This is a genomic window from Streptomyces sp. NPDC041068, from assembly GCF_040647455.1.
Taxonomy (GTDB): domain Bacteria; phylum Actinomycetota; class Actinomycetes; order Streptomycetales; family Streptomycetaceae; genus Streptomyces.
In genome coordinates this window covers 230,872-461,557 of the sequence record NZ_JBEZCG010000004.1, presented here as the reverse complement: position 1 = coordinate 461,557, position 230,686 = coordinate 230,872, and the positions used below count along the sequence as shown (strand labels likewise).

The 230,686-nt window shown below is 71.1% G+C and carries 205 protein-coding genes, 1 tRNA gene and 1 pseudogene (2 of these 207 running past the window's edge); 98 read left to right on the top strand and 109 right to left on the bottom strand.

Annotated elements, in window-relative coordinates:
* The 3 genes from AB0B50_RS11990 to AB0B50_RS11980 all read right to left on the bottom strand — a co-directional run.
* Positions 1-208, bottom strand: partial view of a MerR family transcriptional regulator gene (locus tag AB0B50_RS11990; RefSeq protein WP_362328970.1) — the 5' portion only. 185 nt of this gene lie to the left of the window's left edge; the window shows 208 of its 393 coding nt (coding positions 1-208); the start codon lies at positions 206-208; its stop codon lies beyond the left edge, outside the window.
* A 93-nt stretch (positions 209-301) separates the two neighbouring features.
* Complete coding sequence (locus tag AB0B50_RS11985) at positions 302-1,237, bottom strand: NAD(P)-binding domain-containing protein (protein ID WP_362328968.1); 936 nt, start codon at positions 1,235-1,237, stop codon at positions 302-304.
* 80 nt (positions 1,238-1,317) lie between these two features.
* A complete protein-coding gene (locus tag AB0B50_RS11980; protein ID WP_362328966.1) occupies positions 1,318-1,944 on the bottom strand; it encodes a disulfide bond formation protein DsbA in 627 nt (208 codons plus the stop codon).
* Positions 1,945-2,244: 300 nt separating this feature from the next.
* Between AB0B50_RS11980 and AB0B50_RS11975 the strand changes: the two genes are divergently transcribed.
* Genes AB0B50_RS11975 through AB0B50_RS11965 form a run of 3 tightly spaced genes read left to right on the top strand, consistent with a single transcriptional unit; the run spans position 2,245 to position 3,917 of the window.
* Positions 2,245-2,838: a nitroreductase family protein gene (locus AB0B50_RS11975; protein ID WP_362328965.1), complete on the top strand. Its 594-nt coding sequence runs from the start codon at positions 2,245-2,247 to the stop codon at positions 2,836-2,838.
* The gene (locus AB0B50_RS11970; protein WP_362328963.1) at positions 2,795-3,157 is read left to right on the top strand and encodes a DUF6092 family protein; all 363 of its coding nucleotides are present in this window, start codon (positions 2,795-2,797) and stop codon (positions 3,155-3,157) included. Before AB0B50_RS11975 ends, AB0B50_RS11970 begins: the two co-directional genes overlap by 44 nt.
* Before the next feature lie 28 nt (positions 3,158-3,185).
* On the top strand, positions 3,186-3,917 hold the full coding sequence (locus AB0B50_RS11965) for a tRNA-dependent cyclodipeptide synthase (protein WP_362328961.1): 732 nt from the start codon (positions 3,186-3,188) through the stop codon (positions 3,915-3,917).
* A 69-nt stretch (positions 3,918-3,986) separates the two neighbouring features.
* On the opposite strand, the gene AB0B50_RS11960 is transcribed toward AB0B50_RS11965, so the two are convergent.
* The 5 genes from AB0B50_RS11960 to AB0B50_RS11940 all read right to left on the bottom strand — a co-directional run bounded on the left by AB0B50_RS11960 (position 3,987) and on the right by AB0B50_RS11940 (position 9,900).
* Entirely contained in the window at positions 3,987-4,592 is a 606-nt protein-coding gene (locus tag AB0B50_RS11960; protein WP_362328959.1) for a dihydrofolate reductase family protein, read from the bottom strand.
* A 330-nt stretch (positions 4,593-4,922) separates the two neighbouring features.
* Positions 4,923-5,375: a hypothetical protein gene (locus AB0B50_RS11955; RefSeq protein ID WP_362329182.1), complete on the bottom strand. Its 453-nt coding sequence runs from the start codon at positions 5,373-5,375 to the stop codon at positions 4,923-4,925.
* Between the two features lie 5 nt (positions 5,376-5,380).
* Complete coding sequence (locus AB0B50_RS11950; RefSeq protein ID WP_362328957.1) at positions 5,381-5,521, bottom strand: hypothetical protein; 141 nt, start codon at positions 5,519-5,521, stop codon at positions 5,381-5,383.
* A 143-nt stretch (positions 5,522-5,664) separates the two neighbouring features.
* Positions 5,665-8,106: an NACHT domain-containing protein gene (locus AB0B50_RS11945; protein ID WP_362328955.1), complete on the bottom strand. Its 2,442-nt coding sequence runs from the start codon at positions 8,104-8,106 to the stop codon at positions 5,665-5,667.
* 99 nt (positions 8,107-8,205) lie between these two features.
* Complete coding sequence (locus tag AB0B50_RS11940; protein ID WP_362328953.1) at positions 8,206-9,900, bottom strand: MFS transporter; 1,695 nt, start codon at positions 9,898-9,900, stop codon at positions 8,206-8,208.
* A gap of 177 nt (positions 9,901-10,077) precedes the next feature.
* Here AB0B50_RS11940 and AB0B50_RS11935 point away from each other — a divergent pair, with 177 nt between their 5' ends.
* Positions 10,078-10,716, top strand: coding sequence for a TetR/AcrR family transcriptional regulator (locus AB0B50_RS11935; RefSeq protein WP_362328951.1), 639 nt, complete (start codon positions 10,078-10,080; stop codon positions 10,714-10,716).
* A 126-nt stretch (positions 10,717-10,842) separates the two neighbouring features.
* Here AB0B50_RS11935 and AB0B50_RS11930 read toward each other — a convergent pair whose 3' ends face one another.
* Positions 10,843-12,246 carry a cation:dicarboxylase symporter family transporter gene (locus tag AB0B50_RS11930; RefSeq protein WP_362328949.1) on the bottom strand — a complete coding sequence of 468 codons (1,404 nt, stop codon included), beginning with the start codon at positions 12,244-12,246 and terminating at the stop codon, positions 10,843-10,845.
* 213 nt (positions 12,247-12,459) lie between these two features.
* On the opposite strand from AB0B50_RS11930, the gene AB0B50_RS11925 reads away from it, so the two are divergent.
* The 12 genes and pseudogenes from AB0B50_RS11925 to AB0B50_RS11870 all read left to right on the top strand — a co-directional run bounded on the left by AB0B50_RS11925 (position 12,460) and on the right by AB0B50_RS11870 (position 24,482).
* A complete protein-coding gene (locus tag AB0B50_RS11925) occupies positions 12,460-14,310 on the top strand; it encodes a sensor histidine kinase (RefSeq protein ID WP_362328947.1) in 1,851 nt (616 codons plus the stop codon).
* On the top strand, positions 14,307-14,993 hold the full coding sequence (locus tag AB0B50_RS11920; protein WP_362328945.1) for a response regulator: 687 nt from the start codon (positions 14,307-14,309) through the stop codon (positions 14,991-14,993). The genes AB0B50_RS11925 and AB0B50_RS11920 overlap by 4 nt, the downstream gene beginning before the upstream one ends.
* Before the next feature lie 209 nt (positions 14,994-15,202).
* A complete protein-coding gene (locus AB0B50_RS11915) occupies positions 15,203-16,570 on the top strand; it encodes an extracellular solute-binding protein (protein ID WP_362328943.1) in 1,368 nt (455 codons plus the stop codon).
* Positions 16,571-16,932: 362 nt separating this feature from the next.
* Positions 16,933-17,778 (top strand): sugar ABC transporter permease, encoded by an 846-nt coding sequence (locus AB0B50_RS11910; protein WP_362329180.1) that lies wholly within the window; start codon positions 16,933-16,935, stop codon positions 17,776-17,778.
* 18 nt (positions 17,779-17,796) lie between these two features.
* Positions 17,797-18,654, top strand: coding sequence for a carbohydrate ABC transporter permease (locus tag AB0B50_RS11905; protein ID WP_362329178.1), 858 nt, complete (start codon positions 17,797-17,799; stop codon positions 18,652-18,654).
* Between the two features lie 174 nt (positions 18,655-18,828).
* Positions 18,829-19,485 carry a hypothetical protein gene (locus AB0B50_RS11900; RefSeq protein WP_362328941.1) on the top strand — a complete coding sequence of 219 codons (657 nt, stop codon included), beginning with the start codon at positions 18,829-18,831 and terminating at the stop codon, positions 19,483-19,485.
* Between the two features lie 74 nt (positions 19,486-19,559).
* Positions 19,560-20,504, top strand: coding sequence for a hypothetical protein (locus AB0B50_RS11895; RefSeq protein ID WP_362329176.1), 945 nt, complete (start codon positions 19,560-19,562; stop codon positions 20,502-20,504).
* Between the two features lie 55 nt (positions 20,505-20,559).
* Complete coding sequence (locus tag AB0B50_RS11890; protein ID WP_362328939.1) at positions 20,560-22,758, top strand: serine/threonine-protein kinase; 2,199 nt, start codon at positions 20,560-20,562, stop codon at positions 22,756-22,758.
* Between the two features lie 18 nt (positions 22,759-22,776).
* Positions 22,777-22,986 (top strand): annotated as a pseudogene (locus AB0B50_RS11885) (DUF5959 family protein); the annotation flags it as partial.
* A 143-nt stretch (positions 22,987-23,129) separates the two neighbouring features.
* The gene (locus AB0B50_RS11880) at positions 23,130-23,363 is read left to right on the top strand and encodes a hypothetical protein (protein WP_362329208.1); all 234 of its coding nucleotides are present in this window, start codon (positions 23,130-23,132) and stop codon (positions 23,361-23,363) included.
* Positions 23,364-23,382: 19 nt separating this feature from the next.
* Positions 23,383-23,670 (top strand): hypothetical protein, encoded by a 288-nt coding sequence (locus AB0B50_RS11875; RefSeq protein ID WP_362328937.1) that lies wholly within the window; start codon positions 23,383-23,385, stop codon positions 23,668-23,670.
* Between the two features lie 98 nt (positions 23,671-23,768).
* Positions 23,769-24,482, top strand: coding sequence for a helix-turn-helix transcriptional regulator (locus AB0B50_RS11870; protein ID WP_362328935.1), 714 nt, complete (start codon positions 23,769-23,771; stop codon positions 24,480-24,482).
* A 70-nt stretch (positions 24,483-24,552) separates the two neighbouring features.
* Here AB0B50_RS11870 and AB0B50_RS11865 read toward each other — a convergent pair whose 3' ends face one another.
* Positions 24,553-25,578: a 6-phosphofructokinase gene (locus AB0B50_RS11865; RefSeq protein WP_362328934.1), complete on the bottom strand. Its 1,026-nt coding sequence runs from the start codon at positions 25,576-25,578 to the stop codon at positions 24,553-24,555.
* A 340-nt stretch (positions 25,579-25,918) separates the two neighbouring features.
* Here AB0B50_RS11865 and pta point away from each other — a divergent pair, with 340 nt between their 5' ends.
* The 3 genes from pta (at position 25,919) to pyk (ending at position 30,758) form a co-directional block, all read left to right on the top strand.
* Positions 25,919-28,009 (top strand): phosphate acetyltransferase, encoded by a 2,091-nt coding sequence (gene pta, locus AB0B50_RS11860; protein WP_362328932.1) that lies wholly within the window; start codon positions 25,919-25,921, stop codon positions 28,007-28,009.
* 26 nt (positions 28,010-28,035) lie between these two features.
* Complete coding sequence (locus AB0B50_RS11855) at positions 28,036-29,253, top strand: acetate kinase (protein ID WP_362328930.1); 1,218 nt, start codon at positions 28,036-28,038, stop codon at positions 29,251-29,253.
* A gap of 74 nt (positions 29,254-29,327) precedes the next feature.
* Positions 29,328-30,758, top strand: coding sequence for a pyruvate kinase (pyk, locus tag AB0B50_RS11850; protein ID WP_362328928.1), 1,431 nt, complete (start codon positions 29,328-29,330; stop codon positions 30,756-30,758).
* 94 nt (positions 30,759-30,852) lie between these two features.
* Here pyk and AB0B50_RS11845 read toward each other — a convergent pair whose 3' ends face one another.
* The 4 genes from AB0B50_RS11845 to AB0B50_RS11830 form a co-directional block, all read right to left on the bottom strand.
* Positions 30,853-32,196 (bottom strand): hypothetical protein, encoded by a 1,344-nt coding sequence (locus AB0B50_RS11845; RefSeq protein ID WP_362328926.1) that lies wholly within the window; start codon positions 32,194-32,196, stop codon positions 30,853-30,855.
* Entirely contained in the window at positions 32,186-32,755 is a 570-nt protein-coding gene (locus AB0B50_RS11840; protein WP_362328924.1) for a DUF6114 domain-containing protein, read from the bottom strand. The genes AB0B50_RS11845 and AB0B50_RS11840 overlap by 11 nt, the downstream gene beginning before the upstream one ends.
* Before the next feature lie 160 nt (positions 32,756-32,915).
* The gene (locus AB0B50_RS11835; RefSeq protein ID WP_362328922.1) at positions 32,916-33,536 is read right to left on the bottom strand and encodes a DUF6230 family protein; all 621 of its coding nucleotides are present in this window, start codon (positions 33,534-33,536) and stop codon (positions 32,916-32,918) included.
* 671 nt (positions 33,537-34,207) lie between these two features.
* Positions 34,208-35,191: a tetratricopeptide repeat protein gene (locus AB0B50_RS11830; protein ID WP_362328920.1), complete on the bottom strand. Its 984-nt coding sequence runs from the start codon at positions 35,189-35,191 to the stop codon at positions 34,208-34,210.
* A 326-nt stretch (positions 35,192-35,517) separates the two neighbouring features.
* On the opposite strand from AB0B50_RS11830, the gene AB0B50_RS11825 reads away from it, so the two are divergent.
* Positions 35,518-36,147: a TetR/AcrR family transcriptional regulator gene (locus AB0B50_RS11825; RefSeq protein WP_362328918.1), complete on the top strand. Its 630-nt coding sequence runs from the start codon at positions 35,518-35,520 to the stop codon at positions 36,145-36,147.
* A gap of 48 nt (positions 36,148-36,195) precedes the next feature.
* Here AB0B50_RS11825 and AB0B50_RS11820 read toward each other — a convergent pair whose 3' ends face one another.
* Positions 36,196-37,224 (bottom strand): SDR family NAD(P)-dependent oxidoreductase, encoded by a 1,029-nt coding sequence (locus tag AB0B50_RS11820; RefSeq protein ID WP_362328916.1) that lies wholly within the window; start codon positions 37,222-37,224, stop codon positions 36,196-36,198.
* Positions 37,221-38,411: a UDP-N-acetylglucosamine--N-acetylmuramyl-(pentapeptide) pyrophosphoryl-undecaprenol N-acetylglucosamine transferase gene (locus tag AB0B50_RS11815; protein ID WP_362328914.1), complete on the bottom strand. Its 1,191-nt coding sequence runs from the start codon at positions 38,409-38,411 to the stop codon at positions 37,221-37,223. Before AB0B50_RS11815 ends, AB0B50_RS11820 begins: the two co-directional genes overlap by 4 nt.
* Positions 38,412-38,513: 102 nt before the next feature.
* On the opposite strand from AB0B50_RS11815, the gene AB0B50_RS11810 reads away from it, so the two are divergent.
* Together AB0B50_RS11810 and AB0B50_RS11805 are read left to right on the top strand one after the other, a co-directional pair.
* Positions 38,514-39,206 carry a response regulator transcription factor gene (locus AB0B50_RS11810; protein WP_362328912.1) on the top strand — a complete coding sequence of 231 codons (693 nt, stop codon included), beginning with the start codon at positions 38,514-38,516 and terminating at the stop codon, positions 39,204-39,206.
* Positions 39,203-40,612 carry a HAMP domain-containing sensor histidine kinase gene (locus tag AB0B50_RS11805; protein WP_362328910.1) on the top strand — a complete coding sequence of 470 codons (1,410 nt, stop codon included), beginning with the start codon at positions 39,203-39,205 and terminating at the stop codon, positions 40,610-40,612. Before AB0B50_RS11810 ends, AB0B50_RS11805 begins: the two co-directional genes overlap by 4 nt.
* Here the strand turns inward: AB0B50_RS11805 and AB0B50_RS11800 are convergent.
* The 5 genes from AB0B50_RS11800 to AB0B50_RS11780 form a co-directional block, all read right to left on the bottom strand.
* Positions 40,609-41,709: an alpha/beta hydrolase gene (locus tag AB0B50_RS11800; protein WP_362328908.1), complete on the bottom strand. Its 1,101-nt coding sequence runs from the start codon at positions 41,707-41,709 to the stop codon at positions 40,609-40,611. The genes AB0B50_RS11805 and AB0B50_RS11800 overlap by 4 nt on opposite strands.
* A 158-nt stretch (positions 41,710-41,867) precedes the next feature.
* Complete coding sequence (locus tag AB0B50_RS11795; RefSeq protein WP_362328906.1) at positions 41,868-43,568, bottom strand: methylmalonyl-CoA mutase family protein; 1,701 nt, start codon at positions 43,566-43,568, stop codon at positions 41,868-41,870.
* A 74-nt stretch (positions 43,569-43,642) separates the two neighbouring features.
* A complete protein-coding gene (locus AB0B50_RS11790; protein ID WP_362328904.1) occupies positions 43,643-43,975 on the bottom strand; it encodes a DUF3817 domain-containing protein in 333 nt (110 codons plus the stop codon).
* A 67-nt stretch (positions 43,976-44,042) separates the two neighbouring features.
* Positions 44,043-44,552, bottom strand: coding sequence for a MarR family transcriptional regulator (locus AB0B50_RS11785; protein WP_362328902.1), 510 nt, complete (start codon positions 44,550-44,552; stop codon positions 44,043-44,045).
* Between the two features lie 10 nt (positions 44,553-44,562).
* Positions 44,563-45,834, bottom strand: a complete 1,272-nt coding sequence (locus AB0B50_RS11780) for an MFS transporter (protein ID WP_362328900.1) — start codon at positions 45,832-45,834, stop codon at positions 44,563-44,565.
* 146 nt (positions 45,835-45,980) lie between these two features.
* Between AB0B50_RS11780 and AB0B50_RS11775 the strand changes: the two genes are divergently transcribed.
* Together AB0B50_RS11775 and AB0B50_RS11770 are read left to right on the top strand one after the other, a co-directional pair.
* Positions 45,981-46,982 (top strand): DUF5937 family protein, encoded by a 1,002-nt coding sequence (locus AB0B50_RS11775; RefSeq protein WP_362328898.1) that lies wholly within the window; start codon positions 45,981-45,983, stop codon positions 46,980-46,982.
* Between the two features lie 57 nt (positions 46,983-47,039).
* Entirely contained in the window at positions 47,040-48,068 is a 1,029-nt protein-coding gene (locus tag AB0B50_RS11770) for a glycoside hydrolase family 6 protein (protein WP_362328896.1), read from the top strand.
* Positions 48,069-48,128: 60 nt separating this feature from the next.
* On the opposite strand, the gene AB0B50_RS11765 is transcribed toward AB0B50_RS11770, so the two are convergent.
* From AB0B50_RS11765 to AB0B50_RS11735, 7 genes are all read right to left on the bottom strand, one after another.
* Positions 48,129-50,087, bottom strand: a complete 1,959-nt coding sequence (locus AB0B50_RS11765; RefSeq protein ID WP_362328894.1) for a kelch motif-containing protein — start codon at positions 50,085-50,087, stop codon at positions 48,129-48,131.
* A gap of 3 nt (positions 50,088-50,090) precedes the next feature.
* The gene (locus AB0B50_RS11760) at positions 50,091-51,938 is read right to left on the bottom strand and encodes a cellulose synthase catalytic subunit (RefSeq protein ID WP_362328892.1); all 1,848 of its coding nucleotides are present in this window, start codon (positions 51,936-51,938) and stop codon (positions 50,091-50,093) included.
* A gap of 608 nt (positions 51,939-52,546) precedes the next feature.
* Positions 52,547-53,200, bottom strand: coding sequence for a TetR/AcrR family transcriptional regulator (locus AB0B50_RS11755; protein WP_362328890.1), 654 nt, complete (start codon positions 53,198-53,200; stop codon positions 52,547-52,549).
* Positions 53,197-53,880, bottom strand: coding sequence for a DUF4166 domain-containing protein (locus AB0B50_RS11750; protein ID WP_362328888.1), 684 nt, complete (start codon positions 53,878-53,880; stop codon positions 53,197-53,199). The genes AB0B50_RS11755 and AB0B50_RS11750 overlap by 4 nt, the downstream gene beginning before the upstream one ends.
* Positions 53,877-54,587: a hypothetical protein gene (locus AB0B50_RS11745; RefSeq protein ID WP_362328886.1), complete on the bottom strand. Its 711-nt coding sequence runs from the start codon at positions 54,585-54,587 to the stop codon at positions 53,877-53,879. Before AB0B50_RS11745 ends, AB0B50_RS11750 begins: the two co-directional genes overlap by 4 nt.
* 159 nt (positions 54,588-54,746) lie before the next feature.
* Positions 54,747-55,040, bottom strand: coding sequence for an MTH1187 family thiamine-binding protein (locus AB0B50_RS11740; protein WP_362328884.1), 294 nt, complete (start codon positions 55,038-55,040; stop codon positions 54,747-54,749).
* Entirely contained in the window at positions 55,037-55,381 is a 345-nt protein-coding gene (locus AB0B50_RS11735) for a DUF3817 domain-containing protein (protein ID WP_362328882.1), read from the bottom strand. The genes AB0B50_RS11740 and AB0B50_RS11735 overlap by 4 nt, the downstream gene beginning before the upstream one ends.
* A 168-nt stretch (positions 55,382-55,549) precedes the next feature.
* Here AB0B50_RS11735 and AB0B50_RS11730 point away from each other — a divergent pair, with 168 nt between their 5' ends.
* The 4 genes from AB0B50_RS11730 to AB0B50_RS11715 all read left to right on the top strand — a co-directional run bounded on the left by AB0B50_RS11730 (position 55,550) and on the right by AB0B50_RS11715 (position 58,238).
* Positions 55,550-56,188: an AIM24 family protein gene (locus AB0B50_RS11730; RefSeq protein ID WP_362328880.1), complete on the top strand. Its 639-nt coding sequence runs from the start codon at positions 55,550-55,552 to the stop codon at positions 56,186-56,188.
* A gap of 1 nt (position 56,189) precedes the next feature.
* Complete coding sequence (locus tag AB0B50_RS11725) at positions 56,190-56,840, top strand: AIM24 family protein (protein ID WP_362328878.1); 651 nt, start codon at positions 56,190-56,192, stop codon at positions 56,838-56,840.
* A 47-nt stretch (positions 56,841-56,887) separates the two neighbouring features.
* Positions 56,888-57,643 carry an AIM24 family protein gene (locus AB0B50_RS11720; RefSeq protein ID WP_362329174.1) on the top strand — a complete coding sequence of 252 codons (756 nt, stop codon included), beginning with the start codon at positions 56,888-56,890 and terminating at the stop codon, positions 57,641-57,643.
* Between the two features lie 118 nt (positions 57,644-57,761).
* Positions 57,762-58,238 carry a MarR family transcriptional regulator gene (locus AB0B50_RS11715; RefSeq protein WP_362328876.1) on the top strand — a complete coding sequence of 159 codons (477 nt, stop codon included), beginning with the start codon at positions 57,762-57,764 and terminating at the stop codon, positions 58,236-58,238.
* A gap of 31 nt (positions 58,239-58,269) precedes the next feature.
* Here AB0B50_RS11715 and AB0B50_RS11710 read toward each other — a convergent pair whose 3' ends face one another.
* Complete coding sequence (locus AB0B50_RS11710; protein WP_362328874.1) at positions 58,270-59,727, bottom strand: HAMP domain-containing sensor histidine kinase; 1,458 nt, start codon at positions 59,725-59,727, stop codon at positions 58,270-58,272.
* On the bottom strand, positions 59,724-60,389 hold the full coding sequence (locus AB0B50_RS11705; RefSeq protein ID WP_362328872.1) for a response regulator transcription factor: 666 nt from the start codon (positions 60,387-60,389) through the stop codon (positions 59,724-59,726). The genes AB0B50_RS11710 and AB0B50_RS11705 overlap by 4 nt, the downstream gene beginning before the upstream one ends.
* 179 nt (positions 60,390-60,568) lie before the next feature.
* Between AB0B50_RS11705 and AB0B50_RS11700 the strand changes: the two genes are divergently transcribed.
* A complete protein-coding gene (locus AB0B50_RS11700; protein ID WP_362328870.1) occupies positions 60,569-61,261 on the top strand; it encodes a PepSY domain-containing protein in 693 nt (230 codons plus the stop codon).
* A gap of 108 nt (positions 61,262-61,369) precedes the next feature.
* Here AB0B50_RS11700 and meaB read toward each other — a convergent pair whose 3' ends face one another.
* The gene (gene meaB, locus AB0B50_RS11695) at positions 61,370-62,326 is read right to left on the bottom strand and encodes a methylmalonyl Co-A mutase-associated GTPase MeaB (RefSeq protein WP_362328868.1); all 957 of its coding nucleotides are present in this window, start codon (positions 62,324-62,326) and stop codon (positions 61,370-61,372) included.
* Between the two features lie 105 nt (positions 62,327-62,431).
* Positions 62,432-63,634: an acetyl-CoA C-acetyltransferase gene (locus AB0B50_RS11690; protein ID WP_362328866.1), complete on the bottom strand. Its 1,203-nt coding sequence runs from the start codon at positions 63,632-63,634 to the stop codon at positions 62,432-62,434.
* Positions 63,635-63,772: 138 nt separating this feature from the next.
* Between AB0B50_RS11690 and mce the strand changes: the two genes are divergently transcribed.
* The 8 genes from mce to AB0B50_RS11650 all read left to right on the top strand — a co-directional run bounded on the left by mce (position 63,773) and on the right by AB0B50_RS11650 (position 74,548).
* Positions 63,773-64,213, top strand: a complete 441-nt coding sequence (mce, locus tag AB0B50_RS11685) for a methylmalonyl-CoA epimerase (protein WP_362328864.1) — start codon at positions 63,773-63,775, stop codon at positions 64,211-64,213.
* Between the two features lie 247 nt (positions 64,214-64,460).
* On the top strand, positions 64,461-68,432 hold the full coding sequence (gene scy, locus AB0B50_RS11680) for a polarized growth protein Scy (RefSeq protein ID WP_362328862.1): 3,972 nt from the start codon (positions 64,461-64,463) through the stop codon (positions 68,430-68,432).
* Between the two features lie 182 nt (positions 68,433-68,614).
* Complete coding sequence (locus AB0B50_RS11675) at positions 68,615-69,550, top strand: cellulose-binding protein (protein ID WP_362328860.1); 936 nt, start codon at positions 68,615-68,617, stop codon at positions 69,548-69,550.
* Between the two features lie 146 nt (positions 69,551-69,696).
* The gene (locus AB0B50_RS11670; RefSeq protein ID WP_362328858.1) at positions 69,697-70,674 is read left to right on the top strand and encodes an ABC transporter ATP-binding protein; all 978 of its coding nucleotides are present in this window, start codon (positions 69,697-69,699) and stop codon (positions 70,672-70,674) included.
* Between the two features lie 3 nt (positions 70,675-70,677).
* On the top strand, positions 70,678-71,448 hold the full coding sequence (locus tag AB0B50_RS11665; RefSeq protein ID WP_362328856.1) for an ABC transporter permease subunit: 771 nt from the start codon (positions 70,678-70,680) through the stop codon (positions 71,446-71,448).
* A 23-nt stretch (positions 71,449-71,471) separates the two neighbouring features.
* Positions 71,472-72,296 carry a hypothetical protein gene (locus tag AB0B50_RS11660; RefSeq protein ID WP_362328854.1) on the top strand — a complete coding sequence of 275 codons (825 nt, stop codon included), beginning with the start codon at positions 71,472-71,474 and terminating at the stop codon, positions 72,294-72,296.
* A 105-nt stretch (positions 72,297-72,401) separates the two neighbouring features.
* Positions 72,402-73,580, top strand: coding sequence for an ABC transporter ATP-binding protein (locus AB0B50_RS11655; RefSeq protein WP_362328852.1), 1,179 nt, complete (start codon positions 72,402-72,404; stop codon positions 73,578-73,580).
* A 179-nt stretch (positions 73,581-73,759) separates the two neighbouring features.
* On the top strand, positions 73,760-74,548 hold the full coding sequence (locus tag AB0B50_RS11650; protein WP_362329172.1) for an ABC transporter permease: 789 nt from the start codon (positions 73,760-73,762) through the stop codon (positions 74,546-74,548).
* A 24-nt stretch (positions 74,549-74,572) separates the two neighbouring features.
* On the opposite strand, the gene AB0B50_RS11645 is transcribed toward AB0B50_RS11650, so the two are convergent.
* Positions 74,573-74,905, bottom strand: a complete 333-nt coding sequence (locus tag AB0B50_RS11645) for an ATP/GTP-binding protein (RefSeq protein ID WP_362328850.1) — start codon at positions 74,903-74,905, stop codon at positions 74,573-74,575.
* 210 nt (positions 74,906-75,115) lie between these two features.
* Between AB0B50_RS11645 and AB0B50_RS11640 the strand changes: the two genes are divergently transcribed.
* Positions 75,116-76,150: an LLM class flavin-dependent oxidoreductase gene (locus AB0B50_RS11640; protein ID WP_362328848.1), complete on the top strand. Its 1,035-nt coding sequence runs from the start codon at positions 75,116-75,118 to the stop codon at positions 76,148-76,150.
* A gap of 85 nt (positions 76,151-76,235) precedes the next feature.
* On the opposite strand, the gene AB0B50_RS11635 is transcribed toward AB0B50_RS11640, so the two are convergent.
* A complete protein-coding gene (locus AB0B50_RS11635) occupies positions 76,236-76,628 on the bottom strand; it encodes an SCO5389 family protein (RefSeq protein WP_362328846.1) in 393 nt (130 codons plus the stop codon).
* A 244-nt stretch (positions 76,629-76,872) separates the two neighbouring features.
* Here AB0B50_RS11635 and nucS point away from each other — a divergent pair, with 244 nt between their 5' ends.
* A complete protein-coding gene (gene nucS / locus AB0B50_RS11630) occupies positions 76,873-77,544 on the top strand; it encodes an endonuclease NucS (RefSeq protein WP_055696824.1) in 672 nt (223 codons plus the stop codon).
* A gap of 68 nt (positions 77,545-77,612) precedes the next feature.
* Here the strand turns inward: nucS and AB0B50_RS11625 are convergent, their stop codons facing one another.
* The 4 genes from AB0B50_RS11625 to AB0B50_RS11610 form a co-directional block, all read right to left on the bottom strand.
* Complete coding sequence (locus AB0B50_RS11625; protein WP_362328844.1) at positions 77,613-80,144, bottom strand: PT domain-containing protein; 2,532 nt, start codon at positions 80,142-80,144, stop codon at positions 77,613-77,615.
* A 207-nt stretch (positions 80,145-80,351) separates the two neighbouring features.
* Positions 80,352-80,675 (bottom strand): STAS domain-containing protein, encoded by a 324-nt coding sequence (locus AB0B50_RS11620; protein ID WP_030792181.1) that lies wholly within the window; start codon positions 80,673-80,675, stop codon positions 80,352-80,354.
* A gap of 143 nt (positions 80,676-80,818) precedes the next feature.
* Positions 80,819-81,670, bottom strand: a complete 852-nt coding sequence (locus AB0B50_RS11615) for a 3-hydroxyacyl-CoA dehydrogenase family protein (RefSeq protein ID WP_362328842.1) — start codon at positions 81,668-81,670, stop codon at positions 80,819-80,821.
* 147 nt (positions 81,671-81,817) lie between these two features.
* Positions 81,818-82,459: a TetR/AcrR family transcriptional regulator gene (locus AB0B50_RS11610; protein ID WP_362328840.1), complete on the bottom strand. Its 642-nt coding sequence runs from the start codon at positions 82,457-82,459 to the stop codon at positions 81,818-81,820.
* Between the two features lie 99 nt (positions 82,460-82,558).
* On the opposite strand from AB0B50_RS11610, the gene AB0B50_RS11605 reads away from it, so the two are divergent.
* From AB0B50_RS11605 to AB0B50_RS11595, 3 genes are read left to right on the top strand one after another with little or no spacing between them, the layout of a single operon-like run.
* On the top strand, positions 82,559-83,341 hold the full coding sequence (locus AB0B50_RS11605) for an ATP-binding cassette domain-containing protein (RefSeq protein WP_362328838.1): 783 nt from the start codon (positions 82,559-82,561) through the stop codon (positions 83,339-83,341).
* Between the two features lie 18 nt (positions 83,342-83,359).
* Positions 83,360-84,115 (top strand): ABC transporter permease, encoded by a 756-nt coding sequence (locus AB0B50_RS11600; protein WP_362328836.1) that lies wholly within the window; start codon positions 83,360-83,362, stop codon positions 84,113-84,115.
* Between the two features lie 13 nt (positions 84,116-84,128).
* Positions 84,129-84,701 carry a cob(I)yrinic acid a,c-diamide adenosyltransferase gene (locus AB0B50_RS11595; protein WP_362328834.1) on the top strand — a complete coding sequence of 191 codons (573 nt, stop codon included), beginning with the start codon at positions 84,129-84,131 and terminating at the stop codon, positions 84,699-84,701.
* Here AB0B50_RS11595 and AB0B50_RS11590 read toward each other — a convergent pair.
* Complete coding sequence (locus tag AB0B50_RS11590; RefSeq protein ID WP_362328832.1) at positions 84,698-85,276, bottom strand: hypothetical protein; 579 nt, start codon at positions 85,274-85,276, stop codon at positions 84,698-84,700. The genes AB0B50_RS11595 and AB0B50_RS11590 overlap by 4 nt on opposite strands.
* 166 nt (positions 85,277-85,442) lie before the next feature.
* Here AB0B50_RS11590 and AB0B50_RS11585 point away from each other — a divergent pair, with 166 nt between their 5' ends.
* The 3 genes from AB0B50_RS11585 (at position 85,443) to AB0B50_RS11575 (ending at position 89,330) form a co-directional block, all read left to right on the top strand.
* On the top strand, positions 85,443-86,633 hold the full coding sequence (locus AB0B50_RS11585) for a histidine kinase (protein WP_362328830.1): 1,191 nt from the start codon (positions 85,443-85,445) through the stop codon (positions 86,631-86,633).
* Positions 86,630-87,280 carry a response regulator transcription factor gene (locus AB0B50_RS11580; RefSeq protein WP_362328828.1) on the top strand — a complete coding sequence of 217 codons (651 nt, stop codon included), beginning with the start codon at positions 86,630-86,632 and terminating at the stop codon, positions 87,278-87,280. Before AB0B50_RS11585 ends, AB0B50_RS11580 begins: the two co-directional genes overlap by 4 nt.
* Before the next feature lie 214 nt (positions 87,281-87,494).
* Complete coding sequence (locus AB0B50_RS11575) at positions 87,495-89,330, top strand: glycoside hydrolase family 18 chitinase (RefSeq protein ID WP_362329170.1); 1,836 nt, start codon at positions 87,495-87,497, stop codon at positions 89,328-89,330.
* 122 nt (positions 89,331-89,452) lie between these two features.
* On the opposite strand, the gene AB0B50_RS11570 is transcribed toward AB0B50_RS11575, so the two are convergent.
* The 25 genes from AB0B50_RS11570 to AB0B50_RS11450 all read right to left on the bottom strand — a co-directional run bounded on the left by AB0B50_RS11570 (position 89,453) and on the right by AB0B50_RS11450 (position 115,605).
* Positions 89,453-89,902, bottom strand: a complete 450-nt coding sequence (locus AB0B50_RS11570) for a DUF2550 domain-containing protein (protein WP_362328826.1) — start codon at positions 89,900-89,902, stop codon at positions 89,453-89,455.
* Positions 89,903-90,031: 129 nt separating this feature from the next.
* Positions 90,032-90,406 (bottom strand): F0F1 ATP synthase subunit epsilon, encoded by a 375-nt coding sequence (locus AB0B50_RS11565; RefSeq protein ID WP_055564402.1) that lies wholly within the window; start codon positions 90,404-90,406, stop codon positions 90,032-90,034.
* A gap of 132 nt (positions 90,407-90,538) precedes the next feature.
* Complete coding sequence (atpD, locus tag AB0B50_RS11560) at positions 90,539-91,981, bottom strand: F0F1 ATP synthase subunit beta (protein WP_362328824.1); 1,443 nt, start codon at positions 91,979-91,981, stop codon at positions 90,539-90,541.
* Entirely contained in the window at positions 91,981-92,898 is a 918-nt protein-coding gene (locus AB0B50_RS11555) for a F0F1 ATP synthase subunit gamma (RefSeq protein WP_362328822.1), read from the bottom strand. The genes atpD and AB0B50_RS11555 overlap by 1 nt, the downstream gene beginning before the upstream one ends.
* A gap of 20 nt (positions 92,899-92,918) precedes the next feature.
* Positions 92,919-94,511 carry a F0F1 ATP synthase subunit alpha gene (gene atpA / locus AB0B50_RS11550; RefSeq protein WP_055696803.1) on the bottom strand — a complete coding sequence of 531 codons (1,593 nt, stop codon included), beginning with the start codon at positions 94,509-94,511 and terminating at the stop codon, positions 92,919-92,921.
* 110 nt (positions 94,512-94,621) lie between these two features.
* Positions 94,622-95,446 (bottom strand): F0F1 ATP synthase subunit delta, encoded by an 825-nt coding sequence (locus AB0B50_RS11545; RefSeq protein WP_362328820.1) that lies wholly within the window; start codon positions 95,444-95,446, stop codon positions 94,622-94,624.
* A complete protein-coding gene (locus AB0B50_RS11540) occupies positions 95,443-95,988 on the bottom strand; it encodes a F0F1 ATP synthase subunit B (protein WP_362328818.1) in 546 nt (181 codons plus the stop codon). Before AB0B50_RS11540 ends, AB0B50_RS11545 begins: the two co-directional genes overlap by 4 nt.
* 42 nt (positions 95,989-96,030) lie before the next feature.
* Positions 96,031-96,279, bottom strand: coding sequence for an ATP synthase subunit C (locus AB0B50_RS11535; protein WP_030792134.1), 249 nt, complete (start codon positions 96,277-96,279; stop codon positions 96,031-96,033).
* Between the two features lie 71 nt (positions 96,280-96,350).
* Complete coding sequence (gene atpB / locus AB0B50_RS11530; RefSeq protein WP_362328817.1) at positions 96,351-97,160, bottom strand: F0F1 ATP synthase subunit A; 810 nt, start codon at positions 97,158-97,160, stop codon at positions 96,351-96,353.
* Between the two features lie 222 nt (positions 97,161-97,382).
* Entirely contained in the window at positions 97,383-97,796 is a 414-nt protein-coding gene (locus AB0B50_RS11525; RefSeq protein ID WP_362328815.1) for a hypothetical protein, read from the bottom strand.
* A 281-nt stretch (positions 97,797-98,077) separates the two neighbouring features.
* A complete protein-coding gene (locus tag AB0B50_RS11520; protein ID WP_362328813.1) occupies positions 98,078-99,427 on the bottom strand; it encodes an MraY family glycosyltransferase in 1,350 nt (449 codons plus the stop codon).
* A gap of 130 nt (positions 99,428-99,557) precedes the next feature.
* A complete protein-coding gene (gene glyA, locus AB0B50_RS11515; protein ID WP_362328811.1) occupies positions 99,558-100,811 on the bottom strand; it encodes a serine hydroxymethyltransferase in 1,254 nt (417 codons plus the stop codon).
* A 49-nt stretch (positions 100,812-100,860) separates the two neighbouring features.
* On the bottom strand, positions 100,861-101,514 hold the full coding sequence (locus AB0B50_RS11510; RefSeq protein WP_362328810.1) for a protein-tyrosine-phosphatase: 654 nt from the start codon (positions 101,512-101,514) through the stop codon (positions 100,861-100,863).
* The gene (locus AB0B50_RS11505; RefSeq protein WP_362328809.1) at positions 101,511-102,158 is read right to left on the bottom strand and encodes an L-threonylcarbamoyladenylate synthase; all 648 of its coding nucleotides are present in this window, start codon (positions 102,156-102,158) and stop codon (positions 101,511-101,513) included. Before AB0B50_RS11505 ends, AB0B50_RS11510 begins: the two co-directional genes overlap by 4 nt.
* Positions 102,159-102,196: 38 nt before the next feature.
* Entirely contained in the window at positions 102,197-103,042 is an 846-nt protein-coding gene (gene prmC, locus AB0B50_RS11500; protein WP_362328808.1) for a peptide chain release factor N(5)-glutamine methyltransferase, read from the bottom strand.
* Positions 103,043-103,079: 37 nt separating this feature from the next.
* Positions 103,080-104,156 (bottom strand): peptide chain release factor 1, encoded by a 1,077-nt coding sequence (prfA, locus tag AB0B50_RS11495; RefSeq protein ID WP_362328806.1) that lies wholly within the window; start codon positions 104,154-104,156, stop codon positions 103,080-103,082.
* A 116-nt stretch (positions 104,157-104,272) separates the two neighbouring features.
* Positions 104,273-104,497, bottom strand: coding sequence for a 50S ribosomal protein L31 (gene rpmE, locus AB0B50_RS11490; protein ID WP_055696813.1), 225 nt, complete (start codon positions 104,495-104,497; stop codon positions 104,273-104,275).
* Between the two features lie 192 nt (positions 104,498-104,689).
* Positions 104,690-105,820: an LCP family protein gene (locus AB0B50_RS11485; protein ID WP_362328804.1), complete on the bottom strand. Its 1,131-nt coding sequence runs from the start codon at positions 105,818-105,820 to the stop codon at positions 104,690-104,692.
* Between the two features lie 320 nt (positions 105,821-106,140).
* Positions 106,141-108,156, bottom strand: coding sequence for a transcription termination factor Rho (gene rho / locus AB0B50_RS11480; RefSeq protein ID WP_362328802.1), 2,016 nt, complete (start codon positions 108,154-108,156; stop codon positions 106,141-106,143).
* Positions 108,157-108,553: 397 nt separating this feature from the next.
* Positions 108,554-109,471, bottom strand: coding sequence for a homoserine kinase (gene thrB, locus AB0B50_RS11475; protein WP_362328800.1), 918 nt, complete (start codon positions 109,469-109,471; stop codon positions 108,554-108,556).
* A gap of 253 nt (positions 109,472-109,724) precedes the next feature.
* On the bottom strand, positions 109,725-110,783 hold the full coding sequence (thrC, locus tag AB0B50_RS11470) for a threonine synthase (RefSeq protein ID WP_362328798.1): 1,059 nt from the start codon (positions 110,781-110,783) through the stop codon (positions 109,725-109,727).
* 6 nt (positions 110,784-110,789) lie between these two features.
* Entirely contained in the window at positions 110,790-112,082 is a 1,293-nt protein-coding gene (locus AB0B50_RS11465) for a homoserine dehydrogenase (RefSeq protein ID WP_362328796.1), read from the bottom strand.
* Positions 112,083-112,185: 103 nt separating this feature from the next.
* A complete protein-coding gene (gene lysA / locus AB0B50_RS11460; protein ID WP_362328794.1) occupies positions 112,186-113,577 on the bottom strand; it encodes a diaminopimelate decarboxylase in 1,392 nt (463 codons plus the stop codon).
* Positions 113,578-113,622: 45 nt separating this feature from the next.
* Positions 113,623-114,846 (bottom strand): ArgS-related anticodon-binding protein NrtL, encoded by a 1,224-nt coding sequence (nrtL, locus tag AB0B50_RS11455; RefSeq protein WP_362328792.1) that lies wholly within the window; start codon positions 114,844-114,846, stop codon positions 113,623-113,625.
* A 246-nt stretch (positions 114,847-115,092) separates the two neighbouring features.
* Positions 115,093-115,605 (bottom strand): response regulator, encoded by a 513-nt coding sequence (locus AB0B50_RS11450; protein WP_362328790.1) that lies wholly within the window; start codon positions 115,603-115,605, stop codon positions 115,093-115,095.
* A 204-nt stretch (positions 115,606-115,809) separates the two neighbouring features.
* Here AB0B50_RS11450 and AB0B50_RS11445 point away from each other — a divergent pair.
* The 3 genes from AB0B50_RS11445 to AB0B50_RS11435 all read left to right on the top strand — a co-directional run bounded on the left by AB0B50_RS11445 (position 115,810) and on the right by AB0B50_RS11435 (position 121,195).
* Positions 115,810-115,881 (top strand) — tRNA-Arg (locus AB0B50_RS11445).
* Between the two features lie 1,206 nt (positions 115,882-117,087).
* A complete protein-coding gene (locus tag AB0B50_RS11440; RefSeq protein ID WP_362328788.1) occupies positions 117,088-120,330 on the top strand; it encodes an ATP-binding protein in 3,243 nt (1,080 codons plus the stop codon).
* 193 nt (positions 120,331-120,523) lie between these two features.
* Positions 120,524-121,195, top strand: coding sequence for a YceI family protein (locus tag AB0B50_RS11435; protein ID WP_362328786.1), 672 nt, complete (start codon positions 120,524-120,526; stop codon positions 121,193-121,195).
* On the opposite strand, the gene tatA is transcribed toward AB0B50_RS11435, so the two are convergent.
* The 3 genes from tatA to AB0B50_RS11420 are packed head-to-tail and all read right to left on the bottom strand — an operon-like array spanning position 121,196 to position 124,528.
* Positions 121,196-121,366: a Sec-independent protein translocase subunit TatA gene (gene tatA / locus AB0B50_RS11430; protein ID WP_362328784.1), complete on the bottom strand. Its 171-nt coding sequence runs from the start codon at positions 121,364-121,366 to the stop codon at positions 121,196-121,198.
* A 47-nt stretch (positions 121,367-121,413) separates the two neighbouring features.
* On the bottom strand, positions 121,414-124,161 hold the full coding sequence (locus AB0B50_RS11425; RefSeq protein WP_362328782.1) for an HAD family hydrolase: 2,748 nt from the start codon (positions 124,159-124,161) through the stop codon (positions 121,414-121,416).
* Complete coding sequence (locus AB0B50_RS11420; protein WP_362328781.1) at positions 124,154-124,528, bottom strand: metalloregulator ArsR/SmtB family transcription factor; 375 nt, start codon at positions 124,526-124,528, stop codon at positions 124,154-124,156. Before AB0B50_RS11420 ends, AB0B50_RS11425 begins: the two co-directional genes overlap by 8 nt.
* 205 nt (positions 124,529-124,733) lie before the next feature.
* Here AB0B50_RS11420 and AB0B50_RS11415 point away from each other — a divergent pair, with 205 nt between their 5' ends.
* Positions 124,734-125,495, top strand: a complete 762-nt coding sequence (locus tag AB0B50_RS11415) for an alpha/beta fold hydrolase (RefSeq protein ID WP_362328779.1) — start codon at positions 124,734-124,736, stop codon at positions 125,493-125,495.
* Positions 125,496-125,557: 62 nt separating this feature from the next.
* On the opposite strand, the gene AB0B50_RS11410 is transcribed toward AB0B50_RS11415, so the two are convergent.
* The 9 genes from AB0B50_RS11410 to AB0B50_RS11370 all read right to left on the bottom strand — a co-directional run bounded on the left by AB0B50_RS11410 (position 125,558) and on the right by AB0B50_RS11370 (position 147,474).
* Positions 125,558-127,741 carry a beta-ketoacyl synthase N-terminal-like domain-containing protein gene (locus AB0B50_RS11410; RefSeq protein WP_362328778.1) on the bottom strand — a complete coding sequence of 728 codons (2,184 nt, stop codon included), beginning with the start codon at positions 127,739-127,741 and terminating at the stop codon, positions 125,558-125,560.
* Complete coding sequence (locus tag AB0B50_RS11405; protein ID WP_362328776.1) at positions 127,738-131,121, bottom strand: amino acid adenylation domain-containing protein; 3,384 nt, start codon at positions 131,119-131,121, stop codon at positions 127,738-127,740. The genes AB0B50_RS11410 and AB0B50_RS11405 overlap by 4 nt, the downstream gene beginning before the upstream one ends.
* Positions 131,122-131,125: 4 nt before the next feature.
* Positions 131,126-135,031 carry an amino acid adenylation domain-containing protein gene (locus AB0B50_RS11400; protein WP_362328774.1) on the bottom strand — a complete coding sequence of 1,302 codons (3,906 nt, stop codon included), beginning with the start codon at positions 135,029-135,031 and terminating at the stop codon, positions 131,126-131,128.
* Complete coding sequence (locus AB0B50_RS11395; RefSeq protein WP_362328772.1) at positions 135,028-139,689, bottom strand: amino acid adenylation domain-containing protein; 4,662 nt, start codon at positions 139,687-139,689, stop codon at positions 135,028-135,030. The genes AB0B50_RS11400 and AB0B50_RS11395 overlap by 4 nt, the downstream gene beginning before the upstream one ends.
* On the bottom strand, positions 139,686-140,753 hold the full coding sequence (locus AB0B50_RS11390; protein ID WP_362328770.1) for a MupA/Atu3671 family FMN-dependent luciferase-like monooxygenase: 1,068 nt from the start codon (positions 140,751-140,753) through the stop codon (positions 139,686-139,688). The genes AB0B50_RS11395 and AB0B50_RS11390 overlap by 4 nt, the downstream gene beginning before the upstream one ends.
* Entirely contained in the window at positions 140,738-144,472 is a 3,735-nt protein-coding gene (locus tag AB0B50_RS11385; protein WP_362328768.1) for an amino acid adenylation domain-containing protein, read from the bottom strand. Before AB0B50_RS11385 ends, AB0B50_RS11390 begins: the two co-directional genes overlap by 16 nt.
* Complete coding sequence (locus AB0B50_RS11380) at positions 144,465-145,805, bottom strand: MFS transporter (protein WP_362328766.1); 1,341 nt, start codon at positions 145,803-145,805, stop codon at positions 144,465-144,467. The genes AB0B50_RS11385 and AB0B50_RS11380 overlap by 8 nt, the downstream gene beginning before the upstream one ends.
* A 106-nt stretch (positions 145,806-145,911) precedes the next feature.
* Positions 145,912-146,118, bottom strand: a complete 207-nt coding sequence (locus AB0B50_RS11375) for an MbtH family protein (protein WP_362328764.1) — start codon at positions 146,116-146,118, stop codon at positions 145,912-145,914.
* Between the two features lie 249 nt (positions 146,119-146,367).
* Complete coding sequence (locus tag AB0B50_RS11370; protein ID WP_362328762.1) at positions 146,368-147,474, bottom strand: Ku protein; 1,107 nt, start codon at positions 147,472-147,474, stop codon at positions 146,368-146,370.
* A gap of 66 nt (positions 147,475-147,540) precedes the next feature.
* Here AB0B50_RS11370 and ligD point away from each other — a divergent pair, with 66 nt between their 5' ends.
* The 3 genes from ligD (at position 147,541) to AB0B50_RS11355 (ending at position 149,870) form a co-directional block, all read left to right on the top strand.
* On the top strand, positions 147,541-148,437 hold the full coding sequence (gene ligD, locus AB0B50_RS11365) for a non-homologous end-joining DNA ligase (protein WP_362328760.1): 897 nt from the start codon (positions 147,541-147,543) through the stop codon (positions 148,435-148,437).
* Entirely contained in the window at positions 148,434-149,321 is an 888-nt protein-coding gene (locus tag AB0B50_RS11360) for an RNA ligase family protein (RefSeq protein WP_362328758.1), read from the top strand. Before ligD ends, AB0B50_RS11360 begins: the two co-directional genes overlap by 4 nt.
* 120 nt (positions 149,322-149,441) lie before the next feature.
* Complete coding sequence (locus tag AB0B50_RS11355) at positions 149,442-149,870, top strand: nuclear transport factor 2 family protein (protein WP_362328756.1); 429 nt, start codon at positions 149,442-149,444, stop codon at positions 149,868-149,870.
* Here AB0B50_RS11355 and AB0B50_RS11350 read toward each other — a convergent pair whose 3' ends face one another.
* The gene (locus tag AB0B50_RS11350; protein WP_362328754.1) at positions 149,871-150,680 is read right to left on the bottom strand and encodes a nuclease-related domain-containing protein; all 810 of its coding nucleotides are present in this window, start codon (positions 150,678-150,680) and stop codon (positions 149,871-149,873) included.
* A 264-nt stretch (positions 150,681-150,944) separates the two neighbouring features.
* On the opposite strand from AB0B50_RS11350, the gene AB0B50_RS11345 reads away from it, so the two are divergent.
* The 7 genes from AB0B50_RS11345 to AB0B50_RS11315 all read left to right on the top strand — a co-directional run bounded on the left by AB0B50_RS11345 (position 150,945) and on the right by AB0B50_RS11315 (position 157,831).
* A complete protein-coding gene (locus AB0B50_RS11345) occupies positions 150,945-151,559 on the top strand; it encodes a hypothetical protein (RefSeq protein WP_362328752.1) in 615 nt (204 codons plus the stop codon).
* An 88-nt stretch (positions 151,560-151,647) separates the two neighbouring features.
* A complete protein-coding gene (locus AB0B50_RS11340; protein ID WP_362328750.1) occupies positions 151,648-152,313 on the top strand; it encodes a class F sortase in 666 nt (221 codons plus the stop codon).
* A gap of 51 nt (positions 152,314-152,364) precedes the next feature.
* Entirely contained in the window at positions 152,365-153,108 is a 744-nt protein-coding gene (locus AB0B50_RS11335; protein WP_362328748.1) for a hypothetical protein, read from the top strand.
* Positions 153,105-154,406 (top strand): ATP-binding protein, encoded by a 1,302-nt coding sequence (locus AB0B50_RS11330; RefSeq protein WP_362328746.1) that lies wholly within the window; start codon positions 153,105-153,107, stop codon positions 154,404-154,406. Before AB0B50_RS11335 ends, AB0B50_RS11330 begins: the two co-directional genes overlap by 4 nt.
* A gap of 167 nt (positions 154,407-154,573) precedes the next feature.
* On the top strand, positions 154,574-154,924 hold the full coding sequence (locus AB0B50_RS11325) for an SH3 domain-containing protein (protein WP_362328744.1): 351 nt from the start codon (positions 154,574-154,576) through the stop codon (positions 154,922-154,924).
* A gap of 79 nt (positions 154,925-155,003) precedes the next feature.
* The gene (locus tag AB0B50_RS11320) at positions 155,004-156,374 is read left to right on the top strand and encodes an FtsW/RodA/SpoVE family cell cycle protein (protein WP_362328742.1); all 1,371 of its coding nucleotides are present in this window, start codon (positions 155,004-155,006) and stop codon (positions 156,372-156,374) included.
* Complete coding sequence (locus AB0B50_RS11315) at positions 156,371-157,831, top strand: penicillin-binding transpeptidase domain-containing protein (protein WP_362328740.1); 1,461 nt, start codon at positions 156,371-156,373, stop codon at positions 157,829-157,831. Before AB0B50_RS11320 ends, AB0B50_RS11315 begins: the two co-directional genes overlap by 4 nt.
* 75 nt (positions 157,832-157,906) lie before the next feature.
* Here AB0B50_RS11315 and AB0B50_RS11310 read toward each other — a convergent pair whose 3' ends face one another.
* Entirely contained in the window at positions 157,907-159,013 is a 1,107-nt protein-coding gene (locus tag AB0B50_RS11310) for a ferritin-like domain-containing protein (RefSeq protein ID WP_362328738.1), read from the bottom strand.
* A gap of 125 nt (positions 159,014-159,138) precedes the next feature.
* Here AB0B50_RS11310 and AB0B50_RS11305 point away from each other — a divergent pair, with 125 nt between their 5' ends.
* From AB0B50_RS11305 to AB0B50_RS11290, 4 genes are all read left to right on the top strand, one after another.
* On the top strand, positions 159,139-160,077 hold the full coding sequence (locus AB0B50_RS11305; protein WP_362328736.1) for a diiron oxygenase: 939 nt from the start codon (positions 159,139-159,141) through the stop codon (positions 160,075-160,077).
* A gap of 84 nt (positions 160,078-160,161) precedes the next feature.
* Positions 160,162-160,887 carry a TetR/AcrR family transcriptional regulator gene (locus tag AB0B50_RS11300; protein ID WP_362328734.1) on the top strand — a complete coding sequence of 242 codons (726 nt, stop codon included), beginning with the start codon at positions 160,162-160,164 and terminating at the stop codon, positions 160,885-160,887.
* A gap of 22 nt (positions 160,888-160,909) precedes the next feature.
* Complete coding sequence (locus AB0B50_RS11295; protein ID WP_362328732.1) at positions 160,910-161,194, top strand: hypothetical protein; 285 nt, start codon at positions 160,910-160,912, stop codon at positions 161,192-161,194.
* Between the two features lie 207 nt (positions 161,195-161,401).
* Positions 161,402-162,565: an NlpC/P60 family protein gene (locus AB0B50_RS11290; protein WP_362328730.1), complete on the top strand. Its 1,164-nt coding sequence runs from the start codon at positions 161,402-161,404 to the stop codon at positions 162,563-162,565.
* Here the strand turns inward: AB0B50_RS11290 and AB0B50_RS11285 are convergent.
* Genes AB0B50_RS11285 through AB0B50_RS11265 form a run of 5 tightly spaced genes read right to left on the bottom strand, consistent with a single transcriptional unit; the run spans position 162,535 to position 167,978 of the window.
* Entirely contained in the window at positions 162,535-163,773 is a 1,239-nt protein-coding gene (locus AB0B50_RS11285) for a styrene monooxygenase/indole monooxygenase family protein (protein ID WP_362328728.1), read from the bottom strand. The two genes, AB0B50_RS11290 and AB0B50_RS11285, sit on opposite strands and share 31 nt — an antisense overlap.
* 57 nt (positions 163,774-163,830) lie before the next feature.
* On the bottom strand, positions 163,831-164,448 hold the full coding sequence (locus AB0B50_RS11280) for an ATP/GTP-binding protein (RefSeq protein WP_362328726.1): 618 nt from the start codon (positions 164,446-164,448) through the stop codon (positions 163,831-163,833).
* Positions 164,429-164,839: a DUF742 domain-containing protein gene (locus AB0B50_RS11275; protein ID WP_362328724.1), complete on the bottom strand. Its 411-nt coding sequence runs from the start codon at positions 164,837-164,839 to the stop codon at positions 164,429-164,431. Before AB0B50_RS11275 ends, AB0B50_RS11280 begins: the two co-directional genes overlap by 20 nt.
* Complete coding sequence (locus AB0B50_RS11270) at positions 164,836-165,351, bottom strand: roadblock/LC7 domain-containing protein (protein ID WP_362328722.1); 516 nt, start codon at positions 165,349-165,351, stop codon at positions 164,836-164,838. Before AB0B50_RS11270 ends, AB0B50_RS11275 begins: the two co-directional genes overlap by 4 nt.
* 8 nt (positions 165,352-165,359) lie before the next feature.
* Positions 165,360-167,978: a nitrate- and nitrite sensing domain-containing protein gene (locus AB0B50_RS11265; protein ID WP_362328720.1), complete on the bottom strand. Its 2,619-nt coding sequence runs from the start codon at positions 167,976-167,978 to the stop codon at positions 165,360-165,362.
* A 666-nt stretch (positions 167,979-168,644) separates the two neighbouring features.
* On the opposite strand from AB0B50_RS11265, the gene AB0B50_RS11260 reads away from it, so the two are divergent.
* Both AB0B50_RS11260 and AB0B50_RS11255 read left to right on the top strand, forming a co-directional pair.
* Positions 168,645-169,490, top strand: coding sequence for a protein phosphatase 2C domain-containing protein (locus tag AB0B50_RS11260; protein WP_362328718.1), 846 nt, complete (start codon positions 168,645-168,647; stop codon positions 169,488-169,490).
* 216 nt (positions 169,491-169,706) lie between these two features.
* Positions 169,707-171,071, top strand: a complete 1,365-nt coding sequence (locus tag AB0B50_RS11255) for a hypothetical protein (protein ID WP_362328716.1) — start codon at positions 169,707-169,709, stop codon at positions 171,069-171,071.
* 61 nt (positions 171,072-171,132) lie between these two features.
* Here the strand turns inward: AB0B50_RS11255 and AB0B50_RS11250 are convergent, their stop codons facing one another.
* On the bottom strand, positions 171,133-171,621 hold the full coding sequence (locus AB0B50_RS11250; RefSeq protein WP_362328714.1) for a MarR family transcriptional regulator: 489 nt from the start codon (positions 171,619-171,621) through the stop codon (positions 171,133-171,135).
* A gap of 258 nt (positions 171,622-171,879) precedes the next feature.
* Here AB0B50_RS11250 and AB0B50_RS11245 point away from each other — a divergent pair, with 258 nt between their 5' ends.
* Positions 171,880-172,713 carry a lysozyme gene (locus tag AB0B50_RS11245; protein WP_362328712.1) on the top strand — a complete coding sequence of 278 codons (834 nt, stop codon included), beginning with the start codon at positions 171,880-171,882 and terminating at the stop codon, positions 172,711-172,713.
* A 55-nt stretch (positions 172,714-172,768) separates the two neighbouring features.
* On the opposite strand, the gene lon is transcribed toward AB0B50_RS11245, so the two are convergent.
* Entirely contained in the window at positions 172,769-175,183 is a 2,415-nt protein-coding gene (lon, locus tag AB0B50_RS11240) for an endopeptidase La (RefSeq protein WP_362328710.1), read from the bottom strand.
* Between the two features lie 185 nt (positions 175,184-175,368).
* Between lon and AB0B50_RS11235 the strand changes: the two genes are divergently transcribed.
* Positions 175,369-176,232: an oxidoreductase gene (locus tag AB0B50_RS11235; RefSeq protein WP_362328708.1), complete on the top strand. Its 864-nt coding sequence runs from the start codon at positions 175,369-175,371 to the stop codon at positions 176,230-176,232.
* Between the two features lie 28 nt (positions 176,233-176,260).
* Here the strand turns inward: AB0B50_RS11235 and AB0B50_RS11230 are convergent, their stop codons facing one another.
* Complete coding sequence (locus tag AB0B50_RS11230) at positions 176,261-177,169, bottom strand: aldo/keto reductase (protein WP_362328706.1); 909 nt, start codon at positions 177,167-177,169, stop codon at positions 176,261-176,263.
* A 366-nt stretch (positions 177,170-177,535) separates the two neighbouring features.
* Here AB0B50_RS11230 and AB0B50_RS11225 point away from each other — a divergent pair, with 366 nt between their 5' ends.
* The 4 genes from AB0B50_RS11225 to AB0B50_RS11210 are packed head-to-tail and all read left to right on the top strand — an operon-like array spanning position 177,536 to position 180,561.
* Entirely contained in the window at positions 177,536-178,195 is a 660-nt protein-coding gene (locus AB0B50_RS11225) for an RNA polymerase sigma factor (protein ID WP_362328704.1), read from the top strand.
* Positions 178,196-178,229: 34 nt separating this feature from the next.
* The gene (locus tag AB0B50_RS11220; RefSeq protein ID WP_362328702.1) at positions 178,230-179,204 is read left to right on the top strand and encodes a zf-HC2 domain-containing protein; all 975 of its coding nucleotides are present in this window, start codon (positions 178,230-178,232) and stop codon (positions 179,202-179,204) included.
* The gene (locus AB0B50_RS11215) at positions 179,201-179,872 is read left to right on the top strand and encodes a hypothetical protein (protein ID WP_362328700.1); all 672 of its coding nucleotides are present in this window, start codon (positions 179,201-179,203) and stop codon (positions 179,870-179,872) included. Before AB0B50_RS11220 ends, AB0B50_RS11215 begins: the two co-directional genes overlap by 4 nt.
* Positions 179,869-180,561, top strand: a complete 693-nt coding sequence (locus tag AB0B50_RS11210; protein ID WP_362328698.1) for an ATP-binding cassette domain-containing protein — start codon at positions 179,869-179,871, stop codon at positions 180,559-180,561. Before AB0B50_RS11215 ends, AB0B50_RS11210 begins: the two co-directional genes overlap by 4 nt.
* Positions 180,562-180,571: 10 nt before the next feature.
* Here the strand turns inward: AB0B50_RS11210 and AB0B50_RS11205 are convergent, their stop codons facing one another.
* Positions 180,572-181,357 (bottom strand): rhomboid-like protein, encoded by a 786-nt coding sequence (locus AB0B50_RS11205; RefSeq protein ID WP_362328696.1) that lies wholly within the window; start codon positions 181,355-181,357, stop codon positions 180,572-180,574.
* Between the two features lie 175 nt (positions 181,358-181,532).
* Here AB0B50_RS11205 and AB0B50_RS11200 point away from each other — a divergent pair, with 175 nt between their 5' ends.
* From AB0B50_RS11200 to AB0B50_RS11180, 5 genes are all read left to right on the top strand, one after another.
* Positions 181,533-182,210, top strand: coding sequence for a spermidine synthase (locus tag AB0B50_RS11200; RefSeq protein WP_362328694.1), 678 nt, complete (start codon positions 181,533-181,535; stop codon positions 182,208-182,210).
* Between the two features lie 65 nt (positions 182,211-182,275).
* A complete protein-coding gene (locus AB0B50_RS11195) occupies positions 182,276-183,016 on the top strand; it encodes a response regulator transcription factor (protein WP_362328692.1) in 741 nt (246 codons plus the stop codon).
* Between the two features lie 13 nt (positions 183,017-183,029).
* Entirely contained in the window at positions 183,030-184,109 is a 1,080-nt protein-coding gene (locus tag AB0B50_RS11190) for a HAMP domain-containing sensor histidine kinase (RefSeq protein ID WP_362328690.1), read from the top strand.
* Positions 184,110-184,385: 276 nt separating this feature from the next.
* Positions 184,386-188,225 (top strand): multifunctional oxoglutarate decarboxylase/oxoglutarate dehydrogenase thiamine pyrophosphate-binding subunit/dihydrolipoyllysine-residue succinyltransferase subunit, encoded by a 3,840-nt coding sequence (locus AB0B50_RS11185; protein WP_362328688.1) that lies wholly within the window; start codon positions 184,386-184,388, stop codon positions 188,223-188,225.
* Positions 188,226-188,342: 117 nt separating this feature from the next.
* Positions 188,343-188,525 carry a DUF6104 family protein gene (locus AB0B50_RS11180; protein ID WP_003961784.1) on the top strand — a complete coding sequence of 61 codons (183 nt, stop codon included), beginning with the start codon at positions 188,343-188,345 and terminating at the stop codon, positions 188,523-188,525.
* Here AB0B50_RS11180 and AB0B50_RS11175 read toward each other — a convergent pair whose 3' ends face one another.
* Positions 188,526-189,449: a TIGR03620 family F420-dependent LLM class oxidoreductase gene (locus tag AB0B50_RS11175; protein WP_362328686.1), complete on the bottom strand. Its 924-nt coding sequence runs from the start codon at positions 189,447-189,449 to the stop codon at positions 188,526-188,528.
* A gap of 286 nt (positions 189,450-189,735) precedes the next feature.
* Between AB0B50_RS11175 and AB0B50_RS11170 the strand changes: the two genes are divergently transcribed.
* Entirely contained in the window at positions 189,736-190,254 is a 519-nt protein-coding gene (locus tag AB0B50_RS11170; protein ID WP_362329168.1) for a TetR family transcriptional regulator, read from the top strand.
* A gap of 21 nt (positions 190,255-190,275) precedes the next feature.
* On the opposite strand, the gene AB0B50_RS11165 is transcribed toward AB0B50_RS11170, so the two are convergent.
* Positions 190,276-191,115 carry a hypothetical protein gene (locus tag AB0B50_RS11165; RefSeq protein ID WP_362328684.1) on the bottom strand — a complete coding sequence of 280 codons (840 nt, stop codon included), beginning with the start codon at positions 191,113-191,115 and terminating at the stop codon, positions 190,276-190,278.
* A 170-nt stretch (positions 191,116-191,285) separates the two neighbouring features.
* Here AB0B50_RS11165 and AB0B50_RS11160 point away from each other — a divergent pair, with 170 nt between their 5' ends.
* Both AB0B50_RS11160 and AB0B50_RS11155 read left to right on the top strand, forming a co-directional pair.
* Entirely contained in the window at positions 191,286-192,263 is a 978-nt protein-coding gene (locus AB0B50_RS11160) for a DUF4097 family beta strand repeat-containing protein (RefSeq protein WP_362328682.1), read from the top strand.
* 1 nt (position 192,264) lies between these two features.
* On the top strand, positions 192,265-193,482 hold the full coding sequence (locus AB0B50_RS11155; protein ID WP_362328680.1) for a helix-turn-helix transcriptional regulator: 1,218 nt from the start codon (positions 192,265-192,267) through the stop codon (positions 193,480-193,482).
* Positions 193,483-193,736: 254 nt separating this feature from the next.
* Here AB0B50_RS11155 and AB0B50_RS11150 read toward each other — a convergent pair whose 3' ends face one another.
* The 4 genes from AB0B50_RS11150 to AB0B50_RS11135 form a co-directional block, all read right to left on the bottom strand.
* Positions 193,737-194,333, bottom strand: coding sequence for a Clp protease N-terminal domain-containing protein (locus AB0B50_RS11150; RefSeq protein WP_362328678.1), 597 nt, complete (start codon positions 194,331-194,333; stop codon positions 193,737-193,739).
* Complete coding sequence (locus AB0B50_RS11145; RefSeq protein ID WP_355802881.1) at positions 194,333-194,542, bottom strand: sigma factor-like helix-turn-helix DNA-binding protein; 210 nt, start codon at positions 194,540-194,542, stop codon at positions 194,333-194,335. The genes AB0B50_RS11150 and AB0B50_RS11145 overlap by 1 nt, the downstream gene beginning before the upstream one ends.
* 129 nt (positions 194,543-194,671) lie before the next feature.
* Positions 194,672-195,634 (bottom strand): zinc-binding dehydrogenase, encoded by a 963-nt coding sequence (locus tag AB0B50_RS11140; RefSeq protein WP_362328676.1) that lies wholly within the window; start codon positions 195,632-195,634, stop codon positions 194,672-194,674.
* 145 nt (positions 195,635-195,779) lie between these two features.
* Positions 195,780-196,994 carry an NADP-dependent malic enzyme gene (locus AB0B50_RS11135; RefSeq protein WP_362328674.1) on the bottom strand — a complete coding sequence of 405 codons (1,215 nt, stop codon included), beginning with the start codon at positions 196,992-196,994 and terminating at the stop codon, positions 195,780-195,782.
* Between the two features lie 555 nt (positions 196,995-197,549).
* Between AB0B50_RS11135 and AB0B50_RS11130 the strand changes: the two genes are divergently transcribed.
* The 3 genes from AB0B50_RS11130 to AB0B50_RS11120 are packed head-to-tail and all read left to right on the top strand — an operon-like array spanning position 197,550 to position 200,246.
* Positions 197,550-198,506, top strand: a complete 957-nt coding sequence (locus AB0B50_RS11130; protein WP_362328672.1) for an ABC transporter substrate-binding protein — start codon at positions 197,550-197,552, stop codon at positions 198,504-198,506.
* 34 nt (positions 198,507-198,540) lie between these two features.
* Positions 198,541-199,485 (top strand): amino acid ABC transporter permease, encoded by a 945-nt coding sequence (locus AB0B50_RS11125; RefSeq protein WP_362328670.1) that lies wholly within the window; start codon positions 198,541-198,543, stop codon positions 199,483-199,485.
* The gene (locus AB0B50_RS11120) at positions 199,485-200,246 is read left to right on the top strand and encodes an amino acid ABC transporter ATP-binding protein (RefSeq protein WP_362328668.1); all 762 of its coding nucleotides are present in this window, start codon (positions 199,485-199,487) and stop codon (positions 200,244-200,246) included. The genes AB0B50_RS11125 and AB0B50_RS11120 overlap by 1 nt, the downstream gene beginning before the upstream one ends.
* Before the next feature lie 121 nt (positions 200,247-200,367).
* On the opposite strand, the gene AB0B50_RS11115 is transcribed toward AB0B50_RS11120, so the two are convergent.
* Positions 200,368-201,153, bottom strand: a complete 786-nt coding sequence (locus AB0B50_RS11115; protein WP_362328666.1) for a methyltransferase domain-containing protein — start codon at positions 201,151-201,153, stop codon at positions 200,368-200,370.
* 91 nt (positions 201,154-201,244) lie between these two features.
* Between AB0B50_RS11115 and AB0B50_RS11110 the strand changes: the two genes are divergently transcribed.
* Positions 201,245-201,895, top strand: a complete 651-nt coding sequence (locus AB0B50_RS11110; RefSeq protein ID WP_362328664.1) for a CGNR zinc finger domain-containing protein — start codon at positions 201,245-201,247, stop codon at positions 201,893-201,895.
* On the opposite strand, the gene sodX is transcribed toward AB0B50_RS11110, so the two are convergent.
* The gene (gene sodX / locus AB0B50_RS11105; RefSeq protein ID WP_362329166.1) at positions 201,778-202,212 is read right to left on the bottom strand and encodes a nickel-type superoxide dismutase maturation protease; all 435 of its coding nucleotides are present in this window, start codon (positions 202,210-202,212) and stop codon (positions 201,778-201,780) included. The two genes, AB0B50_RS11110 and sodX, sit on opposite strands and share 118 nt — an antisense overlap.
* 144 nt (positions 202,213-202,356) lie before the next feature.
* On the opposite strand from sodX, the gene sodN reads away from it, so the two are divergent.
* Together sodN and AB0B50_RS11095 are read left to right on the top strand one after the other, a co-directional pair.
* Positions 202,357-202,752, top strand: coding sequence for a superoxide dismutase, Ni (sodN, locus tag AB0B50_RS11100; RefSeq protein ID WP_187811750.1), 396 nt, complete (start codon positions 202,357-202,359; stop codon positions 202,750-202,752).
* Positions 202,753-202,982: 230 nt separating this feature from the next.
* Positions 202,983-203,510, top strand: coding sequence for a response regulator (locus tag AB0B50_RS11095; protein WP_362328662.1), 528 nt, complete (start codon positions 202,983-202,985; stop codon positions 203,508-203,510).
* On the opposite strand, the gene AB0B50_RS11090 is transcribed toward AB0B50_RS11095, so the two are convergent.
* Together AB0B50_RS11090 and AB0B50_RS11085 are read right to left on the bottom strand one after the other, a co-directional pair.
* Positions 203,442-204,086: a response regulator transcription factor gene (locus AB0B50_RS11090; RefSeq protein WP_362328660.1), complete on the bottom strand. Its 645-nt coding sequence runs from the start codon at positions 204,084-204,086 to the stop codon at positions 203,442-203,444. The two genes, AB0B50_RS11095 and AB0B50_RS11090, sit on opposite strands and share 69 nt — an antisense overlap.
* Positions 204,086-206,239: a histidine kinase gene (locus tag AB0B50_RS11085; RefSeq protein WP_362328658.1), complete on the bottom strand. Its 2,154-nt coding sequence runs from the start codon at positions 206,237-206,239 to the stop codon at positions 204,086-204,088. The genes AB0B50_RS11090 and AB0B50_RS11085 overlap by 1 nt, the downstream gene beginning before the upstream one ends.
* A 166-nt stretch (positions 206,240-206,405) precedes the next feature.
* Between AB0B50_RS11085 and AB0B50_RS11080 the strand changes: the two genes are divergently transcribed.
* Entirely contained in the window at positions 206,406-207,578 is a 1,173-nt protein-coding gene (locus AB0B50_RS11080; RefSeq protein ID WP_362328656.1) for a CPBP family intramembrane glutamic endopeptidase, read from the top strand.
* The gene (locus AB0B50_RS11075; protein ID WP_362328654.1) at positions 207,575-208,018 is read left to right on the top strand and encodes a hypothetical protein; all 444 of its coding nucleotides are present in this window, start codon (positions 207,575-207,577) and stop codon (positions 208,016-208,018) included. Before AB0B50_RS11080 ends, AB0B50_RS11075 begins: the two co-directional genes overlap by 4 nt.
* Here the strand turns inward: AB0B50_RS11075 and AB0B50_RS11070 are convergent, their stop codons facing one another.
* On the bottom strand, positions 208,019-208,192 hold the full coding sequence (locus AB0B50_RS11070) for a hypothetical protein (RefSeq protein WP_362328652.1): 174 nt from the start codon (positions 208,190-208,192) through the stop codon (positions 208,019-208,021).
* Here AB0B50_RS11070 and AB0B50_RS11065 point away from each other — a divergent pair.
* On the top strand, positions 208,183-210,297 hold the full coding sequence (locus tag AB0B50_RS11065; RefSeq protein ID WP_362328651.1) for a translation factor GTPase family protein: 2,115 nt from the start codon (positions 208,183-208,185) through the stop codon (positions 210,295-210,297). The genes AB0B50_RS11070 and AB0B50_RS11065 overlap by 10 nt on opposite strands.
* A gap of 21 nt (positions 210,298-210,318) precedes the next feature.
* On the opposite strand, the gene AB0B50_RS11060 is transcribed toward AB0B50_RS11065, so the two are convergent.
* Positions 210,319-211,251 (bottom strand): sigma-70 family RNA polymerase sigma factor, encoded by a 933-nt coding sequence (locus AB0B50_RS11060; protein ID WP_362328649.1) that lies wholly within the window; start codon positions 211,249-211,251, stop codon positions 210,319-210,321.
* Between the two features lie 126 nt (positions 211,252-211,377).
* On the opposite strand from AB0B50_RS11060, the gene AB0B50_RS11055 reads away from it, so the two are divergent.
* A complete protein-coding gene (locus AB0B50_RS11055; protein WP_362328647.1) occupies positions 211,378-212,286 on the top strand; it encodes an aminoglycoside phosphotransferase family protein in 909 nt (302 codons plus the stop codon).
* Positions 212,287-212,391: 105 nt separating this feature from the next.
* Here the strand turns inward: AB0B50_RS11055 and AB0B50_RS11050 are convergent, their stop codons facing one another.
* Positions 212,392-213,027 (bottom strand): HAD family phosphatase, encoded by a 636-nt coding sequence (locus AB0B50_RS11050; RefSeq protein WP_362328645.1) that lies wholly within the window; start codon positions 213,025-213,027, stop codon positions 212,392-212,394.
* A gap of 88 nt (positions 213,028-213,115) precedes the next feature.
* On the opposite strand from AB0B50_RS11050, the gene AB0B50_RS11045 reads away from it, so the two are divergent.
* The gene (locus AB0B50_RS11045) at positions 213,116-213,922 is read left to right on the top strand and encodes a tyrosine-protein phosphatase (RefSeq protein ID WP_362328643.1); all 807 of its coding nucleotides are present in this window, start codon (positions 213,116-213,118) and stop codon (positions 213,920-213,922) included.
* A 113-nt stretch (positions 213,923-214,035) separates the two neighbouring features.
* Here the strand turns inward: AB0B50_RS11045 and AB0B50_RS11040 are convergent, their stop codons facing one another.
* Positions 214,036-214,908, bottom strand: coding sequence for an EamA family transporter (locus tag AB0B50_RS11040; protein ID WP_362328641.1), 873 nt, complete (start codon positions 214,906-214,908; stop codon positions 214,036-214,038).
* 26 nt (positions 214,909-214,934) lie between these two features.
* On the opposite strand from AB0B50_RS11040, the gene AB0B50_RS11035 reads away from it, so the two are divergent.
* Positions 214,935-215,447 carry a CGNR zinc finger domain-containing protein gene (locus AB0B50_RS11035; RefSeq protein ID WP_362328639.1) on the top strand — a complete coding sequence of 171 codons (513 nt, stop codon included), beginning with the start codon at positions 214,935-214,937 and terminating at the stop codon, positions 215,445-215,447.
* Between the two features lie 15 nt (positions 215,448-215,462).
* Here the strand turns inward: AB0B50_RS11035 and AB0B50_RS11030 are convergent, their stop codons facing one another.
* The 6 genes from AB0B50_RS11030 to AB0B50_RS11005 all read right to left on the bottom strand — a co-directional run bounded on the left by AB0B50_RS11030 (position 215,463) and on the right by AB0B50_RS11005 (position 221,804).
* Positions 215,463-216,422: a hypothetical protein gene (locus AB0B50_RS11030; RefSeq protein WP_362328638.1), complete on the bottom strand. Its 960-nt coding sequence runs from the start codon at positions 216,420-216,422 to the stop codon at positions 215,463-215,465.
* 695 nt (positions 216,423-217,117) lie between these two features.
* Positions 217,118-217,777: an ANTAR domain-containing protein gene (locus AB0B50_RS11025; protein WP_362328636.1), complete on the bottom strand. Its 660-nt coding sequence runs from the start codon at positions 217,775-217,777 to the stop codon at positions 217,118-217,120.
* 100 nt (positions 217,778-217,877) lie between these two features.
* Entirely contained in the window at positions 217,878-218,516 is a 639-nt protein-coding gene (locus AB0B50_RS11020) for a GNAT family N-acetyltransferase (protein ID WP_362328634.1), read from the bottom strand.
* Positions 218,517-218,681: 165 nt separating this feature from the next.
* A complete protein-coding gene (locus AB0B50_RS11015; protein ID WP_362328632.1) occupies positions 218,682-218,927 on the bottom strand; it encodes a hypothetical protein in 246 nt (81 codons plus the stop codon).
* A 279-nt stretch (positions 218,928-219,206) separates the two neighbouring features.
* Positions 219,207-220,238, bottom strand: coding sequence for a family 2 encapsulin nanocompartment cargo protein polyprenyl transferase (locus AB0B50_RS11010; protein ID WP_362329164.1), 1,032 nt, complete (start codon positions 220,236-220,238; stop codon positions 219,207-219,209).
* 159 nt (positions 220,239-220,397) lie between these two features.
* Positions 220,398-221,804 (bottom strand): family 2B encapsulin nanocompartment shell protein, encoded by a 1,407-nt coding sequence (locus AB0B50_RS11005; protein ID WP_362328630.1) that lies wholly within the window; start codon positions 221,802-221,804, stop codon positions 220,398-220,400.
* Positions 221,805-221,986: 182 nt separating this feature from the next.
* On the opposite strand from AB0B50_RS11005, the gene AB0B50_RS11000 reads away from it, so the two are divergent.
* The 4 genes from AB0B50_RS11000 to AB0B50_RS10985 all read left to right on the top strand — a co-directional run bounded on the left by AB0B50_RS11000 (position 221,987) and on the right by AB0B50_RS10985 (position 226,654).
* Positions 221,987-224,596: a DUF2156 domain-containing protein gene (locus tag AB0B50_RS11000; protein WP_362328628.1), complete on the top strand. Its 2,610-nt coding sequence runs from the start codon at positions 221,987-221,989 to the stop codon at positions 224,594-224,596.
* 118 nt (positions 224,597-224,714) lie between these two features.
* Positions 224,715-224,951 carry a hypothetical protein gene (locus tag AB0B50_RS10995; RefSeq protein ID WP_362328626.1) on the top strand — a complete coding sequence of 79 codons (237 nt, stop codon included), beginning with the start codon at positions 224,715-224,717 and terminating at the stop codon, positions 224,949-224,951.
* 139 nt (positions 224,952-225,090) lie between these two features.
* Positions 225,091-225,681, top strand: coding sequence for an N-acetylmuramoyl-L-alanine amidase (locus AB0B50_RS10990; RefSeq protein WP_362328624.1), 591 nt, complete (start codon positions 225,091-225,093; stop codon positions 225,679-225,681).
* 10 nt (positions 225,682-225,691) lie between these two features.
* Complete coding sequence (locus AB0B50_RS10985) at positions 225,692-226,654, top strand: pyridoxal-phosphate dependent enzyme (protein ID WP_362328622.1); 963 nt, start codon at positions 225,692-225,694, stop codon at positions 226,652-226,654.
* Here the strand turns inward: AB0B50_RS10985 and AB0B50_RS10980 are convergent.
* Positions 226,633-228,231: a Na+/H+ antiporter gene (locus AB0B50_RS10980; protein ID WP_362328620.1), complete on the bottom strand. Its 1,599-nt coding sequence runs from the start codon at positions 228,229-228,231 to the stop codon at positions 226,633-226,635. The genes AB0B50_RS10985 and AB0B50_RS10980 overlap by 22 nt on opposite strands.
* Before the next feature lie 46 nt (positions 228,232-228,277).
* Here AB0B50_RS10980 and AB0B50_RS10975 point away from each other — a divergent pair, with 46 nt between their 5' ends.
* The 3 genes from AB0B50_RS10975 to AB0B50_RS10965 all read left to right on the top strand — a co-directional run bounded on the left by AB0B50_RS10975 (position 228,278) and on the right by AB0B50_RS10965 (position 230,249).
* The gene (locus tag AB0B50_RS10975) at positions 228,278-228,538 is read left to right on the top strand and encodes a UBP-type zinc finger domain-containing protein (protein ID WP_362328618.1); all 261 of its coding nucleotides are present in this window, start codon (positions 228,278-228,280) and stop codon (positions 228,536-228,538) included.
* Positions 228,539-228,807: 269 nt separating this feature from the next.
* Positions 228,808-229,221, top strand: coding sequence for a hypothetical protein (locus tag AB0B50_RS10970; RefSeq protein ID WP_062782207.1), 414 nt, complete (start codon positions 228,808-228,810; stop codon positions 229,219-229,221).
* Positions 229,218-230,249, top strand: a complete 1,032-nt coding sequence (locus AB0B50_RS10965; RefSeq protein WP_362328616.1) for an RNA polymerase sigma factor SigF — start codon at positions 229,218-229,220, stop codon at positions 230,247-230,249. The genes AB0B50_RS10970 and AB0B50_RS10965 overlap by 4 nt, the downstream gene beginning before the upstream one ends.
* Positions 230,250-230,307: 58 nt before the next feature.
* On the opposite strand, the gene AB0B50_RS10960 is transcribed toward AB0B50_RS10965, so the two are convergent.
* Positions 230,308-230,686 carry the 3' portion of a hypothetical protein gene (locus tag AB0B50_RS10960; protein WP_362328614.1) on the bottom strand. Its footprint extends 80 nt past the window's final position, so only the last 379 of its 459 coding nucleotides appear in the window; its start codon lies beyond the right edge, outside the window; its stop codon occupies positions 230,308-230,310.

Sequence of the window (230,686 nt, the reverse complement as noted above, 5' to 3'; positions counted from 1 at the left end):
GCAGACACTCCACGAAGGGCCGGGTCTCCTCCAGATCGAACCCGAAGTCCTGCAGGGTCCTGATCTGCTCCAGGAGCCGCACGTCGTCCTCGTCGTACGTGCGGTAGCCGTTGCCGGTACGCCGCGCGGGGAGCAACCCGCGGGACTCGTAGTAGCGCAGCGTCCGCGTGGTCGTCCCCGCGCGCGCCGCGAGCTCGCCGATTCGCATGCCCCGAAGGTAATCCTTGACGTGGGCGTCAAGGCCAGCGGTTTCCCTGCGCAGGCACCTTCGCGCGCTCCTTCATGCACTCCTTCGCGCAGGTCAAGCGGGTTTGCGGATGCCCTCGACGATCGAGGACCAGTTGTCTGCGCCGTGCCCGAGGGCGATCGACCTGTCGGCCGCCGTGAGGACGCCGCGCAGGGCGGCCGCGTCCAGGCCGCGGTGCTCGGCGGCGCGCACGATGTGCCGCACGTTCGCCGCCTCCACGGTGAGGTTGTCCAGGTCACCGGGGAACTTCCCCGAGTCCAGGTCATCGGCCGTGCCGTCGACGACGTCCGCGAGGAGGGCGGCGAGGGTCTTCATGTGGGGGGCGACGGCCGCGGCCTTCACGCCTTCCGCGGCCGCGAGGGCGTAGCCGTGCACCAGGCCGTGCATCGCCGTCCAGAAGAAGTCCAGGACGGAGAGGTCGTGGACCGCGGCGAGCCCGTGGTCCTCGCCGACGTAGGCGGTCTGCCCGGCAAGGGCCTTGAGTGTCGCCTCGTACTTCTCGTACGCGGATCGCGTACCGCTGTGGAAGATCAGCGCGTCCGGTGTGCCGATCATCGGGACGGGCACCATGACCGCGCCGTCGAGGTAGTCGACGCCGAGTTCCTCGGCCCAGGCGGCGGCCTCGCGGGCGCGCTCGGGGGTGTCGGAGGTGAGGTTCACCAGGAGGCGGCCCGGCAGGTCGCCCGCGGCCTGGTCGAGGACGGCCTGAGCGGCGTCGTAGTCGACGACGCACACGACGACGACCTCGGCGGCGCGGACCGCTTCGGCGGGCGTGACGGCGCGGGTGGCGCCCCGGGCGACGAGGTCCTCGCCCTTGCCCTGCGAGCGGTTCCAGACGGTGGTGGGGTGACCGGCCGCGAGGAAGGCCCCGGCGAGGGCCTGCCCCATGGCTCCGAGGCCGAGGACAGTGACGGCGGGAAGGGAGTGGGAGTCGGTGTGGGCGTGGGTGCGGGTGTGGGTGCGGGTGTGGGTGTGGGCGTTGTTCGACATGGCCACCATGCTTGATGCGCACTCAACTCGCCACAAGTACCGACTATTTGGTCAGCTACGCACCAAAACGTAAGTGCGCGTCACCCGAAGTCCAGCTCCCCGTAGGCCCGCCTGAACTCGCAGAAGCCCTCCACCCCGGCCATCAGCACCACGCCGTCCCACAGCCGCCCCGCGGCCTCGCCCCTGGGGGCGGGTGACACGACGGGCCCGAACACCGCGCCCACCCCGTCGACGGAGAGCACCGGCGTGCCGACGTCGGTGCCGACCAGGGCGATGCCCGCCTCGTGCGAGGCCCGCACCGCGGCGTCGCACTCCCCGGTCATCGCCACGGAGGCGAGGTCCACGGGGAGTTCCGCGTCGGCGAGCGCGGCCGTCATGCCGGACCAGTCCTGCTGTTCGTGGAGCCGCTGCCCGAGGGCGTCGAAGTAGCGGCCGAGGGCTTCGTTCCCGTGGCGTTCGCGGACCGCCGCGCACACCCGGCCGTGCGCCTTCATGTACTCCCCGTACAGCCCTTCGGGGTCTTCCGGGTCGACGGCGAGGCCTTCGTTGAGCACGGCGAGGCTCATCACCCGCCACCGCACGGCGATGTCACGCACCCGCTCCACCTCGCGCAGCCAGCGCGAGGTGATCCAGGTGTACGGGCACACGGGGTCGAACCAGAAGTCGACACCCGCGCAACGCCGGTCCGAATCTTTGCTGACGGTCACCCAACCCACCGTACCCCTACGGGAGTTGACGCCGGGCGGAACGCATCAACGAGCCTCCCTGAACAATTGGCGAGGGAAGACCATGCAGCCACCAACTACCCTTGCGTGAACGATTGTTAACGTGCTACCAATCCTCCAGTACCAAAAGGATCAAGGCCTTGGGACGCGGATGAGGTACCCATACCCGATGCACCTTGAGTCTCACTTGAGTAATCCCGAACGGTGCACGACAAGAATTGGGTACCGCGGGCGGAATCCCTCGCCCGGAGAATCCCGAAGGCCCCACCCGAAAGGACACGCATGTCGAAGAACCCCCAGAAGGATTTACCACCCGGGGAGTTACCGGACGCGCTGCACGTTCTCCGCACCCGCAGCGTCGTCCGCAACTACGCGCCCGAGCCGGTCGACGACTCCGTGATCGACCAGCTGCTCGACGCCATGCTCGCGGCCCCCTCCGCCTCCAACAAGCAGGCCTGGTCCTTCGTCGTCGTACGCGATCCGGCGTCCGTGCGGCGCCTGCGGGCCTTCTCCCCCGGCATCATCGGGACCCCCGCGTTCTGCGTCCTCGCCTGCGTCGACCAGAGCCTGACGAAGCATCACTCCCCGGCGGCCGCGGCGAACATCCACGCCACCAGCAAGCTCTGTGTGGCCATGGCGGTGGAGAACCTGCTCCTCGCCTCCCACGCCGTCGGCCTGGGCGGATGCCCCGTGCACAGCTTCCGCAAGGAAGCGATCGGTGCGCTGCTCGGCCTTCCCGAGCACATCGAGCCGGTGCTGATCGTGCCGATCGGCCGGCCCGCGAGCCCGCCCACCCCGTCCGAACGCCGCGACAAGAAGGAGGTTGTCAGCCATGAAGTCTGGGGAAACCACTCCGCCGCGACCCCGGCCGTCTGAGGTGCCGGACCGGCCGTCCGCCGCGCCGGACCGGCTGCACGAGGACATCGCCCTCCTCGCCGCGTATCTGCTCAGCAGCGCACGGGGGCTTCTCGAAGAGCCGCCCGAGTACGGCGTGTACCGCTGCCTCGACGGCGCCCGACGGGCGCTGGAGGCCCTGGACCAGAACGGCGTGAGCACCCCTGAACTCAGCGCCGTTCGCCGCCGTCTGGACGACCAGATGTTCAGCCCGATGGGAGGCGACGAGCTGCTTCCCGAAATCCTTGATGACGTATGCATGCGCCTGGTCGACGCCTTGCAGAACGTGAAATCCGCGTAAACAGAAGAGGAATGAGAGATTCCCCGACATGCTGAACACCGTGTCCCTCGGCGACTCCCACGGCATGCAGGCAGAGGCCCTCGGTGAGGAGTCCGAGCGATTATGGAAGATGGGCGAGCACGCCCTCATCGGGATAAGCGCAGGCAACAGCTATTTCAGTCAGCACCGGCTCACGGCTCTGCTGCAGTGGGCCGCGCACCATTTCAAGATGACGGACGTCGTCTATGTGGACACCCACATAGACGACATGCAGATCGCGGACGGCCGTGACCCCCGCGAGGCCGCCAAGTCGGCGAAGCGCACGCTCAAGGACGTACGCCGCCGCGTCCACCGGGCGACGGAGAGCCTGGGCCCCGAGATCGCCCGCTTCCGCGTCCGGCCCCTCTCCGAGATCCAGGACACCCCCGAGTACCAGGCCGTGCGCGCCCGCGTGGACCAGGCCGTCCAGTACGACGAGCCCTTCGCCGCGGCCTGCCGGGACATGGTGCGCGCCGTCGTCACGAACCGCCCGGACGGCGAGGAGGTGTCCGACGCGCACCTCGACGCGGGCATGAAGTACGTCATGGCCGAGGCTCCGCTGTTCGTGGACTCCCCCGGCGTCTTCGGCGTCGCGACCTCGGTGCTCTGCTACCACATGCTCACCCCGGTCACCGTGCACTTCGCCGGTGGAGGCGCGGGGTACCAGGCCGCCACGGGCCAGGGTTACGTGGTCGTCCGGCCCGGTGAGGACGAGGAACGGGGCGGAACCGCCGCCGCTTGAGGCACCGGTGGCGGTCGATGTGAGGCTCCGCCGAGGCGAGTTCGTCCACCTCGGCGGAGCGCGCCACCCCTAGGCCGCCTCCCCCGCGGACTTGTCGTACGTCAGGAAGACCGTGCCGCTGTCGAGGAGGACGGCGTCCGTCCGCTCGTAGAGGACCGGGTCGAAGGCGGTCTTCTGTGAGAACAGCGGCGTACCCGAACCCAGCGTCAGCGGGCTGAGCTTGACGATCAGTCGGTCGATCTCGCCGCGCAGCGCCCCGGCGAGCTCGCCGCCGCCGCACAGCCAGATGTCCTTGCCGTCCTCCTGCTTGAGCTCGCGCACCTTCTCGACCGGGTCGGTGGCGACCAGTTCGACGGCGGGGGCGGGGCTCTCGGTGAGGGTGCGGGAGAAGACGATGTGCCTCAAGTGCGGGTAGCAGTCCGGGACTCCGGCGTCCACGCCGATCTGGTACGTCCTGCGGCCCTCGAGGATCGTGTCGAAGTGGGTCCCCTCGGCGGTGATGCCGAGGGCTTCCCTGGCCGGGCCCGGCAGCGTCTCCGGGTACACCTCCGTGAGCTGCTGGAGGTAGTCCTGAGCGACCGGCCAGAAGCCGTCGGGGCCCGTGGGGTCGGCACCGTCGGGGCCGGCGATGAACCCGTCGAGGCTGACGGCGATGAAGTAGACGAGCTTTCGCATGGGGACTCCTTGGTGACGGCGGGCGTGGTCGGTCGGGCGAGAGGGGCGGCCGGTCAGCTGCGACTCCCCGGCTTGGGGAGCGGCCGGGGCCGCGGCACCGAGCGCGGCGTGGCCGACTGCGGGAAGGGACGGTGGGGCTGGGCGTTCCGGTTCCGGAACGCGGACCGGGCCCGGTACTGCTGCGGGTTTCGCATCTGGCTCCTCGGAATCACGTTGATCGTTGTACTCTGCTTGGAGTGGTTAGAACGTAGTACTTCACCTGGAGTGGTGTCAACGGTTTTCTGAGAAACTCTTCTCCGGCGCCCGACGCAGCCGCTTCCGAGGGCCGGATCAGTCGCGGAGCAGCGCCCGCGCACGGCGGCAGAACGCCTCGACCGCGGCGGGATCGGGCTGCTCGCCCGCACGGAACATCGCCGCCTGAAGGGCGGGCCCGTACGCGCCGCCGTGGCGGTCGATGTCGGACGTACGGGCGGGCTGCACGACGAAGTGGAGATGCCCCGGCTCGCGCCCGGCGTGGGACCAGAGGCAGACGTACACCTGCTCGCAGCCATCGACACCCTCGGCGCAGGCGCGGACGGCAGCCGAGACGCGGGTCAACAGCGGCCCCATCTCGGCCGCTTCGTCCGGGCTCAACCCATCCACGCCCGTGACGTGCCGCAACGGCTTGACCAGCAGCGTGCCGACGCCGAGCGGCCCGACGCAGTGCTCGACGGTCCAATGGGCGGTACGCAGAACGGTGCCGCCCGGGAGCGGCACCGTTCCTGCGGCGAGGCCGCAGGCCATGCAGGTCACTTGTCGGCCCGGTACAGGTCGATCTCCCGGTTCACGAAGAGGTGCACGAACCCGCACCGCCAGCAGATCAGCCCCGTCGCCGACTCATCGGCCCAGGCCAGCTTCATGAACTCCATGCCGAAACTGTTCAGCTTCACGTCCCGCTCGCGGAACGTATCCCCCCTGCAGACCTGGCAGTTGATCCACATATCCCCGATGGCAGCACGCACCGGCCTGGGAGCCATGGCCCTCCCCTTCCCCCACGCTCTCATCGGCGCCGGTCAGACGCCTACGAGGGAGACTAATCGACCCGCGGCCGGGGGTTCCTTGCGAGCCACTCCTGGAGCTCGCTGTGCCGGAACTGGTAGGAGCCCGCGACGATGCGGAGCAGCCCCGCGTGATAGGCCCAGGCGAGGAAGGTGCCGGGGGTCAGGGGCATGCGGCCCAGGAGACGGGCCGTCAGCAGCAGTACGCCGTACGTGAGTTGAGTCACGGGGATCACCGCCGCGAACATGAGGGCCACGAAGACGGTCCCCGCGAACCCGAGCAGCGCCTCGCCGGCCACGCCGACGAGGAACGCGATGAGCACCGCGACGACAGGCATCAGCCGCCCCACGGACCGCGCCGCACGCCGGGTCCGTTCCGCCCGGTCCGATCCGAGCAGCGCACATCCGAGGGCGTAGCAGAGGACGGCCCCGAGCGCGGCCCCCGAGCCGAAGCCGTTGTCCGGAGCGACCAGTGCGGGTTCCCAGGCGACGGCGACCGCCAGGCATGCCCCTGCGATCGAGTACTCCGTCGCCGTCCCGTGGGAGTACAGGACAACGACGACGGCATACGACGCGATCGCCCAGATGACGAATCCCGACGCGGAATGGATCCCGCGAGCGACCAGCCCCGCTCCGCAGCCCACGGCGGGCAGCACCGCACAACCGACCAGTTCCTTCCTGCCCGTGTGGGCGAGGAAGGGCTCGTCGCGCACGTAGACACAGGCCATGAAGACCACGACCGCGCACCCCAGCACGTACCAGCCCCGGGCCGGGACCTCCTCGTACCAGTCGCTGAACCGAGCCGCCGCACCCAGCACGATGGCACACACCGGCACCACCGCCGCAAGGACCGTCGTGCACCCCCGTAGAGCGGCCCTCAACTTCTCCCCCGTCGACTGACGCCGCAGACTCCCCCGTTCCGACGGCAACCACGGCTTCACGCACAGCGACTCCGCCGCGAGCACCCCGGCCATCGGCGCCGCCCCCACCGCCCCCACCCAGGACACCACGGCCCCCCTGCGGTGGGTCCACCACTCCTGCGGGAAGAGCCGCGCCAGCTCGTCCGGGATCACCAGGAGGACCGGCACGACCAGCGCCAGTGCGATCACCACGGACAGAACCAGGGTGGTCCGCCGCCCGACGATCCGCCCGACCGGCGTGGTCCGTCCCTCGGGCCCTGCCATGTGGTGCAGCCACCGGTGCACCGAGGCCGACGCGTAATCCGCCTGCCCGGCCCACACCGAACGCGCACTTCTGACGCTCTGCCTGGCCTGCCGCGCCGCGGCGTTCGCCGCAGCCGTGGCGGCGACGACGCAGTGCGCGAGGAGGTGTTCGCGCAGCGCGTCAGCCGTGCTGAAGCCCGTCAGAAGACGGCGCGGGCTCGTCGGTCCGCCGTACACGGACAGCGCGAGGCTCAGATAGAACGGCGAGCTCAGCACCTCGGCCACCGGACTGTCCGGCGCCGCCCCGCGCATCGCGTCGGCGACGGTGTCCATCGGCGAGCTGCGCCCGTCGGACCGCAGTTCCACGTACGAGCGGGCCTGGTCGGCGTCGACTCCCTCGATGCGCAGCAGCGTCGCCTCCCGCAACCAGGCCTGACGCTCGGCCAGTTCGGTGTAGCGCCGCTCGCGGCAGGTGACCACGAGCGGGGCGCTGCCGCCGACGGACTGGTGGGCGTTCAGCTGCTCCAGGGCTTGGCGGGCGCGGGCCGGTCCGTCCCCGTCGGCACCGGTGTCGGTGTCGGTATCGGTATCGGTGTCGGTGTCCATCTCGTCCAGGCCGTCGAGCACCGGGACGACGAGGCGCCGCGCGACCAGTTCCGCCGCTGCCGCGCCCGGCACCTCGTACGACATGACGAGACTGTCCGTGAGCCAGCGCTCCAGGCCGCCCTCGGTCCTGCGGCGGCCCCACCAGCGGCGGGTGCGCGGCGGCGGCAGGTCGCGGATCGAGAGGCGGACCGGCACGGGGGCGCCGGGGGCGCGCACCGCGAGGAGGCGGACCACGAGGTGCACCGCGAGGACCGTCTTGCCCGCGCCCGGCGCCCCGGTGACGATCAGGCGTCCGGGCGCCGCGCAGTACCATCGCGCGACGTCGGACAGACGCTGTCGCCCCGGTGGCTCCGCGCCGCCGGGGCGGGGCACCACGTCGACCGGCAGATCCATGAGGTGCGCGCCGGTGCCCAGCATGTGAGTGCGCTCGGCGACCTCCACCTCCTCGACGGACCGTGCGAGCCGGTCGAGTTCGGCCGCGAGGCTCTCGGTCGCCCGCTGCAGCCGCAGGGCGCTCAGGCTGAGGACCGAGCCGACGAGCAGGCCGAGGATGCCGAGCGGGAGCCCCAACACCCCTGCCACGTCCTGGGGTTCGAGACCACCCCGCCACACCGACCAGACCGCCCAGCCCCCGCTCGCAAGCAGGGTCGCCACCCCGGCGGCCAGCAGCCATCGCACGTCCTGCGTGCCCTGCCGCGGCCACCCCATGGACGGCAGCATGCCCGACGGCCGACGGCCGGGCCACCCCGTGTGCGAGGTGGTCCGGCCGTCGGTTGCGTACCTGATCAGCAGGTGTGCGGCGGTGGGTCAGTGCTGCGGCTGCGGCTCGCGCTCCCGCACGGGCTCCACGGCCTCCGTGGACGACGGGGCGCCCTCCCCGCCCTTCTTGCGCGGCAGCAGGACCGCCACCAGCACCGTGCCGACACCGAGGATCACCGCGCCGACGAGGCTCGTGTGCGCCACCGCGTCCGAGAACGCGGAGCCGACCGCGTCCGCCATCTTGTGGGCGCCCTGCGCGAGTTGCTCGGCCTGACCCTTCAGCTGGGCCGCCTGCTCCGGCGAGCCCGCCCGCGCGGCCTGCCCGGCGATCTCGTGCGCCTTGTCGCCGATGCCCTGCGCCACCGCGTAGCCCGCGCCGACCGAGTCCTGCGCGGTGTCCAGCGTGCCGTCCGGCAGCTTGGCGCCGGACGCCGATGCCGCGTCCGACAGCTTCGAGGAGTACGAACTGGCGAGCACCGAGCCGAGGATGGCGATGCCGAGCGAGCCGCCGAGTTCGAGGGACGTGTCGTTGACCGCGCCGCCGACGCCCAGTTCGGACTCGGGGAACGCACCCATGATCGCGTCGGTGCACGGCGACAGCGCGAGGCCGATGGCGAGGCCCAGGACGATCAGCGGGGCGACGAAGTCCGCGTACGTGGAGCCCGCGTCGACCTGCGTGAGCAGCGCGAGCGCCACCGTGCCCGCGACCATGCCCGCCGTCACCGTGATCTTCATGCCGATGCGCGGCGTCAGATAGCCGGTCAGGGCCGAGCCCACGAAGACCGCGCCCGCGAGCGGCAGCATGCGCACGCCCGTCTCCAGCGGGTTGTAGCCGAGCACGAACTGCAGGTGCTGGGTGAGGTAGTAGAACGCGCCGAAGACCGCGAGGAAGAAGAGCGCCACCGCGAGGTTCGAGCCCGCGAAGCGGCGGTCGAGGAAGCGGCGGACGTCCAGGATCGGGTGCGGGTGACGGAGCTCCCAGGCGATGAAGGCCAGCAGGCCCACGCCCGCGGCGACCGCCGCCGAGATCGCCTTGGCGTCCCAGCCGAAGTGCGGGCCCTGGATGATCATGTAGACGAGGGCGCCGGTCCAGACGACGGAGAGCGCGCCGCCGACGTAGTCGATCCGGTTGCTGTGCCCGGCCTTGGACGGCGGCACGAGGACGAGGGCGCCGATGATGGCGACCGCGGCGATGGGCACGTTGATCAGGAAGGTCGACGCCCAGCCGTGGTTCTGCAGCAGCGCGCCCGCGACCAGCGGACCCGCGGCGATGGCGAGACCCGCGGTGGCGGTCCACAGCACGATGGCCTTGGCCCGCTCCGCCTTCGGGAACGTCGCGGCGAGCAGGGACAGCGTGGCCGGCATGATCATGGCCGCGCCGAAGCCCATCACGGCGCGGGCCGCGATGACCCCGCCCGAGCTGTCGACCAGCGAGCCCGCGACCGCGCCGCCGCCGAAGACGACGAGACCCAGTACGAGCGCGCCGCGGCGGCTGTACTTGTCGCCGATGGCGCCCAGCAGCAGCATCAGCGCGGCGTACGGAACGGTGTAGCCGTCGATGACCCACTGCAGGTCGGAGCTGGAGAGTCCGAGGTCCTTGGTCATGTCGGGGGCGGCCACGGTCAGCGCCGTGTTCGCCATCACGATGATCAGCAGACTGAGGCAGAGCACCCCCAGTGCCCACCAGCGGCGCGCGTACGGCCGGTCCATCCGCTCGACCGGCTCCTTGATCACCACAGACATCGAGGCCCTCACTCCTCCACATCGGGTCCGCCCCGGCGCACCCGACTCACTCAGTCACTCACTTGCACAGTCATGTGCAACTACACACTGGTGTGCAAATTACCGCCCTGCACACTGTTGTGCAAATTGGTTCCGCACGTTGTTGTGCACATGGACGGGACCAGCAGAATGAGAGACATGAGCACCCCGCGCCCCGCTGCCGCGAGCGTCAGAGCCGACGCCAATCGCCGCCGCATCCTCGACGTCGCCGTCACCGAGCTGCTGCGGGACCCCGACGCGTCCATGGACCAGATCGCGCGCGCCGCGGGGGTCGTGCGCAGGACGGTGTACGGCCACTTCCCGAGCCGGGACGCACTGGTGGGCGCGATCGTGGACCGCGCGATCGAGGCCGTGGAGTCCGCGCACGCGGAGGGCAGGGCGGGCGCGGAGAACCCGGCCGAGGCGGTCGCGGGATCCCTGCTCGCGGTGTGGGAAGTCGCCGACCGCTACCGCCTGTTGCTCTCGCTCGCGCAGCGCAGCGTCACGATGGAGGGCATCCGCGAACGCCTCGGCGCCGTCCACGCGTCCGGCATGGAGGTCTTCCAACGCGGCCTGGACGACGGCACGTTCGCCTCGCCGCTGCCGCCGAAGGCCTTGAGCTACGTACTCGAAGGAGTGCTGTTCGCCGTGATGGAGGCCGTCAACGACGGCGTCCTGGAAGCGGAGGAGGCGGGCAGGTCCACCGCGATCACCTTCCTGACCGCGGCGGGCCTGCCCGCCTCGAAGGCCACCGAGCTGGTGGCGGGGGTGGCTGCCCGAAGGCTGGGGCCCAGCTAGGGCGCCCCGAAGGGGCGCGGGGAACCGCGTGCTCGGCCACGAAGCGTCCGCGGCCGACCACCCGGGGCTCACCCCGACGACGCCCCGGTTGTCCCGCGCACCGCTCACGCGGTCAAAGACTTCTCCTCACGCGGTCAAGGACTTCTTCCCGGCACCGGCCTGCTCCGGCACCCCGTCCTCCGCGTCCTCGTCGCCCCGCGGCTCCGCCCCGTGCCCGTCGTCCAGCAACGTCCGCTCGTCGAACGGCAGTCGACCGGCGAGGACCTCCGCGATCCGCTCCTTGTCGACCTCCTTGGTCCACGTCCCGATCAGCAGCGTGGCGACCGCGTTGCCCGCGAAGTTGGTGAGGGCTCGCGCCTCGCTCATGAAGCGGTCGACGCCGATGATCAGGCCGACGCCGTCGACCAGGGCCGGCTTGTGCGACTGCAGACCGCTCGCGAGGACCGCGATGCCCGAACCGGACACGCCCGCAGCACCCTTGGACGCGATCATCATGAAGAGCAGCAGCGAGATCTGCTCGCCGACACCGAGCGGCTGGTCCATGGCGTCGGCGATGAACAGCGACGCCATGGTCAGGTAGATCATCGTGCCGTCGAGGTTGAAGGAGTACCCCGTCGGGACGGTGATGCCGACGACCGGACGGCTGACCCCCAGGTGCTCCATCTTCGCGATGAGCCGCGGCAGCGCGGACTCGGACGAGGAGGTGGAGAGGATCAGCAGGAACTCGCGGCCCAGGTACTTGAGCAGCTGGAAGAGGTTGACCCCGGTCACGAGCTTCACCAGCGTGCCCAGCACGATCACGATGAACAGCGCGCAGGTGACGTAGAACCCGATCATGATCGTGGCCAGCGCCTTGAGCGCGTCGACGCCGGTCTCGCCGATGACGGCCGCCATCGCGCCGAACGCACCCACCGGAGCGGCCCACATGATCATCGAGAGGATCCGGAAGACGAGCTTCTGGATGTGCCCGATGCCGCGCAGGATCGGCTCACCGGAGCGGCCCATGGCCTGCAGCGCGAAGCCGACGAGCAGCGCGACGAGCAGGGTCTGGAGTACCTGCTCCTGGGTGAAGGCGGAGACGAGCGTCTTGGGGATGATGCCGAGCACGAATTCGACGAGACCCTTGTCGGCCTCGTCGGCGGCCTTGTGGCCCGCGCCCTTCTCGGAGTCGGTGATGTCCATGCCCGAGCCCGGGTGCAGGATGTTGCCGACGATCAGGCCGATGGCGAGCGCGACGATCGACATCGCCACGAAGTAGGCGAGCGCGAGCCCGCCCACCTTGCCGACCTTGGCGGCCTTGCGGACCGAACCGACGCCGAGGACGATCGTGCAGAAGATGATGGGCGAGATCATCATCTTGATCAGGTTCACGAACCCGGTGCCGACCGGCTTCAGTTCCTTGGCGAAGTCCGGCCAGATGAAGCCGACGGCGATGCCGAGCAGCACGGCGCCGATGACGGCGATGTAGAGGTAGTGCGTGCGGTCCCGCTTGGCTGCGGGTGCCGCTTGTGGGTCGGCCGTGCTGGTCACGGGGCCCTCCTTGAACGACGACGTCGGCGTTGTGGTGCCTGCAGTGCGTGCGGCTCACGTCCTGGGCGATCGGTCCCCGGCGTGCGGCTCACGACCCGACGGCTGGGGTCGGCTCGGTGCCCGGGCGATCCCGGCGACTATCTCCCGCGCTGTGAGGGCGGTCACCCTTGCGTTCATTTAGTTCGCACTTATACGGCGAGGCAGACTGGCACCATGTCCCGCACCCGACCGCCCCGCCCGCGCCGTCTGCCGCGCAGCCTGGCGGGCCAGCTCTTCGCGATGCAGATCGTGCTGGTCACGGTGGTGGTCGCCGGATGCGCGCTCTTCACGTATCTGAGCGACAAGCACCAGGCAGAGGAGGGCGCGCGCCGCCAGGCGACCGCGGCGGCGCGGGCGGTCGCGGACTCCCCTTCGGTACGAGAGGCCATACGCGACGGCGACGACCCCTCGGCCCGCCTGCAGCCGTACGCCTCCCGGGTCCAGCGGCACACCGGCGTCGACTTCGTCACGATCATGGACCCGCGCGGCATCCGCTGGACGCACCCCGACGAGCGGCGGATCGGCGAGCGCTTCCTCGGCCACCGGGCGGAGGCGCTGCGCGGCAGGACGTTCGCGGAGACGTACACGGGAACCCTCGGCCCCTCGGTACGGGTGGTCACACCGATCCGGGCGGGCGCCGCGGACGACGGCGCGATCATCGGCCTGGTCAGCGCGGGCATCACCATCGAGGAGATCACGGCCAAGGCGCGCGGCCAGCTCCTCGCGCTGCTCGGCGTCGCGGCGGCGGCGCTCGTCCTCGGCGGCATCGGTACGTACGTCATCAACGCGCGCCTGCGCCGCAGTACGCACGGTATGAACGCCGCAGAGCTGAGCCGCATGCACGACTACCACGAGGCTGCGCTGCACGCGGTGCGCGAGGGCCTGCTGATGCTGGACGGGCAGCGGCGCATCGCCCTGATCAACGACGGTGGCCGGGAGCTCCTCGGGGTGTCCGACAACCCGGTGATCGGCCGCAACGTAGCCGAACTCGGGCTGCCCGCTCCTCTGACGGGCGCACTTCTCTCGGCCGAACCCCGGGTCGACGAACTGCACCTGACCGCCGACCGCGTGGTGGTCGTCAACACCTCGCCCGTGACCGGCGGCGAGCGCCGAGGCACGGTGGTCACGCTGCGGGACCACACCGAACTCCAGGCGCTGACAGGCGAGTTGGACTCCGAGCGCGGCTTCACGCGGGCGCTGCGCTCGCAGGCCCACGAGGCGGCGAACCGGCTCCACACGGTGGTGTCCCTCATCGAACTCGGCCGCGCGGACGAGGCCGTCGACTTCGCCACGGCGGAACTGGAACTGGCGCAGGCCCTGACCGACCAGGTGGTCGCCGCGGTCAGCGAACCCGTCCTCGCGGCGCTCCTCCTCGGCAAGGCCGCGCAGGCGAACGAGCACGGCGTGGAGCTGGTCGTGTCGCAGGACAGCAGCATCGACGACGGCATGCTCCCGCCGTCCCTGCCGGCCCGTGACCTGGTGACGGTCCTCGGCAACCTCATCGACAACGCGGTCGACGCGGCCCAGGGCTCCCCCTCGGCCCGCGTCACGGTGACGGCCCGCGCGGACGAGGCGGGCCTCCTCCTCCGCGTCTCGGACACGGGCCCCGGGGTGGACCCCGCCCAACGCGAAGCGGTCTTCGAACGAGGCTGGTCGACGAAGGCGGCAACGGGCAGGGGCCTGGGCCTGGCCCTGGTCCACCAGACGGTGACGAGGAACGGCGGCAGCCTGACGGTGCGGGAGTCGGCGGAGGGCGGAGCGGAGTTCGAGGTACGCCTCACCACGACGAACAGCCGCCGGGCCCCTTCACCCACCCCAGCCCTCGCTGCGAGCAACAGTCCCGCTCCCACTGTGGGCAGGCGTTCCGCACGGCGAGTGGGGTCTCCCCTGCTCGAGCGGAGCCGAGAGCTTGGGGAAGGGTGGGCACAGCCCAAGACGCCGAGTACCGATGAACCTGGCGCCGACCAAGGCACGACTCCAGGCCGGCCGCAGGCTGACGGCCCCGACCAGAGAGGCGCCCAGTGACAATCCGCGTACTCGTAGTCGAAGACGACCCCGTCGCCGCCGACGCCCACGTCCTCTACGTCAACAGAGTGCCCGGCTTCGAGGCCCTCCCCCGCCCCGCCCACTCCGCCGCCGAAGCCCGCCGCACCCTCGACCGCACCCCCGTGGACCTGATCCTCCTCGACCTCCACCTCCCCGACGGCCACGGCCTCCACCTCGCCCGCTCCCTGCGCGCCTCCGGCAACCCCACGGACGTGATCGCGGTGACCTCGGCCCGCGACCTGGCCGTGGTCCGCGAGGGCGTCTCCCTCGGCGTCGTCCAGTACGTCCTGAAGCCCTTCACCTTCGCCACCCTCCGCGACCGCCTCACCCGTTACGCGGAGTTCCGCACCGCCGCCGCCGAGGGCGAGGCCACCGGCCAGGACGAGGTGGACCGCGCGCTCGCCACCCTGCGCGCCCCGAGCCCCGCCGCCCTCCCGAAGGGCCTCAGCGGCCCCACCCTCGAACGCGTCATCCGCACCCTGCGCACCGCCCCCGACGGCCTCACCGCCACCGCGGCCGCCCAGTCGGCGGGCCTGTCCCGCATCACCGCGCGCCGTTACCTGGAGCACCTCGTCGAGACGGCCCGCGCGGCCCGCAGCCCCCAGTACGGCCACGTCGGCCGCCCCGAACTCGTCTACCGCTGGCTCGCCCCGGGCGCCTGACCCGGCTCGCCCCAGGCGACTGGAAACGTGCACCCGATAACAACGTTGTCACGTTGGTGACAAGCCTCAACGCCCAGCCCCCGCACAGGCATTGACCTTGTTCGGAACGCGCCCTTACGTTCACCGGGCAACCCGCATCGCAGTCCCGCGTTGCAGTCCCGCGTTGCAGTCCCGCGTGGCAACCCAGCCGCGTCGGCCAGTAGGAGGTCGTGCCCGTGCGCCCCACCACCACCCCACTGCTCCTCGCCGCCGCCACCCTGCTCGCCGCCGGCACCCTCACCGCGTGCGGCGGCGGCTCCGGCGACGACCCCGACACCGTGAAGGTCTCGTTCAAGCAGTCCACGGACAACCAGATCAGGGTCATGGACACCTATCTGGCGGACATCAAGAAGCAGTTCGAGAAGGAACACCCCGGCAAGAAGGTCGAGTTGGTGCCGATCAAGGCCCCGGACTCCGAGTACTACACCAAGCTGCAGCAGATGATGCGCTCCCCGAAGACCGCGCCCGACCTGGTCTACGAGGACACGTTCCTCATCAACTCGGACATCACGAGCGGGTACTTGAAGCCGCTCGACCCCTACCTGAACAAGTGGAAGGACTGGGACCAGTTCATCGACACCGCCAAGACGGCGGCGAAGGCGGCCGACGGCAAGACGTACGGCGTGCCGGACGGGACGGACACCCGCGGTCTCTGGTTCAGCAAGGCGATCTTCAAGAAGGCGGGCCTGCCTGCGGACTGGCAGCCGAAGACGTGGGACGACATCCTTTCCGCGGCCCGCACCATCAAGAAGAAGGTCCCCGGGGTCACCCCCCTCAACGTCTACACGGGCAAGCCGGCGGGCGAGACGGCCTCGATGCAGGGCTTCCAGATGCTCGCGTACGGCACGGGCAAGGACCCTCTCTACGACCCGAAGTCGAAGAAGTGGGTCACGGGCAGCAAGGGCTTCAAGGACTCGCTCACGTTCGTGGAGACGGTCTACAAGGAGAAGCTCGGCCCGGACGTCTCGGACGCGCTCGACCCCAACTTCGCCACCCGCGTGCGCGGTGAGCTCCTCCCCGAGGACAAGCTGGGCATCAACCTCGACGGGTCGTGGCTGCCGCAGGACTGGGGGAAGGGCGCGGGCCACGAGTGGCCCCAGTGGTCGGACAAGCTGGGCCTCGCGTACATGCCGACGCAGCACGGCCAGGCCCCCGGCAAGGTGAGCATGTCCGGCGGCTGGACCTGGGCGATCCCGACCAAGGCGAGCAACCCCGACCTGGCCTTCGACTTCATCAAGACGATGCAGACGCCAGCCAACGCCAAGAAGTGGTACGTCGCCAACTCGGGCATCGCGGTCCGCGAGGACGTCGCGGCCGACCCGTCGTACGTGAAGGCGCAGCCGGGCATCAAGTTCTTCACGGACCTGGTGGCCACGACCCACTACCGCCCGGCGTACCCCGCGTACCCCAAGGTCTCCACGGCGATCCAGGAGGCGATGGAGTCGGTGACGACGGGCGACGCCTCGGTCGACAAGGCGGCCGACGGCTACGACGAGGAGGTCTCGTCGGCAACGGACGGCGAGGTCACAACCAAGTAGCCCCCGCACCACCCCTCCCTCAAGGGACGCGGGGAACTGCGCAACAAACCCCCACCCACCCGCACCCAACAACTCCACCGGCCCCCCCCCTCAAGGGGCGCGGGGAACTGCGCGACAAGCCCCCACCCACCCGCACCCAACAAACCCACAGCACCACCCCCAAGGGGCGCGGGGAACTGCGCAACCACCCCCACCCACCCGCAGACAGGCCCCTCCTCCCGCAACCAGAGAGCGAGCGCCCGCACGTGACCACCGCACCCCCCGCACCCCCCGCGGGCCCCGGCGGCGCCGTCAAGACGGCGGCGGACCCGCCCGGCGGCGGCCCGCCGCCCCCGCGGCCCCGGGCCCGGGTCCGGCGAGGCCTGCTCCGCGCCCTGCCCGTCTCCCCCGCCGTCGTCCTCCTCGCACTCTTCCTCGCGGGCCCGATCGGCTACTGCGCGTACATCGCCTTCACCGACCTCCAGCTCACCGGCCAGGCGGAGTCGAGCTTCGTGGGCCTGGAGAACTTCCGCACCGCCTTCGGCGACGAGCGGTTCCTCAACGCGGTCTGGCTGACCCTCGTCTTCACCGTCCTCTCCTCCCTCATCGGCCAGAACACCCTGGGCCTCGCCCTCGCCTCACTCATGCAGCGCGCCTCGAAGCCGGTCCGCACCTTCACGGGCGCGATCGTCATCGCGGCCTGGGTCCTGCCGGAGGTCGTCGCCGGCTTCCTCCTGTACGCGTTCTTCCGCCGCGAGGGCACCCTCAACGCCGTCCTCGACTTCCTCCATCTCCCGTCCCAGAACTGGATGTTCACCCTGCCGATCCTCGCGGTGTCGTTCGCGAACGTATGGCGCGGGACGGCGTTCTCGATGCTGGTCTACTCGGCCGCCCTGAACGAGATTCCCAAGGAGATCACCGAGGCCGCCGAGGTCGACGGCGCGAGCGGCTGGCGCCGCATGTGGCACATCACGCTGCCGATGATCCGCCGCTCGATCGGCACGAATCTCATGCTCAACACCCTCCAGACGCTCTCCGTCTTCGGCCTGATCTGGGTGATGACGCGCGGCGGCCCGGGAAACAGGAGCCAGACCCTCCCCCTCTTCATGTACGAGCAGGCCTTCCAGAAGAGCATGATCGGCTACGGCACGGCCGTGGCCCTGCTGCTCCTCCTGGTCGGCTCGCTCTTCTCCCTCGTCTATATGCGCCTGCTGCGTACGGAGGTCTGAGTGCCCGCCAACAAGCCTCTGCGTACGCTCCGTTCACCCCGTACGACACTCCGATCCCGCCGCACCGCGCACCGCCTGGCGGCCGACGCGGGCCTGCTGGTCGTGGCCGCGGCGTTCGTGCTCCCGCTGGCCTGGGTGGTCCTGTCGTCCTTCGACCCGAAGGCGGACCTCAGGGTGCGGCTCCCCGACAGCCTCACCCTGGACAACTACGACAAGGTCCTCACCCCGGAGATCACCTTCACCCCGCTCCTGAACAGCCTGCTCCTCTGCGGCGGCGGCACCCTGCTCACGGTGGTGTGCGCGGCGCTGGCCGCGTACCCCCTCTCCCGCTACCGCTCCCGCCTCAACCGCCCCTTCATGCTCACGATCCTCTTCGCCACGAGCCTGCCGATCACGGCGATCATGGTCCCGGTGTACGCGCTGTTCGTACAGGTCGACCTGATCGACACGATGCAGGGCACGATCTTCTTCTTCGCGGCGTCCCAACTGCCCTTCGCCATCTGGCTGATGAAGAACTTCATGGACGGCGTACCGAAGGAGCTGGAGGAGGCGGCGTGGACGGACGGGGCGTCCCCCTTCCAGTCCCTCCTCCGCATCGTCCTGCCCTTGATGGGACCGGGCGTGGCGGTGGTGACGGTCTTCTGCTTCGTCATGATGTGGGGCAACTTCTTCGTCCCGTTCATGCTCCTGCTCACCCCGGAACAGATGCCGGCGTCGGTCAGCATCAACGACTTCTTCGGCAACAAGGGAACCGTGGTCTACGGCCAGCTGGCGGCGTTCTCGATCATCTACTCGACACCGGTGGTCCTGCTGTACGTCCTGGTCTCACGCCGCCTGGGCGGCGGCTTCGCGCTGGGCGGCGCGGTGAAGGGCTGACCGACGCCCGGCGGGACCTGGCCCGTGGCGGACACAGAACTGTGACATGACTTCGCGGAGATACGTCCCCCGCGCCCCATTCATCACCACACATCTCCCTGGTATCGGCCTCCGGCTCGCACTAGCGTGCTGAGCTCGCGCCACTCCCACCTCGCCACCTGCCAGGAGCCGACTGTGAACCGCCCTCTCCGCCTCACAACGGCCGCGCTCGCCACGTCTGCGGCGCTGCTGCTGACGTCCTGCGGCAGCGACGACGACAAGTCCAAGGACAACGACAAGATCGCCGGGGCGGAACAGGGCGACCCGAAGAAGTCGACGGAGCCGAGCGAACCGGCGGACTCCGCCCCGGACCGCTCGAAGATCGAGCTGCCGTCGGACCTGACCATGACGTTCGAGTCGCCCGACACCAGCGACCCGGTGAAGAAGGCCGTGCTCGCGGACAACGAACAGCGCATGCGCGCGGTGAACGCCGCGATCACGGGGACGGACCCCAAGAGCGAAGCGCTCGGCTACTACAACACCGGCAAGGCCCTGGAGGCCTCGGTGACGTGGGTCGCGAAGTTCAAGGACGCCGGCCTCAGCCTCACGGGGAAGGTGCGCTACTACGACCGCCAGGTGACGCTCAAGGACAAGAAGACGGCGACGCTGTCCTTCTGCGCCGACGAGGGCAAGGGCTTCACCAAGAAGAAGTCGACCAAGAAGATCAACAAGACGCCGGTGACGAAGAACAGCTACGTCGCCTACAACACACAGCTGATCAAGAACGCCGACGGAACCTGGCAGACCTCGCAGATCTTCTCCACAAGGGGGGCGGCTCAGTGCCAGCCGTAAGAAGAGCTCCGGCCTTCGCAGCCGCCATCGCGGGCATCGCGCTCGCCACCGGCAGTTCACCGGCCTGGGCCGACATAGACCCGGGTGACGGCGGGTCCGAGACACAGGTGGACGCGGACGCCGACGAGCAGAAGCTGTCGACCACCGCGGGCGGAATCGTCTACGACCGTTCGAAGAACGGCAAGGGCGGCACTGCGGGCCCGGTGACACCGGCCACCGACTGGACCCCTCCGGCCTGCTACTACGCCCCTGCCCACACCCCGGCTCAGCTGCAGAAGAAGCTGGAGCCGATCTGGGCGGTGGACTCCACCGGGCACGAATGGGACCTGTCCCAGCGCAACCGCTATGTGAACGGGAAGCCGTACAAGGACTTCAACAAGAAGAAGACCGGCGAGGGCTACTGGTGGGACAGCTTCATCCCCGAAGGAAGGGAGAGCGCCCCCGGGGCCTTCGACTGCGACAAGCCGTACTTCTGGGTCGACAAGGGTGAGCCGCCCCCGGCGGACACCCCTGAAGCCGTCACCCCCGAGATCCTCGCGCACCTGGCCTACGCCGAGATCCGCGTCCCCGACACCGAGGTGACCCTCGCGCCCGCAGAGACGACGAAGGTGAACCTGCCGACCTGGGCCTGGCTGGACAAGGCGGAGTTCAAGCCGGTCTCCGTGACGGCCTCGGTGCCGGTCCTGAACATCGAGGCAACGGCAACCGCCGAACCGATCTCCCTCAAGATCGACCCGGGCACGGCCGACGCGGAGACATACCCGGCTTCCGGCGTCTGCGAGCTCGTCGGCGACAAGATCGGCGAACCGTACGCGAAGGGCAAGTCCAAGCAGACCCCGCCCTGCGGCGTGAAGTACCTTCGCTCCTCGGGCGACGGCTCGTACCCGCTGAAGGCGACGATCACCTGGAAGATCCACTGGACCGGAACCGGCGTGGACGGCGAACAGAAGCTTCCCGACGGCGAGTTCGGCGCCGAACAGGACGTGGTGGTCGAGGAGATCCAGGCCATCAACCGCTAGCCACAAGGAAGTACGACGCCACAACTAGGATCATCGGCGTCGAAGGGGGAACACCGTGCAGGGGCGGTTGCTGAACGGCCGGTACGAGCTGCTCGTGCCGATCGGCGCAGGCGGAATGGGCCAGGTCTGGCGGGCGCGGGACACCAGCCTGGACCGTGATGTCGCGGTCAAGCTGTTCGTGCCGTCGACATCGGCGAACGAGGCCGAGCAAGCGCAACTCCTCGCCCGCTTCCGCCAGGAGGCCCGCGCCGCGGCCGCGCTGGACAGCCCGTACATCGTCGCCGTCCACGACCACGGTGAGGACGACGGCACCGCGTACCTGGTGATGGCCCTGGTGCAGGGCCGCTCGCTCGACCAGGTGCTGCGCGAGAGCGTGCGCGTACCCCTGGCGGACGCGCTGCGCTGGGCGGCGGACATCTGCCGCGCCCTGGACGTGGCGCACACGGCGGGCGTCGTGCACCGCGACATCAAGCCCGGCAACGTGATGGTCGCGCAGGACGGCACCGCGAAGGTCGTCGACTTCGGCATCGCGACGTATCTGGAGCGCGCCGCAGGCGACTCGCGCCTCACCCAGACCGGGCAGATGCCGTTCGGCAGCGTGCCGTACCTGGCGCCGGAACGGTTCCGCCAGGAGCCGGGCGACGGCCGCACCGACCTGTACGCGCTCGGCTGCGTCCTCTACGAACTCCTCGTCGGCAGACCGCCGTTCACCGGCACGGCGGCGGGCGTCATGTACAACCACGTCAACGACGCGCCCCTGCCCCCGAGTCGGGCACGCGCCGAGGTGACGGCACCGGTGGAACGCCTCGTCCTCGACCTCCTCGCGAAGGCCCCCGCGGACCGCCCGGCGGACGCGGCGACGACACTCGACCGCATCCTCACGGCGGCGGCAACCCTGCCCCCGGTGACGGAACCCGCAACGGGACCCGCGATGGGACCCACAACGGGACCCGCATCAGAACCACCGGACATCCAGGACACCGTGCCCCCCGTGAGCATGTCCCCCGTGAGCAAGGACACCACCACGCCGGTGCTGCCCGGCCCCGGTGTCCGCCGCTCCCGCAGACGCATACTGCTCCCCGCCGCCCTGATCCTCGCGCTCGGCATCCCGGCAGGCCTCGGCATACGCGCCCTGGCCGCACCGGACACCGGCAGCACGGCAGGCTCGCCCTCTTCCGCCGGAGGCAAGAAGAAGGTCTACGAGATCGGCGTCGCCCACAGCTATCGTCACTCGGGGGGCGACGGATCCACCGACGAGTACGAGAAGTCGGAGTACAAGCAGTTCACGACGCAGCAACTGCGCACCGTGGAATCCGCGTTCGCCGAGACGCTCGGCACGACGGCCGACAGCCGCTTCCGCCTCGTCCCCGTCTCCGCGAACCCGGACGTCAGCTCCCGGAAGATGCTGGCCAAGCACCCGAACATGCTGGCGGTCATCGGTGACACCGTGGACTTCTCCTGGGTGCACGACACGGACGAGGCGTTCCTGCCCGAGATCAGTACGTGCACCCAATACGCGCACCCGGGCGGCGCGTTCGCGATCCCGGCCGACGACGCCCGGCAGGGCGAGGCGATGGCCCGCTACCTCCTCTCGCAGACCACGGCGCGCCGCGTGCTGATCGCCGAGGACAAGCTCTGGGTGAACCGAGAGGACGGCATAGGCACGGCGCTGCGCAGGGCCGGTGTCACCGCGGAAGCCCTGGACGTCGCGCCCGACGAGGTGAAGACGTCGAAGATCAGCTCGCTGGTGGCGGCGGCAAGGGCGGACGCGGTGGTGATCCCCACCGGCACGCCAATCGAGGTATGGGCCAAGAAACTCAAGTCCGACGGCTTCAAGGGCCCGATCCTCACCCAGGGCGACGCGGAGGGCACCTGCGCCGACTCCAAGGACCGCTCCGACGAGGAAGCGGGCGACAAGAACATCCCCAACGGCGTCATCCGCACCCGCAACTACAACGGCGAACCGGACGACAACCTCCCCGCCCGAGGCAACCAGGAGCTGTACGACGGCGCCCTGGCCCTGGCGACAGCCCTAAAGAAACTCCCCACGAACACGAACACCACCCCCACCTCGCTCCGCCACACCCTGGACCGCGAGATCCAGAACGTCTCGGTCAACGGCACCCTGCACGAGGTCTCCTTCGAGAAGCGCCGCTCGGCCCGCGACTGGCCGGTGTGGTTCGACCGCAGGGACTCGGACGGCTGGACGGAAATCGGCAAGCTGGACAAGAAGTTCGAACCGACACGTCCCTAGCCGGAGCCGGGAGGCAGCGTGCGGAACGCCGGGCACCTGGACCTGGCCCTGCTGTCCGACGACGAAGGCAACACCGTCCGCATCACGGTGCTCGGCCCTCTCCGGGGCGTGTCCGGAGCCCTCGCGGCAGAGATCGTCGTTGCCACGCCGTTCGTGGCGGGACGCCTGGACCTCTCGCTGTGGTGGTCACGGCTCCGTGCTTGGGGGGAAGCCCTGGATCACCTGGAGGGCGGCGAGGACGACGGTTCGGGTTCCCATCGACCTGCCCGCCGACTGGATCACCACCCATCGCCGTCGGCTGGAGGACGTACTCAGCACCTGGCACCACCACTTGTCACTCCCGTCATGATCCCCCCAAGCCGACTTCACTCGTGGGCCCTGACGACAAGGGAGGCATCGGCGGAAGGCCGATCCACCTCAAGCACGGCACGGCAAGCGAACGGGAGGTCCAGAAGGTGTTGGACGAGATCCATTCGAACCGTTCCCTCAGGGACGGCATCATCACGAAAGCCACCGCCCGTGACAGCATGAACAAGGGCGAGTTCGGGACGAGTCGGAATCCTGCGGCGGAAATGCACTTCATCATCAAGACCTCGAGAAAATGAACAAGACAGAAGGAGGCTGATGCCCGACGTCGGCCTCTATGCCGAAGCGGCCCTGCGGAAGACAATCTTCGGCGTCCCCCTCGGTACTTCGCCGGAGGAGTGGGAGAGCGCGCTCGGCAACGACTTCCTGGACGATGTGCGGAAGTCTCGGATGCGGCGGGACTACGGGCTCATCGAGGTCGCGTTCGAGAGACGTTCGGGCCTGCGGGAATCCGTGTCCGTGTCACTCCAGATCCACCGCATGTACGTGACCGACGAGTCTTCACAGGGCCCGGGGAACCGGGAACCCTCTGGTCGATCATCGTGAGCCGGGCCTCTCACCGCTCCATGAGCCCCGTACTTTCCCACCAATCCGCAACCTCGTAGAAACGCACCGTAGTCGCCGAGCCCCACCCCCCATACGGTGTGCCCGTGCAACCGAGCCAGTCGAGCGAGCCCACGCCCCCGTTCAACTTCCCCGCCGCCCGGCGGCTGCGCGAGGCGTTGGGGATGGCGCCCGGGCACGTCGCGTACGGGATGCAGGCCAGTTACGGGCTCACGTACATCACCGCCGACACCATCACCGCCTGGGAGCGGGGACTCGCCTCCCCCAGCTCCGCCGAACTCACCGCGCTCGCCGCCACCTTGTGGTGCTCGCCCGGTGAACTCATGGGCGCCGCGCGGACGTTGCGCGAGCACCGGCTCGCCCGCGGACTCGCCCCCGAGGACGTCGCGCGCGGGGCCGGCGTGGAGATCCAGGCGTATCTGCGGATGGAGGAGACCAACTCCTGGCGCGGCAACGAACGGCAGTCCGCCGCCCTCGCCCAGGTGCTCGCGCTCTCCGTGCCGGACTTCGTCACCGTGACCGGACGGTCCGACGCACTCGCCGAGCTGCTGCGCAACGCGGTGACGACCCGCTGGCAGGGGTACGTGCGCCCCGTCGCCAAGCTGCTCCCCCTGGACCGGCGGCACGTGGAGGGCGCGCTGCGCCGGATGCACGAGGACTACCAGTCACGGATGGCGCGCACGCTGAGCTGGGGCGGCGGGGCGAGCTCGGACGCCTCCGGCGAGGCCGGGCGGGACTTCCTCGACCACGTCCTCGATCACTTCTGGACCTTGGTCCGGGAAAGTCGGGCCTGAGGGTCACAGCAGCCGGGCCCAAAGGCCCGGCCTCGCCATGACCAAAGCCTCCCCCGGAAGCCGGATCGGCCTAGAAGACCGACTCCGCCTCGTCCATCCGGTCCTTCGGCACCGTCTTCAGCTCCGTCACCGCATCCGCCAGCGGCACCATCGTGACGTCCGTGCCGCGCAGCGCCGTCATCTTGCCGTACTCCTCGCGGTGCACCGCCTCCACCGCGTGCCAGCCGAAGCGGGTCGCGAGGACACGGTCGTACGCGGTGGGGGTGCCGCCGCGCTGGACGTGGCCGAGGATGACCGGCTTGGCCTCCTTGCCGAGGCGGGACTCCAGCTCGTACGCGAGCGCCGTACCGATGCCCTGGAAGCGCTCGTGGCCGAACTGGTCGATCGCGCCCTTGCCGTAGTCCATCGTGCCGTCCTGCGGATGCGCGCCCTCGGCGACGCAGATCACCGCGAACTTCTTGCCCCGCGCGAACCGCTCCTCGACCATCGCGACCAGGTCGGCGGGGTCGAAGGGCCGCTCCGGCAGGCAGATGCCGTGGGCGCCGCCTGCCATGCCGGACTCCAGGGCGATCCAGCCCGCGTGGCGGCCCATGACCTCCACCACCATCACGCGCTGGTGCGACTCGGCGGTGGTCTTGAGCCGGTCCATGGCCTCCGTGGCCACGCCCACCGCGGTATCGAAGCCGAAGGTGCGGTCCGTGGAGGAGATGTCGTTGTCGATGGTCTTGGGGACGCCGACGACCGGCACACCCGCGTCGGACAGCATGCGCGCCGCCGTCAGGGTGCCCTCGCCGCCGATCGGGATGAGCGCGTCGAAGCCGCTCTTCTCGATGAGCTCCTTGGCGTTGTCGCAGGCCGCGCGGAAGCGGGCGCGCTCAAGGCGCGACGAGCCGAGGATCGTCCCGCCGCGGGCCAGGATGCCGCTGACGGCGTTGAGGTCGAGGGGGCGGTAGCGCCCGTCGAGCAGGCCCGCGTAGCCGTCCTCGAAGCCGATGACCTCGTCGCCGTAGTGCGTGACGGCGCGGTGCACGACCGACCGGATCACTGCGTTGAGGCCGGGGCAGTCGCCGCCCGCGGTGAGAATTCCGATACGCATCGCGCTGTGTCTCCTGCTCGCTGCTGGTACTTGTGAGCCGGTCCGATTGTTCCACGGTCGCAAGGGGGTCGCCGCTCACGGATGTGCGACGGATGCGCGTGCGAGGACCGGGCAGGGGCCTTGGTACCCGTCCCGACAGGCCTTTCGTCAGGCCTTTCGTCCGGCGGGCGACCTAGCCAGCCGCAGAGGTATTGTCAAGAGGGCACAGCCACGATATCGGGTACTTTGTCCAGCTCACCCGGCGCCTCACGCCGGGCAGCCACAGAGCCGGGCAGCCGCGGAGTCGCGGCATCCGCACCACAGGACTGCGAAGCAGGACAGCGAGAAGGGGAGACCACGCGTGACGCGCAGCGTGTACGTGACCGGGATCGACCGGGGCGACGGACGCCAGGTCATCGAGCTGGGAGTGATGGAGCTCCTGACCCGCCGGGTCGACCGGGTCGGCGTCTTCCGGCCGCTCGTCCACGACGGTCCCGACCGGCTCTTCGACCTGCTGCGCGCCCGCTACCGGCTGTCGCAGGACGCCGCGTCGGTGTACGGCATGGACTACCACGAGGCGTCCGCGCTCCAGGCCGAGCAGGGCACCGACGAGCTGGTCTCGCGCCTCGTCGACCGCTTCCACCAGGTGGCGCGGAACTACGAGGTCGTCCTCGTCCTCGGCACGGACTTCGCCGCCACCCAGCTCCCCGACGAGCTCGCGCTCAACGCCCGGCTCGCCAATGAGTTCGGTGCCTCCGTGCTCCCCGTGGTCGGCGGCAAGAACCAGCCCGCCGAGTCGGTGCGCGCCGAGACCCGGAACGCCTACCGCGCCTACGACTCGCTCGGCTGCGACGTCCTCGCGATGGTCACCAACCGCGTGGCCCCCGCCGACCGCGACGAGATCCACGAGCGGCTGGAGGCCCGCCTGCCCGTGCCCTGCTACGTCCTGCCGGACGAGCCCGCGCTCTCCGCGCCGACGGTCGCACAGATCACCCACGCGCTCGGCGGCCGCGTCCTGCTGGGCGACGACTCGGGGCTCGCGCGCGACGCCCTGGACTTCGTCTTCGGCGGCGCCATGCTGCCGAACTTCCTGAACGCCCTGACCCCGGGCTGCCTGGTGGTCACCCCCGGCGACCGCGCCGACCTCGTGGTGGGCTCGCTCGCCGCGCACAGCGCGGGGACGCCGCCGATAGCGGGCGTCCTGCTGACCCTGAACGAGCAGCCGGGCCAGGAGATCCTCACCCTCGCCGACCGCCTCGCGCCCGGCACCCCGGTGGTCGCGGTCTCCGGCGGCTCCTTCCCCACCGCGGCCGAACTCTTCGCGCTGGAAGGGAAGTTGAACGCGGCGACGCCCCGCAAGGCGGAGACCGCCCTCGGCCTCTTCGAGCGGTACGTCGACACCGCCGACCTCCTCAAGCGCGTCTCGGCGCCGAGCAGCGACCGCGTCACGCCGATGATGTTCGAGCACAAGCTCCTGGAGCAGGCCCGCTCCGACCGCCGCCGCGTCGTCCTGCCCGAGGGCACCGAGGAGCGCGTCCTGCGCGCCGCCGACGTCCTGCTGCGCCGCGGCGTCTGCGACCTGACCCTCCTCGGCCCGGTCGAGCAGATCCGCAAGAAGGCCGCGGACCTCGGCGTGGACCTCGCCGACTCCGAGCTCATCGACCCGCAGACCTCCGAGCTGCGGGACCGTTTCGCCGCCGAGTACGCCGAGCTGCGCGCCCACAAGGGCGTCACCGTCGAGCTGGCGTACGACGTCGTGGCGGACGTCAACTACTTCGGCACGCTGATGGTCCAGGAGGGCCTCGCCGACGGCATGGTCTCGGGCTCCGTGCACTCCACGGCCGCCACGATCCGGCCCGCCTTCGAGATCATCAAGACCAAGCCGGACGCCTCGATCGTCAGCTCCGTCTTCTTCATGTGCCTCGCCGACAAGGTCCTCGTGTACGGCGACTGCGCAGTCAACCCGGATCCGAACGCCCCGCAGCTCGCGGACATCGCCGTCCAGTCGGCGACCACCGCCGAGCAGTTCGGCGTGGAGCCGCGGATCGCGATGCTCTCGTACTCGACGGGCACGTCCGGTTCGGGCGCCGACGTCGACAAGGTGCGCGAGGCCACCGAGCTGGTGCGCACCCAGCGCTCGGACCTGAAGATCGAGGGGCCGATCCAGTACGACGCCGCCGTGGAGCCCTCCGTCGCGGCCACCAAGCTGCCCGACTCGGACGTCGCGGGCCAGGCCAGCGTGCTGATCTTCCCGGACCTGAACACCGGCAACAACACCTACAAGGCCGTGCAGCGCTCGGCCGGCGCGATCGCCGTCGGCCCGGTCCTGCAGGGCCTGCGCAAGCCGGTCAACGACCTGTCCCGGGGCGCGCTCGTCCAGGACATCGTCAACACCGTCGCCATCACGGCGATCCAGGCCCAGGCCCAGACGCCTGCCCCGGCCACCCAGTAACCCCCCACAGAAAGCGCCTGAATTCAGTGACCGCCACTCGCGTACTCGTCCTCAACTCCGGCTCCTCGTCGGTGAAGTACCAGCTGCTCGACATGCGTGACAGCTCACGCCTGGCCGTCGGCCTGGTCGAGCGGATCGGCGAGGAGACCTCGCGGCTCAAGCACACCCCGCTGACCGGCGGTGGTGCCGAGTCCCGTGAGCGCGAGGAGCCGATCGCCGACCACGAGGCGGCGCTGAAGGCCGTCGCCCAGGAGCTGGCCGCCGACGGGCTGGGCCTGGACTCCCCCGAGCTGGCCGCGATCGGCCACCGGGTGGTGCACGGCGGCCTGAAGTTCACCGCGCCGACGGTGATCACCGATGAGGTGCTCGCGGAGATCCAGCGGCTCGTCCCGGTGGCCCCGCTGCACAACCCGGCCAACATCACCGGCATCCGCACCGCCCAGGCCCTGCGTCCCGACCTGCCGCAGGTCGCCGTCTTCGACACCGCGTTCCACACGACGATGCCGGAGTCCGCGGCGCGCTACGCGATGGACGTCAAGACCGCCGACGAGCACCGCGTGCGGCGCTACGGCTTCCACGGCACCTCGCACGCGTACGTCTCGCGCGAGACCGCGAAGCTGCTCGGCAAGGCGCCCGAGGACGTCAACGTCATCGTGCTGCACCTGGGCAACGGCGCCTCGGCGAGCGCCGTGCGGGGCGGCAGGTGCGTCGACACGTCGATGGGGCTCACGCCGCTTGAGGGGCTCGTGATGGGTACCCGCTCCGGTGACATGGACCCGGCGGTCATCTTCCACCTGGCCCGGGTCGGCGGGATGTCCATCGACGAGATCGACGTCCTGCTCAACAAGAAGAGCGGTCTGATCGGGCTCTGCGGCGACAACGACATGCGGGAGATCCGGCGTCGTATCGACGAGGGCGACCAGGCGGCGGCGCTCGCCTTCGACATCTACGTCCACCGCCTGAAGAAGTACATCGGCGCCTACTACGCGGTGCTCGGCCGGGTCGACGCCGTCGCGTTCACGGCGGGCGTCGGCGAGAACGCGGCGCCGGTGCGCGAGGCGGCGGTGGCCGGCCTCGAAGAGCTGGGCCTCGCGGTCGACGGCGCGCTCAATTCCGTACGTTCCGACGAAGCGCGGCTCATCTCGCCGGAGTACGCCCGGGTCGCCGTCGCCGTGGTGCCGACCGACGAGGAGCTGGAGATCGCCAACCAGACCTACGCCCTGGTCGCCGACCGCAACGCCTGAGCGCACTTCCGCCCATTTGTAGATTCCACCAGACGGAATATTCCGAAGCGAAACAAACCGATAGGATCGCCCCCATGCGCCGTTCCAAAATCGTCTGCACGCTGGGCCCCGCCGTCGACTCCGAAGAGCAGCTCGTCTCGCTGATCGAGGCCGGCATGAACGTGGCCCGCTTCAACTTCAGCCACGGCACCCACGCCGAGCACCAGGGCCGGTACGACCGCGTCCGCTCGGCCGCCGCGAAGACCGGCCGTGCCGTCGGCGTCCTCGCCGACCTGCAGGGGCCGAAGATCCGTCTGGAGACCTTCGCCGAAGGCCCCGTCGAGCTGGTGCGCGGTGACGAGTTCACCATCACCACCGAGGACGTGCCCGGCGACAAGTCGATCTGCGGCACCACTTACAAGGGCCTGCCGGGCGACGTCTCCAAGGGCGACCAGGTCCTGATCAACGACGGCAACGTCGAGCTGCGCGTCGTCGAGGTGGACGGCCCGCGCGTGAAGACGATCGTCGTCGAGGGCGGTGTCATCTCCGACCACAAGGGCATCAACCTGCCCGGCGCGGCCGTGAACGTGCCCGCCCTTTCGGAGAAGGACGTCGAGGACCTGCGCTTCGCCCTGAAGATGGGCTGCGACATGGTCGCCCTGTCCTTCGTGCGCGACGCCAACGACGTGAAGGACGTCCACAAGGTGATGGACGAGGAGGGCCGCCGGGTCCCCGTCATCGCCAAGGTGGAGAAGCCGCAGGCCGTCGCCAACATGGAGGGCGTCGTCGCGGCGTTCGACGCGGTGATGGTGGCCCGTGGCGACCTGGCCGTCGAGTATCCGCTCGAAAAGGTCCCGATGGTGCAGAAGCGCCTCGTGGAGATGTGCCGCCGCAACGCCAAGCCGGTGATCGTCGCGACCCAGATGATGGAGTCGATGATCACCAACTCCCGCCCCACGCGCGCCGAGGCGTCCGACGTCGCCAACGCGATCCTGGACGGCGCGGACGCGGTCATGCTCTCCGCCGAGTCGTCCGTGGGCGCGTACCCGATCGAGACCGTCAAGACGATGTCGAAGATCGTCAAGGCGGCCGAGGAGGAGCTGCTCTCCAAGGGCCTGCAGCCGCTCGTGCCCGGCAAGAAGCCGCGTACACAGGGTGGTTCGGTGGCCCGTGCCGCGTGCGAGATCGCGGACTTCCTGGACGGCAAGGCGCTGGTCGCCTTCACGCAGTCCGGCGACACGGCCCGTCGTCTGTCCCGCTACCGCGCGGCCCAGCCGATCCTGGCCTTCACCACGGACGAGGCGACCCGCAATCAGCTCGCGCTGAGCTGGGGCGTGGACACCTACGTGGTGCCGCACGTCGACAACACCGACGCGATGGTCGAGCTCGTCGACGCCGAGCTGATCAAGCTGAACCGCTTCAACAACGGCGACACGGTCGTCATCACGGCGGGCTCGCCCCCCGGGGTCCCCGGCACCACCAACATGGTTCGGGTCCACCACCTCGGCGGCGGAGAGCGCGACTAGTCGTCGGTTCGCGTACGGACAACACTGAGGGCGCCCCCTGTGAAAGGGGGCGCCCTCAGTGCTTGTTGCGGCTCCCGGAAAGGTCCGTGCGCGGCTAGCCGGTGATCGACTGCTGCAGGCCGGGGACGGTGAGGTTGCCGCCGAACTGGCCCGCCTGCTGCACCTTGACGTCGGTGAAGTAGATCAGCGGGATGTTCAGCGGCGGCGGGTGCTCGGGGTCGAAGGTGATCGGGATGAGCCCGAACAGCTTGCCCGAGATCCGCTCCGTGTACATCGTCGTCTCCCCGCCACGGATCGTGGAGGTGGTGCCCTTGGCGGCCTCGACGTGGTACTTCTTGCCGCCCGGTCCGTCGACGATCTGGTGCAGGTCGCCGATGTCCGTCTTCTGCACGACGTACTTCAGGGCCTGCTTGGTCTTGCCGTTGGGCATCGTGAGGTTCACGACGCCCTGGTAGTCGGCGCCCTTGAGGGTGAGCGAGCTGGCTTCCAGGTACCAGGGCTGGTTCGGTATCGGCGCGGGCGGCTGCTCGCCCTCGCCGTCGACCTTCTTCTCGACCACGCACGGGAACGGCTTCTTGCCGTTCTCGTCCGGCGCCATCGGGTCCTCGGCCTCGGCCCCGGCCTCGTCCTTCGCCTTGTCCGTCGCGTCCTTCGCCGCCTTCTCGGCGCCGTCCGTGACCTTGTCGGCCTCGTCCTTCGCGTTGTCGGCGCCGTCCTTGAGGCCGTCCTCGACCTTGTCGACCGTGTCCTTCGCGTCGCCGGCGGGTTCGGTGACCTTGTCCGTCGTGTCCTTGGCCGTGTCCTCGGGGGCCTTGGTCTCCTCCGAGGCGTCCGGCTTCGGCTCCGGGGTCTCGGACTCCTCCTCGTCGGGCGTGAAGGCGTCCTTGATGGCGTCACCGACACCCAGCGGGTCCCAGGGGTTCTTGGTCTCGGTGGGCTCGGGAGCCGGCTCGGACTCCTTCTCGTCCGCGCCGTCGGAGGGCTTCGGCGTGGGCTCGTCCTTGTCGCCGGAGCCGGCCTTGTCGTCCGAGGAGGGCGAGGTCGACGGAGTCGGCTCCTTGGCCTCGTCCTTCTTCGCCTCGTCCTTCTTCGCCTCGTCCTTCGCGGCCTTGTCCGCGGCGTCCTTCTCGGCCGCGTCCTCCTTCGCCTTCTCCTCGGCGGCGTCCTTCGCGGCGTCCTCGGCGTCCTTGTCCGGCGCCGTGACACACGGGCCGTCCTGGAAGGGGTTCTCGGGGACACCCGGCTTCGCCTGCGCGAGGGTCGGGGTCAGTCCCATGCCCATGAGCACGGCGGTGGGCATGGCCGCGATGGCTATGGCCTTCCCCGCGGGCACCTGCAGCCGGGTGAGCAGCGGCTTCCTCGGTGCCGCGTGGCGCGGCCCGGTTCTCGCACGGGGCTCCCCCGCGGAGCCCTCGTGGTGCACCTCGTCAGCCGGCACGGTGCCTCCCGTTCGTCCCGTTCGTCGGGCTCGTTCCTGACAGATCGTCCTGGTCGCCGCTCACCCCGCCCGCGGCCGCCGTGGCGGCGGGCTCGGGAGCCCCGTCGTCCACCGGGCCGCCGGACTCCTTGGCCGTACGTCCCTTCGCGGGGTCACCGGCGGGCCGTGCGGGCGCCCAGGAGACGCCGAGGGCGCCGCCGATCAGGGCGAGCAGGAAGCCGATGACGAAGCCGCCGAAGTTGGAGACGACGAGCGAGACCAGGGCGAGCAGAATCGCCGCGACACCCGCGAAGACCCGGGAGTGCGGCTGGAACCACATGGTCAGGCCGAGCACGACCAACAGGACGCCGATGATCAGCGATCCGGCGCCGGCGGTGGTCGCCATCCGGATCGTCATCGTGCCGAGCGTGAGGTTCGCGTACGGGAAATACATGATCGGGATGCCGCCGAGAAGTGTCAGCAGACCACCCCAGAACGGGCGCTGACCGCGCCACCCTCGGAACGATCGGCGCATCCGGCCGAGCTTGTCGCCCAGTCCCACTTGCGCTTCGGCGCTCATGTCGTACAGCTCCTCGGGAATGGCGTTGGTTCTGTGTGTCGTGCGGATACGGGCACGGGGACGGCTCCGTCATCTGCCGTCGCGCCCCCGCGCCCGGCCGTTTCATCGCATCGAGTGCGCACCGGGCCGCGAGCGGCCCACTAGGGAAGCGTCAACTCCCCTAGTAGCACTCGTGCTTGCCCTTCTTGACCGACATGCCGAGGCCGGAGAGCTTGAAGGTGCCGGCGGTGGTCGCCCACGCACGCTGCTGGACGCCCTCGAAGTGCACCGACTCGGCCTGCTGCGCGAACGAGTCCGGGACGTACTTGTCGCCCTTGGCCGGACCCGGCCCCTTGGTCGTCCGGTCGACCGAGACACCGATGTCGACGTTGTTGAAGGTCGGCTTGGCGACCTTCATGCTGTCGGCGTCGATGTAGAGCTTCTTGGCCTCGACGCGGTCGTTGCCCTTGCCGCCGGCCTTGAGCACCATCGACACATCGCCGAAGACCGGGACCGGGACGACCACGGACTGGCAAAGGTTGGTGATCTTCGCTTCTTCGATGCCGACGACGGACACCGGGTGATTGCCCGACTTCCCGCTGTCGAGGGCGCCGTACTGGACGAACCCCTCGCCGTCGAGCGAATCAGCCGTCACCTTGAACTGCTGACCGGACACACTGAACGATGCCGCGAGCGCACCCTGTGACAGGGCGACGCCTATCGCGGCAGTCGCCGCGACGCTCGGCACCATGACCACGGCGAACCGCTTCCATCTGGTTCCGCCACGAGCCACGGACTCCATGACTTTCCTCCTTCTCGGACGTACATCTCCGGCCCTGGCTGCTCCCGTTCGGGCGGCTCAGCCGGGCAGGGATGGGAGAAGTGCTACGTCCTCGGGAAGGAGAGCGCCCGCATCGGAGGCGCGCACATGCGCCCGAATCACCGGCGATCACCCCCGAGCGACAACCACTGGTCGCGCCTGACGCATCACGCACAACCTCGCGGACAGGCCCTGCCGGGACCGGCAGAGACCCCCCTGTCCCAGACCGGCGACGGCGTCACCGGCCTGCTCGGTGGGGACCCAGAAGCACCGCTCCCCGATTGGCTGTCGGGGCTGCGGGCCATTGGACCGAGCGTCGCCGATCGTGGTGCATTCTCGGCCCCCGCACAAGGGGGTTCGTTACTGGCTAGTAACGGCCGGATAACCGAAGCGCGACCGCGCGGTATCGGCCGACAACAGACGGTGGCTCAATCGGCCGGAGCAGAACGGGACATGGCGGGGTGAAGACGCTCAAAAGCATGCCCGTGTCTTACTCCAAGTAACAGAGGCCGCGTTTACCAAGTTTTGGTAAAGCGCGACCTCTGTGGCGTCCTGGGAACAGACTTTTCACTCCGGCATCACAAGCCCCTGCGTTTAGGGACTGGTCAGCCGAGGGGCCGGTGGACGGACCGGCCGAAGGGTCGGCGCGGGCGTCAGAAGAGCACCCGGGCGAGCGCCGTGCGCGCCGCCATGACGCGCGGCTCGTCCGCGCCCACCACCTCGAAGAGTTCGAGCAGCCGCACCCGCGCGGCGTCCCTGTCGTCGCCCGCCGTGCGCCGCACGGTCTCGATCAGCCGCCCGAAGGCGTCCTCGACATGACCGCCCACCAGATCCAGGTCGGCGGCGGCGATCTGCGCGGCGACGTCCGCCGGCTTCTCGGCCGCGTCCTTGCGGACCTTCTGCGCGTCGAGACCCTGCACCCGCTGGAGCAGTTCGGCCTGGGCGAGACCGAGCTTGGCCTCGGTGTTGGCCGGGTCGTCACTGAGTACGTTCTTGTAGGCCTGCACGGCTCCGGGCAGATCGCCCGCGTCCAGGGCCCGCACCGCCGCTTCGAGCGCCGCGTCGTACGGACCGGCGGGCACCTCGGCCGCCGCGGGGGCCTGCTGGCCCTCGGCCGCCGGGTCGACCGCCAGGCCGGTCAGGCCGAAGCGCTCCTCGCCGACCTGGATGAGCTGGTCCAGGGTCTGACGGATCTGCGCCTCGGGGGCCGCGCCCTGGAAGAGGGGCAGGGCCTGCCCGGCCACCACCGCGAAGACGGCCGGGATCCCCTGGACCCCGAACTGCTGCATCAGCATCTGGTTCGCGTCGACGTCGATCTTGGCAAGGAGGAAACGGCCGTTGTACTCCTGCGCGAGGCGCTCCAGGAGAGGGCTCAACTGCTTGCACGGCTCGCACCACTCGGCCCAGAAGTCGATGACGACCGGGACCTCGGTGGAGCGCTGCAGGACCTCGCGCTCGAAACCGGCCTCGTCTACGTCGATGACGAGGCTCGACGGAGAGATCGCGGCGCCTGCCGCTCCCCCGCCCTGCCGGGCCGCTTCGGCGCGCGCCTGCTCCGCCTTCGCCTTGGCCTCCTGGGCCGCCTTCACCGCGGCGAGGTCGACGACTCCGCTCATGGACATGTTCCGTGGCTGCATGAGTACATCCTCCCCCAAGCCGTGCGGGAACCGCCCACCCTTCTTCTCCCGCCGGATTGCGGGATCGCCGAGGGTGCGGTTCGAGGTCCCGAGGAGGACCGGTGTGCGGCTCGGGGTCCCCACCCCGTGCCTGTGGTCGTGCTGTGTGGTCTGTCGCTCGCAGCGCTCGCTACGGGGCATCGGAGGTTCGCCGTTCGCCGTGCCCACCGAGCTTTCGCTACGGGTCGTAGCGTAACTGCCCCACCCCTGGTGTGGGGAGGCCCCTTCGGTGATCTCGCTCACTCGGCACCACGACCCGCTCCGTACTGGCCGGTATGGTCGCGGGCATGCAGAGCCGCACCACTCCTCCCGCCCGCACCGGCGGCCGCCCGCGCAGCGCGGCCGCCGACGCCGCGATCCTGGAGGCGACCCGGCAGGGCCTCGTCGAGCTCGGCTGGTCCAAGCTGACGCTCGGCGCCGTCGCCACGCGCGCGGGCGTCGCCAAGACCACGCTCTACCGGCGCTGGGCGGGCAAGAGCGAACTGGTCGTGGACGCGGTGGCCGAGCTCTTCGACGAGCTGGAACTGCCGGACCGTGGCAGCCTCGCCGCCGACATCGAGGGCGTCGTCCTGCAGTTCGCGGTGCTCCTCGGCCGCCCCGAGACGAAGACGGCACTCATGGCGGTGGTCGCGGAGTCGACGACGGACGAACCGCTGCGGGACCGCATCCGGGAGTCCATCGTCGACCGGCAGAAACGTCTCGTCCTCGCCGGACGGGCGCGGGCCCAGGAACGGGGCGAACTGCCCACCGAGTCCGACCCCGTGCACGCGGCCCACACCGCCGACCTCATCTTCGACGTGATCGCGGGAGCGGTGGTGCACCGCGCCTTGGTCAGCGCGGAGCCGGTGGACACCGAGTGGGCCCGTAGATTCACTCTGCTCCTGCTGGGCGGCCTGGCGGCGGCCGCGGCCCCGTAAGGGGCGCGGGGAACTGCGCGACAAGCCCCCACTCACCCGCACCCGAACTCAGACCTGATACCGCCCAGGCGCAAACAGCTGCAGATTCTCGGCAACCCACTCCGAGGTCAGCTTCAGACCATCGGCGAGGGAAACCTCAGGCCGCCACCCCGCCCACTCCCGCGCCCGCGAGTTGTCCGACAACAGCCTCTCCACCTCACTGCCCGAAGGCCGAAGCCGCGCAGGATCGACGACCACAGAGGCCTCGCGGCCCGACGCCGCGATCAACGCCTCCGCCAGGTCCCCGATGGAGATCTCCCGGCCCACCCCCAGGTTCACGGAGTGACCGAGCGCCCGGTCGCACACCGCCATCGCCATGAACCCCCGCGCGGTGTCCGTCACGTACGTGAAGTCCCGCGTGGGCGTCAGCGACCCCAGCTTGATCTCCCGTGCGCCCGAGTGCAGTTGGGCGAGGATCGTGGGGATGACCGCGCGGGCCGACTGCCGCGGACCGTACGTGTTGAACGGCCGCACCACCGTCACCGGCAGCTCGAAGGCGTGCCAGTGCGAGAGCGCCATCATGTCCGCGCCGATCTTCGACGCGGAGTACGGCGACTGCGGCTGCAGCGGGTGGGACTCGCTGATCGGCGCCGTCAGCGCCGTCCCGTACACCTCGCTCGTGGACGTGTGGACGAGCCGCCGCACCGAGTGCCGCCGGCAGGCCTCCGCGACGTTCTCGGTGCCGACGACGTTCGTCTGGACGTACGCGCCCGGGGAGTCGTACGAATACGGGATGCCGATCAGCGCGGCGAGGTGGAAGACGGTGTCGCACCCGGCGACCGCGTCCATCACACGCCCCGGGTCCCGCACGTCGCCCGCGATCATCTCGACCCGCGGGTCACCGAGCAGGTGCGCGAGGTGGCCCTTCTCCGCGTACGGCTTGTAGTGCACGAAGGCGCGGACCTTCGCGCCCGCTTCGAGGAGCAGGTCGACCAGCGTCGAGCCGATGAAGCCCTCGGCGCCGGTGACGAGGACGGTGCGGTTCTCCCAGGAGAAGGAGGCGTTCGCGACGGGGCTGTTCGAGGGGGCGGTGTTCATGCGTACTCCAAGTGGTCCGAATGGGGCGTGACATGGGCGAGTTCGAGGACCCGCCCGGCGAGCAGGTCGGCGGCGCGGGCGTGCGGCCCGGGGTCCGCGGCGCCGCTCATCGTGGCGAGGCGCGCCGGGTCGGCGAGCAGCGGGCCGACGAGCTCGGCGAGGCGGTCGGCCGTCGTCTCCGCGTCGGGCAGCAGGAGGCCCGCGCCCGCGTCGGACAGGACCCGGGCGTTGTGGGTCTGGTGGTCGCCGGGCGCGTGCGGGTAGGGCACGAGGACGGCGGGCACGCCGGTGGCGGCGAGCTCGGCGACCGTCGCGGATCCCGCACGGCAGACGACGAGGTCGGCGGCCGCGTAGGAGAGGTCCATGCGGTCGAGGTAGGGCACGGCGCGGGCGACGGCGTTCCCGCCCTCGAACGCGAGCCGGTCCCGCGCCTCGTCGAGCGCCGCGGGCCCCGTCTTGATCAGCAGGTACACGTCGGGCCGGTCGTGCCACCTGGCGGCGAGGCCGAGCGCGGCCTCCGTCAGACGCGCGGCACCGAGGCTGCCGCCGTTGAAGAGGACCAGGCGGGCCCCGTCCGGCACACCGAGCGTGCGCCGGGCCTCGGCACGCAGCGCGGCCCGGTCGAGCGCGGCGAGCGGCGCGGCGATCGGCATCCCGGTGGTGTGCGCCCGCTCACCGCCCGGCAGGTGCGCGCGGCTGCGATCGAAGGCGACCGCGATGTTCGGGGTGAGGCGGGCCGCGAACCGGTTGGCGCGGCCCGGCACGGCGTTGGACTCGTGGATGAGGCTCGGCAGCCCCGCCATGCGGGCACCCACGATGACGGGGGCACTGGGGTAGCCGCCCATGCCGACGGCGACCTGCGCACCCTGCTCGCGCAGGATGGCCCGGCACTGGGCGCCGGACTTCATCAGCGCGGCGGGCAGCAGATAACGGCGGGCACCGAGCGAGGGGTCGAAGGGGATCATGTCGACGGTGTGGAGGCGGTAGCCCGCGTCCGGTATCAGCCGGGTCTCCAGGCCCCGTTCGGTGCCGACGAAGGAGATCACCGCGTCCGGCACGGCCCTGCGCAGCGCGTCGGCGAGGGCGAGGCCCGGATAGATGTGGCCACCGGTGCCGCCCGCACCGATCACGACGGAGAGGCGGGAGCGGCCCGGGGGATCCGAGGGATCGGAGTGAGTGGTTCGCATGGCAGTGGAGCATCACGCGAGGGTCTAAGAGGGTTTTAAGAGCCGCGTTTGGCACCTTTGGTTCATGAGCTCGAAGAGATCGCGACGACAGAGGACCCCCGCATGACCCCGGCCAAGGTCCTTGTGGTGGACGACGACCCCGAGGTCCGCGCAGCGGTGGAGGACGCCCTGACCGTCGAGGGCCACGCGGTGCGGGGCGCGGCCGACGGCCACCGCGCGCTGCTCGCGGTGGCCCGCTGGCAGCCGGACCTCCTGGTCCTCGACGTCATGATGCCGGTCATGGACGGCCTCGCGGTCTGCCGTCAGCTGCGCGCCGCGGGCGACCGCACCCCCGTCCTGGTGCTGACCGCCCTGGACTCGGTGAGCGAGCGCGTCGACGGCCTGGACGCGGGCGCCGACGACTATCTGGTCAAGCCGTTCGCCCTGGACGAGTTGGTGGCCCGCGTGCGCGCCCTGCTGCGGCGCGTGACGCCCGAGCAGCCCGCACAGGAGGGCGACACCCTCTCGTACGGCGATCTCGTCCTGGACGCCACCACCCGCACCGGCCGCCGCGGCGGGCGCGCGGTCGAGTTCAGCCGCACCGAGGCCGCGCTGCTCGAACTGCTCCTGCGCAACGCCGGGCAGGTCCTGCCGCGCGAGCTGATCCAGCAGACGGTGTGGGGCCGCGACTTCGGGCCCGACTCCAACTCCCTTGCCGTGTACGTCGGTTACCTGCGCCGCAAGCTGGAGGCGGGCGGCGAACCGCGCCTGGTCCACACCGTGCACGGCGTCGGCTACCGCCTGGGCTCCCCGTGACCGCGCGGCGCAGGCTCGGCGCGCGCTGGCGGCGCCGCAGGCCGCTGCGCACCCGCCTCGCGGTGGCCGCCGCCGCGGCCGTGGCGCTGGTGGCGATCGGGGTGTGCCTCGCCGCGTTCTTCGTGATCCGCTACAAGCTGTACCAGCAGCTCGACCAGAACCTCGCCCAGTCGGCCACGCTCATCGCCCAGCAGCACCGCGCCGAGGGCCTCGGCGTCAAGACGGGCGAGTGCCGCTACCTGGGCGCTCCCGCCTGCTCTCAGATCGTCCCCGAGAACCCCGAGGACGACCCCGCCAAGCCGTATCTGCTCCCCGTCACGGCGGAGACGCGTGAGGTCGCGGCGGGCCGACACCCCGCGTATTACTCGAACTTCACGCTGCCCGGCGGGAAGCCGGGGCGGATGTACACCACCACGTTCGGCAAGGACGGCGAGACCGTGCAGGTCGCCCTGCGCGCCGACATCGCCGAGCGCGGCGTGAGCCAGGCCGCGTCCCTGCTCGCCGCGGTGGGCGGCGCGGGCGTGCTGCTGTCCGCGGTCGGCGGCTACTGGGTCTCGCGCACCGGCCTCGCCCCGATCACCCGCCTCACGGCCACGGCCGAACGCATCGCGGCCACACGCGACGCCCGCCACCGCATCGAGCTGCCGCCGGGACCGCCGGGCCGCGAAGGCCATCGAGGCCATCAGGATGAGGTCACGCGCCTGGCCGCCACGTTCAACACGATGCTCGCCGAGCTGGAGGAGTCCGTCACGGCCCGCCGCCGCCTGGTCGCCGACGCGTCGCACGAGCTGCGCACGCCGCTGACCGCGCTGCGCACGAACGCCGAACTCCTCGCCAGGGCCGACCGGTTGACGGACGCGCAGCGCGAGCGGGCCTCGGGCGCGCTCGCCCGGCAGCTACGCGAAGTCACCGGCCTGGTCAACGACTTGATCGAGCTGGCCAGGGAGGCGGAGCCACAGCCGCTGCTCGAAGAGGTCCGGCTCGCCCCGCTGACCGCCCACGCGGTGGACGCGGCCCGCGGCCACTGGCCCGCCGTTCCCTTCACGCTCCAGGTGGCTCCGGAGGCGGCGGAGCTCAGCGTGCCCGGCGTACCGGCGCGCCTCTCCCGCCTCCTGACCAACCTCCTCGACAACGCGGCCAAGTTCAGCCCGCGGGGCGCGCCGGTCGAGGTCGCGCTGACCGCCGCGGACCTGACCGTGCGCGACCACGGGCCGGGTATCGCGGAGGAGGACCTCCCCTACGTCTTCGACCGCTTCTACCGCGCGGAGAAGGCCCGCGCGCTGCCGGGCTCGGGGCTGGGTCTCGCGATGGCACGCCAGATCGCGCACGCGCACGGGGCGGAACTGACGGCGGAGCGCGCGCCGGGCGGCGGCGCCCTGTTCAGACTGACGCTGCCCGCGCCCTAGCCGGCCGGCTTGTCCTTCCAGGCGCAACTGCCCAGCGTGGCCTTGCCCTTGGCGACGAGCCGGTCGGCCTCGCGGTCGACGAGGACACGGGTCTTGCCGCCCTTGCACACGACCGTGCGGTCGCCGTGCCCGGCCAGGTCGACCAGGATCTGGTCCCAGTGCCGGTACTGCACGTCGTGGCCGGAGTCCGCGTACGTCCGCACCTTCGGCGTGCCCGGCAGCGCCTCCTGCCACGTCTTCAGCGTGGACGGAGGCACGGTGGTGTCCTTCTTGCCGCCGTAGAGGAAGACGGGGGCGTCGAGCTTCGACAGGTCGGGCCCGGGGCGCTGGCAGTACAGCTTCTGCTCGTGCACCTGCGGCGCGGGGTCGGCCTGCTGCCCGCGCTGGTTGTAGGTGCGCGCCCCTTCCTCGTACGCGGTGTCGGCGAAGCCGGGTATCGACTTCACGGCGCTGTCGTCCGGGAAGGCCCACCACTTGCGCGGATCCTTGATCTGATCCTTCACCGCGGCGGCGAGCGCGTCGTCGGACATCCCGCAGTACGCGGCCTTGGGCCCGTAGGGCGGCAGGGCGGCGGCGAGGTGGAGCTGCGAGACGCGCTCGGGGGCCCGCGCGGCGAGCTCGGCGGCGTAGGGGCCGCCGCCGGAGATCGCGACCACGGTGACGTCGTCCACGCCGAGCTCGTCGAGCACTTCGAGGGCGTCCTTCGCGAAGTCGGCCTTGCCGAGGTTCTCGTCGAACGCGGTGTCACCGAAGCCGTTGCGCTCCACGGAGATCAGCCGCAGGCCCAGGTCCTCCCGTGTCGTGCGGAAGAAGTCCGTCATGTGCGAGGCCCGCGCGCTGGTCCCGGTGCCGCCGATGAACAGGACGGGCCTGCCGTCCTTGTTGCCGGTGTCCGAGTAGTGCGCGGTCCGCCCGTCGGAGAGCTTCGCGGCGCGGACAGCGGGACCCAGCGAATCGAACTCGTCCTGCACCTTGGGCTCGGGCGGCGGGCTCGCACTCACCTCGCCGGAGCCGCCGAACAGCAACGCACCGAGGACGGTGCAGGTGGCGGCGCCTATGGCGACGGCAGCGGTGCGGGCATGACCGTTCGAACTCAAGGGTGACTCCAGGGACAGGACCGGCTGACCGGCGGCGCCTACCCAGACCTCAGAAGTTCACACCCGTCACTTTGGCACCCCGTAAAGGGCGCGGGGAACTGCGCGGACAACTACATCCGACCCGCAGATCCCCACAGCCCCAAGCACGCCACCCCGCCCTAGAACCCCGGCGGCTCCACGTAAATCCCCCACTCGTCCCGCAGCACGCCACAGATCTCCCCGAGCGTCGCCTCGGCCCGAACCGCATCCAGCATGGGCCCGATCATGTTGGACCCGTCCCGCGCGGCGGAAAGCATCGCATCGAGCGACGCACGGACCCGCTCCTCGTCCCGCGCCTCCTTACGACCACCGAGAACCCGGACCTGCTCCCGCTCCACCTCATGGCTGACCCGCAGGATCTCCAGGTCCCCGGTGACGGAACCGTGGTGCACATTGACACCGACGACCCGCTTGTCACCCTTCTCCAGAGACTGCTGGTACTGGAAGGCGGACTCGGCGATCTCCCCGGTGAACCAGCCGTCCTCGATGCCCCGCAGGATGCCCGAGGTGATCGGCCCGATCGGATGCCTGCCGTCCGGGTGCGCCCGGCGCCCGCGCTCCTTGATCTGCTCGAAGATCTTCTCGGCGTCGGCCTCGATGCGGTCGGTGAGCTGCTCGATGTACCAGGAACCGCCCAGCGGGTCCGCCACGTTGGCGACGCCGGTCTCCTCCATGAGGACCTGCTGCGTACGGAGCGCGATCTCCGCGGCCTGCTCGCTCGGCAGCGCGAGGGTCTCGTCGAGGGCGTTGGTGTGCAGGGAGTTGGTGCCGCCGAGGACCGCGGCGAGCGCCTCCACCGCCGTACGGACGACGTTGTTGTACGGCTGCTGGGCGGTGAGCGAGACACCAGCGGTCTGCGTGTGGAAGCGCAGCCACTGGGCCTTGTCGGTCTTGGCGCCGTACTCGTCGCGCAGCCAGCGGGCCCAGATGCGGCGCGCGGCGCGGAACTTGGCGATCTCCTCGAAGAAGTCGACGTGCGCGTCGAAGAAGAAGGAGAGGCCGGGCGCGAAGACGTCCACGTCGAGGCCGCGGCTGAGCCCCAGCTCCACATAGCCGAACCCGTCGGCCAGCGTGTACGCCAGCTCCTGCGCGGCCGTCGCCCCGGCCTCGCGGATGTGGTACCCGGAGACGGAGAGCGGCTTGTACGCGGGGATGTCGCGCGCGCAGTGCTCCATCAGGTCGCCGATGAGGCGCAGGTGCGGCTCGGGCTGGAAGAGCCACTCCTTCTGCGCGATGTACTCCTTGAAGATGTCGGTCTGCAGCGTGCCGTTGAGGACGCCGGGGTCGACGCCCTGCCGCTCGGCGGCGACGAGGTACATGCAGAACACCGGGACGGCGGGCCCGCTGATCGTCATGGACGTGGTCACGTCGCCGAGCGGGATGTCCTTGAAGAGGACCTCCATGTCGGCGGCCGAGTCGATGGCGACGCCGCAGTGCCCGACCTCGCCGAGCGAGCGCGGGTCGTCGGAGTCGCGGCCCATCAGGGTCGGCATGTCGAAGGCGACGGAGAGGCCGCCGCCGCCGTTGGCCAGGATCATCTTGTAGCGCTCGTTCGTCTGCTCGGCGTTGCCGAAGCCGGCGAACTGGCGGATGGTCCAGGTCCTGCCGCGGTACCCGGTCGGGTAGAGCCCGCGCGTGAAGGGGTATTCGCCGGGCCAGCCGATCCGCTCGAACCCGTCGTACGTGTCTCCGGGGCGGGGCCCGTACACCGGGTCGACCGGGTCGCCGGAGAGCGTGGTGAAGTCCGCGTCCCGCTTGCGGGCCTTGTCGTAACGGGCCTGCCAGCGTCGGCGGCCTTCCTCGATCGCGTCAGCGTCCATGCCTTCGAATTTACTAGGACGTCCTAGTAAATGTCGATGGCAGACCGCCACGGACCTGTCCGTGGCGGTGGGTATTACGCCTTGGCGGTGACCGCGGAGCCGTCGGTGATCAGCGGCTCGACCTCGCGGACGACGCCCCGCTCGACGAAGAACGCGGCGGTCGGAATCGTGCCGGACACGAGCACCCACAGGAGCTTGCCGAACGGCCACTTCGCCTTGGAGCCCAGGTCGAAGGCGAAGATCAGGTAAATGATGTAGAGCACGCCGTGGACCTGCGACACGACGAGCGTCAGACCCTCGCCCTTGTCGAAGCCGTACTTGAACACCATGCAGGTGCACAGGACGAGCAACATGATGGCGGTGACGTAGGCCATCACCCGGTAGCGGGTCAGCACGCTTCGCTTCATGCCTATGAGCGTAACCGCCGGTTTTGCGCGATCTTCGCCGCCCCCGCCCCGAACGGAACCGGCGGCTCTACTTCTCCTCGAAGTCCTCGGCGGCCACCCGCAGGGGCCGCAGCATCGCGAAGATCTCCGCGCACTCCTCCGCGTCGTACACCCCGAGACCGAAGTCCATCGCCATCAGCTCGCGCGTGGCGGACTCGACGACCTCGCGGCCCTTCTCCGTGATGGAGGCGAGCGTGCCGCGGCCGTCGTTCGGGTTCGGGCGCTTGTCGACGAGGCCCGACTTCACGAGCCGGTCGACGGTGTTGGTCACGGACGTGGGGTGCACCATGAGCCGCTCGCCGATCTTCGACATCGGCAACTCGCCGGCCTGCGAGAAGGTGAGCAGGACCAGCGCCTCATAGCGCGCGAACGTGAGTCCGTACGGCTTGACGACCGCGTCGACCTCGGCGAGCAGGATCTGGTGCGCCCGCATGATCGAGGTGATCGCACCCATGGCCGGGACCGACCCCCAGCGCTGCTTCCAGAGCTCGTCGGCGCGGGCGATCGGATCGAAGGGGAGGCTGAGCGGCTTCGGCACGGCAACGACCTTACCCGCCGGTCATATGTTGGTCAGCCCTGTCTCGCAATTCGGGCGTACGTTCCCGTGGAGCCGCATGACCGCCCGTGCGCCGCACCTCCACCACCAGGAGGAGACAGCAGAGCGCACCGAGCAGACCGGCGCCCGCGACGACCGTGCTCACCGCGAGGAACTCGGCGGCGAGCCCGGCCAGGGACATCCCGATCCCCTGGACCGTCATCTGCCCGGCGGTGAGCACGGTCATCGCCCGGCCCCGCAGTTCCTCGGGCACGGCGTCGACGAACCAGCGGTCAAGGCCCAGGGTGTACGCCGACCCGGCGCCGGCGAGCGCGAGGAGGGCGAGAGCGGGGACGAGGCCGGGCGCAAGGGCGTACCCGACCAGCGGGACCAGCGTGAGCGCGGCGAGGGGCAGCACGATGCGGGAGCGCGTCGCTGCGGACAGCGCGGAGCCCGCGTACAGCTCTCCGGCGATGGTGCCCACCGGCAGCGCGCACATCAGCAGGCCGACGCCCGCGACGCCGATGCCGATCTGGTCCGCGTAGGGGGCGGAGAGGACCTCCGGGGCGACCATGAACATCGGCGGCACCCAGAAGAGCAGCGTCAGTGCGCGCACCCGCCGGTTGCCGAACACCTGCCGGACGCCGCTGAGCGAGTGCCGCATCAGGGCCTGGCCCGTGTCGCCGCCCCCGCGCGCGGGACGCCGCTCGGTGCCGAAGCGCAGCAGCAGCGCGGAGGCGGCAAACGTACCCACCGTGATGACGAGCGCGCCGCGCGGCGGGACGACGGTCAGCAGGACGCCGCCGAGCCCGAAGCCGACCAGGAGGGAGCTCTGCGAGACGATGCGCAGCAGGGAGCGGCCGAGTACGAAGAGGTCGCCGTCGCCGAGGATGTCGGTGAGGGTCGCCATGCGCGTGCCGTTGAAGACGGGCGAGACGAGGGCGATGGCGCAGCGCAGGGCGAGCAGTCCGTAGACAGGGGTGGCGGGCAGCGCCATGAGGAGCGCGCACCCGGCACACAGCACGTCGCACAGGACGAGCACCCGGCGCGGCGGGCAGCGGTCGGCGATGCCGGACAGCAGGGTCCCGCCCACGAGGTAGGGCAGCATCCCGAGCGCGAAGGTGAGGGCACTGAGGAGGGGCGACCCGGTGAGCCCGTAGACCAGCACGGTCAGGGCGATCTCGCTGACGACGACGCCGAGCAGGGAGAGCGCGTGCGCGACGAAGACCGCGCGGAACTCCCGCACGGCGAGGACACGGGTGTACCCGGTGGGCTCTTCTGGCATGCCGGCAGCCTCACGCGAGGGCGGCGCCGGGCCTAGAGTTTCGGCCTGGGGCGAATCTTGTTCGGGGCGGGGACTCTTCGGCGCACCGCGGGGATTCTTCGGCGCACCGCGAAGGAGGTTCGACGCACAGCGAGGGAGGGGCCTGCGTGCCGTACCACATTCACTTCGGGCAGGACGATCTGCTGCGCTGCCGGTTCGCGGTGTCGCCGCTGTGGGAGACGCAGGAGGCCGTGCGCACCCTCAAGCGGCGTGACCGGCACGGCTACCACCCGCACTGGCTGCGCCGCATCCAGGAGGCGGGCCGTGGTATCGACCTCGGCGCGCTGTGGCTCCTGATGCCGCGGCACGGGCACTCCCCCGACTTCCTGGGGCCGCCGCCGATCGGGCCCGCCGCCCGCTTCGAGGAGGAGATCGCCGGGGTGCGGGCCTCCGATCCCGATGCGGCGCGGGAGGACATGGCGCGGGCGCTCGCCTGCACGCCGGGGGCCGCCGAGTCGCCGAAGGGCCAAGCCCTGCTCGCCGATCCGGCCGGGGCGGTGCGGGAGCTTGCGGATGCCCTGGAGGCCGCCTGGCACGCGCTGATCGAGCCGGACTGGCCGCGGCTGCGGGCGCTCCTGGAGGCCGACGTCGCCTTCCACTCGCGGCGGCTCGCGGAGGTCGGCCTCGGCGGTCTGCTGCCCGAGCTCGACCACCGTCTGTCCTGGGACGCGGGCACGCTGACCGTCGAGTGGCGCGAGGAGCATGTGCGGCACTTGAGGGGCCAAGGACTGGTCCTGATCCCGAGCGTCTTCTCGTGGCCGGACGTGATCAGCGGCTTCGAACCTCCGTGGCAGCCGACGCTCGCCTATCCGGTGCGGGGCATCGCGGGCCTGTGGGCCGAGCCGTCGGAACGTACGCCCGAATCCCTCGTACGTCTCCTGGGGCGCGGTCGCGCCACGGTGCTCGCCGCGCTCGACGCGCCCGCCACCACGTCGGGGCTCGCGCACCGCGTCGGGCTCGCGCCGTCGTCGGTGTCGGCGCACCTGGGGGCGCTACGGGGCGCCGGCCTTCTGGTGTCGCGGCGGTACGGGCACCAGGTGTTCTACGAGTGCACGCCGCTCGGCATCGCGCTCGTCACCGGCGGCGGTGTGGCACAAGAGCTGGATTAGCCCTTTATGCCACGATTGCCGGGCTGACTGACCGTCACCGTCGCCCAAGGGGGCTGGATGCACCGGCTGCTCCGCACGTTCACGGCACTCGCGGCACTCGCCGCCCTCGGGCTCTCCACGGGCTGCTCCGCCGACTCCGGGTCCGGCGCGAAGGACACCTCCGCCGTCCGCGCCCCCGCGACCGACGGTGCGAAGACCCCGCCGAGCACCTTCTGGGTCGACCCCGACAGCGCCGCGGCCCGGCAGGTCCAGGAGTGGCAGCAGGCGGGCCGCGCCCAGGACGCCGAGGCGCTCAAGCGCATCTCGGAGCGGCCGATGGCCGTGTGGCCCGCCGGGGACAACCCGGCGCCCGACATCGCGGAGGCGACGCGGGGCGCGGCCGAGGAGGGCCGCACCGCCGTGCTCGTCGCGTACAACATCCCGCACCGCGACTGCGGCCAGCACTCCGCGGGCGGCGCGGGCAGCGCGGACTACTACCGGACCTGGGTGAACGCCTTCGCCGACGCGATCGGCACCGCCCCCGCCCTGGTCGTCCTGGAGCCCGACGCGATCCCGCACATCGTGGACGGCTGCACCCCCGCCGAGTACCACGCGGACCGCTACCAGCTGCTCTCCGAGGCGATCCAGCGGCTCAAGCGGCAGCCGAAGGTGAAGGTCTACCTCGACGCGGGGAACCCCGGCTGGATCTCGGACGCGCGCAAGCTCACCGAGCCGCTGAAGAAGGCGGGCATCGCGCAGGCCGACGGCTTCTCCCTGAACGTCTCCAACTTCCAGAGCGACGAGACCACCAAGGCGTACGGACGCGCCCTGTCGGCCACGGTCGACGGCAAGCACTTCGTCATGGACACCAGCCGCAACGGCAAGGGCCCGCTGGCGGGCGACCGCCAGGACGCCTGGTGCAACCCGCCGGGCCGTGGCCTCGGCACCCCGCCCACCGACCGCACGGGCGACCCCCTCCTCGACGCCGTCCTGTGGATCAAGCGGCCGGGCGACTCGGACGGTCCGTGCCGGGGCGGCCCGGCGGCGGGGCAGTGGTGGCCGGACTATGCGCTGGGGCTGGCGCGGAACGCGAAGTCGGCCCCGTAAGGGGCGCGGGGAACTGCGCGACAAGCCACGACGAACCCGCGGCTCCCCACCCATCTCAAGTCACTTCACATGAATCCACTTGGCCTCGGACGAAACCCCGTCCTCGTCCGTGACGAACAGCATGTACCAGCCGGGCGGCACCAATGCGGCGTCGTCCCGCGGCACGTCCACCGTCACCGAGCCCTTGCCCTTGCTGACGTCCAGCGCGATCGACCGCTGCTCGACGTCCGTCGTGTGCGTCACCGCGCTCGGCCGCATCAGACGGGCCGACGCGATCCTGTCGGGGTGATCGGTGCGGAACGTGGCGCGGCCGTCCGCCGCCAGCTCCTCCGGTCCCTCGCCGAGGACCGGGCGGTCCTCGCCGCCCTTGTGCAGCGCCGGCGGGGTGAAGATCTCCATGCGCTGCTCGAAGTGGCCGAGCTTGGTGTTCTGTTCGTTGTCGTAGAGCGGGTCGGAGCCGAACGTGGCGACCCGGCCGTCGGGCAGCAGCAGCGCTTCCGAGTGGTAGTTGCGGCCCACCTTGGGCGACGCGGCCTCGCGGAAGGCGTTGGTCTTGGGGTCGTAGAACTGCGCCTTGAGGATGTTGCTGGCGCTTCGGCCCCGGTAGTCGCCGGAGCCGTTGGACGTGAACACCGAGTCGTCCGGCATGATCACGCTGTTCAAGTAGCGCGTGCCCTGCGGGAGTTCGGGGCCCGTCTTGAAGGACGGGTTGTCCTCCTTGAGGTCGATCACGGCCGTCCGCCGCGTCGACTTCTCCGACTCGCCCACTCCCCCGCCGCCCAGGATCATCACCTTCTGGTCCTGCGCGGGCGGCAGCAGCACGGACGCCGACGTCTCGGTCTGGTCGAGGTCCTCCAGGCCCGGAACCTTCTCGAACTTGTTCGTCTCCAGGTCCCACAGGCCCGGCTCACGGCCCTTGTCGGCCGGTCCGTAGCCCGCGTTGGACGCCGGGTAGAAGAGCTTGCCGCCCTTGGTGAGGAAGAGCGCGGGGTAGGTCGGGAAGTAGCGCTTGGGGCCGTCCGTCCACTTCTTCGTCTTCGGGTCGTAGATCTCGTTGTCGCCCGGGTCGATCACGCCCACGTCGTCGAGGCCGGAGACCGCGAGCACCTTGCCGTCCTCCAGGCCGACGAGGGTCGGGTACCAGCGGGCCTTGTCCATCGGGTCGACGGGGATGTACTTCTCGGCCTTCGGGTCGAACTCGTACGCCGCCTTGATCCCCTGGAAGTCCTGCTTCTCCATGTCGATCTTCTCGGCGATGCCGTACGTGTTGTCGGCGTCCTCGCCGGTCAGCCCCTCGATCTCGTACTGCGCCGACTTCTCGGTGACCGACTGCCTGCCCGCCTCCTTCGCCTCCACGAAGACGCGCGCCTCGCTCGCCTTGACCGACGTCTTCCAGGGCTGCATCACACCCGACTTGGAGTACGTGATCTCGAACTCCCGCTTGGCCCTGGGGACTTCGACGTCGAACTTGCTGACGTACTCGATGCCGGACGGCGAGCGGAACTTGGTGCCCTTCTTGAGGGTCACCGGCTTGTCCGGGTTCTCGTTCTTCACCCGCATGCCGCCACCGGCCCGCTCCACCTCGCCGTCGAGCAGTTCGTAGCGCGCGGTGCCGCCCGCCACCAGGAGCCGCCCGTCGGGGAGTTGGGCGTGCCCGGAGCAGAAGAAGTCCTCGGGCGTCTCGATCTTCTTGAAGGTGTCGTTCTCCGGGTCCCACAGGACCGTGTCGAACGACCCCGCGTCGAATTTCTTCTGCTCGTTGCCCGAGCCTGCGACGATCAGGACCTTGCCGGTGTGCAGGAGCGCGGCATGGATCGCGTTGGTGCGGAACTCCTCGGGGATGGCGACCTGCTTCCAGGAGCCGTACTTCGCCTTGTAGCCGGGCTGGGAGATCTTGTACGCGTAGTACTTCTCCTCGGCGAAGGAGAGCGCGGCGGGAGCGTTCAGTCCCACCAGGAGCGCGCCCGCGCCGACTCCGATGAGCGTCTTCTTGGTGCGCTTCGAGGGCCGGTAGGCCATGGCTCAGTTCCCTCCTGTCGTCGTGCCGGTGGCGAACGCCGGCTCCGGCTCGCCCTCCGCGTTCTCGCCCCGCGGCTCCGCCTGCGCATTGGCCTTCTGGCGGGCCTCCTTGCGCTCCCTGACGAGGGTGAAGGTCCAGATCGCGACCGGGGCCAGCGAGATGATCAGCGCGAGGACCGCCCAGGTGCGCATCGCCACGTGGGTGTGGCCGAGCACGAAGGAGGCCACCAGAGAACTGGCGAGCACCGCCGCCCAGAAGAGGTGGATGCGGAAGGTGAGCAGCCGGTCCGGGCTGGCGTCGCCGCCCTTGGGGGTGACCACGAAGCGGCTCGGGCGGCGCAGGAAGGCCGCGCCGAGCGACTTGAGGTAGATGGGCGCGGAGAGCGCCGACATCGCCATGCCCGCGAGGCCGCCGGAGCCCTCGGGCTCGTGCGGGGAGACGTTGTGGCGGCGGTTCCAGAGGTACAGGCCGATCTGGAGGGCGGCCGCGTCGCTGTAGAGCATGAGCCAGACGGAGGCGGCGACCTGGGTGCCGCTGGCCCCGAACCACAGGAACAGCACGCAACTGAGGATGCCGAGCAGCCAGTTGACCGCCGTCATGGGGTAGTAGACGAGCATCAGCGAGTACGAGAAGAGCCGTCCCGGCGGCATCGTGAACGGCGCCTTCCAGTACTGCTTGAACAGCGTCTCGTACGTGCCGCGCGACCAGCGCATCTGCTGGGTGAAGAAGTCCGTCCAGGAGGCCGGGCCCTCACCGACGGCCAGCACGTCCGGGGTGTAGACCGAGCGCCAGTGCCGCCTGGTGGCCGGGTTGCGGTGGCGGTGCAGCTCGAAGCCGGTGGCCATGTCCTCGGTGATCGAGTCGTACAGACCGCCGATCTGGGTGAGCGCGCTGATGCGTACGACATTGTTCGTACCGACGAACATGGGGGCCCGGTAGCGGTTACCGGCCCGCTGGATGAGCGCGTGGAAGAGGAACTGCTGGGACTCGGCGGCCTTGGTGACGGGGGTCGTGTAGTTCCCGTAGACCTGCGGCCCGACGACGAACGCGACGTCCTGGTCCCGGAAGTAACCCATCATCCGCTCGAGGAAGTTGGGGAGCGGGACGTGGTCCGTGTCGACGGAGGCGAAGAAGTCGTACTCCGCGTGGTGCATCGCGAGCCAGGCGTTGTAGTTGCCGTGCTTGGTGCGGGCCTTGTGGGGGCCCTTCTTGCGGTTCCACTCCGGTACGCCGTGGCGGGTGAAGTGGCGCACGCCGAGCTCTTCGCACAGGGCCTTGGCGTCGGCGTCGTCCCCCTCGTCCAGGAGCCAGACGTCGAAGGGTCCTGTGTGGTGGATCCGGACGGCGCCTTCGAGGGTGGCCCGGACCATGGAGAGGGGCTCCTTGCCGGGGACGTACGTGGTGAGGAAGGCGACGCGGGTGCCTTCTTCGGGGACGACGGGGATCGGATCCCGCGCCACCATCGTCGCGTGGGCGATGGATATGACGTTGACCAGCATGAACAGCTCGATCAGGCCGATCGCGACGAGCATCGTGATGTCGAGGCCGATCAGCCAGCGGTCGCCGCCCTCGCGTTCGGTCCAGTGGGTGGGCCAGACGAGATAGACGAGGAGGAGGCCGGTGAGGAGCGGCGCCAGCGTCATCAGCAGGACGGCGCGTATTCGGTGCGGCTCGCGGGACAGGAGCTTGCGGTACTGGACCCGGTAGCCGCCGGCGTCTGAGCCGCCTTCGCCGTCCGGCTCTGCGAGCGGACCGGCGAGCGTGCTGTGGGTGTCGTAGTCGTAGCCGTCCGGCTGCCGCACAGCGCCCTCCAGGTTCTTGTTCTGGTGATCGAACGAGTCGATACCCACACAAAAGTGGAGTTTCCCCGGCGTGTCGAACGGTGTTCGCCCGTGCGAGCGGTTTTAGGCTGGGCGGTTTTTGTGGGGTTGCGGCGGGGGGCCTGCGATGCGGGGTCGCTGCGCTCGGCTTCGGCCGGGGTTTGCGCCTGGGGACGAGTCGCGGGGCGGGACGGGGGCGCCGCGCTCGGCTCCGGCCAGGCACTGCGCCCAGAGACAAGTCGCAGGGCGGGACGAGCACGCCACGCTCGGCTCCGGCCAGGCACTGCGCCCAGAGACAAGTCGCAGGGCGGGACGAGCACGCCACGCTCGGCTCCGGCCAGGGACTGCGCCCAGAGACAAGTCGCGGGGCGGGGCCGCGGGGGTATGTCCGTACTCGCCATCTTTGTTGCGGGGCTTTGTTGCTGCGGCTGGGGTGAGCTTTGTGCTCGGTGCTCCGTGCGCACATACCCCCACGTCCCCTCACGTCTCGTACGCGACTGCGGGACGTCTCGGCCTCAAGTCCACCGCCTCCCCCACCCCGCCCTCCGCTCCTACGCGCACAAGTCCACCGCAGGGCAAACGGGCGGGTGGATGGGAGGCATCCGTCGCTGAGCGGCGGGGCAGGGGATACCGCCGGGTCAGCGCTGGGTCCTGCGCAGGCGGTGCCGAACCGCTCGCTGGGCCAGGGGCCCCAGGTCCTCCACCGCCGTCACCAGCGTCGAGAGCTGCTCCAGGGCGTCCAGGGCCCGCTCCGTACCCTCCGCGTCCACCCCTTCGTACAGCTCCATGCCCACGAACGACGCCGCCACCGCCCGCGACAGACCGACCGGATCGACGAACTCGCCCAGGGGGGACGCCGAAAGGACCCGCGTCAGGACCTTCTCGATCTCCTCGATCCAGAGCGCGAGACCCGCCGCCGTCGCCACGGCGAGCCGCGGCTGCGTCTGGGAGCCCGCGAGCAACTGGCCGAGCACCGCGACATGCCCCGCCTCCCGTTCCTCCTCGTGCATCTCCCGCCCGAAGGCGAGGAGTTCGGAGAGGGAGTCGATCCCGGAGAGTCGCTCCCGGTACCGCGCGACCCGCTGCTCCGTGCCATGTCGGCACGCCGCCGCCAGCAGGTCGTCCACGGAACCGAAGTGATAGAAGACCAGTGCCTGGTTGACCCCGGCGGACGCCGCGATGCTGCGCGCCGACGTCTTGGCGATGCCCTGCTCCGTGAGCGTCCGCAGGGCGCCGTCGAGGAGCTTGGTCCGCGTCTCCTGGCTCTTGGCCGGATCCTTGGCCGCGCTCACGCCCGCGCCTCCTCACGCACCGGCCGCAGCCCGGGGCGCACCCCGCACTGCAGGACGTCGGCGTACGTGGCCTCGAAGGAACCCTCGTATCCGAAGAGCGGTCCGAAGTGACGGTTCACCACCCGGACCTGAATGCGGAACCGCCCCGCCTCGTCGTCGTAGGACTCCCGCACCTCGGCGTCACCACCGATCAGTCCGGGCACCCGGCAGTCCACGGGCCCCTCCCGGAAGCGGTGCTCTCCGGAGCGGATGAGCAGCGATCCGTCGGGCTCCGCACGGAAGTGCAGGTCGCTGGCGAGGTGCTGATGCGTGCCGAGGTAGTCGAGCACGCGGTCGCCCTTGGGGCTCAGGACCATCTGGGCGTCGAAGCGGCGTGGGCCGCCGGGGAGGTCGAAAGTGCGCACGAAAGTCACCGTCTCACGGCCGTACGTGTCGGCGTACGGCACGTTCTCGATGACGAAGGGGACGTTCCTGCCCTGCCGCGGGACGAGGATGTTCCGCGTACCGCCCACCGCGAGGAACGGCTTCACGAAGCCGCGCCCGTGCCAGATGCGGTCCATGACGCCCCTCCCCGTGCACGCCTCCCCGCTCGCGAGCCCCACGGAGAAGCGGCGCTGGAGCTGCGGGTGCAGCCGCTCGAAGTCGGCACCCATCACGGTCCTGAAGATCGACGACGTCATGACTGCTGCTCCTTGGCGGTGGCGAGGTGGGTGAGGATGCGCGGCGCACGCGTGCGTTCCGGCGGGGTGCGCAGGCAGCGGCGGGCCGCCGGCGTCGTGGGCAGGGGCGGCAGCATCAGCATCAGAGCCGCCGTCGCCAGGGCCGTCATGGGGGCGAGGAGGATCGCGGCCACCACGCACAGCACCCGGCCGACGAAGTCCCCGGCGGCGTTCAGGAGGGCGCGCTCGGGAGTGATGCCCCGCTCCAGCCAGAGCCGCAGGCGGTCGAAGGACCAGGCGGTGGCCCAGCCCATGAGGGGGCGGAAGACCACGCGGTCGGCGATCCTCCCGAAGCGCCCCCAGCGCGGCCGGTAGTCGTAGCCGGTGAGGAAGCGGATGCCGTCGCCGTCGTCGGTCGGTACGTAGCGCCAGTAGCCGCTGCCCTCTTCGAGGAGGGAGAGCGGGTGCGGCGACGCGAAGCGCAGGGCGGAGGTCCTTGTGCCGTCGGGCCGCCACTTCTCGCCCGCGGAGATCCCGGTGCCGGCGACCGTCAGGAAGGGCAGCACGCGCGTGGCGTACCGGAAATGCTGCGGCTCGCCGTCCGCGCACGGCAGGTAGTCGATCTCGGTGAAACGCAGGTCCCAGCGCTGGTGCAGGCCGGGCTCCTGGGTGCGTGCCCAGAGGTCGTCGAGCTCCGCGCGTATCCGCGCCTCGATGTACAGACTCACGGTGAACCCCCACGTCAGCGTGTTTTTGAGCGACTGCTTAAACGGAAGGTACAGGTGTTTGAGCAGTCGCTCAAGTCGCCCTCGCGCGGCCCTCGCGATGTCCGGGCACGCAAAAAGCCCCCGCCCAGAAGGGCAGGGGCTTTCGGAGAAGCGTGCGGGTCACTCGGAGAGGTGGCGCTCCACCGTCTCGACCTTGGAGCTGAGGCCGTCCGTCACACCGGGACGGATGTCGGCCTTCATGACGACCGAGACACGGGGCGCCCGCGCCTCCACGGCGGCGACGGCACGCTTGACGACGTCCATCACCTCGTCCCACTCGCCCTCGACGGACGTGAACATCGCGTCGGTCCGGTTGGGCAGACCCGACTCGCGTACGACACGGACCGCGTCGGCGACGTACTCACCGACGTCCTCCCCCACACCGAGCGGGGTCACGGAGAAGGCGACGATCATGCGCCCACGACTCCCTCGCGGCGGGCGCGCGAGGCGATCACCGCGGCCTCGGCCTCACGCTTGAGCTTGCGCTCGGCGAAGAAACCGCCGGTCGGCAGGACGGAGAGGACGAAGTACAGGGCGGCGGTCTTCAGGTCCCACTTCGTGCGGTTCCAGGCGTCGAGCCAGAAGACCACGTACAGGACGAAGAGCACGCCATGGATCATGCCCATCGCCGGCACGGCGTTGAAGTCCGTGGTCCGCTTGAGCACCGAGCAGACGAGCAGCAGCAGGAAGGAGACGGCCTCGGGGGCCGAGACCAGGCGGAGGCGGCGGAGTGCGGAAGCGGTCTTGATGTCCACGGAGCACCTTCGGGTGAGTGGGCGGCGGGAGGGGGCGTACGCACGGCGCGCGCTGATCTTGTGAACGCGCGCACAAGCGACCCCCATTGTGACATCGGGGTGTTCTGGGGGTTCGCTCAGGGCCCTTCACCCTGTTCTGGGCGGGTACGCGGCGGCTAACGTCGATTCGTGGCTACGTTCCGGCTCCAAGGGAGCAGAGTGCTCGCCGTCGACATGACGGGCGACGCCGTGAAAGCGAAGAACGGCTCAATGGTCGCGTACGACGGCCAGATGGCCTTCAAGAAGATGACCGGCGGCGGCGAGGGCATCAGGGGCATGGTGACCCGCCGCGTCACCGGCGAGCAGATGACGGTCATGGAGGTGAAGGGGCACGGCACCTGCTGGTTCGCCGACCGCGCCACCGAGATCAATCTCGTACAGCTGCGCGGCGAGAAGCTCTATGTGGAGGCGAGCAATCTGCTCTGCACCGACGCGGGACTGCGCACGGGCACCAGCTTCACCGGACTGCGCGGCGCGACCCAGGGGAACGGCCTCTTCACGACGACCGTCGAGGGCACCGGCCAAGCGGCGATCGTCTCCGACGGCCCGGCGGTGGTCCTCCGCGTCTCCCAGCAGTACCCCCTGACGGTCGACCCGGGGGCCTACATCGCCCACCAGGGGAACGTCCGCCAGAGCTTCCAGTCCGGCGTCACCTTCCGCACCTTCCTGGGCGAGGGCGGCGGCGAGGCCTTCCAGATCCGCTTCGAGGGCGACGGCCTCGTCTACGTACAGCCCAGCGAGCGGGCGACGATCGCGGGGGACGTCTGACATGCCCTTCCGGGAGATCAACTCCAAGATGATCGAGGCCACGGTGCAGCCGGGCGCCAAGGTCTTCAGCCAGCGCGGCGCCATGCTCGCCTACAAGGGGGACGTCTCCTTCACCCCCAACATCCAGGGCGGGCAGGGCGGCCTGATGTCCATGATCGGGCGCCGGGTCGCGGGCGAGGCCACGCCCCTGATGACCGTCGAGGGCAGCGGCACGGTCCTGTTCGGGCACGGCGGCCACCACATCCAGGTGATCGGCCTCTCCGGAGACACCCTCTATGTGGAGGCCGACCGCCTCCTCGCCTTCGACGGCACGCTCCAGCAGGGCACGATGTTCATGGGCTCCCAGGGCGGCGTCATGGGCATGGTGCGCGGCCAGGTCAGCGGCCAGGGCCTGTTCACCACGACCCTCAAGGGCCACGGCGCGGTCGCCGTCATGGCGCACGGCGGCGTCATCGAGGTTCCGATCACCCCGCAGCGCCCGGTCCACGTCGACCCCCAGGCGTACGTGGCGCACCACGGTGACGTACGCAACAAGCTGTCCACGGCGCTGGATTGGCGCGACATGGTGGGCCGCGGCTCCGGCGAGGCCTTCCAGCTGGAGCTCTCGGGCAGCGGCGCGGTGTACGTCCAGGCCTCGGAGGAGAAGCTGTGAACCCCAACGTCTCGACCCCCGCGGGCGCGCCCGCCGTCCTCGACCCCATGACCCTGCCGAGCGACGACAACGTGAACGCGTACACCTTCTGCGTGGAGCTCAAGGGGAGCCAGTGGTTCCTGCAGAAGGGAAAGATGATCGCCTACTACGGACGGATCGACTTCAACGGCATCGGGCACGGCCGTCTCGACCGCCTGGTCCGGACCAGCTTTCATTCGCCGCTGCATGCGAGCGACTGGGTCGTGGCGGACGGTCAGGGCAAGATGCTCCTCGCCGACCGGGCCTTCGACGTGAATTCGTACGACCTCGAAGAGGGCAACCTGACCATTCGCTCCGGCAACCTCCTCGCTTTTCAGCCAACTCTCGCGCTCAAGCAATCGATCGTTCCGGGCTTTCTGACGCTGATCGGAACCGGAAAGTTCGTCGCCGCGTCGAACGGTCCCGTGGTTTTCATGGAGCCGCCGATCCGCGTCGATCCACAGGCACTCGTGGGCTGGGCGGACTGTCCTTCACCGTGCCATCACTACGACCACGGATACCTCACAGGGGTGATCGGAGGCGTGCGAGCACTGACCGGCATCGGCGGAACGTCCGGCGAGGAGCACCAGTTCGAGTTCGTCGGCGCCGGCACGGTCCTGCTCCAGTCGACCGAGGCGCTCATGCCCGAGCACGCCTCCGGGGAGGTGCCGCAGCAGGCAGGGGTTCCCGGCGGGCGGGGCACTCCGGGGCAACCGGGTCAGCAGCCGGGAGCACCGCGCCTTCCCGGACAACTGGGGGACCTCCAGCGTCGCTTCGGGCTGTGAGCGGTAGTCTGCGGAGTGTGACGGCGAACGCCTGTGCCCCTCCGAGAGGCAGGGTGTGCGAGGCGCGTCACATCCCACCATTCGTTCACCTTTCAACTTCTTAGGTAGAATCGATTCCATGGAGACCGAGACGGCCCCGCAGTGGCTGACCGACGAGGAACAGTGCGCCTGGCGCACCCACGTGGAGGTCAACAGGATGCTGACGTATCAGCTCGAAAAGGACCTTCAGCCGTTCAACCTGACCATGAACGACTACGACATTCTCGTGCATCTCTCAGAATCGGAAGAGCTGCGGATGCGCATGAGTGATCTCGCCGCGGCCACTCTGCAGTCCAAGAGCCGCCTGTCGCACCAGATCACCCGCATGGAGAACGCGGGCCTGGTACGCCGCGAGAACTGCGAGTCCGACCGGCGCGGCCTCTACACCGTCCTCACCGAGGAGGGCATGGAGACCATGCAGAAGGTGGCGCCGCACCACGTCGCCTCCGTACGGCGGCACTTCGTCGATCTCGTCTCCCCGGAGGCGCTCAGCGATCTGCGCAAGGCCCTGACCCCGATCGCGGAACACCTGCGCGCCCAGCGCGGCAAGCCCTGACCCGTCCCCACGCGACCGGCAGCACCGTCCCTCAATCCGCCGACGACTGAGGGCTGGGCAGCCGGAGTTCGAACAGCGCACCACCGGACGGCGCCTCCCGGACCATGAGCGTGCCGCCGTGCCGTACCGCCACGTCCCGCGCGATGGCGAGGCCGAGACCCGCCCCACCCTCGTCGCGGCTGCGGGCGTCATCGAGCCGCACGAACCGCTCGAAGATCCGCTCCCGCTCGCTCTCCGGTACGCCGCTCCCGTCGTCGGACACCTCGAGAACCGCCCAGGCACCTTCGCCGCGGGTGGTGACCGTGACGCGGGAGCGCGCGTGCCGCTGTGCGTTGTTCAGGAGGTTGCCGAGCACCCGCGCCAACTGGCCGCGGGAGCCCGCGACTTCGACGCTCTTGAGGTCCGCGTCCACCTGGACGCGGTCCCGCGTGCGCTGCGAGAGCTCCTCGCGGACGAAGGCTGCCAGGTCGACCCGCTTCCCGCCGGGCTTCTCCCCCGCGTCCAGACGGGCCAGGAGAAGCAGGTCCGCGGCGAGTTCCTGCAGGCGCACGGTGTCCTCGACGGCGCCGTCCACATCCAGCAACTCCGGATGGGCCGCGCCCACTTCGAGCTGTGTGCGCAGTGAGGCGATGGGGCTGCGCAGCTCGTGCGAGGCGTCCGCCACGAAGCGGCGCTGGCGCTCCACCGAATTCTGCAGGGCGGTGAGCGTCTCGTTCGTGGTGCGGGCCAGGCGGGCGATCTCGTCGTGCGTGTCCGGCTCGGGCACACGGCGCGCGAGATCCTCCGACGCGGTGATCGCCGCCATCTCCTCGGTGATGGCGGCCACCGGGCGCAGGGCGCGGCGCGTCACCAGCCAGGTGACGCCGCCGACGACCGCGAGGAGCAGCGGGAAGCCGATCAGCATCGAGGTCAACGCCGTGGAGACCGCGCTCTGTTCGGCGGAGAGCGAGGCGCCCGCGTAGACGGTGAGGTCGCCGTGGGCCTCCGTGCTCACCTCGACGGCGGCGAAACGGAAGTCTGCGCTCTCGCCGTCGACGGTGGCCGTGCCGCTGCTGTACTCGGGGTCGTCGTCGGAGACCTCACCGGACTCGGAGGCCTCGTCGTCGCCCGACTCGCCCGGCTCGCCCGGCTCCTCGTCGCCACCGGTCGGCTTGGCCGAGGGCGCGGAGCCGGGCCCGACCTCGTCGGTCCCGGTCCCGCTGATCTTCTCCAGATCGTCGCTCGCCGCCACCAACCTGCCCTTCTCGTCGACGACTTGGACCGGCGTGTCCTCGTCGTCGGGCAGCTCCAGATCGGCGTACGAACGGATCGTGGTGAGCTGCAGCGCGACCTCGCGGGCGGTGGCGGCGGCCCGCGAGTCGGCCTGGTCGGTGAGGTTGGCGCGCAGCGCGAGCAGCACGGCGGCGCCCGCGGCGACCAGGGCGAGGGCGACGACCAGGCTCGCGCCGAGCGTGGCCCTGGACCGTACGGAACCGAACAGCTTCCTCATCGCGGGACCTCCAGGCGGTAGCCGGCGCCGCGCACCGTCTTGATGAGGGCCGCGCCGAGCTTGCGCCGCAGCGTGCTGATGTACACCTCGACGATGTTGGGGTCGCCGTCGTACGCGAAGTCCCAGACGTGCTCCAGGATGTCGCCCTTGGAGACCACCTCGCCCGCCCGCAGCACCAGCTGCTCCAGGACCGCGAACTCCTTTGCGGTGAGGGTGACTTCGTCCTCCCCGCGAAAGACGCGGCGCGCGGCCGTGTCGACCTTGAGGTCGCCCAGCGTGTGGATCGGGGACGGGCCCGCGGAGCCGCGGCGGCGCAGCAGCGCCTTCACACGGGCCACGAGCACGACGTACGAGAAGGGCTTGGTGAGGTAGTCGTCGGCGCCCGTGTCCAGGCCCTCGGCCTCGTCGTACTCGCCGTCCTTGGCGGTGAGCATCAGGATCGGCACGTCGTTGCCCGCCGCGCGCAGGGTGGAGCAGACGCGGTAGCCGTTCATGCCGGGCAGCATGATGTCGAGGACGACCAGGTCGTACGTTCCCTCGCTCGCGCGGTGCAGCCCGTCGATGCCGTCGTGGACGACGTCGACGGCGTAGCCCTCGGCGGTCAGGCCCTTGGCCAGGGACAGGGCGAGGCGCTTTTCGTCCTCCACGATCAACAGGCGCATGCGTTCAGGGTCCCAGAGCGAAGCTGAAGAGTTCTTCAGGCGGCTTCAGCTTCGGTTCAGGATCGCTCGGCCAGATTGGTCCTCGTCGAAAGCGAACGGCCACGGCGCCGGACGACGGAGACCGGCCCAAGCGCCGAACCACTCGGCACCAGAGCCGATACGACTCGGGAGGAACCCTCATGAAGCGCAACATCGTCATCGCCACCGTCGCCGCCGCGGCCCTCATCGGTGGCGGTACCGCCACCGCCCTCGCGGTCACCGGCGACGACGAGTCGACCGCCGCCAAGCACTCGAGCGTCCAGCTCAAGGACGACCGCGCGGACAACCGTGGGGACGACCTCGACGACGCCGCGGAGAACACCGTCGAGGCGAAGGCCGCGAAGGTGACGGCCGCGGACGCGATCAAGGCGGCCCTCGCGGACACCTCCGGCACCGCGGTCTCCGCCGAGCTCGACGAGGAGGACGGCGGCCTGGTCTGGGGCGTCGACATCCTGAAGGGCAACACCTGGCACAACGTCGAGGTCGACCCCGGCACCGGCAAGGTGCTCGGCTCCTGGGTCGACAAGGACGACGACGGTGACGACGCCGCGGACGCCGCCCGGGTGAACGCCGCGCTGAAGGGCGCGTCCACCAGCGCCGAGGACGCCGCGCGGGCCGCCGCCGCCAAGGGCGAGGTGACCTCCGTGGACCTGGACGACGACGGCACGGCGACCGCCTGGGACGCGGAGACGACCGGTTCCAAGGGCGCCGAGTCGGACTGGCACGTCGACCTGAAGACCGGCAAGGTCACCGCGGACCGCACCGACAGCCACGACGACCGTGACGGTCACGACGACCACGACGGTCAGGACGACGACGGCTCCGACGACTGATCACCTGTCCGACCACTCCCCCAGCGGTCACCACTGCCACCCCCCGTCCCCCACTCACCAGGGCGGCGTCCCCCGGCGCCGCCCTGGCCCCGTGCCGTCAGGTCGACGTCAGGTCGACGTCACGCCCTCCACCAGCTCGTCCGCCGCCGCGTAGGGGTCCAGCTCCCCCGCCACGATCCGCTCCGCGAGAGCGGACAGGCGGCGGTCGCCGTGGAGGGAGCCGATGCGTTCGCGCAGGGCCGTGACGGCGATCGACTCGACCTCGCGGGCGGCACGGGCGGCCCGCCGCTCCGCGAGGACCCCCCGCTCCTCCATCCACGCCCGGTGCTTCTCCAGCGCCTCGACGACCTCGTCGATGCCCTCGCCGCGCGCCGCGACCGTCTTCACGATGGGCGGCCGCCAGTCGCCGGGGCCGCGGGACTCGCCGAGGCCCAGCATGTGGTTAAGCTCGCGCGCGGTCGCGTCCGCCCCGTCGCGGTCCGCCTTGTTGACGACGTACACGTCGCCGATCTCCAGGATTCCGGCCTTCGCCGCCTGGATGCCGTCGCCCATGCCGGGCGCGAGCAGGACGACCGAGGTGTCCGCCTGCCCCGCGATGTCCACCTCGGACTGTCCGACGCCGACCGTCTCGACGAGGATCACGTCGCAGCCCGCCGCGTCCAGGACCCGGATCGCCTGCGGCGCGGCCCAGGCGAGCCCGCCGAGGTGACCGCGCGTCGCCATGGAGCGGATGTAGACGCCGGGGTCGGACGCGTGGTCCGACATCCGGACCCGGTCACCGAGGAGCGCGCCTCCGGAGAAGGGGGACGACGGGTCCACGGCGAGCACCCCGACCCGCTTGCCGGCCCGCCGGTAGGCGCTCACGAGCGCGGACGTCGACGTCGACTTGCCGACACCGGGCGACCCCGTGAGCCCCACCACGTACGCGTGACCCGCGAGCGGAGCCAGCGCCGCCATCACTTCGCGCAGCTGCGGCGACGCCCCCTCGACCAGTGAGATCAGCCGGGCCACGGCCCGCGGCCTGCCCTCGCGGGCCTGCGCCACCAGGGAGGGGACGTCCTGCATCACAGCTCCGTTCACTACGTACTGCGTACGGGAGGTGCGTACGGGATGTACGCACGCTCACCACGTACGGGACATGCCGGGGGGGGACGGGGACCGGCCGAAGGCTCAGGCCTTGGCCACCTTCACGATGAGCGCGTCGCCCTGACCACCGCCACCGCACAGCGCGGCCGCACCCACGCCGCCGCCCCGCCGCTTCAGCTCGAGGGCGAGGTGGAGGACAAGGCGCGCACCGGACATCCCGATCGGGTGACCCAGGGCAATGGCCCCGCCGTTGACGTTCACCTTTTCCGAGGACACCCCGAGGTCCTTCATTGACTGCACCGCGACGGCGGCGAAGGCCTCGTTGATCTCGATCAGGTCCAGGTCCTCGACCTGGAGGCCCTCCTTCTTCAGGGCGTGCCGGATGGCGTTGGACGGCTGCGACTGGAGCGAGCTGTCCGGGCCCGCCACGTTGCCGTGTGCCCCGATCTCCGCGATCCAGGCCAGGCCCAGCTCCTCAGCCTTGGCCTTGGACATGACCACGACCGCCGCGGCGCCGTCGGAGATCTGCGAGGCGGTGCCCGCCGTGATCGTGCCGTCCTTGGCGAAGGCCGGGCGGAGCTTGCCGAGGGACTCGGCGGTGGTCTCGGCGCGGATGCCCTCGTCCTTGGAGAAGAGGACCGGGTCGCCCTTGCGCTGCGGGATCTCGACCGGGGTGATCTCGGCCTCGAACAGGCCGTTCTTCTGCGCGGCGGCGGCCCGCTGGTGGGAGAGGGCGCCGATCTCGTCCTGCTCGGGGCGCTTGATGCCGAGGCGGGTGTTGTGCTTCTCCGTGGACTCGCCCATCGCGACGCCGTCGAAGGAGTCGGTCAGGCCGTCGTACGCCATGGAGTCGATCATCTCGATCGCGCCGTACTTGTAGCCCTCGCGGGACTTGGGGAGCAGGTGCGGGGCGTTGGTCATGGACTCCTGGCCGCCGGCCACCACGATGTCGAACTCGCCGGCGCGGATCAGCTGGTCGGCGAGCGCGATGGCGTCGAGACCCGAGAGGCACACCTTGTTGATGGTGAGCGCGGGGACGTTCATGGGGATGCCCGCCTTGACGGCGGCCTGGCGCGCCGGGATCTGCCCTGCCCCGGCCTGCAGCACCTGGCCCATGATCACGTACTGCACCTGGTCGCCGCCGATGCCGGCCCGGTCGAGCGCGGCCTTGATCGCGAAGCCGCCCAGGTCCGCACCCGAGAAGGACTTCAGGGAGCCGAGCAGACGGCCCATGGGCGTGCGCGCGCCCGCGACGATCACTGAGGTGGTGCCGGTCTTTCCAGACATGTGCCACGGCCCCTTGGGAGGAGAGGAGTTAACGAGGGTTTATCTGAATGTACTGAGCGGTACCTCGCACGTCACCGGGCGGCAAGTGTGATCGCGCGCACGTTGCGTAATCACCGCGTCTAGCGCTGCACTTGAAGCATGCTGACGCGAATCGATCACATCGGGATCGCCTGTTTCGACCTCGACAAGACCGTCGAGTTCTACCGGAAGACGTACGGCTTCACGGTCTTCCACACCGAAGTAAACGAGGAGCAGGGCGTACGCGAAGCCATGCTCAAGATCAACGAGACGGGCGACGGGGGCGCCTCCTACCTGCAGCTTCTCGAACCCACCCGCGAGGACTCCGCGGTGGGCAAGTGGCTGAAGAAGAACGGTGAGGGCGTCCACCACATCGCCTTCGGCACCGCCGACGTGGACGGCGACGCCGCGGCCATCAAGGAACAGGGCATCCGTGTCCTCTACGAGGAGCCGCGGATCGGCTCCATGGGGTCGCGCATCACGTTCCTGCACCCCAAGGACTGCCACGGAGTCCTTACGGAACTTGTCACTTCGGCACCGTCCGAGTCACCGGAGCACTGACCTCCGTATATCTGGGCCGGTAGGGTTAGTGGCGGCCGTCCGAACTCTGGGCGGCCACGTGCCGGGGTCCGGGTTTCGGGGGACGAGCGTCGGGGCAGCAGCCCATGCTCCGCTGTTGATCTGACACCATTCCCCCGGGGGCCCCGTTCGGCGGATGGACGGGGCTCGTTGGAGAGATTTGCGATCAGGAGTGGGGCATCCCCTGCTCGAGCATATTCGAGAGCTTGGGGAAGGATGGGACCGCGCAGTGCGGGGCTACGAACGCCAAGAGAACTCGCGGGCTGAGACCGACAGCCTCTCGCGGTTCGAGGCCGAGATGGACCGGCTGAGGACCGAGCGGGAGAAGGCCGTCCAGCACGCCGAGGACCTCGGCTACCAGGTCGAGGTGTTGCGCGCCAAGCTGCACGAGGCGCGCCGCAACCTCGCGTCCCGCCCTGCCTACGACAGCGCGGACATCGGGTACCAGGCCGAGCAGCTGCTCAGGAACGCCCAGATCCAGGCCGAGCAGCTGCGGGCCGACGCCGAGCGCGAGCTGCGCGATGCCCGCGCGCAGACCCAGCGCATCCTCCAAGAGCACGCGGAGCAGCAGGCCCGTCTGCAGTCCGAGCTGCACACCGAGGCCGTCACACGGCGCCAGCAGCTCGACCAGGAGCTCAACGAACGCCGCCAGACCGTCGAGTCGCACGTCAACGAAAACGTGGCGTGGGCCGAGCAACTGCGGGCCCGCACCGAACAGCAGGCCCGCCGTCTCCTGGACGAGTCGCGCGCCGAGGCCGACCAGTCGCTCGCCGCGGCCCGCGCCGAGGCCGCCCGCATCGCCGAGGAGGCCCGCCAGCGCCTGGCCGGCGACGCCGAGGCCGCGCGCGCCGAGGCCGAGGCGATCCTGCGCCGCGCCCGCACCGACGCCGAGCGCCTCCTGAACGCCGCCTCCACCCAGGCCCAAGAGGCCACCGACCACGCCGAGCAGCTGCGCTCCACCACGGCGGCCGAGGCCGAGCAGGCGCGCCGCCAGACCACCGAGGCGAACAGGGCCGCCGAGCAGCGCATGGCCGAGGCCGAGACGGCGCTGCGCGAGGCCCGTGCCGAGGCCGACAAGGTACTCGCCGAGGCCAAGGACGCCGCCGCCAAGCAGCTCTCGTCCGCCGAAGCGGCGAACGAACAGCGCACCCGCACCGCCAAGGAGCAGGTCGCCCGCCTGGTCAGCGAGGCCACCAAGGAGGCCGAGGCCACCAGGTCCGAGGCCGAGCAGCAGGTCGCCGACGCCCGCGCGCAGGCCGAGAAGCTGATCGCGGACGCCGCCGAGAAGGCGCGCACGATCACCGCCGAAGAGACCGCGGGCCAGCTCGCGAAGGCCGCGCGGACCGCCGAGGAGGTCCTCGACAAGGCCTCCAAGGACGCCAAGGAGACCACGAAGGCCGCCGCCGACGAGGCCGAGCGGATCCGCACCGAGGCCGAGACCGAGGCGGACCGGCTGCGCGCCGAGGCGCACGACATCGCCGAGGAGCTCAAGGGCGCGGCGAAGGACGACACCAAGGAGTACCGCGCCAAGACCGTCGAGCTGCAGGAGGAGGCGCGCAGGCTGCGCGGCGAGGCCGAGCAGCTGCGGGCCGACGCGGTCGCCGAGGGCGAGCGCATCCGCGGCGAGGCGCGCCGCGAGGCCGTCCAGCAGATCGAGGAGGCGGCCAAGTCCGCCGAGGAGCTGCTCGCCAAGGCCAAGGCGGACGCGGATGAGCTGCGCTCGGCCGCGACCACCGAGAGCGAGCGGGTCCGCGCCGAGGCCGTCGAGCGCGCCACGTCGCTGCGTACGCAGGCCGAGGAGACCCTGGAGCGCACCCGCGCGGAGGCCGAGCGGCACCGCGAGGAGGCCGCCGAGCAGGCCGAGACCACCAAGTCCGAGGCCGAGGACGCCGCGCGCGCCCTGCGCGAGGAGACCGAGCGGGCCATAGCGGCACGGCAGGCCGAGGCCGCCGAGGAGCTGACGCGCCTTCACACGGAGGCCGAGGAGCGCCTGGCCTCCGCCGAGCAGGCCCTCACCGACGCCCGCGCGGAGGCCGAGCGCATCCGCAAGGAGGCCACGGACGAGACCGACCGGCTGCGCGCGGAGTCCGCCGAGCGGATCCGCACGCTCCAGTCGCAGGCCGAGACCGAGGCCGAGCGACTGCGCACGGAGGCCGCAGCCGACGCCTCGCAGACCCGCGCGGAGGGCGAGTCCGTCGCCGTGCGCCTGCGTTCGGAGGCCGCAGCCGAGGCGGAGCGGCTCAAGACCGAGGCGCAGGAGTCCGCCGACCGGGTCCGCGCGGAGGCCGCGGCCGCCGCCGAGCGCGTCGGCACGGAGGCCGCCGAGGCCCTGGCCGCCGCCCAGGAGGAGGCCGCACGCCGCCGCCGCGAGGCCGAGGAGACCCTGGGCTCCGCGCGCGCAGAGGCCGACCAGGAGCGCGAGCGGGCCCGCGAGCAGAGCGAGGAGCTCCTCGCCTCCGCCCGCAAGCGCGTCGAGGAGGCGCAGGCCGAGGCCGTCCGCCTCGTCGAGGAGGCCGACCGCCGCGCCACCGAGATGGTCTCGGCCGCCGAACAGCACGCCCAGTCCGTACGCGACTCCGTGGCCGGCCTGCACGAGACGGCGCAGGAAGAGGTCGCGGGCCTGCGCTCGGCCGCCGAGCACGCCGCGGAGCGCACGAAGACGGAGGCGCAGGAGGAGGCCGACCGCGTCCGCTCGGATGCCTACGCCGAGCGGGAGCGCGCCACCGAGGACGCCAACCGCACGCGGCGCGAGGCGACGGAGTCCTCCGAGGCCGCCAAGGCCCTTGCGGAGCGCACGGTTTCGGACGCCATCGCGGAGGCCGAGCGGCTGCGCTCGGACGCCTCGGAGCACGCCCAGCGGGTGCGCACGGAGGCCTCCGACACCATCGCGTCCGCCGAGCAGGACGCCTCACGTACGCGTGCCGACGCCCGCGAGGACGCCAACCGCATCCGCAGCGACGCGGCGAGCCAGGCCGACCAGCTGATCGGCGAGGCCCGCAGCGAGGCCGAGCGGCTGCAGAACGAGACGGTCGCGGAGGCCGACCGCGTCCGCGCCGAGGCCACCGAGCAGGCCGAGCGGCTGCGCGCCGACTCCACCGCGGAGGCCGAGCGCCTCAAGACCGAGACGACCACCGAGGCCGAGCGGGTCCGCGCGGAGTCCGTGGCCAAGGCCGAGAAGCTCATCTCGGACGCCTCCGGCGACGCGGAGCGGCTGCGCGCCGAGGCCTCCGAGACCGTCAACTCCGCGCAGCAGCACGCCGAGCGGATCCGCAGCGACTCCGAGCGCGTCAAGGCGGACGCGGCCAGGGAGGCCGAGCGGGTCACGACGGAGGCGCGCGGCGAGGCCGAGCGGACCCTCGACGAGGCACGCCAGGCCGCCAACAAGCGCCGCCAGGAGGCCGCCGAGCAGGTCGACAAGCTCATCACGGAGGCCGCGGCCGAGGCCGAGAAGCTCACTGCGGACGCCCAGGAGAAGGCCCTCAAGGCGACGACGGACGCCGAGGCGCAGGCCGACACCATGGTCGGCGCCGCCCGCAAGGAGGCCGAGCGCCTGGTCTCCGAGGCGACGGTCGAGGGCAACTCCCTGGTGGAGAAGGCCCGTACGGACGCCGACGAGCTGCTCGTCGGCGCCCGCAGGGACGCGACCGCCATAAGGGAGCGCTCCGAGGAGCGGCGCGACCGTCTCACCGCCGAGATCGAGGAGCTGCACGAGCGTGCGCGCCGCGAGTCCGCCGAGGCGATGAAGTCCGCGGGCGAGCGCTGCGACGCGCTGGTGAAGGCCGCCGAAGAGCAGCTCGCAGAGGCCCAGTCGAAGGCCAAGGAGCTGGTCTCGGACGCCAGCTCCGAGGCGGGCAAGGTCCGTATCGCCGCCGTGAAGAAGGCCGAGGCGCTCCTGAAGGAGGCCGAGACGAAGAAGACCTCGCTGGTGGGCGAGGCCGAGCGGATCAAGGCGGAGGCCGAGGCAGAGGCGACGCGCATGGTCGAGGAGGGCAAGCGCGAACTGGAGGTCCTGGTGCGGCGCCGCGAGGACATCAATGCGGAGATCTCCCGTGTCCAGGACGTGCTGGAAGCGTTGGAATCTTTCGAGGCACCGTCGAGCGGTTCGAAGTCCGGATCCAGCAGCGGATCCGGTGCGGGCGGCGTCAAGGCCGGGGCCGCGGCAGGGTCAACTCGTTCGGGTGGCAAGCAGTCAGAGGGCTAGCCAAAGAGCATCTCCCGTGCTCCGTAAGGACCTTCGGCTCTGTCGCTGGCAAGCGCTCTGGCGGTTAGCCACTCAAAAGGGGTGTCATTCTCCAGATCAAACGGGCATCTGCTCGATGACACGCCGCCTTGACCCCTAGGATTCCCTCTATCACCTCACCGGTCTCTTTCGACAGGAACCCCATGAGCGACACTTCCCCCTACGGCTTCGAGCTTGTGCGGCGTGGGTACGACCGCGCTCAGGTGGACGAACGTATCTCCAAGCTCGTCTCCGACCGTGACAGCGCTCTTGCTCGTATCACTGCTCTGGAAAAGCGCATCGAGGAACTGCATCTCGAGACGCAGAACGCCCAGGCCCAGGTTGCCGACGCCGAGCCGTCGTACGCCGGTCTCGGTGCCCGCGTCGAGAAGATCCTCCGCCTCGCCGAGGAAGAGGCGAAGGACCTGCGCGAGGAGGCCCGTCGCGCGGCCGAGCAGCACCGCGAGCTCGCCGAGTCCGCCGCCCAGCAGGTGCGCAACGACGCCGAGTCGTTCGCCGCAGAGCGCAAGGCCAAGGCCGAGGACGAGGGCGTCCGGATCGTCGAGAAGGCCAAGGGCGAGGCGAACGCGCTGCGCGCGGAGGCGCAGAAGGACGCGCAGTCCAAGCGCGAGGAGGCGGACGCCCTCTTCGAGGAGACCCGCGCCAAGGCCGCCCAGGCCGCCGCGGACTTCGAGACGAACCTCGCCAAGCGCCGCGAGCAGTCCGAGCGCGACCTGGCCTCGCGTCAGGCCAAGGCCGAGAAGCGCCTCGCGGAGATCGAGCACCGTGCGGAGCAGCTGCGCCTGGAGGCGGAGAAGCTGCGTACGGACGCGGAGCGCCGCGCCCGCCAGACGGTGGAGACGGCGCAGCGCCAGGCCGAGGACATCGTCGCGGACGCGAACGCCAAGGCGGACCGTATCCGCAGCGAATCCGAGCGGGAGCTGGCGGCGCTCACCAACCGCCGCGACAGCATCAACGCGCAGCTCACCAATGTGCGCGAGATGCTGGCGACGCTCACCGGAGCCGCCGTGGCGGCCGCCGGTACGCCTGCCGAGGACGAGCCCATTTCGCGTGGGGTTCCCGCGCAGCAGACTCGCTGAGGTCTGACGGGAACTGCGGACCGGTTGTGGCTGGTCGCGCAGTTCCCCGCGCCCCTTCGGGGCGCGCCACCTGACGTAGGCCAAACAGGTCAGGGCCCCTTGCCGCTCCGGTGGCAGGGGGCTTTGTCCCGTTTTAGCGTGGCCGCATGATCGAGCTCGAGGGGCTGACCAAGCGGTACGGCGAGAAAGTCGCCGTCAACAATCTGACGTTCACCGTCCATCCCGGCATCGTCACCGGCTTCCTCGGCCCGAACGGCGCGGGGAAGTCCACGACCATGCGCATGATGCTCGGGCTCGACAACCCGTCCGCCGGGGCCGTCCGCATCGACGGCAAGCACTACTCCCAGCTGAAGGACCCGCTGAAGTACATCGGCGCCCTGCTCGACGCCAAGGCCATGCACGGCGGCCGCAGCGCCTTCAACCATCTGCTCTGTCTCGCCCAGAGCAACGGCATCCCCCGCAGCCGCGTCAGAGAGGTCCTCGACACCGTCGGTCTGACCGCCGTGGCCAAGAAGAAGGCCAAGGGCTTCTCGCTCGGCATGGGCCAGCGCCTCGGCATCGCGGGCGCCCTGCTGGGCGACCCCGAGATCCTGATGTTCGACGAGCCGGTCAACGGTCTCGACCCCGAGGGCATCCACTGGATCAGGAACCTCATGAAGTCCCTTGCCGCGCAAGGGCGCACGGTCTTCGTCTCCTCGCACCTGATGAGCGAGATGGCGCTCACCGCCGACCACCTCGTCGTCATCGGCCAGGGCCGGCTCCTCGCCGACACCTCCATGTCGGACTTCATCCGGCAGAACTCGCGGTCGTACGTCCGACTGCGCTCCCCGCAGCGCGAGCGGCTCCTCGACGTGCTGCACGAGGCCGGCGTCACCGCCGTCGAGGCGGGCAACGGCACCCTCGAAGTGGACGGCACGTCGTCGGAGCAGCTCGGCGAGCTCGCCGCGAGCCATCAGCTCGTACTCCATGAACTGAGCCCCCAACAGGCCTCGCTGGAGGAGGCGTTCATGCAGCTCACCGCGGAGTCCGTGGAGTACCACGCGCACGCGGACCACGACGGCGCGAGCGGCCCGCCCCCCGAGGGCTGGGGCGGCGGCTGGCAGCAGCAGCGGAAGGAGGCCTGAGCGATGGCCGCGACGCAGGTACTGAAGTCGGAGTGGACCAAGATCCGCTCGGTCGCCTCGACCGTCTGGACGCTCGGCCTCGCCGTGGTCGTCACGATCGCACTCGGGATGTTGATCAGCATCCTGTCCAAGAACGACTACGACAAGCTCGACGCCCAGGACAAGCTGACCTTCGACCCGACCTTCATCAGCTTCGCCGGGATGTCCCTCGGCCAGCTCGCGATGATCGTCTTCGGGGTGCTCGTCGTCTCGAACGAGTACAGCACCGGCATGATCCGCACCTCGCTCGCCGCGGTCCCCCAGCGCGGCACGTTCCTCTTCGGCAAGGTCCTGGTCGCCACGGTCCTCGCCTTCGCGGTGGGCCTCGCCACCAGCTTCATCACGTTCTTCGTGGGCCAGGCGATGCTCGGCGAGTACAAGGCCCAGATCGGCGACCCCGGCGTGCTGCGCGCCGTCATCGGCGGCGGGCTCTACATGACCCTCATCGCGATGTTCTCCATGGGCGTCGCCGCGATGCTGCGCAGCCCGATGCTGTCGCTCGGCATCCTGATGCCGTTCTTCTTCCTGATCTCCAGCATCCTCGGCAACGTCTCGGCGACGAAGAAGATCGGCCGCTTCCTGCCCGACCAGGCCGGCAGCAAGATCATGCAGGTCAAGACGCCGTTCGACGACGACACCCCGTACGGGCCCTGGGGCGGGCTCGCGATCATGGTGGCGTGGGTCGTCGTGGCGCTCCTCGGTGGGTACGTACTGCTGAAGAAGAGGGACGCGTGACCACCGGAGCGTAAGGGGCGCATGTGACGACGCAGGACCGCGGGCTCGCGGCACTCGGCCTGGACGGCGTGCCCGCCCTGCAGCCCCTCACCTACCCCGGTCTGCCCGTCACGGCCCCCTCCCTGCTGACGGGCGCCGAGCTGCTCCCGCTCCTCGTACGCGGGGGCGGGCTCGGTGAGTGGTCCGCGGACGGCAGCGCGCACGGCCCTTCGCTGGACGAGGTGCTCACCGGCCTCGGGCAGACACCTCTCGCCGGGCGCCACCCCGTCCTCGCCGTCGGCTCCAACGCCTCCCCCGGACAGGTCGCCCACAAGCTGACCCGGCGCGGCATCCCGGCCGCCGTGCCGATGGTCCCCGTGCGGGTGCGCGGCATCGGCATCGGCTGCTCGGCGCACATCGGCCGGGCCGGGTATGTCGCCGCCGCGCCCTACGGCGACCCCGCGGCTCGCACCTCGCTCGTCGTCTCCTGGCTGGACGCGGCGCAGCTGGCAGCGGTCGACGCCACGGAGCTCCCCAACTACCGGCGGCTGCCGCTGCCCGCCGGTGCCGGTGCGTACGAGGTGGTCCTGCCCTCCGGTGAACCGCTCGGCGGTGCGCAGCTCTACGTCAGCGCCCGCGGTGTCCTCGCCGATCCGGTCACCGGCCTGCCGCGGCCCGGCGGCGGCGACCAGGCGGCCCTGCTCGGCGCCCTGCTCGACGCCTCGCCGCGGCTGCGCGACCTGCTCGGGCCCGACCCCGCGGCCTGGGTGCGGCAGGCCGCGGCCGACCCCGAGCTGCGTGCCAGGGGCACCCGGATCTTCGCCGACGAGGGCTGGGTGCTGCCCTGGACGGAGCTCCCGACCCCGTAACCGGTTTTACTCGCTCTTGGCTGGAACCGTCAGCTCCCCGTTATCCTCCTAACCCTTACGGGGGCGTGTGCCCCGACGTCCTGAACCATTCGATGGGTGCGGAGAATGATCGAGGCAGTCGGCCTGACGAAGCGCTACGGCGCCAAGACAGCCGTGTACAACCTTTCCTTCCAGGTGCGGCCCGGTACCGTCACCGGCTTCCTCGGGCCGAACGGCTCCGGCAAGTCGACGACGATGCGCATGATCCTCGGGCTCGACGCGCCCACCGCGGGGCAGGTGACGATCGGCGGCTACCCGTACCGCAAGCTCCCCAACGCCCCCCGCCAGGTCGGCGCGCTGCTGGACGCCAAGGCCGTGCACGGCGGCCGGCACGCCCGCAACCACCTCCTGTGCCTCGCGCAGCTCTCCGGCATCCCGGCCCGCAGGGTCGACGAGGTGCTCGGCGTCGTGGGCCTGCAGGACGTCGCGAAGAAGCGCTCCAAGGGCTTCTCGCTCGGCATGGGCCAGCGCCTCGGCATCGCCGCCGCGCTCCTCGGCGACCCGCAGGTGCTGCTCTTCGACGAGCCGGTCAACGGCCTCGACCCCGAGGGCATCCTCTGGGTCCGCAACCTGATGAAGTCCCTCGCGGCCGAGGGGCGCACGGTCTTCGTGTCGTCCCACCTGATGAGCGAGATGGCCCTGACCGCCGAGCACCTGATCGTGATCGGCCGCGGCCAGCTGCTCTCGGACATGAGCGTCAAGGACTTCATCTCGGCGAACTCCGCGGACTTCGCGCGCGTACGCACGCCGGACAGCGAGCCGCAGCAGCGCGAGAAGCTGACGGCCGCGCTCACCGAGGCGGGCGGCCAGGTGATGTCCGAGCAGGACGGCGCGCTGCGCGTCATCGGCCTGCCGCTCCCCCGCATCAGCGACCTCGCGCACGGCGCGGACGTCCGCCTGTGGGAGCTCTCCCCGCACCAGGCCTCGCTGGAGGAGGCGTACATGCGGATGACGCAGGGCGCCGTCGACTACCGCTCCACGGTCGACCAGCGCGCGGGTCTGCAGCAGCAGATGCAGCCCGGTGCGCTGCCCCAGGGCCAGCCCCCGATGCCGATGCCCGGCCAGGGCCAGCCCGGCTGGTACGCCCCGCCGCCGCCCCAGCAGGGCGGTCAGCCCTTCGCCATGCCGCAGCCGCAGGACGGGCAGAACCCGTACGCCGCGGCGCCGCAGCAGCCCCCGGCCGCGGCTCCCGCCCCCGACATGACCAAGCGCGCCACCGCCACCGACAACGAGGACGCACGATGACCACGCCTCCGACTCCGCAGCAGCAGCCGCAGGCGCAGCAGCCCCAGCAGCCGTACGCCCCGGCCGGTGCGCCCGCACCGCAGGGCGCTCCGGCGCCGCAGGGCGCCCCCATGGCGCACGCGGCCCCGATGGCTCCGGCGCCGGCCGCCCCCGCGCCGCCCTCCGCCTGGCAGCAGGCGATGGCCAACGCCTACACCTCGCCGATCCCGGTCAAGAAGACGCACCTCGGCAACGCCCTCTCCTCGGAGTGGACGAAGATCAAGTCGGTCCGCTCGACGATGTGGACCCTGGGTATCTTCCTGGCCCTGGTCATCGGCATCGGCCTGCTCGCGGTCGCGAACACGAGCTACGAGGACTACCAGGGCTACCCGTTCACCCTCCCGGCCTTCTTCGGCCTGATGCTCGGCCAGATCTGCCTGATCACGCTGGGCGTCCTGGTGACCTCGTCCGAGTACGGCACCGGCATGATCCGCACGACCTTCACCGCCTCGCCGCAGCGCTACCGCGTGCTCGCCGCGAAGATGATCGTCTTCTTCGTCATCGCCTTCGTCGTCTCGGCGGGCTCGGTCCTCCTGGTCGGCCTGGCCTCGTCGGCCGCGAACAGCGGCCCCGGAGCGGGCGACGTCCCGTGGGGCCCGACGGTCCTCAAGGGCGGCCTGTACGTCTCGCTGCTCGGCGTCCTCGCGCTCTCCGTCGGCTCGATGCTGCGGCACTCCGCGGGCGCCATCACGGCGATGCTGGGCGTGGTCCTGCTGCCCGCGATCCTGCCGGTGTTCCTGCAGATCTGGGAGAGCACCCACAAGCTCGGCGAGAAGATGTCCGAGTACAACGCGATCAACTCGCTGGCCTACATCTTCCGGCTCGACGGAGAGGGCGGCGGCGGCAACTCGCAGCTGGTGCTGCTCGCCTGCGTCACCGCGGCCGCGGTCGTCGGCGCCTTCGCACTCCTGGAGAAGCGCGACGTCTAGGCACACCGACGGCCGTACGAAGGTCTAGTACTTCGGCGCGTTACGGGACCGCTGCACCCGCGTGGTGCGGCGGTCCTTCGCGTTCCAGCACGCCTTGTGCCAGTGCCTGCGCTCGTCGACGCCGGAGTGCTCGGGCCAGGCCACCACGTGCGCGACGCCGGACGGGATCTCCTGGTCGCAGCCCGGGCAGCGGTACCGCTTGCCCGCCGCGCTCGCGCCCGCGACGTGGCGCACGCTCCACTCCTCGCCCTGCCAGCTCTCGGTGCTCTGAAAGCCGCCGTAGCGGCCCGGCGGTTCCGCGTCCGCGGACGTCCTCGGCTCACCGGCGCTCTTGGGGCGGTTGCGACGGGGGGACACAGAACACCTCACGGGCTGTACGGCGGTCAGGGGTGTGACCAGCCTACGCGGCGTGCCCATGGGTACTCGTTGCGCACCGACTGCGAGAGGCCCCCCTTCATTGCACGGAAAATCCAACAATCTTCATGCCAGGCCGTGCCTTTGGCACGTGTCACGCGTTGTTGCCGGTAGGGGGAGTGCCTGCGTCGGCGCCAAGGAGGCAGGAGTTCGATGCGTGTAGGTAGTTTTGTTCTGGCCGCCCAGTTCCCCGGACAGGGGCAGGGGGAGGCACTGCACCGTGCGGTGCGGTCCGCCGAGGTGGCCGAGGAGGCGGGCCTCGACTCGGTCTGGCTCGCCGAGCACCACTTCGTGCCGTACGGCACGTGCCCGTCGGCGGTGACCCTCGCGGCACTGCTGCTCGGGCGGACGCGGCGGATCCGCGTCGGCACGGCCGTGAGCGTGCTCCCGACCGTGCACCCCGTCGCGCTGGGCGAACAGGCGGCACTGCTGCATGTGACGTCCGGCGGGCGGTTCTCGCTCGGTGTCGGACGCGGCGGCCCATGGGTGGACCTGGAGGTCTTCGGGTCCGGCCTGGAGGCGTACGAGAAGGGGTTCCCGGAATCGCTCGACCTGCTGCTCAGGTGGCTGCACGAGCCCCGGGTCAAGGGTTCGGGCGAGCGGTTCTCCTTCCGGGAGGTGGCCGTCGTGCCGCGCCCGCAGGAGGCCCTGAGCGGCCAGGGCAACAGCGGCCCCGAGGTGGTCGTCGCCTGCACCTCGCCGTCCAGCGTGCGGCTCGCCGCGCAGCGGTGTCTGCCGATGCTCCTCGGTATGCACGTGGGCGACGACGAGAAGGCCGAAATGGTGGCCTTGTGGAATCGCCGCGCACGTGCTGTGGGGCATAGGCCCGAGGAAATCTCCGCGGTTTCCCATGTGTCCGCAGGCGTCGCCCAGATCGCGGATCGACGCCTGGAGGCGGCGGAGACGTTACAGAAGGCAATGCCCGGCTGGCTGAAGCAGGGCCTGGACGCCCATGTGACGGTGGACGGACGCCACCGCGCCATGCGGGACCCGCAGGCGTACACCGAGCTGCTCTGCGGGTTGCACCCCGTGGGCACCCCGCAGGTGTGCGCGGACCGGATCGCCGCCACTTCGGAACGCACGGGCATCACGCGCTTCGCGCTGCTGGTGGAGGGCTCGGGCGATCTCGCCGCCACGGAGGAGAACGTACGAAGGCTGGGGGCCGAAGTGCTGCCCCAGCTCAGCTGAGAACCGCCGTCGATCTGTCGTCGTCCTGCGGAGCTGCCGCTCCGGACTGAACCACCTCCCGCGTACGGAGCGGCAGCAACAAGCGTCAGCAGTCCCGCAGTTCAGGCGACTGGTTGAGCAGCTGACCCCGGATCGAAGTGAAACGGGCGAGCCGGTCGTCCACCGCCGGGTCCATCGGGAACACCGCCACACGGTGGCAGTTCTGGAACGCCAGACGCACTCCGAAGTGCCGCTGCAGGGCGCCGCGAATCGCGTCACTCGCGAGCGCGCGCAGCAGCTGGCCACGTGCCTGCTCGTCCGGCGGCGGCGTCTGGTTGTCGGCGAACTCTCCGCCGTCGACCTTCAGCTGGGCCACCAGGGAGCTGATCATCTCCCATGCGTAAGGCAGGGAGGTCCGGACGCAGTCGACGAATGCTGCTTCGTCCACCTCGCCTCGCTCGGCCTGTTCCAACAGTGCCGGTGAGACGTCGAGCGACATGGGTTCTCCTCTCGCACCCCCGGGGAGCGGGGGCTTACGGACAGGGAAGGAAGTCCGCATACGCAGCGTGCACGGATGACGACCTCCCGCTTCTACGGTAGGCAACGGGCGGTAGCGGCACCAGGAGATTGGGCACATAACCGGCCAGGATCGAACAGGTTCATCGACGGACAAGTCGTCCGGCGAACGGCTCTCCCGCAGCCGAATCGCGTGCACCGGTCCGAGTCGAGTAGCGTTGCGCCCCATGCGTCTCGTCATTGCCCGATGCTCCGTGGACTACGCGGGCCGGCTCACCGCCCACCTCCCGTCGGCCCCCCGCCTGATCCTTGTGAAGGCGGACGGCAGCGTCTCCATCCACGCGGACGACAGGGCCTACAAACCGCTCAACTGGATGTCCCCGCCCTGCACATTGAAGGAGGGTTCGGGGGACGACGCCGGTGTGTGGACCGTCGTGAACAAGGCGGGCGAGAAGCTCATCATCACGATGGAGGAGATCCTGCACGACTCCTCGCACGAACTGGGCGTGGATCCCGGCCTCATCAAGGACGGCGTGGAAGCACACCTTCAGGAGCTCCTCGCCGACCGGATCGAGACACTCGGAGAGGGATATTCACTCATTCGTCGCGAGTACATGACGGCGATCGGCCCGGTCGACATCCTCTGCCGCGACGCCGACGGGCAGACCGTCGCCGTCGAGATCAAGCGGCGCGGCGAGATCGACGGCGTCGAGCAACTCACCCGCTATCTCGAGCTGTTGAACCGCGACCCGCACCTGGCGCCCGTCAAGGGCATCTTCGCCGCCCAGGAGATCAAGCCGCAGGCCCGCGTCCTCGCCACGGACCGTGGCATCGGCTGCGCCGTCCTGGACTACGACGCGCTGCGCGGCATCGAGGACGACAAGCTGCGGCTGTTCTGACACCTCGTACGTACGTACATGAATGAGGGCCGGGTCCTGATGGACCCGGCCCTTTCACGTACGCGGCGTCAGGCCGACGCGCTGCCGCTCGCCGGAGACGAGCCGGCCGGGGAGGAGCTGGCCGGTCCGCTCGCCGAGGTCGAGGTGTCGGGCGAGGAGGGCGGGGCCTCGCTCGACGGTGTCGTCGGCGGGTCCGTGGGCGGTGTCGTCGGCGGATCCGTCGGCGGCGTGGTCGGCGGGTCCGTCGGCTTGTCGGTCGGCTTGTCGGTGGGCTTGTCCGTCGGCTTGTCCGTCGGCTTGTCCGTCGGCTTGTCGGTCGGCTTGTCCGTCGGCTTGTCCGAGGGTTTGTCGGACGGCTTGTCGCTGCCGCTCGGCTTGTCGGAGGGCTCGCCGCTGTCGCTCGGCGTCGGGTCGTCCGAGGTGCCGACGACGCCGTCCTTGCCCGGGTCGTCGGGGCGGCTCGTGGAGTCCTTCTGCGGCTTGTCGGCGGTCAGTCCGTCGCCGTCGCGGTCCTCCTTCGCCGACTGCTCCGTCTTGACCTTGTCGCTCTCCGGCGGATCGTTGTTGTCGGACGTGGCGCCGAGCGTGACGACGGTCCCGAGGACGGCGGCGAGCAGGGCGCCCGCGCCCGCCGCGACGAGGTTGCGCCGGGTGCCGCTGATGATGGAGCGACGGCTGGGCGCGGGGCCCGACCCCGCTCCGGCGGGCCTGACCCTGCTGGTGACCAGGGTGTCCGGCTCCGGGGGCGGCGGCTCGGGCAGCGCGAAGGCCGCGGGGACGCCGCCGGGCGGCGACGCCGACTCCTCGTAGCGCGCGTCGGGCACTTCTTCGCCCGCGGTGGAGCCGCCGACGGGCAGCGCGCCGCCCGAGCGGTCGGCAACCAGGGCGAGGGCCCTGCGCCCGGAGATCATGCCGCGCTTGTCGGCGAGCGCGCCGCGCAGCCCGATGGAGGCCTCCAGCTCGGCGCGGGCCCGGTCGAGCTGCCCGCCGCAGAGCGCGAGTATCCCCAACTCGTGGTGGAAGTACGCCTCTTCGGCGACCTCTCCGGCGTTGCGCGAGGCCTCCTGGCCCGACCGCAGCGCGCGTTCCCACGCGCCCCAGTCGAGCCCGCCCGCGAAGGCGGGTGCGGCGGTGCGGGCAAGGAGCACGGCCGTGCCGCTCTCCGTGGCCACCAGGGCGCTCAGCGCGGCGTGCACGGCGTCCGCCTCTGCGGCGACCCGCTCCGGCGTCACGGAGGGGTGCCCGGCCCACCAGGCGTAGTGCTGCGCGGCGGTGCGGGCACGGTCGGGCGCGTCGTCGGAGTACCCGGCGGTCTCCAGCTGCGTACGCACTCCGGCGGCCAGGCGGTAGTGCGCGCCGACCGGAGTGACCAGGGCGCAGCTCACCAGCTCGGCCAGGGCGGCGTCCGCGTGGGTGTCGCCGACGAGGGCGGGCAGGTGGGCCTGGTGCGGCAGTTCACCGCCGAGCGCGACGGCGAACCGCAGTGTGTCGCGTGCGGACGGGCTGAGCCGCGAGGCGAGCAGGGCCGCGGGCGCGGCGCCGTCGGCGAGCGAGGGCAGCGGCACGTCGTGCCCGTCCGCGGCGTCGAAGGGCGCGTCGACCGGGCTGTCGCCGAAGTAGCCGTGCTCCTCGAAGGCGTGCGGGTCGGCGCGGAGCTGATCGCGCTGGCGGAGCAGGGCGCCGGCCTGGACGAAGCGCAGCGGCAGGCCCTCGGACTCGAACCAGAGGTCGCCCGCCCAGTTGGCCTCCTCGTCGTCCAGGACGCGGCCGACGGCGCGCTCCAGGAGTTCGAGGCCGCCGCTCCTGCCGAGCCCGCCGAGGAAGACCTCTTCGAGGTGGGAGTCGGCGGACGGCGCGGCGACGTCGGGCGTCGTGGAGATCAGAAAGGCGCACTCGGGCGTGGCGTCGAGCAGTTCGTCCAGGCCCGCGCCGCCGAACTCCAGGTCGTCCAGGACGACGACGGCGCCGATGTCGTGGACGAGTTCGAGCAGCAGGGCGCGCTCGGGGCGGTGCAGCGGCGCGTTGTAGACGGCCGCGAAGAGGTCGTGGAGCAGCTCGGTGGGCGTCCTGCGGTACCCGGAGAGCCGGACGACGCCGTCGGGCGCGAGGTCCGCGCAGTCGTCGGCGACGGCGCCCAGGAGCGTCGTACGCCCCGATCCCGCGGGCCCGGTGAGCCGCACCGAACGGCCGCGCGCGAGCAGCCGCACGAGGCGCTCGCGCTCCTCCTGGCGTTCCAGGAGCGGCAGTCGGGGCAGCGCGGGTCCCGGCGGCACGGGCGGCATCGAGGCACGGCGCAGCTCGGCGCGCTCGGCCGCGGTGCGCTTGGTGGGCCGCGACGGGCGCTCACCGGGCGGGCAGGGTTCGATCTCGCTGCCGTCGACGGGATTGACGGTGAGCAGGAAGTCGCCCGAGACGAGCTGGACGGTGCGCGCGAGCACGGGTGCGGGCTGCCCGAAGTCGGGTGAGGTGGCGTCTCCCCTGCTCGAACGAGGTTGAGAGCTTGGGGAAGGATCGCGCGGCGGCCGCCCGGAGCGCGCCGAGTCGTCGTCGTTGATGCCGTCGTGGCCGTACTCTTCCGGTCCCCGGTTCATCGGGTCCATGGTCCTAGCCCCCCAGATGCGTGGTGTGCAGAGCCCCCTCCGGCCTTCGTGCACACTGCGCTGTCGCTTCTGGTCCGGTGCCCCCGTGCGGGTCCGTATATCGGTGGGCGACCGAACCCTAGACCTTTGCTCAGTATCTACGAGAGGGCGGGGTACCGCCCCGTCCGAGACGTCACAGGTTCGTGAGAATTGTGCGCGAGGTGCGGTTCACGCTCTGGGGAGCGATTCGACTCCGATGCCGCCTTCGATGGCGAGGATGCGGTGCAGCCTGGTGGCGACGAGCAGGCGCTGCATCTGCGGCGGCACATGGCGCAGGACGAGCCTGCGTCCACACCGCCCGGCGCGGCGGTGTGCGCCCATGATGACGCCGAGTCCCGTGGCGTCCCACGAGTCGAGTTCGGACAGGTCGAGCACCAGGTCGCCGGCGCCGTCGTCGACGGCCGAGTGCAGGACCGTACGGGCGTCCGCCGCGCTGCGTACGTCGAGGCGTCCCCCGACGACCAGCTGGGCCTGGTCGCCCCTGATGTGCATATGCGCTCCCCGAGATACGAGAGGTATCCATGTGATCTGGGTATGTCACTGCAACTGACTGGCTCAAGGGACCAGAAGTTGCCGTCTGTAAGCGAACCGATACCGAATTCACCCCGAGGAGTGACCCTCGTCCTGAGGCGGCGTCAGTCGTGCTTGTAGAACCCCTGCCCGCTCTTGCGCCCGATGTCACCGGCGTCAACCATCCGGCGCATCAGCTCCGGCGGCGCGAACTTCTCGTCCTGGGACTCGGTGTAGATGTTCTCGGTGGCGTGCAGCAGGATGTCGACGCCGGTGAGGTCGGCGGTCGCGAGCGGCCCCATGGCGTGCCCGAAACCGAGCTTGCAGGCGATGTCGATGTCCTCGGCGGTGGCGACGCCCGACTCGTGGAGCTTGGCGGCCTCGACGACGAGCGCGGAGATCAGACGGGTCGTCACGAAGCCGGCGACGTCGCGGTTGACGACGATGCAGGTCTTGCCGACGGACTCGGCGAACTCCCTTGTGCGGGCGAGGGTTTCGTCGCTGGTCTTGTAGCCGCGTACGAGCTCGCAGAGCTGCATCATCGGGACGGGCGAGAAGAAGTGGGCGCCGACGACGCGCTCCGGACGCTCCGTCACGGCCGCGATCTTGGTGATCGGGATGGCGGAGGTGTTGGAGGCGAGCACGGTGTCGTCGCGCACGATCTTGTCGAGCGCGCGGAAGATCTCGTGCTTGACCTCCAGCTTCTCGAAGACGGCCTCGACGACGATGTCGGCGTCGGCCGTCGCGCCCAGGTCGGTGGTCGTCGTGATGCGGCCGAGGGCCGCCTCCGCGTCCGCCGCGTCGAGCTTGCCCTTGCTCACGAACTTCTCGTACGACTTCTTGATCCCGTCGGTGCCACGGGTCAGGGCCTCATCGGTGACGTCGCGCAGAACGACGTCCCAGCCCGCCTGGGCGGAGACCTGAGCGATGCCGGACCCCATGAGTCCGGCTCCGATGACGGCGAGCTTCCGTGCCACTGTTCCGACTCCCCTACCGCTTATCACGCTTGGATTGCACGCTGTTGACGTATGGCTCTCCGGCGGACATTAGCGGTCGTGAGCGCGCCTGTGACAGCGAAGAGATGCGCGTCACGTCTCAGATGACGGACATCACACCGGTACGCCTCATTCGGCGGTGCGCACCGCGTAGTTGAGGACCTTCTCGCCGAGCAGCCCCTCCATCTCGTCGATGAGGACGAGTGCTTCGCGGGAGACCTCGGTGGGCTTGCGGCGCTTGACCATCTCCGCGCCGATCCAGCCGTGGACGGTGCCGTGCAGCCAGTTGAGCTGGCCTGCGACCAGGGCGGGCAGATACTCGCCGTCGCCGGGGGCGGCCTCCTCGCGCATGGTCGTCTCCAGGTCCTCGAGGCTCTCCTGCTGGAAGGCCCAGAGGCGGGAGCGCAGGGCGGAGGAGTCGGTGATGACCTTCATGAAGTCGGCGTAACCGTCGAAGAGGCCGACGGTGGGCGAGACGCCCTCGACCAGGGTGCGCAGCTCGCGCAGTACGGCGTCGGCGGCCGACTCCCCCACGCGGCGCCCCCGCACCCAGCGCGAGAGCCGGTCGACGATCTCCGCGCCGCGGTCGAGGAAGAGGTCCTCCTTCGCCGGAAAGTAGTTGTAGACCGTGTTGACGGAGACGTCCGCGGCCTCCGCGATCTCCGCGATGGTCACCGTGACGAAGCCGTGCTCCAGGAAGAGCCCCGTCGCGATGTCCGAGATCCGCTGCTTGGTCTGGCGCTTCTTCCGCTCCCTGAGCCCTTCAGTCATGCCGTCCATCGTAGGCGTCGTTGGCCACTCCCAAATTTTGCGCCACCATAAAACTTGGGGCGATTGCAAAATTTCATGGACTCTGTTTTTGTGGTCGCCATGGCAATCATCAGCACCTCCGGGCTCGCCCGGACCTTCCAGAGCAAGAACGGCCCCGTTCAAGCCGTGCGCGGCATCGACCTGCGCGTCGAGCCCGGCGAGATCCTCGGCTTCCTGGGGCCGAACGGCGCGGGCAAGACCACCACGCTGCGCATGCTGACCACGCTGCTCCCGCCGACCGGCGGCGCGGCCACCGTCGCCGGCTGCGATCTGGGCCGGGACCCCGAGGGCGTACGGAGCAGGATCGGTTACGTCGCCCAGTCCGGCGGCGTCGACCTGAGTGTCTCCGTGCGCGAGGAGCTGATCACCCAGGGGCGGCTCTACCGCCTGACGAAAGCCCAAGCGGCCGCCCGCGCCGAGGAGTTGGCGCGCGACCTGAACCTCACCGAACTCATGGAGCGGCCCTGCGCGGCGCTCTCCGGCGGCCAGCGCAGGCGGCTCGACATCGCCATGGGGCTCACGCACCGGCCCGAGGTGCTCTTCCTCGACGAGCCGACCACCGGGCTCGACCCGGGCAGCAGGGCCGACCTGTGGAAGCTGGTGCGGCGGCTGCGGGACGAGTACGGCACGACGGTCTTCCTCACCACGCACTACCTCGACGAGGCCGACGAGCTCTCCGACCGCCTGGTCGTCGTCGACCGCGGCGTCGTGGTCGCCGAGGGCACGCCGAGCGCGCTCAAGCTCCAGTACGGCGGCTCGATCGACGCCTCGTTGCAGGACACCTTCCTCGCCATCACCGGGCGCGACATCGCGTCCAAGGACACGGCTCCCGTCGCCGTCTGAGACCCCAGGACCCCAACGATGCCCGCACTGCTCTCCGACACCGCGCTGATCTTCGGGCGGTACGCCCGGCAGACCCTGCGCTCCAAGTTCCAGATCCTCTTCGGCGTCCTCACGCCCCTGCTGTACCTGCTCTTCTTCGGGCCGCTGCTCACCGACCTGCCGCTCGGCTCGCGGGGCGACTCCTGGCAGGTGCTCGTGCCGGGGCTGCTGCTCCAACTCGGCCTGTTCGGCGCCACGTTCAGCGGCTTCGCACTCATCATCGAGAAGCAGTTCGGCGTGGTGGAGCGGATGCGGGTGACGCCCGTGAGCCGCCTCGCGCTGCTGCTCGGCCGGATCCTGCGCGACGCCTCGCTCTTCGTCTTCCAGGCGGTGTTGCTCGTGCTCGCCGCGCTGGTGATGGGGCTCAGGGCGCCGCTGGCCGGCGTCCTCATCGGGTTCGCGTTCGTGGCGCTCCTGACCGCGGGGCTCGCCGCCCTCTCGTACGCACTGGCCATGAAGGTCGCCAAGGCCCACGAGTTCGGTCCCGCCGTGAACGCCATCAGCATGCCCTCGATGCTGCTCTCGGGCCTGATGCTGCCGATGGCGCTCGCGCCCACCTGGCTGGACGTGCTCTCCCACTTCATGCCGTTCCGCTACCTCGTGGACGCGGTGCGGGCCGGGTACGTGGGCGACTACGCCTCGACGACCATGCTGTACGGCGTCCTGATGGCCCTCGCCTTCGTACTCGTCGCCGTGACGGTCGGCACACGCGTCTTCAAGAAGGCGGGAGCGTAACTACGCTGGCCGCATGGTCAATCTGACGCGCATCTACACCAGGACCGGCGACCAGGGCACGACGGCCCTCGGGGACATGAGCCGCACCGCCAAGACCGATCTGCGGATCGCGGCGTACGCCGACGCCAACGAGGCCAACGCGGCCATCGGGACGGCGATCGCGCTCGGGAGCCTGGCCGAGGAGGTCGTGAAGGTCCTGGTCCGGGTCCAGAACGACCTCTTCGACGTCGGCGCCGACCTCTCCACGCCCGTCGTGGCGGACCCCGAGTACCCGCCGCTGCGCGTCGAGCAGTCGTACATCGACAAGCTGGAGGCCGACTGCGACCGCTTCCTGGAGGAGCTGGAGAAGCTGCGCAGCTTCATCCTGCCGGGCGGCACGCCGGGCGCGGCCCTGCTGCACCAGGCGTGCACGGTGGTGCGCCGGGCGGAGCGCTCGACGTGGGCGGCGTTCGAGGTGCACGGAGAGGTCATGAACCCGCTCACGGCCACCTATCTCAACCGCCTCTCCGACCTCCTGTTCATCCTGGCCCGCACGGCCAACAAGGAGGTCGGGGACGTGCTGTGGGTGCCGGGCGGTGAGCGTTAGAGCTTGGTCAGGGAGCTCGGGCGGTCGGCCTTCTCCGGCTCGTCCGCCGGGGCCTTCTTCGGGAAGAGCGCGTAACTGAGCGCGATCAGACCGTGGATGCCCGCCGTGCGCCAGGCCGTGTACATCCAGGACTGCAGGGACGACGTGCGGCTCGGGTCGTCGACGTACCACATGGCGATCAGCAGCAGCCCGCTCGCGACGGCCGCCGCCACCACGGTGCCGAGCCAGACCTTGCCCTCGTGCACGGCGCGGGCCCGCCCGTAGCGCGGCGGACGCGGCACCGGCGTGCCGTTGAAGCGGTGCGCCGCGTGGCCGTCGAGCCACTTCACGGTGCGGTGTCCGTGGCCCACGGTGAAGCCGATGTACAGCGCGGCGAGGCCGTGCTTCCAGCTCGGGTCGGCGCCGTTCTTCAGGTCGACGGCCGTCACCACCAGGAGCACCACTTCGAGGAGCGGCTCGCACAGCAGGAGCGCGATGCCCAGGCGCGGCATCCGCAGCAGATAGCGGGCGGCGAGCCCGGCGGCGAGCAGCACCCAGAAGCCCACCTCGCAGATGACGATCAGCGTGACGATCACGGCTCGGTCCTCCAGGTAGCTTTCTCGGTCACCCCTCAAGGCTCCCGCCGTCCCGGCCGCGGATCGTCGTCGTCAGTGACGAAGTGGGACTGCATCCTTCGATGTAGCGAGCGGTTCCTCCCCCAGGACCAGGCCTCGCCCCGGGTGGACCGTGTTGGATGGGGTCATGGCCCTGTCCCTCCCCCGCCCGCACCGCGTCGACGTCTCCATCGCGGCGGTCAGCCTGCTCTGCGGGCTCTCCCTGTGGGCGCTGGGGCTGCACGCTCAGCCGGGCCGCCTGCTGAGCGGCAACTGGGCCCTCATCCCGCTGTCCGTGCTCGCCTGTCTGGAGCTGGTGCGCAGGTCGGCGCCGCAGTTCGCGCTCACCGTCGGCACGCTCGCGCTGGTCGCCGACCAGTTCACCGAGGGCAACCTCGCGTCGATCATGATGTTCACCGACATCGTGTACGCCGCCGTCGTGTACGGCACCCCGGCCGCCGCCCGGCGGATCCCGCTGACCACCGGCCTGGTGACGGTGGCGCTGACCATCGGCTTCCTGGCGTGGTTCCAGGAACCGCAGGCCATCCTCATCGGCGTCCTCGCCGGCGTGATCTCCTTCGGGCCCGCCACCACGGGCGTCCTCGTGCGCAACCACCGCGAGGCCGCGGAGGCCGCGAAGCTGCGGGCCGAACAGACCGCGCTGCTCGCCGAGATGGACCGCGTCCAGGCCGTCACCGCCGAGCGGGCAAGGATGGCCCGCGAGCTGCACGACATGGTCGCCAACCACCTCTCGGCGATCGCCATCCACTCCACGGCGGCGCTCTCCCTCGACGATCCGAAGACCAGCAAGGACGCGCTCGCCGTCATCCGTGAGAACAGCGTCGAGGGCCTGGCCGAGATGCGCCGCCTCATCGGCATCCTGCGCTCCGACAGCGGCGACCTGGAGCCTGCCGCCGCGCCCACCCTCGACGGCCTCGGCACCCTGGTCTCCGGCGCCCGCACCAACGGCCTGGACGTCACCCTCGACGACGCCCGCGATCCGCAGGGCCCCAAGCTGCCCGCGCCGGTCGAGCTCGCGGCGTACCGCATCGTCCAGGAGTCCCTGACCAACGCCCTCAAGCACGCCTCGCCCGGCCTCGTCACCGTGACCCTGGCCCAGGAGCCCCGCGCCCTGACGATCCGCGTGAGAAGTCCGTACGGAGATCCATCGGGGCCCCGCGCCCCCGGCTCGGGCGCCGGCCTCGTCGGCATGCGCGAGCGCACCGAACTGCTCGGCGGCACCTTCGAGTCCGGCCCCGAGTCCAGCCCCGACGGCAAGGTCTGGCGCGTCTTCGCGACGCTGCCCGTCGACCCCGCAGACGAAGGAGCCAAGGAATGATCCGGGTACTGGTCGCCGAGGACCAGTCAGCCGTGCGCGCGGGACTCGTCCTGATCCTGCGCAGCGCGTCCGACATCGAGGTCGTCGGCGAGGCGTCGGACGGCGAGGAGGCCGTCGCACTCGCCCGCGAGCTCCGCCCCGACCTGGTCCTGATGGACATTCAGATGCCGCGCCTGGACGGGGTGTCGGCAACGCGCCAGGTCGTCTCCGAGGGGCTTGCGGACGTCCTGGTCCTGACCACCTTCGACCTCGACGAGTACGTCTTCGGCGCGCTGCGCGCGGGAGCGTCCGGCTTTCTCCTGAAGAACACCGAGGCGAAGGACCTCATCGAGGGCGTCCGCACGGTCGCACGCGGCGAGGGCCTGATCGCCCCGGCCGTCACCCGCCGCCTGATCGCCGAGTTCGCCGCCCCCGCCAAGGCCGTACGCAGCAGGAACGCACCGGACCCCGCGGCGCTCGACAGCCTCACGCGCCGCGAGCGGGAGGTCCTGTCCTGCATCGGCGAGGGCCTGTCGAACGCGGAGATCGCGGCCCGCCTCACCATGGCGGAGGCGACGGTGAAGACACACGTGAGCCGGCTGCTCGGCAAGCTGGAGCTGCGCAGTCGGGTCCAAGCGGCCGTACTGGCCCAGGAGTTGGACATCTGAACCCGGGATCGAGGCGCACGAGGGGCGCGATTCGGCCATTGGTTCAGACCTCTTGACCGCTGGTCCAGACCTTTCTATTCTCACCGCACTGCGGTGAGCACTCCCCCACGTGTCCACGTGCTCACGGGCGGCGCAGGGTCCCATCCCCTAAGACCCCCGGAACTCACCCGAGGAGCACCTCGTGCGCTTCATCCAGAGCAAGGCACGCTCGAGAATCGGATTCAGACACAGAGCCGTGGCGGGTCTCACCACCCTGCTGCTCCCGCTCGCCACCCTGGTCGCGCTCGGCGGCTCCGCCGAGGCGGCCCCCGACGCCGCCCCCGAGGCCACCGCCACGTACGCCAAGACCCAGGACTGGGGCAGCGGCTTCGAGGGCAAGTGGACCATCAAGAACACCGGCACCTCCACGATCAGTTCGTGGACCGTCGAGTGGGACTTCCCCACCGGCACCAAGGTGACCTCGGCCTGGGACGCCACCGCCACCAACTCCGGCAACCGCTGGACCGCCAAGAACCTCGGCTGGAACGGGACGCTCGCCCCCGGCGCCTCGGTCTCCTTCGGGTTCAACGGCACGGGCTCCGGCGCCCCCTCCAAGTGCACGCTGAACGGCGGCAGTTGTGACGGCGGCAGCGTTCCCGGCGACAACCCGCCGAGCGCCCCCGGCACGCCCGTGGCCTCCGACATCACCGACACCTCGGTGAAGCTCGACTGGAAGGCCGCCACCGACGACAAGGGCGTCAAGAACTACGACGTGCTGCGTGACGGCGCCAAGGTCGCGACGGTGACGGGGAATTCGTACTCCGACACCGGCCTGACCAAGGGCACCGACTACTCCTACACCGTCCAGGCCCGCGACACCGCCGACCAGACGGGTCCCGCCAGCGGCGCCGTCAAGGTCCGCACCACGGGCGGCGGCGACCCGGGCCCCGGCCCCGGTGACAAGGTCAAGCTCGGCTACTTCACGGAGTGGGGCGTCTACCAGCGCAACTACCACGCGAAGAACATCGCGACCTCCGGCTCGGCCGACAAGATCACGCACATCAACTACAGCTTCGGCAACGTCCAGGGCGGCAAGTGCACCATGGGCGACTCCTACGCTGCGATCGACAAGGCCTACACCGCCGACCAGAGCGTCGACGGCGTCGCCGACACCTGGGACCAGCCGCTGCGCGGCAACTTCAACCAGCTGCGCAAGCTCAAGGCCAAGTACCCGAACATCAAGATCCTCTGGTCCTTCGGCGGCTGGACCTGGTCCGGCGGCTTCACCGACGCCATGAAGAACCCGGCGGCCTTCGCGAAGTCCTGCCACGACCTGGTCGAGGACCCGCGCTGGGCCGACGTCTTCGACGGCATCGACCTGGACTGGGAGTACCCCAACGCCTGCGGTCTGTCCTGCGACACCTCGGGCCCGGCGGTCTTCAAGAACATGATGCAGGCGTTCCGCAACGAGTTCGGCGCCAAGAACCTCGTCACGGCCGCCATCACCGCCGACGCCTCCAACGGCGGCAAGATCGACGCCGCGGACTACGGCGGCGCCGCACAGTACGCCGACTGGTACAACGTCATGACGTACGACTTCTTCGGCGCCTGGGCGGCCAAGGGCCCGACGGCCCCGCACTCCCCGCTCACGTCCTACCCGGGCATCCCGCAGGACGGCTTCAACTCCGCCGCGGCGATCGCCAAGTTGAAGGCCAAGGGCGTGCCCTCGGCCAAGCTCCTGCTCGGCATCGGCTTCTACGGCCGCGGGTGGACCGGGGTCACCCAGAAGGAACCCGGCGGCACGGCGACCGGGCCCGCCCCGGGGACGTACGAGCAAGGCATCGAGGACTACAAGGTCCTCAAGAACTCCTGCCCGTCCAACGGCACGGTCGCCGGCACGGCGTACGCCCACTGCGGCAGCAACTGGTGGTCGTACGACACCCCGGCCACCGTCCGCGCCAAGATGACCTGGGCCAAGGATCAGGGTCTTGGGGGCGCGTTCTTCTGGGAGTTCAGTGGTGACACGGCCAACGGGGAGTTGGTGAGCGCGATCAACGACGGACTCAAGTAGTCCGTCCCCTCATGACGAAGCCGGGGAGAACAGGAACGCCCCCTGTTCTCCCCGGCTTCTCATGTGTCGCGTCTGCGGGTTGTATGTGGCTGGTCGCGCAGTTCCCCGCGCCCCTTCGGGGCTCAGGCCACGTTGACCCGCTGCCCCGGAGGCGCCGCCTCAAGCCACGCGAGGAAGCCCGTGAGCGCGTCCTCGCTCATCGCCAGTTCCAGGCGGACGCCGCGGTGCAGACAGCCGAGGACGATGGCGTCGGAGAGCAGGGCCAGCTCCTCCTCGCCGTCCGGTGCGCGGCGGTCGACGACCTCGATGGCCGAACGCTCGAGAACCCGGCGCGGCCGGGGAGCGTACGAGAAGACACGGAACCACTCGATCCGGTCACCGTTGTAGCGGGCGACTCCATAGCCCCAGCCCTTGCCGGAGGTGTCGCCCTTCTCCGGGGCGTTCCAGCGCAGGCTGCAGTCGAAGGTTCCGCCGGAGCGCTGGATCAGCCGGCGCCGCAGTCCGAAGACGAAGAGCCCCACCAACACCAGCACGATCAAAGCAAGTCCGCACACGAGCAGAGTGAGGATCATCGGCACCGACCTCCTCGCCTCTTCGAAAACGGACCACTACATTGCACCCGCATTGCCTCAGCCGCGACCCGGTCCGGAAGTGTTCCCGGACCTGGCCGCGGCTGAGTCACGTTACGCCGCGCGCTGGGGTCAGCGCGTCGCCACCGCACGCAGTCGGACGTCGGCACGCCGCTCCGCGGAGGCGTCGGCCTCCGACTTCGCGCGCTCCAGCGCCCGCTCCGCACGCTGGACGTCGATCTCGTCGGACAGCTCCGCGATCTCGGCCAGCAGCGACAGCTTGTCGTCCGCGAAGGAGATGAATCCGCCGTGGACAGCGGCGACGACCGTGCCGCCGTCGCTCGTACGAATGGTCACCGGGCCCGACTCCAGCACACCGAGCAGCGGCTGGTGACCGGGCATGACGCCGATGTCGCCGGACGTAGTGCGCGCGACGACCAGGGTGGCCTCACCGGACCAGACACTGCGGTCCGCTGCGACCAGCTCGACATGCAGCTCAGCAGCCAAGGGTGGCTCCTCGGGTCACCACCCGGCGGTTCAGCCGGGTGTTGGGTCAAATTCTAGTGGGCGTACGAAGAGGGGCGGGACACGGCCCCTGTGCGGGGTGCACCCGCCCCTCTCCGGATCGAGCTACGGGGCTCAGGAGACGCCGAGCTCCTTGGCGTTCTTCTTGAGGTCGTCGAGACCACCGCACATGAAGAAGGCCTGCTCCGGGAAGTGGTCGTACTCGCCGTCGCAGATCGCGTTGAAGGCCGCGATCGACTCGTCGAGGGACACGTCCGAACCGTCCACACCGGTGAACTGCTTGGCGGCGTGGGTGTTCTGGGACAGGAAGCGCTCCACGCGACGGGCACGGGCGACGACGAGCTTGTCCTCTTCGCTGAGCTCGTCGATACCGAGGATCGCGATGATGTCCTGGAGGTCCTTGTACTTCTGCAGGATTCCCTTGACGCGCATGGCGGCGTCGTAGTGGTCCTGCGCGATGTAGCGCGGGTCCAGGATGCGGGACGTGGAGTCCAGCGGGTCCACGGCCGGGTAGATGCCCTTCTCGGAGATCGGACGGGAGAGAACCGTCGTCGCGTCGAGGTGGGCGAACGTGGTGGCCGGGGCCGGGTCGGTCAGGTCGTCCGCGGGGACGTAGATCGCCTGCATCGAGGTGATCGAGTGGCCACGGGTCGAGGTGATGCGCTCCTGGAGGAGACCCATCTCGTCGGCCAGGTTCGGCTGGTAACCCACCGCGGAGGGCATGCGGCCGAGCAGGGTCGAGACCTCGGAACCGGCCTGCGTGAAGCGGAAGATGTTGTCGATGAAGAACAGCACGTCCTGCTTCTGCACATCGCGGAAGTACTCCGCCATGGTCAGACCGGCCAGGGCGACGCGCAGACGCGTGCCCGGCGGCTCGTCCATCTGGCCGAAGACCAGCGCGGTCTTGTCCAGAACGCCGGCTTCCTCCATCTCGACCATGAGGTCGTTGCCCTCACGGGTGCGCTCGCCGACACCGGCGAAGACGGAGACACCGTCGTGCAGCTTGGCCACACGGACGATCATTTCCTGGATCAGAACGGTCTTGCCGACACCGGCACCACCGAACAGACCGATCTTTCCACCCTTGACGTACGGGGTGAGGAGGTCGACGACCTTCAGGCCGGTCTCGAACATCTCGGTCTTGGACTCGAGCTGGTCGAAGGCCGGGGCCTTGCGGTGGATCGTCCAGCGCTCGGAGTCGGCGACCGTCGACGGGTCGTCGTTGAGCACCTCACCGAGGGTGTTGAAGACGCGGCCCTTGGTCACGTCGCCGACCGGCACCGAGATGCCCGCGCCGGTGTCGGTGACCGGAGCCTGGCGGACCAGGCCGTCGGTGGGCTGCATCGAGATCGCGCGGACCACGCCGTCGCCCAGGTGCTGGGCGACCTCGAGGGTCAGCGTCTTCTTCGCGCCCTCGGCCGACGGGTCGTCGACCTCGACGTGCAGCGCGTTGTAGATCTCCGGCATCGCGTCGACGGGGAACTCCACGTCGACGACCGGGCCGATGACCCGGGCGACGCGGCCCGTGGCAACGGCCGTCTCAACAGTGGTCGTCATTACTTGTCACTCCCCGCGGTCGCGTCGGCCAGGGCAGCAGTGCCGCCGACGATCTCGCTGATTTCCTGGGTGATTTCGGCCTGGCGGGCCGCGTTGGCAAGCCGGGAGAGGCTGTTGATCAGATCCCCGGCGTTGTCGGTGGCCGACTTCATCGCGCGGCGCGTGGCGGCGTGCTTGGAGGCAGCCGACTGGAGCATCGCGTTGTAGATACGGCTCTCGACGTAGCGCGGCAGAAGGGCGTCGAGGACGTCCTCCGCCGACGGCTCGAAGTCGTACAGCGGAAGGAGTTCGCCCTTGGTGGGCGCCTCTTCCGCGACCTCTTCGAGGCTGAGCGGCAGCAGTCGGCTGTCGGTGGCCGTCTGCGTCATCATCGAGACGAACTCGGTGTACACGATGTGGAGCTCGTCCACACCGCCCTCCGCCGTCTCCTTCTCGATGGCCTCGATCAGCGGCACCGCGACCTTCTTGGCGTCCGCGTACGTCGGCTCGTCGGTGAAGCCCGACCACGACTCCGCGACCTTGCGCTCGCGGAAGTTGTAGTGGGCCAGACCACGGCGGCCGACGATGTACGTGACGACCTCCTTGCCGTCGGCCTCGAGCTGCTCGGTGAGCTGCTCGGCGGCCTTGATGGCGTTGGAGTTGAAGGCGCCGGCCAGACCGCGGTCGCTCGTGAGGAGCAGGACCGCGGAACGGGTCGGGTTCTCCGCGTCGGTCGTCAGCGGGTGCTTGGTGTTCGAACCAGTGCCGACCGCCGTGACCGCGCGGGTGAGCTCGGTCGCGTACGGCGTGGAAGCCGTCACCTTGCGCTGCGCCTTGACGACACGCGAGGCGGCGATCATCTCCATCGCCTTGGTGATCTTCTTGGTCGCGGTGACGGATTTGATGCGACGCTTATAGACCCGGAGCTGGGCTCCCATGAGTCAGGTCCCTTCCGTCGTCACTTACCGGCGGCGGCCGGAGCGTCCTCGCCGAGAAGCTTCCCGTCCGAGGTCTCGAACTGCTTCTTGAACTCCGCGACGGCGTCACCGATGGCGGTGATGGTGTCGTCCGACATCTTGCCGCCCTCCTTGATGGAGGTCATGAGGCCCTGCTCCTTGCGGTGCAGGTACTCGAGCAGCTCGCGCTCGAAGCGGCGGATGTCCTTGACCGGCACCTCGTCCATGCGACCGGTGGTACCGGACCACACGGACACGACCTGGTCCTCGGTCGCCATCGGCTCGTACTGCGCCTGCTTGAGCAGCTCGACCATGCGCTGACCACGCTCGAGCTGAGCCTTCGACGCGGCGTCCAGGTCGGAACCGAAGGCGGCGAACGCCTCCAGCTCACGGAACTGGGCGAGGTCGACGCGGAGGCGGCCGGACACCTGGCGGATCGCCTTGTGCTGCGCGGAACCACCGACTCGGGAGACGGAGATACCGACGTTCAGCGCGGGACGCTGACCGGCGTTGAACAGGTCCGACTCCAGGAAGCACTGGCCGTCGGTGATGGAGATGACGTTGGTCGGGATGAACGCCGACACGTCGTTCGCCTTCGTCTCGACGATCGGCAGACCGGTCATCGAGCCCTTGCCCATCTCGTCCGAGAGCTTCGCGCAGCGCTCGAGGAGGCGGGAGTGCAGGTAGAAGACGTCACCCGGGTAGGCCTCGCGCCCCGGCGGGCGGCGGAGCAGCAGGGACACGGCGCGGTAGGCGTCGGCCTGCTTCGAGAGGTCGTCGAAGACGATGAGGACGTGCTTGCCCTCGTACATCCAGTGCTGGCCGATGGCCGAACCGGTGTACGGCGCGAGGTACTTGAAGCCGGCCGGGTCGGACGCCGGGGCGGCGACGATGGTCGTGTACTCCAGGGCGCCGGCCTCTTCCAGGGCACCGCGCACGGAGGCGATGGTGGAGCCCTTCTGACCGATGGCGACGTAGATGCAGCGGACCTGCTTGTTCACGTCGCCCGAGCGCCAGTTGTCGCGCTGGTTGATGATCGTGTCGACGGCCAGGGCGGTCTTGCCGGTCTGGCGGTCACCAATGATCAGCTGACGCTGACCACGGCCGATCGGGGTCATCGCGTCGACGGCCTTGTAGCCGGTCTCCATCGGCTCGTGCACCGACTTGCGCTGCATGACCGTGGGGGCCTGCAGCTCAAGGGCGCGACGCCCGCTGGTCTCGATCTCGCCGAGGCCGTCGATCGGGTTGCCGAGCGGGTCGACGACGCGGCCGAGGTAGCCCTCGCCCACGGCGACCGACAGCACCTCGCCGGTACGGCTGACCGACTGGCCCTCCTCGATGCCGCTGAACTCGCCGAGGACGATCGAACCGATCTCGCGCTCTTCAAGGTTCAGCGCGAGACCGAGGGTCCCGTCCTCGAACTTCAGCAGCTCGTTGGCCATGGCCGAGGGCAGGCCCTCGACCTTCGCGATGCCGTCGCCGGCAAGGGTGACCGTACCGACCTCCTCGCGCGAGGCCGCGTCCGGCTTGTACGCCTGGACAAAGTTCTCCAGCGCGTCCCGGATCTCCTCCGGCCGGATCGTGAGCTCCGCCATCTGGGTTCCCTGCTCTCCTTGTTGGGCCCGAAGTTTCTTTGGGGGTCTGGGGGCGACCCCCAGGAATCCTCTGCACGGCCCAACTAGGGCCGTAGGTAATGCTTGTTGAGTTACTGGCCGGCCACGCGGCGGCCGGCTTCCTCGATGCGGTCCGCGATGCTGCCGTTGATGACCTCGTCGCCCACCTGAACCGTGATCCCGCCGAGGACCGTGGGGTCCACGTCGAGGTTGAGGTGCATCGGGCGTCCGTACACCTTGGCCAGGGCGGCGCCGAGACGCTGCTTCTGCTGGTCCGTGAGCGGCACAGCGGAAGTGACGACGGCGACCATGCGGTTGCGACGGTCCGCAGCCAGCTTGGAGAGGGACTCGAGTCCCTCTTCCAGGCTACGTCCACGCGGCGTGGTCACAAGGCGCTCGATGAGCCGCTCCGTGACGTCCTCCGCGCGCCCGCCGAGGAGCCTGCGCAGCAGCTCGGCCTTGGCCGTGCCGGTGGCGGCGCGGTCCACGAGCGCGGCCCGCAGCTCGGTGCTGGAAGAGACGATTCGGCCGAACCTGAAGAGCTCGTCCTCGACGTTGTCCAGCGCTCCGGCCTTCTGCGCGCCGGTCAGGTCGGCGACGTTGGCGAGCACCTCGAGGGCGTCCACCAGGTCACGCGACCGCGACCAGCGCGAGCGCACCATGCCGGCCACCAGGTCGGCGGTCTCGCCGCCCACCTGGCCGCCGAGCAGCCGTCCCGCAAGATCGGCCTTGGCCTCACCGGACTGCGCCGGGTCGGTCAGGACCCGACGCAGCGAGACCTCACGGCCGAACAGCGCGGTGACGGCGGCAAGCTCGTCCGCGAGCTGCTTGGCGTCGACCGAGGTGCTGTCCGTCAGCGCGTCGAGACGCTCGCGCGCGGCGGCCAGTGCCTCGCGGCTCGCTCCGTGCGCTGTCATCGAGCCGCCTCGGCCTTCTCCTCGAGCTCGTCGAGGAAGCGGTCGATGGTGCGGCTCTGCCGGGCGTGGTCCTCGAGGGACTCGCCGACGAGCTTGCCGGCCAGGTCGGTTGCCAGCTGGCCCACGTCCTGACGCAGCGACTGAGCGGCAGCCTTGCGGTCGGCCTCGATCTGGGCGTGGCCGGCGGCGACGATCTCCTCGCGCTGACGCTGGCCCTCGGCCCGCATCTCGGCGATGAGCTGAGCGCCCTGCTCCTGCGCCTCCTGACGCAGGCGCGCGGCCTCGTGCCGAGCCTCGGCGAGCTGAGCCTTGTACTGCTCGAGCACGCTCTGGGCCTCGGTCTGCGCGGCCTCGGCCTTCTCGATGCCGCCTTCGATCGCCTCGCGGCGCTCCTCCAGAACCTTGTTGATGTTCGGGAGGAACTTCTTGGCGAAGAAGCCGAAGACGATGACGAACGCGATCAGGCCGATGACGAGCTCAGGGATCGGCGGAATCAGAGGGTTCTGCGGCTCCTCCGACGCCAGCTGTACCAGGGAGATCACATCAGTGCCTTCCGTTGAAGTTTCTCGTCAGCCGAGACCGGATCAGGAAGGAACCGGGTAAACGAAGCCCATGACCAGACCGATCAGGGCCAGGGCCTCACAGAGCACGAAGCCGAGGATCTGGTTCTGACGGATGAGGCCGGCGGCCTCGGGCTGACGGGCGAGGGCCTGCGTACCGTTACCGAAGATGACGCCGACGCCGATGCCGGGGCCGATAGCGGCGAGGCCGTAGCCGATCGCACCGAAGTTGCCCTGGATGTTGACCGCGGCGAGGGTCTCGAGAGCGGACATGCCGTAACTTCCTTCTTTTCACGGGCCGGTGGGGGTTGGCCACCGGATGTATCGGGGGGAGAGAAGCGTGCTCAGTGGTGCTCGGCGAGCGCGCCCTGGATGTAGCTGCAGGACAGCAGGATGAAGACGTAGGCCTGGAGCGCCTGGATGAACAGCTCGAAGATCGTCATCACGATGACCATGACGAACGAGACGCTCGCGTAGGCGATACCGATACCGTTCAACAGGTACCAGCTCGCGATGGTGAAGATCACCAGCAGGACATGCCCCGCGAACATGTTGGCGAAGAGCCGGACCGCGTGGGTGAAGGGCCGGATGATCATGTTCGACAGGAACTCGAAGAACATGACCATCGGGAAGACCGGGCCGAGCGAGCGGTCGTAGCCGGTGATGTTCTTGAAGCCGCCGACGAATCCGTGCCGCTTGAAGGTCAAGCTAACCCAGAGGATGTACACGATGGCCGCGAGGCCCGCCGGGAAGGCGATGACCGAGGTCACCGGGAACTGGGCGAGCGGAACGATCGACCAGATGTTCATGATCCAGATGAAGAAGAACAGCGAGACCATGAGGGGGACGTACTTCTCGCCCTCCTTCTTGCCGAGCGTCTCGTAGACGACCCCACGCCGCACGAAGTCGTAACCGGCTTCGCCGACCATCTGGAGCTTGCCGGGGATCAGCTTCGGCTTGTTGAAAGCCGCCCAGAAGAAGCCGATGACGACGATCGAGCTCAGGAAGGCGAGCAGCATTGGCTTGTTGAACTCAATGCCACCGACGGTGAAAATCGGCTCGAAGAGGAAGGAGTGCAGGCCGGGGGTCGGGAAACCGCACCCTTCAAAAATGTGGCAATCGGTCTCGAAGGCGAGCGTCTGGGCGTTACTCACCGCGAGCTCCTTCAACGTGGCGCATGGGTACGGCAACCTCGATGTGTCGGCGCGGTCGATGTCCGCGGAACGGCACTGGACTGGACTTGCGGATTTGGGGGCGGCGGCTGGGCTCCGAGCCGTAAGGCTTCACAGGCACCGCTGCCGCCCGCGCCAGCTCTGCCGCAGTTGTGGCGAGACCATAGCAAATGAGCAGAGGCCTCCTTACGTCGGCCCTACAGCTCACGATTGCGCCCGCGTGGACTCCGGCTCCACATAGAGGACCTTGGCCTTGATGTGGGAGCGCAGCTGCGCCCCGATCCACACCAAAGTGGCGGCGAGCAGCGTAAAGGCGAAGCTCTTGTGGTTGAACGCCGACGTACCGCGCAACGCAGTCAGGGCGACCATCAGCAGCAGAATCTGCACGGTGTAGACCAGCAGGCCCATCATCTGGAACAGATGCGGGAACGAGCGTGCACTCCGCTGCAGGACCACGAGGCCCCCGCCCATGAACAACAGGACGAGAAGCGTGCCGAAGGTGGCGCCGAGCGCACCCTTGCCACCGGCCACGGCGGCACTGACCGCGACTCCCGCCACGCCCGCGACAGCGGTGGGCAGGGCACAGTGAAGGAGAGTGCGGGCGTCGTTGGACTGCATGACGGCAGCTCCTCCGGCGAAATTTGGGGACGTTGCAAAGCGATCGTCGAGCGAAGGCCCTGACCCGGACACGGACGAGGCGCACCTCATCTGGACGACCGGTCTGGCTTGGGCCGCCTCAATATATCTCGGGTTCTCGTGAACCGTATCACAAACTATTTGATGCAGTCTTTACCCGAAAGTGTGCCGACCGTCACACGAATGGATCAATCGATCGCCCCTGATCAAGGCCCCAATCGATCATGAGGGCGGTTCCGGTCGAACAGAGTGCCTGACGGGGTCTAGTCGCGCTCGTGGGAGCGGACGCGGGACCTCTCCGACAGTGCCGTGCTGCCGTGCAGGTTCAGGGTCCGGACCTCGCGCACCGGGGCGCCCGCGCCCGCCGGGGCCCTGTCGCCCGCAGCCTCGTCGGCCGCGGTGGCCCCGACGCCGCCACGGGCCGCCACCGTGCCGCCCTGCACCGCCCGGCGCCGGTAGCGCGGCGGCACGAAGGCCTCGGCCCAGCGCGGGATGCGCGGCGTGAAGCGCGGCAGCAGGAGCAGCACCAGGCCGACCGCGCTGAGGGCGACGATCAGGAGCAGGATCCACATGCTCGTCGAGTGCACGGAGTAGGCGACGGTGCCGAAGGCGATGAGCGCCGACCAGAAGTACATGATCAGCACCGCGCGGCTGTGCGAGTGGCCGATCTCCAGGAGCCGGTGGTGCAGGTGGCCGCGGTCCGCGGCGAACGGCGACTTGCCGTTCCAGGTGCGCCGCACGATGGCGAGGACGAGGTCGGCGAAGGGGATCGCGATGATCGTCAGCGGCATCAGGAGCGGGATGAAGACCGGCAGCATCGCGTGCGTGGCGTCGCGTCCCGTGCCGAAGTTCAGCTTCAGCGTCGCCGGGTCGACCTGTCCCGTGACGGAGATGGCGCCCGCCGCGAGGATCAGGCCGATGAGCATCGACCCCGAGTCGCCCATGAAGATCCGGGCGGGGTGCATGTTGTGCGGCAGGAAGCCCAGGCACATGCCCATGAGGATGGCGGCGAAGAGCGTGGCGGGGGCCGCGGCCTCGATGCCGTAGCCGTACCAGATGCGGTAGGCGTACATGAAGGACGCCGCCGACGCGATGCAGACCATGCCCGCCGCCAGGCCGTCGAGTCCGTCGACGAAGTTCACGGCGTTGATGGTGATGACGACGAGTGCGACGGTGAGCAGGGTGCCCTGCCCCGAGGTCAGCGAGACCTGGCCCACGCCGGGGACCGGGATCCACAGGATCGTCAGCCCCTGCAGGACCATCACGCCCGCGGCGATCATCTGCCCGCCGAGCTTGATCAGCGCGTCGATCTCGAACTTGTCGTCGAGGACGCCGATCAGCCAGATGAGCGCCGCTCCGGAGAGCAGCGCCCGAGGTTCGTTGGAGTTCTCGAAGACCGCGTTCAGATTGGGCAGGTGGTCGGCGACCAGGAGGCCCGCGCACAGCCCGAAGAACATCGCGATACCGCCGAGCCGGGGCGTAGGCTCCCGATGCACGTCACGAGCGCGGATCTCCGGCATGGCGCCGGCCACGATCGCGAACTTCCGCACCGGGCCGGTCAGCAGGTAGGTCACCGCGGCCGTGATGCAGAGCGTCAGCAGGTATTCACGCACGGGCTTCCCCACAGGTCTCGCTGGCCATCTCAGCCCCACACCCTAGCTTTGCGGGCATACGGTTGGGGACTTCCGGGTAGCGACGATGGTTGCACGAGTTTGCGCCGGTCACTGACGCGCCCGCCTCGGCCTATCCCGGATACGGCGGAAATCTTCCCACCAGTTCGCGTACCTCTTCTCGTACGTTCGAGTCCTCGCGCACCGCGTCGACCAGCAGTCCCGCGACGCGCACCATGTCCGGCGCGGCCATGCCCTGGGTCGTGACGGCGGCGGTGCCGAGCCGCAGTCCGCGCGCATCGCCGTGGGGCAGGGCACAGGTGTCGAGGACGATTCCGGCCGCCGCGAGTCTGCCCCTGGCCGTGTGCGCCTCCACTCCCAACGGTGCGGGATCGGCCAGAACCAGGTGGGTGTCCGTACCGTCCGTGGCGATCGCGAACCCTCCGGCGGCCAGGCCTTCCGCGAGCATCCGCGCGTTGGCGACCACCTGATGGGCGTACGCGGTGAAGGCCGGTGTCGCCGCCTCGCCGAACGCGACGGCCTTGGCGGCGATCGTGTGCATCTGGGCGCCGCCCTGGGTGAAGGGGAAGACGGCCCGGTCGATGCGTTCCGCGAGGTCGGACCCGCACAGCAGGAGGCCTCCTCGGGGGCCGCGCAGGACCTTGTGCGTGGTGGCGCAGACGACGTCGGCGTGCGGCACGGGGCTGGGCGCCGCTCCCCCGGCGACCAGGCCGATGGGGTGGGCCGCGTCGGCGATGAGGTACGCCCCCACGTCGTCGGCGATCTCGCGGAAGGCGGCGTAATCGATGTGGCGCGGATAGGAGATCGAGCCGCAGACGATCGCCTTGGGGCGGTGGGTGCGGGCCAGGGCGTGCACCTGGTCGTAGTCGACGAGGCCGCTCTCGGGGTCCACGCCGTAGCCGACGAAGTCGAACCACTTGCCGGAGAAGTTGGCGGGCGAGCCGTGCGTGAGGTGACCGCCGTACGGCAGGCCCATCGCGAGGACCGTGTCACCGGGCCGCAGCAGCGCGGCGTACGCGGCGAGGACGGCCGAGGACCCGGAGTGCGCCTGCACGTTGGCGTGCTCGGCACCGAAGAGGGCCTTGGCGCGGTCGATCGCGATCCGCTCGGCGACGTCCACCAGCTCGCAGCCGCCGTGGTGACGGGCGCCGGGGTAGCCCTCGGCGTACTTGTTGGCGAGCGGCGAGCCGAGGGCGGTGAGGACGGCCGGCGAGGTGAAGTTCTCGGCGGCGATCAGCTGGAGCCCGTCGGACTGCCGGGTCACCTCACCGATGAGGACCTCGGCGAGCTCGGGGTCCTGCCGGCGCAGCGCGTCGAGATCCGTGTACGCCGCGGCGGCGGCGGTGGGTGCCGTGCTGACCGTCATCGTGGGCTCCGGGGCCTCGCAGGGGTGACCTCAGATCCAATGTAGGCCGCTACATGTGCGCGGGCACTCCGGTCAGCGCCGTCACCACGGGGTCGAGCGCCTGGTTGATCTCGTCTCCCACGGAGCGGAAGAACGGCAGGGGTGCCCCGTAGGGGTCGTAGACCTCGTCGGCCTCCACGCTCGGCGCCAGGAGCCAGCCGCGCAGCGCGGCGGCGGCCCGCACCAGGGCACGCGCGCGCTCCACCACGCCGTCCCCGTCGGGGTCCGGCAGGGTCGTCGGGTCTATCGCCCGCACGAGCCGCGTGAACTCCTTGAGCGTGAACGTACGCAGTCCTGCCGAGTGGCCCATCGAGATGACCTGCGCGCGGTGGTCGCGCGTCGCGGTCAGGACGAGGTCGGCCCGGATGACGTGGTCGTCGAGGAGCTCGCGGCCCATGAAGCCGGTGGCGTCCGCGCCGAAGTCCGCGAGGACCGTCTCGGCGTTGGTCTCCATGGGGGCGCCCTCGTGGCCCCAGGTGCCCGCGCTCTCCACGATCAGGCCGCCGGTGGAGGGGTCGCCGAGGCGGTCGGCGAGGGCGTGCCGGGTCAGCCGCTCGGTGATCGGCGAGCGGCACACGTTGCCGGTGCTGACGTGGAGGATGCGGAAGGTGCCCGCAGAGCCCGGGAAGCCCGCTATGCCACGCCCCGTCTCAGGGGCTGTCAATTCGCCACCTCGAGGTCGGGTACGACCTTGCGCAGCTCGTCCGCGTCAAGGGCGCCCGCGCGGAGCAGGACCGGCACCTTGCCCGTGACGTCGACGATCGACGACGGGACGATGCCGGGGGTCGGGCCGCCGTCCAGGTACACGGAGACGGAGTCGCCGAGCATCTCCTGCGCGGCGTCGCAGTCCTCGGGCGCCGGGTGTCCCGTGAGGTTCGCGGAGGAGACGGCCATGGGGCCGACCTCGGTGAGCAGCTCGATGGCGACGGGGTGCAGCGGCATGCGGATCGCGACCGTGCCGCGGGTGTCGCCGAGGTCCCACTGCAGGGACGGCTGCTGCTTGGCGATGAGGGTCAGGGCGCCGGGCCAGAAGGCGTCGACGAGCTCCCAGGCCATCTCGGAGAAGTCGGTGACCAGGCCGTGCAGCGTGTTCGGCGAACCGATCAGGACGGGCGTGGGCATGTTGCGGCCGCGGCCCTTGGCGTCGAGCAGGTCGGCGCAGGCCTCGGGCGTGAAGGCGTCGGCACCGATGCCGTAGACGGTGTCGGTGGGCAGCACGACCAGCTCGCCACGGCGGACGGCGGACGCGGCCTCGCGCAGACCGGTCGTACGGTCGGTCGCGTCGTTGGTGTCGTATCGCCGTGCCATTTAGCGGGCCTCCTCGTACACGTTCAGGATCTGGGTTGTCACGGCATCGCCTTGCGGGCGGTCGCGAAGCGCGGGCGGTTGTTGAGATCGGGGTGGTCGGCCGCGTCGGCCCAGCCCCGCTCCTCGGTGAAGATCCACGGGACCTGGCCGCCCTGCGTGTCCGCGTGCTCGATGACGACCACTCCCCCGGGGCGAAGCAGCCGGTGGGCGGTGCGCTCGATGCCGCGGATCAGGTCGAGGCCGTCCTCGCCGGAGAACAGGGCGAGCTCGGGGTCGTAGTCGCGGGCTTCCGGAGCGACGTACTCCCACTCGGTGAGCGGGATGTACGGCGGGTTGGAGATGACGAGATCGACCTGCCCGTCGAGCTCGGGGAAGGCCTCCCTGGCGTCTCCCTGCACCAGCTTGACCCTGGACCCCTCGACGTTCTTCCGCGTCCACCTCAGGGCGTCCTCGGAGAGCTCCACGGCGTGCACCCGCGAGCGCGGGACCTCCTGTGCCATGGCGAGCGCGATGGCGCCCGATCCCGTGCACAGGTCGACGATCAGCGGCTCGACGACGTCCATCGCGCGCACGGCGTCTATGGCCCACCCGACGACCGACTCGGTCTCCGGCCGCGGCACGAAGACGCCGGGCCCGACCTGCAGCTCCAGATAGCGGAAGAAGGCCCGCCCGGTGATGTGCTGCAGGGGCTCCCGTGCCTCGCGCCGCGCGATCGTCTCCCAGTAGCGGGCGTCGAAGTCGGCGTCCTTGACGGAGTGCAGCTCGCCCCGCTTCACGCCGTGCACGAAGGCGGCGAGCTCCTCCGCGTCGTTGCGCGGCGAGGGCACGCCGGCGTCGGCCAGCCGCTGGGTGGCCTGGGCCACTTCCGCGAGCAGCAGGTTCACGCTGGTCCTCCGGGGCGGGTCGTACGAGCGGGTGTGCTTACGCGGCGGCGAGCTTGGCGGCGGAATCCGCGTCGACACAGGCCTGGATGACCGCGTCGAGGTCACCGTCGAGCACCTGGTCCAAGTTGTACGCCTTGAAACCGACGCGGTGGTCCGAGATGCGGTTTTCCGGGAAGTTGTACGTCCGGATCTTCTCGGAGCGGTCGACGGTGCGGACCTGGCTGCGGCGGGCGTCCGCGGCCTCCTTCTCCGCCTCTTCCTGGGCCGCCGCGAGGAGCCTGGAGCGCAGGATACGCATCGCCTGCTCCTTGTTCTGCAGCTGGCTCTTCTCGTTCTGGCAGGAAGCGACGACTCCGGTGGGAATGTGCGTGATGCGCACCGCGGAGTCGGTGGTGTTGACGGACTGGCCGCCGGGGCCGGAGGAGCGGTAGACGTCGATGCGCAGGTCGTTCGCGTGGATCTCGACGTCGATCTCCTCGGCCTCGGGCGTCACGAGGACACCGGCCGCGGAGGTGTGGATGCGCCCCTGGGATTCGGTGGAGGGCACACGCTGCACGCGGTGCACGCCGCCCTCGTACTTCATCCGGGCCCAGACGCCCTGGCCGGGCTCGGTCGCGCCCTGGCCGCCCTTGGTCTTCACGGCGACCTGGACGTCCTTGTAGCCGCCGAGCTCGGACTCGGTGGAGTCGATGATCTCGGTCTTCCAGCCGACGCGCTCCGCGTACCGCAGGTACATGCGAAGGAGGTCGCCGGCGAACAGCGCCGACTCGTCGCCGCCCGCGCCCGCCTTGATCTCCAGGATGACGTCCTTGTCGTCGGACGGGTCCCGGGGCACGAGCAGCAGCCGCAGCTTCTCGGTGATCTCCTCGCGCTGCCGCTCCAGGTCCTTGACCTCGGCGGCGAAGTCCGGGTCGTCGGCGGCCAGTTCGCGGGCGGTCTCGATGTCGTCCCCGGTCTGCTTCCAGGAGCGGTACGTCGCGACGATCGGGGTCAGCTCGGCGTAGCGCTTGTTGAGCTTGCGCGCGTTGGCCTGGTCGGCGTGGACCGACGGGTCTGCGAGCTTCTTCTCGAGATCGGCGTGCTCGCCGATCAGTTCCTCGACCGCCTCGAACATCGGGGGCTCCTGGGTTTCTACGCGATGGTTCTACGCGAATTGGCTGCGGGACGGCAAAAGCGCCGGTCCCGGCCACCCCCTTGCCGAGGGCGGCCGATGACCGGCGCAGTGGCTCGCTACTTCTTGGCGGAGCCTGCAGCCTTGCCGAAGCGGGCCTCGAAGCGGGCCACACGGCCACCGGTGTCGAGGATCTTCTGCTTGCCCGTGTAGAACGGGTGGCACTCGGAGCAGACCTCGGCACGGACGGTGCCGCTGGAGATCGTGCTGCGGGTGGTGAACGACGCGCCACAGGTGCAGCTGACCTGCGTCTCGACGTACTCGGGGTGGATGTCGCGCTTCAAGGTGTCTCCTAGTTTCGGGAGGGCGCCGGGTCGTACGCGCGGATTGCTCGTACGTGAACCGGGGCCGACGTACCAGTCTGCCAGGACCGGCCGTATCTCCCAAAACCGGGGTAGGTGCCGATCTATTCCTGGCGGGGCCCGCGAGGACTCAGCCGCTGGTCAGCTGCTGATCAGTCGCTGATCAGTCGCTGATCAGTCGCTGCTGACCACGTCGCCCGCGGAGCCCTTGTCGCCCGCGGACTTCTCGGTGGCGGACTTGGGGATGGGCTTGTCGGCCTTGAGCGCGTCCCAGACCTCCTGGTCCGCCTCTTCGAGGGGCAGGACCCGGTTGAGGTCGTTGGGGTCGTACTGGATGGGCATCGTGACCATCTTCATGTCGCCCGCGCCGATCCCCTTGAGACCGTTGGCGAAGCTCGCGAGCGACTTCACGTCGTTCAGGTCGGAGTCGGTGGTGATGGCGCTGGTCGCGTCGTCCGCGAGGTCGAAGAGCTTCTTCGGGTTGCTGAAGACGCCGACGTCCTTGACCTGGTTGATCAGGGCCTTGATGAAGGCCTGCTGGAGCTGGATGCGGCCAAGGTCGCTGCCGTCGCCGACGCCGTGCCGGGTGCGGACGAGGCCGAGGGCCTGCTCGCCGTTGAGGGTGTGGGTGCCGGCGTCCAGGTTGAGGTGGCTGTCCTTGTCGCGGATGTCCTTCTTGGTGGTGATGTCGACGCCACCGAGGGTGTCGATGAGCTTCTTGAAGCCCGTGAAGTCCACCTCGACGTAGTGGTCCATCCTGATGCCGGACATCTTCTCGACGGTCTTGACGGCGCAGGCGGGGCCGCCCACCTCGTACGCCGTGTTGAACATCTGCCGCTGGCCGCCGGGGTCGGTCGACGTGCCGTCCACGGACTTGCACTCGGGCCTGGTTATCAGGGTGTCGCGGGGTATGGAGACGACGCTGGCCTTCTTGTGGCCCTTGTAGACGTGCACGATCATCGCCGTGTCCGAGCGGGCCGCGCCCTCGTCCTTGCCGTACTTGGAGTTGTCGCCGGAGCGCGAGTCCGAGCCGAGGACGAGGATGTCCTGGGAGCCGTTGTCGATGTCCATGGGGCGGTCCGTGCCGAGCGCGGCGTTGATGTCGACGCCCCTGATGTTGCCGTTGAGCTTGAAGTAGAGGAAGCCGATACCGCCTCCGCCGAGGACGACCACCGAGGCCGCGGTCCATGCCGTGACGACGAGCGCCTTGCTGCGCTTGCGGGGCTTGCGGCGCCGGCCGCCTCCGCCGCGCGGACGCTTCGACTTCGTCTCCGCTGGATTGGCGGGAGTGCTCTCGTCGGCCATGTGCTCCTCAGTCCCCGTTGGTCGGTTACCCCCTGCTTTCAGGGTCAGGCGTGGTTCGTCGTCACTTGTCAGACGTGGAAACCGCTTGAAGGGTTGCACAGCGCCGCATGTGCGCCCCGGCGTCCGCCGCTCACTCCCCGTGTCCACACTTTCGGCCTTTCGGCCTCCTACCTGCGGTTTTTCTCAACCCGGGGCTACTGCCCGTGACTGTGAGAATCTCTTATGTGTGTGGCCAAGGTCTCGCTTTGGTCACGCCGGACATCAAAAGGGCCGCCCCGTCACACCAGTGACGGGGCGGCCCTTTCGACTGCTGAGGACGACTAGTCGTTGCCGTTGCCCGGCGTCGGGGTCGTCTTCTGGATCTGCAGCAGGAACTCGGCGTTCGACTTCGTCTGCTTCATCTTGTCGAGAAGCAGCTCGATCGCCTGCTGCTGGTCGAGCGCGTGCAGCACCCGGCGCAGCTTCCATACGATCGCCAGCTCGTCGGAGCCGAGCAGGATCTCTTCCTTGCGGGTACCGGACGCGTCGACGTCCACCGCCGGGAAGATGCGCTTGTCGGCGAGCTTCCGGTCGAGCTTGAGCTCCATGTTGCCGGTGCCCTTGAACTCCTCGAAGATCACCTCGTCCATGCGGGACCCGGTGTCGACGAGCGCGGTCGCGAGGATGGTCAGCGAGCCGCCGTCCTCGATGTTGCGCGCGGCACCGAAGAAGCGCTTGGGCGGGTACAGGGCGGTCGAGTCGACACCACCGGAGAGGATGCGCCCGGAGGCCGGGGCCGCCAGGTTGTACGCACGGCCGAGGCGGGTGATCGAGTCGAGCAGCACGACGACGTCGTGACCCAGCTCCACCAGACGCTTGGCGCGCTCGATGGCGAGCTCGGCGACCGTGGTGTGGTCCTCGGCCGGACGGTCGAAGGTCGAGGAGATGACCTCGCCCTTGACCGACCGCTGCATGTCGGTGACCTCTTCCGGACGCTCGTCGACCAGGACGACCATCAGGTGGCACTCGGGGTTGTTGTGCGTGATCGCGTTGGCGACCGCCTGCATGATCATGGTCTTGCCGGTCTTCGGCGGGGCCACGATCAGACCGCGCTGGCCCTTACCGATGGGCGAGACGAGGTCGATGATGCGGGTGGTGAGCACGCCCGGGTCGGTCTCCAGACGGAGCCGGTCCTGCGGGTAAAGGGGCGTCAGCTTGTTGAACTCCGGCCGCCCGCGCCCGGATTCGGGCGCCATGCCGTTGACGGAGTCGAGGCGCACGAGCGCGTTGAACTTCTCGCGGCGCTCGCCGTCCTTGGGCTGACGGACCGCGCCGGTGACGTGGTCGCCCTTGCGCAGACCGTTCTTGCGGACCTGGGCCAGCGAGACGTACACGTCGTTGGGGCCCGGGAGGTAGCCCGACGTACGGATGAACGCGTAGTTGTCGAGGATGTCCAGGATGCCCGCGACGGGGATCAGGACGTCGTCCTCGGAGACCTGCGGCTCGTTGCCGAAGTCGTCGCGGCCACGGCGGCCACGGCGGTCCCGGTAGCGACCGCGGCGGCCCCGGCGGCCACCCTCGAAGTCGTCCCCGTCCTCGTCGGCCCGCGGTCCGTTGTCCCGCTGACGGTCCTGACGGCCACCGCCCTGCTGCTGACGGTCCTGCCGACCGCCGCCCTGCTGGTCGTCGCCCTTGTTGCCGCGGCGGTCGCGGTCACGGCCGCGGCCCTGGCGGTCACGGCGCTCGCGGCGGCCCTCGGCGTTGTTGTCGCCGGAGGCGTCGCCGCCCTTGTCACCCTTGGCCTCGGACGCGTCGCCCTTGGCCTCGGCCTTCGACTCGCCCTTCGCCTCGGCGGCGACCGTCTCCGGGCTGCCCGCGTCGGCGGTGGCCCGGCGCCGGCGGCGCTCACCGGCCGGCTGGTCGTCGCTGGCCGGCTGGCCGGGGATGTCGATCTGCTGCTGGGCGGGCGCCTTGTCGGCCTTGGCCTCGGCCTTGTCCGCCTTGCTCGCCTTGGTGGCGCTCTCCGCGGCGGCCTCGCCCGTACGGGCCTTCGAGGTGGCGCGGCGCTTCGGCTTGGTCTCGGTGGTGTCCCCGGAAGCCGCGGCGCTCTTCGCCGGGGCTCCGCCCCCTGCCTGCGCCTCCTTGATGACCTCGATCAGCTGGCTCTTGCGCATGCGCCCGGTGCCCTTGATCCCAAGGCCCGATGCAACCTGCTGCAGTTCCGCCAGCACCATGCCCTCGAGGCCGGTGCCGCGGCGCCGCCGGGACCCGGCCGAAGCACCGGTGGCAGGCGCCGCAGAGGCGTCCGTGGCGGGCGTGTCGGCAGTCACGCCCATCAGATCGGTGGTGTCGCTCACGAAGGGTCCTTCCCTGGAGCGGACGTCGGCCTGTCTGGCTCGGCGACCGGTTGTGCTGTCCGGCTGTCGGTCCTTGCTGTTCCGTGTGGACCGTGCCGGGGCGGTGGTCCGCCATGACGGCGGAAGAATTCATTAGTGATGGCGATTCCCGATGCGGTGCCACTGAAGTGCGGTGTCACTCGGCTCGGTCACGCCGGTTCCGGAGCGTGCTCAGGACCGCTCAGTGCAGGGCACGAAGCAGATTGGGAGGCTCCCGGAAGAATGGTTGTCCCGGACGGGGACACAAAGCACCTCGCCATGGATGGGTCGGGTGCAGACTTGAGATTAACACTACCGGATCCAACAAACATTCCCCCTCTCCGAATCCGGACACCCCGAATTCAGTGCGTTCTCTGCCTCAGGGCGCAAGCGGCAGCACGCTCGCTCCCGTGGCGTCGAGCGCCAGGCGGTTGGCCGCCCAGCCCTCGCCCGCCAGGCGTGCGACCTTGTCGGCCGCACTGTCTTCGGCCAGCGCGAGGACCGTGGGTCCCGCGCCGGAGATCACCGCGGGCACGCCGTCGGCGCGCAGCCGCTCCACCAGTGCGGCGCTCTCCGGCATGGCCGGGGCGCGGTACTCCTGGTGGAGGCGGTCCTCGGTAGCGGGGAGCAGCAGCTCGGGGCGCCTGGTCAGGGCCTCGACGAGCAGGGCCGCCCGGCCCGCGTTGGCAGCCGCGTCGACGTGCGGGACGGTGCGCGGGAGCAGTCCGCGAGCCGTCTCGGTGAGGACGGGCTTTCCGGGGACGAAAACCACCGGAACGATGGAATCGGCCGGGTCCATCCTGATCGCGCGTGCCGCGCCCCCGTCCATCCAGGAGAGCGTGAAGCCGCCGAGCAGACAGGCCGCGACGTTGTCGGGGTGGCCCTCGATCTCGGTGGCGAGTTCGAGCAGCGCGGCGTCGTCGAGCCTGGCCTCTCCGCCTATGGTCACGGCGCGCGCGGCGACGATGCCGGCACAGATGGCGGCGGACGAGGAGCCGAGGCCACGGCCGTGCGGGATGCGGTTGGCGCAGACGATCTCGAGTCCGCGCGGCTGTCCGCCCAGCAGGTCGAAGGCGGTGCGCAGGGAGCGGACGAGCAGATGCGACTCGTCGCGCGGGAGGGTCTCGCTGCCCTCCCCTGCGATGTCGATGTTCAGGCCGGAGTCGGCCACCCGGACGACCACGTCGTCGTACAGACCCAGGGCCAGGCCCAGAGCGTCGAAGCCCGGACCGAGGTTGGCACTGGTGGCGGGGACGCGCACCCGGACGGCGGCGGCGCGGAACGCGGGACCGGCCATCGCTCGATGACTCTCCTTGAGCTGCGTGTTTTTGAGACTGCGTAATTTGTACTACGCGCCACATGTACGGAACACCCGAAGGCCGCGGACAACGGCGGCACCGCGGCATATGCGGCGGGGCGGGTTCGGTACAGCCTATCGAAGGAAGGTTCTGTGGCGACATAGGGCGCACAGGAGGCGCACGATGCGTGTCGTAAGCCCCCTGTGCACCCCCTGTTCGGAGTTGCCGGGTTTCCCCGTGGTTGTGCCGTGGTTACGCCAGGCCGAGGCGCTCGGCCGCGGCGGCCGCGTCGACCGGGACGGTGACCGGCTGCGGCGCGCCGGCGACGGCCCAGTCGGGGTCCTTGAGGCCGTTGCCCGTGACCGTGCAGACGATCTTCTGGCCCTTGTCGACCTTGCCCTGCTCGGCGGCCTTCAGCAGACCGGCGACCGAAGCGGCCGACGCGGGCTCCACGAAGACACCCTCCTGGGACGCCAACAGCTTGTAGGCGCGCAGGATCTCACGGTCCGTCACCTCGTCGATGAAGCCGCCCGACTCGTCCCGCGCGGCGAGCGCGAAGTCCCACGACGCGGGGTTGCCGATGCGAATCGCGGTGGCGATCGTCGAGGGGTCCTTGACGACCTCGCCGCGCACGATGGGCGCGGAACCGGAGGCCTGGAAGCCCCACATCCGGGGGGTGTGCGTCGACACCGAGTCGGCCGCGTACTCCTTGTAGCCCTTCCAGTAGGCGGTGATGTTGCCGGCGTTGCCGACGGGAAGGACGTGGATGTCGGGGGCGTCGCCGAGCGCGTCGACGATCTCGAAGGACGCGGTCTTCTGGCCCTCGATGCGGAACGGGTTGACCGAATTGACCAGCGCCACCGGGTAGTTCTCGGAGAGCCCGCGGGCGAGGTTCAGGCAGTCGTCGAAGTTGCCGTCGACCTGGAGGATCTTCGAGCCGTAGACGAGCGCCTGGCCCATCTTGCCGAGGGCGATCTTGCCCTGCGGCACCAGAACCGCGCAGACCATTCCGGCACGGACCGCGTAGGCGGCCGCGGAGGCGGAGGTGTTGCCGGTGGAGGCGCAGATGACGGCCTTCGCGCCCTCCTCCTTGGCCTTGGTGATCGCCATGGTCATGCCGCGGTCCTTGAAGGAACCGGTGGGGTTGGCGCCCTCGACCTTGAGGTGGACCTCGCAGCCCGTGCGCTCGGAGAGCACCTGCGCGGGTACGAGCGGCGTGCCGCCCTCGCGAAGCGTCACGACCGGCGTGGTGTCGGAGACCGGAAGGCGGTCCCGGTACTCCTCGATGATTCCGCGCCACTGGTGGCTCATTGCTGCTTACTCCCCTTCAACCCGCATGATGCTGGCGACACCACGCACGGTGTCGAGTTTGCGCAACGCGTCGACGGTGCCGGTGAGGGCGGCGTCGGGCGCGCGGTGGGTGACGACGACGAGGGATGCCTCGCCGTCCTTGCCCGTCTGACGGACCGTATCGATCGATACGCCGTGCTCGGCGAAGACCGTCGCGACCTGGGCGAGGACACCCGGCTTGTCGACCACGTCGAGGCTGATGTGGTAGCGCGTGACGACCTCGCCCATGGAGCTCACGGGCAGCTGGGTGTACGCGGAGTCGCCGGGTCCTGTGGCCTCGGCGAGCTTGTTGCGGCAGACCGCGACGAGGTCGCCGAGGACGGCGGACGCAGTGGGCGAGCCACCGGCGCCGGGGCCGTAGAACATCAGCTGTCCCGCGGCCTCCGCCTCGACGAAGACGGCGTTGTACGCCTCGCGGACCGACGCCAGCGGGTGGCTGAGCGGAATCATCGCGGGGTGCACGCGCGCGGTGACGGACTCGCCGTCGGCGGCCCGCTCGCAGATCGCGAGGAGCTTGATCGTGCAGCCCATACGCTTCGCGGACGCGAAGTCGGCGGCGGTGACCTCGGTCATGCCCTCGCGGTACACGTCGTCGAGACGCACGCGCGTGTGGAAGGCGATGCCCGCGAGGATCGCGGCCTTGGCGGCGGCGTCGAAGCCCTCGACGTCGGCGGTCGGGTCGGCCTCCGCGTACCCGAGCGCGGTGGCTTCGTCGAGGGCTTCCTGGTAGCCCGCCCCCGTCGTGTCCATGGCGTCGAGGATGAAGTTGGTCGTGCCGTTCACGATGCCGAGGACGCGGTTGACCTTGTCGCCGGCGAGGGACTCGCGCAGCGGCCGGATCAGCGGGATGGCACCGGCGACGGCGGCCTCGTAGTACAGGTCGCGGCCGTGCTCGACGGCGGCGGCGTGCAGCGCCTCGCCGTCCTGCGCGATGAGCGCCTTGTTCGCGGAGACGACCGACGCGCCGTGCTCGAACGCGGTGGTGATGAGGGTGCGGGCGGGCTCGATGCCACCGATCACCTCGACGATGACGTCAATGTCACCCCGTTTGACCAGCGCGGTCGCGTCGGTGGTGATCAGTGACGGATCGATTCCCTCACGCACCTTGGAGGGGCGACGGACGGCGACCCCGGCGAGCTCCACCGGGGCGCCGATCCTGGCTGTGAGGTCGTCGGCGTGCGTCGTCATGATGCGCGCCACCTCTGAGCCGACAACCCCACAGCCCAGCAGCGCCACCTTCAACGGACGCGTACGCATCATCCGACCTCACTTCTCATACATCTACGGTGGAACCAGTCTCACCCACCGGAACGGACTTTCTGTCCATTGTCCGGATCCTGAGACATCTATTTCATCTTTTTCATTATCCGACGTCGAGACGCAGGAGATCTTCCTCCGTCTCACGCCGGACGATCACCCGCGCCTCGCCGTCCTGGACGGCGACGACGGGCGGGCGAAGTGCGTGGTTGTAGTTGCTCGCCATGGAGCGGCAGTACGCGCCGGTCGCGGGCACGGCGATCAGGTCGCCGGGCGCGAGGTCGGCCGGGAGGAAAGCATCGCGTACGACGATGTCACCGCTCTCGCAGTGCTTGCCGACGACGCGCACCAGCATGGGCTCGGCGTCGGAGGAGCGGGAGACGAGGGCGACGGTGTATTCGGCGTCGTACAGCGCGGTGCGGATGTTGTCGGACATGCCGCCGTCCACGGAGACGTACGTACGCAGCCCTTCGAGGGGCTTGACCGTGCCGACCTCGTAGAGCGTGAAGGCGGTCGGGCCGACGATGGCGCGGCCGGGCTCGACGGAGATGCGAGGAGTACGCAGCTTCGCCGCCGCGCACTCCCTCGTCACGATCTCGTTCAGCGCCTTGGCGATCTCGTGCGGCTCGCGGGGGTCGTCGTCGCTCGTGTACGCGATGCCGAGGCCGCCGCCGAGGTCGATCTCGGGGAGCTCGACGCCGTGCTCGTCGCGCACCTCGGCGAGCAGCTGCACGACGCGGCGGGCGGAGACCTCGAACCCGGCCATGTCGAAGATCTGCGACCCGATGTGGGAGTGGATCCCGATGAGTTCGAGCCCGTCCAGCTTGAGCGCGCGCCGCACGGCCTCCGCGGCCTGGCCGCCCGCGAGTGCGATGCCGAACTTCTGGTCCTCGTGGGCGGTGGCGATGAACTCGTGGGTGTGCGCCTCGACGCCCACGGTCACGCGGATCTGCACCGGCTGGCGCTTGCCGAGGCGCTCGGCGATGTGCGAGACGCGCGCGATCTCCTGGAAGGAGTCGAGCACGATGCGCCCGACGCCGGCCTCGACCGCACGCTCGATCTCGTCCACGGTCTTGTTGTTGCCGTGGAAGGCGATGCGCTCCGCGGGCATGCCCGCGGCGAGGGCGGTGGCGAGCTCGCCGCCGCTGCACACGTCGAGGTTGAGCCCCTCCTCGTGCAGCCAGCGCACGACGGCCCGGGAGAGGAAGGCCTTGCCCGCGTAGAACACGTCGGCCTCGGTGCCGAAGGCGTCGCGCCAGGCCTGGCAGCGGGCGCGGAAGTCGGCCTCGTCGATGAAGTACGCGGGGGTGCCGAACTCCTCGGCCAGGCGCGTCACTTCGATGCCGCCGGTGGTGACGACGCCCTCGGGGGTGCGGGTGACCGTGCGGGACCAGACCTTGGCGTCCAGGGCGTTGAGGTCGGTGGGCGGCGCGCTGTAGTGGCCCTCGGGCAGGACGTCGGCGTGGCGGGGCCCGGCGGGGTGTGCGGAACGGCTCATGACTCGGTCGTCTCTCTCACGGGTGACACTCGTCTCTCGCGGGTGTCACAGGTATTCGGGTGCGCTGATGCCGAGCAGGGACAGGCCACCGGCCAGCACCGTCCCGGCGGCTTCGGCGAGGGCGAGCCGGGCGCGGTGGGTGGCCGAGGGTTTCTCGTCACCGAGCGGCAGGATGCTGCCGGTAACGGTGCCGGTGCCGGTGCCCTGCGGGCCGCTCTGGGGTGCGCTGCAGGCGAGGAAGGCGTCGGCGGTGGCGACGAGGTGCCGGGCGAGGCGGTCCGGGGCACGGTGGTGCGCGGCGGAGGCGAGGACGGCGGGGTACGCGTCGATCGCGTCGAGCAGGGCGGTCTGCGGGGGATTCTCGGGCACGTCGCCAGGGGTGGCGGCGAAGCCGAGCCCGGCGGCGTTGCGGGTGAGGGCGCGGGAGCGGGAGTAGGCGTACCGAACGCGGAAGAGGGGGTTGCTCTCACGCTGGACGAGGTGCTCCGCGGTGGGGCGGGGATGGTCGTGGGCGGCGGGGTGAAGCAGGGCCCACCGGGCGGCGTCGCGACCGAGGAGGAGGGGGTCGGGGTCTGCGGGGGCGGGGACGGGGCGCAGGGTGGGGATGGGGCGCGGGGTGGGGGTGGTCTGGGGCGGCGGCTGTCCGTGACCGTCGGCCGACTGCGCGGCCTGCCGCACGCCGGGGGCGTCGTCCGGCCGGGCAGCGTCGGAGTGCGGGGGCCGGGTCTCCTGGGGCGGCCGTCCGTACGCGTCGACCCGTACGCCGAGAGCGTCCACCCAGGCGGGGTCGAGGACGTCGTCGCAGGTGACACGGACGAGGGTGCCCTGGGAGCGGAGGATGCGGCGGGCGCTGTCGGCGAGGACGACGGCGCGGATCTCACGGGGTACGTGGATCTGGGCGAGTCGGCCGGTGTCGGGGTGGACGTGCCCGTAGCAACCGCCGCGCTCCATGACCTCGCGCACGAGGGCTTCGGCGCGGGCGCCCGCGAGGGTGATGTTGAGGAACCCGGGCCCGGTGATGTCGACGCCCGCGATGCCGGGCTCGGCGGCGAGCCGCGGGGACAGCACCTCGGCGATGTCCCGCGGGGAACGCCCTGCGGCACGGGCGACCTGCAGGGCGACGCCGGTGGCGTAGTCCCCGCACCCCCCGGGTCGCGGCCGCTCGACCCGCACACTCCCTGCCTCCGGCACTGCCATGCGGAGCTCCCCGGCATCGACGGCATGGCGCATGGCGCGCAGCACGGTGCGGGAGAGCTCGACGGGGGTCACGGAGACAAGCGTATGGGAGGAGGGGGGTGGGTAGGCGACTTGGTTTCTTGGATGGTCCGGGATGTGGACGGAGGGGCCTCGGGAGAGATGGCCTCGGGGTGGGGAGGGTCGGGGAGATGGCCTCGGGGTGGGGGCTCGGAGTGCGGGGGGGGCTCGGAGTGGGGGGCTTTGCCTGGGGGGGGCTTTGCCTGGGGTGGCGGCCCTGATCGGGGTGGCGGCCCTGATCCCTGAACGGGAACTCCGCGGTCAGCCGCCGGCCTGTGTGGCGCGCTCGGCCTCGTCGCTGCTGGAACCGGAACCTGAGCCCATCCCACTGGCCCCGCCGGGTCCACCGGCTCGGCATTCACTCCCCACCGGGCCGCGCTCACGCCCGGGGCCGCGCCCCTCGCGCTCCATCAACTGCCGTACGATTCCGATCAGTTCGCTCGGCTCGAAGGGCTTGGCGAGGAAGGCGTCGACGCCGACCTCCAGGCCGCTCTCCACCTCGTACTGCGTACAGGCACTGACGATGACGATCGGCAGGTTCCGGGTCCGGGCGTCGGAACGGAGTCGCGCGGCGGTCCGCAGTCCGTCGAGCCGGGGCATCACGACGTCGAGGGTGACCACGTCGGGCTGGACCTGCTGCACGACGTCCAGGCATTCGGCACCATCGGCCGCGGTCACGACCTCGAAGCCCTCCAGCTCGAGGTTGACCCTGATCAGTTGCCGGATGACCTTGTTGTCGTCCACAACAAGCACGCGGCCGGGCACGCCTGACACAACTCGAGAGTAGGTCCGCGCCCACCGCCGCGTCCCGGTTTTCCCTACTTCCGCCCCGTGCGAGGGAGTCGGCAGCGACTGCGGAGCCTCGCGGGGCCTCCGGGTCCGCCGCGGTGGACCCGGAGGCCCGGAAATACCTGTTCATGGGGAGCCCCGAGGAGCTGGTAGGGTTCTACCCGTCGCCACGCCAACCGCGAACGACACGCCCCCGTAGCTCAGGGGATAGAGCAACGGCCTCCGGAGCCGTGTGCGCAGGTTCGAATCCTGCCGGGGGCACCTTGCACAAGGTGCCCAAAGACCCCGTCACCAGCGACTTCGCTGAGGGCGGGGTCTTCGCGTATGTGCAGACGGATGCCGTTGGAAGCAGCCGTTTGCCAGTGATCAGACAATGACGGCCTGATGATCATGGCAGGCTACGCCCCGGCTCAGGCCTGCTGTGTGAAGCCCGAGGCTGAGATCGGATCCGCTGCCGACGTTTCTCTGCTTGCGCCACCTACGCATCCCGCGCCTCTTGTTGTCGCCTGAGTTGATGGTGGCGTTGCAGTTCGCTCTCTTGCTGCAAGCGCGTGAACGAGCCCTTTACGTTCACCACCCGGCGAATCTCCGACGCAAGCCCCTCGGCCTTCAACTGATCGTCAGGCCAACATGTTGAGAAGTCCTCGAACTCTGTGGCCCGGCGCAGCAGGAGTCTCCTCGTTCCGAGACCGCGATCACGCTCCGGACTGTGGAGAAAGCCTCTCCTCCGCGAAGCGGCGCCCGGTGGCAGCCCAACTCCTCAGAAGAGGAAGGCCCGTTGACCGGTCGAATCACAGGTGCAAGCACCTGCGGCCGCCTAGGCTGCGATAGCGCAGTAGCTGGGAAGGGCTTCGGATGGATCAGTACCGGAACACGAACGCCATTCACGGAGGACACTATGCAGGGCCAGTGATCCAGGCCGCTTCGGTGACGGTGCAAGCCCCTGAGCCGGCCCCTCCAAAGGACCCGTGGGTCCGGGCCGTGCTGGAGTCGGCCATCTGGGCACACTCGGCCCCGCGCGACGTGGAGGCACACCGCAGACACGCAACGCGACTGGCCGGGCGTCTGGCCGCCGTCAGAGACGCCGCCGGACTGCGGACTGCCGGAGACCCGTGGGCCGACCCAGGATTCGCGGCGCGATTCGCGGACCGGGTGGAGTGGCTGCTCGGGGAGCCCGACGGCACGCTCGACCTCTATCCGTCGGAGGCCGGGTTCCTCGTGCTGCTGCCCTACCTGTACCAAGCCCGTCAGCTCCGACTGGTCGCCTCCCGGATGGAGGCCGACCCTGCCGACCTGCGTGTCCGACCGAAGGCGTCCAGGTGGCGTACCGAGTATCAGTCGTTCCTCACCGGCCACGACCGGCTGGTGAACCGGGCCGAGCTACGGCCGGAAGCCGCGCCGGTGATCGGCTGGTGGCTGTACCGCTGCTGGCTGGAGCAGCAGGAGGCGGCGGGCCAGCTCTCCGACTTGGACGCCGAACTCGCCGCGGAGAGAGGTCCGTTGTCCGAAGCCCTGGCCCCGCGTCGGCTGGTCAGGATCCTCACCGGTCTGCGCCTCGGAGCCGACGTCTGCAACGCAGAGCATCTGGGCCAGCTGGAAGCGGACGAGCTCCTTCCTGGGCCCGGTCGGCAGCGTATCCGGGAGCGGCGCATGAGCCTGCTCCTGTCCGTTGCGTACGGCGCTGCGATCGAGCTCTCGGTTCTGCCGGACACGGTGGTCGAGCACATCGGCATTCCCAACGCCGTCGAGCTGGACGGGGTGCGGCGCACACTCACCTCAATGACGTGGGGCGGGCCTCCAGAGCTGCCGGTCCTGAAGGCGGTCTGCGAGCACGAGGCCGTGGTGGAGGCCCTGCGCGAGCATGCCGAGCGGCTGGACGGACTGCTGCTCGCGGTCGGACGCACCGTCCCCGACCGGATTGCCCAGCCGATGCCGCGGTTGCCCGGGCGGATCTCGGCGGACGGCGTGGTTCCTGCGGAGGGCACCTTCATCAGCGGGGCGCGGTTCCGGCTGGACGACCGCAGGGTGCGCAACATGCTGACGGGGACCCAGCTCTACAAGGACCGCGGCCTGGCTGTCCGCGAGCTCTACCAGAACGCCCTCGACGCCTGTCGCTACCGGCGCGCCAGGACACAGTTCCTGGAGCGGTCCGGACGCCCCTTCCACCCGTACGAGGGCGGGATCGGCCTCCACCAGGGGGTGGACGACGAAGGCCGCGCCTACCTGGAGTGCTCGGACGACGGGATCGGCATGGGCGAGGCGGAGCTGCGCGGGGTGTTCTCGCATGCCGGGGCCCGCTTCGCGGAGCAGCCGGACTTCCTGCTGGAGCAGGCCGAATGGCATCGGGTGGAACCCCCGGTGCGGCTGTACCCGAACAGCCGGTTCGGGATCGGAGTCCTGTCGTACTTCATGCTCGCGGACGAGATCCGGGTGACGTCGTGCCGAATGGGGCTGGACGGAGCGCCCGGCCCGGTGGTGGAGGCCCAGATCCTCGGGCCGAACCATCTGTTCAGGATCGTGGAGAAGGAAGGACGGGGCAGCACCCCAGGCACCCAGGTGCGGCTCTACCTCCAGGAGGAGCCTCGTACCTGGTCGGCCGTGGACGCACTGGCCGAGGTGCTGCACATGGCTGAGTTCCGGACGACCGCAGAGCACTCCGGACGACAGAAGGTGTGGGAAGCAGGGGGTCTCGAGCGGTCGGTCAAATACTCACGGGAGGGTCAAGCCAGCGGAGAACTGGTGGTCTGGGAGGACAGCCCGCCGGGTGCGCAAGTGATCTGGTGCGAGCACGGGGGCATGCTGCTGGTGGACGGCATTCTGGTCCAGCCGCAGCATCAGGTGGGCGTGATGTCCGGCTCGCGGGGCGTCGTGGTGAACCTCAGCGGGGACTACGCACCTCAGCAGCTGAGCACCGATCGCTGCAGTCTGCTGACCGACGTGTCGGGGCGGGTCGAGGAACTGCTCACCGCGGCAGCGCCCACCCTGGTGACGAGCGGGGCGAAGTTCCTCACCCTGGAGTGGATCAGCGAAGTGGCCGAAAGCAGCCCGCGCACCGCGGATCTGGTGGCCGAAGCGGCGTTCGAGGCAGAGAGCGGGTTCAGGCTTCGCTACAGTCAGCGAACCGTGCCCGCTGAATCGGGCTGCTTCCCTCTCGACCGGCTGATTCTCGACAACTTGCTGGCGCCGAACGGCCTGCGCGGTTACTCCGAGCACTCGGCGTTTCTCTTGCTTCCGGACCATCTTCTGCTCTGGCGGATGCTCGCCCACGGGAACACCGATCTGTCCCGTCAGCTGACGGATCTCCTACCGGAACTGGCGGAGGCGCGCCAGGTGACAAGAGCCCGGCCGTCGGACCTGGGGCTCCTCACTGGAATGCACAAGCCGGTCACGAAGACCGGACCTTCGGTCGTCTTCGACGTCGCCCGGCGGCTCGGCTGTGACCCCGCAGGTCTTGTGGAGCGGCGACGGCGCTTCGGGTACAACGACTTGACCCTCCCTTCCGTCTCCGACTCGGGTGAATCAGACACCTCGGACATGGCCTGGCTCGACAGGCTGCACAACTACGGGCACACAAGCGCGACGATCGACGATCTGCTGAGGATCGGCGAAGACCTCGGGGTGAACGCGACGCAAGCGGCGGCCCGTCTGCGGTCCTACGGCCTCCCGGTCGTGCCGTGCGACCTGCCGGACGGCGGCCCCGATGAGACGGATCTCCAGCTTCTCCACCAAGACGGCGAGGTCTCCAGGTACCTAGGGATCGGGCGTAACGGTCCCGTGCCACCCGGCCATGTGGCCCAGGCCGCCTTGCGGACAGGACTGCGTCCGGACGAGGTAAGGCGCCGAATCGAACGCTACGGCCTGGAAGTGGAGCCGTTCGACCTGCCGGAACGCCCGGACCAGGAGTGCGTCGCCTGGCTGAGCCAGGAACACAACGGCATGTGGCCCTGGGTGAGTGCCACCCGACCGCTTCCTCCCTGGCAACTGATCGCCGTGCAGGGCTGGCTGGAGCTGTCGGCCGACGACGTGCGGGCCGAGTACGAACGCCTCGGCTTCTCGCTCCCACCACGAGCCACCTGCCGTGAGCTGCCCGACGACTTCGAACTGCTCGGCGGCTATGCCGGCAGCGACTGGTCACCCTTCTGGACCGATCGCGCGCCAGACTTCTACCAGCTCATCACCGTCGCGGAGGAACTGGGGCTCAGTCTGCGCTCTCTGATCAACCGGCTGGCCAAGTACCACGTAAGGGTAGGCATGATGCTGCCCTCACGCCCCACCGAACTCGACCGCGAGCTCTTCCGCTGCGAGGACCTTCTGCGAGTATCCGACGACGACCGGGACGCCCCTTGGTGGTATCGACTCGGACCGGACGACGAGATCCCCTTTTTCCTCCTGATCCTGGCCTCCCGGGATCTCGGTCGGCGCCCGAAGGAGCTCGCCGCACGGCTGAGCTCCTACGGGCTCCGGGTTTCCCGCGACGACCTTCCGCCGGGTCTCAACTACGGTGCCGCATTGCGTCTGTTGACCTCGGACGAATACGCATTGCCGCTACCGGAGGACCCGCCCATGCCGCTCGCCCAGCTCGTCCGCATCGCCCGCCGCGCCGACCTCCCTGTGGCTGACACCGCCCGGCACCTCCGTGACCTCGGGGTCCAGGTCGGCGACCTGGCGGAGACCGTCCGAACAGCTCTGGCCCGGGTGCCGTCCGGCTGACCTCGGGCGGTCGTCGTCCGCATCTCACCGTGGGTGACGCCAGCACGGCCTACCGTGCATCCACACTTTGTCGATCCTGTGCATCTTTGCCGCCCGTGCCATGGAAGCCGGACGAGGGTGCTCATCTTGCTGGGGACACGTCACGAGTGCCGTGATAGCACGGAGTGATCAATTCCGGAGGAGGGTACGGACCGTGGGCATCTTCAGTCGTCGTCAGGGTGCCGCCGTCGAGGCGTCGTCGTTCGGGCTTGCCGGTGTGCCTTCCCCCCGGGGTGAGGTCAGCGGTGTCGCGCTTGATCCTGCGCTGCGGGGGCTCACCGGGCAGTGGACCATCGACCGTCCGCACAGTCGCATCGGGTTCTCCGTGCGGCACGCGATGGTCACTACGGTGCGGGGCGCCTTCGCCGACTACGAGAGTTCGCTGTACTTCGACGGGGAGCGGCCCTCCGCCTCGCGGGCCGAGCTCGTCATTCGGGTCGGCAGTGTCGACACCGGTGTGGAGCAGCGGGATGCCCATCTCGTCGGTGCCGACTTCTTCGATGCCCGGCGGTTTCCGGAGATGGTCTTCCGGAGTACCTCCGCGCGTCATGAGGGCGGGGAGAGTTTCCGGATGACCGGGGATCTGACCATCCGTGACGTCACCCGGCCCGTCGAGCTGCAGCTCGACTATCTCGGCTCGGTCCTGGACCCGTTCGGCTATGAGCGCTGCGGCTTCGACGGCACCACCACCATCGACCGCACCGAGTGGGGGCTCGTCTACAACCAGCGCCTCGCGGCCGGCGGCACCATGGTGAGCGAGAAGGTTCGGCTGCAGTTCGACATCTCCGCGATTCGGAGCGCTCCGAGCGTTCAGGGCGCTTCGTAGTCACTCCTGCTTTTGGCCGTCCTCCTTCAGTGCCCTCGTCTCGCTCTTGAGGATGCGGAGCGACTTGCCCAGGGAGCGGGCCGTGTCCGGGAGGCGTTTCGAGCCGAACAGGGCGAGGACCACTATCGCGACGATCAGTAGGTGCCAGGGCTCCAGGGCGTTGCGGATCATCGGGGCCTCGCCTTCATCAATAGTTGCCTTGTTGCGCAACTGTACAACTATCGACTCAGGGCGCGCAGTGCCGTCGCGTACAGCGCCACCACCGCGCACAGGAGTACGTAGAAGAGAGGTGGCAGAGGTGTCATGCCCAGGGCCTGGCCCAGAGGCGTGGTGGGGAGTACGAGGCCTGCGGCTGCCAGGGCTCCTGCCGACCAGGTGAGCGGTGTGGCCCTCGTGCCGGTCGCGCCAATCGTGCGTGTCGTGCGGAGCAGCAGCATCGCCACGGACTGCGTGACCAGGTTCTCCGTGAACCAGCCCGCGTGGAAGAGCGGTTCGTCCGCCGTGGTCGTCGGGCCCGGTGCCGCGGCGGCGAGGATCGCGAACGTGGCCAGGTCCGCCAGGGCGTTGAGGGCGCCGAAGCGGGTGATGAAGCGGAGGAGGGGGCGGGGGCGCAGGGGCGTGGGGCGGCGCAGGGCCCTGGACGGCGGGCGTTCGTGGGCGAAGGCCAGTTGGGCCGCGTCGAAGCAGAGGTTCTGGGCCAGCACCTGTGCCGGGAGCATCGGCAGGAAGGGGAGCAGCAGGGCCGCTGTGAGCATGGCCATGACGTTGCCGAGGTTCGAGGAGAGGGTGATGCAGAGGTATGCCGTCACCTGCGCCGCGCCTCCTCGGCCCGTGGTGATGGCTCTGTCCAGCGCCGCCAGGTCCGTTGCGGTGCAGGGGCGCCCGGATGCCTCCGTGCGTTCCGGGGTCTGTTCCGGGGTCTGTTCCGAGACCGGCTCCGGGACCTGCTCCGGGACCTGTTCCGGGAGGATCACGTCCGCCGTCTCCCTCGCCACCGGCGTCGCCTCGTGCGGTGCCACGCCCACGTCGGCCGCCCTCAGGGCCGGGAGGTCGTTGACGCCGTCTCCCAGGAAGCCCGTGGTGTGGCCGTGGGCGCGCAGGGCCGTGACGACGCGGGCCTTCAGCTCGGGGGTGCAGCGGGCGAAGACCGTGGTGCGGTGCGCCAGTTCGGCGAGTTCGGGGAGGGCGAGGTCCTCGAAGTCGGAGGCTGTGCGGATGTCGTCCGGGGTGAGGGACAGGCCCAGGTCGTGGCAGGCCCGCGCCGCCGTGCCCGGGTGGTCGCCGGTCAGGATCTTGACCGTGACGCCACGGCCGGCGAGCGTCCGCAGGGCCGGTCCTGCGGCCGGTGTCAGCGCGTCGCGCAGGAGGACGAAACCCCGGAACGTCAGGCCACGTACGTCTTTCGGCGTCCAGGCTCGGTGCCGTGCGGGGCGGTCCGCGGTGGCCACCGCCAGGAGGCGCAGGCCCCGCTCCGCGTGGTGTGCGGCACGGGCCTGGAGGCGGGCGCGCTCCTCGTCGGGCAGCGCGCAGCGCTCCAGTACGTTCTCCACGGCCCCCTTGACCACGAGCGTGTGGACGCCGAGGCCGGCGCCGGGGCGTGTCACCACTGCGGTGGCCAGACGGCGTACGGGGTCGAATGGGAGGGCCGCGATGCCGTCGTAGCGGGTGAGGGCGTCCTCGTCCGCCGCGTCCAGGATCGCCTCGTCCAGGGCGTCCGGGGCGGGCAGGTCTGCCAGTTGGAGGGTCCACCAGGCGTTCACCGCCGCCCAGTGCAGGGCCTCCTCCGTCTCGGTGTCCGCCTTCTCGGTGTCCGCCTTCTCGGTCTCCGCCTTCTCGGTCCCCTCGCCCATCGTTCGCTCCACGACCGGGCGGTCCTGCGTCAGCGTGCCCGTCTTGTCCACGCACAGGACGTCCATGGCGCCGAGGTCGTGCAGGGCCGGTAGCCGCTTCACGGTCACGCGGTGCGTGCGGGCCAGGTCGGCCGCGCCCCGTGCGAGGCAGGTGGTGACGACCACCGGCAGCATCTCCGGGGTCAGTCCGACCGCCACCGCGACGGCGAACGGCAGCGTCTCCAGGCCGCGTCCGCGCAGGGCCGCGTCCGCGACGAGCACCAGCGGCGGGGTGAGCAGCATGAAGCGTACGAGGATCCAGGACACGCCCCGTACGGAGCGGTCGAAGGCGCTGGGGTGACGGTGCGGGTGGCGGGAGCGGCGGACGGTGGTGGAGCCGTATCCCGCGGCGAAGCGCGTCCCGGTGCCCGTTGCCGTCACCACCGCCGTGCCGCCGCCGGACGCGACGCTGCTGCCCTGGAAGCAGAGGTGCGGGGAGTCGAAGGAGGGAGGAGGGGCGGCGGTTCCACCGCCCGCCGGGGGGTCACCGTCCACCGGTGAGTCACCGCCCGCCAGTGCGTCCACCGCGTGCTTGGCAACCGGTGCCGACTCTCCCGTCAGCGCCGCCTGGTTCACGTACAGGCCCGTCGACTTGAGCAGGTGGACGTCCGCCGGGATCAGGTCCCCCGGGGCGAGCCGGACGACGTCGCCGGGGGCCAGTTCGTCGACGGGGAGTTCGCGAGGTGCCGGTGGTGCGCCCTCGCGGGGGCGGCGCAGGACCGTGGCCGTGGTGGGCACCAGGTCGCGCAGCGCGGCCATCGCACGGTCGGCGCGGTGTTCGCCCGTGGACCGGAGCGCGCAACTGACCGCCACCAAGGCCGTGATCACACAGGCCGTGCCCCAGGCGGCGACGGCGGCGGAGACCAGGCCGAGGCAGAGCAGGACGGCGGTGAAGGGGTCGTGCAGGGCCCGTATGAAGCGGCCGGGCCACGGCACGGTCCGCCGGGTCGGCAGGGTGTTCGGGCCGTGCCGGGCGAGCCGGGCGTCGGCCTCCTCCTCGGTGAGACCGCGCGGCCCGGACTCCAGCGAGCGCAGGACCGTGAGCGTGGTGGGCCCGGCCGCCGAACCGTCAGACACCGGTTCCGCGGAGGCCGCCCGCCGGGGCCCGTGACGCCAGCTGCGTGACCAGGAGCCGTACCACCCTCACCACATCCGGGTCCGCGGCGAAGTACACCATTCTGCGGCCCTCTCGGCGTGCGCCCACCAGGCCCGCGAGCTTCAGTTTGGTCAGGTGCTGGCTGACGGCGGGGAGCGCGCCGCCCACCCGCTCCGCGAGACCCGTCACGTCGCTCTCGCCCTGCGCGAGGGCCCACACGATGTGCAGCCGTGCCGGTGAGGCGAGCAGGCCGAAGGCGGACGCCGCCTCCGCGAGCAGTTCGGCGGGCGGGTCCGGCGCGCCCGGCGGACGGGGCGGGTCGTCGTGGCCGTCGGCAGCCGTCGTCATCCGCCGCCCTCTCTTTCCGCCCACTGTCGTCCCTCCCGCCGTGCCGGGTCAGTCTAGGTGGCGGGTACGACCGTGAGCGGCCTGAGTGACCTGCGCCGCTGTCCGCCGAAAGGATCGGCGCGGGCGGGGCTTCTGCGGCATGCTGGCCGGGTTCGAGGACCACGCAACACGCAAGAGGACCAAGTAACACGAAAGGAAGGCGCTCGTGGGCGACTGGATACGTTGCTTCCACCCCGCACCCACCGCCGGGACCCGTCTGCTCTGCTTCCCGCACGCGGGCGGTTCGGTCAGCGCCTATCACGCGCTGTCGGCCGCCGTCACGGGCGTCGTCGATCCGGTGCTCGTGCAGTACCCGGGCCGCCAGGACCGGTACGGGGAGCCGTTCGCCGAGGGGGCGGACGAGGTCGTCGACGCCGTGCTCGCCGCGCTGCCCGCGTGGGACGACGGCAGGCCGCTCGCCCTGTTCGGGCACAGCATGGGCGCACTCCTCGCGTTCGAGACCGCGCGGCGCATGGCGGCCGAGGGGCGCACGCCCGCCGCCCTGATCGTGTCCGGGCGGCGGGGGCCCTCGCTTCCCTGGCGGCCCGCGGGAGGGCGGCCGGTGCGGGAGATGTCCGACGACGAACTCGTCGCCGACATGCGGAAGTTGTCCGGCACGGAGAGCGAGGTGCTGTCCTCGCCCGAGCTGCGTCCGCTCTTCCTGCCGCCGGTCCGCGCCGACTACCGGATCGTGGACGACTACGTGTACCGCGACGCTCCCCCGCTGGACTGCCCGCTCTCCGTCCTGACCGGGGACGACGACCCGCGCGTCACGATCGAGGGCGCGCGCGCCTGGCAGCGCGAGACGCGGGGCGCCTTCTCCTGTCACGTACTGACCGGCGGGCACTTCTTCCTCGACGACCACCTGCCGTACGTCACCGACGTCATCGCCGCCGCGCTCCCGGACCGGAGCGCGACGACGACGTGAGCCTGCGGGCTCCGAGCGCCCGCGGGTTGCGGTGAGCTCGCGAACTCACCGCGACCTGCGGGCTACTCCGCCTCGAACTCCGACAGGAGCGCGTCCAGCGAGTCCTCCGCCCCGTCCTGCTCCTTCGCCCCGACGATGCGGTCCGCGAGTTCGGGGAGGGTCAGCTCCTCCAGGAACAGGGTGATGGGCACCTCGATGCCGAAGTCGTCCCGGAGCCTGCCGACCAGGTGCACGGCGGTCAGCGAGTCGCCGCCCGCCGCGAAGTAGGTCGTCTCCGGGCCGACCGGGCCCTCCAGGCCGAGGGCCTCGGCGAGGAGCGCGGAGACGGCCTTCGTCAGGTCGGACGACGCCTCGCCGTCCGGGGCGGCGGCTGCTTCCTCCGTCCGGCGCGAGAGCGTGAGCGCGCCGAAGCTCTCCCCCGCGAACGGGTACGTCGGCAGGCTCACCCTGCGGCCCCGGTCCGCCTCCTCCGGCCACGGGACCGCGCCGCCCTTCAGCCACAGCTCGCCGAGCCCGCGCAGCCCGTCGGTGTCGGGGCCGCCGTCCGTGTCCTCGCCGGGACCGCGACGGCCCTCCGCGAACGCCGTCAGCCGCTCGGCCGCCTGTGCCGGGTCCGATGCCAGGACGTACGCGCGTACGTCCATGGGGGTGCGGCCGGTGCGCAGCGTGTGGGCGGCATCGGCGAGGGAGGGCGCGTCGGGGGCGCGCAGGGCGGTCGCGAGCCGGGCCGCGACCGCGGTGAGGTCCTTGTCCGTGCGGGCGGAGAGGGCGAGGAGCTCGGTGCGCCCCGGCGTCGCCGTGGTGCCGGGGGCCGCGAGGCGGTCCGGTGCCTGTTCCAGGACGACGTGGACGTTCGTGCCGCCGATGCCGAGCGAGCTCACCCCTGCGCGGCGCGGTCCCCCCTCCGTGCCCGGCCAGGGGGCGGCGCGGTCCACGACGCGGAACGGCGAGGCGTCCAGGCGCAGTTCGGGGTGGGGGCGGGTGACGTTGACGGTGGGCGCCAGCGTGGCGTGCTCCAGCATGAGCACCGCCTTGATGAGCGAGGCCACGCCCGCGGCCGCGTCCAGGTGGCCGATGTTCGACTTCACGGAACCGATGCCGATTCCGGTGGCGGTTCCAGTGCCGGTGCCGGTTTCGGTTCCGGTGCCGGTTTCGGTTCCGGTTCCGGTGCCGGTTCCGGTTCCGGTTCCGGTGGCTGTGGCGGGGCCGTCGGCTCCGGGGGCCCCGGCCGTGAACGCCGCGGTGGCCGCCGCCAGTTCGATGCGGTCGCCCAGTTCCGTGGCCGTGCCGTGCGTCTCCACGTACTGGGCCTCGGAGGGGGCGAGGCCCGCCGCCGACCACGCCTCGACGACGGCCGCGGTCTGCTGCTCGACGCCGGGAGCGGTGAAGCCGACCTTCGTGGCGCCGTCGTTGGTCAGGGCGCTGCCCCGCACGACCGCGCGGATCGGGTCGCCGTCGGCGAGCGCGTCGGTGAGGCGGCGCAGCACGACCACGCCCACGCCGCTGCCGGGCACGGTGCCGCCCGCCCGCTCGTCGAAGGGGCGGCAACGGCCGTCGGAGGAGAAGATGCCGCCCTCGTAGTGGACGTACCCCTGCCTGCGGACGGTGTCGACGCTGACGCCGCCCGCGAGCGCGGTGTCGCACTCGCCGAGGAGGAGCGCCTGGGCGGCGAGGTGTACCGCGGTCAGCGAGGTCGAGCAGGCCGTCTGCACGGTCAGGCTCGGGCCCTCGAGGCCGAGGCGGTAGGAGATCCAGGGGGCGAGGAACTCCCGGTCGGTGAGGATGCGGATCTGCATCGCGCCGATCGACGCGGCGAGGCGCCGGTCGGTGTGGGCGGCCAGCATGTGCTCGGTCGGGCTGCCGCCGACGTAGACGCCGGTGCGGTCCGGCGCGGCGAGCGGGTCGCGGCCCGCGTCCTCCAGGGCGGCCCAGGCGGTCTCCAGGAGGATCCGGTGCTGGGGGTCGAGGGCGGCCGCCTCGGTGCGGTTGAAGCCGAAGAGGTCGGCGTCGAAGCGGTCGGCGTCGGCGAGGTACCCCTTGGCGGGCACGTGGTCGGGGCCGCCGAGCTCCGCCGGGTCCGCGCCGTCGGCGAGGAGTTCGTCCTCGGTGAAGTCGGCGATGGAGCAGACGCCGTCGCGCAGGTTCGCCCAGTAGGCGTCCAGGTCGGGGGCGCCGGGGAACCGCCCGCTCATCCCGACGACGGCGATGGCGGATTCGAGAGCCGGGTCGAGGGTGGGGTCGATCATCGTGGCGTGCCCTTCCTGGAGCGGAGCCGTTGTGCGGCTGCTGTCTGGCGTGCGCGGCGGTCGTCGCCCCTGCGCTGTGCCGCTGTGGCGGTGGCGGGGGGCTCGGTGGCCGCGTCGGACGCCCGGTCGAGGTGTGCCGCGACCGAGGCGACGGTGGGGTGGCGGAACAGGTCGACGAGGGAGAGTTCACTGCCCTCCGCCGTCTCGCGGAGCGCGGCGAGAACGCCCAGCATCCGTACCGAATTGCCGCCCAGGTCGAAGAAGTTGTCGTGGACGCCGACCCGGTCCAGGGTCAGCGCGCGGGCCCACACCTCGGCCACGCGCGCTTCGGTGGCGGTGCGCGCGGCGACGTACGTACGCGCCGAATCGCCTCGCTCGGCCGCGGGTTCGGGAAGCCGCGCCCGGTCGATCTTGCCCGAGCGGTTGAGCGGCAGCTCGTCGAGGTGGACGTAGAGCTCCGGCAGCATGTAGCCGGGCAGCCGCTCGGCGAGGTGGGCGCGCAGGGAATCGTCCGAGAGGGTCGCTCCCTCGCGGCGCACGACGTACGCGACGAGGCGCTGCTCGGCGCCGGTGCCGCACACGGCGGCCGCGGCGACCGCCACGTCCGGGAAGCCTGCCAACAGCGCCTCGATCTCGCCGAGTTCGATACGGACGCCACGCAGCTTGACCTGGGAGTCGGAGCGGCCGAGGTAGTGGATGCGGCCGTGCGCGTCGATGCGGGCGAGGTCGCCGGTGCGGTACATCCGGGCGCCCGGCGGGCCGTACGGATCGGCGACGAAGCGTTCGGCGGTCATGCCGGGGCGGCCGATGTAGCCGCGGGCCAGCGAGGCACCCGCGATGTAGACCTCGCCGGTCACGCCGGTCGGGACCGTGCGCAGGCGGTCGTCGAGGACGTGGACGCGCGAGCCGGGCACCGGCCTGCCGATGACCACGGGTTCGCCGGGTTCGAGGTCGGCGGTGGTGGAGTAGACGGTGGCCTCGCTGGGGCCGTACGCGTCGACGATCCTGCGGCCCGGCTCGCTGAGCCGCTCGACCAGTTCGGCCGGGCAGGCCTCGCCGCCGACCGCGAGCGTCCGCAGCTCGGGCAGGCGCCCGGTCACGTCGGGCAGCAGCATCGCGGCGGACGGCGGCAGGAACACGTATGTGATGCGCGAGTCCCGAAGGCGGGCGAACAGCGCGTCGCCGAGCCGTTCGTCGTCCCCCGCGATGTGCAGCTCGGCGCCCGCGACCCAGGGGAAGAACAGGTCGGAGACGGCTACGTCGAAGCCGAACGACACGAACTGCAGCACGCGGTCGTCGGCGGTGACGGGGAACGCGGGCCGCACGGCCATGGTCAGGTTGACCAGTGCGCGGTGCTCGACGGCGACGCCCTTGGGCACGCCCGTGGAGCCGGAGGTGAACAGGACGTACGCGAGGTCTTCGGGGGACGGCGCGGGGCCCGGCTCCCCCCGCTCCCCCGGCTCCCCCGCCGGCTCGTCCACGCGCAGGCACGGCACGTCCAGCGCCTCCCCCTGCTGCGCGGTCTCCGCCGCCGTCAGGAGCAGCCGCGTACCGGAGGCCTCGACCATGTGCGCGAGGCGGGTGTGCGGGTGGGCCTGGTCCAGGGGGACGTACGCGCCGCCCGCGCGGAGCACCGCGAGGGCGGCGACGCCCATCTCGGCCGAGCGGGGCAGCAGCAGGCCGACCCGGACGCCGGGGCGCACCCCGCGGGTGCGCAGCCGGGCCGCCAACCGGTCGGCCGCGGCGAGGAGTTCGCGGTAGCTGTAGCGGACGTCACCGCAGACCAGGGCGGTGGCGTCGGGCCGTGCGGCGGCGACGTCCGCGATGATGTCGGGCACCAAGCGGTCCGTGGGCGCGGCCTCCGCGGTGCGGTCGGCGGCCTCGACGGCGCGGGCGCGGTCGGCGGCCGGGACGGCGTCCAGGGTCACGAGCGGGGCGTCGGGGCGGGCGAGGGCCGCGTCGAGGAACGTCTCGAAGGCGCGCGCCCAGGCGCGGACGGTGGCCGCCTCGAAGAGGTCGCTGCGGTAGATGAACTGCGCGGCGAGGTCTCCGTCGCCGCGCGATCCGGCTTCGCTCGATCCACGTTCGCTCGATCCAGCTTGGCCCGATCCACCTTCGCTCGATCCGCCTTCGCTCTCCCCCGCGGGGGACCCCCAGCGCTCGACATGCAGATGGAAGTCGAACTTGGCGGTGTCCAAGGCCAGTTCGACGCGCTCGACGCGGGCGCCCGCGAGCCCGAGGGTCAGGTCCGTGTCGTCGTCGTACGCGAAGATCACCTGCACCACCGGGTCGTGGCTGGTCTCGCGGGACGGGGCGAGCGCGTCCACGACGGCCTCGAACGGGGCGTCCTGGTACGGCTGTCCGGCGAGCAGGGCGGCGCGGATCCGGCCGATCAGCTCGCCGTAGGACGGGTCGCCGGAGAGGTCGACGCGCAGCGCCAGGGTGTTGGTCAGCATGCCGACCATCTCCTGGAGCTCGGGCCTGTCGCGCCCGGACACCGGGTAGCCGATCACCAGGTCGTCGCGGCCGCTGAGGCGTCCGAGGAACGCGGCGTACGCGGCGAACAGGGCCATGAACGGCGTCCCGCCCCGCGCGCGGGCCGCCTCGGCCAGGCGCGCGCGGACGCCGCCGCGCAGCAGGAACCGCTCGCTGCCGCCCGCGGCCGTGCGCACCGCGGGGCGCGGCCGGTCCAGGGGCGGCGAGAGGACCTCGGGCGCCCCGCGCAGCCGGGCGGCCCAGTGTGCCACGGCTTCGGCACAGCCGCCCTCGGCCTGGCGCTCGCGCTGCCAGACCGCGAAGTCCGGGTACTGGAGCGGGAGTTCGGGGGCTTCGTGGAGCACTCCCCTGGACTCGTCCGCGTACGCGGCGGACAGGTCGCGCAGGATGATGCCGAGGGACCAGCCGTCGCAGATCAGATGGTGGGCGACGAGCAGCACGCGGTGGCTGCCGTCGTCGACGGCGTACACCGCGCACCGCAGCAGCGGTCCCGCCTCCGGGTCGAAGGGGAGGGCGGCGTCGGCACGCAGCCGCGCCTCCGCCTCCCGCGTCGGCACGTCCTTCTCGACCACCAGGTGCGCCCGGCCGGACGCGGCGACGATCTGCGTCTGCGTGCCGTCGGGCGCGGTGCGGAAGACGGTGCGCAGCGACTCGTGGCGGGCCACGAGGCCGTCCAGCGCGCGCGTGAACGCGCCGAGGTCGAAGGGGCCGTGCACGGCGAAGGCGGCGGGCACGTTGTACTGGGCGGTGCCGGGGTTCATCCGGTCGAGGACCAGGAGCCGGCTCTGGGCGTCGGAGACGGGGAACTCGTACTCCTCGACGGCCGCATGGGCCGCCGGGTCCAGGACGGCCGCTTGGGCCGCCGGGTCCAGTGTGTCGTCCACTGGTTCACTCTCCCTGGAGGATCTGTTCGAGAACCGCGCCGATCCGGGCCGCGGGTTCCGGGTCGAGCACCTCGACGTGCGCACAGGGCAGTTCGTGTGCGTCGACGGCCTCGGCGGCGCGCCGCCAGGCCTCCGCCTTGGTCTCGGTGGGGATGGCCTCGGGGTCGCGGGTGGCGGCGAAGAGGGTCACGGTGCCGTCGTAGGGACGGGACGGCATCCACCTCCGGCCGAGGACCACGTGACTGGCGACGGCCCGGGTCAGGGTGGCGATGCGGCGCTCGTCGATGCCGTCGAGGACGCCGCCCTCCTCGCGGAGGATCTGCCGGGCCACGTCGTCGACGACGGCGGGGGCCAGCGGGGTGCGGGCGGTCTCGGGCGGCTTGGGCATGGCGTCCACCACCGCGAGCAGCGCGACCTCCTCGCCTGCCGCGCGCAGCCGTACCGCCATCTCGTGGGCGACGAGGCCTCCGAAGGACCTGCCGAGCAGGAGGTAGGGGCCGCGCGGCCGGACGGCGCGGATGCGCTCGACGTACTCCTTCGCCATCTCGGCGACGCTGCCGTGGAGTTGAGGATCGTCCTCGGTCAGGGCCGGGGTCTGCAGGGCGTGGACCGGGCGTCCTGGGGCGAGGTGGGGCAGCAGCGCGGTGAAGGCCCAGCCGATGCCGAGCCCGGGGTGTACGCAGAACAGCGGCGTGGCGTCGCCCTCCGCGCGGAGGGTGATCAGCGGGGCGAGGCCTTCGGTGGCGTCCGTCCTCGGCGCGTCGATGCGGGCGACGAGGGCGGCGGGGGTGGGCGCCGCGAAGACCGTGGCCACGGGGACGCGCTCGCCCCAGGCCTTCTCGATCGCCCCGACGAGGCGCAGCGCGCTCAGCGAGTGCCCGCCGGCGGCGAAGAAGTCCGTGTCGGGCCCGACCTCCGCGAGGCCGAGCACCTCGCCGAACAGCGCGCACAGTTCCTTCTCCCGCACGGTGCGCGGCGCCCGCGAAGCCACCGCCCCGGCCCCTGCGGCGGGTTCGGGCAGCGCGGCCAGGTCGGCCTTGCCGTGCGGGGTGAGCGGCACGGCGTCGATACGGGCCCAGGCGGTGGGGAGGAGATGCGCGGGCAGAACGCGGGCGGCGGCTTCGCGGACGGGGGCCAGCGGGTCCGTCGCCGACTCGTCCCCCTCCCCCGGCACCACCCACGCCACCAGTCGCTTGCCCCCGTCCGGCGCGGGCCTCGCGGCGACCACCGCTCGGGTCACCCCGGGGCAGGTCGCCAACGCCGCCTCGATCTCGGCCGGTTCGATGCGGAAGCCGCGGATCTTCAGCTGGCCGTCGGCGCGGCCCGCGAACTCCAGGGCGCCGTCGGGCCTCCTGCGGGCCAGGTCGCCCGTGCGGTACATCCGGGCGCCGGGGCCGCCGTACGGATCGGCGACGAAGCGCTCCGCCGTGGCGCCGGGACGGCCCAGATAGCCGTGGGCGAGTCCCGCCCCGGCGACGTACACCTCCCCCACGCCGCCGTCGGGGACGGGTCGCAGCCGGGCGTCGAGGACGTGAACACGGGTGCCGTCGAGGGGCGTACCGATCGGCACCGGCCCCGCGGCAAAGGGCTCTGTGACGCGGGGCTCCGTGACGAGGGGCTCCGTGACGCGGTGGGCCGTGGCGAACACCGTGGTCTCGGTGGGCCCGTAGCCGTTCACGACGGTCGTGCCCGCGCAGTGTTCCCGTACGCGGCGCACGGACTCGGGGTCCACGACGTCGCCGCCGGTCCACACCTCGTCGAGGCCGCGCAGCGCCTCGGGCGCCAACTCCGCGACCGTGCGGAACAGTTCGGCGGTGAGCCACAGCGCGGTGACGCGCCGCTCCGGCAGGACCCGCGCCAGCAGGGCGGGCGTGACGCGCTCGTCGGGGCAGACCACCACCGTGCCGCCGGTCAGGAGCGGGGCCCACACCTCGTAGGTGGCGGCGTCGAAGGTGTGCGGGCTGTGCAGCAGGACGCGACGGTGCGCCGCGCCCTCGAAGCGGTGGTCGGCGGCGAGTTCGACGAGGGCACGCTGCGGGACGACGACACCCTTCGGCTCGCCGCTGGACCCGGAGGTGTACATCACGCAGGCGGCAGAGTCGGGGTGCGCGGGGTCACCGAAGGGTGACTCCGGCGAATCATCACGTACGCCCAACTCGCGCGTACCCATTGGCAGTTGCACGAGGGATTCGCCGTCCGTCAGGACCAGCTCCGCCGACGCCCCGCCGATCAGACGGGCCAGTCGCTCCGGCGGCTGCGACGCGTCCAGCGGCAGCCAGCACGCCCCCGCCTTGAGCACCGCGAGCTGGGCGACGACCAGCGATGCCGAGCGGCGGAGCAGCAGGCCCACCGTGGCGCCCGGGACGACCCCGGCCCCGGCGAGGCGGCGGGCCACACGGTCCGACTCCGCGTCGAGACGGGCGTACGTGAGGGTCTCGCCGTCGGCCTCGACGGCGGGGGCGTCCGGCGTGCGGGCCGCCTGCGCGGCGAACCGGCCCGTCACGGTGGCCGGTTCGGCCGCGCGACCATGAGCCGCGCCGGCGGACCGGGCGAGCAGGGCCCGGTGCTCCGCCTCGGGGAGCACGTCGATCCCGCCGACCGGCGCCTTGAAGTCGCCCGTCAGCTGCTCGAAGGCCCGCACCATGCGCGCGGCGACCGCGTCGGCGGAGATGCCGTGGCGACAGCTCACGGAGAGGAGCATCCGCTCGCCCGCGACGACGGCGAGCGTCACGGGATAGTGGGTGGCGTCCTGTACGTCGAGGACGCGCACCGTGTCCGGCCCCTCCTGGCCCGCCTCGGCGCCGCGCGGGAAGTTCTCGAACGCGAGGAGGGAGTCGAAGAGTTCGCCCGACCCGGCACCCGCGACCCGCTGCACCTCGGCGAGGCGCGCGTGGTGGTGCGCGCCGAGGCGGGACTGCTCGTCCTGGATGCGGGCGAGGAGCTCCGCGACTGTCTCCTCGTCGCGCAGCCGGATACGCACGGGCAGCGTATTGATGAACATGCCGACCATCTCGCCGACCCCGGGCAGGTCGTGCGGGCGGCCCGACACGACCCCGCCGTAGACCACGTCGCGCGCGCCGGTCATCCGGGAGAGCACCAGGGCCCACGCGGCCTGGGTCAAGGTGTTGAGGGTGACACCGGCCTCGGCGGCGCGGCGCACCAGGGCGGCGGTCAGCTCGGCGGTGAGGTGGAGCCGGAGCGCGTCGGGCTCCCCTGCGACATCCGCGGCGTCCACGATGCCCGGACCGCCCGCACCCCCCGGACCGCCCGAACCGCCCACCGCGTGGCCGGGCACGAGCGGCGCCGGGCGCTCAAGGCCCGCGAGAGCTTCGCGCCAGGCCTCCCGGGCCAGGCCCTGATCCTGGCGGCTCAGCCACAGCGCGTACTGCCGGTAGGGCACGGCGGGCGGCAGGGGCGCGCCGGTCACCAGCGCCGCCAGGTCGCGCTCCAGGATCGGCACCGACCAGCCGTCGATCAGGATGTGGTGGAAGGACAGGACGAGTTCCTGCCCGGTGTCGTGCCGCACGAGCGCGGCGCGGACCAGCGGCGGGCGCACCGGGTCGAAGCGGCGCCCGCGGTCCTCGGCGAGGAACTCCTCGATCCCGGCGTCCACTTGGCCAAGCTCGCGCCCCGTCAGGTCGACCTCGGTCCACGGCACGTTCACCGCGTTCGGGATCACCTGCACGGGACGGTCGAGCCGCTCGTACCGGAAGCAGGCGCGCAGGTTGGGGTGGCGCTCCATGAGGGCGGCGAGCGCGCCGCGCACCGCGTCCGCGGTGATCGCGGGGCCGACGCGGAGGCGGGTCTGGACCAGATAGGGATCGGGCCCCTCGGTGTCGCGCACGGCGTGGAAGAGCATGCCTTCCTGGCCGGGGGCGAGCGGCAGGACGTCTGCGATGCGCGCGCTCACCGGCCCCCCTCCGCCCCGGGGTCGGCGTCGAGGAAGTCCATGTCGCCCTCCAGCATGGCCAGTTGGTCGGCCGACAGGTCCACCAGCGGGAAGTCGGACGGGGTCGCGCCGACCGGGCCGCCCTTCTCCGTCTCGTCCGCGAGGGCGGCGAGCGCCTCGCGCCAGAGCCGGGCGAGTTCGCGCACCTCGTCCTTGGCGACGACCTCTTCGGCGTACGAGAAGGTCGCCTCCAGGATCAGTCCGTCCGCGCCCTCCTTGGCGAGGGCGTCGACCTCGACGGCGTGGCCGAGCGGCACCGCGCCGGGTCCCGCGTCGAGCAGTTCGCCGCCCGCGGCGTCGTCGGAGGCGAGCCGGCCCAGGTAGTTGAACCGCACGTCCGGCACGGGCAGTTCGGCCAGCTCCTGGGCCGTGTGCGGGTTGAGGTGGCGCAGGAGGCCCCAGCCGATGCCGCCGTTCGGCACCGCGCGCAGCTGCTCCTTGACGGCCTTGAGCGCCTCGCCCGGCCCGCCGTGGTCCGGCTGCCCGATGTCGAGCAGCACGGGGTACTGCGTGGTGAACCAGCCGACGGTGCGGGACACGTCCGCGGGGCGGGACAGCACCTCCCTGCCGTGGCCCTCCAGGTGGACGAGGAGGCCGGTGCCGGAGCCCCTCTGGCGTACGGCCGCGACGGTCAGCGCGCTGAGCAGGACCGCGTCGGGGCCGCAGTTGAAGGCCGCGGGCAGCGCGGTGAGCGCGGCCTTGGTGAGGTCGGCGGGCAGGTCGACGGTGACGGTCGCGCGGCGGGCACCGGCGCCCCGGCCGGCGGCGATCCCGGCGTCGTCCGCCTCCTTGAACTGACCCTGCCACCAGGGGAGTTCGGCATCGACGAGCTCGGGCCTCCCGGCCTCGTCGGCGAGCAGGGCGGCCCACCGGCGGAAGGAGGTCGCCGGGCGCGGTGCCGCTTCGGCGTCCCCGGCGACGGCGGCCGCGAGCTCGGGCCCGATCACCCGCCATGAGACGCCGTCGACGGCCAGGTGGTGCAGGGTCAGGAGCAGCAGGCCCCGCCGTCCAGGGCCGGCGTCGAGCCAGACGGCGCGCATCATCTCGCCGTCCTCCGGGGCCAGGCGCGTGGAGGCCGCCAGCTGCCGGGCGCGGGCTTGGGCGTCGCTCTCCCCCTCGACGGCCACGCGCACCAGGTCGGCCCCCGCCGGGACCCCCTCGGTGACCTCGGCCTCCAGCTCCTCCCGCAGCAGCCGCATCCGCAGCGCCCCGTGCCGTTCGGCGAGTCCGCGCACGGCGGCCGCCATGCGCCGCTCGTCCGTGCCGGGCGGCACGGGGAACGCCATCGACTGGGTGAACGCCCAAGGGTCGCCGCCCTGTTCGAGCCACCACCGCATCACGGGGGTGAGCGGGAAGCGGCCCGCGTCGGGAACGTCCGCGCCGTTCTCGTCGGCGGCCGACGACCGTGCGTGCAGGGCAAGTTGGGCGGGCGTGCGGAGGGTGAACAGGTCGCGCGGGGCGAGGACGATCCCGGCCGCCGAAGCCTGGCCCGCCAGCTGGATGGCCATGATGCTGTCGCCGCCGAGCCGGAAGAAGTCGTCGTCGGCACCGGCCTCCTCGACGCCGAGGACCCGTGCGAAGAGGTCGCACAGCTCCTTCTCGCGGGCGGAGGCGGGCGCCCGCGTCGCGGTGGCGGCGCGGGGCGCGGGCAGGGCGGCGCGGTCGAGCTTTCCGCTGCGGGTCAGGGGCAGTTCGGGCAGCTCCACGAGGTCCGCGGGGACCATGTGCGCGGGCAGCCGGGTGGCGGCGTACGCGAGGAGGGCGTTCGGGTCGACGGCGTGGCCGGGGGCGGGCACCGTGTAGCCGATGAGCTGCGGCCTGCCGGTGGTGTCGTCACGGACGACGGCGGCCGCCTGAGCCACCGCCGGGTGGTCGGCCAGGGCGGCGGCGATCTCGCCGGGTTCGATGCGCAGGCCGCGCAGCTTGACCTGTTCGTCGGTGCGGCCCAGGTAGTGGAGGGTGCCGTCGTCGTCGCGGTACGCCAGGTCGCCCGTGCGGTACATGCGGGAGCCGGGCGCGCCGTACGGGTCGGCGACGAAGCGTTCGGCGGTCGCGGCGGGGCGGCCGAGGTAGCCGCGGGCCAGGCCCGCCGACGAGAGGTACAGCTCGCCCGCGACCCCGGTGGGCACCGGGCGCAGCCGGGCGTCCAGGACGTGGACGGTGGTGCCCGCGACCGGGGTGCCGATGGGCGGGGCCGTGCCGTCGCCGGTCAGCGGGCCCGAGAGGGTGGCGGCGACGGTGGCCTCGGTGGGCCCGTACGCGTTGTGGAAGCGGCGGCCGCCGACGGCCCAGCGGGCGACCAGGGCGGGCGGGCAGGCCTCCGCGCCGACCGCGAGGGCCCGCAGGTGCGGGTACGGCGCATCGGGCACCGACGCGAGGACCGAGGGCGGCACCATCGCGCAGGTGATGCGCCGCTCGGCGATGACGGTGCCGAGCGCGTCGCCCGCGAGCGGCCCCGGCGGCGGCACGACGAGGGTGCCGCCGGGCCCGAAGGCCATGCACATCTCGGCGACGGAGATGTCGAACGCCGGTGAACCGAGCTGCAGCACACGGGAGTTCGCGTCCAGCGCGAAGCGGTCCACGAGGCTGCGGGTGAGCGCGGCGACTCCGGCGTGGGTGACCACGACGCCCTTGGGGGTGCCGGTGGATCCGGAGGTGTGGATGACGTAGGCGGGCCGTGCGGGCTCCAGGGCGGTGGCGGGCAGGGGCACGCCGTCGTACACGTGCTCGTCCAGGACGAGCACCGGCAGGTCCGTCCGAGGCAGCACGCCCGCTTCGGCGGTGGGCGCGTCGGTGACGAGCAGCACCGGAGCGGCGTCGTCGAGGGTGCGGCGGATGCGCTCCGCCGGGTAGTCGGGGTCGACCGGCAGATAGGCGGCGCCCGCCCGCTGCACGGCGAGCGCGGCCACCGGCAGCTCGGCGCCACGGCCGAGGGCGAGCGCGACGGTCCGCTCGGGCCCCGCGCCGTGCCGCGCGAGCAGACCCGCCAACCGGTCGACGCGGTCGGCCAGTTGGGCGTACGTCAATGAGGTGCCGTCCCCCTCGACGGCGAGCGCGTCGGGGGTGCGGGCGGCGTGCCGGGCCACCGTGTCCGGCAGCGTCTCGGGCTCCGGCGCCGCGGGCCCCGCCGCCAGGGCGAGGACACGGCGGCGCTCGTCGGCGGGCAGCACGTCGAGGTCCCGCAGGAGCGCGGTCGGCTCTGCGGTGACCTGTTCGAGCAGCGCGAGATAGCTGTCCGCCCAGCGGTTCACGGCCTCGGGGGTGAACAGCTCGGTGCGGATCTCGAAGCTGCCGTCCATGCCGTCGCCGCTGTCCCGCACGACGCCGACGAGGTCGTGCTCGCCGCCGGTGTGGATGCGCTCGGGCTCGGCGAACTCCCGCACGGCGGAGACGCTCGGCTGCTCCGTCAGATGCATGAACACCCACTGGAACAGCGGGGAGCGGCCCGCGCTGCGCTCCGGCGCCGCGGCCGAGACGATGCGGCCCACCGGCACGTCGGCGCCCGCCATCAGCGCGGGGAAGTCGGTGCCGAAGCGGGCCAGGACGTCCGCGAAGGAGTCCTCCTCCGTGATGCGCCAGCGGGTCGGCACGGCGTTCATCACGTACCCGATGACCTGGTCGAGGCCCTTGGCCGAGCGGTTGGCGACGGGCGTGCCGAGCACCAGGTCGTCGGCGCCGGACACGCGGTGCGCGAGGATCGCGAAGGCCGTCATGAGGACGACGTACACGGAGGCGCCGCGCTCGCGGGCCAGCGCGCGGACGGCTCGTGAGGTGGGCGCGTCCACGCGGAAGCGGATCTGGACGATGCCGTCCTCGCCGGCGTCCGGGCTGCCGTGGCCGGGGACCGTCAGCGGGCCCGGCGGCTCTGCCAGGTAGCGGCGCCAGAAGTCCAGGCGCTGCCCGAAGACCCCGGCCTGCTCCAGCTCGGCCTGCCAGGAGGCGAAGTCGGCGTACTGGATCGCGGGGCGTGTCAGCTTCGGTTCGGTGCCTTCGCGCACGGCGCGGTACGCCTCGGCGAACTCGGCCTGCAGGACGTCGAAGGACCACCAGTCGGTGATGATGTGGTGGACGCTCAGCATCAGCGTCGTACGGGTGTCGTCGACGCGTACGAAGCGGCCTCGGATCAGCTGCTCGCTGCCCTCGCCGCTCGCGCCGGCCAGGTCGAACGGGCGGCGGCGGAAGGCGCGGAAGGCCTCCTCGATGGTCGTGCCGGTGCCGCGCAGGTCCTCGCGCTCCAGGACGAAGGGGCCCTCGTCGGGGAAGTCGACGCGCGGGTCGTCCGCCGTGCCGGAGATGCGGGTGCGCAGGATGTCGTGGTGGCGCTGGACGAGGGTGAGCGCGGCCTCCAGGTGGGCCGGGTCGACGGGCCCGTCCTGCCCGTCGAAGTGGTAGGCGCAGCAGAGGTTCAGGTCCGGGGTGCCGGGATACAGCGACTCGTACACCCACAGGTCCCGCTGGGCGGGGCTGAGCGGGACGGGGCCCTCGGCGTCCCGGGGCGGCACGACCGCGGGGATCTCGTGGGCGCGGCCCGCCTCGACGAGGCGGCGCATCAGCCGGATCCGCTGCTCACCGCTGAGCGCGCTGAACCGGTCGGCCGTGGAAGGGGTGTTCGGGCTCACTGCGCGGCCTCTCTCAGTTCGGCGAGGCGGTGCAGCCCCGCGAGGACCTCGTCCCGGCCGATGCCGAAGTCGATGAAGCAGGCCACCTCGTCGCAGCCCAGGTCGCGCAGGTCGGCGAGCATCTTGGCGCAGGTGCCCGGCGAGCCGAGCAGGCTGCCCCAGTTCAGATAGCGCTGGAAGGCGAACTCGGTGAGCATGGCGGTCTGTTCGTCGCTCAGCGGCTCGCCCTCGCGGCCCTGTGCCGCGCGGTTGGCCGCGGTCTGCCGCAGGTACGAGGCGAGATACGTCTTCAGGGGCGCGGCGGCCAGTCGGCGCACCTGCGCGTCGTCCTCGCCCACGTAGGTGTGCGCCATGAGGGTCACGCGGCCGCGTGCGTCGGTGCCGCCCTGCTCGGGGGCGGCGGCGCAGGCCGCGCGGTAGCGGGCGATCTTCTCGGCGAGTTCGTCCCTGCTCTGTCCGACGGTCGCGCCGAGCACTCCGGCGCGCAGGTTTCCTGCGGCCTCCCAGGTCTCCGGGTTGCCGGAGGTGGTGACCCAGAGCGGCAACTCGCTCTGCACGGGGCGCGGTTGGGGTACGACGGCGACGGGCTGTCCGGTGCCGTCGGGGTACTCCACCGCCTCGCCCGCCCACAGTCTGCGCAGCTCGGGGACGGTCTTCAGGGTCCGTTCCCTGCGGTCCTCGTAGTTGCCGGGGGCCAGCGTGAAGTCGGCGGAGTGCCAGCCGGTGGCGACGGAGAGGCCGACACGGCCGTGCGAGAGGTTGTCGACGACCGCCCAGTCCTCCGCGACCTTCAGCGGATGGTGCAGGGGCAGCACGACGCTGCCCGCGCGGATGCCGATGCGCTCGGTGGCGACGGCGAGCGCGGCGCTGAGCACGGGCGGGCTGGGGAAGACCTGGCCCACCTGCTGGAAGTGACGCTCGGGCGTCCACACGGCGTGGAAGCCGAGGCGGTCGGCGGTGCGGGCGACGGTCAGGATGTCGTCGTACGTGTCCGAGTGCCGGGCACCCGTTCCTGGCGCGGCGGTGCTGCCGTCCGCGCCGAAGAACATCACGCTGAGGTCCACGGCCTCTCCTTCTGGTTCGTGCTGATCTGTTCCGTGCCGCTTGGTTCCGTGCCGCTTGGTTCCGTGCTCCCCTGATTCGTGCCGCCCTGGATCGCGCCGCCCTGGATCGCGCCGAGCCGGTTCTGCTGGTTCTGCTGGCGGGGCACGCGTGGCCGCCGCTTGATGGGGGACGGTGCGGGCCCCGCCGGGGCGGGTGTCCGCTCCATCGCGGCGGCGAGGGCGGCGACGGTGGGCGTCTCGAAGAGCTGCGCCGCCGTCACGGGCCGCGCGTCGGTGGTGAGGCGGGCGGCGACCCGCACCGCGCGCAGCGAGTTGCCGCCGAGGGCGAAGAAGTCGTCGTCACGGCCGACCTCGGGGCCGCTCCCGGACCCGCCGAGCACGTCACGCCAGACGGCGGCGACCTCGCGCTCCAGCGGGGAGGCCGGGCCCTGCCGGGTCGCCGGGGAGGCCGGGACGGCCGGGGCCGGGAGCGCGATCCTGTCACCCTCGTCGGCGCGGCGCGGCGGCTCGGTGCCGACGAGCCGCGCCAGCGGGGTCTCCGGGGCCGCGGCCGCCGTCTCCAAGGCCTCGGGCAGCGCGTCCGCGAGCCACGCCACGAAGCTCTCCTCCAGGGAGTCGGCGCGGTACTCGAAGGTGAGCGTGAGGCCCTCCGGCTCGCCACCGGGGCCCGTCGCGTCGGTGACGTCGACGAGCAGTTCGAAGCGGGCCGAGCCGGTGCGCACGACCTCGACTCCCCTGTCCGCGCCGGGGAGTTCGACCTCGGCTCGGGCGTTGTTCTGCAGGGCGAGGACGACGTCGGTGAAGGGCTGCCTGCCGCGCGCCCGCGCCGGGGCCAGCTCGCCCACGACATGCTCGAACGGCACGTCCTGGTGGGCGAAGGCACCGAGGTCGGTGTCGCGGACCCGGGCCAGGAGCTGCCGTGCGCTCGGGTCGCCGGAGACGTCGGTGCGCAGCACGAGCATGTTCACGAAGAACCCGACGACGTCCTCGACTCCGCCGTCGGCCGCGCGCCCGGCGACCGGCGCGCCGATCGCGAGGTCCTCGCCCGCGCCCGCCCGCACGAGGGTCGCGGCCAGCGCGGCGTGCAGGGCCATGAAGAGGGTGGCGCCCTGGGCGCGGGCGGCGTCGACGACACGGGCGTGCGACGTGGCGTCGAGGCGGCGTACGAGGGTGGCGGCACCCTGCCCCGGCACGGCGGGCCGCTCCCGGCGCCTGGGCAGCAGGGGCCCCGCGGCGTCGAGGCCCGCCAACGCGTCGCGCCAGTGGGCGACTTGGCGGGACATGAGCGACGCGGGGTCGGCGGGTGAGCCGAGCCGTTCGGCCTGACGGCGGGCGTGCTCGGCGTAGGAGATGTCCAGGGGCGGCAGCACGGGGCCGTCCGCCATGTCCCCCGCCGTGTCACCCGCACCATCGGCGATGTCGTCGGCGACGTCACCCGCCGCGACTCTGGCGGCGTACGCGCGCGACAGATCGCGGAAGAGTGGCGCGAGCGACCAGCCGTCCCCGGCGATGTGGTGGACCAGGACGAGCAGGGCATGCTCTCCGGGCCGCTCCCGCACGCTGAACAGCGCGCCGCGTACGGGAAGTTCGCGCCGCAGATCGAACCCGTGCCGAGCGGCTTCGTCGATCGCGGCGGCCGCCTCGCCCTCGGTGAGAGTGAGGTGGCGGAACGGGGGCCGCGCGTCGATCCCGTGCAGCACGCGCCGCACCGGGGCGCCGTCGACCTCGTCGAAGACGGTACGGAGCACCTCGTGCCGGGCGACGACGTCCCCGAGGGCGTCGGCGAGCGCGTCCGGGTCGACCGCGCCGCGCAGCCGCACCAGCACGGGCAGGTTGTACGCGGCGCCGGAGCCGAGCCGGTCGAGGAACCACAGCCGGTGCTGGGCGGGCGAGACGGGGAGCGGCGCGGAGGTGCCGCGGGGCGCGGAATCCGCCGCGCCCGCAGGGGACTTGGGCGCGCTGTCGACGTGCGGCGCGAGCCGGGCCGGCGTGGCGGCCTCGAAGAACGTCCGCAGATCGATCTCGGCGCCGAGCCTCGCGTGCACGCGCCCGAGCAGCCGCGCGGCCAGCAGGGAGTGCCCGCCGAACGCGAAGAAGTCGTCGTGAGCACCGACACGGGCGACACCGAGCACTCCGGCGAACAGTGCGCAGAGCGCGCGCACGGTCTCGCTCTCCGGGGCGTCGCCCTCGGCGGCACCGGCCGCGCGGCCCGTAGCCCCACTCGCGGGCAGCGCCCGCCTGTCCAGCTTTCCGTTCGCCGTCAGGGGCAGCGCGTCCAACGGCACGAAGGCCGTCGGGACCAGGAAGTCGGGGAGGAGGCTTTCGGCGTGGGATCGCAACTCTCCCTCCGACGGCGGCTGTTCGCCGCCCCCGCCCGGTACGACGTACGCGACGAGCTGCCGCTCGCCGTCCGGGCCCTCAGGGGTGACCAGGACCGCGGCGCGGTCGACTCCGGGGTGGCGGGCCAGGACGTTCTCGACCTCGCCCGGCTCCACCCGGAAGCCGCGGATCTTCACCTGGTCGTCCGCGCGGCCCCGGTACTCGAAGGTGCCGTCGGGCCGCCGCAGCGCCAGGTCGCCGGTGCGGTACATGCGGGAGCCCGGCGCGCCGTACGGATCGGCGACGAACCGTTCCGCCGTGAGCGACGCCGCGCAGTAGCCGCTCGCCACGCCCGCCCCGGCGGCGTACAGCTCACCCGTCCCGCCGTCGGCGACGTGGGCGAGCCGCTCGTCGAGTACGTACAGCCGCTTGCCCGCCAGCGGACGGCCGATCGGGACGGGACGCCCCTCGCGCACGTCGTCCGGCGTGATCCGGTGGACGGTGAGGAAGACCATGCACTCGACGGGCCCGTAGCCGTTGCCGAGCCGCAGCTCGGGGAGCCGCTGCAGTGCGCGCGCCACGTGCGGGGGCGACAACGCCTCGCCGCCGACGATCAGTTCACGCAGGCCCTCGATGGCCCGCGGGTACTCGTCGACGATCACGTTGAAGAGGGAGCCGGACAGGTACATGGACGTGACGCCGTGCGCGGCGACGAGCCGCGCGATCACCACGGGGTCGGGTCGCCGCCCCGGATGCAGCACGCACGTGCCGCCGTTCACCAGCGGCCCCCACAGCTCCATCGCGAACGCGTCCCAGGACACGGGAGCGCACTGCAGCCACACCGCGCCGGGCCCGAAGGAGGCGAAGTCCTGGCCGGTCAGCGTGGCGGCGACGGCGCGGTGCGGGGCGAGGATGCCCTTGGGGCGCCCGGTCGACCCGGACGTGAACATCACGCACGCGACGTCGCCGGGCTCCGCCCGCACCGCCCCGCGCGCAGGCGGCCGCGCGTGGACGGCGTCTTCGACGTACAGCGAGGCGACCGCGTCGGAGCCCAGCGGCTCCGGCCCGGCGTCCTTGCGGGACAGCACCGCGTCGATCCCCGCGTCCGCCGCCATCCCGCGCAGCCGTCCGGCCGGGAAGCCGGGGTCGAGCATCGCGTACCCGGCGCCCGCCTTGAGCGTGCCGAGCAGCGCCACGGCCATCTCGGCGGAGCGCTCCAGGTACACCCCGACGATGTCGCCGCGCGTCACTCCGCGCGCGGCGAGCAGGCCCGCCAACCGGTCGGCGCGGGCGTCGAGTTCGGCATAGGTCAGCCGTTGGTCCTCGTACACGAGGGCCGTCGCGTCGGGCGTCCGTGCCGCCTGCTCCTCGAACAGCTCATGCACGCACAGCTCACGCACGCACCGCGTCATCCTTCTCACCGCCCTTGCGCTCGGACCCGCCGTCGGCGCCCTCGGCGTCGATGTCCGGGAGGAGTACGTCGATCTGCCTGATGGAGCGGCTCGCCAGGCCCCAGAGCGCGACCGCGAGACCCGCGACACCGGCGAGGAAGAGCATTCCGGCCATGCCGCTGCCCGGTCCGTCGCCGAAGACCGGGCCGAGGAGCGCGAAGGCCCCGGTCCCGTCGGCGGCCTGCGGCTCGAAGACTCCGTCGGCGAGCGGACCCGAGACGGCCGTGGCGAGCGGCACGGAGATCTGCGAGAGGAACATCACCGCGCCGAAGACCCGGCCCTGCCACTCCTGGGGCACCTTGGTCTGCACGATGCCCTGCATCGAGGCGTTGACGACGGTCATGAGCAGCGAGCCGGCCAGCATGGCCGCGCACCAGCCGACGACCCCGCCGACCAGGGCCATGCCGATCTGGGCGGACAGGCACATGCCGACGATGCCGAGCATCATGCCCCGGCCGCGGTTCCGCGGCCCGCCCCAGGCGGCCATCAGCAGACCGCCGACGACTCCGCCGACGCCGATCGCGCTGTTCACGGCGGCGAGCGCGCCGTTGCCCGACTTGATCAGGACCATGGGCTGGATGACGGCGAAGCCGAACACCATGACGAGGTTGACCGTGCAGAAGTTCACGGTCATGTCGCGCAGGCTGGCGTACCGGAAGAGATAGCGCATGCCCTCGACGGCCTCCGCGACGATCTTCGTACGCGGCGCACCCCCGCCCTCGGGGACCTTGTCGCCCTTCATCCGTACGACGCGGATGCCGATGAGCGCGAAGGCGTAGCTCACCAGGTCGATGACGAGGACGGCGCCGATGCCGGACAGGGCGACCATGATGCCGCCGAGCGCCGGGCCGCAGATCCCCGCGGCGCTGCGGGCACCCGCCAACAGGCCGTTGGCGCGGCCCAGTTGGTCCTTGCGCACCAGGAGGGGCACGGCGGCGGTGAGCGCGGGCAGCTGGAAGGCGGCGCAGATGCCGAGCAGGACGGTCGCCGGGTAGACCTGCCACGGTTCGAGGCCGCCGCCGAAGAAGTGCACGAGGGCGAGCAGGCCGACGGTGAGGATTCCGCCCACGTCCGCGATCTGCAGCGCGGACCGTTTGCGGATGCGGTCGATTATCGCGCCCGCGAAGGGACTGAACAGGGCCTGCGGAAGCAGGGCGCAGAGGGACAGCGCGGTGACGGCGGTCGCCTGCTCACCGGTGGACCAGACCTCGATTATGAAAGCGAATCTGAGAACGGCGCTTCCGACCAGTGAGACGGCCTGTCCCGACCAGACGAGCAGCAAGGGGCCGGCGCCCTCAAAGCGCCCGGGACGCCCCCTTTCGGCGTTCCCCGATCCGACCCCGCCCCGTGATTCCTTCTTTTCTTCTCTGCTTTCGCGGTCGTTCACGTCAGGAGCCTGATATCAGGCTCGCGGGACGCAGATCCGTCCAGTTCTCCTCGACGTAGGCCAGGCAATCCGTCCGTGAACTCGCCTCTTGCGCGACGGTCCAGCCGGCGGGCACATCGAGCCACACTGGCCAGATCGAGTGCTGATTCTCGCCGTTCACGAGGACCAGATATTCCGCACCATCATCTTCAAAGGGATTACTGGCCATTTGCCTTAAACCCTCCAGAAATCCTAAAGAATCCCATTGCGTCCGCAGGGATCATCGCGCGGAGGATCTAATTCCATCAAGCAATTGTGATATTGATCACAGGTCACAAAGGGCTGAGAGGGTGCGTTTTGACAGAATTCTGCTGATGGTCAAATCCAGCCATCTGATGGAGGCCCTCTTGACCGCCCGCCGCACCACGGGGTCTGCGCTTTGCAATTTGCCGATCCCCGTCAAGCGGTGTTCTCGCGCCTACGCCGAGGCCCGCCTCTTGGCCGTGGTCTTCTTCGCGGTGGCGGTCTTCTTCTGCGTCGCCGTCTTCTTGGCGGCCGTCTTGCGGGCCGTCGTCTTCGCGGTCGACTTCTTGGCGGGGGCGGCCTTCTTCTTCGCCGACGCCGAGGTCGACGTCGACTTCTTGCCACCCACTTGCTTGGGCGTCGCGGGCGAAGACGTGCGCGGGGAGGTCGACTTGGCGGACGACTTGGCGGGCGACTTGGACGCCGCCGCCTTCTTGGCGCGCCCGCCGCGGCCCTTGAGAGGGGTCACTTCGGCCACGTCGCCGTCCCCGGCGTCCTCGCCGCGCGCCGTGCGGGCCGCGCGGACGCTGTTCTCCAGGGCGGCCATCAGGTCGATGACCTTGCCGCCGCCCGACTCGGCGGCCGGGGCCTGCTCCGCGGGGGCCGTGCCCCCGGCCTTGGCGGCGATCATCTCCTCGACCGCCTCGCGGTAGTCGTCGTGGAGCGTGGAGATGTCGACCTCGCCCAGGGTGTCCATCAGGGCGTCCGCCAGGTCGAGTTCGGCGTCGCGCACGGTGACGTGGGAGTCCGGGGCCACCCCCTCGGGCTCGCGGATCTCGTCCGGCCACAGCAGGCCGTGCATGGCGATCACGTCGTCGACCACCCGCAGCATGCCGAGCCGCTCCTTGCCGCGCAGCGCGAACTTGGCGATGGCCACCTTCTTGCTCCGCTTGAGCGCCTCGCGCAGCAGCGTGTACGGCTTGGCGGCGGGGACGCCGTTCGCCGAGAGGTAGTACGCGGTGTCCATCTGGAGCGGATCGATGCGGTCCGCGGGGACGAAGGAGACGATCTCGATCGTCCTCGCGGTCGGGATCGGCAGCGCGGCCAGGTCCTCGTCCGTGATCGGGATGATCGAGCCGTCGGCGTCCTCGTACCCCTTGCCGATCTCCGCCGACGTCACCTCGCGGTCCTCCAGCTCGCACACCTTGCGGTACCGGATGCGGCCGCCGTCCTCCGTGTGGATCTGACGGAAGGAGATCGAGTGGTTCTCGGTGGCGTTCACGAGCTTGATCGGGATGCTGACCAGGCCGAAGGAGATCGCACCGTTCCATATGGATCGCACGTCCGGCACCTCTCGCTGGGATGGGGGGGGCGGTCGGTTTGTACCGGTTTATGGGACTCTCATCGTATGACGCCGATCACAGAGGTGGAGGGGCGGCGGCTCGCGCTCAGCAATCTGGAGAAGGTCCTGTATCCGGCGAGCGGCTTCACCAAGGGCGAGCTGCTGCACTACTACGCGAGCACCGCGGGCGCCCTCCTGCCGCACCTGAGCGACCGGCCCGTCTCCTTCCTGCGCTACCCCGACGGCCCCGACGGCCAGCGCTTCTTCACCAAGAACGTGCCGCCGGGGACCCCCGAGTGGGTGCGCACCGCCGAGGTGCCCCGCTCCGACAAGACCGCGCGCCAGATCCTCGTACAGGACCTGCCCAGCCTGATGTGGGCGGCCAACCTGGTCACCGAGTTCCATACGCCGCAGTGGCGGGCGGACGCCCCGAAGTACGCCGACCGGCTGGTGCTCGACCTCGACCCCGGCCCTCCGGCCACCGTCGTGGAGTGCTGCCGGGCGGCGCTCCACCTGCGGGAACGGATGACGGCCGACGGTCTCCACGCGTACGCCAAGACATCGGGAAGCAAGGGGCTGCATCTGCTCGTCCCGCTGGAGCCGACGCCCTGCGAACGGGTTACCGGGTACGCCAAGGAGCTGGCCGTCGAGGCCGAGCGCGAGCTGCCCGCCCTCGTCGTGCACCGCATGACGCGCAGCCTGCGCCCCGGCAAGGTCTTCGTCGACTTCAGCCAGAACGCCGCCGCGAAGACCACCGCGACGCCCTACACCCTGCGGGCCCGCCCCGAACCGACCGTCTCCACCCCGGTGACATGGGAGGAGATCGAGGACTGCGCCGACCCCGGGCAGCTGGTGTTCACGGCCGACGACATCGCACCCCGGCTGCGGCGCCACGGCGATCTGCTCGCCCCCCTCTTCGACCCGGACCTGGCGCGGCCCCTGCCCGCCAGAGCCGCACGGTGAGCCTGCCCCGGCCGGTGCGGGTCGCCCTCGCCGAGGCCGTGAGCGCGCTGCCGGAGGGGGACGGCTGGGCCTACGAGCCCAAGTTCGACGGGCACCGCATGGTCGTCCTGCGCGACGGCGAGGGGCGGGTGACCCTCCAAGCCCGCTCCGGGCGGTTGGTCACCGCCGCCTTCCCCGACCTCGCGGCGGCCGCGGCCGCGCTGCCCGAGGGCACGGTCCTGGACGGCGAGGTCGTGGTGTGGACCGGCGGGCGCATCGACTTCGCGGCAGTGCAGCGGCGGGCCGCGGCCACCCGCACGCATGCCGCCGCCCTCGCGCGGACCCTGCCCGCTTCGTACGCCGCCTTCGACCTGCTCGCGCAGGGCGGCACCGACCGCCGCGCCCTGCCCTACGGGGAGCGCCGCGCACGCCTCGTGGAGCTGCTCGCCCCCTTGGGCCCGCCCCTGCAGCCGGTCCCGTCGACGACCGACCGCGACACCGCCCTGACCTGGTACGAAACGCTGTCCGCGACCGGCGTCGAGGGCCTGGTGATCAAGCGGCTCGACGGGGCGTACCGGGGCGGCACGCGCGCGTGGCTGAAGCTGCGGCACAGCGACACCCGGGACGCGGTGGTGATCGGCTGCACCGGGAATCCGGCACGCCCTCAAGCCCTGGTCCTCGTCCTGCCCGGTGACGGCACCCCGGTGGTGTCGTCACCACTCTCCCCCGCGGTGCGGTCGGCCGCGGCGCAGGCGCTGCCGCGGGCGGTGGGCGAGGGCGTCGCGACGGCGATCGGCATCGGCGAGGTCACGTACGCGGCGCTGCCGACGGAGCCGGTGGTCCTCGTCGAGGTGCGGCAGAACACCACGCGGCACGCGACGGCGGTCGTGGTGCGCTTCCGGTAGTCCCCCGTAGCCGTACGCACACTGTGACCGGCATCACCATTAATCAAGTTTGACTAGCCGGGGTTCGCGGCATACCTTCTCTGTCAGTAGTCAAAGTTGATTAAACGCAGAGGAGACCGCGTGACCTTCCTTCCCGAGACCGGATACGTCCCGACCGACGAGGACCGCGCGAGCCTGGACGCCTGGTTCGCCGCGTACGACGCGCACAGCGCGAAGCGCGACGTCGAGCGCATGGCCGACCTGGCCGTCTTCCCGCTCAACCTGGTCAGCGACGACTCCGCGGGCGACGGGCGGGCGGCGCAGTGGGACCGTGAGCAGTTCGTGGCGACCATGACGCACGTGATGGGCGACGGGAGCGAGGACATCACCTTCGAGTCCACGCGCACACCCGTCTTCCTGTCCCCCGCGATGGCCGTCGTCTTCACCGACTCGGTGATGACGGCGAACGGCGAGACGCAGCAGCTGCGCTACGCCGACATCCTGATCAGGCGCGGTGGATCCTGGGCCTTCCAGACCATGATCCAGGGCGGCTGGGGGGACAACCTGTAGTCAGACCCGCCGCCAGGTGTGGCGGTCCCTGGCCAGTGCGTGCAGGGCCTCCACATCGGCCGGTTTCAGTACCCCGCCGAGGCGGGCGAGAGCCGGCAGATCGCCCTCGCGCAGCACCCTCACGTCGCGCGGGGGCGCCGCCACGTCCAGGTCCGCGACGCCCGATCCGGCGAGCACGAGGACGGGGCGGACCTCCGCCGTCAGCGCGAAGGAGGCACGGCCCGCGTCCGAGCGGATCGTGCGCAGCAGGGGCACGGGCTCGCCGCGGCCGACCGTGACCATCGGGTCGGCGATGCGCACCCGCTGCTTGCGGACGGCGAGGGTGCCCACGCAGAACAGGCCACCGGGACCGATCAGCAGGTGGTGGATGCGGGCGCCGCCGGGCAGCGGCACGGAGTGCAGCACGCGCCAGCCCCCGGCTTCGAGCCCGTCAAGGGCGTCACCGACCGTCTCCTCGGCGGCGAGCGCCCGGTGCCGGGGGTCGGCGCGCAGCCTGCGGGCGGGCACGGGGTCGCGTTCGAGGGCGATCCGCAGGGCCTCGCCGGGGCGGTTCGGGGCGAGGTCGTCGTCCGGGTGGAGCGCCATGCGGGCCAGCTCGACCGGGGTGGGGACCGCCGGCGGGCCCACCGTGACCTGGCCGGTCAGGAAGGGCGCGAGGACATCGAGGACGTCCGACTCGCGCTCCTCGCTGAGCAGATTGACGCGGGACGCGTCGCGGTCGTACCAAGCCACGTTCCTGCCGTCCGTGAGGCACACGTACAACCGCTCCTGCCCGTGCCGCCAGGTCGGTACGACGCGCAGTCCACTCATGCCGCATCACCCCCCGACCATGGGAACAGCCCTCCCGCTCCCGGGGCAAGAACCCGGTCGCGGCGGAAGGAAGTCGGGGCGTCTTTGCGCCGAGTTCACCCCGTCCGGGAATGAAGTCCCCCCGGTCCCGTAACGGCACTGCCTGCGCAGCTATGGCGCGCTGTTACATAGCCGCCGAATCGCCGCAATAGCGGACATCTAACTTCGTAGCTGTCCACCCGATCGCACCGGAGCGACCAGCCGACCGACGTTAAGGAACCTCCCGTGAGCACCAACCGCCGCCACACCGTCCTCCGTACCGCCGCCGTCTCCACCCTCGTCGGCGGGGCGCTGCTCATACCGGCCGCGGGCGCCTTCGCCGACTCGCCGGCGCCCGAGCCGACCGCGTCGCAGAGCCAGACCCCGGCTCCGAACGAGAAGCCCACGGAGAAGCCGACGCAGAAGCCCGAGGCGGAGGTCTACGAGGTCACCCTCGGCAACGGCGCGAAGGCGAAGATCCAGAACCGCGGCGGTGCGTACGTCGCGACGATCATCGTGAACGGCAAGCAGATCGCCACCCTCTCCTCCACGCACTCCACGGTCACCCAGGGCGGTGTGCGCTACGAGCTGTACCCCTCCAACGGGCACATCGGCATCACGTACCTGAAGGGCAAGGGCGACAAGGACCAGAAGGTCACCCCCCAGCCGAAGAACGACCAGAAGCAGCAGCACCGCACCGGCGACAAGACCGTCACCCCCAAGGGCGGCGTCAAGGCGGGCGCCGAGGGCGTGCGCACCGCGGGCGACCCGGCGTTCCTGGTGGCCGGCGGCGGCATGGCTGCGGCCGGTGCCGCGGGTCTCGGCTTCGCGATGCTGCGCCGCGGCCGCACGGACGCCTGACGCTCCTGGGGTCCGCCCCCCCCCGGACCCCGCTCCTCAAATGCCGGAGGGGCTGATGTCCAGCCCCCCTCTCCCCTCAGGAGTCCCTGTGAGCACCCCCACCGACTTCGAGCCCGCCTCCGCCGAGACCCCCGCCCGGCAGCGTCGCCACACCACGCGCCTCGCGGCCTCCGCGGCCCTGATCGCGACCCTCGGCATCGGCCTGATCGCCTGCGGCCAGGGCGGCAGGAACGGCGACCCCGCGCCCGACGTGAAGGTGAACAACGCCGCCACCACGCAGGCCAAGCAGGCCGTCGCCCCGCTGAAGGCGGCCAAGCCGACCGGCCTGCGGATCCCCTCCGCGGGCGTCGACGCGAAGTCGATGCTCGACCTGAGCGTCGGCACGGACCAGGAGCTCCAGGTGCCGCCGGTCGACAAGGCGGACGAGCCCGGCTGGTGGACCGGCGGGGTCACGCCCGGCGAGAAGGGCCCCGCCGTGATCGTCGCGCACTACGACACCGCGAACGGCCCCGCGCTGATGAAGAACGTCGCGAAGGTCGAGGTCGGCGACACCATCGAGGTCCCGCGCGCGGACGGCAGCACGGCGACGTTCAAGGTCCGGGAGATCCAGCAGGTCGACAAGAAGGACTTCCCCACCAATAAGGTGTACGGGGCGACCGACCGACCCGAACTGCGCCTGCTGACCTGCGGCGGGCCGATCGTGGGCGGTCACCGCTCGGACAACATCATTCTCTACGCCGACCTGGTGTCGTAACAACAGGCCTGGTGACACGACAGGCCGCACCCCGCGGCAGGCAGGAGTGCAGTGAACCGCAGCCGGCTCGCGCTCGCCGCCGCCTTCACCGTGACCGCCGCGCTCCTGGCCGGCGGCTGCGGCGATCCCGGCGGGCTGCGGAGCGCCGGTGCGACACCGACCGCCGAGGGGCCGACCCACCTCTGGCCCGACCTGCCGCCACCGTCCGCGCCCGCCGAGGACTACGGCGCCATAGAGAGCGTGAAGGTCAAGGGCGTGAAGGTGCCTGGCGGCGATCTGCACAAGGTGAACCCGGTCGACGTGGTCCGCGCGGACTTCGACGAGAACCCGGGGACGTACGAACCCTCCGACTCCGCGTACAAGGAGACCGTCGAGCGGCTCAAGGACTGCGCCGCCGAGGACTCCGGCACGAAGGAGAAGTGCCCGGTCCTCAAGGCGTACTACCGCGATCTGACCGGCGACGGCAAGGACGACCTGATCGTCGGCGTCTCCACCCCGGACGACAACCTCGACATCCGCGTCTACGCCGAGGAGGGGCGGCAGTTGACGCAGATCATGGAGATGAGCGACGCCGTGCTCGGCGTCGAGCTCGCCGGCCGTGACCTGATCATCCGCGCCGTCTCCAGCCTGCCGGGGTACGAGTACCACACGGTGTGGTCCTGGGACTCGCACCAGAAGGCGATGCTGCCGACCAGCGACGAGATCGTTCGCTCCAAGAACGCGCCTCGCCCGAAGTCACCGCGGCCCTCTCCCGCGAGGCCCTCGGAAAGCGCCTCCTCCGGGGACGAACGATGAGCCACCGGCAGCCGCGCGGGCCGCGGCTTCCCGCCTGGACGGCGACGCTCACCTGGAAGGCCGCCGTCTTCATCACCGTCATGTGCTGTGCGCTCGCCGCGCTGCTCGGCGCGCTCGTGCACGTCTCGGTGACCAACCAGACCGTGGGCCAGGCCCGCGAGCGCGCCCTCGTCCACCTCAAGGAGGTCACCGAGCGGTACGAGGCGGGCGACCGGCTCGGCCCCGGCGCGGGTGTCGATCCGCCGGGCCTGCCGCAGAGCCTGCGGGACCTCGCGGTGAGCGGGCAGCGCGCCACGATGGTCGCCTCGCACGAGTCCCGGCCGACGATGTGGGCCGCCGGGCCCGCCGACGGGGGCCGGGCCATCGCCGTCCAGGTCGACTACGCACAGGGCGCCCGCACCATCGACGGGCTCGACCGCGCGATCCTCGGCTCCTCGGTGCTCGCGATCGGCGCGACGCTGCTCGTCGGCGCGTTCGCCGTGACGCGCGTGACCCGGCGCCTCCATCAGACGGCGCAGGTCGCGCGAAGGATCAGCGCGGGCGACCTGGACGCCCGCGTCAACGACCCGCACTCCGGGCCGCAGGCCGAGGGCCCCGTACGGCACCAGGACGAGGTGGCGGCGGTCGCGGGCGCCCTGGACACGATGGCGTCCTCGCTGCAGGGCAAGCTCCTGAGCGAGCAGCGGTTCACCGCGGACGTGGCGCACGAGCTGCGCACCCCGCTGACCGGCCTGCACGCGGCGGCCGAGCTGCTGCCGCCGGGCCGGCCGACCGAACTGGTGCGGGACCGGGTCGCGGCGCTGCGCACGCTCACCGAGGACCTCCTGGAGATCTCCCGACTCGACGCGAAGAGCGAGCGGGTGGACCTCGACGCCCATCACCTCGCTCCACTGGCGGAGCGGGTGGTGCGTTCTTCCGGGGCGGGGACAGAGCTGGTCGTCGCGCGTGATGTGTGCGTGGAGACCGATCGGCGGCGCCTGGAGCGGGTGCTCGGGAATCTTGTGGCCAACGCGCACAAGCACGGGCGGGCGCCGGTGCTCGTGACCGTCGACGGGCCCGTGGTCACCGTGCGGGACCACGGTGACGGCTATCCGGATTACCTGGTGGAGCACGGGCCGCAGCGGTTCCGTACGGAGGGCACGACCAAGGGGCATGGTCTTGGGCTGACGATCGCCCTTGGGCAGGCGGCGGTTCTCGGGGCGCGGCTCACGTTTGCCAACGCGGAGGACGGTGGGGCGGTGGCCACGTTGCGGCTTCCCTTCGGGGATGGAGCGGAGGACGGGGGCGAGCCGGGCTAGGAGCCCTGTCGTCTGCGGGTTCGTCGTGGCTTGTCGCGCAGTTCCCCGCGCCCCTGACGGGGCGCACCCCGGCAGCGGAATGTGTGCCTTTGCGTGCACCCTGTGCCCCTTTTAGGGTGAATCGCGGCTTACCTACCGCCGCAGCATCCCTTCCCCGAGGAGGCCCCATGTCCCTGCGGACCGCCACCACCCGGCTCGGCATAGTCGCCGCCGGCGGCGCCCTCACCGCTCTCGCCGCCGCCGGTCCCGCCCTCGCCCTGGACGACGCCAACAACCACCCGCCCGTCTACAAGGGCCGCGTCACCGCCAAGACCGGACTCCTGCTCCGCGACGCCCCCACCCGCGGCAGCAAGGTGATCCGCACCGAGCCCTACGGCAAGGTCGTCACCATCTTCTGCAAGACGACCGGCGACCACGTGGGCCGCAACAACCTCTGGTACCTGCTCACCGACGGCACCTGGGCCTGGGGCGCCGCGCACTACATCGCCAACATCGGGCAGGCACCGCGCTGGTGCTGACAGCGGCGCCGGCAACCCCATCAGCCGACATAGTCGACATAAGCGGACTTTAGGGCCGGTTGCTTGCTACGTTCCCGGCATGACCGGAACAAGCACGGGCTCCGCACCCCCCGCGGTCCCCGCCGTCCGCGTCCCCAAGCGCCGTGGCACCGAGCTCACCCTGCTCGTCGTCGCCGTCCTCCTCTCCGTGTACGGCTACTGCGACGTCGGCCTCGCCAAGAACGGCACCGTCCCGCCCGGCGCCGCCGGTTACGGCGCCGGGCTCGGTGTGCTCGCCCTCGTCGCGCACCTCGTCGTCCGCTTCCGCGCCCCTTACGCCGATCCGCTGCTGCTGCCCATCGCGGTGCTCCTCAACGGCCTCGGGCTCGTGCTCATCTACCGGCTCGACCTGGAGACCCCGAACGACGAGGCCGCGCCCACCCAGCTGATCTGGTCGACCATCGGCGTGGGCCTGTTCATCGCCGTCGCCCTCTTCCTGCGCGACCACCGCGTGCTGCAGCGCTACGCCTATCTCTCCGTCGTCACCGCGCTGGTCCTGATGATCGTGCCGATCTTCTTCCCCGCGGTGAACGGCGCCCGGATCTGGATCAGGATCGGCGGATTCTCCATCCAGCCCGGCGAGTTCGCCAAGATCCTGCTCGCGGTCTTCTTCGCCAGCTATCTCGCGGCCAACCGCAACGCCCTCGCCTACACCGGCCGCACCCTGTGGAAGTTCAAGCGGCTGCAGTTGCCCACCGGGCGCGTGCTCGGGCCCATCGTCGCCATCTGGCTGCTGAGCGTGGGGGTGCTCGTCCTCGAACGCGACCTCGGCACCTCGCTGCTCTTCTTCGGGCTCTTCGTGATCCTGCTGTACGTCGCCACGGGCCGCACCGGCTGGATCGCGGTCGGCCTGCTGCTCGCCGGGCTCGGCGCGTTCGCGGTCGGCTCCCTCGAACCGCATGTCCACAGCCGGGTCGAGGACTGGCTGCATCCGTTCGCGTCCATCGACGCGGGGCAGGGGCCCAACCAACTCGCCCAGTCCCTCTTCGCGTTCGCGGCCGGGGGGATGCTCGGCACCGGGCTCGGGCTCGGGCACTCCATCCTCATCGGCTTCGCCGCGAAGTCCGACTTCATCCTGGCGACCGCGGGCGAGGAGCTGGGCCTCACCGGACTCTGTGCGATCTTCCTGCTCTACGCCCTGCTCGTGGAGCGCGGCTACCGGGCCGGGCTCGCGCTTCGCGACCCGTTCGGGCGGCTGCTCGCGATCGGGCTCGCGTCGATCGTCGCCCTGCAGGTCTTCGTGATCGCCGGCGGAGTCATGGGGCTCATCCCGCTGACCGGCATGGCGATGCCGTTCCTCGCGCAGGGCGGCTCGTCCGTCGTCACCAACTGGATCATCGTGGCGCTGCTGATCCGGGTCAGCGACTCCGCCCGCAGCCAGCCGGGGCCGATCGAGGAGGTCGTCACGTGACGCGGCACATCCGGCACGCCGCCGCCTTCTGCGCGCTGCTGCTCATCGCCCTGCTCGTCAACGCCACCCGCGTGCAGGTCGTCGAGTCCGAGTCCCTCGACGACAACCCCGCCAACCGCCGGGGCGCCATCGTCCGCTTCGACCAGCCGCGCGGCGACATCATGGTCGACGGCCGCGCGGTCACCGGCTCCAAGGACACCGGCGAGCAGCTCCGCTATGAACGGACGTACAAGAACGGGCCGTTGTACGCCCCCGTGACCGGCTTCGCCTCGCAGGTGTACGGCACGACCTTCCTGGAGAACGCCGAGGACGACATCCTCTCCGGCACCGACCCGATGCTCGCCCCGCTCCCCCTGTGGAACGACATCACGCGCGCGCAGAACCCCGGCGGCAAGGTCGAGACCACCATCAAGGCGGCGGTGCAGCAGGCCGCGTACACGGGACTCGGCGGCAAGAAGGGCGCGGTCGCCGCCGTCGAGCCGTCGACGGGCAAGATCCTCGCGCTGGTCAGCACGCCCTCGTACGACCCCGAGCGGCTCTCGGGTACCGGGCAGTCGGTCGCGGACGCCTGGTCCGAGCTCAACGACAGCTCCACCAAGCCGATGCTGAACCGCGCGATCCGCCAGACCTATCCGCCCGGTTCGACGTTCAAGGTGGTCACGGCCGCCGCGGCGCTCGACAAGGGCGTGGTGACGGACATCGACGCGGCGACCAAGTCCCCCAATCCGTACACGCTCCCCGGCACCACCACGCAGCTGACCAACGAGGTGGACGGCTGCACCAACGCGACCCTGCGCTACGCCTTCGAGTGGTCCTGCAACACGGTCTTCGCCAAGCTCGGCGTCGACACGGGCCTCGGCTCGATGGTGGGCACGGCGAAGAACTTCGGCTTCAACGACGACGGCCTGAGGATTCCCTCGTCCGTCTCCCCCAGCAACTTCGACACGTCCATGGACGACGCGCAGCTCGCGCTCTCCTCCATCGGGCAGTACGACACCCGGACGACCCCGCTGCAGATGGCGATGGTCTCGGCGGCCGTCGCGAACGGCGGCTCGGTCAAGTCGCCCTATCTGGTGGACAGGACGACCACGGACGACGGCGACGTGGTCGACACCACCGGGTCCAAGTCCCTGCACCAGGCGATGAATCCGGGCACGGCGGTGCAGCTGCGCGAGATGATGACGGACGTCGTCGAGGAGGGCACGGGCACGAACGCGGCGATCCCCGGCGTGACGGTGGGCGGCAAGACGGGCACCGCCCAGCACGGCATCGACAACTCCGGTACGCCGTACGCCTGGTTCATCTCCTGGGCGCAGGCCGACGGCGACCCGGAGCCCTCGGTGGCGGTCGCCGTGGTGGTCGAGGACGCCTCGGCCGACCGGGGCGACATCAGCGGCGGCGGCAGCGCGGCGCCGATCGCGAAGTCCGTGATGGAGGCGGCGATCAGCGCCGGTTGACCCCGTGCGCAGGACCCGGCTCGGCGGGCCGGACCCGGATCAGCCGCCTGTCCCGGATCAGCGGCCTGTCCCGGATCAGCCCGCCCCGCCGGACGCGATGGCGTCCCGCACCTCCGCCACGCGCTCCTGTTCCTCGGCCGCGAAGCGCTCGGCGTCCAGCTTCTCGGCGATCTCCTCGTCCTGCGCCATGAGCTGGTCGAGATTGGCGTCTCCCATCTCGAAGACGCCCATGTCGACGTAGGCCTGCTGCAGGCGCTTGCCCCACAGGCCGATGTCCTTGACGCACGGGACGATGCGGGAGAACAGCAACTGCCGGAAGAGCGCGAGGAATTCGGACTGCTCGCTGCACTCCTCCGCCTGCGCCTTGGGGATGCCGAAGTTCTCCAGGACCTCGACGCCGCGCAGCCGGTCGCGCATCAAGTAGCAGCCCTCGATGACGAATTCCTCGCGTTCACGCAGCTCCGCGTCCGTGAGCTGCTTGTAGTAGTCGCGCAGGGCCATCCGCCCGAAGGCCACGTGCCGGGCCTCGTCCTGCATCACGTACGCGAGGATCTGCTTGGGCAGAGGCTTGTCTGTGGTGTCGCGGATCATGCCGAAGGCCGCGAGCGCGAGGCCCTCGATGAGGACCTGCATGCCGAGGTAGGGCATGTCCCAGCGGGAGTCGCGCAGCGTGTCGCCGAGGAGCGACTGGAGGTTGTCGTTGATCGGGTAGAGCATCCCGATCTTCTCGTGCAGAAAGCGGCCGTAGATCTCCGCGTGCCGCGCCTCGTCCATGGTCTGGGTCGCGGAGTAGAACTTCGCGTCCAGGTCGGGGACGGACTCGACGATGCGGGCGGCACACACCATCGCCCCCTGCTCGCCGTGCAGGAACTGGCTGAACTGCCAGGAGGCGTAGTGCTTGCGCAGCTCCCCCTTGTCCTTCTCGGTCATCTTCGCCCAGTGCGGCGTGCCGTAGAGCGACATCGACTCGTCGGGGGTGCCGAGGGGGTCGAGCGGGTCGACCTCCAGGTCCCAGTCGATGCGCTTGGCGCCGTCCCACTGCTTGTCCTTGCCCTTCTGGTACAGGGCGAGGAGGCGGTCGCGCCCTTCGTCGTACTCCCAGCTGAGGCGGGCCGAACTGGCCGACGGAACTTGCCAGTTGGGCTCTCCGGGGGGACTGGTGTAAAGCTCATGCGTCGACATGACGGCAGGCTCACACGTTGCTGGACAAGGGGTCAACAAGTCGTGCGCGAGGGATTGACGGCCTTGCTGACAGGCAGTCTCATAAGAGTTGACCGCCGGTAACCCGCGACAAGGCAGGGACAGTCATGACGACCGTGACGGAAGACCTCTCGACCGAAGGCCTGCGGGACGCGCTCGGACTGCTCAAGGACCGGGAGCAGGTGGCCCTGCGGCTTCTGGAGTCCTCCGCCAAGCACTCCTTCGACCCCGACAAGGAGCTCGACTGGGACGCCCCGGTCGAGGAGGGCAAGTGGTTCTGGCCGCCGGAGCTCGTCTCCCTCTACGACACCCCGATGTGGAAGCGGATGTCGCAGGAGCAGCGGTTCGACCTCGCCCGGCACGAAGCGGCTTCCCTCGCCTCGCTGGGCATCTGGTTCGAGATCATCCTGATGCAGCTCCTCGTACGCCACATCTACGACAAGTCCGTGACCAGCGCCCATGTGCGGTACGCGCTCACCGAGATCGCCGACGAGTGCCGGCACTCGATGATGTTCGCGCGGATGATCCAGAAGGGCGGGGCCCCCACGTACCCCGTCACGCGGCTCAACCACAACCTCGCCCGCGCCCTGAAGACGGTCTCCACGACCCCCGGCTCCTTCGCCTGCACGCTGCTCGGCGAGGAGATCCTCGACTGGATGCAGCGGCTCACCTTCCCGGACGAGCGCGTCCAGACGCTGGTGCGCGGCGTGACCCGCATCCATGTCGTCGAGGAGGCCCGCCATGTGCGGTACGCCCGCGAGGAGTTGCGGCGCCAGATGGTGACGGCGCCCGCCTGGGAGCGCCAGTTGACCCGCCTCAGCTGCGGTGAGGCAGCCCGCGTCTTCTCCATCGCCTTTGTGAACCCCGAGGTCTACACCGACGTCGGGCTCGATCGGCGGGAGGCCGTGGCGCAGGTGAAGGCCAGTGGGCACCGCAGGGAGGTCATGCAGACCGGGGCGAAGCGGCTCACCGACTTCTTGGACGACATCGGCGTGATGCGGGGGGTCGGGCGACGGCTTTGGAGGTCTTCGGGGTTGTTGGCCTAGCTCCTTTCCCTGCGGGCCGTATGTGGCTGGTCGCGCAGTTCCCCGCGCCCCTGAAGAGGCGCACCCCGGGTTACGCTGCGAGGCATGACCTCGCCTGCCACCACCCGCGCCTACCGCCGCCTCAGCGTCGAGGCGCGGCGGCGGCAGTTGCTCGACTCCGCGCTGACGCTCTTCGCGCACCGCGCGCCCGAGGAGGTCAATCTGGACGACGTCGCGGAGGCCGCCGGCGTCTCGCGGCCCCTCGTGTACCGCTACTTCCCCGGCGGGAAGCAGCAGCTGTACGAGGCCGCCCTGCGCTCCGCCGCCGACGAGCTGGAGCAGTGCTTCGCCGAGCCGCCGGACGGGCCGCTCACCCGGCGGCTCTCGCGCGCGCTCGACCGGTACCTGGCCTTCGTCGACGAGCACGACACGGGGTTCAGCGCGCTGCTCCAAGGCGGCAGCGTGGTGGAGACCTCGCGGACGACCGCCATCGTGGACGGGGTGCGCAGGGCCGCCGCCGAACACATCCTCAGCCACCTGGACGTGCCGGAGCCGGGGCCCCGGCTCCGCATGACCGTACGGATGTGGATCACGGCGGTCGAGGCGGCCTCGCTGATCTGGCTCGACGAGGACAAGCAGCCGCAGCTCGACGAGTTGCGGGACATGCTCGTGGAGCAGTTCATGGCGGTGCTCGTGGCGACCGCGGGGCGCGATCCGCAGACCGCGGACGTCGTGCGGTGGGCGCTGACCCTGGAGACGCCGGAGGGCCCCGTCGGCGATCTCGCGCGGCGCGTGCTGCCCGTGGTGAGCGACGCGGCGCATCTGCTGTGACGGCCGGTGTGACACTGGGGGCGTGAAGAGCGAAGACACCCCCTTTGTCGGCGGCCCCCTGGACGGCCGGGTGCTGCCGGTCCTGCTCGGGCCGACCGGGCACCCGCCGAAGGTGTACCGCGTGCCCGTGCCCGACGACGCGGGCGGCCCGCCGACCGTCCTGGTCTACCGCCGGGTGGCCGCGGAGACCGGCAGGCGGCTCTCCCTGAGCGCGAAGTGGCGGTACGAGTACGACGCGGAGGGGAACAAGGGCGGCGGCCTGAAGTGGCCCTGGTCGAAACCATCGGGCGGGGCACCGGCCCCGTAAGGGGCGCGGGGACCTGCGCGATCAGCCACGAACCATCCGCGGCGCACCACACACCCCGACAAGGCAGACGCAACCCTCCTCGCCGCGACGCCCCAGGACGAGTGACCTCATTGCGCCAACCGCCCACTGCCCGGAGGCGGGGCCCCCGCCCCGGCCGGATGCTCACGGTGCGCGGCGGAGGGCCCACCGCGCACCGGAGGTGATGAGGTGTCAGGAAGGCTGCTGCGGCACATCTGCACGGGAGCCGTGATCGGCTCCCTTCTCACGGCCGCCCCCTGGGCACAGGCACCCGCACAGGCCGCGCCCGGCCCCGGCGAACGCCCCGTCTCCGAGCTCCTCACCGACCTCCAACGCCTGTACCAGTCGGCGGAGGAGGCCACGGAGACCTACAACGCGACCGAGGAGAAGCTGAAGAAGCAGCGCGCGAAGGCGGCGGACCTCGGCAAGAAGCTGGCGAAGGCCCGCGCCTCGGTGCGTGACAGCCGGGGCGAGGCGGGCCGGTTCGCCCGGCAGCAGTACCAGGGCGCCTCCGAGCTCTCCCCCTACGTACGGCTGCTGCTCGCGCGCGACCCGCAGCACGCCGCCGACCAGGGCCATGTGATCCGGCGGGTGGCGGCGGGACGCGCCGCCACCGTGCAGCGGCTCGTCGGCGGCGAGAAGAAGGCCGACGAGCTGGCCGGGGCGGCGAAGAAGGCGCTGGATTCCCAAGTCGCCCTCGCAGCACGGCAGAAGAAGCAGCGGGACGAGGTGGACGGGCAGCTGAGGGAGGTCGAGGAGCTGCTCGCGTCGCTGAGCGTGGAGCAGCTGGCCGCGCTGCGGCAGGCGGAGGAGGCGGGCACGGCCGAGGCCCAGCGACAGTTCCTCGCGTCCGGCGCGCTCAGCGGCGGCCCGGCCTCGCGGGCACCGTCACGGCAGGGCGGCACGGCGCTCGACTTCGCGGTGCGGCAGATCGGGCGGCCGTATGTGTGGGGTGCCGAGGGCCCTGACGCGTACGACTGCTCGGGGCTCACCTCCGAGGCCTGGGCGCACGCGGGGCACGAGATCCCCCGCACCAGCCAGGAGCAGTGGGCCGAGCTGCCCCGCATCCCGCTGGCGGAGCTGCGCCCCGGCGACCTCGTCGTCTACTTCCCCAAGGCCACGCATGTGGCGATCTACCTGGGCGACGGCATGGTCGTCCAGGCGCCGCGGCCCGGGTCCCGCGTCAAGGTCTCCCCCATCGCGGCGAACCCGGTGCTCGGCGCGGTGCGGCCCGACCCCGGGGGCCGGGCCGTGCCGGGGTACGTGCCGCCGAAGCTGCCCGAGGGCGCCACCGACGGCAGCGACCTCGGGTTCGGCGGCGATCAGGCGCCGGGGGCCACGGACTCCAGGTAGGCGGCGGCCTTCTGAGGGTCGTAGAAGTAGTTCTCGAAGTCGGCGGGGTCGTTGAAGCCGTTCGCGAAACGATCCGCCACCGGCTGCGACTGGCCCGCCGCGCCGAGGATGTTCAGGACGTGCTCCGGAGGGGCGCCCAGCATCGCGTTCGTCCACTTGGTGACCCACTGCGCGGTGTCCCAGTAGCGGTCGAAGGCCGACTGCATCCACGCCTCGTCGAACGGCTTGTCGCCGTGCTCGACGATCGAGGAGATGTACGAAGCGGCGCACTTGGACGCCGAGTTGGAGCCCTGCCCGGTGATCGGGTCGTTCGCGACGACGACGTCGGCGACGCCGAGGACCAGACCGCCGCTGGGAAGACGGCCGATCGGCTTGCGCACGGTGGGGGCGTAACGCCCGGCCAACGTGCCGCCCGCGTCGGTCAGTTCGACCTTCGTGGCGCGCGCGTACTCCCAGGGGAGGAACTTCTCCAGGAGTTCGAGGGTCAGCGCCAGGTGCTCGCTCGGGTCCTTGATGCCCTGGAAGACGTCGAGGGGGCCGCCGGGGATGCCCTCCCAGAAGAGGATGTCCGCACGCCCCGACGTGGTGAGCGTCGGCATGACGAAGAGCTCGCCCACGCCGGGCACCAAGTTGCAGCGCACCGCGTCGAATTCGGGGTGCTCGGGGCGCGGGCCCAGGCCGTGCACGTACGCGACGGAGAGCGCGCGCTGCGGCTCGGCGTACGGTGAGCGGGACGCGTCGCGCTCGAACATCGAGACCAGTTCGCCCTTGCCCGCCGAGACGAGCACCAGGTCGTAGGTGCGCGAGAAGTAGTCGAGGTCGGAGACCGCCGCGCCGTGGATGACGAGCTGACCGCCGCGCTGCGCGAACGTCTCCATCCAGCCGGCCATCTTCACGCGCTGGTCGACGGACTGGGCGTACCCGTCGAGCTTGCCGACCCAGTCGATGACACGGGAGGAATCGGGGCCCGCGACCGAGACGCCGACGCCCTCGATCCTCGGGGCCTGCGACTCCCAGAAGTTGGCCTGGATGTCGCGCTCGTTCTGCAGCGCCGTGTGGAACATGCACTGCGTGGACATGACCCGGCCGGACCGGATCTCGTCCGCCGTGCGGTTGGACATCAGGGTGACCTCGTACCCCTGCGCCTGGAGTCCGAGGGCGATCTGGAGCCCGGACTGGCCGGCTCCGACGACAAGTATCTTCCGCATGGGGGCACTTCTCCTACGTACGTTCTGAAGGGCGGATGCCGTGGGGGGTGGCGTCGGCTACTCGGGGGTGACGTCCAGCGCGTGGCCGACCAGGGCGAGCAGCGACTCGATCGCCGAGATCCGCTGCCGCGCATCCATGATCAGCACGGGTATGTGCGGCGGCACCGTCAGGGCCTCGCGCACATCGGCGACCTCGAACTCCTCGCTGCCGTCGAAGTGGTTGACGGCCACGATGTACGGCAGTCCGCAGCTCTCGAAGTAGTCGAGCGCGGGGAAGCAGTCGGAGAGGCGGCGGGTGTCGGCGAGCACGACGGCGCCGATCGCGCCGCGCACCAGGTCGTCCCACATGAACCAGAAGCGCTGCTGGCCCGGCGTACCGAAGAGGTAGAGCACCAGGTCGTCGTCGAGCGTGATGCGGCCGAAGTCCATGGCGACCGTCGTGGTCGTCTTGTCCGGGGTCCCGCTCAGGTCGTCGGTGTCGGCGCTCGCCTGCGTCATCAGCGCCTCCGTCTGGAGGGGCGTGATCTCGGAGACGGCGGTCACCAGCGTCGTCTTGCCGACGCCGAAGCCGCCCGCCACCACGATCTTCGTGGCGATCGGGGCGCGCGACCTGTCCGTCTGCCAGGCCTGCAACTGACCCTCGTCCTCGAGGAGTTCAGAGACGGCGGAGTCCACTCAGCACCCTTTCCAGCAGTGCGCGGTCGGGCTGACCCGGGCCGTGGCCCGTTCCGTACACGCGGATCTTTCCCTGGTCGGCGAGGTCGCTGAGCAGTACGCGGACCACGCCGAGCGGCATCTTGAGGAGCGCGGCGATCTCGGCGACCGTACGCATGCGGCGGCAGATCTCGACGATCGCCCGCATCTCGGGCATGACCTTCGCGAGGGAGCCCTTGGGCAGTTCGCGCCGCTCCTCGGGCGCCTCCAACGCGGCCACGAAGGTCTCGACCAGCAGGACGTGGCCGAACCTGGTCCGTCCGCCGGTCAGCGAATAGGGGCGCACACGGGCGGGTTTTCGGTCGCCGCCGCGCTGCGGCAGCTTCGGCGTCGTACGAGTGCTGCTGCTCATCGGGCACTCTCCATCGACTTGCGCAGCTCGCTGCGGAGTTCGGGGGTGAGGACGTGTCCCGCGCGTCCGACGAAGAGCGCCATGTGGTAGGCGACGACGCTCATGTCGCAGTCCGGGGTGGCGTGCACGCCGAGGAGCGAGCCGTCACTGATCGACATGACGAAGAGGCTGCCCTCCTCCATCGCGACCACGGTCTGCTTGACGCCTCCGCCGTCCATCAGCTTGGCGGCGCCGATGGTGAGGGAGCCGAGCCCGGACACGATGGTGGCCAGGTCGGCGCTTGAGCCCTTGGGGCCCTTGGGGTTCGCCACGGGGCGCTCGGCGTTCCTGCCGGGGTCGGAGGAGAGCAGCAGGAGTCCGTCGGAGGAGACCACCGCGACGGAGAGGAGGCCGGGCACCTCCTCCACGAGGTTCGTCAACAGCCAGTGCAGGTTGCGGGCTTCGCTGCTCAGGCCGTACGCGGGGGGTGCGGCGTCTTGGGCGGGTGCGGCGGAAGAACTGGGCGTGCGCATGGGCGCAGTCAACTGCTTGCCTCCTCGACTGAGTCCCCCATTACGTCTGCGTCTTTGGCGTTCTTTTCGTTACGTTGCGTACGTTCTGCCGGGTCTGTTCCGGAGGCCAGTTCGGCCTCCACGTCCCGTCGGCCGCTCTGCGCGCCCTGGTGGAAGCCGCCGAGGCGGCGCCGGAGCGCCTCGGCGTCCACGGAACCGGTGCGCGGCTTCGGCGTGGTGGCCGCGGGCGTGGTGATCTTCGGCGTCCGCTTGGGAAGCCCCTTGTCCGTGACGCGCTCCCACTTGGGGGGCTCGGGGGCGGACTTGGGGGCGGAGTCGGGGGCGGACTCGGGGCCGGACTCGGGCTCTTCGGCGGAACCGTGCTCGGGCTCGGGCTCGGGGGCCTGCTCAAGCTCCGGTTCCGGGTCCGGAGTCGGAGCCGGGGCCGGAGTCGGAGCCGGGGCCTGCTGCTCCTGCGACGGCGCCGCGAGCTCCATGGTCCGCTCGGCGGCGGCGATCAGAGGATCCGGGTCCTCACCGGCCGCGCTGGTCAGACGCGCCGGCAAGACATTCGAGTTGGCCTCGGCCTCGGAACCGGGCAGGTGGACCACCGGCTCCCCGCCCCGCGGCGGGGAGACCACCGCGGCCGGCGCGGGCGCCTGAGCGAGGATCGAGGTGGGCAGCACCACGACCGCCGCCACCCCGCCCTGCTTCTGCTCCCGCAACCGCACCCGCGCCCCGTGCCGGGCCGCGAGCCGCGCGACGACATAGAGGCCGAGCCCGAGCCCGTCCCCGCTCTCCTGGTCGTACACGTCGTCGGGATCGAAGTCCGCCAGACGGGAGTTGAGCTCCCGCATGCGGTCCTGCGTGACGCCGATGCCCTCGTCCTGGACGGAGAGCATCACCTCGCCGTTCTCCAGGAGCCACCCGGAGACCTCGACGGAGGCGTCCGGCGGCGAGAAGGAGGTGGCGTTCTCCAGGAGCTCGGCGGTGAGATGACTGATGTCGTCCGCGGCGAACCCCGCCACGTGCGCGTGCGGCGGCAGCGTGGCGATGCGGACGCGCTCGTACCGCTCGATCTCGGAGACGGCGGCCCGCACGACGTCGACGAGCGGGACGGCGCCGGGGTGCTGGTGGCCGTGCTCGGCTCCGGCGAGGACCAGGAGGTTCTCGCTGTGGCGGCGCATGACCGTGGCGAGGTGGTCGAGCTTGAAGAGCGTGGCGAGCCGGTCGGGGTCCTGCTCGCGGTCCTCCAGGTTCTCGATGACGGCGAGCTGACGCTCCACCAGGCCGAGGGTGCGCAGGGCCAGATTGACGAAGGTGCCGTGGATGGACTGGCGTACGCGCTCCAGGTGCGCGGATGCCTCGGCGAGTTCCTCGCGCAGCGCGGCGCGCTCGTCGGCCATGGACTGCCGCTGCCCGATGAGGTGCTTGCGGTCCGACTCCAGGGTGCCCAGGCGCTCGGCGAGGGCGGCGGCGTGGCCGTGCAGGGCGTTGACGGAGCGGACGACCTGGGCGAACTCGTCGTCGCGGCCCGTGAAGCGGATCGGGTCCTGGGGCGCGGGCTCGGTGGCGAGGCGCGCCGAGCCGAGGCGCAGGACGGCGAGCGGGCGGGTCAGCGAGCGGGCCGCGCCCATGGCGACGCCGACCGCGACGAGCAGACAGAAGCCGACGAGGGCGATGCGGATCTCCAGGGCCGTGACGTCGTCGTCGCGGAGCTGGGCGAGCTGCTTGGTGCGCTGGACACCGAGCGCGGACTCGGCGCCGCGCATGGTCTCGATGCGGGCGGAGAGCGCGGAGTCGATCTTCTTGCGGTCGTAGCGCAACTCGGCGGCGGAGAGCGTGGGCTCGTCGGTGAGCCGGGCGAGGTACTTGTCCGCGGTGGTGACCTCGGAGCCGGTGACGGTCGAGTCGTACACGGCGCGGGCGGGGTCGCTCGCCGCGTCGCGGAAGTCGGCGAGGGCGGCCAGCTCGCGGATGTGGGCCTGCTGGGCAGCGGCGCTGAGCCCGTCGCGGCGCTTGCCGTCGGCCGGGGACTCGTCGGTGACGGTGGTCGGCAGGCCGGTGACCGGGTCGACGGTGGTGCGTGTGGAGGCGTCCGCCGGGCCCTGGACGGCGAGGGCGGCGAGGAGGAGGCCGCGGGTGGCGGCGGCCTGCTCGACGGCGTGGTCGAGGTCGGAGAGGGCGAGGGCGCCCTTGTTGACCTCGGGGGGCAGCTGCGCGGCCAGGTCGCGGGTGAGGGCGTGGAGTTCGGCGATGACCTTCGAGTACGCCTCGTGGGCTTCGAGAGCGGTGCTCTTGCCGGTGAGCGCCGCTCTGCGGACGGCGGCGATGTCGGCGAGGTCGGCGCGAAGGGCGCCGGGCGCTTCGGCCCCGCGGAGCTCGTCGATCTGCCGGTCCACGCGGGCGCTGCGGCTCTCGGAGAGCCCCTTGCCCTGGGGGCGGCCTGAGGCGATGAAGGACGTGACCTCGTCGCGCTCGTCGGCGAGGGAGTGGCCGAGCGAGACCGCCTGCTGGGTCTGCTCGGCGAGGGTCACCAGGCTCTGGGCGTCGCCCAGTTGGTCCGACGCGGCGATGACGGCGGGCGCGCCCGCACCCGCGACGGCGGCGGCCACGACCGCGACCGCGACGATCAGCCGATTGCGCACCCGCTTGGTGGGCTTCTTGTTGACGGCGGCGGCTTCGGCGGCGGCAGCGGCGCTTTCGCCGACGACGGAACGCGCCTGGGCCGAACTCGCCGAGGTCTCCGCACCGCCGGAAGGACTCAGCGCGGCGGAAGAACCAGGCGCAGTGGAGGAACCAGGCGCGGCGGAAGTCTCCGCGGCTCCGTCCGCCCCGCCCCCGCCCGGCCCTCCGGGGGAGGCACCGCTCGGGGTGGTTCCGCCCGGTGCGGTCCCCTGCGGAGCCGACCGCTTGCCTTTGCGCCGAGGCGGCATCTTCTGCACCGGTGCTCGCATTCTTGTTTTCGTCTGCCCTTGGGCCCGGGTGACGACCTGTCAACGCGAGCGTTCCCCCGGTACGGCTCCTGACCCTTCCAGTGCCGGTGAGTGGCGGTCGCGCATCGCCTGCCTGGCCACCCGAAGGAGTGAACATCGGCGGGGAGTTGGCGAGCAAGTCCCGGCGCGAAAGCGACGTCGCAGATGCGGTGTGCCGGTTGGACGTCGCCCACCGGCTTTGGCAGGATGCGCCGCCACACCCCGCCGGAGGTGATCATTCCGGTCCAATTCCGGCGCCCGAACCGCCGGTACACGCCAACCCTCCACCCCTTTGCGGCTTCTGATGGACCTTGTGAAGGGCTCGTGCAGACTGGCCGGATGCGTATCGAACTCGCCACCGAGCCCGGAGACCCCGCACGCCCCAACGAGGACTATGCGTCAGTCGCGCTTCCCGCGTCCGGACAGGGCGGATCACTCGTCCTCCTGGACGGCGTGACCCCGCCCGAAGGGGCGGTCGGCTGTCTGCATTCCGTCCCTTGGTTCACCGCGCGACTCGGCGGGGCATTGGGGGAACTGTCCGTTTCGCGACGGGATATGACGCTCCCTGAGGTCCTCGCGGCCGCCATCTCGCGTACCGCCGACGCCCATCGTTCAACCTGTGACCTTTCTCACCCCCGTACACCTCAGGCCACCGTGGTGCTCGTGCGGTGGGACGACGAGCGCGTCGAGCACCTCGTCCTGTCCGATTCCGCGCTCCTCCTTGCGGGCCCCGAGGGCGAGGTGACCGCCGTACTCGACCGGCGCCTCGCCGAACTGCCGCCCGCCGTGCGGGCCCTGCGCGACCAGGTGCGCGCCCTGCCGCGCGGCTCGGTCGAACGGGACGTGGCAGGACGGGCGTACGGCGCCGCGGTCGAGGCCCTGCGCAACGCGGAGGACGGCTTCTTCACGGCCGCCGCCGACCCCACGGCGGCCGAACGGGCGGTCACCGGCGAGGCCCCCCGGTCGGACGTCACGGCGGTGGCGGCGCTCACCGACGGCGCCGGGCGGTGGGTCGAGACGTTCCGCGAGGGCGACTGGACGGACTGCCTGACGCTGCTGCGCAAGCAGGGTCCGCAGCATCTGGTCGACCGGGTGCGGGAGTTGGAGTGCGCGGACCCGGACCGGCTCGCCTTCCCGCGCGGCAAACGGCACGACGACGCGGCGGTCGTGTACGCGGAGCTGTGACGCGCGTTTCACCCTCGCCATTCCGGGACAGGGAATAGCGCGAGCCCTCATTCACACGACCTTCCTCAATCCCCTTAATCATCTCCGGAACATTTCAACTGAAGTAGAGATAAGGAATTCGGAGTTGAAATTCCGCTCCCGGAAAGGGAAGGATCGAATGCGAGGAGATCGCATGGCCATGCCCGGCCGTGCGCCCACGCACAAGAGGAGAACGGGATGTCGCGCAGAGCGGCCATCTTCGGCGCCGCGCTCGCGGCCGCGCTGGTCATCAGCGGCTGCGGATCGAGCGATGAGGACGACAACGGCGGTGGTGGCGACGCCGGTTCGCGAGACTCGGCCGCCGACTCGGCATTACTCGGCCAGGTGCCCACGCCGAAGGTGAGCGAGATGGCGGGCGCGATGGGTATGTGGACCACGGAAAAGAACTTCGTGAAGGCCGAGTTGAAGAAGATATCCGGCTATCCACTCGCGGGCGGGAAAGCAGAGTGGCAGATACCGCTCGGCGGAGAGGTCTGCTGGTCGTCCCCGCAGGCCACGAAGGACGACCTGGTCGCCGTCCTCTTCCAGAACGACAAGGAAGACCCCGCGGTCTGCACCGAGGTCGGACTCGTCGATCTGAACAAGGGCAAACTGCTGTGGCGGAAGCAGGGCCTGGACGGATACGGCAACCGCCAGATGTTCGACGAGGTGACCATCGGCGGCGGTACGGTCGCGGCGGCGGGCACCAGCGCGAGCGCGGGCTGGACGACCGGCGGCAAGGCCCTGTGGTCGCCCGCCACCACCGAGGACGAGAAGTGCCCCGCGAAGGGCTTCGCGGGCGAGGGCGAGAAGCTGGTCGTGGTGCGCGACTGCGGCGACACCGACCACCCGGAGCTCACCGTCCAGACCGTCGACCCCGCCACGCGCGCGGTGAAGTCGGCGTACGCGTTCGAGCGGGGCGTCGAGTACGCACACGTGGTCTCCGCCGACCCGCTCCTTGTCGCCGTGGACGACGGCGACTCCCCCGGCGGATCCGGCATCACCGACTTCCTGTCGATCGACGACTCCGGCGCGCGGGGCAAGCTGCTCGGCACGATCGGCACGAAGGGCGGCAAGTACGGGAAGTACGACGCCGAGTGCCAGAGCACGAGCGTCACGGACTGCGCGCAGCTGGCGGTCGACAAGAAGTCCGGCACGCTGTTCCTCGGCACCCGGAAGGCCGGCGCGGGCTCCGAGGGCGACAACGACATCGTCGCCTTCGACCTGAGGACCGGCAAGAAGAAGGGCACCGCCCAGGGCACCGACGAGGGCTCCCTGATCCCGGTCGGCATGGACGAGGGCGGCAAGGTCGTCGCGTACCAGGAGGCCAATGTCGTCGGCGAGTCGGGCGGTGCGGTCTGGCGGATCGACCCGGCCACGTACAAGAAGACGAAGGTCATGCAGAACCCGGGCAGGAGCTACGAGATGGAGGCGCGGTTCGAGACGGACCGGCGCATGCTCTTCGCCGGTGAGCGGCTCTATCTGGGCGCCGACCACGTCAGCGAGCCGTCCGAGGTCTACAAGGAGAAGCAGCCGCTGGCCGTCGTCTTCGGCGCGAAGTAGGGCGCGCGGGGGCGCATGAGACGGGGGGTGACGCGCGGGCGCCCGGGTCCTGGGGAGGGGCTCAGGTGTCCGCGCTGTCGTTCAGGCGCCCGAGCAGCCGGGCGAGTTCGGCGACCTCCGCCCGGTCCCAGCCCGCGAGGCGTCGCACGTACTGGGCGCGCCGTGCGGCGCGCACCGTGCGGAAGCGGGTGCTCCCCTCGGGTGTGAGCGTGATGAGCCAGGCGCGCCCGTCGGCCGGGTCGGGCTCGCGGGCGACCAGGCCGAGTTGCTCCATGGCCCGCAGCTGGCGGCTCATCGTCGCCTTGCCGACGCCGATGAACGCGGCGAGGTCGGTGGCCCGCTGGGGCCCCGAGTCGTCCAGGCGGACGAGCAGGCCGTACGCGGCGGGCTCCAGGTCGGGGTGGACCTGGCGGGCCATCTCGCCGGACGAGGCCCGCGCGCGGCGCATCAGGAGCGACAACTCCCTTTCGAGGGCGAGGAACTCACGGTCCTCCCCCTGTTCCACGTCGCCGTGCGCGGCGAGCTTGCCGCTCTCTTCTGCAGCACCCATGTCCCGCTTTCCCGATTCTGAAAGTTCTCGCCACAAGGCCCTCGTGCCGCGGCCGTCGCCGCAGCGGCCTGACCAGTATTTCGCAAGGTGGGGACGGTACCGCCCGCACGGCACCGCCACAGGAGTGGACCAACGGCAGAACCCTGGCCCTCTTCCCTACCCCGGGTCTACGTGCGTAGCTTTTCAAGTGACATGTTCACACCATGGCATGTCGACAGGTCCCCACCGAGCACCACCGAGGCCTTCGGAGGCACGCAGATGCCCGTGCACAGACCCGGACCGGCCCGCCGCTCGCGCTTGTCGCCGGCGGGGGTTCTCCTCGCAGTACTGTCCGCCCTCTCCCTCCTCCTGACGCTCCCCACGGCGGCCCAGGCGGACGACGTCCCGCAGCGCGGCTCCGCCCGCCTCGGCCAGGGCGTCATCGAACACGACGGCCAGGGCGGCAGGCCCGCCGGTGGTGACGCCGCCCAGACCGAGGGCGTCGACGTCAGCAGCCACCAGGGCAACGTCGCCTGGTCGACGCTGTGGAACAGCGGCGTGAAGTGGGCCTACGTCAAGGCCACCGAGGGCACGTACTACAAGAACCCCTACTTCGCCCAGCAGTACAACGGCTCGTACAACGTGGGCATGATCCGCGGCGCGTACCACTTCGCCACGCCGGACACCACGAGCGGTGCCGCGCAGGCGAACTACTTCGTGGACAACGGCGGCGGCTGGTCGCGCGACGGCAAGACGCTGCCGGGCGCGCTGGACATCGAATGGAACCCGTACGGGGCGGCCTGCTTCGGCAAGTCCCCGTCCGCGATGGTCAGCTGGATCCGTGACTTCCTGAACACCTACAAGGCCCGCACCGGGCGCGACGCGGTCATCTACACCGCCACCAGCTGGTGGAAGCAGTGCACCGGCAATTACAGCGGCTTCGGTGCCAGCAACCCGCTGTGGATCGCCCGGTACAACACCTCCCCGGGCGAACTCCCGGCCGGCTGGGGCTTCCACACGATGTGGCAGTACACCTCGTCAGGGCCGACGGTCGGTGACCACAACAAGTTCAACGGCGCCTACGACAGGGTGCAGGCGCTCGCCAACGGCTGAGCGCGCGAACAGCGGCCACCCCGGCACGGGGTGGCCGCTGTTGGTGCGGGGACCGCTACGCGGCGGCCATGACCTTCACCTCGGCCTCAGTGAGGGCCAGTTCGAGCACCTGGCGCACGTCCGTGACCGGGTGGACCTCCAGCTTCTGCAGGATCTCGGCCGGGACGTCGTCGAGGTCCGCCTCGTTCCGCTTCGGGATGATCACCGTGGTGATCCCGGCGCGGTGCGCGGCGAGCAGCTTCTGCTTGACGCCGCCGATCGGCAGGACCCGTCCGGTCAGCGAGATCTCACCGGTCATCGCCACATCCGTACGGACGAGCCGCCCGCTGAGCAGCGAGGCCAGAGCGGTGGTCAGCGTGACGCCCGCGCTCGGCCCGTCCTTGGGCACCGCGCCCGCCGGGAAGTGGATGTGCACGCCCCGGTCCTTCAAGTCGCCGACCGGCAGCTCCAGTTCGGCGCCGTGCGAGCGCAGGAAGCTCAGCGCGATCTGCGCCGACTCCTTCATCACGTCACCGAGCTGACCGGTGAGCGTGAGCCCCGACGCCCCCGTCTCCGGGTCGGCGAGCGACGCCTCCACGAACAGGACGTCACCGCCCGCCCCGGTGACGGCGAGCCCGGTGGCCACACCCGGCACCGCGGTGCGCCGCTCGGCCGGGTCCTGGGCGGACTCGGGCACGTGGTGCGGCCGCCCGATCAGGCCCCGCAGATCCTCGTCCGTCACGGTGAACGGCAGCTCCCGCTCGCCCAGTTCGTGCTGCGCCGCGACCTTGCGGAGCAGTCGCGACACGGAGCGCTCCAGGTTGCGTACGCCCGCTTCGCGCGTGTACTCGCCGGCGAGCTTGCGCAGCGCGCTCTCGTCGAGGACCACCTCGTCCTTGTCCAGGCCCGCCCGCTCCAGCTGGCGCGGGAGCAGGTGGTCGCGGGCGATGACGACCTTCTCGTCCTCGGTGTAGCCGTCGAGGCGGACGAGCTCCATGCGGTCGAGCAGGGCCTCCGGGATGGCTTCGAGGACGTTCGCCGTGGCGAGGAACACCACGTCGCTCAGGTCGAGTTCGACCTCCAGGTAGTGATCGCGGAAGGTGTGGTTCTGCGCCGGGTCGAGGACTTCGAGGAGGGCGGCGGCCGGGTCGCCCCGGAAGTCCGAGCCCACCTTGTCGATCTCGTCCAGGAGCACGACCGGGTTCATGGACCCGGCCTCCTTGATGGCCCGCACGATCCGTCCGGGCAGCGCCCCGACGTACGTACGACGGTGGCCGCGGATCTCCGCCTCGTCGCGTACGCCGCCGAGCGCGACCCGCACGAACTTGCGGCCCATGGCGTGCGCGACGGACTCGCCGAGCGAGGTCTTGCCGACGCCCGGAGGGCCCACCAGGGCGAGCACGGCGCCGCCTCGGCGGCCGCCGACGACCCCGAGGCCGCGGTCGGAGCGGCGCTTGCGCACCGCGAGGTACTCGGTGATGCGCTCCTTCACGTCCTGCAGTCCCGAGTGCTCGGCGTCGAGGATCTCCTGGGCGCCCTTGATGTCGTACTCGTCCTCGGTGCGCTCGTTCCAGGGCAGTTCGAGGACCGTGTCCAGCCAGGTCCTGATCCAGGAGCCCTCGGGCGACTGGTCGCTCGCGCGCTCCAGCTTGTCGACCTCCTTGAGGGCGGCCTCGCGGACCTTCTCCGGCAGCTCGGCGGCCTCGACGCGGGCGCGGTAGTCGTCGGACTCCTCGCCCTCCTGCTCGCCGTTGAGCTCGCGCAACTCCTTGCGTACGGCGTCCAGCTGACGGCGCAGCAGGAACTCGCGCTGCTGCTTGTCGACGCCCTCCTGGACGTCCTTGGCGATGGTCTCGGCCACGTCCTGCTCGGCGAGGTGCTCGCGCAGCTGGGCGGTGGCGAGCTTGAGGCGGGCGACCGCGTCCCCGGTCTCCAGGAGCTCGATCTTCTGCTGGGTGGTGAGGAACGGCGAGTAACCGGAGTTGTCGGCGAGCGCGGAGACGTCGTCGATCTGCGTGACCCGGTCGACGACCTGCCAGGCGCCCCGCTTCTTCAGCCAGCTGGTGGCGAGCGCCTTGTACTCCTTGACGAGCTCGGTGACGGCACCCGGCAGCGGCTCGGGGACCGAGTCGTCGATCTTCAGACCCTCGACCCAGAGGGCCGCCCCGGGCCCGGTGGTGCCGGCGCCGATGCGCACACGGCTCCGCCCGCGGATGAGGGCGCCCGGGTCGCCGTCGGAGAGCCGTCCGACCTGCTCGACGGTGCCGAGGACGCCGGTCGCGGCGTACGTCCCGTCGATGCGCGGAACAAGCAGCACCTTGGGCTTGCTGTCGCCACTGGACCGCGCAGCGGCCTGTGCGGCCTCCACCGCCGCTCGTACGTCGGCATCGGACAGGTCGAACGGCACCACCATGCCGGGCAGGACGACCTCGTCGTCGAGCGGCAGCACAGGCAGCGTGAGCGGGGTGTACGAGGTGGACTCAGCAGCCATGATCTCCCCTTCGGCATTCAAGTTGAGCTGTACCGACTCAATGCTTATGAGCGCCGCAATGTTCCCCGGGGCGTGTTCGCTGTGAGCGATCACAGAAATGCGCTGTCCGACCACAGGGGAAGACCCCTAGGGTTCTGGCGGCAATCACGACGACATCACAGACGACATCGCAGGTGGGGAGCACGATGACCGAGCAGCGTGACGGAGCGGCCGAGGACGCGGACGGCAGGGTCTGGTTCATCACCGGGACCAGCTCCGGCCTGGGAAGGGCACTGGTGCGCGCCGCGGTCGCGCACGGGGACCGGGTGGTGGCCACCGCCCGGGACGTGTCGACCCTCGACGACCTGGTGGCGCTCGCGCCGGACCGGGTCAGGGGCCTGCGCCTGGACGTGACCGACGCGGAGTCGGTGCGGGCCGCGGTCGACGCGGCCGAGAAGGACTTCGGGCGGATCGACGTCCTCGTGAACAACGCCGCGTACGGACTCCTCGGCGCCTTCGAGGAGCTGAGCGAGGAGCAGCTGCGCGACAACTTCGAGACCAACGTCTTCGGCGTCATGACGGTCACCCGCGCCGTGCTGCCCCTGATGCGGCGGCAGCGCTCGGGCCACATCGTCCAGATGTCCTCGGTGAACGGCGTGGTGCCGGGCCCCGGCGGCACCGCGTACGTCGGCACGAAGTACGCCCTGGAAGGGATGTCCGCGGCCCTGGCCGCCGAGGTCGCCCACCTCGGCATCCACGTCACGATCGTGGAACCCGGCCCGTTCCGCACGGAGTTCGGCGGGAGTTCGCTGCGCTGGGGCACGCCCATGGAGGACTACGCCAAGATCATCAAGCCCGCGCGCAAGATCATGGAGGCCACGCACGGCAAGCAGCCCGGCGACCCCGACCGCGGCGCCGAGGCGATCGTCGCCGTGGTCGGCCTCGACAAGCCGCCGCTGCGACTGCCGCTGGGGTCCCAGGCGTTCGGCTGGATCCGGACCCACTTCGAGTCGCGCATCAAGGAGTTGGACGCGGTGGAGGAGCTCGGCTCGGACACGTCCTTCCGCTGATCCGACCACGGCAACGGCGCGCGCGAAGTCATGCGTCGGCCGGCCGCAGCGAGGTGAGGCGCGCCATCTCCTCCTCCGAGAGCCGCAGCGCGCCCGCCGCCACGTTCTGCGCGAGGTGGTCCGGATCGCCCGTCCCGGGGATCGCGAGCACGTGCGGCCCCTGCTGCAAGGTCCAGGCCAGCCGGACCTGCGCGACGGACACACCGTGCGCGCGGGCGACGGCGCGCACCGCCTCGCCGTCACCGGCGGCCGGGCCCGCCTCCCGCCCGGAGCCGGCGATCGCGAAGAACGGGACGAAGGCGACGCCGAGTTCGCCGCAGTGCCGCAGGAGTGCCCGGTCCTCGCTCGACGCGCCGATCCCGTAGGGGTTCTGCACGCACACGACCGGGGCGATGGCCCGGGCCTCGGCCAGTTGCCCGGACGTGACGTTGGAGACGCCGAGGTGGCGGACGAGCCCGGCTTCGCGCAGCTCGGCCAGCACGCCGAAGTGCTCGCCGATCGAGCCGGTCCGGCCGCTCGGCGGCACGCGCAGGTTCACCACGTCCAGGTGATCGCGGCCGAGTTGGCGAAGGTTCTCCTCGACCTGGCCGCGCAACTGCTCCGGCGCGGCCCACCACCACGCACCCGAGGAATCGCGGCCCGGCCAGACCTTGGTGGTGATGACCAGGTCCTCCGGGTACGGCGCCAGCGCCCGGTCGATCAGCTCGTTGGCGGAGCGCGTCGCCGAGAAGTAGAACGCGGCGGTGTCGATGTGGTTCACACCGAGCTCGACCGCCCGCCGGAGCACGCCGAGCGACCGCTCGCGATCACGCGGCACGCCGCCGCCGAAGGGCGCGGCACCCGTCAGGCGCATCGCGCCGAACCCGATGCGGTTGACGGTCAGGTCACCGAGTTGCCAAGTTCCCGCGGCTGCCGCGGTGTTCGTCCATGGGCTCACGACTGGGATCTCCTCTTGCGGTGGGGAACGGAAGTCCGATGGGGGGGGCAACGGCGCGTACGGGCGGGCGCCGGGCATGAAAAAAGCCTCCTCGGCGGATCGGAATCCGCACCGAGAAGGCTCGCGTGATGACGGGGATTTTAGCAGGTCGGGCCGGGTCCCGGCGCCGCCGCGGGCAACCACGTCCGCCCCCGCAGAAGACCACTCATCCCTCCCAAGCCGGTCCTCGCGCCCCCACACGCCCCCCACCTACGCCTTCCAGCCCCACGGAACCAACCCAGAGCATTCAATCGATAGCGGAGCGTGACTGCACTTGTCGCCGCGGCTGGGGAGGCCGTGGACCGCGAACCAAGCAATCGGGGCACCATGACGTCAACTCCGGCCCATGAGGCGGGACATCCGGCCTGCGCGGCAGGCCGTTCCTCGTACGACGCACGGCTCATCCAAGCCCTCGGGGCGGGTGACGGCCACGCGCTGCGGGAGCTGATGGCGCGCAACGGCCCCTGGCTCCAGGCCCGGCTGCTCAACCGGCGCATCGCCCTGCACATCGTCGACGACGTACTGCAGGAAACCTTCATCGCCGTGCACCACGGCGCACACACCTTCCGCGACGCCAACGCCCGCGGCTGGCTGTGGACGATCGCGCAGCGCAAGCTCGTCGACCAACTCCGGTGCAGGGGGCGGCAGGACGCCCTCGCGGAGCGCGAGAAGGCGCGGGCCGGGCAGGAGCGGCCGCTCGTCGTGCCGTCCGCCGAGGACACCGCGCTCGGCTCCACGCTCACCGGCACGTCCATCGGCGACGCCCTCGCGATGCTGTCCGAGGAGGCCCGCCAGGTCCTGACGCTGCGGTACATCGACGGCTTCAGCGTGCGCGAGACGGCCACGCGACTCGGCGTCTCCGAAGGCACCGTCAAGAGCAGGGCGAGCCGCGGCCGCGAGGAACTCCGCGTCAGGCTCGGCGTAGTGGACGCCGCACGCGCTTGTGGGGGTGACGATGCGGAACCGATCCACGGCCTCGGCCGATAGCCCTGACACGGAACCGAAGGAACCGGGAACCGCGATGACCTCACCCCCCACCGCCCCGCCACCACCGCAGGCCCCCTGCCTGCCCCGCAGCTGGCTGTCCCGCTACGCGCTCGGCACCCTCCCGGACGCTGCCCTGTACGCCGCCGAGGAGCATCTGGACGCCTGCGACCACTGCACCGGCCTCGTCGTGCACGACGTACGCCAGGGCCCGAACGGGGCGCGGCTCGACGGGGTGCACGCGCGCGTGCTCGCGACGGTCGCCGGCGAGCGGGCGAGGCGCCCCCTCATCGACCGCGCACTCATCGACCGCCCCCTCATCGACCGCGCACTCGGCGGCCGCTCCCTCTGCGACCGCGCCCTCGTCGCGCTGCGGGCCGCCCCCGCACTGCGCTGGTCGTGGGCGGGCGCCCTGCTCGCCGTCTGCGCGGCGGGCGTCGCGCTGGCCCAGCTGGCGAAGTCCCGCGAGCTCGGCACGGACGGCCTGCTCCCGCTGCTCCTGATGTGCGCCCCGCTCCTGCCACTCCTCGGCGTCGCGATGAGCTACGGCCCGCAGGCCGACCCCTTCCACGAAGTGGCGGCGGTGACACCCTCCGGCGGCCTGAAGCTGCTCCTGTGGCGGTCGGGCCAAGTCCTGGCGGTCTGCCTGCCGTTGCTGACGCTCACCGGCCTCCTGCTGCCCAGCGGCGACGGCGCGCTGAACGCCGCGGCCTGGCTCCTTCCGGCCCTGGCGATGTCCCTGGCGACGCTGGCGCTGGGCTCCTGGGTCGGCTGCGGGCCCGCGGCACTGGCGACGGGCGGCGCCTGGCTGCTCGCGGTGGGCGTACCGCTGACCGCCCGCCTGGCCGTGCGCGAGGAACTGCGCCCCGCCTTCGGCGAAGCGGCCCAGGACGCCCTGCGTCCCCTCATGGGCACGCTGGCGCAGGGCGGTTGGGCCGCGGGGGCCCTGGCGTGCTGCGGGGTCCTCTACGCGCGACGGCAGTCGTTCGAGGGGGCGGGGGCGCGGCGGTGAGGGTCACGTCCCGCGCGGTCGGCGCGAAGGCCACGGGGCTCCGCCGCCGCGCCCGGGTCAGTCCTCTGGTGACGGAGTTGCGGCGCGGTCCCGCCGCGAAGCTGTTCTGCGTCGCCGTCCTGTGGTCCTGCGGCGTCCACGCGCTCGGCGCGGGGCACGACGAACTGTCCGCGTCCGCCGTGGCCCCCGCCCTGTCGGTGTTCGTCCTGTGCGCCGGATGGCACGGATCCCGGGAACGGCGCTGCCGCACCGCGTGGTTGCGGCACACATCGGTCCGCTCGCCCGTCCACCGCGTCCTGCTCGCGACCCTGCCCGCCGTGTTCTGGCCCTGCGCGGCCGCGCTGCCCCTGCTCCGGAACGACTACGGCTCCGGCCTGACCCGCCCCCTCGCCCAGGACGAGGCCGTGGACGTCCTGTTCACCACGGCAAGCTTCGCGAACCTCGCGGCACCGGCCGCCCTGGTGGCCTTCGTCCTGGGCCGCTGGTTCCCGTTCCGTCTGGTGGCCCCCGTGCTGGCCGTGGGCGGCTTCCTCCTCGTGGCCCTCCTGCCGGTCTTCGTGCTCTCCGGCGAAACCGGGCCGCCCCCGGAGCCGGCCCGGCCCGCCCCCGCCCCGGCGGTCGCCGTGCCGGTGGAGCCGCTTCCCTCCCCCGAGGAGCCCACCCCGTGATCACCGCCCGCGGCCTGACCGTCCGGCACCGGCGCCGTACCGCCGTCGACGGCATCGACCTGCGGCTGCCCGCCGGCGTCCACGGCCTGCTCGGTCCGAACGGCGCGGGCAAGACGTCCCTGATCCGCGTCCTCGCCACCGCCGCGGAGCCCTCCGCGGGCCGGCTCACCCTGCTCGGCGAGGACCCCTCGCACTACGCGGGCCTGCTTGCCGTACGCCGCCGCCTCGGTTATCTGCCCCAGGAGTTCGGCGTGTACCGGCACTTCACCACCCGTGAGTTCCTCGGCTACGCGGCCTGGCTCAAGGACGTCCCCGCCCGCGACGTCGCCGCCGCCGTCGAGCACGCCGCGCACCGCGTGGGCCTCGCCGACCACCTCGACACGAAGCTACGCGCGCTCAGCGGCGGCATGAAGCAGCGCGTCGGCATCGCGCAGGCCATCGTGAACGAACCCGATCTGCTCCTCCTCGACGAACCGACGACGGGGCTCGACCCGGCCCAGCGCGAGCGCCTGCACGCACTCCTGCGCGCCATCGGCGAGTCCGCGACCGTCGTCGTCTCCACCCACCTCATGGAGGACATCACCGGCGCCTGCGACGACGTACTCGTTCTCGCGGACGGCAGGATCCGCTTCCACGGCACGGTGGAGACCCTGACGGCACTCGGTGGGTACGCGGCCGTGCTGCCGTGAGGAGCCGCCGTCAGGCGGATGCCGACCGCGCACCGCGCCGGCGCCGCAGCAGGGGCCAGGTGCAGACGCCGATCAGGAGCGCGAGCAGATGGCCCCAGTTCGTCATCGGGTCGGTGAACGCGATCAGGTCGTCGACCAGCATCCAGCCGAAGCCGCCGAGGACGGCCCAGCGCAGCCACGGCGTCAGAAGCCCCGCGAGCGCGCCGACGCTGGCGGCGACGCCGAAGCTGATCCCGTAGTCGAGGCGGTGCAGGGAGCTGTCCGGCAGATGCCCCGCGAGCACGGAGAAGCCGACCGGGACCTCCGTCGCGAGCGTGGCGACGACGTGGCCCAGCAGGAAGACACCGGCGGTCCGCAGACCGCCGATGCGGCGCTCCAGCGCGGTGAGCACCAGCAGGAAGACGATCGCGTACGGAGAGGTGATGCCGCCCGCGATCCACAGGGCACTGGCGATCAGGACGAGGACGGGGCTGTGCGCGAGATGCGCCACGTCGGTGCTCGACCCCTCCAACAGGGTGGAGACGAGGCCAGGGTCGGCGTACTCGGTGAGGACCGAGGTGGCGGCGAGCACGAGCGCGTACCCGAAGGTGAAGGGAGTCCCCTTGGGCGAGGGCACCAGATGCCAGGGCCGGAACCGGGGGCGCGGGCGAGGGCGGGCTTCACTCGCACACGAGCCGCCTTCGTCGCCGCGGCCTTCCCTCTGCTTGTGTGAGGGCTGACGCGGTATTCCGTTCAGGGTGCCCGGCGTCGTCATGACGTCGGACGTGGCCTCGGCGGGCCGCACGCTCTGGTTCACGGGTGAGGCGCTCCTTCCGTCCCGGCCCACCCTTTGCCCTTTTTTCCGGCGCTGTCTATGACCGGCGCCACGTGAGGCCCGATTCACAGCAACCCTTGAGGCGATTCCTGCGTTGCCGCACCCGCTCCCGCCGGAGCCCGGCCCCGCCCACGCTCCCTCTCCTACCCTGGTCGCCATGCACACCCACACCACCGCCCCCGTCGTCATCGACCGGCGTGAGGGGCCGTACGGAGAGGTCGTACTGCGGCGCCACGGTGAGCTGCTGCAGATCATCGCCAACGGCTGCTTCCTGATGGACACCTCCGACGGCCGCTCCGAGCGGCTGCTCGTCGACGCGGCGCGCGACGCCCTCGACGACCGCCCGGAGCCCACCGTCCTGATCGGCGGCCTCGGCGTCGGTTTCTCCCTCGCGCACGCCGCCGCGGACCCGCGCTGGGGACGCGTCACCGTCGTCGAGCGCGAGCAGGCGATCATCGACTGGCACCGCGAGGGGCCCCTCGCCGAACTGTCCGGCGCCGCGCTCGCCGATCCACGTGCGCAAATTCTTCACACGGACCTCGTCGCACACCTCTTCGGCACCACACAGACGTACGACGCGCTCTGCCTGGACATCGACAACGGCCCCGACTGGACGGTGACGGAGGACAACAACTCCCTTTACTCGCCTGCCGGTCTGGCCGCCTGCAAAGACCGCCTGAACCCCGGCGGAGTGCTCGCCGTGTGGTCGGCGCAGCCGTCGTCCGCTTTCGACTTCGCTCTACGGAATGCCGGATTCCAGGGGGTACGAACCGAAGAGATCCCCGTTGCCCGAGGCGTCCCGGACGTGGTCCACCTCGGCGTCAGGGCTGCGTAGCCGAGGTGCCTTCGGGACCCGTACTCTGCTGACCGAACACAAGCGATCAGTGTCAGGGGCGGGCGATGGAGCAGACACACACCTCCCACAACGGCGCGACGGCGGCGATGCCGGGCGCGCAGCGCCGGGTGCTGGTGGTCGAGGACGACCCGACGATCGTCGACGCCATCGCCGCCCGGCTGCGTGCCGAGGGTTTTGTCGTGCAAACAGCGGGAGACGGCCCCTCGGCGGTCGACACCGCCCAGGCCTGGCAGCCCGACCTGCTGATCCTCGACATCATGCTGCCGGGCTTCGACGGCCTGGAGGTCTGCCGCCGGGTGCAGGCCCAGCGGCCGGTCCCCGTCCTCATGCTCACCGCGCGCGACGACGAGACGGACATGCTGGTCGGGCTCGGGGTCGGCGCCGACGACTACATGACCAAGCCGTTCTCCATGCGGGAGCTCGCGGCCCGGGTGCACGTCCTGCTGCGCCGCGTCGAACGCGCCGCGCTGGCCGCGACCACGCCCCGCAGCGGCATCCTGCGCCTGGGCGAGCTGGAGATCGACCACGCTCAGCGACGTGTGCGAGTGCGCAGCGAGGACGTCCATCTGACGCCCACGGAGTTCGACCTCCTGGTCTGTCTGGCCAACACCCCGCGCGCCGTGCTCTCCCGCGAGCAGCTGCTCGCGGAGGTGTGGGACTGGGCCGACGCGTCCGGCACCCGCACCGTCGACAGCCACATCAAGGCCCTGCGCCGGAAGATCGGCGCCGAGCGGATCCGCACGGTGCACGGCGTGGGGTACGCGCTGGAGACCCCCGCGCCGTGAGGCGGGTCGCGTGATGAGCGGACCCTTCGGAGGACTGCGGCCGTTCTCCGTCAAGACCAAGCTCGGCGCCCTCGTGGTCGTCTCGGTGTTCATCACCACGGGCCTGCTCCTGGTGGCGATGAAGACCGAGACCGAGCTGCGCTTCATCACCGTCTTCTCGGTGATCGCCACGCTCCTCATCACCCAGTTCGTGGCACACAGCCTCACCGCGCCGCTCGACGAGATGAACGCGGTGGCCCGCGCCGTCTCCCACGGCGACTACACACGACGGGCGCGCGGCGCCGACCGGCGCGACGAACTGGGCGACGTGGCCTCCACCATCAACGCGATGGCCGACGACCTGGAGGCCCAGGACACCCAGCGCAAGGAGCTCGTCGCCAACGTCTCGCACGAGCTGCGCACCCCCATCGCCGCCCTGCGCGCCGTCCTGGAGAACGTCGTCGACGGCGTATCGGCCGCCGACCCCGAGACGATGCGCACGGCCCTGAAGCAGACCGAGCGCCTGGGCCGTCTCGTCGAGACGCTCCTCGACCTCTCCCGCCTCGACAACGGTGTCGTACCGCTCAAGGCCCGCCGCTTCGAGGTCTGGCCCTATCTCTCGGGCGTCCTGAAGGAGGCCAACATGGTGGCCTCCGCGCGCGCGGGCATCGCATCGGGCTCCGGCAGCCACACGCGCACGGACGTCCATCTGCACCTCGACGTCTCGCCGCCGGAGCTGACGGCGCACGCGGACGCCGAGCGCCTCCACCAGGTCGTGGCGAACCTCATCGACAACGCGGTCAAGCACAGCCCGCCGCACGGGCGCGTGACGGTGCGGGCCCGGCGCGGCCTCTACCCCGAGTCCCTGGACCTGGAGGTGCTCGACGAGGGCCCCGGCATCCCGGAGTCGGAGCGGCACCGCGTCTTCGAGCGCTTCAACCGCGGCAGCCACGCGGGCGCCCCCGCGCACGGCCCCGGCAACGACGGCGGCACGGGTCTCGGTCTCGCCATCGCGCGCTGGGCGGTCGATCTGCACGGCGGCCACATCGGGGTGGCCGAATCCCCTCGCGGCTGCCGGATCCAGGTCACCCTTCCGGGCCTGCCCGAATCCTGAGGTTGACGTAGGGTTCGAAGCGGAAGCGATGCACCGGCGCCTCCGCAGCGCGCCCGGGGCTCGCCGCCGCGTGGAGACGTCCCTTCGAGGCACCCACGCGGCCATCTGGCGTTGCGGAACCTCGCTTGTTTCCCGCCATTTACCGCGCCGAAACCCCTGATCCAGTGTGACTTACGCGACGGATGCCGGGCCCGGCCTGCACCTCGCGCCGTAGGAGGCGTAGCCTTTATTTCCGCTGTCCATCACCTTGTGAAGCGGAAGAGGGCGGTTACCGCCGTGTCGTCACAGTCCCCCAGTAGCTCGAGCATCTCGACCGACCAAGACGGGCAGGGCAAGGACCCTGCTGCTGCCTTCGGTCCCAATGAGTGGCTCGTCGACGAGATCTATCAGCAGTACCTCCAGGACCCGAATTCGGTCGACCGAGCCTGGTGGGACTTCTTCGCCGACTACAAGCCGGGGGTGGGCGCTTCCGTAGCCGCCGCCCCGGCGAAGCCGGCGGGTGACGCGGCCGCGGGGGCCGCGTCCACCAGTGCTCCCGCCGCGCCTGCCGCGCCCGCCGCGCCCGCCGCGCCCGCCGCCAAGGCTCCCGCGCCCGCCGCTCCGGCTGCCCCGGCAGCTCCGGCCGCCGCCAAGCCCGCCACGAAGCCCGCGGCCGCCGCTCCGGCCCCCGCCGCGAAGCCCGCCGCCGCCAAGCCCGCCACGAAGGCGGAGCCGGCGACCGAGGCCCCGGCCGGTCCCGAGTACGTGACGCTGCGCGGCCCCGCCGCCGCGGTCGCGAAGAACATGAACGCCTCGATCGAGGTCCCGACGGCCACGTCGGTCCGCGCGGTCCCGGTGAAGCTGCTCTTCGACAACCGCATCGTCATCAACAACCACCTCAAGCGCGCCCGCGGCGGGAAGATCTCCTTCACGCACCTCATCGGGTACGCGATGGTGCAGGCCATCAAGGCCATGCCGTCGATGAACTACTCCTTCGCGGAGAAGGACGGCAAGCCGACCCTGGTCAAGCCGGAGCACATCAACTTCGGCCTCGCCATCGACCTGGTGAAGCCCAACGGCGACCGCCAGCTGGTCGTCGCGGGCATCAAGAAGGCCGAGACCCTGAACTTCTTCGAGTTCTGGCAGGCCTACGAGGACATCGTCCGCCGCGCCCGTGACGGCAAGCTGGGCATGGACGACTTCACCGGCGTGACGGTCTCCCTGACCAACCCCGGCGGCCTCGGCACCGTCCACTCGGTCCCGCGTCTGATGCCCGGCCAGTCGGTCATCATGGGCGTCGGCTCCATGGACTACCCCGCGGAGTTCCAGGGCACCTCCCAGGACACCCTGAACAAGCTCGGCATCTCGAAGGTCATGACGCTCACGTCGACCTACGACCACCGGGTCATCCAGGGCGCCGCCTCCGGCGAGTTCCTGCGGATCGTCGCGAACCTCCTCCTCGGCGAGAACGAGTTCTACGACGAGATCTTCAAGGCGCTGCGCATTCCCTACGAGCCGGTCCGCTGGCTCAAGGACATCGACGCCTCGCACGACGACGACGTCACGAAGGCCGCCCGCGTCTTCGAGCTGATCCACTCCTACCGCGTCCGCGGCCACGTCATGGCCGACACGGACCCGCTGGAGTACAAGCAGCGCAAGCACCCCGACCTGGACATCACCGAGCACGGCCTCACCCTGTGGGACCTGGAGCGTGAGTTCGCGGTCGGCGGCTTCGCCGGCAAGTCGATGATGAAGCTGCGCGACGTCCTCGGCGTGCTCCGCGACTCGTACTGCCGCACCACCGGCGTCGAGTTCATGCACATCCAGGACCCGAAGCAGCGCAAGTGGCTGCAGGACCGCATCGAGCGGACCCACGCCACCAAGCCCGAGCGCGAGGAGCAGCTGCGCATCCTGCGCCGGCTGAACTCCGCCGAGGCCTTCGAGACCTTCCTCCAGACGAAGTACGTCGGCCAGAAGCGCTTCTCCCTGGAGGGCGGCGAGTCCGTCATCCCGCTGCTCGACGCCGTGCTCGACAGCGCCGCCGAGTCGCGTCTGGACGAGGTCGTCATCGGCATGGCCCACCGCGGCCGCCTGAACGTCCTCGCCAACATCGTCGGCAAGTCGTACGCCCAGATCTTCCGCGAGTTCGAGGGCAACATGGACCCCAAGTCCATGCACGGCTCCGGCGACGTGAAGTACCACCTGGGCGCCGAGGGCACCTTCACCGGCCTGGACGGCGAGCAGATCAAGGTCTCGCTGGCCGCGAACCCCTCCCACCTGGAGACGGTCGACCCGGTCATCGAGGGCATCGTCCGCGCCAAGCAGGACATCATCAACAAGGGCGGCACGGACTTCACGGTCCTGCCCGTCGCCCTGCACGGTGACGCGGCCTTCGCGGGCCAGGGTGTGGTCGCCGAGACGCTCAACATGTCGCAGCTGCGCGGCTACCGCACGGGCGGCACGGTCCACATCGTCATCAACAACCAGGTCGGCTTCACCGCCGCCCCGGAGTCGTCGCGCTCCTCCATGTACGCCACCGACGTGGCCCGCATGATCGAGGCGCCGATCTTCCACGTGAACGGCGACGACCCCGAGGCCGTCGTCCGCGTCGCCCGCCTCGCCTTCGAGTTCCGCCAGGCGTTCAACAAGGATGTGGTCATCGACCTCATCTGCTACCGCCGCCGCGGGCACAACGAGTCGGACAACCCGGCGTTCACGCAGCCGCTGATGTACGACCTGATCGACAAGAAGCGCTCGGTGCGCAAGCTCTACACCGAGTCCCTCATCGGTCGCGGCGACATCACCCTGGAAGAGGCCGAGCAGGCGCTGCAGGACTTCCAGGGCCAGCTGGAGAAGGTCTTCACCGAGGTCCGCGAGGCCGTCTCGCAGCCCGCGCAGGCCGAAGTGCCCTCGCCGCAGGCCGAGTTCCCGGTGCACGTCGAGACCGCGATCTCCCAGGAGGTCGTCAAGCGGATCGCCGAGTCCCAGGTCAACATCCCCGACCGGGTCACCGTCCACCCGCGTCTGCTGCCGCAGCTGCAGCGCCGCGCGACGATGGTCGAAGAGGGCACGATCGACTGGGGCATGGGCGAGACCCTCGCCATCGGCTCGCTGCTCCTGGAGGGCACCCCGGTCCGCCTGTCGGGCCAGGACTCCCGCCGCGGCACGTTCGGCCAGCGCCACGCGGTCCTCATCGACCGCGCGACGGGCGAGGACTACACGCCGCTGATGTACCTCTCCGAGGACCAGGCGCGCTACAACGTCTACGACTCGCTCCTGTCCGAGTACGCGGTCATGGGCTTCGAGTACGGCTACTCGCTGGCCCGTCCCGAGTCCCTCGTCATGTGGGAAGCGCAGTTCGGTGACTTCGTCAACGGCGCGCAGACGGTGGTGGACGAGTACATCTCCGCCGCCGAGCAGAAGTGGAACCAGCACTCCGGTGTCACCCTGCTCCTCCCGCACGGCTACGAAGGCCAGGGCCCGGACCACTCCTCGGCCCGCATCGAGCGGTTCCTGCAGCTGTGCGCGCAGAACAACATGACGGTCGCGATGCCGACCCTCCCGTCGAACTACTTCCACCTCCTGCGGTGGCAGGTGCACAACCCGCACCACAAGCCGCTGGTGGTCTTCACCCCGAAGTCGATGCTGCGCCTCAAGGCGGCGGCCTCGAAGACGGAGGAGTTCACGACGGGCGGCTTCCGTCCGGTCATCGGTGACAGCCACGTCGACCCGTCGGCGGTCCGCAAGGTCGTCTTCTGCGCGGGCAAGCTGTACTACGACCTGGAGGCCGAGCGTCAGAAGCGCGGCGCCACGGACGCTGCAGCTGCCAATACGGCGATCATCCGCATCGAGCGCCTGTACCCGCTGCCGGGTGCCGAGCTCCAGGCGGAGATCGCCAAGTTCCCGAACGCCGAGAAGTACCTGTGGGCGCAGGAGGAGCCGGCGAACCAGGGCGCGTGGCCCTTCATCGCCCTCAACCTCATCGACCACCTGGACCTGGCGGTCGGCGCGGACATCCCGCACGACGAGCGCCTGCGCCGCATCTCGCGCCCGCACAGCTCGTCCCCGGCGGTCGGTTCGGCCAAGCGTCACCAGGCCGAGCAGGACCAGCTGATCAGCGAGGTCTTCGAGGCATAGTCCTCGACGGTTCTCCGCGAGGGGCCCGCTCCCGAGTTCGTCCGAACTCGGGAGCGGGCCCCTCGTCGTAGGCGCATACCATGAGGCGGAAGAATCCATCCGCACCAGGAGCATGAGTTGTACTTCACCGACCGTGGCATCGAGGAGCTGGAGAAGCGGCGCGGCGAGGAGGAGGTCACCTTCGAGTGGCTCGCCGAGCAGCTCCGCACCTTCGTGGATCTCAACCCCGACTTCGAGGTCCCGGTCGAGCGCCTGGCGACCTGGCTGGCGCGCCTCGACGACGAGGACGAGGACGAGTAGTCACCCGCCGAGCAGGGCGGGGGCCAGCTCCCGCCACTGCGGCAGCGGCAGGGCGGCCGGATCGCCGGTGAGTACCTGTACGCAGACGTGGTCGGCGCCCGCTTCGAGATGCTCCCGCACGCGTGCGTGGAGGGCGTCGCAGTCTCCGTAGGCGACGATCGCGTCGACGAGGCGGCGGCTCGGCCGTCCGCCCGCGATGTCCTCGTCGCCGAACCCCAGGCGTCGTACGTTCGCCGCCTGATGGGGCGCGGCCGTGACGTAGAAGCCGACGTGCCGGGCGGCCACCTCGCGGGCGCGGTCGATGTCCGTGTCGAGGACGACGGCCTGTTCGACGCCGAGGAACGCGTCCGGCCCCATGATCTTGCGGGCCCGCGCGGTGTGCTCGACGGAGACGAAGTACGGGTGGGCTCCCCAGGTGCGCTCGGCGGCCAGCTCCAGCATCTTCGGTCCGAGTGCGGCCAGGACACGGCGCGGGGCGGGGTCGGGGACGGGCCCGTGCGCCGGGGCGGCGTCCATGGAGTCCAGATAGCGGCGCATCGTCGTGAGCGCCTTCCCGCGCGTGGGCACGGGGTAGCCGTCGACCTCGGAGACGGTGTCGTCGACGCGGTGCCCGCCGAGGCCGAGCAGATAGCGCCCGGGGAAGGCTTCGCCGAGCGTGCGCTCGGCGGCGGCGAGGGTCAGGGGCTCCCGGAAGGCGATGTTGGCGATGCCGGACGCCACGACCATGTGCCGCGTGGCGGACAGCAACAGCCAGGCCTGCCCCACGGCATCCCGCCCGAAGGCCTCCCCGTACCAGAGGGCCCCGTACCCCAACTCCTCGATCTCGGCGGCAGCTTCCCGCACCGCCCCCGCGGGATGCCCCTCAAAGGCGAAGGTCCAGACCCCGACGTCACCGAGCCCGCCCTTCTCCAGCACTCCACCCATGCCGCCGCCCCTTCCCCACTTTTCCGGAGAACCTCTCCACTTACCGGCGCACAACAATACGGAGAACCTCTCCGCATAGCTAGCCCCCGGCGCCCCGGGGCGCGAGGATGGCCGGGTGACGAAAACCCAGGAGCGTGGCGAAGGGCCGGCCGACCGCCGGACCGGCACGGGCAGGGCGCCCGGCAAGCGCCGGACGGACGCGAGGTCCACCGAACGCCGGCCCGACGTCGACCAAGCGACGGCTCCCCGGCAGCCCCGCGCGGATGCCCGGCGGAATCGGGAGCGGATCGTCGATGCCGCGCGGGAGGCGTTCGGGGAGGCGGGGCCCGAGGCGTCGCTCAATGAGATCGCCCGGCGCGCGGGGGTCGGACCCGGCACGCTCTACCGGCACTTTCCCCACCGGCCCGCACTCCTGACCGCGGTGCTCCGGGACCGCATCGACACGCTGTGCGGCCGCGCGGAAGAGCTGCTGGGGGCCGACTCCCCCGACGAGGCGCTGGCCGAGTGGCTGCGCGCCTTCCTCGCCCACGCGCGCGTGAACCAGGGCCTCGGCAGCGCCCTGCTGATCGAGGAGCTGGAGCGGCCCGACGCCCTCGGCTTCGACTGCCATCAGCGCATCGAGGACACGGCCCGGCGCCTCCTGGCCCGCGCCCAGCGGTCCGGCTCGGCCCGTTCCGATCTCACCGCCGCCGATCTGGTCCAGCTGGTGGTCGGCATCGCCCTGTCGACGGCACACGCGACCGCGGACCCGGAACAGCCGGACCGCCTCCTCGCCCTGGTCCTGGACGCCGTGCGCCTGCGCTGAGCTCCAGGAGGCACCGCCGCCTCAGTCGCGCGCCCTCATACGGTCGTACGCGAGGCCCACCGCCCCTTGCACCAGCAGCAGCACGGCCGCCGCGGCCCATCCCCCGCTGCGCCTGCGCACCGCCCAGACCGCGAGCGGCAGCCCCGCCGCCACCTGCGCGGCGGCGAGCGCCCGCGCCTTGGGCCCACGCACCCAGGGGCCGAGCGGTCCCTTCTCGACCACGTCGAACTCCGCCCGCACCGCGTCCCGCCACCCGGACCACTCGACCTGGCGCACACCGCGCTGGACCCGGGCCACCTCGCGCAGCCGGTCGGCCGGTTCACCGGGGCCGAGGCCCGGCGGCAGGGCGAGCCCCGTGCGCGTCAGGACGGCGAGGAGACCGAGCATCCTCGCCCGCGCGTCGGCCTCCGTGTCGGGCCGGGCGAGCGCCTCCAGGGACTGCATGTCCAGCACGGGGTCGAGGCCGAGCCGCGCGGCGAACGTCCGCATCGCCTCGTCCTCCCCGACGGGCGTCCCGTTCGCCAGCCATACGTAGCCCACGGTGCGCCGGAAGCCCGCCGCGAGGGTGTACCCGGACCGGTCGGCGTCCCACCACAGGGCGAGCACGGGCCAGCCGGAGCCGACGGCGAGCGCGGTCGCCCACCCGGTGAGCACCCGGTCGACCGGCTCCTCGCCGTGCAGCCAGGGCTTCCCCTCGGGCACGAGCACGCTCCAGCCGGGCCCGGCCTCCACGAGCAGCATCCGCTCGCGGAGCAGTTGGGCCACGGGCTCGACGGAATCGGGCTCGGCCCGGCAGAGCAGCAGCGCACCGGGCGCATCGGGCACGTCACGCACGTCAGGCGAAGAAGCATCGGACGACATGGCCCCACGCTAGGACAGATCGCAGCAATCGGCGCATAAACCCCGACGTGCGGCAGCCCGTCCGAGGGGTTCGTTCCACGATTGTCTTGACTTACGCGATCCGCGATATATCGTGAATGACAGAGACGCGATATGGCGCGTCGCGTCCGACCCGCCAAGGAGGTCAGGTCATGTCAGAGTGGTCCGTCACCGCGCCCCGGAAGCTCACCGTCGACACCCCCGTGACAGCACTCCACGTCCGGATCGTCAGCGGCACGGTGAACGTGGTGGGCACGGACGAAAGTTCCGCCCTCCTGGAGGTCTCCGAGATCGAGGGCCCTCCCCTGACGGTCACCCACGAGGACGGCGTCCTCACCGTCGCCTATGACGACCTGCCTTGGAAGGGCTTCCTGAAGTGGCTCGACCGCAAGGGCTGGCGCCGCAGCGCGGTGGTCTCCCTGGCGGTCCCCGCGGGGACGGACATCGAGGTCGGCGTGGTCGGCGCCGGCGCCGTGGTCTCCGGCATCGAGGGACGCGCGGCGGTCAAGAGCGTCAGCGGCGACGCGACCCTGCTCGGCCTCGCGGGCCCGGTCCGCGCGGACAGCGTCTCGGGGAACGTGGAGGCGCAGGGCGTCACCGGCGGCCTGAAGTTCAACTCGGTGTCCGGCAACCTCACCGTCGTCGAGGCCGCGGGCTCCTCCGTCCGGGCCGAGTCGGTGAGCGGCTCGATGATCGTGGACCTCGACCCGGCGGGCCGCCCGACGGACGTCGCCCTGACGAGCGTCTCCGGCGAGATCGCCATCCGCCTGCCGCACCCCGCGGACGCGGAGGTCGAGGTGGACACCGCGAGCGGCGCGGTGTCGAACGCCTTCGAGGACCTGCGGGTGGGCGGCCAGTGGGGGGCCAAGCGGATCACGGGCAGGCTGGGCTCGGGCACGGGAAAGCTCAAGGCGACGACGGTCACGGGGTCCATCGCGCTCCTGCGGAGGCCGCCGATGGAGGAAGATCCATACGGTGACGTCCCCTTGGACGTCGCCTCGGCGGACACCGCCGAAACCGCCCCTCCGGCGGACACCCCACCGGCGGACGCCGAGTCCGCCGACGCCGCCACCGCCCCGGCCGACGCCCCCGCGCCGACCGATGGCCCGACCGACAAGAAGGTGCTCTGAGATGCCCCCCGTGTTCGCCCACGGCCGCCTGCGCCTGTACCTGCTCAAGCTGCTCGACGAGGCCCCGCGCCACGGCTATGAAGTGATCCGCCTCCTCGAAGAACGCTTCCAAGGGCTGTACGCACCTTCGGCGGGCACCGTCTACCCCCGCCTCGCGAAGCTGGAGGCCGAGGGCCTGGTCACGCACACCACCGAGGGCGGCAGGAAGGTCTACGCCATCACGGACGCCGGCCGCGCCGAACTGGCCGACCGCAGCGGCGAGCTGGCCGACCTGGAGCTGGAGATCCGCGAGTCGGTCGCCGAGCTGGCCGCCGAGATCCGTGACGGCGTCCAGGGTGCGGCGGGCGAGCTGCGCCGCGAGATGCGGGCGGCGGCCAGGGAGGCACGCGCCTCGGGCGGCACGGGCAGGGCGGGCACCGACAGGGCCTACCCCGACCCGGCCGACTTCTTCGACGGCGCCTGGGGCGACAAGGAGGGCTGGCGCCAGGCGAAGGAGGAGTTCAAGCGGGCCAAGCAGGAGTGGAAGGAGCAGGCGCGGCGCGCGAAGGACGAGAGCCGCCGCGCACGCGAGGAGGCACAGCGGGCCCGCCGCCAGGCCAAGGACGCCCAGGAGCAGGCGCGGGCCCAGGCCCAGGAAGAGGTCCAGCGCATCGCGCGGCGCGTACAGGAGCAGGTCCAGGACCACTTCACGCGGGGTGACTGGCCGACGGGCGTGCGGGAGGGTCTTACCGAACTGGCCAAGGAGTTCGGCGAGTTCGGCAAGGACTTCGGCAAGACGTTCGGCTCGTGGCCCGAGTCGGGAGGCGGGGCCGGACCGGACACGGCAGCCGAGCGCGGCAGCCGCGGCACGACCGGGACAAAGGGCGCCCCGACCTCCAAGGACACGGGAGACGCGCCCCCGCCCTCTGAAGCCACGGGAGCCACCTCGCCCCCTGGAGCCGCCTCGCCTCCGGGAGCCTCTCAAGCGGCGGGCACCGGGCCCCAGTTCAGCGCCGCCCCCGAGGATCTCCCCGTGGAGCACGCCCCGGTGTGGGCCCACGAGGACTCGACGGGGAACCCCGCCCGCGACCTGGACCGCCTCCTGGACCGCTTCCGCGACGACATCCGTGACGCCGCCCGCGATCACGGCGTGACGGAGGACCAACTGCGCGACGCCCGCCGCCACTTGTCCCAAGCCGCGGCCCACATCGGCGCCGCACTCCGCACACCCCAGGCCTGACACCCGCCCCAAGGCCTGCCACCCACGTGCCGCGGCCACCGTGCCCCCACCCGACCGGAGGGGGGCACGCGCGCCGCGCCACGAGGCGACACTCCGAGCGCCGCGCCAGTCACACCCGCCGCCACGCGCCGCAGGCGGCGGCCCGCATCGGCGCCGTGCCGCGCACACCCCAGGCCTGACACCCGCCCCGAAGCCTGCCACCCACGTGCAGCGGCGACCATGCCCCACCCGACCGGGGGCACGCGCGCCGCGTCTCAGGGTGTCTGCGCGAAGAGGAGCCGCTCCAGTTCCGCGTACGTCACTCCGTGGTCCGCGAGGACCTCGGAGACCACGCCGGGCCGGACGGTGAGCGCCAGGAGCATGTGCTGTCCGCCGATGGTCCGGTCGCGGCGTGCGCTCGCGATCCGCAGGGACTTCGTCAGGACCTCCTTGGCGTCCCGCGTGAAGGGCAGATGGCCGATCCGGCCCATCAGGCCCCTGCGCTCCCTGCCCGCACCACCCTCCCCGGCGGCGCCCGAACCGGCCAGCACCCCGGCCCCGTGCGCCTCTTCGACCCGGGAGACGATCTCGTCGACGTCGATGCCGAGAGCGGCGAGGGCCTCGGACTCGGCCTGGGAGAGGCCGCCCCTGCGCCGCGCCTCGGCGAGGGCCCGCTCGATGGACGCACGCCGGTCCGCGGCCCCCAGCGCCGTCAGCGCGAAGGCGGCACGGCTGCCTGCCCCCTGGTCGAGCTGTGCGAGCAGGGAGAGCAGCAGATGGCCGTCGTCGACCGACGCGGCCCCCGCCCGCCCCGCCTGCTCGACCGCGCCCTCGACCACGGCGCGGGCATCCTCGGTGAACCGCTCGAACATCACTGCCTCCCGTACTTCTTGTGCACGGCCTGCCTGCTCACTCCGAGCTCCGCGGCGATCTCCTGCCACGACCAGCCCTGCAGGCGCGCGCTGCGCACCTGCACGGCCTCCAACTGCTCCACCAGCTTCCGCAGCGCGGTCACGGCCCGCAGCCCGATCCGTGGGTCGCGATCACCCGCGCGCTCGGCGAGATCCGTTGCTTCGGTCATACATGTCAACCTAGGTTGACATGCCGCTCATGTCAACCACAGTTGACATGAGCGGCATGGCGAAGGCGGACATGCGGGAGGGGCGGCAGCCCCTTCGGCCGCCGCCCCTCCCGTCCCGTACGAAGCCGCTCAGACCTCCAGCACGATCTTGCCGAACTGCTCGCCCGACTCCAGCCGCTCGAAGCCCTCGCGCGCCCGGTCCAGGGGCAGCACCTCGTCGACCACCGGACGCACGCCCGTGGCCGCGCAGAAGGCCAGCAGGTCCTCCAGCTCGTCCTTGGTGCCCATGGTGGAGCCGACGACCTTCAGCTCCAGGAAGAAGATCCGGGTGAGTTCGGCGTGCGAAGGCCGGTCACCGCTGGTCGCCCCCGAGATGACCAGAGTGCCGCCCGGCTTCAGCGACTTGACCGAGTGCGACCAGGTAGCCGCGCCCACCGTCTCGATGACGGCGTCCACCCGCTGCGGAAGCCGCGCCCCCGCCTCGACCGCCTCCACGGCGCCCAGTTCGAGCGCCCGCTTCCGCTTGGCCTCGTCCCGGCTCGTGGCGAAGACCCGCAGGCCCGCCGCCTTGCCGAGCACGATCGCGGCCGTGGCGACACCGCCGCCCGCGCCCTGCACGAGGACCGAATCCCCGGGCCGCACACCGGCGTTGGTGAAGAGCATGCGGTACGCGGTCAGCCACGCGGTCGGCAGGCAGGCCGCCTCCGCGAAGGACAGCTCCTTCGGCTTGGGCAGCACGTTCCAGGTGGGGACCGCGACACTCTCGGCGAACGTCCCCTGGTACTCCTCCGTCAGGATGGAGCGGCCCTCACGAGGCCCGACGCCGTGCCCCGACTGCCCGACGACGGAGTGGAGGACCACCTCGTTCCCGTCCTCGTCGATCCCCGCGGCATCACAGCCGAGGATCATCGGCAGCTTGTCCTCGGCCAGGCCGACCCCGCGCAGCGACCACAGATCGTGGTGGTTGAGGGAGGCGGCCCTGACCTTCACGGTCGACCAGCCGGGGCGGACCTCGGGAGCGGGTCGCTCCCCCAACTCGAGGCCGTTGAGCGGCTGGTCACGGTCGATACGGGCGGCGTAGGCAGCGAACATGAGCCGACCCTAGGCGCGATGCGGGCCCGCGCGGAACCACGTACGCCTGTGACACGCGCCGCTGCCGGGCGGCCTCCGCACGCGCGCGCCCCCTGCCGCGCCGGCGAGGCACGACAGGGGGCGCGGTACACACCGGTGGACGGCGTCAGCGGCGGGCGACGCCCTCCGCACGGGCCGCGGCGGCGACCGCCGCGGTCACGGCCGGGGCGACCCGCTCGTCGAACGGCGACGGAATCACGTACTCGGCGGAGAGCTCGTCCCCGACCACGTCCGCGAGCGCGTTGGCGGCCGCGATCTTCATGCCCTCGGTGATCCGGGAGGCCCGCACCTGCAGCGCCCCCGCGAAGATGCCGGGGAACGCGAGCACGTTGTTGATCTGGTTCGGGAAGTCCGAACGGCCGGTCGCCACCACGGCCGCGTACTTGTGCGCGACGTCCGGGTGGACCTCGGGGTTCGGGTTGGCCATGGCGAACACGAAGGAGTTCGGCGCCATGGAGGCGACCGCAGGCTCGGGAACGGTGCCGCCCGAGACGCCGATGAACACATCGGCCCCGGACAGCGCGGCCTCCAGCGAGCCGCTGAGCCCGGCCTTGTTGGTGATCTCGGCGAGCTCGCGCTTGACCGGGGTGAGGTCGTCCCGGTCACGGCTCACGACGCCCTTGCGGTCCGCGACCGCCACGTCGCCGAGCCCCGCCTCCAGGAGGAACTTGGCGATGGCGACACCGGCCGCGCCCGCGCCCGAGATGACGGCCCGCAGGTCGCCGAGCGTGCGCCCGGTCAGCTTCGCCGCGTTCCGCAGCGCCGCCAGCGTCACGACGGCCGTGCCGTGCTGGTCGTCGTGGAAGACGGGAATGTCGAGCCGCTCCTGGAGCTTGCGCTCGATCTCGAAGCACCGGGGCGCCGAGATGTCCTCGAGGTTCACGCCGCCGAAGGACGGGGCGAGCCGCACCACGGTCTCGACGATCTCGTCGGCGTCCGTCGTCGCGAGCGCGATCGGCACCGCGTCCACGCCGCCGAACTGCTTGAACAGAATCGCCTTGCCCTCCATGACGGGGAGGGAGGCCTCGGCGCCGATGTCCCCGAGACCGAGCACCGCGGTCCCGTCGGTCACCACGGCGACGACATTGGATTTCCACGTGTAGTCGTGGACGAGTTCCGGCTGCTCGGCGATCGCGCTGCACACTTTCGCGACGCCGGGCGTGTACGCCAGGGACAGGTCGTCCTTGTCGCGGACCGGCACGGTGGCCTGCACGGCCATCTTGCCGCCACGGTGCAGCGCGAAGGCCGGATCGAAGGGCTCCTCCGCGCCTTCGTGATCCGTACTGCTGTCGCTGCGAGGATTGACGATCTCCGCTGCCACTTGTCTGACCCCTTAAGTCTTATTCATTCGTTGAGGGTGTCCACTCCCGGTTGAGAAGTGGGCGGGCACCGCGTCCGTTCTCCGCCTGTCGGCGGAGGGAGGTACGGACACGCGGGCGCGCCGCACACGCGCCCTGGGCCCCGGATGAGGGGTGTAAAGAGCCTTTCTACCGGAAGGCGGCGGGCACGGGCGAGTGACATTGGTTGCAGCGTCCCCGGCAGACGTCCCCGGAGGCCGGGCCGAAGGCCCCTGAGCGCGATCGGGCACCGCCCCAATCAACAGATGTCCGAATTCTCCGGATAGAGCCCTCAAGCGGTCCACAATGCGAGATCGACTGGAAATCGATCGGTTAACGCCGATTCGCTCAAGTCCCGTTCCACCCTTGCTGTACCGGGCTGTTGGGTTTCGAGGCACTCCCGTTATCCGATTTTGACATCTCGAGCACCCAGAATCGGACGGTCCGAATGGCAAGATGCCGTCATCACACGAGGTCGCGACACCCGAAGGTGTGTGCACGACTCATCGGCAACTCCCTCATCCGCCGGAGGACCCACCATGACCGCCAGCTCCCTTTGTCGTAAGACCGCCGCCAAGTCCGTGAAGTCCCGGATTGTCGCGGTCGGCGCGATCGCGGTCGCCGGCTCGCTGCTGCTGACCGGCTGCGGCGACCAGACCAAGGACAAGGGGAGCGACTCGGTCGGCAACGCGCCGCTCGCCGACAAGCTGCCCAAGGACATCCGCGACAAGGGCGTCATCAAGGTCGGCTCCGACATCGCCTACCCGCCGGTCGAGTTCAAGGACAAGGACGGCAAGACCGTCGGCATCGACCCGGACCTGGGCGCGGCGCTCGGCAAGCAGCTCGGCGTGGAGTTCCAGTTCGAGAACGGCACCTTCGACACCCTCCTCGGCGGTCTGCGCTCCAAGCGCTACCAGGTCGCCATGTCGGCCATGACCGACACCAAGAACCGCCAGGAGGGCATCGACGAGGACACCGGCAAGAAGGTCGGCACCGGCGTCGACTTCATCGACTACTTCACGGCAGGCGTCTCGATCTACACCAAGAAGGGCGACGACCAGTCCATCAAGACCTGGGCCGACCTCTGCGGCAAGAAGATCGTCGTCCAGCGCGGCACCGTCTCGCACGACTTGGCCAAGTCCGAGTCGAAGAAGTGCAAGGACGGCAAGAAGATCGCGATCGAGCAGTTCGACAACGACCAGCAGGCCCAGACCCGACTGCGCTCCGGCGGCGCGGACGCGGGTTCGTCCGACTTCCCCGTCGCCGCGTACGCGGTGAAGACGTCGGGCGGCGGCAAGGACTTCGAGCTGGTCGGCGAGCAGGTCGAGGCGGCCCCGTACGGCATCGCGGTCTCCAAGAACAACCCCGAGCTGCGCGACGCGATCAAGGCCGCGCTCGACGCGATCATCAAGAACGGCGAGTACGAGAAGATCATCAAGAAGTGGGGCGTCGAGGACGGCGCGGTCGAGGAAGCCAAGGTCAACGGCGGCAAGTGACCGCGTCCCTCCTAGTCGCTGAAAGGGCACTCCCGTGACCCCTGACATCTCCAAGAAGGGCCCCGAGGACGACGTCCCGACGGCCCGCCCCGCGGAGGCCATCAAGGCCATCCCGGTCCGGCACTTCGGCCGCTACGTCGCCGCCGTCCTCGCGATCGGCGTGCTCGCCTCGATCGTGTACGCCTTCTCGCAGGGTGACATCAACTGGGGCGCGATCCCCGACAACTTCTTCGACGAGCGCATCCTCAGGGGCGTCCGCGAGACGCTGATCCTCACCTTCCTCTCGATGCTCATCGGCGTCGTCGGCGGTGTGATCCTGTCCGTGATGCGCCTGTCGAAGAACCCGGTGACGTCGTCGATCGCCTGGTTCTACATCTGGTTCTTCCGCGGTACGCCGGTCCTGGTCCAGCTCTTCGTCTGGTTCAACCTCGGCTTCGTCTTCGACTACATCAACCTCGGTCCCGTCTACAAGGACGAGTGGTCGGACTTCATGACGCCGTTCCTGACGGCGCTGCTCGGCCTCGGTCTCAACGAGGCGGCGTACATGGCGGAGATCTGCCGCGCCGGTCTGCTCTCGGTCGACGAGGGCCAGACCGAGGCGTCGCACGCGCTCGGCATGAGCCACAACAAGACGCTGCGCCGCGTGGTGCTCCCGCAGGCGATGCGCGTGATCGTGCCGCCGACGGGCAACGAAGTCATCAACATGCTCAAGACGACCTCGCTCGTCGCGGCCGTCCAGTACTACGAGCTCCTCAAGTACGCCCAGGACATCGGCACCTCGTCGGGCGCGACGGTGGAGACGCTGCTGCTCGCCGCCGCCTGGTACCTGATCATGACGTCGATCCTCAGCGTCGGTCAGTTCTACCTGGAGCGGTACTACGCGCGCGGCTCGTCCCGCTCCCTGCCGCCCACTCCGTTCCAGAAGATCAAGGCCAACGTGCTCTCGCTGAGCAACCGCGGCGCGGGAGGTGTGCGCTGATGACCGCCATGGTGAAGGCCGAGGGCGTCCACAAGTCCTTCGGCAACGTAGAGGTCCTCAAGGGCATCGACCTGGAGGTGGCGAGCGGGGAGGTCTTCTGCCTGATCGGCCCGTCCGGCTCCGGCAAGTCGACGTTCCTGCGCTGCATCAACCACCTGGAGAAGATCAACGCCGGTCGGCTCTACGTCGACGGCGACCTGGTCGGCTACCGGCAGAAGGGCGACAAGCTCTACGAGCTCAAGGACAGCGAAGTCGCCATGAAGCGCCGGGACATCGGCATGGTCTTCCAGCGCTTCAACCTCTTCCCGCACATGACGGCGCTGGAGAACGTCATGGAGGCGCCGGTCCAGGTCAAGGGAATCCCCAAGACCCAGGCCCGCGAGCGCGCCGGCCAGCTCCTGGAGCGGGTGGGCCTCGCCGACAAGGCGAGCAGCTACCCCTCGCAGCTCTCCGGCGGCCAGCAGCAGCGCGTGGCGATCGCCCGCGCGCTGGCGATGGATCCGAAGCTGATGCTGTTCGACGAGCCGACGTCGGCGCTCGACCCCGAGCTGGTGGGCGACGTGCTCGACGTCATGCGTGACCTCGCGGAGTCCGGCATGACGATGATCGTCGTCACCCACGAGATGGGCTTCGCGCGCGAGGTCGGCGACAGCCTCGTCTTCATGGACGGCGGCGTGGTCGTCGAGTCGGGCCACCCGCGGGAGGTCCTGACGAACCCGCAGCACGAGCGGACGCAGTCGTTCTTGTCCAAGGTTCTTTAGCGGTGCTTCGCGCCCCGTAAGGGGCGCGGGGAACTGCGCGAGCAACCACGGCGCGCCCGCACCCGAAGAACGACGGGAAGGGGCGGTACGGATCTCGATCCGTACCGCCCCTTCGACCTTGCTACTTCAGGCCCAGGACCACCGCGTCCGCAGGCGAGGCCCACACGGTCCGGGCCTCGCCGAACCCCGCGTCCCGAAGGGTCCGCGCATGCCACTCCGCCGACGGCATGTCGCCGTCCGCATGGTCGCCGTAGATCTCGAAGCGCCTGGCCGTGGGCTCGGCCAGGACCGGGTCGCCCGCGGCGAGCTGCCACCACTCCTTCCAGTCCAGGACGCCCTCGGCCTTGGCGCGGTCCATCGCGCGGTGCCGGTACGCGCTCTCGGCGGCGTTCAGGCGCGGCGTCGCCGGGTCGGGCATGTGGTCGGCGTTCATGAAGACGCCGCCGTCACGGACGAGTCCGGCGACCTGGCCGTAGAGCGCGGCGAGCGGCCCGCTGTGCAGCCAGTGCAGGGCGGTGGCGGTGAGCACGGCGTCGTACGAGTCGTGCGGCAGCGCGGCCGTCCACTCGGGGTCCTTCAGGTCGGCGGTGACGAAGGTGACCCGGTCGTCGCCGGCGAAGGTGCCCTCGGCGATGGCCAGCAGCGCGGGGTCGAGGTCCACGCCGACGCTGGTGGCGTCCGGGAACCTCTTGAGGAGGCGGTCCGTAATACTTCCCGTACCGCACGCCAGATCGAGCACGCGCGGCGCGGGGCCGACCACGGCCTCGACCATGTCGAGCATGATCCGGAACCGCTCCTCGCGGTCGGGCAGGTACCACTGCTGCTGGCGGTCCCAACTGTCCTGCCAGGCACGCCAGTCGGTGCCGAGCTTCGCCGCGTTCTCGGCCCCGGTCCCCGTTTCCGTCATCAGAACCCCTCCACTCCGTAATACCCTGGTACCGCGATCGGCTATTACCGGCCGACGAGACGACCATAACCCGCACCCGTAAGGACTACAAGTGGAACTGGCCCATTACTCGGACTTCGCCGTGCGCCTGGTCAACACAGAGGAGCCGGGCCGCAACAAGGACACGCTGACGTCGGTCGAGGTGGTCCGCGAGCTGTTCGGACCGAGCACGCAGATGGCCCGCCGCGCGACCGACTCCGACCTCACGCGCTTCCGTTCGGTACGGGCCAGGCTCAGGGCCGTCTTCGAGGCGGCGGACGGCGGCGACGAGACGCTCGCGGTCGACCTGCTGAACTCACTGCTCCTGGAGTTCCCGGTCAGCCCGCAGATCTCCGGCCACGACCACCGCGACGACGACGGCCGCCCGCTGTGGCACATGCACCTGGCGGACCACTCCTCGAACGCCACCGCCGGGTACGCCGCGATCGCCGCGATGGGCCTCGCCTTCCACCTCACCGAGCACGGCGTGGACCGCCTGGGCCTGTGCGAGGCGGCGCCGTGCCGCAACGCCTACCTCGATACGTCCACGAACCGCTCCCGGCGCTACTGCTCGGACCGCTGCGCGACCCGCGCCAACGTCGCCGCCTACCGCGCCCGCAAGCGCCAGGAGACGGAGCGCTCGGCGAGCACCGGCCGCACGGCTCCCAGCGCCCAGCGCGCCAGCGCGAACGGCGAACGCCGGTCGGGCGCGGGCGGCCGGTAGCGGAACCTCACCTTCCCGAGGACGAGTTCCTCGGGGACGACGCCGTAGTCCGTGCTGTCCCCGCCCGCGAACGCGTTGTCGCCGAGCACCCACCAGCCGCCCTCGCGGCGCTCCTTGGCCCGCTTGACGACCAACAGGTCCTGCTGGAAGGGATGGCGCAGAACCACCACATCCCCCGGGCGCACCCGCGCGCCCCAGCGGACCAGCAGCCGGTCCCCGTGGAACAGCGTGGGCACCATCGAAGGGCCGGTCACCTCCGCCGCGCCCCACGGCACGATGGCCCTTCCTCGCTCGGACTCCTGCGACAGCTCCGGCATCACCGGCACCTCCCCGGTCCTATCCTCCACGAGTCCCAGTCTGACCCTGGACTTTTGTCCTAAGCCCATGGGGGCACTCGCGAAATCACGTCTCTCACGGAGTAATGTCCCACCTGAGAAGACGATCACGAGGAGGACAGCAACATGCTTTCCCGCCTGTTTGCCCCCAAGGTGAAGGTCAGCGCCCACTGCGACCTGCCCTGCGGTGTGTACGACCCGGCCCAGGCCCGCATCGAGGCGGAGTCGGTCAAGGCCGTGCAGGAGAAGATGGCCGCCAACGACGACGCGCACTTCCAGGCGCGCGCCGTGGTCATCAAGGAGCAGCGCGCCGAGCTCGCCAAGCACCACGTCTCGGTGCTGTGGAGCGACTACTTCAAGCCCCCGCACTTCGAGAAGTACCCGGAGCTGCACCAGCTGGTCAACGACACCCTCAAGGCCCTCTCGGCCGCGAAGGCGTCGACCGACCCGGCCACGGGCCAGAAGGCGCTCGACTACATCGCCCAGATCGACAAGATCTTCTGGGAGACCAAGAAGGCCTGATCCAGGCTGCTTCGCGACGATCTGCGATCGGTGCACCATCGCAGGTCGGCGGGCATTTCGAAGGGGCTCGGCCGGTGATCCGGCCGGGCCCCTTCGGCGTCCGGCGCGGGCCTGTCGGTCGCGAAGTCGCCTTCCGCGGCTGTGAGCGCACCGGACTCCTGGAGCAGAATGGTTCTGCCAACTGCGCACAGGAGTACGGATGGTCAGGCTGCGAGGGAGGGCTCACAGCAATGCCGGAGAACTCGAAGATCCTCGTCGTCGACGACCATGAGGACACGTTGTTCGCCTTGGAGAGCGCGCTGGCCCCTCTCCACTGCGAGGTGATCCGCGCGACCAGCGGCGAGCAGGCGCTCAAGGAGATCCTGCGCGGCGATGTCGGGCTCATGCTGCTCGACCTGCGCATGCCCGGCGTCAGCGGTCTGGACGTGGTGCGCTACACCCGCCGTCTGGAGCAGACGCAGTACATCCCCATCATCCTGCTGACCGGCTTCGGGGTGAACCGCGAGGTGTCCGTCGCCGCCTTCCAGCTCGGCGTGGCCGACGTCGTCATGAAACCGATAGACCCCCTTCCCCTGTGCACCAAGGTGCGCTATCTCCACAGCACCTACCAGCAGTTACGGGCGTTGCGGCAGGAAGTGCACGACCTGAAGGCCAAGGTGGCGGCCATGGACGCGTCCGGGGCCCGTCCTTCAGCGTTTCCGGGGCCTGGCCAGGCCAAGGTCGTAGGCGAGGATGGTGGCCTGGACCCGGTCGCGTAGCCCCAACTTGCCCAGCAGGGCGTTGACATGGGACTTCACCGTGCCGGTCGTGACGCCGAGGGCGTCGGCGATCTCCGCGTTCGTGTGGCCCGCCGCGACCAGGGTCAGGACCTCGCGTTCGCGGGGTGTGAGGGACTCCAGGAGCGCGGGATCCGGCGCGGGGGCCGTGCCGGCGAAGGCGTCGATCAGGCGGCGGGTGACGGTGGGGGCGAGCATGGCCTCGCCCGAGGCCACGATGCGGATGCCGGCCAGGAGTTCCTCGGGCTGCGCGTCCTTGAGCAGGAAGCCGGAGGCGCCCGCGCGCAGGGCGTCGTGTACGTAGGCGTCCTGGTCGAAGGTGGTCAGGACCAGGACGCGCGGAGCCGACGCCGGGTCCGCGGTCAGCAGCCGCGTCGCCGTCAGGCCGTCCATGCCGGGCATGCGGATGTCCATCAGGACGACGTCCGGGGCGAGTTCGGCCCCCAGCTGGACCGCACGGGCCCCGTCCTCCGCCTCGGCCACCACCTGGAGGTCCGGCTCCGCATCGACGATCGCCGCGAACCCGGCACGGACGACGGCCTGGTCGTCGACAACCATCACTCGGATGGTTCCAGCACTTCCCGGGACGGGGATGGGCTCGGCAGTGATGGCGGTGCCTCCTTCGGGGGCTTGTGGGGGGTTGGGGGCTCGTGGGAGGTCGGGGGCTTGTGGAAGGTCGGCGGCTCGTGGGGGGACGGGGGCTCGGTGGCTCCCGGGCGCGGGTCGCGTACGTTACCCGGGCCCGTGACCTCTCTCAGCGCGGCCAGCAGGTCCCGCATCGCCGACAGGGCCGCCCTCGCCTCGGTCGCGACGGCCTTCAGGTCGCCTTCTTCCGCTCGGACGACCACCGCGTTCGCGTGGCGCAGGACCTCGCCGCGCAGTTCCGCGGCGATGCGGCGGCGCTCCTCGTACGCCTCGGCGACCGCCGCCCACACCGTGGCCGTGAGCGCATGGCCTTCGATGGCCTTGACGCGCTCGTGCCGCGCCCGTAGCACCGCTCCCAGTCCCCAGACCGCGGACATCGGCACCATGTACGCCATTCCCAGGAGGACGGCCAGGAAGAGCAGGAAGGCGAAGCCTGCGTCGCCCTTGAGGTCCGCCATGCCGTGCGCCGCCGCGAGGGCGAGCGAGGTCAGGGTGAGGCCGAGGGCGCCCACCCCCATCGCCGTCCATGTCACGCCCGCGGGCCCCGCGAACGCCGCCACCGCGTACACCGCCACGCACTCCGCGACGCCGCCAGCCAGCACGAGGCCGAGCGCCACGTCCGTCGACAGCAGCCCGAAGGCGAGGGCGAGGGGCGCGAGCCAGGCCGACGCGAGGACCGCGCACAGGACCACCCAGGGCGCCCGGCGCCGCCACAGCAGCGGCAGCGCGTGCGCGACGGCGGGGACACAGGCAAGGGCGGTCTCGCCGGGGCTCTCCACGAGGATCGCGAAGATCGGGAGCACGGCGACGGCCAGGGCGACCGCCACGTCCGACAGGTCCACGGAGCGCAGGGCCCGGTGGCGCGCCGCGCGGTGCCGCAGGGTCGGCACGGTGGCGCGCGGCAGCCGTGCGCGCACGGACCAGCCGGGGCCGTCCGCGCGCGGCCCCGCGTCCAGGCCGCCGTCCAGTGCCGTGGCCCGCTCCCGCATGCCGGCCGTGCCGCGCCCCGAGCCGAGCCGCTGCCGGGCGGCGCCTTCCGCGGACTGACCCGAAGCGGCCGCCGAAGCGCCGGTGCCTCCGGCCGCCCCGTCGTCCTCGACCGTCAGGTGCACCGTGCCGTCCGGGTCCGTGGACCGGAGCCGGACGCGGACCGAGGCCCCGGGGGCGTACCGCAGCGCGTTCGTGAGGGCCTCGCGCACGATACCGAAGGCCGCGTCGGCCACCGGGCCCGTGAGCGCCGCGAGGTCCGGTGCCACGTCCACGGCGGGGCGCAGGCCCAGGCGCGCGAAGCCCGCGGCCAGTTCGTCGACGCGTTCCTCCAGGGCGCTCTCCTCGTCCGCCGCGGACGTCCGCATCATCGCCACCAGGCGGTCGAGTGCCGCCAGGGTCTCGCGGCCGCTGTCCGCCGCGAACCGGAGCGCCTGAGGGGTCAGCTCGGGCTTGCGGTCGGCGAGCCGCAGGGCCATGTCCGCGGTGACGACCACCGAGGTGAGGTGGTGGGCGCTGACGTCGTGCAGTTCGCGGGCGAGCCGCCGGCGTTCCGTGGTGGCGGCCCGTCCGCGGTCGGACTCCGCCCGCGCCAGGTCGCGCGCGGCGGCCAGACGTCCGTCGAGCCAGCCGCGGCGGCTGCGGCCGAGGCCCACGACGGTCAGGCAGATCGCGGCGTTCACCAGGCTCTCGCTGCCGGCCTCGACCGCAGGGTCGAGCAGCACTGCCGAGCGGACCGTCCCGGCGAGGACCACGACGGAGCCGATGAGGGCGGCCGTCCGCCCCGGGCGGCGCACCGCCACCGAGTACAGCGCGACCAGCTCGCCCAGCGCGTGCAGCAGCGTCGCGCCCTCCGGGAGGAGCAGGCCGATGAGCAGAGCGGTCTCGACGGTGAGCGCGGCGGCGACGGGACGGCTGCGGCGCAGGGAGAGCCCGACGGTGATCACGACCGCGATGGCGAGCCCCGCCGTCAGCTGGGCCGCGCCGAGGTCGCCCTCCCGCACCGCGCGTCCCGGCCAGTAGGCCAGCTGCGCCATCGCCAGCAGCAGGGGCAGCAGCCAGTTCCGTATCCGCTCCATATCGGCCTCGATGATACGGAGGAGTACGGCTGTGGCGCCGGGGCGAGCACCCGGGCCGAGTCCTGGACCGGGGGCCCGACCGGAGGCACGGCTCTATCTCTGGTTGGAGTGCCCGATCGTACGGACGGCCGACGCCCCGGCGCCCTGCCGCCGGGATGCTGGAGCCATGACCTCGACGCCCCACCAGGCCTGCCCGGCCCCCGGTCCGTACGCGTACGCGCCCCGTCCCCCGCATGCCCCCCGGCCCCCGTACGCCGCGCCGCCCCTCCCCTACCACCGCCTCGCCCTCTCCACCGGAACGCACCGCTGGTGGCGTCCCCTGGCCGGGACCGGCCTGGTGCTCGCCGGCGCCCTCGCCGTGACGATGGTCGTGCTGTGCGCCGCGGAGACAGCGGGCGCGTTCCTGGACCGCCCCGTCGACAAGGACGGGTTCCGCGTCTGGGGCGGCATCGCGGAGACGGGACAGGCCCTGCTGTCGCTCGCCCTGGTCACCCCCGTGGTGTTCCTCGCCGCGCGGTGGGCGCAGCGGCGTCCGGCGGGTTCCGTTTCATCGGTGACCGGAGGGCTGCGGTGGCACTGGCTCGGGCGGTGCATGGCGGTCGGGCTTCCGCTGGTCGTCGTGTCCCTGGGGATCATGCTCCTGCTGCCCGAGGCGGGGGACGGCGCCGGGGAGGACGTGCGGTGGGCCGGGCTCCCCGACTTCCTGCTCGGCCTCGCGATGGTGTGCGTGCTCGTGCCGTTCCAGGCGTCGGCCGAGGAGTACGTGTTCCGGGGCTGGCTCACCCAGGCGGTCGGCGCCTGGTGCCGCGCGCCGTGGGTGGCGATCGTGCCGCAGGCCCTGCTGTTCGCCTCGGCCCACGGGTGGGGCACGGTGTGGGGCTTCACGGACCTGGTGGTGTTCGGCCTGGTCGCGGGCGTCCTGACGATCCGTACCGGTGGCCTTGAGGCCGCGATCGGCCTCCATGTCCTCAACAACCTGCTGGCGATGGGCGCGTCGGCGGCGATCGCCGGCGCCCTGTCCTCCGACGAGACGGCCGCCGACATGAACTGGATGGCGGCGGCCGTCGACGCGGTGGCGGTCTGCGCGTACGCGGGGGTCGTGCTGTGGCTGGCGGGCCGGCGCCGAATCGTGTCGGTGAGCGAGGGCGGAGTGCCTGGCGGGGCGCCTGGCGGGGGTGACGCCTCGGGTGGGGGCGGCGGTGCGCCCGGCTGGGGCGGCGCGCCCGGCTGGGGCACGGCACCCGGCTGGGGCACGGCACCCGGCGCGGCAGGCGTCGCCACAAGCGACAGCGCAAGCGACAGCTCAGTCAGCAGCGCAGACGCGGGAGTCGGGCGATGAGCACCCTGGAGGCGGCGCACGCCCCCGCACGGGCGGAAGCTTCGGCGACGCGCTCCCTGGTGCGGCGAGGTGTCGCGGAGATGCTGCTCGCCCATGGCGTGTGGCTGCTCTACAGGTGGCTACTGCGCGGCTGGGACGAGGTTCCGGTGAACGCGAGGACCGTGCTGACCGCGCTCACCGCGGTCGCGGTGTGGGTCGCAGCCGCCGGCTTCCTGCGCGGTCGCGCGGACCGCCGGTCACGACGCGTGGCCCTCGCTGCCGCGGCCGTCGCGGCGACGGCGGTCGTGGCGGTCGTCGTCGTACGCCCCGGCGCCGCGCTCGGCCACGAAGCCTCGACGCCCGCCCTGAGCGCCCTGGTCCTGACGGTCGCCGCGGGCCTCGGGCTGTGGGTGCGGCACGCGGAGTCCCGCCGGACCGGCGGGGCCCGTACCCGGACTTGATCACTTGTCCCCGGACTTAATCACTTGCGGCGTCCGCGCCCCGGCTGCTGCACTGGCGGCAGCCGGCGCACGCCCGGCGGAGTCGACGAAGGAGAAGGAAATGCGGCGTTCGTGCATGTCCCGCACCGAAGAAATCCCCACCTCTTCAAAGGACATGACGGTACGTGCATTCATCTGCTCCGCACACCCTGAACCTGGGCATTCTGGCCCACATCGACGCCGGTAAGACCAGCCTGACCGAGCGGCTCCTGCACGCCGCCGGTGTCATCGACGAGGTGGGCCGCGTCGACGACGGCAGCACCCGGACCGACTCGCTCGCCCTGGAACGGCAGCGCGGCATCACCATCAAGTCCGCGGTCGTCTCCTTCGTCATCGACGCCACCGAGGACGCAGACGAGGGCGAAGGCGAAGGCGTCACGGTCAATCTCATCGACACCCCCGGCCACCCGGACTTCATCGCCGAGGTGGAGCGGGTCCTCAGCGTGCTCGACGGCGCCGTGCTCGTGATCTCCGCCGTGGAGGGCGTCCAGGCGCAGACCCGCGTCCTGCTGCGCACGCTGCGTCGCCTGCGCATCCCGACGCTGATCTTCGTGAACAAGGCCGACCGCCGCGGCGCGCGCCACGACGGCGTCCTGAAGCACATCGCCGAGCGGCTGACCCCGGACATCGTCCCGATGGGCACGGTCCCCGGCATCGGCACGCGCGACGCCCGCTTCGTTCCGTTCGCCGCCGGGGACAGCCGTTTCGTCACCCCTCTCACCGAACTGCTCGCCGGGCACGACGACACGATCCTCTCCGCGTACGTCGAGGACGCGGCGTCCCTCTCGTACGACCGTCTCCGTGCCGCACTGGCCGAGCAGACCCGCCGCGCGGTGGTGCACCCGGTGTTCTTCGGATCGGCGATGACGGGCGTGGGCGTCCGCGAACTGACCGACGGCATCAGGGAGTTGCTGCCGTCATCCGTCGGCGGCGCCGAAGAGCCGGTCTCCGGCAGCGTGTTCAAGGTCGAGCGCGGCGCCGCCGGGGAGAAGGTCGCGTACGTACGCATGTTCTCCGGCACGGTCCGCACACGCGACCGCGTGGACATCGGCACCGGACACGACGGCGACGGCGGGGCCGCCCGCGCGGGCAAGGTCACCTCCGTCGACGTCTTCGACCGCGGCACGGACGTACGCCGCGCCGAGGTCCGCGCGGGGCAGATCGGCAAGCTCCGGGGGCTCGGCGACATCCGTATCGGCGATGTGATCGGCGTACCCCGCAAGGGAGTTGACCCCAGTGGGCACTTCTTCGCGCCGCCGACCCTGGAGACCGTCGTCGCCCCGCTGCGCCCCGCCGACCGCGGCGCGCTGCACGTCGCGCTCACCCAGCTCGCCGAGCAGGACCCGCTGATCGACCTGCGGCAGGACGAGATCCGCCAGGAGGTGTCGGTCTCGCTCTACGGGGAGGTGCAGAAGGAGGTCATCCAGGCGACGCTCGCCGAGGACTTCGGGCTCGACGTCTCCTTCAGGGAGACCACGACGATCTGCGTGGAGCGGGTCGTCGGCACGGGCTCGGCCTTCGAGATCATCGACAAGGACCCCAATCCGTTCCTCGCCACGGTCGGGCTGCGGGTGGAGCCCGCGCCGGTCGGCGCCGGTGTGGAGTTCCGGCTCGGCGTCGAGCTCGGTTCGATGCCGTACGCGTTCTTCCGCGCGGTCGAGGAGACTGTCGAGGAGACGCTGCAGCAGGGCATTCACGGCTGGCGCATCCCGGACTGCACGGTCACGATGACGCACTCCGGGTACTGGCCGCGGCAGAGCCACGCGCACGGCACGTTCGACAAGAGCATGTCGAGCACGGCCGGCGACTTCCGCAACCTGACGCCGCTGGTCCTGATGGACGCGCTGCGCCGCGCGGGCACGGCGGTGCACGAGCCCATGCACCGCTTCCGGCTCGACGTGCCCGCCGACACGTTCGGGGCGGTACTGCCCGCCCTCACACGGCTGCGGGCCGTGCCGCACACGCCGACGACGAGCGGAGCGTCGTACCTGCTGGAAGGGGACATCCCGGCGAAGCAGGTGCACACGCTGGAGCAGATGCTGCCCGGACTCACGCGCGGCGAGGGCGAGTTGGAGACCGCCTTCGACCACTACGAGCCGGTGCGCGGCGGCACGGTCCCGACGCGCGAGCGGACGGACAACGACCCGCTCCACCGCAAGGACTATCTGCTGCGGGTGGTGCGCAGGACGGACGGCGGGGGAAGCGGGAGGGGCAAGGGGCGGGAGGGCGCCGGTGTCTGACGCCCTCCGCACCCCGTGTGCTCAGGCCCCCGCCGCCGGAACCCCCAGGCTCCGCAGCCGCTCGCGGTCCGCGATGATGTCGATCTCCACGATCCTGCCGTCCACGACCGTGAAGGAGCCGAGCGAGACCACCTCGCCGCCCGGCGCCGCGACCAGGCCCGGCAGGCCGTTGACGAGCACCATGTACTGGTGCTCGGCGAGCTTCGCGAACATCGCGGCCTGCCCGGCCACCGTCGCCGCGCCCCGCACCAGCTTCGAGAGGCCCGAGGACAGCTCGCCGGTGTCCGCGCGCAGCACGACGTCCGGGTCGAGGAGTTCGAGGAGCGCCTCGAAGTCGCCGGCGCGCGTGGCGGCCATCCAGGCCTCGACGACCTCGCGCTGCTTGGCGACGTCGGTCTCCGGCGCGGGCGCGGAGCCCTGCACACGGCGGCGGGCCCGGCTTGCCAGCTGGCGCGTCGCGGCCGCCGAGCGCTCCACGACCGGCGCGATCTCGTCGAAGGGCACGGCGAACATGTCGTGCAGGACGAGCGCGAGGCGTTCGGCGGGCGCGAGCGTGTCCAGGACGACGAGCAGCGCGAGGCCGACCGAGTCGGCGAGCAGCACCTCCTGTTCGGGGTCGACCGCGTCCAGCCGGCTCACGACCGGATCCGGCACGTGCGACTCCCACGCGGCCTGCGCCGTGGCGTCCAGGGAGTCCTCGCGCCGGGACTGGCGCGAGCGCAGCAGATCGAGGCAGATCCTGCCGACGACGGTGGTCAGCCAGCCGCCGAGGTTGCGCACCTCGTCCGAGTCCGGTCCCCCTGCCGTGCGGCTCAGGCGCAACCACGCCTCCTGCACGGCGTCCTCGGACTCGCTCAACGAGCCGAGCATGCGGTACGCGACCGCGTTCAGGCGAGGCCTGTGCTCCTCGAACCGGGCCGCGAGCGCGGCCTGTGCCGATCCGTTGTCGTTCATCTGTCGCATTCTCCCGTCGCGTTCCGCCCCCGGCTGTGGCGGACCGTCCCCACACGCGTGACGACCGAGGAGAACAGTAATGAACACCCATGTCCAGAACCTGCCCCGGCTCCCCAGGAGTTGCCCGTGAAGATCGAAGCCGACCTCGTACGCCGCCTGCTCGCCGAGCAGTTCCCGCAGTGGGCGGACCTGCCCGTGGCGGCGGTGCCGCTGCCCGGCATGGACAACGCGACGTTCCGGCTCGGCGACGACATGTCCGTACGTCTGCCGCGCTACCCCCGGTGGATCGGGCAGGTGGAGCGGGAGCAGAGGTGGCTGCCGTGGCTGGCCCCGCAGCTTCCACTCACCGTCTCCACGCCGATCGCCAAGGGGCGGCCCGGCCAGGGCTACCCCTACCCCTGGTCGGTCTACCGCTGGCTGGAGGGCGAGGCCGCGACCACGGAGGGGCTCGCGGACCCGGTGCGGGCGGCGGCCGAACTCGCGGAGTTCATCGGCGCCTTGCAGAAGATCGACGCGACGGGCGGCCCGGCGCCGGACGAGAGCAACGCCTTCCGCGGCGAGCGCGTGGGCACCGAGTGCGATTCACTGGCCGCCGACTCACTGGTCCGCGCCAAGATCGCGAAGCTGGACGGCGTCGTCGACACGTACGCCGTGACGGCGGTGTGGGACGCCGCGCTCGCGGCACCTGCCTGGGACCGCGACCCGGTCTGGCTGCACGGCGACCTCGCGACCGGCAACCTCCTTGCGGTGGACGGGCGGTTGAGTGCTGTCATCGACTTCGGAACGCTGGCCGTGGGCGACCCCGCCTGCGACCTCATCCCCACGTGGATGTTCCTGCCCGCGCGGGCGAGGGAGACCTTCCGCGAGGCGGTCGCGATGGACGACGCGACCTGGGCACGGGCCCGCGGCCTCGCCCTCGCCGGATCGCTGCCGGTGCCGGACGACCCGTTCTTCGCGATCCCGGCCCGGGTGACGGCCGCGCTGAGTCATCTGAACGCGGTGCTGGACGACTTCGCGGAGCATGGGGGTGGTTGAGGGGGTTGAGGGGGTTGAGGGGGTTGAAGGGGGTTGAGGGGGTTGAAGGGGTTGAGGGGGTTGAAGGGGTTGAGGGGGTTGAGGGGGTTGAGGGGGTTGGGGTGGCTAGGACGGGAGCAGCGGCTCCAACACCGCCCTCAGATCCGCCGGTTCGCGGTACAGCAGCCCCGTCATCCCGAGCGCCCTCGCCGCGTCCACGTTCTCCTCGCGGTCGTCCACGAAGAGGCAGCGGTCGGGGGCGACCCCGGCCCGGCGCGCCGCCGTCTCGTAGATGCTCCGGTCGGGCTTCACGACCCCCAGGTCCGCGCTGCTGATCACGCCGTCCACGAGCCCGTCGGGCCCGGTGAGGCCAAGGAGGGCCAGGTCGTCGGCGAGCCACGGCGTCGCGTTCGTGACGAGCAGGACGGGCAGCCCTGCCGCGCGGACCTGCCGCAGCAGACCCACCACCGCCTCGTCGGCGCGGAACTTGGCCTCGGCCAGCGTCGCCCCGAGCGCACGCCCGCGCGACAGGGGCACCCGGTCCGCGAGGCCGCGGGCGATCGACTCGATCCACTGTTCCTTGGTGATCTCGCCCCGCATCAGCGGCAGATCCGTCTCGGGCGCGAAGGCGACCTCGGCGGTGGCACCCCGCGGCAGCCCCGCGTCGCGCTCCGCCTGCTCCAGTTCCGCCATGTCGTAGAAGCGGATCACGCCGTCGAGGTCACTCAGTACGGCGTCGAACGTGCGGCCGGAGATCGTCATCGCATGTGTCTATCACGCGCGTCGCGCGTCCATGTCCGGCACACATATCCGTGGCCCGGACCCGGGACCTCCCGTAGGGTCCGACGGCGTGACCACCGGAGACAGACACATACCGTTCGCCCGCCTGCACAACTTCCGTGACCTGGGCGGCCATCGGGCCGCCGACGGCCGCACCGTGCGATGGGGCCTCCTGTACCGCGCCGACTCGCTCGGCAAGCTGCGCGCCGACGAGGGGGCGTCCGAGGCCGAGCGCGCGGACTGGGACCGCTTCCTAGGGCTCGGCGTCCGCGCCGTCGTCGACCTGCGCTACGACTGGGAGATCGACGCCAAAGGCCGCGTCCCCGAGCTTCCCGGGCTCGCGTACCACCACCTGAGCATCGAGCACCGACCCTACGACCAGGCCGCCCTCGGCCAGGACGTCGCGCCGGGTCCCTACCTCGCCGAGCGGTACATGGAGGTGGCGCACGACGGCGTCAAGGAGATCCGCGGCGCGCTCGACGTCATCGCGGGCGCGGGCGCCGAGGACGCCCCCCTGGTCTTCCACTGCGCGTCCGGCAAGGACCGCACGGGTCTGATCGCCGCCCTCGTCCTGGCGCTGCTGGGCGTCCCCGATGACGACGTCGTGGCGGACTTCGCGCTCACCGAACTCGCCTCGGAACGCCTGCTCGCCGACTGGCGCGCCACCCACCCCGACGCCGGCGCCATCTGGCCGGGCTACGGCAGGGCCCCCGCCGAGGTGATGACCCTCTTCCTGGCCGAACTGACGCGACGCCACGGCTCTGTTCGCGCGTACGCGGAGGAACTCCTGGAGGTGGACGAGCAGTTCGTGACCGCACTGCGCGACGCACTGCTGGAGGGAGAAGCGGGGCAGGGAGGGGAACAAGGGCGGGTCTAGGACCCTGGGTCGGCGGCGCGGCCGGGCAGCGGCCGTGGTGCGGCCGGGCAGAGCCAGTGGTGTGATGTGGCCCGGCAGAGCCAGTGGTGTGGCCCGGCAAGGCCTCCGTGCCCTCACTCCCCTGCCCGCACCGACCACACCCCCGCCGCGACCACGAGCGTGACCGCCACGCACTCGCGCGGGCCGAGCCGCTCGCCCAGTACCGCGAAGCCCACCCCGGCCCCCACCGCGGGCCCGAGGGCCAGCAGTACGCCGAAGCCGCGTGCTCCGATGCGGCGCAGTGCCAGCATGTCCAGGGAGTACGGGATCAGGGACGACAGCAGCGCGACGAGGACCCCCGTGCCGAGGGCCGCCGGATGTGCCGCGACGGACCGCCCTTCGGTCACCGCCGCCACCGGCACCAGCAGGCAGGCCCCGATCCCCAGGGCCGCGGTGAGCCCGTCCCAGCCGGGGAAGAGGCGGCCCACGCGTTGGTTGAGGACCACGTAACCGGCACGGCAGAGCGCGGCCGCCGCGCCCGCCGCGATGCCCGCCCCCGCCAGTTCGCCGCCGGGCACGGCCAGCAGCAGCACCCCGGCGAGGGCAAGGAGGCCGGACAGGAGGTGCGCGACCCTGCGGGACAGGGCGAGCGCGAGGGCGAGCGGACCGAGGAGTTCGAGGGTGGCGGCGATCCCCAGGGGAAGGTGCCGTATCGCCTGGAAGTACGCGGCGTTCATGCCCGCGAAGACGACGCCGAGCCCGGCCGCGGCCCGCCACTGCGCCGCCGTGAGGACCATGAGCCGCGGCCGGACCACAGCCCACAGGACGAGCGCCGCGAAGCCGAGCCGCATCCCCGCCAGTGCGGTCGGCCCGACCTGCCCGTACGCCCCCTTGGCGACGGCGGACCCCAACTGCAGGCTGAGGATCTGCGCGAGCACGAGCCCGGCGGCGACCCGCCCGCTGTCCCTCTCCGCATGTCTCCGACTGTCCCGCTCCGCACGTCTCACGCCCCACACCGTGATGTCATGCCCTTATGCATTTCAACCATTACGGAGGCGAGGCCGCCCTGCTCGCCGCCGAGCTGGTCAATTCGCTCGCCGAAGCACCGCCGCTGTCACCCCTGCTCGCCTCGCACGGCGTCGTGGACCACGCCCTGACCGACGCCCAGGAGGCCGACCTGCGCGCATGGGCCGCGCTCCTCGCGGCGTGCTTCGGGCCGCAGGAGCTCGAACGGCGCTGCGACACCGTCAACGCCCTGCTCGCCCAGGCCTCCAGCAGCCCCCGCATCTCCCTGCACGACGGCCGCCCGCACTTCCATTACAGCGCCCCCGCCGCCGATCCGGCCGCCCACGTCCGCGCTCTGACGGCGGCGGGACTCGCCTACGTCGTCTGTTTCGCCGACGCCCAACGCCTGGGCCGCTGCGCCCGCGACGGCTGCGGCATCGCCTACGTCGACACGTCCCGCAACGGCCGGCGCACGTACTGCTCGGTGCGGTGCGCCAACAACGACGCGGTGGCGCGGCACCGGAGCCGCGGGCGCGGCTGAGGCGCCGCCCTGGGCTCACTCCTCCCCGAGCACCTCGCGCACCGTGGCCCGCACCCGGTCCTGGTCCTTGCGCACGGCGTCGTACCGGTCCTTGTCGCGGCGCAGGTCAGCACGCTGCTTCTCCGCGCTGACGACCCACCACACCCCGGCGGTGTTCAGCTTCCGGTTGCATTCCACATCGGCGACGGCCGTGCCCAACTCCCGCTTCGTACGAGAGGTGTTGCCGCCGTCGACACCCTTGCGCCACGCCTTGTCACGAAAGGCGTGGGCCGGGCTCTCGTACCGTTTGAAGCCCTTGTCCTCGACACAGCGCGACCAGTCGCGGAAGGCCTTGCGCACGCGCGTGTCCTTGGCGACGGCCTTGTCGAGCTTCCCGGTGCGCCCTGCGACGTACGCCCACACGCGTGTCGTCTTCGCGATGTCCCCCATGACCTGCCGCATCGCCTCTCCGGAGCAGCCGCCCTCGGGGACCTTGCGGCCGTTCACGACAGCGGTGGCGCCGCCCCTCCCCGTGCCGAAGGCGCCGTACAGCACCTCGAACTCGCCCTGCCGCAGGGCCCGCCCCTTCGGCATCGCGTCCGACCGCCGGGTCCGCAGGCGGTCCGGGTCGAAGCCGTAGCCCCAGCGTCGGACGTGGTCGAGGTCGAGCATGCCGTAGGGGGACACCGTGGAGATCGTCAGCGCGACGCTGTTCCCGTTCCCGCCGCTTCCCTCGCCCCGCTGCTCGGGGTTCAGCGGGAAGTCGGTGAACCCGAAGGAGCGCATGCACCGCTGCGCGAGGCGCGACTCCGCCTCCTCCATGCGCTTGTTGTCCTCGGCGTTGAACTCGTATCGCTCCAGGGGCAGTTCGGGGAAATCCCCCTTGCTCTGCACCCGCGGCACACCGGACTCGCGCCCGGAGCCCGTACCGGCCCCGGAGCCGCACCCCGCCAACACCGCACCCACCAGGGCCAGTACGGCCCACCGCACCTTCATCGCACCCCTCCCCAGGCGGACCGACGGATCTGTCGGACCTTACGCCGCGCTCGGGGCGCGCAGGCGGGGAGGGGCACCCTGTGGGCACCTGAAACCCACGAGCACCTGAAGCCCTTGGGCACCCGAGCCCTGAGAATCCGGAGCCCCGGGAGCCTGAAGTCAGCGACCCTGAAGTCAGCGACCACGGGGGCTACTTGACGCCCTCGCCACGTCTTTCGTCGCCGCTTACGTCATCGCCACTTCTTTCGTCGCCGCTTACGTCATCGCCGCTTGTGCCATCGCCACTTCTGTCATCACCGCTGCCGTCACCATCACTGTCACTGCTGCTGACGCCGCCGCCACTGACGCCGCCGCCACTGACCCCGCTGGCGCTGTCATCGGCAACGCTTCTCCCATGCGCCGCACGCCTCCTGCCGTACCGCGAACGCGAACGCCTCACGCCCGCACGCTCGTCGGCCTTGGCGGTCTCCTCGACGCACGCCTCGCACTGCGCGTTGCGGCACGGCCCGGGGCCCCACACGGGGACGAACACCCCGAGCACCTTGCGCCTCCGGATGGTCGTGCCCACCGGCCGTCCGCAGAGTGCGCACACAGGCTCAGTCTGCGGGCCGGGGCCGGGCCGGGGCCCTTCGCTGCCCATACCTCCAGGTTATTCCGGTTCGGCCCGCCTCGGCAGTCCTGCGACCGCGGCTTCCTCAGCGCGGCCGCAGTTCCGCGACGCCCTTCTCCCGCGCCACCACCTGCCGGGCGACCTCCGCGAGCCGCAGGCGCCGGGCCCGCGCGTACTCCCGCAGGGCCATGAACGCCTGGTCGACCGAGCACTGCCAACGCTCGGCGAGCACACCCTTCGCCTGCTCGATCACGACCCGGCTGGTGAGCGCCGCCTGCAACTGCCCGCGCTGCACGTCGCTCCGCTCCAGGGACCGCTGCCGCAGGATCACGGCCGCCGCGAGATCGGCGAGGGTCTGCGCGAACGCGAACCGGTCCGCGCCCAGCCTGCCCTCCACGTGGAACAGTCCGAGCGCCCCCACGACCCGCTCGCCGCCCGCCGCCCCGTGCCGCAACGGCAGGGCCTGCACCGCGGCGAACCCCGCGGCACGCGCCTGCGCCGTGTACCGCGGCCACCGCGCGGCCACCTCCGCCCCGCCGAGGTCGACGTCCGGCAGCGCCACACCGGAACGGCAGCTCTCCAGGCAGGGGCCCTCGCCCTGCCGCAGCGCGGACAGTTCGAGCGCCCGCGTCCGCTCGTCCGACGCCTCGACGACGCCGCTCGGATCACCCGAGAGCAGCACCACCGCCCCCGAGACCTCAAGCACATCGACGCAGCGAACTGTCAGATCCCGCAGGAACTCCATGCCACCCTCCGATCCTGATCGAGTACGACGGTTCGTGAGTACGGCAGTTCGCGAGCACGACCATTCGCGAGTACGAGGATTCGCGGGTGCGGCAGCAAGGTCAGCCGTCCGCCCCCGCCGTGCGCGGCTCACGCCACATGGGCCACATGCGCGGCCCGTCGGGCAGGTCGAGCGCCGCCCCCATAAAGGCGAAGCCCAGACGCGTGTACAGGTCGCGGCTACGCGCGTTGCTCGCCTCCAGGTAGGCGTGCAGACCCTCGCGGTCGCAGCGGTCGAGCACGGCGGAGACGAGCGCCGTGCCGAGCCCCTCGCCCTGCCGGTCGGGGTGCACGGCGATCAGGTGCAGATACTGGTGCGGCCGGTCGGTCGGGTGGATCGCGTCCGTCAACCGGCCGATCAGCTCGACGCGTTCGTTGTCCGGGTCGACGGCCCTGCGCAGCAGCACGGGACCGTCCTCCGCCCCCTCGGCTTCGCCTTCGTGCACGCCGTCGTCGCCGTGCCCACCGGCGGGTACGGACCACCACATCGCCACGGCCGCGCCGTCCTCGGTGATGTCGACGTACCCCTCGTCGAGCGCGATGTCGAAGAAGGCGCCCATCAACGCGCCGTGCGTGCGCAGGCGGTACTCGTCGCCGGGCAGGACCCAGCTGCTCACCGGGTCCTGCATGAACGCCGCGTCGAGCAGCCCGACCACGTACTCGCGATCGCTCTCCCCGGCTCTCCGGATCGCCACACCCACAGCCCGCCCCTTACCGTTCGCTCACGTTCGACGGCGCGCTCCCGTTTGCCAACTCGGCGCGGAGGCCCGCCGATTGCAGCCTAAGTGATCGTGTCCACGCACAGGGAAGGGCCCCGCAGCCTGGCCGGATCGCGGTGGCGTGCGGGGCCCTTCGGGCATGCGCGGTCAGCCGCCGAGGGCGTTCTGGCTGAGCTTGTCGTTGCGGTTCATGGCCAGCTTGTCGAGGGCCTTCCGCACCGCCTCGGGAACGGACTCCAGCTGGGCCGTGTCGATTGGCTTGTTCACTTTCGCAACAGCCGGGACATAGGCCGTCGTCAGCTCCTCGCCGTCGGCATGCGCCACGGCGGGTGCGGCGAGCACGGCCAGGGTGGCGGAGGCGACGGCTCCGAGCGCTCTGCGGGCAGATGGCATGGCATGTCCTCACTGGGGAGGTCCGGGATTCCGGACGAGGGGTCCGGGATTCCGGACGAGGGGTCCGGGATTCCGGACGGGGGGTGAACGCGGCTGTTCTAGCCCTCCCCGGCCGCCGCGTCCCCGGATGAGCCTCCCGTGGGCGCGCCATGCGCACTTCCCCGTCATCATCTCGTCGCGCTATCGGCTCCTCTTTTCCTCAGCGTGTACGCAACACGCCTCAGCGCATTCGCGTACGTCTCAGCACATCCGCGTACGCCTCATACGTACGCGTACGTCTCAGTGCGTACGCCGTGTCACGAACTCGGCGAGTGCCAGCAGGCCGCCCGCCGACTCCGGGTCCGGGATCGCCCTGGCGAGCTGGCCGATCGCCAGGGACATCCGGTCGGCGGCATGCACCTGCGCCCAGTCGCGGCCGCCCGCGCGCTCCACGGCGCACGCCACCCGCGTGGCGTGCGCCGGGCCGTCCTCGGTCCTGCCGGGCGGCCCCGCATAGAGCTCGGCGAGCTCGGCCGCGGCGGGTGTGCCCGAGGCCAGCGCGGCGACCACCGGCAGGGACTTCTTGCGGGCCGCGAGGTCGGCGCCCGCGGGCTTGCCGGTGCGCCCCGGGTCGCCCCAGATGCCGATGACGTCGTCGATGAGCTGGAAGGCGAGCCCGGCCTGGCGGCCGAACCCGTCGAGCGCGTCCACCTCGTCACGGTCAGCGCCCGCGTAGAGCGCGCCGAGCGCACAGGCGCAGCCGAGCAGCGCCCCCGTCTTGGCCTCGGCCATGACGAGGCACTCGTCGAGCGTGACCTCGTCGGGGCCGCGCCGCTCGAGGGCGCAGTCCGCGTGCTGGCCGGCGCAGAGCTCCACGACGCAGGCGGCGAGGCGGGCGGCGGCCGCCGGGGCCCCCGGGTGGGGGTCCTCGGCGAGCATCCGCTGCGCCAGGGCCTGCAGGGCGTCACCGGCGAGGATCGCGTCGGCGTAGCCGAACACGGTCCAGGCGGTGGGCCGGTGCCTGCGGGTGGTGTCGCGGTCCATCACGTCGTCGTGCAGGAGCGTGAAGTTGTGGATCAACTCCACGGCGGCCGCCGCCCGCACGGCCGTGGCGGGTTCCCCGCCGAGCGCCCGCACCGCGGCGAGGACGAGCGCCGGCCTGATGGCCTTGCCCGCGTTCCCCGCGGCCGGTGTGCCGTCCGCGTGCTCCCATCCGAAGTGGTAGAGCGCGATCCGGCGCATCGATCCGGGCAGCGATTCGACCGCCCTGCGCAGCTCCGGATCGACGTACGCGCGCGTGGACGCCAGGATCTCCGCGGCCTCGTGGGCCATGTCCGTCGTCAGGTCCGTCGTCAGGTCCGTCGTCAGGTCCGTAGTCGTGTCCGTCATGGACTCACCCCGGGAAGGATGCGGACGGTGGCGGTTCCTCGACCTGTGGGCGCGTACGCAGGGGGTGTACCCCGTGCAGGGGGCACGGACACGGCCCAGGGCTCACCTCCAGCGGCCGATCTCGACGTTCTCCAGGACGCCGAGCGCATCGGGCACGAGCACCGCCGCGGAGTAGTACGTCGACACGAGGTACGAGATGATCGCCTGCTCGCTGATGCCCATGAACCGCACGGACAGGCTCGGTTCGATCTCGTCCGGGATGCCGCTCTGGCGCAGGCCGACGACGCCCTGATCCTCCTCGCCGGTACGCATGCAGATGATGGACGTCGTACGGGCCTCGGTGACCGGGATCTTGTTGCACGGGAAGATCGGGACGCCCCGCCAGGTGGGGATCCTGTTGCCGCCCATGTCGATGGTCTCGGGGACGAGGCCGCGCTTGTTGAACTCACGGCCGATCGCGGCGATCGCGCGCGGGTGGGCGAGGAAGAGCTTGGACCCGCGCCTGCGGCTGAGCAGTTCGTCCAGGTCGTCCGGGCTGGGCACGCCGTCGTGCGGCTGGATCCGCTGGTCGTACTCGCAGTTGTTCAGGAGGCCGAACTCGCGGTTGTTGATGAGTTCGTGCTCCTGGCGCTCCTTGAGCGCCTCGACGGTCAGCCGCAACTGCTGCTCGGTCTGGTTCATCGGCTGGTTGTAGAGGTCGGCCACGCGCGTATGGATGCGCAGCACCGTCTGGGCGACGCTCAACTCGTACTCCCGCGGGGACGCTTCGTAGTCCACGAAGGTGCCCGGGAGCACGGCCTCGCCCACGTGCCCCGACGACAGCTCGATGGGCGCCTCGCCGAACGTGTTGGTGCGCTGGGCCGGGATGGAGCGCAACTGCTGGAGGTGGGCACGCAGCGACTCGCTGCGCTCCGCGACCTGTTCGAGGTCCTGGCGGGGCAGCGAGAGGACCGTGCCGGAGGTCACCGCGCGCGCGGTGTACTCCCAGATCGACTCGGAGTCGACGAGCGCCTGCTCTCCGAAGTAGGCGCCGTCGGCGAGGGTGTCGAGCACCGTGTCGTCCCCGTACGGACCCGTGCCGATCTTCTCGACGCGGCCGTGCGCGAGCAGGAACACCTCGTCCGCCGGGCTGCCGAAGGAGGTCAGGACCTCACCCGCGGCGAACTCCCGCTGCTGGCAGCGCTGGGCGAGCTCGGCGAGGACGTCCTGGTCCCCGAAGTCACGCAGCACCGGCAGCTCGCCGAGCTCCGCCGGGATCACCTGCACCTGGTCGCCGGTCTTCACGAAGGTCACCCGGCCGTCGCCGACCGAGTAGCTCAGCCTTCGGTTCACCCGGTAGGTGCCGCCCTGCACCTGCACCCAGGGCAGCATCCGCAGCAGCCAGCGGGAGCTGATCTCCTGCATCTGCGGGGCCGACTTGGTGGTCGTGGCCAGATTCCGTGCGGCCGACGTACCGAGACTCTGCTGCGGCTGCTCGGACTCCGTACGGATCTCTTCGCCTACCGACATGAACGATGCCTCCCGGGTACCTGCGGTGATCTGCACGCAGAACCCTTCCAGCACGGAACGTGCCCGCGCCATTACACAAAAGAGCGGGAATGGATCACGTCCCGGCGGGGCAGGAGGGTCGTTTCCACTCGTTCGGCCCAACTCGGGATGTGCCGGATGAGTCGGGCTGGTGGGCTCGGGAAATGAACACCTCCGAGGCCTCTGCCGACGCCGCCGCGCAGGAGCCGGCCCCGGCGGCTCCGCTCGCGCCGCCCGGCGAGCGCGGCCCGGTGCGCTGGCTGCGCGCCGCGGGCCGGGCCTTCGAGCCGGTCCGCCGCGCGCCCGTGACCGTGTTCGTCGTCGTGGCGCTGTGGGCGGTGGGCGCCTTCACCGGCAGCCTCGGCGGCGGCCCTCCCGTCGCTCTCCTGAACGACATCGGCGTAGGTGTTCCCGCGCTCGCCGACGGCCGCTGGTGGACCCCGCTGACCTCCATCCTGTGGTGCTCGGGGATCGGCAACTACATCGGTTCCACCCTGCTGTTGCTGCTCCTGGGCTCGGCCGCCGAGCAGCGCATGGGCTCCGTGCGCACCGCCGTCGTCCTGGTCCTCGGCCAGGTGCTCGGCGCGCTGCTGGGCACCGGCGTCGTCAAGCTGGGCGAGCTGGCCGGCGAGGACTGGCTGAACGACCTCTCGCAGGACCTGACGGCGACGCCCGGCATCGGGGCCTGCGCCGTCGGCGCCTTCCTCAGCTTCCGGCTCAGCGCCCTGTGGCGGCGCAGGCTGCAGCTGTGCCTGATCGTGTTCCCGCTGATGCTCGCGCTGTACGTGGGCCACCTCCAGGGAGTGCTGCGCCTGGCCGGCACGGTCGTGGGCCTGGGGCTCGGCGCCCTCGCGCACCGGCACACGCACCGCCTGCGGATGCCGCACGCCTCGCACTCCGAAGGCCGGGTCCTGGTCGCCCTGGTGGTCGCCGCCTCCGCCATCGGCCCGCTGATCGCCACGCTCTACAAGGACTCGCTCGGCCCCTTCAACGTCCTCGACCTGTACGTCTCCGGGGGACCCGGCGCCCAGGACATCGCGGACGCGTGCGTGCGGGCCGCGAGCACGGACTGCGCCCGCATCCACGCCCAGGACCACTTCTACAACTCGCCGGCCATGCTCATGGGGATCGCCATCCCCGCGCTGCTGCTCGTGCTCGCCGAGGGGCTGCGGCGCGGTCTGCGGCTGTCCTGGCGGATCACGGTGGCCGCGCAGCTGGTGTGGCTCGGGCTCATGGCGTTCCTGCTGAGCGACATCGCCTCGCACCCGGACCGGTACGTCCTGGAGGGCAGCGACCTGTCCGACCAGAAGGCCGCGATGATCCAGGCAGTCGTCGAGCAGATGATGCTGCCGCTGCTCGTCCTGGTGCTGCTCTTCCTCACCCGGCGCCTCTTCGACCAGCGGGTCTCGCGCACCACCGTGACGTGGCTCGCGGGGACCGTCGGGGGCACGCTGCTGCTCGCCTGCGTCGCGTACGTGGGCATCGGTTACGCGGTGCGCGACCAGTTCACTCCGGACGCGACCTTCTCGAAGCTGGTGTCGGGCCTGCCCACCCAGTTCTTCCCGCCCAGTTACGAACCGTTCTTCTTCCAGGGCCAGGCGCCGATCCCGGTGGGCGGCACCGCCCTGTCCCTGTACGAGTACTGCGGGATGCTCTTCTGGGTGGTCACCCTGATCGCCCTCTTCGTGGCGTTCCGGCGCCCCCTGATGCACGCCGACCCCGACGCGGCCACACGCGCGCGTGCCCTGCTCTCCGCGCACGGCGGCTCCACGCTCTCGTATCTGACGACCTGGCCCGGCAACCACTACTGGTTCTCGGCGGACGGCAGGGCGGCGGTCGCCTACCGGGTGCACTCCACGGTCGCGCTGACCACCGGCGACCCTTTCGGGGAGCCCTCCGCGCGCGCGGAGGCGATCGACGGTTTCGCCGAGTACTGCGACGAGCGCGGCTGGACGCCGTGCTTCTACAGCGTGACGGCGGACACCAAGTCCCGTACGGACGCGCTGGGCTGGAGCTCGGTGCAGGTCGCCGAGGACACCGTGGTGCCGCTCCCGGAGCTGGCCTTCACGGGCAAGAAGTGGCAGGACGTCCGCACGGCCCTCAACAAGGCCAAGAAGCAGGGCATCACCGCGGAGTGGCACACCTTCCCCGAGGCGCCCATCGCGCTCACCGACCAGATCCGCTCGATCTCCGAGGAGTGGGTCGCCGACAAGGGCCTGCCGGAGATGGGCTTCACGCTCGGCGGCCTCGACGAACTGGACGACCCGCATGTGCGGTGCCTCCTCGCGGTCGACGAGGACCGCACGGTGCACGGCATCACGAGCTGGATGCCGGTGTACGGGGACTCCGACGGCACCCCGGAGGGCGCGGAGGGTCGACCGGTGGGCTGGACGCTGGACTTCATGCGCCGCCGCTCCGACGGGTTCCGCGGCTCGATGGAGTTCCTGATCGCGTCCGCCGCGCTCGGCTTCAAGGAGGAGGGCGCCCAGTTCCTCAGCCTCTCCGGAGCGCCGCTCGCCCGCTCCGAGACCGGTGAGCCGCCCGCCGCCCTGCAGCGCCTCCTGGACTACGCGGGCCGCACCCTGGAGCCCGTCTACGGCTTCCGCTCCCTACTCAACTTCAAGGCGAAGTTCCAGCCCCAGTACCGGCCCATGTACATGTGCTACCCGGACCCCGCGGCCCTGCCCAACATCACGCGGGCGATCGGCAAGGCGTACCTGCCGCACATGAAGCCGTCCCAGGGCGTACGCCTGATGCGCAAGCTCACCGCGTAGGCGCGGTGGAGGGCCGCGGGCGAGGGCCCCGGGAACTCCAAGATCTAGGCACCCGTTGAACCCCGTGCGGGGCATCCGCACCGCCCGCACCCTTCGCACCAACCGGCAGGAGACAGCAATGGCAGGCTTCCTGGACCGCGCCAAGGAACAGGCGCAGAGCGCCCTCGCGCAGGGCAAGCAGAAGGTCGACGAGGTCCAGGAGAAGCGCGCGGGCGACGCCCTCCTGAAGAAGCTCGGCGCGGCGTACTACGCGGAGCGGCGGGGCACCGGTTCCCCGCAGGCCACCCAGGAGGCGCTGCAGGCCCTGGAATCCCACGTCGCGACGCATGGGGACGGCTTCCTGCACGGCAACTGACCGGATCGGCTCGCACGGTGCCCGAACAGGCCTCGGTTTACTTCCGAACAACTGGTCCGGGCACCGGAGTTCCGGTACAAGCAGGGCGTACGAGGCGGTCCGCGACCGGCGGCCGTCGCGCCCTGCAAAGGAGGCGGTCATGGCCCCACCCATGTCCGCGGGCAGCTTCCTTCAAGCCCTGCGGGACGAAGGCGTGACCGTCGTCGAGGTCGGCGACTGGGAGCATCACAACCGCAACCACAAAGGCCCCTGGGGCCCTGTGCACGGCGTGGTGATCCACCACACCGTGACATCGGGCAGCCGGCGCACGGTGGAGATCTGCCGCGACGGCTTCGCCTCGCTGCCCGGACCGCTCTGCCACGGCGTCATCACCAAGGACGGCCGCGTCCACCTCGTCGGGTACGGCCGCGCCAACCACGCGGGCCTCGGCGACGACGACGTGCTGCGCGCCGTCATCGCCGAGAAGCGCCTGCCTCCGGACAACGAGGCCAACACCGACGGCAACCGCCACTTCTACGGCTTCGAGTGCGAGAACCTCGGCGACGGCGAGGACCCCTGGCCCGAAGAGCAGCTGGAGGCCATCGAGAAGGCGGCGGCGGCGATCTGCCGCGTCCACGGCTGGACGGAACGCTCGGTGATCGGCCACCTGGAGTGGCAGCCGGGCAAGATCGACCCGCGCGGCTTCACGATGGACTCGATGCGGGAGCGCATCGCGGAGCGCCTCAAGTGACAATGGCGGGGTGCACCACACCCCGCCCGCCCCACTCGCACCGCCCCCGCGGCTGCCGTCCCCGCTGCAACGCATAGAGGACGACCGCTTCGGCCTGCGCGGCGTGGAGCTGCTGCTCAAGCGGGACGACCTGATCCACCCCGACCTGCCGGGCAACAAGTACCGCAAGCTCGTCCTGAACCTGCGGGCCGCGTCCGACGCGGGTCACGACACCCTGCTCACCTTCGGCGGGGCCTACTCCAACCACCTGCGCGCGACCGCCGCCGCGGGCCGCCTCCTGGGCCTCGCCACGGTCGGGGTCGTCCGCGGCGACGAACTCGCGGGGCGCCCCCTGAACCCGTCCCTGGCCCGCTGCGCGGCCGACGGCATGCGCCTGCACTTCGTCGACCGCTCGACGTACCGCAGGAAGGCCGAGCCCGGGACGCTGGCCGCGCTCCTGCGCGAGACGGGCTCCCAGGACGCGTACGTGATCCCCGAGGGCGGCAGCAACTCCCTTGCCGTACAGGGGTGCACGGCCCTCGGCGAGGAACTGCGCGGGCACACCGACGTGGCGGCCGTGGCCTGCGGCACCGGAGGCACCCTCGCGGGCCTGGCCGCGGGGCTCGGCCCCGGCCGGCGGGCCCTTGGCATACCGGTCCTCAAGGGCGGCTTCCTGGGCCCCGAGATACAGGCCCTGCAGCGGCGGACCTTCGGCGAACCGACCGCCAACTGGCACCTGGACGACCGCTTCCACTGCGGCGGCTACGCCCGCACACCGCCCGAACTCATCGCCTTCGCCGAGGACTTCGAGGACCGGCACAGAGCCGCGACCGGCCTCTCCGTGGAGCGCCTCTACGTCGCCAAGCTGCTGTACGCCCTGACGGCCCTCTCCGAAGAGGGCGCCTTCCCGCCCGGCACCCGCCTCACCGCGGTGATCACCGGCACACGCGAGGCCCCGGGCCCCGGCCCCGCTCAGTCCTCGACCTCGCGGTAGGCGGCCGCCTCCTCAAGGTCCAGCTTGCGCAGCAGCGTGCGCATCATCTCGTCGTCGATGCGCCGCTCGTCCCGCATCTTCACGAACACCTCGCGCTCCGCGGCGATCGCCTCCCGCGCGAGCCGTCGGTAGGTGTCGTCCGCGGACTCCCCCGTCACCGGGTTGGGCTGGCCGAGCCGCTCCCACACGGAGTTGCGGCGCCGCTCCAGGACGGTGTGCAGACGGTCCTGGAGGGGCTGTGGAAGGCGGTTGCGCTCGTCCTCCATGAGTTCCTCCACCCGCGCCTCCGCGGCCTGCGAGGCGGCGTTCTGCGCCTGCGCCTCGGCGAGCGTCTGGGCCTGCGCGTCGCGGCCCGGCAGTTTCAGGACACGGATCAGCCACGGCAGCGAGAGCCCCTGCACGACGAGCGTGCCGATCACCGTGGTGAAGGTAAGAAACAGGACAAGGTTGCGCGCGGGGAAGGGCTCGCCGTCGTCCATGACGAGCGGGATCGAGAAGGCGATGGCCAGCGAGACCACGCCCCGCATCCCCGCCCAGCTGACGATCAGCGGCCGGCGCCAGTCCATGTCGTCCTCGCGCTCCCTGATCCGCGCCGACAGACAGCGCGGCAGATAGGTCGCCGGGTACGACCACACGAAGCGCGCCACGACGACGACCACGAAGACCCCGACCGCGTACCAGATCGCCTCCGCGACGCCGTACTCGCCGAGACCCTTGAGCACGACGCGCAGCTGCAGCCCGATGAGCGCGAAGACCGCCGCCTCCAGGATGAACGCGACGACCTTCCACACCGCGGCCTCCTGCAGCCGCGTCTCGAAGTCGACCTGCCAGGAGCGGTGCCCCAGATAGAGGGCGACGACGACCACGGCGAGCACTCCGGAGGCACCGACCTGTTCCGCGGCCGCGTACGCGACGAAGGGGATGAGCAGCGACAGGGTGTTCTGCAGCATCGCCTCCTTCAGGTGGGTGCGCAGCCAGTGGATCGGCACCATGAGGAGCAGCCCGACACCGACCCCTCCGACCGCGGCCACCAGGAACTCGCGGACGCCGCCCGCCCAGCTCGCGCCCTCGCCGACGGCGGCCGCGAGGGCCACCTTGTAGGCGGTGATCGCGGTCGCGTCGTTCACCAGGGACTCGCCCTGGAGGATCGTGGTGATCCGCGAGGGCAGCCCCACCCTGCGCGCGATCGCGGTCGCCGCGACCGCGTCCGGGGGCGCGACCACGGCGCCGAGGACGAGCGCGGCGGTCAGCGGCAGATCGGGGATGAGCAGATACGCGAGCCAGCCGACGGCGACCGTGGCGAACAGGACGTACCCGACGGAGAGCAGCGCGACGGGCCTGACGTTGGCGCGCAGGTCCAGATAGGAGCTCTCCAGAGCGGCCGTGTGCAGCAGCGGAGGCAGGATCAGCGGCAGCACGACGTGCGGATCGAGGTGGTAGTCCGGCACTCCGGGGAGGTAGGAGGCAACGAGCCCCACACCGACCAGGAGCAGCGGCGCCGGCACGGGAGTCCTGCGGGCCGCCCCCGCCACCGCGGCGCTCGCCGCCACCAGCGCCACCAGCGGCAATACATCCATCGACAGACCCCTCCGCCCTCCGCGTTCCCGTCGTAACCTGGCAATCATGAACGAGTGCCCGCACGTCGCAGCGCTGCCGCACCCCGAGGTGACCCCGCTCGGTGAAACGTGCCCCGAGTGCCTGGCCGTCGGCAGCCACCCCGTCCAGTTGCGGCTCTGCCTGACGTGCGGCCACGTGGGCTGCTGCGACTCCTCGCCCTTCCGGCACGCGACGGCGCACTTCAAGGAGACCGGACACCCGGTGATGAGGACCTTCGAGCCGGGCGAGAGCTGGCGCTGGTGCTTCGTGGACGGTTCGATCGTCTGACGTCTGGGTACGTCACCTCCCTGTTGAAGTGACTGCCCGTTCTTTCCAATTGGGCCTGCGAGACCCCTAGCCACTGTCCGTACTCATGGGCTTACTATGAGTGACAGCATCGGGGCGGGGTCCACGGGCCTCCCCGGGACACGGAACTGGGGAGCGCGGTAGCGTCACCGCAGAACGACGTGGTGCGTTACCCGTGTGACGCAGTCCGGACCGCCGCTGGACGGCGGTCCCGGAGCCCCGAAAGTGCTTGTACCACCTTGGAGGTGAGGGTGTCCCAGATCGCAGGCGAGCCCGGGAATCAGGACTTCGTGGAGGTCCGCCTTCCGGCTGCGGGTGCCTACCTGTCGGTGCTGCGGACGGCTACGGCCGGCCTCGCGGCGCGTTTGGACTTCACTCTCGACGAGATCGAGGACCTCCGCATCGCGGTCGACGAGGCCTGCGCGATCCTGCTTCAGCAGGCCGTGCCCGGCTCCGTGCTCAGCTGCGTCTTCCGGCTCGTCGACGACTCGTTGGAGGTGACGGTCTCGGCGCCCACGACCGACGGCCGGGCCCCGGAGCGGGACACCTTCGCCTGGACGGTGCTGTCGGCCCTCGCGGGCCAGGTCGACTCCGCCGTCGCCGAGGACAACACCGTCTCGATCAGCCTCTACAAGAAGCGCGGCGCGGGACCCGGGCCGGCGTGAGGAACGGGGACGGGCCGGTGCGGGACGAAGAGCGCGGCACACGAGGTCTGCCCGCCGGCGGCAGGGAGGGGATGCGCCGCATGACCACCGGAATCCCCGAGCAGCAGGCCAAACCGCACCCGGAGGACCCGGAGCAGTCGGGTCCGCTGACGGTGGCCGATGTGTCGGAGCAGGCAGAGCCGACCGCCAAGGACGAGCTCAAGCAGCTCTCCGGCCGGGGCGGCGGGCGACGGGCGGGAAACATGAGCGAGCACGAGCACGGCCGGCACGATCCACAGGACCGCAGCGGCGCACGCGCGATGTTCATCGAGCTGCGCACCCTGAAGGACGGCAGTCCGGAGTACGCGGAGCTGCGCAACCAGCTGGTCCGCATGCACCTGCCGCTCGTCGAGCACCTGGCCCGCCGCTTCCGCAACCGCGGCGAGCCCCTCGACGACCTCACCCAGGTCGCCACCATCGGCCTGATCAAGTCCGTCGACCGCTTCGACCCGGAGCGCGGCGTGGAGTTCTCCACGTACGCGACACCGACGGTCGTCGGCGAGATCAAGCGGCACTTCCGCGACAAGGGGTGGGCGGTCCGCGTCCCGCGGCGCCTGCAGGAGCTGCGTCTCGCGCTGACGACGGCGACGGCCGAGCTGTCCCAGCTGCACGGCCGCTCCCCCACGGTGCACGAGCTCGCCGAGAAACTGGCCATCTCCGAAGAGGAGGTCCTGGAGGGCCTGGAGTCGGCCAACGCCTATTCCACGCTGTCCCTGGACGTCCCCGACACGGACGACGAGTCCCCGGCCGTCGCCGACACCCTGGGCGCCGAGGACGAGGCCCTGGAGGGCGTGGAGTACCGCGAGTCGCTCAAGCCCCTCCTGGAGGACCTGCCCCCGCGCGAGAAGCGCATCCTGCTGCTGCGCTTCTTCGGCAACATGACCCAGTCGCAGATCGCGCAGGAGGTCGGCATCTCGCAGATGCACGTCTCCCGGCTGCTCGCCCGCACGCTCGCGCAGCTGCGGGAGAAGCTCCTCGTCGAGGAGTAGTCACTCCCCGTAGCCACCCCTCGTGGCCACCCCTCGTGGCCACTCGCTGTGGTCGTCGCTACTTCTGACCCTGTACGTCGCCGGGGCCCCGGATGCCGAGGGCCTCGGTCGTCGCCGGATTGACCAGGAGGACGAGCGAGGTGACCGCGACGGCCGCGAGGACGATACCGGCGGGGATCGCCATGCTGTCGGCCTGCAGCAGCTGCCAGGCGACAGGAAGCGCCATGATCTGCGTGATGATCGCGGGCCCGCGGCTCCAGCGGCGCAGCTTCAGCAGCCCGCGCGCGGCAAGGAGCGGGAGCAGCGCGAGGACGATCAGCGTGATGCCGCCGGTCTCGGCCTGCCGCGGATTGTCGGGCGAGCCCGCGAGGCCCATCACGAGCATGTAGACACCCCCGACGAGGAGGGCGAGCCCCTCGAGTCCCGCGAGTGCCGCG

Coding starts and splice junctions, on each gene's coding strand:
- AB0B50_RS11985 (WP_362328968.1), bottom strand. CDS start 1,237: ATGTCGAACAACGCCCACACCCACACCCGCACCCACACCCGCACCCAC.
- AB0B50_RS11975 (WP_362328965.1), top strand. CDS start 2,245: ATGTCGAAGAACCCCCAGAAGGATTTACCACCCGGGGAGTTACCGGAC.
- AB0B50_RS11970 (WP_362328963.1), top strand. CDS start 2,795: ATGAAGTCTGGGGAAACCACTCCGCCGCGACCCCGGCCGTCTGAGGTG.
- AB0B50_RS11965 (WP_362328961.1), top strand. CDS start 3,186: ATGCTGAACACCGTGTCCCTCGGCGACTCCCACGGCATGCAGGCAGAG.
- AB0B50_RS11960 (WP_362328959.1), bottom strand. CDS start 4,592: ATGCGAAAGCTCGTCTACTTCATCGCCGTCAGCCTCGACGGGTTCATC.
- AB0B50_RS11955 (WP_362329182.1), bottom strand. CDS start 5,375: ATGGCCTGCGGCCTCGCCGCAGGAACGGTGCCGCTCCCGGGCGGCACC.
- AB0B50_RS11945 (WP_362328955.1), bottom strand. CDS start 8,106: ATGGGGTGGCCGCGGCAGGGCACGCAGGACGTGCGATGGCTGCTGGCC.
- AB0B50_RS11940 (WP_362328953.1), bottom strand. CDS start 9,900: ATGTCTGTGGTGATCAAGGAGCCGGTCGAGCGGATGGACCGGCCGTAC.
- AB0B50_RS11935 (WP_362328951.1), top strand. CDS start 10,078: ATGAGCACCCCGCGCCCCGCTGCCGCGAGCGTCAGAGCCGACGCCAAT.
- AB0B50_RS11925 (WP_362328947.1), top strand. CDS start 12,460: ATGTCCCGCACCCGACCGCCCCGCCCGCGCCGTCTGCCGCGCAGCCTG.
- AB0B50_RS11875 (WP_362328937.1), top strand. CDS start 23,383: ATGCCCGACGTCGGCCTCTATGCCGAAGCGGCCCTGCGGAAGACAATC.
- AB0B50_RS11865 (WP_362328934.1), bottom strand. CDS start 25,578: ATGCGTATCGGAATTCTCACCGCGGGCGGCGACTGCCCCGGCCTCAAC.
- pyk (WP_362328928.1), top strand. CDS start 29,328: ATGCGCCGTTCCAAAATCGTCTGCACGCTGGGCCCCGCCGTCGACTCC.
- AB0B50_RS11840 (WP_362328924.1), bottom strand. CDS start 32,755: ATGAGCGCCGAAGCGCAAGTGGGACTGGGCGACAAGCTCGGCCGGATG.
- AB0B50_RS11835 (WP_362328922.1), bottom strand. CDS start 33,536: ATGGAGTCCGTGGCTCGTGGCGGAACCAGATGGAAGCGGTTCGCCGTG.
- AB0B50_RS11830 (WP_362328920.1), bottom strand. CDS start 35,191: ATGCAGCCACGGAACATGTCCATGAGCGGAGTCGTCGACCTCGCCGCG.
- AB0B50_RS11825 (WP_362328918.1), top strand. CDS start 35,518: ATGCAGAGCCGCACCACTCCTCCCGCCCGCACCGGCGGCCGCCCGCGC.
- AB0B50_RS11820 (WP_362328916.1), bottom strand. CDS start 37,224: ATGAACACCGCCCCCTCGAACAGCCCCGTCGCGAACGCCTCCTTCTCC.
- AB0B50_RS11815 (WP_362328914.1), bottom strand. CDS start 38,411: ATGCGAACCACTCACTCCGATCCCTCGGATCCCCCGGGCCGCTCCCGC.
- AB0B50_RS11810 (WP_362328912.1), top strand. CDS start 38,514: ATGACCCCGGCCAAGGTCCTTGTGGTGGACGACGACCCCGAGGTCCGC.
- AB0B50_RS11795 (WP_362328906.1), bottom strand. CDS start 43,568: ATGGACGCTGACGCGATCGAGGAAGGCCGCCGACGCTGGCAGGCCCGT.
- AB0B50_RS11790 (WP_362328904.1), bottom strand. CDS start 43,975: ATGAAGCGAAGCGTGCTGACCCGCTACCGGGTGATGGCCTACGTCACC.
- AB0B50_RS11780 (WP_362328900.1), bottom strand. CDS start 45,834: ATGCCAGAAGAGCCCACCGGGTACACCCGTGTCCTCGCCGTGCGGGAG.
- AB0B50_RS11770 (WP_362328896.1), top strand. CDS start 47,040: ATGCACCGGCTGCTCCGCACGTTCACGGCACTCGCGGCACTCGCCGCC.
- AB0B50_RS11765 (WP_362328894.1), bottom strand. CDS start 50,087: ATGGCCTACCGGCCCTCGAAGCGCACCAAGAAGACGCTCATCGGAGTC.
- AB0B50_RS11750 (WP_362328888.1), bottom strand. CDS start 53,880: ATGACGTCGTCGATCTTCAGGACCGTGATGGGTGCCGACTTCGAGCGG.
- AB0B50_RS11740 (WP_362328884.1), bottom strand. CDS start 55,040: ATGATCGTCGCCTTCTCCGTGACCCCGCTCGGTGTGGGGGAGGACGTC.
- AB0B50_RS11725 (WP_362328878.1), top strand. CDS start 56,190: ATGCCCTTCCGGGAGATCAACTCCAAGATGATCGAGGCCACGGTGCAG.
- AB0B50_RS11720 (WP_362329174.1), top strand. CDS start 56,888: ATGACCCTGCCGAGCGACGACAACGTGAACGCGTACACCTTCTGCGTG.
- AB0B50_RS11715 (WP_362328876.1), top strand. CDS start 57,762: ATGGAGACCGAGACGGCCCCGCAGTGGCTGACCGACGAGGAACAGTGC.
- AB0B50_RS11710 (WP_362328874.1), bottom strand. CDS start 59,727: ATGAGGAAGCTGTTCGGTTCCGTACGGTCCAGGGCCACGCTCGGCGCG.
- AB0B50_RS11705 (WP_362328872.1), bottom strand. CDS start 60,389: ATGCGCCTGTTGATCGTGGAGGACGAAAAGCGCCTCGCCCTGTCCCTG.
- AB0B50_RS11700 (WP_362328870.1), top strand. CDS start 60,569: ATGAAGCGCAACATCGTCATCGCCACCGTCGCCGCCGCGGCCCTCATC.
- meaB (WP_362328868.1), bottom strand. CDS start 62,326: ATGCAGGACGTCCCCTCCCTGGTGGCGCAGGCCCGCGAGGGCAGGCCG.
- AB0B50_RS11690 (WP_362328866.1), bottom strand. CDS start 63,634: ATGTCTGGAAAGACCGGCACCACCTCAGTGATCGTCGCGGGCGCGCGC.
- mce (WP_362328864.1), top strand. CDS start 63,773: ATGCTGACGCGAATCGATCACATCGGGATCGCCTGTTTCGACCTCGAC.
- AB0B50_RS11675 (WP_362328860.1), top strand. CDS start 68,615: ATGAGCGACACTTCCCCCTACGGCTTCGAGCTTGTGCGGCGTGGGTAC.
- AB0B50_RS11670 (WP_362328858.1), top strand. CDS start 69,697: ATGATCGAGCTCGAGGGGCTGACCAAGCGGTACGGCGAGAAAGTCGCC.
- AB0B50_RS11665 (WP_362328856.1), top strand. CDS start 70,678: ATGGCCGCGACGCAGGTACTGAAGTCGGAGTGGACCAAGATCCGCTCG.
- AB0B50_RS11655 (WP_362328852.1), top strand. CDS start 72,402: ATGATCGAGGCAGTCGGCCTGACGAAGCGCTACGGCGCCAAGACAGCC.
- AB0B50_RS11650 (WP_362329172.1), top strand. CDS start 73,760: ATGGCCAACGCCTACACCTCGCCGATCCCGGTCAAGAAGACGCACCTC.
- AB0B50_RS11640 (WP_362328848.1), top strand. CDS start 75,116: ATGCGTGTAGGTAGTTTTGTTCTGGCCGCCCAGTTCCCCGGACAGGGG.
- AB0B50_RS11635 (WP_362328846.1), bottom strand. CDS start 76,628: ATGTCGCTCGACGTCTCACCGGCACTGTTGGAACAGGCCGAGCGAGGC.
- nucS (WP_055696824.1), top strand. CDS start 76,873: ATGCGTCTCGTCATTGCCCGATGCTCCGTGGACTACGCGGGCCGGCTC.
- AB0B50_RS11625 (WP_362328844.1), bottom strand. CDS start 80,144: ATGGACCCGATGAACCGGGGACCGGAAGAGTACGGCCACGACGGCATC.
- AB0B50_RS11620 (WP_030792181.1), bottom strand. CDS start 80,675: ATGCACATCAGGGGCGACCAGGCCCAGCTGGTCGTCGGGGGACGCCTC.
- AB0B50_RS11610 (WP_362328840.1), bottom strand. CDS start 82,459: ATGACTGAAGGGCTCAGGGAGCGGAAGAAGCGCCAGACCAAGCAGCGG.
- AB0B50_RS11605 (WP_362328838.1), top strand. CDS start 82,559: ATGGCAATCATCAGCACCTCCGGGCTCGCCCGGACCTTCCAGAGCAAG.
- AB0B50_RS11600 (WP_362328836.1), top strand. CDS start 83,360: ATGCCCGCACTGCTCTCCGACACCGCGCTGATCTTCGGGCGGTACGCC.
- AB0B50_RS11595 (WP_362328834.1), top strand. CDS start 84,129: ATGGTCAATCTGACGCGCATCTACACCAGGACCGGCGACCAGGGCACG.
- AB0B50_RS11585 (WP_362328830.1), top strand. CDS start 85,443: ATGGCCCTGTCCCTCCCCCGCCCGCACCGCGTCGACGTCTCCATCGCG.
- AB0B50_RS11580 (WP_362328828.1), top strand. CDS start 86,630: ATGATCCGGGTACTGGTCGCCGAGGACCAGTCAGCCGTGCGCGCGGGA.
- AB0B50_RS11570 (WP_362328826.1), bottom strand. CDS start 89,902: ATGATCCTCACTCTGCTCGTGTGCGGACTTGCTTTGATCGTGCTGGTG.
- atpD (WP_362328824.1), bottom strand. CDS start 91,981: ATGACGACCACTGTTGAGACGGCCGTTGCCACGGGCCGCGTCGCCCGG.
- AB0B50_RS11555 (WP_362328822.1), bottom strand. CDS start 92,898: ATGGGAGCCCAGCTCCGGGTCTATAAGCGTCGCATCAAATCCGTCACC.
- atpA (WP_055696803.1), bottom strand. CDS start 94,511: ATGGCGGAGCTCACGATCCGGCCGGAGGAGATCCGGGACGCGCTGGAG.
- AB0B50_RS11545 (WP_362328820.1), bottom strand. CDS start 95,446: ATGACAGCGCACGGAGCGAGCCGCGAGGCACTGGCCGCCGCGCGCGAG.
- AB0B50_RS11535 (WP_030792134.1), bottom strand. CDS start 96,279: ATGTCCGCTCTCGAGACCCTCGCCGCGGTCAACATCCAGGGCAACTTC.
- AB0B50_RS11525 (WP_362328815.1), bottom strand. CDS start 97,796: ATGCAGTCCAACGACGCCCGCACTCTCCTTCACTGTGCCCTGCCCACC.
- glyA (WP_362328811.1), bottom strand. CDS start 100,811: ATGACGGTCAGCACGGCACCCACCGCCGCCGCCGCGGCGTACACGGAT.
- AB0B50_RS11505 (WP_362328809.1), bottom strand. CDS start 102,158: ATGGCACGGCGATACGACACCAACGACGCGACCGACCGTACGACCGGT.
- prfA (WP_362328806.1), bottom strand. CDS start 104,156: ATGTTCGAGGCGGTCGAGGAACTGATCGGCGAGCACGCCGATCTCGAG.
- AB0B50_RS11485 (WP_362328804.1), bottom strand. CDS start 105,820: ATGGCCGACGAGAGCACTCCCGCCAATCCAGCGGAGACGAAGTCGAAG.
- thrB (WP_362328800.1), bottom strand. CDS start 109,471: ATGGCCGGTCCCGCGTTCCGCGCCGCCGCCGTCCGGGTGCGCGTCCCC.
- thrC (WP_362328798.1), bottom strand. CDS start 110,783: ATGAGCCACCAGTGGCGCGGAATCATCGAGGAGTACCGGGACCGCCTT.
- AB0B50_RS11465 (WP_362328796.1), bottom strand. CDS start 112,082: ATGATGCGTACGCGTCCGTTGAAGGTGGCGCTGCTGGGCTGTGGGGTT.
- lysA (WP_362328794.1), bottom strand. CDS start 113,577: ATGAGCCGTTCCGCACACCCCGCCGGGCCCCGCCACGCCGACGTCCTG.
- tatA (WP_362328784.1), bottom strand. CDS start 121,366: ATGATCCGCAACGCCCTGGAGCCCTGGCACCTACTGATCGTCGCGATA.
- AB0B50_RS11420 (WP_362328781.1), bottom strand. CDS start 124,528: ATGACGACGGCTGCCGACGGCCACGACGACCCGCCCCGTCCGCCGGGC.
- AB0B50_RS11410 (WP_362328778.1), bottom strand. CDS start 127,741: ATGATCGACCCCACCCTCGACCCGGCTCTCGAATCCGCCATCGCCGTC.
- AB0B50_RS11375 (WP_362328764.1), bottom strand. CDS start 146,118: ATGGCCAGTAATCCCTTTGAAGATGATGGTGCGGAATATCTGGTCCTC.
- ligD (WP_362328760.1), top strand. CDS start 147,541: ATGACGCCGATCACAGAGGTGGAGGGGCGGCGGCTCGCGCTCAGCAAT.
- AB0B50_RS11350 (WP_362328754.1), bottom strand. CDS start 150,680: ATGAGTGGACTGCGCGTCGTACCGACCTGGCGGCACGGGCAGGAGCGG.
- AB0B50_RS11330 (WP_362328746.1), top strand. CDS start 153,105: ATGAGCCACCGGCAGCCGCGCGGGCCGCGGCTTCCCGCCTGGACGGCG.
- AB0B50_RS11325 (WP_362328744.1), top strand. CDS start 154,574: ATGTCCCTGCGGACCGCCACCACCCGGCTCGGCATAGTCGCCGCCGGC.
- AB0B50_RS11320 (WP_362328742.1), top strand. CDS start 155,004: ATGACCGGAACAAGCACGGGCTCCGCACCCCCCGCGGTCCCCGCCGTC.
- AB0B50_RS11310 (WP_362328738.1), bottom strand. CDS start 159,013: ATGTCGACGCATGAGCTTTACACCAGTCCCCCCGGAGAGCCCAACTGG.
- AB0B50_RS11305 (WP_362328736.1), top strand. CDS start 159,139: ATGACGACCGTGACGGAAGACCTCTCGACCGAAGGCCTGCGGGACGCG.
- AB0B50_RS11300 (WP_362328734.1), top strand. CDS start 160,162: ATGACCTCGCCTGCCACCACCCGCGCCTACCGCCGCCTCAGCGTCGAG.
- AB0B50_RS11285 (WP_362328728.1), bottom strand. CDS start 163,773: ATGCGGAAGATACTTGTCGTCGGAGCCGGCCAGTCCGGGCTCCAGATC.
- AB0B50_RS11275 (WP_362328724.1), bottom strand. CDS start 164,839: ATGAGCAGCAGCACTCGTACGACGCCGAAGCTGCCGCAGCGCGGCGGC.
- AB0B50_RS11270 (WP_362328722.1), bottom strand. CDS start 165,351: ATGCGCACGCCCAGTTCTTCCGCCGCACCCGCCCAAGACGCCGCACCC.
- AB0B50_RS11260 (WP_362328718.1), top strand. CDS start 168,645: ATGCGTATCGAACTCGCCACCGAGCCCGGAGACCCCGCACGCCCCAAC.
- AB0B50_RS11255 (WP_362328716.1), top strand. CDS start 169,707: ATGTCGCGCAGAGCGGCCATCTTCGGCGCCGCGCTCGCGGCCGCGCTG.
- AB0B50_RS11250 (WP_362328714.1), bottom strand. CDS start 171,621: ATGGGTGCTGCAGAAGAGAGCGGCAAGCTCGCCGCGCACGGCGACGTG.
- AB0B50_RS11245 (WP_362328712.1), top strand. CDS start 171,880: ATGCCCGTGCACAGACCCGGACCGGCCCGCCGCTCGCGCTTGTCGCCG.
- lon (WP_362328710.1), bottom strand. CDS start 175,183: ATGGCTGCTGAGTCCACCTCGTACACCCCGCTCACGCTGCCTGTGCTG.
- AB0B50_RS11235 (WP_362328708.1), top strand. CDS start 175,369: ATGACCGAGCAGCGTGACGGAGCGGCCGAGGACGCGGACGGCAGGGTC.
- AB0B50_RS11225 (WP_362328704.1), top strand. CDS start 177,536: ATGACGTCAACTCCGGCCCATGAGGCGGGACATCCGGCCTGCGCGGCA.
- AB0B50_RS11220 (WP_362328702.1), top strand. CDS start 178,230: ATGACCTCACCCCCCACCGCCCCGCCACCACCGCAGGCCCCCTGCCTG.
- AB0B50_RS11200 (WP_362328694.1), top strand. CDS start 181,533: ATGCACACCCACACCACCGCCCCCGTCGTCATCGACCGGCGTGAGGGG.
- AB0B50_RS11195 (WP_362328692.1), top strand. CDS start 182,276: ATGGAGCAGACACACACCTCCCACAACGGCGCGACGGCGGCGATGCCG.
- AB0B50_RS11190 (WP_362328690.1), top strand. CDS start 183,030: ATGAGCGGACCCTTCGGAGGACTGCGGCCGTTCTCCGTCAAGACCAAG.
- AB0B50_RS11175 (WP_362328686.1), bottom strand. CDS start 189,449: ATGGGTGGAGTGCTGGAGAAGGGCGGGCTCGGTGACGTCGGGGTCTGG.
- AB0B50_RS11165 (WP_362328684.1), bottom strand. CDS start 191,115: ATGTCGTCCGATGCTTCTTCGCCTGACGTGCGTGACGTGCCCGATGCG.
- AB0B50_RS11160 (WP_362328682.1), top strand. CDS start 191,286: ATGTCAGAGTGGTCCGTCACCGCGCCCCGGAAGCTCACCGTCGACACC.
- AB0B50_RS11155 (WP_362328680.1), top strand. CDS start 192,265: ATGCCCCCCGTGTTCGCCCACGGCCGCCTGCGCCTGTACCTGCTCAAG.
- AB0B50_RS11150 (WP_362328678.1), bottom strand. CDS start 194,333: ATGTTCGAGCGGTTCACCGAGGATGCCCGCGCCGTGGTCGAGGGCGCG.
- AB0B50_RS11145 (WP_355802881.1), bottom strand. CDS start 194,542: ATGACCGAAGCAACGGATCTCGCCGAGCGCGCGGGTGATCGCGACCCA.
- AB0B50_RS11140 (WP_362328676.1), bottom strand. CDS start 195,634: ATGTTCGCTGCCTACGCCGCCCGTATCGACCGTGACCAGCCGCTCAAC.
- AB0B50_RS11130 (WP_362328672.1), top strand. CDS start 197,550: ATGACCGCCAGCTCCCTTTGTCGTAAGACCGCCGCCAAGTCCGTGAAG.
- AB0B50_RS11120 (WP_362328668.1), top strand. CDS start 199,485: ATGACCGCCATGGTGAAGGCCGAGGGCGTCCACAAGTCCTTCGGCAAC.
- AB0B50_RS11115 (WP_362328666.1), bottom strand. CDS start 201,153: ATGACGGAAACGGGGACCGGGGCCGAGAACGCGGCGAAGCTCGGCACC.
- sodX (WP_362329166.1), bottom strand. CDS start 202,212: ATGCCGGAGCTGTCGCAGGAGTCCGAGCGAGGAAGGGCCATCGTGCCG.
- sodN (WP_187811750.1), top strand. CDS start 202,357: ATGCTTTCCCGCCTGTTTGCCCCCAAGGTGAAGGTCAGCGCCCACTGC.
- AB0B50_RS11095 (WP_362328662.1), top strand. CDS start 202,983: ATGCCGGAGAACTCGAAGATCCTCGTCGTCGACGACCATGAGGACACG.
- AB0B50_RS11090 (WP_362328660.1), bottom strand. CDS start 204,086: ATGGTTGTCGACGACCAGGCCGTCGTCCGTGCCGGGTTCGCGGCGATC.
- AB0B50_RS11085 (WP_362328658.1), bottom strand. CDS start 206,239: ATGGAGCGGATACGGAACTGGCTGCTGCCCCTGCTGCTGGCGATGGCG.
- AB0B50_RS11080 (WP_362328656.1), top strand. CDS start 206,406: ATGACCTCGACGCCCCACCAGGCCTGCCCGGCCCCCGGTCCGTACGCG.
- AB0B50_RS11075 (WP_362328654.1), top strand. CDS start 207,575: ATGAGCACCCTGGAGGCGGCGCACGCCCCCGCACGGGCGGAAGCTTCG.
- AB0B50_RS11070 (WP_362328652.1), bottom strand. CDS start 208,192: ATGAATGCACGTACCGTCATGTCCTTTGAAGAGGTGGGGATTTCTTCG.
- AB0B50_RS11060 (WP_362328649.1), bottom strand. CDS start 211,251: ATGAACGACAACGGATCGGCACAGGCCGCGCTCGCGGCCCGGTTCGAG.
- AB0B50_RS11050 (WP_362328645.1), bottom strand. CDS start 213,027: ATGACGATCTCCGGCCGCACGTTCGACGCCGTACTGAGTGACCTCGAC.
- AB0B50_RS11035 (WP_362328639.1), top strand. CDS start 214,935: ATGCATTTCAACCATTACGGAGGCGAGGCCGCCCTGCTCGCCGCCGAG.
- AB0B50_RS11030 (WP_362328638.1), bottom strand. CDS start 216,422: ATGAAGGTGCGGTGGGCCGTACTGGCCCTGGTGGGTGCGGTGTTGGCG.
- AB0B50_RS11025 (WP_362328636.1), bottom strand. CDS start 217,777: ATGGAGTTCCTGCGGGATCTGACAGTTCGCTGCGTCGATGTGCTTGAG.
- AB0B50_RS11015 (WP_362328632.1), bottom strand. CDS start 218,927: ATGCCATCTGCCCGCAGAGCGCTCGGAGCCGTCGCCTCCGCCACCCTG.
- AB0B50_RS11010 (WP_362329164.1), bottom strand. CDS start 220,238: ATGGCCCACGAGGCCGCGGAGATCCTGGCGTCCACGCGCGCGTACGTC.
- AB0B50_RS11005 (WP_362328630.1), bottom strand. CDS start 221,804: ATGTCGGTAGGCGAAGAGATCCGTACGGAGTCCGAGCAGCCGCAGCAG.
- AB0B50_RS11000 (WP_362328628.1), top strand. CDS start 221,987: ATGAACACCTCCGAGGCCTCTGCCGACGCCGCCGCGCAGGAGCCGGCC.
- AB0B50_RS10995 (WP_362328626.1), top strand. CDS start 224,715: ATGGCAGGCTTCCTGGACCGCGCCAAGGAACAGGCGCAGAGCGCCCTC.
- AB0B50_RS10990 (WP_362328624.1), top strand. CDS start 225,091: ATGGCCCCACCCATGTCCGCGGGCAGCTTCCTTCAAGCCCTGCGGGAC.
- AB0B50_RS10980 (WP_362328620.1), bottom strand. CDS start 228,231: ATGGATGTATTGCCGCTGGTGGCGCTGGTGGCGGCGAGCGCCGCGGTG.
- AB0B50_RS10975 (WP_362328618.1), top strand. CDS start 228,278: ATGAACGAGTGCCCGCACGTCGCAGCGCTGCCGCACCCCGAGGTGACC.